The sequence below is a fragment of the Pedobacter aquatilis genome (assembly GCF_032678405.1).
Lineage (GTDB): Bacteria > Bacteroidota > Bacteroidia > Sphingobacteriales > Sphingobacteriaceae > Pedobacter > Pedobacter aquatilis_A.
In genome coordinates this window covers 1-230,686 of the sequence record NZ_JAVTSJ010000008.1, presented here as the reverse complement: position 1 = coordinate 230,686, position 230,686 = coordinate 1, and the positions used below count along the sequence as shown (strand labels likewise).

Below are 230,686 nucleotides of genomic sequence, written 5' to 3'. Positions count from 1 at the left end.
TCACGTTCAATACCATCTACAAGAATTAAAGGTTCCTGGTTGCTGTTGTAAGATGAGCGTCCTCTTACCAGAAAACTGGATACATCATAACCTGGTTGCTGAGAACCACTTGGATATACTGCTAATCCCGGAAGCCTGCCAGTAAAAACATTTGTTAATGATGAAGAAGGAATCTGAGGCAGGTTTTCAGTTGTTATGGTACTGATGGTTGCCGTTACTTCCCTCCGTTTTCTTACTCCAAAAGGGATGTATACGTTATCGTCATCGCCAGCATAAATTAATGCTTTGTTTAATATCACATCGCCTCTTGTAACTTCGATAGCAGGTTTAAGAATGGTTCTATAGCCCAGGAAACGAAAAACCAGCACATCGCTTGTGGTTGTTTCGATTGTGAAGCTTCCGTTCGCATCTGTTGTTACCGATTTGTTTGTTTTGTCTTCCTGTATTGTAATCATTACCCCAGGAACAGGTTTTTTATCCTGATCGACCACTTTGCCGGTAACGGTTAAACCTTCATCCGGCTTTTGCCCATATGCATTCAGCATGCCTGCCAGAATGAATAGTAAACAAATAATATATTTTGATTTTATAAATTTCATATTGAAAAATCTTTTAGCGTTATCCTAATTACTAACTATTCCCAGCCTGGGTTTTGCAACAGCACGCCCTTACTTTTATAAATTTCGGCTCTTGGAATCGGGTAAAGATTCTGGGTTTCGGACCAAGTTTTCTGAAAGGTTGAGGTTAAAACGAATGGTGTATAGGTAAAACTTCCATTTGCATTTTTAACCACATCCATTCCTTTCATTGGTACAGCAATGGCCTGTGCGCCAATTTTCCAGCGCATAATGTCGTACCATCTGTGGTCTTCGAAAGCAAGTTCGATGGCACGTTCGTGTCTGATTGCCGCACGCATTTCATCCTGATTCATCCCGGCTTTTAATCCATATAAATTATCGGCACCTGCCTGAATCCCTGCACGGGCCCTGATTTTAACCAGCTGTTCGTAAACAGACTGATCAGGACCAACGGCTTCATTCTGCGCTTCGGCATAGTTTAGCATCATTTCAGCATAGCGGAAATAGATATAGTTTAACAAGGTTGTACTTCCGCCAACGGTCCTGTAAACTTCTGGCCAGTATTTTTTGCAGTAGTAACGTGTTGCGGTATAGGTAATCGTCGGGTTGTAATCCTTGCCATAACTTACTCTACCCTGTGCATCAACAGCTGACCACATTTCTATTTTCCCACCCTGCCACGGCCTGTCGTTGTAAATGATATTATCGTAAAAACGAGGCTCTCTATTATCGTAAGGCTTTTGCGGATTGTAGCCCGATGTTGGATCGGTAATTGGTTTGCCATTTGCCATATCGTACATATCAACATGGTTTTGTGTAGGGTTCATTTGTCCCTGTGCACCACCCGAACCCGGTGACATTGAGAAATCCTGCATCATTTCGCCAGCTAAAGGTGTATTTCCTTTAATCCGGATCATTATATATTCAGGAGAAGAAGGCAAGTTTAATAAATCGGTATAAGAAGTCTGCAACTGGTATCTACCATCCATTAAAACTTTAGCTGCATCAGCAGCTGCCTGCCACTTTGTTTTATCGTTTGAAGGATTGTTTAAAGGGCTGGCCGCATACAATAACACCCTCGCTTTTAAGGCCTGTGCCGCACCAATTGTGGGGCGTCCGTAATTTGATGGGCCATAAGCAGCATCATCGCCAAGTTTTGTAATGGCAATATTTAAATCGTTAATTATAAACTGAGTAACCTCAGCATAGGTTTTCCGTGGTAAATTAATATCGTCATTTACGCCATAAACCTTATCTACAATCGGTACGCCTCCGAATCGCTTTGTTAATTCGAAATACGATAGCGCCCGTAAAAAACGCATTTCTCCTTCAACACGTGTAGCATCAAAAATAGGTACGGATGCATTTGGCGATGGTGGTACTTCGGCAATCCTCGCCAGCATTTTATTGTGGATGGCAATACCTGCATACATCAGTTTCCAGACACCATAGATATCATTCAATGAGGGGCCGTTAGAATGGTCGTGATATAAACCCCTGTTTAAGGAAGTTACCGATCCCTCTGAGTTACCGGAAACCGCTTCATCAGATGCCTGTGCAGTGCAACCGCGGTGGTCGTTAAAGCGAACATATTTTGTTATTACGTAATTGTAAGCATTATCTGCAAACCTTGCTGCCAGGGCTGGATCGGCAAAAATTTCATCTTCGCTAATCGCAACCCCTGGTGTACGTTCCAGGTAATCCTTTTTACAAGAAACTGTGAACAGGGTTAAAAGAATGATTGCTGTAAATATTTTATAGTTTTTCATTTTCTTAGAATTGAACATTTAAACCAATATTGTAAACCTTTGATGTTGGGTACAGCGCCTGTAAAGGGAATGCCGTGTTAATGGTATTCACGTTTTCAGGATCGACATAGAACCTGTATTTAGTCCATGTGTAAAGGTTCTGTCCCTGTAAAAAGAGCCTTATATTGGCTAGTTTTAAAGCTGAAGACCATTTTTTAGGGAAATTCCATGCGAACTCTACGTTTCTTATTTTAAGGTATGCAGAGTTTTGCAAGGTAAAATCGTTTAAAGCATAGTTTAAAGATGCGGTTCCTCTTGCATGCAAGGCAGGCCAGTCGGCGTTTGCTGCGTTTGCAGGTGTCCAGGCGTTAAGCATGAAATCGTACATCTGTTGTCCGTTATTTTGCTCGTTAAGGATTACGTTAGAGCTTACATGGGCTACTCCCTGAAACAATGCCGATAATGTAAAACCCTTGTAAATGATACGCGGACTAAAACTGTACACATACTCAGGGGTGTTGGTATAACCAATGGCATCCTGATCTAAACTGGTGATTACGCCATCGCCATCTAAATCTTTAAATTTTAAATCTCCAGGGATTGGGTTATAACCCTGTAATTTTGGTGAAGCGGCAATATCTGCTGCCGACTGGAAGAAACCGTCTGTTTTGTACCCGAAAAACTGGCCAACACTTGTTCCCTTTCTTGCTGCAGAAAATGGTAATCCATCAGGTTCATCGTTCTCCAGAATTTTATTCTTCGCATAACTTATTTGTGCATTAAGCCCTACCGTTACACTTCCAATTTGTTTCTGATAATCAAGCTCCACCTCGTAACCTTTATTGTAAACTACTCCTTTATTCAGGTTCGGATAACTATGACCAAATAATGCCAAACCGCTTAGTGGAGTTGTTAAAATATCTCTTCTGGTTTCATCAAAGAAGTCGACCGTTAATTTTAAGTTATCTTTCAGCATTCGTGCCTCGAAACCAATATTACGTTTGGTACCGGTTTCCCACGTTACCGCCTGGTTACCTAAAGCATTAATAGAAGCACCAAAAAACTGTGGATCACTAATCCATAATGTAGGATAACTGGTTATTGAATTCGGGTTTCCAAATGGTGCCGCCTGCGCACTTCCCGCAAGGTTTGTAGAATAATTGGTCAGGAATAAGAACCTGTCGTTCGATATCCTGTCGTTACCTACTAATCCGTAACTTCCACGTATTTTAAAATAAGTTAAGATGTTATTCTTTTTCCAGAAAGGCTCGTTGGTTAAGGTCCATCCTGCTGATACAGCGGGAAAGAAACCATAACGAAGGCCTTGAGCAAAGTTTTCAGAACCGTTATAAGAAGCATTGAATTCTGCAAAATATCGTTCATCGTAATTATATGTTACCCTGCTTGCAATACCTTGCGATGCTCTTGGCGGAGCTGTGAAAGCAGTTGTACCCGTTGATTTGATTAACTGGCGGGTTGCTAATAAAAGGGCGCTCACATTGTGCTTTCTGAAATTCCGATTGTAATCGAAACCTGTTTGCAGGTTCATGTTTGTACTGCCTTCGGTAACACCGCCGTCCTGGACAGCCCCTAAAGGCTCGTCACGGTTACGCGTGTCAGTAGAAAGTGTAGCCTGCCCTGTTGTTGGATTATAAACATATGCTGCCCAGTTAGCATTCCTTCTTTCAATATTGTTATAGTAAGAATCGTAGCCAAAAACTGTTTTAAAACCTAATCCTTTGGTAATGAAATCTAATTTATAATTGAGGTTGAATGTACTCTCTATCGTGTTGTTTTCGTCGTTACGTGTTCCGAAACGAGTTAATACCGCATAGGGATTCCAGATATTTGTGCCGATGTTCGGGTTGGCCGTAATTCTTCCATCGGGCAAAGTAACCGGGTAAGCGTAAGCGGGAACCTGCAGAATACGCGAAATCATACCTTCAATGGTATCATAAGAGAAAGCTGACGAAGACCTTAAGCCTGCAGGCTGATATCTGTTGGCAAAACGACCACCAAGTTTAATACCAACTGTAAAATCCTTGTTTAAAGTTAAATCTACGTTCGAACGAAAATTATAGCGGTTATAATTAGGTACCGTGTTTATGCCGTAAGGCGATTCGAACTTTTTGAAAATACCATCCTGGAAAGCGTAACCTGCCGAAACAAAGTATTTAGCAACTTTAGTTCCTCCGTTAATATTAACATTATGCTGCGTTTGAGAATAATATTTTTTTGTAAGATAATCGAACCACTGTACATCAGGAAAACCAATGGGATCAGACTTATCTCTGAATTTCTGAATATCAGCATCTGAAAAGTATGGTGTTTTTCCGTCGTTTACATAGGATTGATTAAGTAACTGTGCATTTTCGAGTGCAGGCAAACCCACAGCTAAGCCAGTATATGTTTGCAAGGCATAATTACCTGTGTAAGTAACCTTTGGCGCACCGATTTTACCTTGTTTTGTCGTAATTACTATAATACCGTTTGCTCCGCGAATACCGTAAATAGCTGTTGAAGCAGCATCTTTCAGTACGGTTATAGTTTCAATTTCGTTTGCATCCACATCAGAAAAACTTGGCCGTTCAACACCATCCACAACCACAATTGCGGCATTGTTAACCCCATAGGTTGCCACTCCACGTACCTTAAGCTGCGCACCATCAGCACCAGGCTGCCCGCTGGTTTGCACGGCCAGTAAACCCGGCAAACGTCCAATCAGGCTATTCGTTGGGTTAGGTGTTGGCGATTTCATAATCTCCTCGGTACTGATTTGTGCAATGGCCCCTGTAAGTGTTGATTTCTTCTGCGCACCGTAACCAACCACTACCACTTCATCAAGCCCTTGCGAATCATCTTCTAAAACTACTGTTAATGTTGTTTTCCCATTTACAGCAACCTCTTTATTTACATAGCCGATGTATGCAAAAGTTAAAACAGCATTTTCTGCTGCACGAATTGAAAATTTTCCGTCGTTATCGGTAACAACACCGCCTGGTGTACCTTTAACGCGAATACTAACGCCGGGCATGGTTACACCCTTATTATCTTTTACCGTACCGGTAATTACAGACTGAGCAAAAGCCGCTGTTGAGTAGGTAAAGACGAAAAAAAACATTAGCAGATACAGGATTTTTGAACGCTTAAACCCTTGCAGGTTAGCGACTGGAAAAGTCCTCTTCATAAAGTAAAGTTTATCCATAATTATTTTGGTTATTAAATCTGTTTGGTTAAAATTTAATGCATAGCCTGGACCTGCCTCCAAAAAACCAATGATATTTAGCTATCAAAAATTTGCTGAAAGTTTTGTAAAAAATTGACTCCTTTTATTGATGAGTCCAGGAAAAAATCTGGTTCTTATTTAAAGCTTTGTTACGGCAGTGGTAATCTTATTTCGCCTTATTTAAGTAACATTTCAGATGCAAATCGTTAATTCGATTTACGGTCGAGATCAATGGCCGGGCCCTTGCGGTTTTTGAGATTGAATTAGTAGCGAATAATTTCATCTTGTTTATTTGGTTAGTGATTGATAGTGGCAGCGAATTTAGAAAAGCTTAGGTCATAAATTCATTCTAAATACTCAAAAAGCCACATTACTGGCTTCAAATACATTTCAAACGTTTGAAATAATTTGCATTTTTTTTCTTATCTATGCATTGAGATTGGAAAAGAAGATGAATAATACCCCTGTTACACTCAAGTTCTTGGCTGAAAAGTTAAAGATGTCAGTATCAACAGTATCGAAAGCCCTAAATAATTATCCTACGATTAATGAGTACACTAAAAAGCGTGTTCAGGAAATGGCACGTGATTTACATTTTACCCCAAATAAATCGGCAATAAATTTAAAGGAAAGGAAATCGAGGATTATTGGTATTATCCTTCCTAACTTACTGGATCACTTTTTTACCAGAAGCATTTATGGCGTAGAGCAATTTGCCACACAAAATGGTTATAATATCATTATCAGCCAATCGCATGATGATTTACAAAAAGAAATTCAATCGGCGGATATGCTTTTAAGAAGCCGTGTTGATGGTTTGATTGTTGCCATATCAAAAAACACCCAGGATTTTTCGCACCTTGATCAGTTTGAAAACCTGGGCATACCTGTAGTTTACTACACCCGGAATCCGAGTTTTAACCTTAATTGCCATAAAGTTTTAGGGAATACTTTTCAGGGTTGCTATCAGGCTACAAAGTTTTTAATCGACAGGGGGCATCAGAAAATCGCTTATATAGGCGGGCCAAAAATGATTAATTTCACTCACGATCGTTTTAATGGCTACATTAATGCTTTAAAAGACAGTAACCTTTCTTTTGATGCGAACCTGGTTGCTTACACCGATTTTGATAAGGAAAACACAATTTCTGCAATACAAAATTTATTTGCTTATGAAGATAATACTCCTACGGCTATTGTTGCCTTTAAAGAGCCAATACTTTTTGATGCCATAAAATACCTTCGCCATATAAAACACCCAAAATTCAGCTCCATTGAGTGCATAGGTTTCGGAAATAATTCTTTTATAAGCTATCTCGACGCCCCTCCTATCGCATCTGTTGAAGAAAATCCTGAATCTGTAGGTGAAAATGCGATAAGTCTTCTACTCAAGCTAATTAACAAGGAAATTGATATGGAAAACTACCAGAAGATTATGGTAGATTGTAAGCTTATCATCCACGAGGATTAGCCAGACAAAAATGTTAGCATCTATTTTTGACATAAAATCTGATTAGCCCTAACTTGCGCTTATAATGGGATTATACTTTACATCGATAAATTCGGGTAGCAATGGCAATTGCTATTACGTTGGCAACCAACACGAAGCTGTATTGGTTGATGTAGGTATCTCGTGCAAAGAAGTTGAAAAAAGAATGTCGAGGCTTGGTTTAGCAATGAATAAGGTTAAGGCAATTTTTATTTCCCACGAACACAGCGACCATATAAAGGGGCTTACGGTTTTATCTAAAAAATATAACTTACCAGTTTACATTACACCAGATACTTTAAGAAGTAGCAGATTAACACTAAACGAGCAAAACATTTACACTTTTGGCCACCTGGATACAATTACCATAGGTGAATTAAAGATCTCTGCCTTTTCAAAGTTTCACGATGCTACTGACCCTTATAGCTTTACTATAGAATTTAATAATGTTCGGGTTGGCGTGTTTACAGATATCGGCTCTGTTTGTGAAAGATTAATCACACAGTTTAAAAAATGTAATGCTGCATTTTTAGAAGCAAATTATGATACTCAAATGCTTCAAAGTGGTAATTATCCTTATTATTTAAAGCGTAGGATTTCAAGTGGGAACGGACACCTTTCGAACAATGAAGCATTGGCTCTTTTTCAGGAGCATAAACCCGAATACATGAGCCATATTCTACTCAGCCATTTATCTAAAGACAATAATGACCCTGCTTTGGTAGAAAATCTGTTTAAGAATGTTGCGGGTAATACCTACGTCGGCGTTGCATCGAGGTATGAGGAAAGCCCTGTATACTATGTTAGCAGTAAGGTAAATGAAGCCGAAGATTATTTTTTTGACCCACTGATTCATCAGCCATCCCAATTAAATTTATTCTAAAAAAAATATCTGAAAAATACCACTTTTTGGGTATTGTTTTAACCCCATTATTTAAAGATGTTTGTCCTGTTAGGAATAAATCAACGGGACGATTTAATTTAACATTAAAGAGATTAATTAATTTTAATCTCTTTTTTTAAAACAAATTAATTAGTTGACGGTTATATTAAAACTTCATAAATAGTTTGTTTGGTTTATTGGGGGCTTAAGGATTTAGGCCCCTTTCTTTTTTTTACCAACGCCTGCTATTTTTCTCTCCCCTGAATATAAAACCAAGGTATTTCAAACATGTAAAGTACCGATGTATTTCTGAAATTACAGCAAATAGCAACGGAAAGATTGAAGATTTATAATGACAAAAATCAACCCTAAAGTGGAAAAATAATTTAACATGCTAAAAAATACACGAAAACTGAATTAAAAATACATTTACTTAGGTTAGTAACATATTTCGTACAATAAATAAATAGCTTTTTGCTATATTTGAAGTATCAAGTAAGTCCAATAATAAGGATACCTCTTTCTGATTTTGAATGAACATATCATATGTAACATGTATGTTTAAAGGGACTCTATAAAATTTGGTTTTGTTTGACCTTTTTTAAACTATCGCAATGCTCAATCATGATTATACATAAATACAAACAGGTTACAAATTCAAAGACACCAGGTATTGCTTTACCATTTCTAGCTGAATAATTTCAAAAGCATAAAATCTATCTATTTTTCATTACTAACCGGACAATTTTAAATAAAAGAGAGTATCTGAGGTAATTAATAGCCACAAAGCGCTCATTTACTAAAAGAATTTGTTAATATATCTACCATGACTAAAGAAAGTACGATAGTTGATATTTTCAATAAGCAAGCTAAATTTACCCCAAATAATATTGCTGTTACATTTGACAATAATTCCCTTACTTATGAAGAACTTGACTCCAGAGCAAATCAATTAGCTAATTTCCTAAAAAGTAAAGGAGTTGGTGCGGACACCATGATCCCGGTTTTGTTGAACCGATCATTGGAAATGATCATCAGCTTAATAGGTATTTTAAAAGCTGGGGCTGCTTATGTACCAATAGATCCAGAATACCCTGTCGATCGGATCATGTATATCATCAGCGATTCAAAAGCAAAACTTCTTATTGCAGATAGCTCCAGTGAACATCTTTTAAAGAATCATGAAAGCATTGAAGTTGTGATCATTGATTCGAATTCTAAACAACTATGGAACCAGTCTAAAGAGCAGCCTGAGCTAAAAATTGAACCTTCTAATTTAGCCTATATTATATATACCTCTGGTTCGACTGGCAAACCAAAAGGCGTAATGATTGAACATCGCAACGTTGTTCGACTTTTTTTTACAGACACCCCATTGTTTGATTTTTCGGAAAATGATGTTTGGACAATGTTTCATTCTTTTTGCTTCGATTTTTCTGTATGGGAAATGTATGGTGCGCTATTATATGGTGGCAGACTGGTTATTGTTCCAAAAAGCACAGCACAAAACGCATCATTATTTCGGGAATTGATGGTCCAGGAAAAAGTAACAGTTTTAAATCAAACTCCTTCAGCCTTTAACATTCTTCAGGAAGAAATTTTATCTAAACCGACACCTCAGCTTAACCTACATTATGTGATATTTGGAGGCGAAGCGCTAAACCCCTCGAAATTAAAAAGCTGGAAAGATACTTATCCTGACTGTAAGGTGATTAATATGTACGGAATAACCGAAACCACCGTCCATGTAACTTATATAGAAATTACGGCAGAACATTGTAAGAGCAGTACGAGTGTAGTTGGTGCACCTATACCTACCTTGTACGCTTACGTTCTGGATAATGAAGGTAATAAATGTTTACCTGGCGTAGAAGGTGAACTATATATTGGGGGGGCAGGCCTGGCCCGTGGCTATCTGAATTTACCGGAATTAACTGCTTCAAAATTTATTACTGATAAATTCAGTAATCAGGCCGGATCGAGGCTTTACCGTACGGGTGATTTAGCTAAAATACTTAGCGACGACAGTTTTGAATATCTTGGCAGGATTGATGACCAAGTTAAAATAAATGGTTTTAGAATAGAACTTGGCGAAATCGAGGCCACTATCAACCGCTTTTTAGCGATAGAAGATAGTGTTGTTTTAGCCAAGGAGAATACTTTTGGTGAAAAAAGATTAATCGCTTATGTAAAAGCAAACGATATAAATCAGCAAGCGCTAATTTCATTTCTACATGAAAAATTGCCTGACTATATGGTTCCCAGAATTTATATCAAAATTCAAAACATTCCGTTAACCAGCAATGGAAAAACCGATAGAAAAGCGCTATCCAAATTAAAAATAGAAAGGCCTTCGCTTGCATCAATATATAAAAGTCCAAAAACGCAAAGTGAAAAAAATATAGCTAGCGTATGGAAAAATGTATTAGAAATTGATAAAATCGGGATTGATGACAACTTCTTTGAGCTGGGTGGAAATTCCTTACTTGCACAAAGTACCATTAATCTACTTAAGCATCTTTTCGATTATACCATACCTGTAACAAAACTCTATAAGCATCCAACTTTATCAGAACTTGGCCGATTTTTAGATCATAATCTGCAAAAAAGAACAAAGGTTAATCGAAATGTTAATCCTCAGCTTAACCATGACATCGCTATTATCGGAATGGCTGGTCGGTTCCCGGGTGCCAATACCATCAAAGAATTCTGGCAAAATCTTATAGATGGTAAAGAAACGATAACATTTTTTTCTGATGCTGAGCTGGATCCCAGTATAAGTGAAGAACTTCGAAAAGACCCCAACTACATTAAAGCGAGAGGAGTAGTAAATGGTGCCACTGCTTTTGAGCCTTCATTTTTTGGAATAAATTCGAAGCTGGCTGAATTGATGGATCCTCAGCAACGGATTTTCCTTGAAATTTCTTGGGAAGTTCTAGAATCGACAGGACATTTACCAAATGTTTATAACGGGAAAATAGGTGTCTATGCTGGAGCTGGTACTAATACCTATTACGAGAATAATGTATTGAGTCACAAGGATTTGATTGACAAGCAAGGTAAAATACAAGTCTTATCCGTTAATGACAAAGATTATATCGCTTCCCGAACAGCCTACCATTTAAATCTTAAAGGCCCAGCAGTTAGTATAAATTCGGCTTGTTCTACTTCCCTATTAGCCATAGCCGAAGGGGTAACAAGTTTACGAGCACATACTTGTGATGTTGCTGTTTGTGGTGGTGCCAGCATAACATCACCAATAAATAGTGGCCATTACTACCAGGAAGGTAGCATGCTTAGTAATGACGGTCATTGTAATCCCTTTGATGATAGCGCTACAGGAACAGTATTTAGTGATGGTGCGGGGGTTGTTTTATTAAAACGGTTGCGTGATGCGCAAGAAAACAATGATACCATTCTTGCAGTAATCAAAGGTATTGGCCTAAACAATGATGGCTTTGGAAAGGGTAGTTTTACTGCCCCAAGCAGTGAAGGCCAGGCTGATGCTATTTCATCAGCTATTGAAAACGCTGGAGTAGATGCAAGTGCTATTAGTTACATCGAAGCACACGGTACCGGAACCCCAATTGGCGATCCTATTGAATTCGAAGGGCTTGTTGATGCTTTTGGCGAACAGCCAATCAATCAATATTGTGCTTTAGGCTCTGTAAAAAGTAATTTTGGTCATTTAACACATGCTGCAGGTGTTGCAGGATTAATTAAAGTTTGTTTATCGCTGTACCATCAAAAAATACCAGCATCATTAGGCTTCAAAAAACCTAACCGGTCTATTGATTTTGAAAACAGTCCTTTTTACATCAACACTGCCTTACAGGATTGGAAAAGTCCCGGTAAACGTTTGGCAGGTGTAAGTTCGTTCGGAGTGGGCGGAACGAATGTTCATGTTATACTAGAGGAATACCAAAATGAAACTAAGCCTGTAATAAAATCTACTTCGCCAAACCTGATCACATGGTCTGCCCGCTCAGAAGAAAGTCTTAAATTATACGGGGCGACTTTAAGCAGCTACCTAAAAACAGCAACTGAAGCAACCGTATCTGACATCGGTTATTCCTTATCGAAATCCCGGGCTGAATTTTCGCATCGAAAATTTGTTGTTGCTGAATCCCTACCGGACTTAATCAGCAAGCTAGAAAATGATCCAGCAGAAAATTCAAACACTTTAAAAGAAACACCTGGAGAGATTGTTTTCACTTTCCCGGGCCAGGGTGCACAGTACCTGAATATGGGTTTAGATTTGTATAAAAATTCGGCAATATACCGGAATGCAATCGATGAATGTGCAACCATATTGAAAGAATATTTACCCGGTGACATCCGACAAGTAATTTTCAGCGAGGATATATCTCAAGAGGCAAACGATAGACTTCGGGATACCCGCTGGACGCAACCCGCCTTGTTTGTAACTGAATATGCGTTAGCCAGGCTATGGTTAAGCTATGGCATAACTCCTACACTATTGTGTGGCCACAGTATTGGTGAATATGTTGCCGCACACCTTGCAGGCGTATTTTCTCTTAAGGATGGCCTTAAGCTTGTTGCATCAAGAGGTCTTCTGATTAGTAAACTTCCGGTAGGAAGTATGCTTTCTGTAAGAGCCGGCTTAGACCTAATTGAACCCTTATTGACCGGAGATTTATGCATTGCAGCCATCAATAGTAAAAAACTCATTGTTATCTCTGGTCCTACTGAGCAAATAAGTGAATTTAGTAAGTTATTGGATGCGAAAGAAATCGCTAACAAGCCTTTATATACAAGTCACGCATTCCATTCATCTATGATGGATCCCATTCTTGACGATTTCAGGAAAATAGTTGAAGAGGTTAAGTTCGCTAAACCAAGTCTACAGATTATCTCTACCGTAACAGGAAATCAGCTAAGCGATGATGAAGCACAAAATCCTGACTATTGGACTTTGCATTTAAGAAAAACAGTACATTTTGCAAAAGCCATTGACCATATTCTCACTTATACTTCACCATTATTCTTGGAAGTTGGTCCTGGAGCCGTGACCTCGACACTTACCAAACAAATCGCTCTAATGTCGGGTGTAAAAATCAAGTCTTTTATAAGTTTAAATCCTAATCAGGAAGATTATTCTTCTATTTTAAATACACTCGGGCAGCTTTGGATTAATGGAGCAGAACCTGACTTACAGCCATGTTACCAGGAATCCAGTAATTTTATCAGCACTCTGCCGGGCTATCAGTTTAACAGAAAAAAGTTCTGGGTTGATATTATTGATCGTGATCAACCAGAAAGCTTAGAAGTTGCCAATTCTAACGCCATAGCTCAAAAAACTAAAATCAACACTCAAACTATGAGAAAAGACAATCTCACCACTAAAGTTAAACAAGTACTTGAAGATGCCTCTGGTATCGAAATGAATGAAATAAGCTTAAATTCAAACTTTATCGAAATTGGATTAGATTCCTTGCTATTAACGCAAGTAGCCATCTCATTAAAAAAAGAATTCAATCTTCCAATTACCTTTCGCAAACTGAATGAAGAATACCCATCAATAGAAAAACTAGTAAGTTATCTTGATCAAAATACCCCTCAGGATGAAATTTCGCAAGAGGTGCTTAATGTAGCACAACCTGTATCTGTTCAACCAGGTTTTAATTCGTATCCGTCAGGGAATTATCCGATCAGTAACCATAATTACATACCGAATAATGATAGTGCTTTAGGTTTAATTGCTCAACAGCTCGAGATATTATCAAAGCAAGTAATTTTGATGCAAGGTAGTACTTCATCGCATACATCACCAGTTCCATCATCCACACCCCAGCCGGCGCCAACTATGCCAACCAAGACAGTGGCACCGGATGCAGATTTATCTTTGGAAGAGAAAGCAGAAATCCAAAAACCCTTTGGAGCAACCCCGAAAATAGAGCGATTAACAACAGAATTAAACCAAGAACAGCAGTTATTTCTTAAAAATTTAACTGAACGCTACAACCAAAAAACCATTAAGAGTAAAGAATATACCGCAAAAAGCCGCTCATTTATGGCCGATCCTAGAGTAGTTACCGGCTTTCGGCCGCTAACAAAAGAGCTTGTTTACCCAATTGTTATCAATAAATCCAGCGGCTGTAAGATGTGGGACTTGGATGGAAATGAATACATTGATGTTTTAAATGGTTTTGGTTCCAATATGCTCGGCTATCAACCAGAAGTAATTAAGGAAGCCATGCATAGTCAGATAGAGAAAGGATATGAAGTTGGGCCACAGCATGAGCTTGCAGCTGAAGTTAGCAAACTTATCTGTGAGTTCACCGGTTTCGAAAGAGCAGCACTTTGCAGTACCGGATCTGAAGCTGTACTCGGTTGTATACGAATTGCCAGAACTGTTACAGGGCGTTCGCTGATTGTGGCTTTCACTGGTTCTTATCATGGAATTGTTGATGAAGTTCTGGTTAGAGGAACAAAAAAGCTAAAATCCTTTCCTGCAGCAGCGGGCATCATGGCCGAGGCGGTGCAGAACATCTTAGTTTTAGATTATGGAACAGATGAATCTCTTGCCATCATTAAAGAAAGAGCCAATGAAATTGCGGCCGTGTTGGTGGAACCAATTCAAAGTCGAAGACCCGAATTTGTTCCTGTAGAGTTTCTAAAAAAATTGAGAAAGGTTACGGCCGATTCAGGTGCCGTATTGGTTTTTGACGAGGTTATTACAGGGTTCAGAATGCATCCGGGTGGAGCTCAAGCCCTATTTGGAATAAAAGCTGATTTAGCCTCATATGGAAAAGTTGTTGGTGCTGGGATACCTATCGGTGTTATTGCTGGTGATGCTCGTTTAATGGACGCCCTGGATGGTGGAAATTGGAATTTTGGAGATCATAGCTTTCCAGAAATCGGTGTAACATATTTTGCAGGTACTTTTGTTAGACATCCATTAGCCTTGGCCTCAGCAAAAGCTTCACTTCTTTATATGAGAAGCAGAGGCCCTAAATTACAGGAAGATCTTAATGCTAAAGGAAAATATTTATCAGATGCGCTGAATGCTGAATTTGAAAAAAGACAACTCCCGATATTTGTTGCGAACTATGGTTCGCTATGGAAAATTAAATTCAATGAGGAAATTCCATTCAGCGAATTATTGTTTGTTTTAATGCGAGAAAAAGGCATCCATATTTTAGATGGTTTTCCATGCTTTATAACTGAAGCTACAACATATGAAGATATAGAAATCGTTCTTGCCGCGTTTAGATCAAGTATAGTTGAAATGATAGATGCCGGTATTTTCCCAGGATTAAATCAGCTCAATAAAGCTTTTGATAAATCAGCTATCATTTTTGATAATGCTAATCCTCCGGTAAAAGGTGCGAAACTTGGTAAGGATGAAGATGGAAATCCAGCTTGGTTTGTTAACAACCCAGATATTTCAGGTGAATTTCTTAAGGTCGTAATTAACTAATAAAAATGGCTGACATTAAATTAATTGCAACTACATACAATCCCTTTCAAGAACATAAAAAAATTGAGAAAATTGTTGTCATCAATGAACCACAACGCTTAATTTGGCTTTCGTGTATTATTGGAGGAGCATCTGCCAGCTTAGCTTATAATGAGTCTGTTTCCCTTAGCTTAACTGGGGAGTTTGATTTTTTGTCCCTAAAAGAAGCCTTTGATGAAGTCATATCCAGACATGAAGCTTTACGGGCGACAGTTACTACAAGCGGCGAACATTTAATTATCTATGATGAATGGCATTTAGATATTCCTCTTATCGACATTTCTAATGTGACAGATAAACAAGCCTCGATAAAGTCATTTATTTCATCAGAAATGAATGAAGCATTTGATTTGCAGAATGGGCCATTATTTCGAGCATTTGTGCACAAATTAAGTAACGATCATCATCATTTGACCATTGTTGGCCATCACATGGTATGTGACGGTTGGTCCTTTGGAATCATCCTTGAAAATTTGTCCCACCTTTATAACTCAAAAATTACTGGCAGTAAAAGTCTACTCAAGAAAGCCAATCAAATAAGCGAATATGCGTTAACCATGCATGATTTTAAAAGCAGTGCATTACACGAGGAAGTTAAAAATTACTGGCTTTCAGTTTATCAAGATGGTATTCCAATGGTTGATTTTCCTACAGACTATCCAAGGCCAATCAATAGAACTTACCAATCTCATCGCTTTGATCATCCAGTATCATTGAACCTGGTAGAGCAGCTTAAAAAACTAGGCGCAAAAAATGGCGCTAGTTTAGTTAATACTTTACTCAGTGCATTTGAAATTTTTATCGCTTTAAAAACAGGACAAGTTGACATTATTGTTGGTATACCAACAGCAGGTCAGGCTGCAGCCGAAATGTTTGAACTTGTGGGCCACTGTGTTAATTTGCTGGCATTACGAGCTAAAGTTGATTCGAGCCTAACTTTTAGTCAATATCTAGCAGAACGAAAGGCCGCCTTTTTTGATGCTTATGAAAATCAAAAATTCACGTTTGGCGAATTAGTTGAAACTTTAGATCATCAAAGAGTACAGTCACGCATTCCTATTCTTCCAATTATTTTTAACATTGATATGGGCATGGATACTCTTGTATCCTTCGAAAAATTACAACACCAGCTCATTTCAAACCCAAGAGTTTATGAAACTTTTGAAATATTCCTCAACGCCACAGGTTCTGAATCATCATTTGTGCTTGAATGGTCTTATAATACACAACTGTTTAAATTGGATACGATCAAAAAGTTATCAGCACAATTCGAACAACTCCTCGAAACGCTGGTTACTCTACCTGATAGTAAAGTTAAACAGTTGATCGATAAACACGATACTTTATGCAAAGAACAACAGTCTGAATCGAATAATACCTTAGTACCCTACGATAAAGAAACAAAACTATCGGAACTTATTGACCTGACCGCACTCAACTACCCTGACCAAACTGCCGTGGTTTTAGAAGACCAAAACCTTACGTATAAGCAACTCAAAAGCTATTCCGATAGTTTAGCTGCTTATTTCGTTACAAAAGGCATTTGCCCCGGGGATGTAATTGCCCTAGCTTTAAACTATTCTCCTGAGCTAGTAGCGTGTGCATTAGGTGCCATGAAGTGTGGCGCAAAGGTGCTTCTGATTGATTTAGCGTGCCCGGATTTCGCAATTGAAAATATGCTGGCCGATTCAAATACTAAATTAATCTTGATCAACAAGTCTTTAGCTTATAGAAAAATCACCTCTACAGATAAATTATTCTTAGAAGATATCTGGTTGGAAGTAAATAAAAAAGAACTTAAAAAACCAGCTACTATATCGCTTGATGAAACCGCTTTCATTTACTACACTTTTTCTTCGTCAGAAAAGCTTTCCGCAATTCATTTAAAGCACAGCAGCTTAGTAAATTTATTAACTAGTTTAAAATCAGCGCCAGGCATTTCATCAAGTGATAAATTTTTGGTATCGGCCGGGACTCAGTTGGATACGAAAATTGTCGAGTTATTTTTACCTTTAACTTGTGGCGGTGAAATTATAATGGATGGATTTTACATCGGATCTGCCGGATCTTCTTTGTTAGATTTTGTGAGTCGCAATAACATAACCATCATTTCAGCTATACCATCAACTTTAAAGTTGTTAACAAGCAGTTTAAGTAACCCTGCGACGAAACTGTCGGCAACAATCTGGAATTTTGGAAATGGTTTGACAAAAGAGCTGGCGGACCATTTATTATCCAATTTTAACAGTCTATGGAATTTTTATGGTTTACCCGAAACTGGTATTATATCAGCGATCAAAGAAATTAACCTTTCTGATGAAGGTATTAATATCGGTAAACCCATTAACAATACCCGTATCTATATTGCAGATGAATCCGGCAATATTCTTTTAAATAACAAAGTTGGAGAAGTATTAATTGCTGGAGCAGGCGTTTCAGCCCCTTCAATTATTGAAAATGATTTTGCTTTACGGAATGAGGCAAGTACTGTTAATTCATCAGAAATTACACCAGGTTACTTCTATCCCACTGGAGATTTAGGAAGATTTTCTGACAATGGAGATTTACAATATTTAGGACGCTCAGATAACCAGATTACCATTGACGGACAACGAATTGACTTGAACATAGTTGAAGAGGAAATTAAACTACAAGATAATGTAGATTCGGCTATACTGTTAGCTAAGGAAAACAGAGCTGGACGGATGAATTTAACCGCTTATGTTGTTCCGATATCTAAAGAGAACTTGAACGAGAGCTTATTCATCGATTCCTTAAAAGGTATTTTGGAAAAACAGTTTCCAATGCTAATGCAGCCAAATAATTTTATCATTATAGAAAAATTCCCATTAAAGCCAAACCACGAGATTGACATAAATGCTTTGCCTAAAGTAAAATCAGCATCAAATAATTTATTTTTAGATGAAGTACATACTGAAATGGAAAGAATAATTCTATCGATTTGGAGCAGTATACTTGGGATTGGTGATATTGACAAGGATGACGATTTTTTCGAAATTGGTGGAAATTCCATGTTAGCAGTAAAAATGATTGCTGAAATTGAAAGGAAATTGGGGAAACGTTTTGCATTGGCTACTTTAATCACCAATTCAACTATACGAAAATTAGCTCGTAGGATTGAGTCTTCGGATGAACAGGAACAATGGGAATCTTTGGTTCCCATAAAAACTGCAGGTACAAAAACGCCATTATTTCTTGTTCATGGGGCTGGATTGAACATTTTACTCTTTAGATCAATTTCAAAATTCTTCGATGAAGATCAGCCTATGTATGGTATTCAGGCATTTGGTCTTAACGATGAAAAAGAAATCCCCCAAACCATTGAGGAAATTGCCCGTAAACACATTGAAGAGATTGTTCAGGTCCATCCAACTGGTCCTTATGCGGTTGCAGGATATTCTCTTGGGGGTTACATTGCTTTTGAAATTGTGAGGCAATTATTGGCGTTGGGTAAAGAAGTCTCCTTTTTAGGAGTTATTGATACCTATGCCATTAATAGAAAATCGTCCGAAAGTAATATAAAATTAGTTAAGAAAATTCAAAGACAATTTTACAAAGTTCCTTTTTTTGCAAAGTCATTTTTAAATAACCCTAAGGAGGCAGCAAGTTATCAACTTTACATTCTTCAGAACAAAATAAGATCAAAACTAGCTCCTGAAACCGTAGTTAAGCAAATGGTTACTACAAACCGAGAAAGTGAAATTTACAAGGTCTATGCTGAAGCTTACGAAAATTATGATTTACAGCCTCTACCTATAAAGCTAACGCTTTTCAGAGTAGAAAAACGTTTGTATTACCTTGATGATCTAACCTATTTAGGTTGGGATAAACTTACGACAAAAGGCATTGAGGTTAATGTAGTACCTGGTGATCATAAAACATTTTTAGAACCACCCAATGATCAAAGATTTGCACAAACTATCCAGTTGGCCTTAAATAAATTAAACGTTGGCGAATTAGAACATGACTAAATTCTCAGCAAGTATAATTCAATATAAATCCTTTAGTGAGCTAAACCATTATAAATTAGCAGATGATTACGTTTTTAAAATTAATGTAGCCGCCTATCATCAAAGCCTAATTTCTAAAATTCCTTATCTGTTATCTGATTTGGAAATTAATAAAGCTAAACGCTTCAGAAATCCTGGTGACGCACAGCGATATCTTGTTGGAAAATACGCAGTCAGGAAACTTGCAGGTTTATTTTTAAAAAAAGATGCTGCTGCTTTAGCCTTTACTTTAGAAAAAAATAATAAACCTAAACTCGAAGGAATTGAATTTAACATTTCTCACAGCGGTGATATCTGCTTGCTGGCTTTTTCTCAAAATCCAATTGGTGTTGATGTTGAAGAAATCAATAAATCTTTCAATTATCAGAGTTTATTAGCAGATAGCTTTTCTGAAAATGAAATTAATATTATCAGAACATCGGCAACACCTGAAGTGACTTTTTATCAACTTTGGACCAGAAAAGAAGCCATATTGAAAGCATCTGGTGAGGGAATATCAGATCATTTAAATCAGCTAACCGTATTGGAAAACCATATCAGTGATGCGGGAAGAGCAGTTATGCTAACCACTTTTACACCCGCTCCTGGATATACAGCTACACTAGCGAAAACTATCGGTCGTGGTACAGTATTTATTAATTTCCCATGAATTTATTTTCGCAAAGAACGCTCCCAGGCAGCGCTTTGATTCTTTTTAAGATAACGCAAAATACCAGCAATTACGGCATAGTTCATCACACAGAAATAATATGGAATAAAAAATACTTTTATTTTAATATTCTTAGCTTCAAAATAATATCCAATTAAACTTAAGCTATAAAATAACACTTGTGCCACTAGGATTAATTGATACAATAATATTTCAGTATTAATAACAATTAAAATATTTAGTATAAGTGAAAGTATCAAAAGAAACGGTGTTATAGTCCATCTTAAAACCCGGTGAGATATATATTGAAAAGTAAGCAAAGGATAGTTAAGAGGATTAGCAGCTTTTTTTAAGCGAAAAATTGACTGTATCCCCCCTGCTGCAATTCTTATTTTTCTTTTTAACTCTTCTTTTGTATTTGCTGATGCAGTTTCCATAGCATAGGCATTAGGTTCATAGGCAATAATATAACCATTTTCAGCGATCCTCATTGCTATCATGTGATCATCTATTATAGTATCGCTTGCAACAGGTTGATATAGTTCAGTTCTGATACTAAATAATTCACCTGCAGCCCCTACATTGGAATATAACTCATAATCCCATTTCTTTAATGCTGATTCATATTTCCAATAAAATCCTTCGCCAGCAGAACTTGCATCAGCAAGTGCTTCTACTAAAATTCTCTTTTCTCCAGCAACTGCGCCAACCTTTTTATTCTGGTAATGCTTAACAAGTTCTTTAATAGCCGTTTTGCTTAAAAAGGTATTCGCATCGGTAAAAACTAAAATTTCATTATAAACGAATGGAATTGCCCTTTTAATGGCAGCCATCTTCCCAGTTCTTACATCTTCATGTAACAGTGTTACTTCATTATACTGTTGAAGCTTTATTGATGTTTGATCTGTAGAGCCATCTGTAACGAAAATAATTTGCAGCTTTTCTTTAGGATAATCGAGCGCTAGTGTATTTAATACCTTTTCATCAATTATTGCTTCTTCATTCCAGGCAGCAATGAGGATACTAACCGTAGGTAATTCCCTGTCTGGATCAAATTCAAATGGTTTAACAAAAACCCTTTTTATCCTAACCAAGATAAGCAGCAAAAAACCGTAACCTACAAATGTATATGTGATAAGAAAAAGAGCAATCCAGAAAGTTAAAATCATTAGGGAGATTTAAATTTAAAACCAAGGTATTTACTATTTGTTGAATTTTTAAAATTCCATGTGATACCTTTTAAAGTCCATTTTACAAGATCTTTCCGACCAGTTAATAGGTATAAAATAACTTGTTTAAATGAAGCTATAAAAATATAATAAATACTGAATAAAAAAGTGTTAATAAAATTTGTATTTCTACGGATGAAAAGCATTCTATTTCGCGTCATAAAATAAGTTTTTATTGCACTCTCTTTTCCTACACTCATCGATTCTTTATGATAAATTTTTGTTTTTCCGGTAAACCATATCTTTTTACCCGCTTTCTTAAACATTTCGCACCAGTCAAGCTCTTCATAATAGAGAAAAAATTCCTCTGCCATTAATCCTACCTCAATCAAATCAGCCTTACGGCACATCATTGCTGCTCCGTGGCAAAAACCGGTTTCCCTACTATCCTGATCAAACTGTTTTCTGTTTGTCTGCATATTACCTATACCTTCATTACGACATGTTATATAATTCATGGCTGTAAAACCCGCATATTGGATAATTTCGGGCTGGTCGAAATACAAGATTAGCGGAGATAGTATTCCAATTTCAGTATTGTTTTCCATTTCATTAACCAACACATCAATAGTGTTAGCTGTTATTTCAGTATCATTATTAAGGAAAAGAAGATAATCGCCTTTAGCGGCAACAATACCTAAATTATTACCTCCGGCAAAACCAAGGTTTTTATTTGACCTGATGTATTTTAAGTTAGGATAAATTGACAAGTAATCGTCAACATATTCAACCAGGCTACCGTTATCAACGAAAATGACTTCCAGTAAATGACTAGAAGGAAATCGTGCTATCGATTTCAAAAAATCAATATTGACTTCGTATTGATTATAATTTACAGTAATAATTGAAACAGACTTCATGGACTGTAAATGTAAGGAATAACTGTTGACATCTGTATAAATTAAAAAAATCCAATGCTCCTATTTTAATGGCTATCATTTTTTTAAAATTTTAACAGTATTCCAGGTTTGGTAGGCTACTATAAAGAAAAAATTACAACATAAACAAAATAAAAAATGTTATTAAGGCTTTAACTTTATACTTTTGTATTATAAGGGAAATAATTAATACTGCTTTAGTTTTTTATTCCAGGAAAAGACCATTAATACTTGTTTCAGATTTCATACGAAATTAAATTCCCTATATGATTGATAACTTCAAAGAAAAAGTTAAGAATTTTACAACTAACCTTAACTTAAAGCTAACTTTATCGTTGGTTTGGCATGCCGCTAAGGGCTGGATGATTTTATCAATAATAATGATCATTACGGAAACTGCTCTTTTTCTTGGATCTATGTATGCGCTAAAGCTCCTGGTAGATAAACTTTCAAAGATTGATTTTACAGATAAAAATGCTGAGGGTACTATAATCAGGTATGTTGTTATTGCCGCATCAATTGCAATTCTTTATGCTATATCCAGGGCAATATCTGCCTATATCACCGAAGTGCAGGCGTCAAAAGTATCACAACATATTGATGAGCAAATCCACTTAAAAGCAATTTCTTTAGAACTGTCTTATTTCGAAAGTCCAGATTATTATGATATTCTAAGCAGAGCAAAAGAAGCTGGATCAGAACGACCTAACCTCGTGATTACAACCTTACTCGAAATAACAAAAAATGCTTTAAGCCTTATCGCTATTGGCTCTGTCATATTCACCATTAACTGGTTCTTATTACCGTTACTTATTCTCTTCGTAATACCCACTCTTATAATACGAATCTTTTTTTCAAACCGTTTAAATGTGTGGAGAATAAAACATACCCCTTTAGAAAGAAAATCAAGCTATTTAAGTACATTAATAACCGCTGATACTGCTGCTAAAGAGATAAGGGCGTTTGACTTAGGCCAATATTTTAACGATTTATATCGAAAAATTAAATTTGAGCTTTACAAAGAAAAATTAAAAATATCTTATAAGCGAACAATCCTGGAAGCCTTAACAATTTCTTTGGCAACAACTGGTTTCTTTGCTTGCATAGCCAATATTGCAATAGGAACTGTTCGTGGAACAACTAGTGTGGGAGACATTGTTTTGTTTCTAGTCATCTTTCCTCAATCTTTTACAATTATCCAAAACATTTCTTACGGAATATCTATTTTGTATCATAATAGTATATTTATTACAAGTATTTTCGAACTCTTGACAATCCCTACAAAATTGCACGCTGTCGATATTAAAAAGGCATTAGTGATTAATGATAATTACAAATTAGAACTAAAAAACGTTTCCTTTAATTATCCAGGTACGGACCAACCTACATTAAAAAATGTAAACATTTCTATACCTGCTGGAAAAATAATAGCTATTGTGGGGCTTAATGGCGCAGGCAAATCAACACTTATCAAACTGTTGTGCAATCTCTACAAACCATCTTCTGGTAGCATCTGCTTAAATGGAACAGATATTAATGAACTAGATTCGGCAGTATATAGAAAACAAATAAGTCCGGTGTTTCAGGATTTTTCAAAATACCATATGACTGTAGCTGATAATATAAAATTTGGGAACATTCATGAAGATGTAAATCAGGATGAAATTACCAGTGCAGCAATTAAATCAGGCGCACACGATTTCATTGAAGATTTTCCTGAAAAATACAATACGCTTATGGGCCGCCATTTTGAAGATGGTAAGGAAATAAGTATTGGACAGTGGCAAAAAATAGCCATTGCACGGGCACTATACAGCAAAGCTAATTTTTTAATATTTGATGAGGCAACAAGTGCCTTAGATGCACTTGCAGAAAAAGAATTATATACCGCATTCAGAGAAAGAATCGATAATAGAAGTGCCATCATTGTTAGTCACCGACACTCTGCAATTAAACATGCTGATTATATTTATGTTCTTTCAGGCGGCCAAATACTTCAGCAAGGAACAGATGATGAGCTTTTGAATACTCCTGGAGATTATTCAAAACTTTTTGCCCGATCCGTAAATAACACAACACAAAATTAGGCTAATCGTATTTTTAAAAGAAAGCAGTAGCAATTAAATCCAATATATTATCATTTGATGCCACACCTATCAGAATCAAAAAAACGCAAAATTGCAATTGTTACTAGTCTCTATGATAGTTGGGGAGGAAGCGAAGAACTTTGGGCATTAAGCATCCCCTATTTATTGGATAAAGAAAATTTCTCCATCACACTTTATAAAAATACCATAAACAAAAATCAGCCCGAGTTCGTTAATCTTGCTAATTACAACGTGGCCATGGTCCAACTGGCAAAAGATGATCACAAGTTGAAAAATAGTTTTCTGATCGCTAAAGATTTAGTAAAAAAAGTTGGTGACAAGCTCGGATTATACAAGTACACTAAAAATCAGGCTGTTCAAAAATTTTATCAGGAAATGAAAAAGTCTATGCCTGCATTAGCAATAATTGCACAGGGCGTAAATTTTGATGGGCTAGTGTATGCTTACCAGTGTCTACTATTAAAGATACCGTACATTGTTGTATGTCAGAAATCTGTAGATTTTTACTGGCCAGAACCACAAGACCGCAAATTTATGAAGGATGCATTCATAAATGCGGAAAAGATTCTATTTGTTTCCGAACAAAATCTAAAAATTACAGAAGAGCAATTTGGAATGCGTTTTAAAAATGCAGAAGTTGTTTTTAATCCAGTTAGAGTTGCTAAAGAACTTCTTCCCTTTCCCACAACAGATAAGGGTTTTAAATTAGCATGTATTGGTCGGCTTTTTGTGATCGACAAGGGGCAGGATATATTACTTCGCATTTTACAAAAAGAAAAATGGAAAAAAAGAGATATATCCATTTCGCTAATAGGTAGTGGGCCAGATGAGGAAGGTTTGATTGAGATGGCCAGACTTCTCGAATTAGAAAATGTTAATTTCGTCGGATTTAAGACAAACCTAAGAGAAATTTGGAAAGAACATCATGCATTAATTTTTCCTTCGCGTAGTGAAGGTTTACCTTTAACAGTTCTTGAAGCAATGTCTTTCGGAAGGCTAGCTATTTTAAGTAATGCCGGCGGCAATAATGAAGTTGTGTGCGATGGCATAAATGCTTTTATAGGAGAACCCAATGAACTTCAGTTTGACCAAGCTATGGAAAGGGCCTGGGAAAATCGCCACAATTGGGAAGCAATGGGTATTGATGCCTATTATCATATCCAGTCTGTAATCCCGGTTCGGCCTGAAGAGCTTTTTGCCGAGATCGTAATAAAGGCTTTAAATACGATTTAAATGGCTAATGTATACCATTAGCTTGTGAAAAAGGAGAGCAATCAAGAAATGAAAATAGTAAGAATATTACAAGCAACAAGGTATTACGATTGGTGGGAGCATAAACTGGTACCCCTCCTTTTAGTTGCGTACGCTACATTAATTATAAATGATTTTCCTTTTGAGAAAGCTGCACTGAGAATGTTACTTATTGTTGGTAGTGTAACTGCCGGTGCTATTTACGTAAGTTTTATTAACGATATTACTGACATTCATGATGACCTACAGGCGGAAAAGTATAATCTCATGGCCAGCAAACCGAAGCATTTTCGATTGCTCATTATTATGCTCTGTGTTATTGCTGGTGTATTATTTGGCTATTTTATTTATCCGAGTGTTACTGCTCTTTATTTTTATATAGCTGCGTATATTGTTTTCACACTATACTCTGTACCTCCGGCACGATTCAAAGAGCGAGGGATTTTAGGTGTATTATGCGACGCAACTGGTGCACATGTGTTTCCCGCAATGCTCATTACTACAGACCTTCATTTTAGCATCGGTATTAAAACAAATCTTACACTCTTGATCGCCATTGGCATGTGGGCCTTTATGTTTGGATTGAGAGGGATTTTATGGCATCAATTCCAGGACAGGGACAATGATATAAAATCGGGTACAAATACTTTTGCTGTTAAAATAAAACCTACTAACTTTTATCTCGCTGAGCGGGTTATTTTAGGCATTGAACTTGCTGGTCTTTTTGTAATATTCATGCAGATGATTAGCTATTGGATTCTACTTGCTGTAGTTGGTTACGCCGCATTAGTGCTGATTAGAAGAAATTTTTTCAAAAGGAAAATTACTATTATTTTAAGACCTGCAGTGGGTGAAGATCAGTTTTTGATGACTGATTTTTATATTACATTTTTACCGATTACCCTGTTGATCATTAATGCCATACACTTTAAATTTGGCTGGTTAGTTTTAGTCGTTCACATTATCTTATTTCCAAAAAACACATACCTGGTTGCCAAAGACATAATCGTTTTTTTTAGATTCAAGCTCCGAAATATCATTTAGTATAACAATTAACTATTCTCTATGCCTATCCCTACTTTAGTTACAATCATTATTCCAACATATAACCGGGCAGATAAAATAGCAACTGCAGTAGAAAGTGCATTAGCACAAACCTATCAACCCATTCAGCTTATTGTTATAGACGATGGCTCAACAGACCATACTAAAGCAATAATCTCGAATTACCCTGAAGTAGAGTACTATTATAAACAAAATGGCGGACAGGCATCAGCCAGAAACTTAGGGTTAAATTTTGCTAAAGGTAGCATTATTGCTTCGCTTGATTCTGATGATGAATGGTATCCAGACTACCTAAAGCAAAATGTTGGAAAATTAGAAGCCGACCAGCTGGATTTTGTTTTTGCAAATTGGGATCAGGAAAATACCAAAGGACAGTTTGTTGATTATCTTTCAAACGAAGTAGTTTTAAAAGAATTAAATGAAAAGGCAATAAATAACTGGGTTAATCTTGACTATGAAGAACTCAGGTGGCTATATGTAAATGACTGCCCTTCTCCATCATCATCAGTTGTTATGCGAAAAGATTCAATCGTTTCTGGCTGGGACGAGCGAATGAATATCGGCGATGACTGGTGCCTTTACCTGGACATGATTCTTTCAAAAAGAACAACTGCCGCATATACATTAAAGAAATTATGGCGCAAAGGAGTTGATCATTCGAATATTTTTGACGGCAGAAAACATAATGAGGTTCTGGAATACCTTTATATTGCAGATATCCGTACCAAAATGGAGAAATTTGGAGTATTACTGAAGCCAACTGAATTGCTGGTTTGGCAAAAACTTTATATGCGAAGTTTAATAGAACTTTCAAAATATAATCTGTTCCGTACTTTCCAAATTAAAAAGGCTTTTAATCTTTTGGCTCAATCCTTTAAAATGAATACCCTCTACACCATAAAAAAAATACCAGTTATTTATGGCCTGTCTATGATATGGGCCCTCAAAGACAAGATAATCCGTAAGTAAAAAAGATTACCACTATCTACTGCTGGATATAAGTATCAATAGCATCAAAAATAGAAGCGTCAACAGTAGTATCAAATTTTCTAGCGAAGAACTTATCAGACTGTTTAATATCTTTTAGATCATTTAGTGTTAGAATATGAGGATTTGGTAAACCAACTGACCATGTAATATACCTTAAATTATTATTAATTACTTTATCTTTAAATGGAGAATTCATTATAATAGATGTAATGAAAAATTCATCAGCTGCCCAGGTGTACTTCATAAACTTCGTTAACCTCCTGTGGGTCGCAACATAATCCAAAACATATGCACAACAATCGGGAGAAAGTGTCCACCAGGAAGAATCATTATTTCCATAAAGTTCTATTGGTACAGGTAGTTTGCGTACAGGGAGATATTTATTTAACAATCCCTGTACGAAATACTTACCCCTGAACGAAATATCTGTAAAATGATAGAGTTCAGTACGTTTAATCGCATGTTTCCACCATTGATGATTTGGATCAGTATCGTATGATAAAAAGCACTTTCCTATATTATTATTTAAAAATGAATAAATATCCTTAACCGGTTTTATAGGATAATCTTGCCCGCTTAGCAGATTTATAAAATCAAATTTAGCTGCATCGGCCAATACTTCCCTTATTGAATTAAGTATTGCATTTACAAAAGAAAAACCACCCCAATTGCATAGAACCCTATCCTTGATGAATACCACACGCTCATATTCGCCCAAGAAATCAAATTTTGAACGATCAATCTTTTTATCCAGATGAATAAAGAAGTAAAAGTCAGGATGATCCAAGGCCTTAATCAGTTTTGAAACCTGTTCTGGATTTTTATATGCAGTAATGATGTGGGCGATTTTCATTTCCTATTTGCTTTTGTCTGACAGTTAATTCTTCTAAAAATTTTCGTTAAAATATAAAAATCAACATTTGTAATTAATAATTATTAACATTTTTAACTAACCAATACAGCCAAGGTATTTTTATAAACATCAATATGATAAATAGGATAAAAAATACAAGAAGATAAATCATAAACCATTTTCTGGAGTATATTTTTTTATATCCTTGTAAAGGAGATTCATCCAATAAACCAATTTTTAAATACCATGCAAACAGAACTGCAAAAAAAGGAAAGCTAAGCAATAATTCTATTTTTTCTTTAATAAGAAAAATCCCCATAAAAAAGGCAAAATTTACTGCATAAAATAGAATTGAAATAAGTAAACTATTTTCTGAATAAAATTTAAAGGATCTCCTATATAGTTTGGCTAAGTGATGATCATTAATAAGTCTAAATTCTGCAAAACGTTTTGTGGCCATTAAAAATGCACCTCCCATCCAGAAAGCGATGATAATACTAATTGGCGGTAGAGTATTAATCCAGTCTAAATCCCATTTACTGCTAGGAAAACCCAAAGCAGGACTAACAAGAAACCAGCCAGCAGCAAACCTAACAGGATTAACTAAAGATTCGCTCAACACATCCAAAAAAACTCTATCCTTAAGGCGAATTGGTTTTAAATTATATAGGAGAGTTATCAACACTATAAAAATTGCCGCAATAAAATATTTTATAGAGATTAAAGAAGCTAACAATAGCCCGATCAAACTCAGTACGGCAAATCCAATAAATACTAGCTTTTGATTGAAGATTCCATTCCTGCTCCGGCTAACTTGTTTTAATGGATGATATTTATCGAAACCTACATCTAAAAAGTTATTTAGAGAAGAACTGGCAGACGTTAAGCTATAAAAGCTTAATAAACCTAAACTCAATCTCAGTAAAAGCCCAAGATGAAATTCAAGTTTAAAAACAAATAATCCATAAAGCATACCCGGAATCATGAAGAAAATAAAAGACAGGCTATCCATCTTTATTAGCTTAAGGTATTCCTTTAAATTGGCTGGACGTAATTCTGTTTGAAATGAAGATGTGGATGATAATAAATCCTCCTCAAATTCTACATCATCTGTCATAAAAAATTGTGATCATAAATTTAGGGATTTGGGCAAATAAAATCATAAAAATTATATCATAAGTTATTCTTATCTTCTTTATAATATTCTCATTTTAAAAATAGAAAATTTAAAGTAGATAAAATAATCATGACCACATATCTCTAATCCATTAAGCCTAAAAATCATTCATTTTTCATTAATTACGCATTTTTAATAATACAACTACACTAGAATATAATAGTTATCGCTTTTTAATGGCTGATTATAAGACTTTTAATCAAATTTAATTTGGCTCTAATTTAAATGTAATTATAATGTCATTTATTATTTTTACATAAAAATCAAATAACTAAAAAAATATCAAAAAAACATGATTTAAATGGCCACAATCAATATCAGACCATGTCAAACAATATATTCTTAATAACAGAATTAACTTTTATTTAATTGTTTGTATAATATTTATTACAATTGTCGTTTAACAAGCAACAAACATTTAATTAATTAACTTTAAAGACAAATAATGAGAAAAAATTTCAAAATGCAATTAGCTCTTCCTTTAGTAATACTCTTATCACTTGCCGCTTGTAAAAAAAATAATGTAACAGAAGATACATCAACTTCTACTACACCAACCACAACTATTACAAACCCTACAACGAACCCAGTTTCAACTGCCCCCTCTTATGACGTTGGAACAGGTTCGGGATATTTAACTATTGATGGAAATTCGCTTGATTTGACTTCCATCAAACTTATTAAGATAAAAGCCGGGAGCTATAAAGGAATTTACATCAAAAATATTTCTGGAACTGCGGCCAATCCTATTTATATAAAGAACTCAGGTCAGGTAATTATTACTGAAGGAATGGAAACAACCAATGTAAATTATTTAAACTTTCTCGGAGACAATGAGTCGACAATAACTTATGGTTTCTCATTTGAAAATATCGCTTTCAGAGCTCTAAAATTTAGAGGAAAAATGAGCAATGTTACTATTAAGAATGTCAGCTTTAAAAACGTTACTGATTACGTAATGGCGGGAGAAGCTGATAACGGTTTAGTTGCATATGATGGTACGTCATCTACTAGAATTGAAAATTTCAAAATATTAAATTGTTTATTTGATAATACCGGAAGTATTTCTTTTGGAGGAAATCTGAATAAAGAGACTGGAGAAGACACTGGTCTTTATAAAGATATTGAGATTGCATACAACATTTTTCAAAACTCTCCAAACGTAGGAACTGTTTGCTCATTTACCAATGTGCAAGATTACAATATACACCATAATGTTGTCAACGATATCAATCAGTCAACTAATAATCACAATGGCGTCTTCTTTATGCAAGGTAATGGAAAATTTCACGACAATAAATTAACAAACTATCAAGGAAATTCTATCAGAGTTTGGGGATATTCCAGAGGCTCGACACCGGCAATGGTTGAAATTTACAATAACATTTGTTATAACACAAGAAAATACGGCGCTTTTGAAATCCAGGAATTTGCTAGAAATATAGTACCGGGCAAATCTACTTTTATCAATGCAAAAGTTTATAACAACACCGTTGGTAAAATGAATACATCGAAAGATTGGGAAGGACAAATTCTTGATTTATACAATTTTGGTGGAACGTTAGAATTTAACAACAATTTAGGCTTTGATCTAAACCGGGTAGGCAAAGAAACTACAGACATGATTAACTATAATGGTAATTCTACATCAACTACGATTACCAATAACAAATATTATGCTACACAGGCTTTAGCAGTTTTAAACATAACGACCTTTGTTTCCTTAATTTCAGGAATAGGAGCCCCAGCTCAATAAATAACTATAATAAACTCATCCATAAAAATAGTTTTCATGGATGAGTTTATCACCTCTTTACATATGCCTTAAAGATAGAATTTAAGAGTCATTTTCAAATTTGAACTTCTTTATTTTGGAAATATTAGTTATCTTTAAAAGATATTTCATCCTAAAGGAATCGCTCAAGTTTCATGAAAAATACGAATAATTTTTATCTTGCATTATCCATATCTTTTCTAATTTTCCTCGTCTCTAGAATATTTATTATTTTCTCTAATGGAACAGACTTGGCTGGTATAGAGCAAAATGTAATATATAGTATCCAAATTTATCTTGCTTCTGGTAAGCTCTACTTTTCACCAAAGAACATTCCTTTTTCGATAACCCAATATACCCCTCTTTATTATTACATTTGCGCTTTTACAGCTAAAATATTTGCCATCAATCCGGATGGAAACTTTAACAGCATTTATGTTATTGGAAGGGTCTGGAACTTGGTTTTCAATTTATCATCAGCTTATGTAACTTATAGTCTGGCAAGAAGATTTTTTAAATTGTCAAAGGATAACTGCTGGATAATATTTCTCTCCACGTTTACATTTACTTTTGCACATAATTTTGCCGTTCGACCAGATTCTCTGCATGATTTAATTGGTATAACTTCAATATATACCTTTTTATTAATGTTGGAAAACATTAATAAACTTAAGGGGTATTTTTATCTGCTTGTAATCACTATAATTTTGTCCCTTTTTGCGGTATTATCTAAGCAAAGTGGTATTCAGTTTATTATTATATTTTTAGGAATTACAATTTGGAATAAAAAATGGATTTTATTTATTAGAATGCTGTTCTGTGCTGTACTTATCTATGCTTTTTCCATATACTTATTTACTTGTCTTTACCCATCTTTTTTAGAGAATGTTGTTGGCGGAGTCAATAATGGGATAAATATTGAAAATTATCTTAGATATGTAATAGGAAAAAATATATTTATCATAACAGTTTGGCCTTTAATTTTAGGATTCTTGTACATTATACTTCGAAATAGAAACAGATTTACAGCAGACTTAGCAGATACAAGTTTAATAATTTGCACCTTAGGAACCTTAATTTTTGCACTCGTAACGGCACTCAAAATGGGTTCTACAGCCCAATACTTCATCGTTTTTATAAATCTTTCATTAATTGTGATATTTAAAGAGATTGAAAATAAAAATAATCAAAAAAGAAATACAATTCCCATTATATTTAAATCCTACCTTGGGGTTATTGCTGTTGTTTTTTTTGTTAGCAATGCAAAGTTAATTTACAAACTAGACGGAGATCCAATTTTGGAAGCCCAACGAGCTTCAGCTAATCGAACAGCTTCTTTTTTGAAAGACCAAAATAGGCTTTCCGCAAATAAATATATTTTTTTCAATTTAACAACAGACTACACTATTCCATCCAGACAGTCATTAAATAATATTTTTTTCAGAAACTGTTTAGTTCCGCAAATGGATATTCTACAATACTCAACAAAGCAACTTGATGTTATAGGCTACCAAAAGTTGGAAGAAATGATTAAAAATGGTGATGTAAATTATATTGTAGGTTCTGATCCCAAGATTAACTTTTTGTTATTCGATAATTTAGATATTCTACTAAAGAAACATTATAGACTCATAAAAAATATTGATGGTTACCTTATTTATGAATTTTTACCTTTAAACAGATGAGCAAGATTGAAAAAGTAGTAATCATAACACCTTGTTTTAACGAAAACATTACCGTAATCTCTTTTCTGAAAAATATAGAGACTGTTTTAGAAAATAGTAATCACGAGTTTACTGTGATTGTAATTGATGATTGCTCATCAGATAACACATTAGATTTACTTAAGAAATTTAACTTTAGTACTTCTAACCTTGACCTAGTTATATTAAAACTTAAGTTTAATGTTGGTCATCAAGCTGCGATCTATCAAGGTTTATTGTACGCTGAAGCGCTCGATTCTGATAAGTTTATCATCATGGATTCTGATGGAGAAGATGACCCAAGTGCAATAATCGATTTAATACAATTTAATGATTATGACATTGTAAATGTAGCCAGGGGGCGACGAAAAGAAAGTTTATCTTTTCAAATGTCTTACTATATTTATCGCTTTATATTTAAAATTATCACAGGTAAAGTACTTAATTTTGGTAATTTTTGCATGATAAATAAGAAGGTTTTAAGAACATCATGCTATACCTCTTTTATACATTTCGCCGCCCATCTTTCCAAACAAAAGGTTACATCGACTAGCATAACCTACAACCGGCTAAAACGAATCGATGGAAAATCCAAAATGAATTTAACCAGTTTAATACATCATGCATTCAAATCATTTGTTGAATATGCCGAAGAACTTTTAATGGTTTTTTTGCGAATATTCATTTTAATTATGGTAGTATTTGCAGGCTTCATAGGTATCGTTCTCTACAAAAAGTTTTTTACGGATGAAGCCATTTTAGGTTGGGCGAGTACTATGACTGTTAGCCTATTCACTACGGCTTTAATTTGTATCGGTTTCTTTGTGATAGGAATTCTATTACTTAATATGATCTCACAAAGAAGTCAAAATAAAGCAAGAATATTCTCCACTTCCGAAGACTAATTTTTTAAAACTTTAGTAGATTTTTAAAAATCTACTAAAGTTTTAAAAATGCTTTTTTAATCTTATTAATAATCTTCCTTACATATCGTTGATTTCCACTAATTGGTTTGAAGTTTTTCCATGGTGTAAAAGATAAATACCTAAAAAATTCATCTTTATAAACCTCTTTAGATTGGTAGCTTTTAAAAATTGGCTTTATATCTAAGAAGTGAATTAATGATGGGTTTTCATCCTCATTAAAGGCAAACCAATTCCATTTTGGATCCAGCTGAAGCCATTTATTAGCCAAAACGACATTTAAACCGTATTGGTCAGCCAATTGAACGTACTTTTTATGGATTCTTAAAGCCTCAATCACATCCTTGGAAATTCCTTCCTTACGCCATTTTTTTGGATTAATAACCAATACCCCAGAATTAAAATATTTAGTGTCGGCAGTTAAGCCGAGCTCTTTATAATTCCTAATCCCGCCCCACTCGCAGTCAACAGTTTTACCCACATCTTGTGCAGCAGCAACAATATAGTTTCCTAAATCGATATTCCATAATTTTGAAATATCATCCTGAACAATAGTATCCACATCTAAATAAATAAGCCTTTCTGCATTTTCATCGATAACGTAAGGCGAAAATACCCGCATGTAAGCTGTTAAAGGAAAGGCAGAATTATCAACCGGTATAGTGATGTCTTTAGGAACAGCATCCTTGCTTTTAATCCATTTGATACTAATACGAGCTGGTTCAACAATAGATTCGAGCTTAGTCCGGAAACTTAATGCAATACCATCATCTATAATATAAAAATTGATATGCTCATCCGTTTTATGATTGAGATCGATTGACTTTAATAAAGCTACAATTAGTATTGCGTAATGGTTATCACTAGCAACAACTATAGAAATGGGATTATCTTTCATATTAGGGTTTAAAAAAGTTAATGATTGACATTTTTTGATTTGAAAAAGAAAGTACTGTAAATATGCTTTAAAAAAACTATAATTTCATTGAACCCTACAGTGAAAACACTCCAGAAATTGAAATTATAATAATTGTTAAGGGGTTTGTAAGTTATCCATATTGCAATGATTATTGGCAAAATGTTTGCGATAGCAATGCCATATATAGAATGGAAAATGGCAACACCAACGAAATCACCAATGAGGTTTGCCGCCAGCATTACTAGAATTTTATAAAAGTTAATTTTTGGTAAATGGATTACATCTACACCCAAAGAGAAGAATCTATCTGCAGGATAAAGAACCGCCATGCACATTAAAATTCTGAATAAATTTGGCGCCTCCGTGGTTAAATATTTTTCACCGCCGATTAATGCAATTATTGGGTTGGCAAAAGCAACGGAACATAGCGCAACAACCAAAATGACGATAGAAAGCATCCCGACCATTTTTTTCATCACATACATCATTTCTGCTTTTTTACCATTGTTGTAGTGGGCCGATAAACTTGGCATTCCTGAAGCTGCAAAACTTAACAGCGGCATTTCAATAATTTGCAACAATTTACCTGATAGATTATAAATTGCCAGTGCAGCTGGCCCCAGATAAAAATTAATAAAAAAAGTATCGGTAACATGAAATAAATTTGCACTTACGCTGGTCGCCATGCTGTATTTACCAAAATGAAATAACTCCATGAAGGCTGTTTTACTGCTATATTTTAATGTGCCGATTTTAGACCAGCCTAATAGTAAAATTATGATGCTTGATAACAAATTTGAAAGTACGTATGTAATTAATACTGCATTCAAACTCGATTGCTTAATAATAACGAGAACAATAATTGTACCTGTAAATAAAACTTGGTTGATTAGTCGCATCCATAATAGCCGATCAAAACGCTTATCGCCCTGAACCACCAGATTAGCCATAAAAGATGGTAATGTGGCAATAGAAATTAATGAAAAGTACTTTAAAAACAGAATCATCCCCTCATTAGTAATTAATGAACTTAAAAAATAACTCGGAATATTAAGCGCTATAGAAAATAAGGTGATGGCTATACCCAAAGCCCAACCTGAGCCAGAAACTTCGTTTGCCCGATCAATGGCTGTACCTGAGTAAAACTTGATAAAGGAGTTTGTCAAAAATCCTGAGCGTAAGGTATCGATCAGTGCCAGTATGGTTGTAAAAAATATATATATACCAATATCTTTAAATGATAATGCCCTGTATAAAATAGCCACTGTTAGCATACCAAAACCAGCCATCACACCGTTACCAATTAGCGACTGAAAGTGTATATTTTTAAATGAAGAAAATATTTTTTTGATAATGGACATTATTGGTTTTTTTATAGATTATAAATTTCCTTCTTTAAGTTCTTGTACCGCGAAATCACAAGCCCTGGCTGTTAGGGCCATGTATGTTAAAGAGGGATTCTGACATGCAGAGGAGGTCATGCAACTGCCATCGGTAATAAAGACATTCTTAGCAGCATGTACCTGGTTGTATTTGTTCAAAACCGAGTGTTTGGGGTCGTGCCCCATTCGAGCTGTTCCCATTTCGTGTACGGTAGAACCTCCGGGGCTATTATAATTAAATGAGGAAACTTCTTCAAAACCAGCATCCTTAAGCATATATTCTGAAGTTTCCATGATGTCATTCATCATCTTTTTTTCATTTTCTTTAAATTCGAAATCTATTTTTACCAAGGGTAAGCCCCATTGATCTTTTTTTTCAGGATCTAACGATATCTTATTATCAAAATACGGTAAACACTCCCCCCATCCCGCCATCCATACTGACCATTTCCCGGGAGATGTTAATTTGGATTTAAAATCGATACCAAAACCAGCTTCAGCTTGCCGATCTTTCCATCCTAAACGTTCGCCATCCCCTTGTATATTGTAGCCTCGTAAAAAACTTTGCTGATCGGATGATTCTAAGTTCCTATATCTTGGGATTAAAAATCCACTAGGTCTTCTACCTTTGTAGTATCGATCTTTCAAACCATTATAAACACCCATTGCTCCCGCTGATGAATGGTGATCCATCAGATTATGTCCAAGTTGTCCGCTATCATTTCCAAATCCATTTGGAAAACGTTTTGATTTGGAGTTTAACAATAAAGCCGTTGTCGCTATTGTTGATGCGTTGACAAATATTATTCGAGCATTGAACTGCAATTGATGATGAGTTTGCGCATCAATTACCTTAACGCCGCTCGCTTTTTTATTTTTCTCATCATATATTAGTTCTGAAACGATTGAGAAAGGCCGTAGTGTGAGTTTTCCAGTCGCCATGGCAGCAGGTATGGTGGAACTGTTGCTGCTAAAATACCCTCCAAAAGGGCAGCCACGGCTACAGAGGTTACGATTCTGACAGGGACCTCTGTTATCCCAACCTCTGGTTAAGTTTGCAACCCTGGCAATAGTTAATACCCTTTTTTGTTTCGTTTTTAGGGACTCAGCGAGGTGTCGCTCCACACAATTGAGCTCCATGGCCGGCAAAAAATTGCCATCCGGTAACTGGGGTAAATGTTCGGCCTGACCACTCACCCCGATAAATGACTCAACATAGTCGTACCAAGGTGCAATATCTTTATAACGGATTGGCCAATCTATACCATGACCATCCTTTACATTGGCTTGGAAATCCAAATCACTCCACCGGTAACACTGGCGCCCCCATGTTAATGATTTCCCACCAACCTGGTAACCTCTAAACCAGTTAAAGGGCTTTTCCTGAATATAGGGATGTTCCTTATCACTGATAAAAAAATGTTTGTTTGATGGATCGTAAATTTTACTGTGAATAGGATCATCAGCTACCTCTTTTACGGTATTGCGAAAACCATTTTTAAAATCCCAGGGGTTCAGGTTCGCCGTAGGATAATCTTTAATGTGTTCTACATTTCGGCCCCTTTCCAGCAATAATGTCTTTAGCCCTTTTTTGCAAAGTTCCATTGCAGCCCAACCTCCGCTTATGCCAGAACCTATTACAATAGCATCGTAATTATCATGATCTATATTCATTTATGTTAAAGATAATATGTTAATTACTTATTTTGGATTATGATTTCATTGTTATTTTGAAAGTATTTTTTATATTTTATAAAATGCTTTTCAAAAAGATTGAAACTAAAAAAACTTACAATGACTGAAAGCAAAACTAAAATAAGTGAGGTAATTAAGTCTACAATAAGAGTATTATTCCCGAATTTGTTAAGGAAATTTGTTAAGGGAATGGAAAGTAGTATATATATTATTGCATGGTATACATACATCCCGTATGAATATTTCCCAAAGAACGTCAAAAATTTATAACTAAAGAACTTTGTTAGGTATACTCTACCTGATATGGCAAAGATTAGGATCGAGGCCCAAAAAAGTGATACTAACGTGAAACCAAAACTAGCCATAAGTAAATGAGAGAAATGAGGACCACTGAAAATCGCATGGAAAACAATGAATAAGCCAGATATAAACATTATATATAATGCAAACCTCTCAAGAATTTCCTTTTTATCCCTAATTAATATAGCAAGCAAAGAACCAATGCATAAGGCATCAAACCGAGAAAATGTATTAACATAATACCCAATATTATCATGAGTAAAAAAATAAATTCTAAGTAGAACAGCGAAAATTATAAAAACAATAATGAAAGAAATAATCTTATTCTTACTAAATCTCTTAATGATAAACGGCCAAAAAATATAAAATTGTTCTTCTATCGCTAATGACCAGAAATGACTTAAAAGTTTATTTTCTTTTGAAAATTCTCCAAAATAAGTAGTTTGCCAATTCTGCAGATAAATCCAGTAAAAAATATTCGGTGCATTAATTTTATCTATTCCTTTAATAAATGGGACAAATGAAAGAATGGTAATTATAAGCAGCGCAAAGTAGTATAAAGGAAAAATCCTGAGAAAACGTTTACCAAAGAAATTTTTATAATACAGTTTATCAGATTTACCATCAATCAAAATTCCAGATATTAAAAACCCAGATAAAACGAAGAATAAATCTACCCCCATCCATCCAAAATAAGAAATACGAAGGAAACCGAAACAATGAAAAAAAACTACCAGAAGAACTGCAAATCCCCTCAATCCGTCTAAGGGAATAATTTTTTTTGAAGAGTCTAAATAATTAATTTCTAGATTAAATACTGGCTTAAGAGTCGATATAATTTGTTTTGCGAGCATATGATAAAAATAATAATTAAGTTTATAGAAGGCTTCAACTAGTTGCCCAGGATTTCTGATTTCTTGACAATGGAATGCAAGACAAATACCTTCCAGGTATATAATCATATGACAACCCTTTTGTAGCACCAATTTCGGAAATGCAATAACCCTCCACACAAAGATTTTTCAGAATTAGGAAAAATGCCCCCCCAAAAAGCTTATTATTTAGTTTATTTAGGATTGAGTAGTTGTATTCATCACGATTCTCTAAGTATTGAAGCGTTTGTTCTTTTTCAATTTTAGTGCACTTGACAAATTGTGTATTGTATTCTCTTAAAGTATAATTATCTACATTTATTAAGCCTTCAACAAATCTATTCTGCTGAACATTATCCGTACAATTCAAGATCACATTAATGATATATTGTACCACATTTGCTGATTTCGCACCTGGAGTTTCTGTTTCTGGTATAATGACTTCAGCTAGCTCACTTATTAGGTTTTTATGAGCTAAAAACAATTTGGGATCGAATTTTCTATGAATCGAGAACCATCGAAAAAAATTATAGGATGTAAGTGATAAAAAGCTAAGAGCAAAAATGCTTTTTAAAGCTGTTCTTCTTTTCATTAATTATAATAACTGACTGTGGAATGATTTTCAAAGATAATTATTAATATAAACAAATCAGTAATTACCTATTAATCATTTAAAAATTATATTTTTGTTCATAACGCAGTTTCAAAATAAAATTTGATAAATCCCTATGAATATTTTGAGTAACCCACTTTGGTTGAAAGATTTTGAATATCCTTTTGATAAATTTGAAGACATACCCCAAAACATCTTTAATCTAATCAATAGTGATCTTGACAGGCTTACAGGAACAAACCCATTAGTTACTATATTAATTGCCGCATGGAATGAGGAAATTAATATTTTGAGATGCATTGCAAGCTTATCTAAAACAACGTGCGCTTTTCCCATTGAAATTATTGTCGTAAACAATAATTCGAAAGACAACACACAAAAAACAATAGATAAGCTTAACATAACCGGTTTATTCGAGAAGAAACAGGGCTGTGGTCCAGCGAGACAATTTGGACAGGAACAGGCAAAAGGAAAATATATATTGCTTGCAGATGCTGATTGTTTTTATCCACCAGATTGGGTTAGTGAAATGACAAATGTTTTAGAAAAAAAGGACGTTGTGTGTGTTTATGGCCGTTATTCTTTTATCAGCGAAGATAAATTTCCTCGGTGGAAACTTTTTATTTTGGAAAAAATGAAAGATGCCATTTCTGAATTAAGACAACTTAAAAGGCCATATTTCAATGCCTATGGACTTAGTATGGGTTATGTTAGAGAATTAGGTTTAAAAGTTGGCTTTATTGAAACCAATTTTTGGGGGGATGATGGGCAGTTATGTTTAGGGTTAATGAAATACGGAAAAATTAAACAAGTACGAAGCCAGAAAGCAAGAGTTTGGACTGGTCCACGTACTCTCCAAAGGGATGGCAATTTGACTGAAGCAATTATGGTTAGAATTAAAAAAGAGTTTGGTAGGTTTTTTAAAAACTTTAATTCTTCCCTTCCTGAAGATGCTATTCACGAATCCAAGGGTAGTTCTTAATACTTCTTTAGGTCAGCGTAGTATACAAATCTTGGATTTTCCTTGTCATCGTCGTTATATTATAGTTCTTTTTTACTGTAAGTTCAGCTTGTTTGCCCAGTTTATTGCGAAAAGATTTGTCTGTAATTAACAGTTCAAGAGCTAAAGCCAATTTTTTTATATCCAATGGCGGGATAATCAATCCATTTTCGTTATTTATAATTAAGTCAGTAATACCATCAATTTCTGAGGCAATTATTGCTTTTCTCATCGCCATAGCTTCTAATAAGGCTATAGGTAATCCTTCCCATAATGATGGTAAACAAAATATGTCAATTGAATTAAGTATAGCAGGAATATCTTTCCGAAAATCTAAAAAAATAAGTTTATTTTTTAAATTAAGTTCTTCTGCTAATTGAAGCATTTGAGGTTTCAAGTCACCATTACCGACTATTAAGTATTTAGCTCTCGACGGAACATCTGCAATCGATCTTAAGAAAGTAAGAGGTGATTTCTGATGTGTAATTCGTGCGATATAGCCAACAACTACCTCATCCAAACCAATTTCAAATTCTTTTCGAATGTCCGGGTATATTTTATCCGGATCAAATTTGTCTTTATTTATCCCATTGACGATTACAACTGCATTTGACATTGGAAAATTCCGTTTACCTTCGGTTAAATTGCTCTCTGATACGCAAATCGTTTTGTTTGAAACACGAACTAAAAAACGCTCGCTTAAAGTTCTAATTAATTTAATAACCTTATTCTGATCTGGATGGAAAGACCATCCATGTACCGTATAGATTAATGGAATTTTTAATGCTTTAGCACTGTAAAATGTATTTGAATTTGCCCGTGTTCCATGAGCATGAATCAAATCGATCTTTTCAGTTGAAATTATTTTTTTAACCTTGCTCCAAACTCTAAGATCAAATGGAGTTGTGGTTTTAATAACATAAGTTTTATAGTTAGAAGCTTTTAATTGGTCGACCATGGGCCCATCAGTAAAAGATAAGATTACCGATTCATATTTTGCTTTATCTAAATGATTCACCAAATCAAGTACATGGGTTTCACCTCCCCCAATTTCTCCTTGCCTTATGGCATGTAATATTTTTTTCTTCACCCTGATACATTTAAATTTTATTATTTTTAACTTCATCAATCCTTTCATCATGATAATGAATGGTTGCTGTTGACAGCTCATTTGCTCTCCTGGCCTTAAATAAGGAAATAACCTGCAGAAACATAAATACTGGGATTTTAATCAATGCTTTGTAAATTACTTTGGGTGCTTTGAAATAGTTCAGGGATACAAAAAAAACAGCCAGAAAGGCTAATATGGCGAATAGCCAAAAAAACAACATTTCAGGCTGAAGAAAGCAATCAATCAGGATTGAAAGTAAACTTAAACCCGCAATAATAAAAAGCGGGGGTCTTGAAAATAAAAGTCCGCACAAAAACTGGTTACGATTGAAGGTTAGTGCCCCTTTAAAAATTAAGGTTACTCCTTTACCTGCATGTTTAAACCATGTATTGATCCAGCGGGCACGTTGTTGAACTAACTGTTGTGGTTTTGATGTCTTTTCATCATAAACGACGGCTTGCTCGGCAAATGCAATTCGTTTACCTCTCTTAAGTATTTCCATTTGTAAAACCTTATCAAAACCAGCCCCTTGAACGGTCAGAATTTCCAGGCATTCTTTATAAAATTCCGTAGTAAAGGCCATGCCTGATCCTGCTAAAGATGCTGATGAACCGCAATCAAAAAGAAGTTTCCTGTCGATGAAGCGATAATAAATATCTCCAGCTTCATCTAAACACGCATAGGGCGTATTTAAGTTTTTCGCTTTCCTGACACCCTGAACGGCAAGATAATTTTGATCGAAGAACAGGTTAAGTTGAATTAAATAATCCGAATCAACTAAATTATCACTATCAATAATGGTTAGCAGTTCGTGTGCTCTTACAAATCGGTTAATTGCATAGAAATGCGATTTGGTATTACTTGCCAGGGTTTCTTCTGGCCTAAGTAAAATTACTTTATCACTACCAAAATTTAAGTTCGAAACATCACATTTATCGGCGACAACATAAACCATATAGTTTTCATAATTTAATTTCAATATCGAATTGACAACCGAAGGCAAGAGTTCTGTTTGCTCAAAAGCGGTAACTATAATTCCATAATCATATTTTTTAGTTGAATTAGAGTTGTGCAGGTTTCTATTTCTAAAAAAATGAAGCAAGTATAAAACTACTGGTAAAAACAAATTTAAACCAATTAAAATCTGCAGTAAAACTGAAAATAAAAGCAAATATTCTTTCATATTAATGATCGATTTCTACTTGATGTATTGCAGCAGAAATAGCCTTAACGCTGTTTAACCAGGTGTGTGTTAAGGCAAAATCACGGCGCCTAGTTTGTAAATTTATGGAATCCTGATTTAGTGCTTCTTCAATTAAGCGCACATAATCTTCTTTACTTTCTGCCAAATAAACAAATTCTTTAAAAGCTTCCATTGCTTTTGTTTTAGTTGCAACCACCGGTTTTCCAACAGCAAGATATTCATCGATTTTTCTAGGGTAGTTACCGATCGTTACCAGGTTAACCAATTGAGGATTAATACAGATATCGAAAAGATTAATGTAATCGGGAAGGCTCTCGACAGGTTTGATGCCTGTAAAAACAATATTTTTAATTTCATGTAAATTGCTCTCTTTGAAAAAATCATCTTCCGGACCTACTAAAACAATTGTCCATTCTGGTTTTGAAATGGCGATGTACGCTATTATTTCTATATCTAACCGAATGCTTTGCAGCGCACCTACATAACCAATAATAGGCGAATTAATGTTCGCTAATTCATTGTTTTTTGAAACGCTAAGATTTGGATAAAAAATATCGAGCTCACAGCCTTGCCCAACATAAAATGAATTTGAGTTAAATTGCTGGCAATAATTAGTCAGGTATGTTGAGTTTGCTACACACAAGTTATTTTTAGCAATTAATTTTGGTTCTAAAGCCTCGCCATGTTTTTTCCAATAATCTACAGCAACCATATAATCTCTAGAATAATAAACACTTGTTTTCGGCTTTAGTAAGTCGTTGAGGTAGTATCCTTTGAAAATCTCATTATCATTAAAAAGAATAATATCCGTGAAATTTAATTGATCAATCGCTTTATTAATAGATTTAGCTAGTTTTCTGTTGTTGAAATAATTAAAGATACTGAACAACCGTGTACTTGATATCCAATTGATGGATTCAACCATGCAATCAGGATAGTAGTTCCAAAGATTGTCCTGAATTTTTACCAGACCAGGTTCTTTTCCATCGATAATGTTTAAACGTCTAATCGTTTTGCTGTCATTTTTACTTCTATGTAAGGTTATACGATCTAGCGGTGAGTTGATGTACAATACCCTATTATTTTTACTGAACTCAATGGCTATGTTCTTGCAATTACTCCCAATTTCTGTATCCCATGGTTGCTGACCAATGATTACAATGTTCCGATCAATTATTTGTTCTTTATCCATAAGCAATTATTTTTCAATCATTTAATAGGTTTTATATAATAACTGTAAATGAACTTGAATAATCTATATATATATAAAGCTTGCTGGACAAAGTAGTTATCACTATTTGTCAATGTTTTCCTAGTCATTGTACTAGGCTCGGTATTGGTGTTAACTTGGTCGAATACACTTTTATAATTAATATGTAATAAGCCCCTGCCTTTATTTTTTAAAAATGACAACATCATTCGATATTCGGTCTGATCACCCTTAACACCTTCCTGATATCGTCCAAATTTATCAAAGAAATTTTTTCGTCTTAGATGAGGATGATCGCTATACATAGGAATTTTATCTATATTTAGTGATGAGTGCTCAAATATCATTTCTGCAAATCCTTTTCCAAAAGCCTTTAGCTTAGGATAATTTAAGTATGAATAAAATCTGATAGTATCAATAACACTGTTAGCTTTTAAAATATCAACTGCATTTGAAAAAGTTTCGTTAAATAAACCAAGCGCTATGAAATCTTCCTGAACATATAGGGTATAATCTGTTTTAACTGCATCCTGACCTTTGTTGATGTTATTACCTAAACCTTTATTGCTTATGGTTTTTACAAGCGTAATATTATACGATTGGCTTAAACTTTCAATATATTCAAGATGCTCTTCTTTACTCCCGTCGTCCGAAACAACTATAGCACCAAAGGATACATCATTATTTACAAAACTGTCTAGCAAACGTTGTAGTGAAGCACTTCTATTATAATGAGTTACTAATAGGGTAACATCGCTGTAATGATTTTTTAATACTTTAACCATTGATTTTGAGATGATTTCTTAAAGCAAAATTGTTAATCTAAATCCTTTCCCAGATTCGAGTAATAAAATTATATTGTTTGATGATTTTCGCCGGGTTGCCAACCGCTATCGAATAATCAGGTATATCCTTCGTAACAACACTGCCCGCACCAATTACACAATGTGTGCCAAGCTTAACACCCGCCGTAATCACACTGTTGGCTCCAATCCAAACATTATTGCCTATGGTTATTTTTTTACAAACTACTTTTTGTTTTGATGGTGGTGTGTTAATATCCTCATAACCATGGTTTAAACCGGAAGCGACTATATTTTGTGCAAACATGACATCGTTGCCAATTTGGATGGGCCCAATAATTACATTACTCATTCCAATTATTGTACCTCTACCAATCTCTACATCCCCTACACCGTTATTTACTGTAGAAAAGTCTTCAATGACCGAACGTTCGCCTAAATCAAATTTATTGAATGGAAAAACATCCATACGTGTTCTGGAGCGGATAATGGATTGTTTGCCGCGTGAATGTTTGAAGGGGTTTAAAAATAATTTAACCCATAGCCTCGGGCTGTTCTCATTCTGCGGAATCAGAAGCCATAAAGCAATTTTTTTTAATCTCGGATCCGACTTTATTCTTTCAACAATACCCATAGTCATTCTTCATTATCTTCTTCCCGTTTGGAAAACCTGATCCCACCAAAAAAACCAAATATAAAAGCCAGTGCAGCCGGCAGTAAAAATATTTCCCAAGGCATATTTTAAGTAATTATTTTTTTTCCAGCCAATTCCCGCTCAAGCTTAGGCATAATATAAACAAAAGCAATTGATATGTAAACAATTATAGTTGATGGCATGGTATTAATCACCTCATTGCCATAACTACAACACAAAATACCGGCAAAACCCGATGTTAAGGCAATCCCCTTAATCTTCAATCCCTCGTCCTTAATCCGCCATACAATGCCACAACATTTACCCAAAATGTAGCTTAACATAGAAATCCAAACCGTAAAACCAACAATCCCGTACATGGCCCAGATTTTCACCCAATAACTATCTGGCTGTATAGTTGATAAAAACTTATCCGCATTGTATTCCATTCCGTTTGCACCGATTACTCCTAAGCCCCCTCCAAAAGGAATATTGCTCATGTATTCCTTTAAAATTAACTGCGACTTCATTCGAACATTAAGAGAAGGGTCTTCCGGATTTAAGGAGGAGCGAAAACGATAGATGTTATAATTACCGTCTCCAATGTGTGTATATTTTAACATGCCGAGCAATAGAATGGCAATACCTCCACCAACCAATAATACCTTATATCGTTTGGTTAATATTATAGCAAGAAATGCCCCTGGTGCTAAAGCAAACATTGCGCCACGCGTGCCAGAGATCAACATGCCATACAACATCAATGCGGAACAGACCAGAAGAATGATTCGGTACTTCTTTGTAACTGGACCAAGGGCGAGTATGAGTGTTAATAAACCAATGTGTGCTTGTGATGCTCCAAATTGTGCGGATTCCGAATAAAAAGAAAATACCCGTAATCGTCCCCACAGAATATGTGTTGCTGCCCCACCATTTGCAAGAAATCCAATGTCACCTCTCGATAATCCAAAATGTAGTTGTTTAATTCCGTCTAAAGCCGCCAATGTAGACAAGGCTATTACAATCTTTAAAAATGTATCCAAATCCTTGCTACTTGTGTTTAACAGGAAAGCCATAACCACAATTAAAAGCGGATATTCAGCTGCAGTTCGGATTTCCTTTAACCAGCCCATTATACTCGCACCTGCGGGATTAACAACTTCTAAAATGCTGACAATAAGCCAAAATAGAAATAAATAAACAACATCATTATTTAGATTTCGCCAATTATCTTTTGGTATCGTAAAAATGGCAATAATGAAGGTTAAGAGTAATAAGCCTTCTATAACTATACCAATGGGGAAATTGATACCTGATTCTCTGGTCAGCATCCAGCAAACAAAACAATAAACCAGTAAAATGTTGAATATTTTCTTAGCGAACATCTCTAAGATCTAATTTTTAAGCGAAATTGAAAAAACTCAAACATACTATTTTAATGCCTAATCAGTTAATTCAGTTTTATTTAACACCCAACCCAAAAAGCCCGGAAGTTTTTTGATGTAAGCGACATATTCTTTATCTACATCCTGAATTGTTTTCCCATACTCAAAAATGGCTAAATTTTTGTCTGTAAAAAGCAACCATTCCTTGGCAATGTTAATGTCGTGCAGGCTATTGACATCCACAATTATAATGTCAAATTCATCCCGTAAAACATCAAAGCCCGCTTTTAAACTTTTCACACTCTGCATTTCTAATAACGATTCGCGAGCGGTATTTTTATTCATTACTGTGATTAAATCTTCAGTATGAATTTCTTTTTTAACCAGGAAAGTTTGAAAATTGTGGCTCACTACTAAACCTGTACTGGTTGATTTCACCACCGGTAATTCATCTGCAATTAGTAACACTTTTTTACCAGTCATTGCAAAGGCATATGCTAAGCTATGGCAGATAAATGTTTTTCCTTCGCCCGCAACAAGACTTGTTACACCAAGAATCTTGCTATCATCTAAATCCAGTTTTTCAGTCACCTCAAATCTCAACGAACGTAGCATATCCCTAAAAAACTCAAAATTCACATTGCCGGTTTTATCGTTCCAAATGTCACGCACATTGCGCTCATCAGTTTCAATTTTACATAAAACCCCCAACGTATTGGATTTTGTGGCAGCTGCCAATTGTTGTGCAGTTTTGATTTTGTTATCCGTTAAAAACATGACCAGGATAAAGCCGACGCAGAGCGCAAAACTACCAAAGCCAGATCCGGCAAGATATATGATCCTTTTTGATGGCTCAGGATTTCCAGGCAAACCAATCTGCTCAATTTGTAACCTTAAGCCCATTGATTGCCCCGCTTTGTTTTGATTATATTGTTCAGATGCCGCTGTATAGTCTTTAGTTGCCAAATCAGCCTCCCGTTCATAATTTTGGATATCAGCATCATAGGGAACCATAGAGCTGTATTTGGCCCTAAGCTGAGAAAGCTGCGCATTAATACTTGACATGCTGCTTTTTGCCTGCTCGAGTGAAAGTTCAAGCGCTAGCTTTTGACTGATAAGCGATTGTTTAGAGGTTTTAGGATCAACAACGTTCTCATCCGCATTTTGATTACTCATTGCTAAAATAATCCGGTTTAACGAATCTATTTTCTTTTGATCGGAAGGTTTAAACCCATTTTCAATAAATGCATTATTTGCAGCAACCAGCTTTTGTTTCAGGTTTACGAGTTCCCTATTATCGGCTCTGCTGCTACCATTATAGGTTACATCTGCTCCACCGAGTTTTGAATTGATAATTCTAATTTGTCCTTGACTGGTCTGCATCTGGCGGATGGCATTCGCTCGTTGTGATTCGTATTCCGTAATCTGTCCATATACCGCAGCCGACTGTTCGCTTAAATTAAGTACGCCTTTGTTTCGTTTAAAAGTAGCCAAAGCCTCGTTCTTTTGATTCATGATGATTTCTTTCTGTTTTAATACAGAGTCGAGCAACACAATAGAATTACTTTGATTTAAGCTTACATCCATACTATAATTACTTATGAATGTATTAGCATATGTATTCACCAGGTAAGCAGACAATTCCGGATTTTCGGAAGTGTAACTGATGTTGATAAAGTCACTGTTTTCGGTATGGGATATATCAACCTGTTTCCTTAAAGTTTCTTCACCGTAGCCCATTGATGAAACCATGTTGTAAAGTTTATACTTACCCTCATTATCTGCCAATGTTAAAACGGATTTCGACAGCAATTTAGCCTTGAATATTGCAATCACTTCAATTCTTTGTGTTGCATTCAGAGAATCGATTAATTCACTATATTTTCTGAAAGAAGTTTTAGGCTGCTCTAAATCATGCAGTATTAAATTATATGATAGAATGTTAAGCATTTTTTTTAGCTTAAATTTTTCTATAATACTATTAAACTGCTGGCTGATTTGAAAGAAATCAGTATTCTCGTTACTGATTAATTTTTTAGAAGGGTCTAATAAACCTGTTGAAATCTGGACTTCTGAGTTATATTGCTTCGGCAGATTTTTAACTAAAAAATAAGTAATTGTAACAGCAATAATGGGCACTAATAATAGTACCCATTTATATTTTTTAATCAGTTTTAAAAGCGATTTTATATCCATACTTTACTATAACATTTTCCTATTTAACATCGGCAAGTTTTGCGCCGATCACTTCTTCCAACAAATCTTTAGATTTTAGAAATGTGGTTTCAGCGGCTATTTTTGCTTGATAAGCATTAAACTGAAGAATTCTCGATTGATTATATACATCTAAAGTAATTTCGCTTTTCTCAAATCTCAACCTTAGGCTCTCAGCTACACCTTTATTATCGCTAGCTAGTTGTGCACTTAATTTAAGTAGATTGATTGATTGAATATAATCGTAATAGCGACTTTTAACTAAAAGAACCAGTTGATTTTCATAATCCTTTTCTTCTAATTTAGCAGCCTTGTAATCTGATTTGGCTCTTTTTATCAGGAGAGGTCTTGAAATCAACGTTCCTAAACTAACAGTTACACCAAACTGGAAACCATTAACACTGTAAGGATTCACCGGATCTAAAACGGCTTGCTTTTGTGGGCGATAAAAATAGCTCCCGGAGAACATATCCAAATAACCCAATGCAGCAATTGGAATATTCGTTTTAATTCCTTCCGAACGCTCTTTAGTTAATTTCAGTTTTGGATAATTCTGCTTAGCCAGATCGATATACTTTTCCAAATCAGCATATTTGATTTCTGGAATGATGGTTTCTTGAGAGAATGCCGAAACGCTCACAAATAATAAGCTGGCTAACGTAATTTTAAGAAGATTTTTCATTAATTATGGATGATTAATTTAATTAACTATTGAGGTTTTGATTTTCAGCTATAAAGATACAATTATACTTGTTCTTTTTGAATAAGTAAAAAAAGTTTTATTTTTTAATATGAGCATACCTGAGTATGTAAATTCGAGGTTAATGAAATAATGATTAAGACTATAAGTTATGTAACATTGCTGCTATTTAAAATTAATTTTATCCTTTCCCTCAACTCTGGTATCGATACATCAATGTCTTCTGTTAAGCCCATAGCGTAAGTTACATCTTTGTTGTGCATTCCATGATAATAAGCTGAATACTTCAATTCCATAACTTCTGCCAGGTAAAGAAAAAAGTCAGGCGCATAATTAGGAGAAAATAATTCAAATAGCTGTGTTCCCGGCTCACACCATATGATATTGGTGAATGATGCGCCATGAGCACCTACAATAAAGGAGGCATTTTTGTATAGTGCTATCTGTTCCTCCACTGAGCGTTCTACATCTTCAATAATCTTAAAATCAAACTCTTTTAAAAGTTCAATTAATTCCACTTCATTAGAAATCTTTCTTCTTCCACTCCTACTTATGTATATACGTTGAGATTTACTTTTTTCGGGAGTAAATCTCTTTGAGATCTCTTGTTTTAAAATATCTATATCGGACTTTGATGGATGCCATCCTTCAAAATTTGCTGAAAGAATTCGTTTAGATATTGGTTTGTATTGCTGGCAGTCTATAAAATTTTTCTCTTTATAGCCAATCAGCTTAAGATATTCACTTTCATATTTTTCTCCAAATGAGGCATATGAAACCCAGATATCATCAAAATCATAATCAGGCATTGAGTTTTTAATTCTTGCCAGTTTACCGGCAATGAAAAAAACATAATCGTAATAACCATAGTAAACGCGTTCATCTTTAAAGTGACTGAATGGTGCAACTAATATCTTACAAGCAATCTGTTTTCGATCATCGTCTTCACTTAAACTACGATAAAGGCCATCGTGTGTCCAATGTGTACATAGAACTTTTTTATCGATAATAACCGATCCGTATTTGGACAAATAGCCTTCTTTGTCTCTGTAATCCCATACATAGTTAGCGGAAATGACCAGATCTCTTGGGCTAAAATAGATTTTTTCAGGTACAAAAAAATCACTCACCTTTGGAAGATGATGCATTTCAGAAGCAGTGCTGCTTACCTCATAGTGCTTTGAAAATCGTAGCGTTTCTTTTAAATCTAAAACAGATAAGCCAGCTATCTTTAAAAAAAAATTAGTTATTTTTTGAAAAATTTTACGGGCTATAATGATTCTATAGAGCGTTTTCAACCCAGACATTTACTTACAGGAAGTGATTTTTACTAAATGCCTGCCAACCAGAAGTCGAAAATTCAAGCAATTAAGTATTAAGTTAACAATTAGTTTGAATCAAAAGTAATAAATATTCTTTATTAGATAACTCACATTTAAATTTGGTTCAGGTCACTTCATAAAATTATTCAAATTTCCTCGTATACATCAAGATCAAAGATAATTTCGACTTTTTCTTATTCAATAACCATTATCAAGTGCCAAATCATTCGATATGGTAATGATCCCCCCAGGTTAATGATGTTTAACTGTACATTATTAAACTTGTTCCTTTTGAATAAGTGCCGGAAAAGTTTTAAGAATTATTTTCATATCTAAGAAAATAGAGTAATTATCGGCATAAAAATTATCAAGTTCTTTGCGTTCGCGTTCCGACATTTCTTTTTGTCCTCTTTTGCTGATTTGCCATAAACCGGTTAAACCTGCCGGACCGATAAAACGTGTAGACCACTCATTTGTAGTGAGTTGTTCAGCTTCGTAAAGTGGTAAAGGGCGGTTTCCTACCAACGACATGTCGCCCATGAAAACATTAATTAATTGGGGAAGCTCATCAATACTGGTTTTTCTAAGCAAAGATCCGAATTTAGTTATCCTCGGGTCATTTTTAAATTTTACAAAAGCAGTTTTCTTATTCGTATTTTCTTCTGAGCTGGCATATTGGTTTAAATCTTCCATTTTATGCAACAGCTGATCAGCATCCTGCCTCATCGACCGAAACTTATAAAAATCGAATATTTTATATCCTGCTCCAACCCTTTTGCTCTTATAAATAACCTTTCCTTTTGATTCAAGTTTGATTATTAATGCGACTACAATAAACAATGGTGCTAAAAAAAGTAGAGCCAAACCAGAAACTAAAACATCAAATATTCGTTTTTGAACCGGTATTTCATACTTTTCTGCTACCTTTTGAGTCAATTCTGCAATCTTTGGCTTTATTAATTTAAACTTAACCAGAAAATTAATGCGCTCAAAAAGGTCTTCTAGAGGAAAAGGATAAGTGTAATAGTCATTAACCTGCAGTTGAAGTGCTTTTTGCCGCAATACTTTATCATCACTGATACCAAGCAAAATAATTATAAGCCCCTGAAGAAAAGGATGAGCTTTAATATACTTAACCTGTTCAAAACAATTATCATTTTCATCAACCTCAATAATGATTACATCAGGCAAACTTAATAAGGGCTCATTATCCATATAAACTTTAAAGTCATCAGGATATTCGATATGTGCGATGTTGGCATTAAGTTCTTCAGCAATTAAACTTTTTAAAAGCTGACCAAAGTACACAATCTTGGTATTTACTATCGAGCGCTCAATTGTAGATGTTATCATTATGGGATGATATTAAATAATTCTTAAACAGCTTTACAGGGCTATGCTGTTAGCTGTTCAATTCTCGATTTTAATACAATCGGATTGAATGGTTTTTCAAGGTAACTATCAACTTTAAATGAAAGTGATTTTACAATCGACTCTAAATTTTCAGCACCAGAAAGCAGGATAACTGGTGTATTTCGGTAAAAACCACTTATTTTAAGGTTTTTAATGAATGAACTGCCATCAAAATATGGCATTCTTAAACCAGATATAATTAAATCAGGATCATTCCCGTCGGCTAGCCAGGAAAGTGCTTCTATTGCGCTTTTCTTGATGGTTAAGTCGTAATCAACAGCCAAAATAAAACTTAAAAGCTTTAAAATGTTAAGTTCACTGTCTACAATTAAGATACTTTTTTTATTCTCTCTTTGTATTCTTTTTCTACTTTCCATATTGAATGCATTAATATTACTTCAGTTTTGAAAACTTTTTGCAGGATGATAATCTATTTCTTACATCTATAAACTAACCTTATTCACATTTTTCAACTAATACCTATTAGTATCTTGTCTGCCTAGCATGACGGTATAAAATTGGTCTTTCAGCACCTTGCAAGCAATAGCCCGATGGGGCTATAATCAAATAGCCCGCAACACTAAAAAATATTCACAAACAATTAAACAGCAACCGATTACAAACAAAAAAGCTTTCCAAAGCTCATGTACAGCGCTAGTAACGTGCACTAAAGCCTAGCTCAGCCAAAAAAAAACGAGAAGATATAAATGGATATTGGACAGTTCGATCGCTCGTTAAAATTAATCCAGAATTTTGGCAAGCGCAATTATGCCTTTTTCAAGATCGGTTTCATTTAAAGAAGCATAGCCTAGTCGAAGCCCCTTAACGGGCTTTCCAAAACTAAAAGTGGCCGGAGATAAAACCTGTATACCCTTTTGCTCAAGTGCAGTAACAATTTCCGTTAAATCTATATCACTTTTAGGTGTAAGCCAAAAAGCAAGTCCTCCTTCAGGTTTTGAAAAAGCGACCTTATCAGAAAGATGTTTAACGATCAGCTTTTCTACATAATCCCTTTTTGCTTTGTAATAAAGCGTAGCCTTTCGTAAATGCCGCTTAATATGCCCATCGTTAATGAGTTGGAGCATCGCCTGCTCCATTATGTTATCCCCCTGTACATCTATTATTTTTCTTAACTGCCCAATCTTTGCAATTAATGCCGGTGAAGCTGCCAGAAAACCGATCCGTAGTGCCGGGGCAACAATTTTGCTCATTGTACCGATATATACGTAGTTTTCCAGATGCTCAATACTGCTTACCGGAAGAATAGGTCTTTGCCCGAAGTGAAATTCATTATCATAATCGTCTTCAATAATGGTAAAACCGTAATGATTTGATAGCGCAACCAGTTCAAGCCGTCTGGTCAGACTCAAAGTAACCGTTGTGGGAAACTGGTGGTGTGGTGTAATGTATACAGCCCTAATCAATCTTCCCAATTGTAATACAGATTTCAGTTCGTCAGTCACAATACCTTCAGCATCGACACTAATGGGCAAAAGTTTTGCTCCCGCATGCTCAAATGCCTGCCAAGCAGGTTCATATCCCGGATTTTCTATAGCTATATAATCGCCCTGGTTAATTAAGCAATGGGCGGTGAGAAACATCGCCATCTGACTGCCACGGGTAATAAAAAGCTCATCAGCAGTTAAATGCATACCCCGGTTATAATTCAGCATCTGAACAATTGCCTCACGAAATTCTTTTTCTCCTGCGCCATCACTATACCCCATCAGCTGCCACCTGCCCTTTCGGTTAAAAATCTGACGGTAAGCCGCAGCAAGTTCATTAATGGGTGCAATCCTGGTGTCGGGCAAACCATCATCAAACAGCACCTGAGGCTTTGATACAATAGCTTTAGCTTGGGGCTTATGCCTGGCTTCTTTTAAATGATTAAATTCAGGTAAGCTGGGTGCAACAAATGTTCCTTTTCTTGGCAATGATACCAGCCAGCCTTCGGCCAGAAGTACATCAAGTGCGTCGATTACAGTATTGCGGTTTACCTTTAACTTTTGGGCAAGTTGCCGGCTGCCTGGCAGTGCATCTCCACTACGTAATTTGCCAGCTTTCACTGCATTTATAATTGCATCTGCAATCTGCAGATAAATGGCTTTATCATCACTAACATTAATCGTGATTTGAAGTTCCCAAGGTCTAAGCATCTGGACTACCTGTTATTTATAAAATCTACACCACTAAGCTCCTCCAAAGTTAACTTAATTTTGTTCATGCAATGATGCAAATATTAAAAATTTTCGATCATGACAGATACTAAAATCACTAAAAATCCTACAGAAATCAGGTCAATGATTCATAAGGAACAAAAACAATTCAGCTCAAAAGATTTCCATCAAACTTTTGCCAGACCTCAATTTGTGATGCCTTCGCACCTGGTACACAAAAACGTGGAAAACGCCGGTGAACACAATCAGTTTTCTACAGAACGCAAACACCCGGTGTTCTTTGTCGACCTTCCAAGTAAAAATGTTAGCATGACCATTGGCGGATTATTACCTGGCCAGCTTACCAACAGGCATCGCCATACCTACGAAACGGTTCTTTATGTACTGGAAGGTAAAGGTTACACTGAAATTGAAGATAAGAAAGTGGAGTGGCAAAAAGGTGATGCGGTTTATATCCCATCATGGGCATGGCACAGGCATCATAATTTAAGCGACATTGAGCCTGCAAAATATATCGCCTGCGAGAATGCCCCGCAGCTGCAGAATCTGGGTGTGGCACTTCGTGAAGAAGAAGGCCGGGACCTTTAATTTATCCAGTTATGAGTCCGCTGAAAAGCGGACTCTTTATTTAAATCTTTATACAAATGAATTCCATTCCATTTAAGGGGATTATCTCCTACCCCATTACACCATTTACAGAAGACAATCAGGTAGACATACCATTATTTAAAAAATTAGTGGAAAGATTAGTATTGTCGGGCTCGCATGGTATTGCCTCATTAGGTAGTACAGGAGTACTTCCATACCTTAACGATAGCGAAAAGGAAGCGGTAACAGAAGCAACCATTGCACAGGTTGCGAACAGGGTTCCGACACTGATCGGGGTTTCCAACCTGACTACCGAACGTACCATCCATCATGCCAGATTCGCTGAAAAAGCGGGAGCAACGGCAGTTATGATTATACCAATGAGTTATTGGAAACTTAGTGATGAGGAAATACTTAAACATTACGATACCGTAGCTTCAAAAATCTCTATTCCCATTATGGCTTACAACAATCCCGCTACAGGCGGCATTGACATGTCTCCGGCATTACTGAAACGTTTGCTGGAAATCCCAAATGTAACCATGATTAAGGAAAGTACAGGCGATGTTCAACGCATGCATTATTTAAGAAGTGTGCTTGGTGAGGATGTTGCCTTTTACAATGGCGCTAATCCCTTGGCTTTAGCAGCGTTTGCAGCTGGTGCCACCGGCTGGTGTACCGCTGCGCCAAACCTGATCCCGGATCTTAACATGGCGCTATACCATGCCGTTGAGCAAAACGATTTCAAATCAGCAGAAAAAATCTTCCTTGAACAGTTTGATTTGCTAAAATTTATTGTGAATAAAGGACTTCCAAGAGCCATTCAGGCAGGATTAAACATCTTTAAGGAGGATGGCGGTTATCTGAGGGCACCGCTCCTTCCATTACATACTAATGAAGTCCGGGAGCTTGAAGAAATTCTTTCTAAAACCCTTAACACTGTATTATAATCACTTAACAATAAGCCTCTGTTTCTTCAAACGGAGGCTTGATATTGTAAAATCAGATTGATATTAGCTTTGCAGAAAGTTTTCGAGCAAGCAGTTTGCAATACTGTTCAGCTCTTTGTATTGCATTAACTGCCCGGAAAGTACTTCCGGCGGCTGGATATATTCAGCATGAACCAGTTCGTCTGCACAATTATTGAGCATACTTTCTACCGCCTGCGGTGTTGTTTCCAGATGAAACTGTAAACCTAAAACCTGGTTCTTATATAAAAAGCCTGATTGGGGTTAGCTTCAGAAGATAATAAATCCATACTATTTGCGGGGATTTGAAATGTTTCTCCATGCCAGTGGAAAACCTTAGGATTTGCAGAAAACAAATCATAAAACCATGCCTTTTGCAAACAGTTTTCAGTTGGGTAAACCGGGAACCAACCTATCTCCTTATTGGCCGCTTTAATAACTTTCGCACCCAGACAAACTGCCGATAATTGAGCACCCAGGCAGATACCAACCACTTTCTTACCTGCCGCAATGCAGCTGCTAATAAAATCTTTCTCTGTTTTAAGCCAGGGATAATCTGTTTCGTCGTAAACACTCATTGGTCCACCCAGTACAATCAAAATATCAAAACTGTTCAGTAATGGAAGTTCATAATCGGCTTCGAAAAACCTTGTTCCCGAAATCTCGTGATGCTTTTGCTCACACCATGATTCAATGTAGGCGGGTCCTTCGAAATCAACATGTTGCAGGTAATGTACTTTCATCTTTATTAATATTCAGTATTTAGCTAAAGTGATTCATTCCAGTAAAAACTATCAGGCGTAGTTCTGGTACCAAAAACGGCTGTGCCCACCCTAACAATTGTTGCCCCCTCTTCAATAGCAATTTCCAGATCACCACTCATGCCCATCGATAACTCATCTACGTAAACGCCATCAATTTTTGCTTCCCTAATCTGCTGTTGTACATATTTTAAAACTTTAAAACAAGCCCTCACCCTATCATCTTCCCCACTTAATAAACCAATGGTCATTAACCCTTTTACTTTTAAATGATTTAAACCTGCCAGATATCGGGCAAATGCTATGGCATCGGCAGGCTTTATACCAAACTTACTTTGTTCATTGGAGGTATTCACCTGAATAAATACTTCTATTGATTTATCTTCCAGTTCGAGTCTGGCATTAAGCTTATCTGCCAGTTCTTTATTATCCAGCGACTGCAGGCAAACTACATCATACCGAAGCAGCTCTTTTATTTTATTACTTTGCAGGTGGCCTATAAAATGATTGGTATGGGCAATACCTTTTAAATCATCATATTTTTCTTTGAGTTCCTGTATCCTGTTTTCAGCAATCAGGGTGTTTCCACTTACCAATGCCACTGAAATTCGTTGTGCAGAAACTGTTTTAGTTGCAAGTAATAGCTTAACTTCATCAACAGACCGACCTGCGTTTTTACAAGCCTTATGTATCCGTTTATGGATTTCCTCCAGGTTAATTTCTATTTCTGATTTCATATTGTTGTGAGGCTTTGCGCTCTTTCAAGTTGCTTTATCAAAAGTTCTTTTACTGCTGTAAGGGTATGATCACGTGCTTCAGCAAAGGAAATTTGATAAATGCGGTTTATATGCTGCATATCTTCAGGATAACGCATTAATAAACGATCATAATAAGTATCGAGCACCTCCTTTTGGGGCAATTTGTAGTTAATCCTTAATTGAAAACGACGAATAATCGCCGGATCGATAAAATCGATATGGTTGGTAGCGCAAATAAGTATACTGTCTTGCGGATAATAATCAATTAGCTGAATAACTGAGGTAACAAGCCTTCTCATCTCACCTACATCTTTATCATCAAGGCTGCGCATTTTTGCAATCTGATCAAACTCATCCAGGAAAAGTATTGATTTCTCCCTCGCGGCTTTATCAAATACCATTTTAATATTCTGGGCTGTTTCTCCCATTTTAGCGCAAATAACATTGCTGAGGTTTAATACCAGTAATTCTTTACCCAGTGTGGCAGCTATTGCTTTTGCTGTTGCTGTTTTACCACATCCTGAAGCACCATGCAGCAGGATTTTATTATTAACCGGCAGCTCATATTTTATCAGTTCTTCAGCATAGCTATATTCTTTTATTAATTGCTGAATAGCCTTTTTAACGGGGGCTTCAAAAAACAGTTCATCAAGGGCTACAATTGTCTTATCTTTTATAATCAGGTCGGAAATATACATTTATGCTATTTAATTTATCAGATGTTCATTACAATCAATCTGAAGCTGTGAAAGGCTCATGTACTGCTGAAGTAAATTACAGTAATGGCGTTCTCTTTCGGGCCTGTAATGTTTACAAGTCTGGCACATACGCTGTCCCATGATCAGCTCAGATTGATGAAGTGCAAATATAACCTGACTGAGTGTAAAAAACAGTTTTTCTTTATCTTCAGCCATCAAAGTAAATAAGGGTTGCAGCAATGGATATTTATAAAATGAAGCTTCCTGTGCTTTTTTGTAGCCTTCTGTTGTCAGCTGAATTATAAACTGCCGCCCCACAGTTGGCGAGTATACTTTTTCTACCAGTTTCTTTTGTTCCAATAATTTAACGGTATCGCTGATGCTCGCCTTAGAGATATTGAATTCTTTTGCAAGCCGGTTAATCCGGGCTAATTCTGTGCTATGATTAAGCAGAAAAGTAAGTACCTGAAGCTGTATAGGACTAATAGATTGTTCAACAGCTGTTTTCCAGGCAAGCGTACGCATCACCTGCGATAATTTATCCAGTGCATCTACAATCTTATTTTCGATACTTTCAACTGGTTCAACTGTTGTTTTAGTGCTTTTAATCACATCCTTCCATTTCAATGATGAAATAACCTTTCTGATTTATACTTTCCAGCATTTCATCAGAAGCAACTTCCTGGTGGCAAAACTGGCATTCTGCCGCTGTCAATGGTTGTTCCTCCTCACCCTTGGTGGCCAGATAAGCCTTTCCCATTTTATGGATCATATCTGCATCTTTTATACTTTCAGGAGCGATGATATCGAAATGCATAATTTCACCATTCTGTTTTTTTACATAAGTATCCCAAACTGCTACTCTCATTCTGTTTAATTTTTAAGATTAATAATACGGATAAGCTGCAGCACAGACTGCACTGCAGCTATTAATTTATCCCTTTATGTCTGCAATAGAAGCGCCGAAATTGATATGTAAAACATTACCGTTTGGTGTTACCAATGCCGGTACAGATTTGATACCTGCCTGTTCAGCTTCAGCAATACGGCTTCTGTCTTCGCCGATGTTTACAACCTCTACATTAGATTCGCCAATTAAACCAATAATGTCTTGTTCTGCACTTACACAAACCGGACAGCCTGCGTGGTAAAAAATAGATTTGCTCATTTCAATAAATTTGTATTTTGACTTTATTGTCGATACAAACTTAGTTAGGTCACCTAACACCAGGCTGATCCAGTTTTTAGAAATTAGGGCGAAAACTGGACGGTTGGTGATTGTTTAATATGTTGATATGTTAATCTAAAGCGATCACCGGCAATGCATAATAGAATATGCTGCCACTCCCCGGTTCGCTCTCCAGCCAGATGCGGCCATTCATCTGCATAATCATATCAAAACAAATATTAAGGGCAAAACCGGCGCCGGATAGAGATTTTATATATTCTGCATTGGAATGCTTAATGCGAAAAAGGTTTTCTTTTTGACTTTCTGTCATTCCCCGGCCCTGGTCGCTTACAGAAACGATAATCTCTGTTTCCGTTTGAATAGCATTTATTGATATTACTCCATTTTCGGGCGAATATTTTGTTGCATTGCTGATTAGGTTTCTGTTAATAAACAGCAGCATTTGTTCATGTGCCTGAATGTTAAGGTTTTCAGGAACCCTGTTTTCGATTTTTATTCTTTTCTGTTCCTGATTTATAATGTATATGCCATTTGCCATAACAAAGTTCTGATATAGATTAATATTTTGTGGTCTATAATCAAAATTATTGTTTTCACTTTGCGCCCAGATCAGTACACCCTCCAGTATACCAATAGCATTTCTTGCCGTATCTCTTAATTGCACAACAATTTCATTTAACTTTCCTTCGGGAAGCATTCCGCCTGGCATATTTATAATTTGCGAAACCATCATAATGGCCGAAAGCGGTTGACGTAAATCGTGCGAAATGACAGATAGTAACCTATCCTTAAATAAATTCAGCTTTTTCAACTCCTCCCCGGTCTTTATTAATTCGGTAATGTCGACTGCAAACCCAATAATACCTCCCTTGCTGGTATTATCAGGAAGTACCATGGTATCAAAATAAAACTGCTTATCTTCTACTGAAAAAGCATTAACAGCACGACCTGTTCTTCCATTTCTAGCAAGATTGAAGACTTCTTTCATGTCACCTGCTAATGAATAAGCATTTTTTCCGATTAACTGGTCATTACTCCACCCCGGAACAGCGCTAAGCCCCGCTCCAACTGAAGTGGTAATTTTTCCATTATCATCTATCTGGTATAGTATTATCGGTAAGTTTTTAAGAAGTCCTTCCAGAAAATAAGTTTTTTCTTTAAGCAAACGCTGGCTTTCGGCCAACTCTTCCATTGCCTGGATAAGCTTTTTATTTTGTTTCCGGTAGCGCCATAAACTTACGATAACGACACAAATAATTGCCAACAACAAAACCACCACAACAATACTCATGCGAAGTTTAATACTCTTAAGTTCATTGTCGTGCGCTAATAAATCGAGGCGTTGCTGCTGTCTGTTTTCTCTGAAAGCGATTTCCATATCAGCCGCTTGTAGATCCCTGTTTACAATCGACAAAGAATCCTGTATTTTATCGATTCTTTTCAGCACCATATATGCCGCTGATTCTTTCCCGATCTTATCTAGGTATTTCCATTTTACCTTAAGCCACCTGCTATAGATTTCAGTCAAATTTACCCCTTGCGATTGTTGTTTATCTATCCCTCTGGCGGCAAGATTAAGCAGGCTGTCAGCAGCCTGATATTTTTTTATTTCCAGATAAAGATCTGCAAGTTTAAGTTCAGCAGTGAGTACATCTTGCATTTCATATCCCGGCCGGTTATTTATCGAAATACTTTGTGTTAAGTAATGCTCGGCCAATTGATATTTACCTTGTCTGGCAAATAATCCACCGAGATTACCGTATACAACACCCCTCGCAGCATCTCCAATCCTTTTACCCGCATCTTTACGGATCAAAACAAGCGCCTTGTGATAATAGTTTATTGCACTATCTGGCTTTTCAGTATGTTCGTAACAAAGTGCTATCGTATTTAGTATACTGTGTACACTGTATATATCTTGTTTAGTACAGAAAGTATTTTCATTTAAAGCCTTTTTTAAATAAGGAATGGCTTCTTGATATTTTCCCTGACGATACTTTACCAAGCCTAACTGATTAGTGAACTGCGCTTGTGAACATTGATCAAGGTGTTGTCGGGCAAATTCCAACCCAGAATACAATCTTTCAAATGCAGAATAATAACGGTGTTCCTGAAATAACAAATTGCCTTCTGTAAAATAAGTCTGTGCATAAAAATCCTTATAAACCAGTTTTTTATCAGCAATAACGCGATACATACTATCGGTATATTGGCGAGCTTTGGTGGTATCTAATCTGTAGTTGAGGTAAAAATCTGCCAGTAATTTGTATTTCATCCAATAGTCGCCATATCCAGGTGATGGTATGGACCGGAAAGCGGAATCCATATGAAGAAATCCTTTCTCGATTTCGCCAGATCTCCAAAGAGCGCTCGTGTTGGAAACAAGCGAATCTGTGATCGTCCGGTTATCCGGAATTACATGGCTCTTTTTTTTACAACCAAGCGCCAACATAATTAAAACTGCAATCCATATTGTTAAGCGCATAAGAATAATTCAGACAAATGACTATTAAATATTTCTACTTTAACCTAAAATACAAATTTTGTGCCCAATAGATTTGGCTTGGTTAAAGTTTACACACCGGAAAACAGGATTAACATTTTTTATCCTTTGAGCAAGGATGATGTCAGGTCGAGAAACCTTTAGCTTAGCATTCAAAATAACGATTAAATAAAAAAGGGATACAGATTTTCATCCGTACCCCTTCATCTAAATTAACGCTCTCGGGGTCAAAGATATAAATATTTTTTAATGCTTCATTACAAAGCAATGATTTTCTTAAAACTCAAGGTTTTAAAGATAGTTGTTAGCACTTGTAACCAATTCTTTGTCGCTGCATTAGCAGATTAAAAGCAATCTGTATTCGTCTTCGTTTTCAAAAGGGGCTCGATGTATGCAAGGCAAAACATTTTGCCCGGGATGATCAACAGCCAGTTTCCAGAGATTACCTGTACCCAGGCTTATTGGGGAGGCATTTGGCTTCGCCTGATAGTGGAGATCATAAAAATGTGCTTTCACAAAATCTTCGAAGCCTATTTCTGAGCCATCAGACAAGGTTTCAAGTTCTTTTCGGAATTCCGGAATCAGAACCTTTTGTTCTGCTTGGTCATTAGGAATAATTTCACTTACTGAACCATGATAGGTACACAAAAAAGTGTCGGTACTGATGGGCGATCGGTCTACATGATAGGAATAAACGTCGGTAGGAAAAACATCGAAATCATCATCACGCGGATAATTGCGGATTAAATTAAGTACAGGTGCAGCACCAAAAGCTTCCAGTAAATTAATATCATCAATAATAATAGCCCTTGCTTTGCAGCCCTCTTCTGAAAGTGCCAGCGTTTGAAGGTCATCTATTGATACCGTTGTAATTGCTTCTTTAAATTGAAGATTGGCAACTATTTCTTTAAAATCCCCATCCAGTTTTCTCTCCCAGCCTATTGCATTTACTTCTCCATTAAAGGCTGTACCAATCAGCTCATCAAAAGAAGAAACAAGCTGCGTTTGCTTTTTACCAGAGAATTCATTTTTCATTCGCTAAAACTAGCTGATATAACTGAAACCACAAAAGGTATTTCCAGAGCAAAACATTTTCAAAATCCTATGCTTTCGAAAATGAGGAATAAAAAAATATTGAAGTAAATAATGAAAACATTAAACGTCATAATAACATTTAAAAAAATAATCTTAATATTTGTCTAAACCAACCAACATACCATTCTATGAGATACCTTCAAATCGCCTTGTTCATGACATTATTTGCGATTACAATCCAGGTGGCTACTGCTCAGAACATTAGCGTTTCAAGTCCTGACAAAAAGCTTACTGTTAAATTATCACTTAACGAAGGCAAATTGAGCTATCAGGTAACACTGGATGGAAAAGAAATGCTTGGAGACTCACCGCTAGGTCTTCGGGGTGCTCAAATGGATTTATCAACAGGATTAAAACTCATTGACAAGCAATCACGCAGCATTGATGAAACCTATTCAGAACCCAAAATAAAAATCAGCAAGATAAGGTATCAGGCCAACGAGCTGCTGTGCAGCTTCGAGAATATTAAGAAAAACAAACTGGAGGTGGTTTTCCGTGTAAGCAATAACAATATCGCTTTCAGGTATCAGGTTCCGCAAACCGGTGAGCGGGCAAACTTCACTATTGAAGAAGAGTTAAGCGGTTATAAATTTCCTGTTGAAACCACAACCTTTTTAGCGCCACAGGCTACCGCTATGATTGGCTGGATGAAAACCAAACCGAGCTACGAAGAAGAGTATATTGCCGATCAGCCAATGGGGATTCCTTCTAAATATGGTCAGGGTTATACTTTTCCGGCGCTTTTCCACCTTGGCGACAAAGGCTGGGTACTCTTATCAGAAACCGGTGTAAACTCCTTGTACTGTGCTTCTAAATTAAGTGAGGGCACTAAAGAAGGAAGTTATAAAATTGCATTTCCATCACAGGGAGAAAACAATGGAATCGGTTCAGCAAACCCAACAATTCCCTTGCCCGGCAATACACCATGGAGAACCATTACAATGGGCAGCAACCTAAAACCTATTGTAGAAACCACCATTCCATTCGATGTGGTAGAACCCCAATACGAAGCCACTAAAAATTACACCTTTGGCCGTTCTACCTGGAGCTGGCTGGAATGGCAGGATGCCAGCATAAACTACAATGATCAGAAAACATTCATCGATCTGGCTGCAGACATGGGATACGAATATGCATTAATAGATGGTGGCTGGGAGAAAAACATAGGCTATAAAAAAACCGAGGAATTGATTACTTATGCTAAAAGTAAAAATGTAGGTATTTGCCTCTGGTACAACTCTAATGGTTATTGGAATGACGCCCCCCAAGACCCTAAAAACAAGATGAACACTGCATCAGTGAGGAAAGCAGAAATGGCCTGGATGCAGCGCATGGGTGTTAAAGGAATTAAAGTAGATTTCTTTGGCGGAGATAAACAGGAAACGATGAAGTTGTATGAAGACATTTTAGCTGATGCTAATACCTTCGGCTTACATGTAATCTTCCACGGCTGTACCCTTCCCCGCGGCTGGGAACGAATGTACCCGAACTATGCAGGAAGCGAAGCTGTTCTGGCTTCCGAAAACCTCATCTTTACCCAGCAGGCCAATGATAACGAAGCTTTCAATGCAAGTCTTCATCCCTTTATCAGGAATGCCGTAGGCGCAATGGAATTTGGCCCTGTATTGCTAAACAAGCACCATAACAAAAATAATGATGGAGGTAAAATCAGAAAAACTACTGAAATATTTCAGCTGGCTACTGCTATCCTGTTCCAGAGCCCGGTGCAGAACTTTGGTATTACTCCAAATAACCTTAGGGAGATGCCATCGTACGTAACGAGTTTTATGAAAAATGTACCCACTACCTGGGACAATACCGTTTTCATCGACGGCTATCCCGGTAAGTACTGTGTAATCGCCCGCCGACATGGCGCACAGTGGTATATTGCCGCTATTAATGCCGAAAAAACGGTAAAAAACCTCAGCATAAAACTACCTTTTTTAAGCAGCACTGAGCTTACGGCATATATGGACGACAGCAATCGCTTACCGCAAAGCAAACCTTTAAAGATGGATAAATCCGGACAGGTTAAAGTCAGTCTATTGCCTGATGGTGGAATGGTAATCGTAGGGAAATAGCATTAAGGCAATTAAAATCTTCTGAACGTACGAAGGTGAAAGGATATTTATTTCCTAAACCTCAGTTTACTTTTTTCAAAGGGTAACGCTTTGCCCTGAAAGTCAATTTTATTTCCTTAAAAACCTCATAGGCTTCCAGTTCCTTTAGTGCGCGTGTTAATTCCCCTTCACTAAATGTTCCTTTCCATTTATGTTCCATGAAAACACTTAAAGCTTCCACCATTATCCAGGCTTCCTCTTTAAGCAGAAAGTCAAAGCAGCATAATATCGTATTCCACTGTACTTCTACCGGATCAAGAATCAAGTGTCTGGCTACGGGTTTCACATATTTCCTGAATTTCTCGTAATGAGGCATCAGTCCATCTGCCCGCATCATCAATGCATTATCCGGAAAATCCCTGTACATCTGTGCTACTTCACTTCTTCCGTAGGTGGCCACCGTAAGCCCTGCAATTGCAGAAAAGCTGATTAATGCCAGGTGGTCGTAAATCCAGGGATAAAAGGTTTTTGATGAAGGTCTTTTTAACAACAATCCCTTTGCACCGCTTAGTTCAAGTCCCGTAATTTCAAATTCATCGGCAAAAACATGTGCCAGTAAAAATTGCGAGGAAGCACTAAGCAATTCTTCCCTGCTGTATACCTGCGTGGAGGGTAAATTGAAATCGAGTAAGGAAAGCTGCAAAATGTTTTGTCCGGTTTATCAGCTGGCAAAATAATAAATAAGGAAAAAAGAGGCAAGTATTGTTAAGCCCATAAACTATAACCAAAGCTTAACCACCTCTATTTAAGCGTTATTTTTTTAAAAAAATATTTCCTTCAATGCTGAGGGCTGGCTAGTCTGGCTTACTAATACTGACCCTAATTTTACGGAATAATATTAACTTAGAAGAAATGTCACTGTAAAATGCTCCCTGATGAAAAGTTATTTTAGTTTAAGATGCCTGCTATTTTTTATCTCCTTTTCACTGACTGCCTGTAGCGAGAAAGCAAAAGACCTCAATCATGCCGAGGTACATAAATATATTGGACTAAGAAAAGCTGACACCACAAAACTGAGCATCAGGATTGCCGGTGATGATTTTTATGGTACAATGGAAGTCATCTATGCAGTGGGCATGAAGGATTCGGGCGATGTGAAGGGTAAGCTTTACGGTGACACAATATTTATGGGCGACTATTACCACATGCATGATGGCCAGGAAAAATGGCGCAGGGACCCTTTAAGGCTGGTGAAACGGAAAGGAAAACTCATTCGTGGTGAAGGTTTAGTGGGTTATTTTGCCAACATCCCCTTTTTTGTAAGCTATCCGCCGGTCGAATATGATGAAAAGAAGCAGTTTGTCCTTTTTCCCATTAAGCAATAAATTCTCTGGATATGACAGTTGCTAACCAATTATAGATGGTGGTATAGATTTTTCCCGAACCTGCGTATTCAGAACAGAATTTTTAAGCACAAGCTAGCAGGCGCTTGTGCCAGATAGCGCTATATCAATCTCCGCAACTAACCATTTTATGCTTAGCCATTATTATTTAAGCCCGGCTTTTTGCTGATAATCTATCTGAATCTCCCTGATCTTATCGGGCATATTTTCGAGTTCGGCATATTGTTGAGTGGCTTGCAGGTAATTTGTACGTTTTTCTGTTCCTGCAGAACTCAAAATCTGCTTAATGGTTGTTCCATACTGTTTCGACTTGTTAAGGTACTGCGTAACAGATGCATGAAAAGCTTTGGCATTTTCACTTGGCTTAAAACTGGCCAGGTCGGCCAGGCCCATATCTGCATTTTTAATGAGGTTATCGGCCTTAATATCCAGCGAAGTGGAGTCGCTTCGATCTGCATGAAACAAGGCGGTACTATCTGAGAACACTTTCTGGTCCTCATCGAGGTTTTTCATCTGGTTTAGAAAAACTGAGGTAACTTTTTCATTGTATCCCAATTCGGCATTCGAGCAGGCCGTGATCAAGGATAACAGGATCATGGATAATAAAAATCTTTGAGTCTTCATTTAGGTATCTTTTATAAATAGATACAATTCAAGCGGTTAGAATGTTTGGCAATATTGGGTTTACTAAATTTTTATCTCTTAAAGCATAAGCGGGACATTTGTGATAGGTGGGATTTGCAATTCTCAATTTATTAATCTTTTATATCATCCAGCACCAGTCCTTTTCAAAATATTTTTTTTCGAGAACTAGACAATATTATTCTGTTTCAGATTATATTACAAAACATATTTATCTACCAAATCACTGTCCAATAAATAATTATACTTTTATCTTCACTGAAAGCAATACCTCTCGAATATCCATTTTCCCATTGTTCAGGCATCTGTGGATCAGGTTTTAAGTCAAGCGATTTTGAAATATTATTATCTTTTTTACTTTCAACAACATAAATTACAAAAGAATTATCCAGCCTGAGTGGCCTGCTATTATTGTATTCGTTATAATTTACAAAATTCGGGACAGGCAATTTTGACAAAAGGCAATTCTTATTCCGTAAATCAGTACTAATGTCTGGCATAACATGCTCAAAGTTTGTTTCCTTTGTTTCAAATGGATTAACAACTAATAAACATGAATCTGATGATTTGTATTTTTCAATAGCAAGCTCTTCAAATTTCGACCTGATGGAATCAGATTCATTTTTATCGACTCCATATTCATAAAGAAGTAATGAGAAATCATTTTTAGTTCTATCAGTATATGAATACGTTGAATGTGAGTCGCCAGTTTTAGAAAGATTGAGAGGAAAATGCGAAACCAATTTCTTATCGAATTTTAATTTCAACTCCTTATAACTTTCATTATCGTGATGATACTTAGAAGAATTCTGAGCGCAACCACTCTGCAGGAGAACAAAGAATACAAAAATTAAAATTACATTGAAAATATTGACTTTAATTTTCATAATTATAAAACTAATGAATAAAATGAATCGGGCAACTTTAAATAAAATCTTTTTCATTAACGCCGTCTGACCTTACAATTAAATCAGTAAGCTTACCTGAGCCAAATAGCCTAAACGGTTTAATTTTAGAACAATCTATATAAAATCAACAGATTCCAATATGCATAAATGCTATTGCAATTGGCGTGTAATCACTAAAAAGAAACTCAACGAGATAAGAAAATACAGAACGGTAAAAAAAGCACTTATGTATTTATTTTTTTTTGTTTCATTCTTAAATTCTTCAATAATTCTATCATGACTTCCGGACCGAATTAGTTCATATTTAAACAATAGATAGCCCGGGAGGATAAGTAACAGCCACCAAAGCTTATCCAATCCTTGTCCTGTAAAAAGCATAAATTTTTCCTGATTTAACTGTGCTAAAATTAGCTTCAATAGCGTAAGTATATTTATAAAAACAAAGCACAGCATCACGCAATACGTTTTAAAAAAAGGAATCGCAGTACCATCTTCAAAGTATGTAAAAAGGCGATAGTAGTAGTATTTAAATATTTTCATTTTATTTTTTGAAATTGATTGTAAATACAATCAATTAGTTGTTCCAAAACCCTGTTAATTCAGAATTATCGCGGCAATAAAAACAAACACTGTTAAACCTAGCAATATATACTTGAAATTTTTATCATACCAAGTCAAATAATATTGTCTACTTTCTTGCTTAACGCTCGGTTCCTGCCCTAATACTAGAAATGCGAGAATCATAAATAACACAATAGAAAAGAAAGACTTAAGAAGCTTGTAGACTATATCCAATAAAAACATAAGATTATTTTTCTTTATAAAATGTGTTGTAAGAAGATAAAGGTATTATTATTTCTGTATGCTGTATTTCTTCTATATTTCATTAAAATGGAAACGGTTCTGCAATAAAAGGATTACTATTTTCTGGAAGTTTAGTGATTATTAGTCTTACGATGTGCCAAAACTCATCGTTCCAATTATATTCATCGAAGATTTTTCTATTATGAAGATAGATTTCGATTCGAGGGCAATCGGTCATATTTCCAGTTTTAGTTAATGGCTTTTCTTTCATTTTATCCAAAACTGCAAAGAGCACTTTTGCGGAGTCTATTCTGAATTTTAGTTTAGACTGTACAGCTGAAATTTTCATCTCTTGGGTGTAAAGGCTACCCTTACCTTTAACTACTTCTGAGTTACCATCTTTCTTTACATAAATTGAATAAAACTTTTGTCCGAACCTGATATCTATCCTGGCTGGATAGATATCAGGTTCCTTCTTTTTGCACATTGAAAAACAGAATAAAAATATCAAAGAAATACATGTAATCGTAGTCGTTTTCATATTAATGGGCTGTTTAGCAAATTGCTCACAATATAATCATTGCCCGATAAAATAAGCCTGCCCTTTCTATTTTAGCACAAGCGGTATGCTTGCACAAGAGGATATTCAGGTTCATATATTGAAGGAAAATTTGTTTCGGCCATATTTTTGTACAGTGTGTTAAAAATCTATTCTATACAGTTATAATCGAATTTGATGGGCAGATTTTTTATAATAATTGCTTCTAAAACTTCATATTCAGCAGGAACGTTACTGTAAGCATCTATCACTTTCTTTTTTTTAGCATAAACCTGGAGATGGTTAGCATCAAATATTTTGTAACTTTTGAAGTTCATTTTATTTAATTTCAAAATAATTGTTTTTAGCGTATCAATACTGTTTTTCGCTTTTATTGAAAATGAACGTTTAGTTATAACTTTCGTAAAAAAATACTTGTCGTTTTCAAAATTATCAACATCTCCTTTTTGTACCGTACCAAAGCCCTCCTTATTATATTTAATCAGATAAGCACACAATTTATCCCGCGTAATAATCTCTAAATCAACATTATCATCCTTTATGATCTGCTTATCAGAATCTCCTTTATTGTTTTCACAAGAAAGTAAAAAACAAATCAATAAGCTAAAAACCAATTTTAAAAACTTAGTCCTGTCTGTCGCCATGTTTATCCTTCCTGAAATTGTTAAGCCTGTGGTCATTTCCTTGATTTTGATAACGAGTCTGTTCTGTAATTCTTTTGTGAAAGCAGCCCTTATTGAGTCTCTCCTTAAAAGTTTAGCATCAGCATTGAATAATTTAGCTGAAATTAAGACATCCCCTCTTGTTCATAATAATTAAGTGAACTAAAAATATAAAGTTATAAAAAAGTAAAGGCGTGTTAGCTGAAAATTGTTCATTCGTCATTAGTTCATTGGTTCATTGGTCTCAACAAGTCGTCATTGCGAGGCACAGCCCGTTCCGAATTATTCGGAAAAGCAATCTCTAATTATTACCACTTACTGATATAGATTGCTTCAGCTCGCACTAACCCCGCTTCGCAATGACGGATGAGTCAGTCCTTCGACTACGCTCAGGATGACAGGCTGAATAGGACGAATAGCTCATACCAAAATGATGCTCTACACCGTCACCCTGAACTTGTTTCAGGGTCTCTTTTATGAGATGCTGAAATAAATTCAGCATGACGTTTGGCGTAATAATCTCTTAGTTAACATTATTGGTTATTGGAAATTGTTCAATCGGTTAATTGTTTAACTGCTAACTGAAAGCTGCCAACTGATTATTTGCTTGCCGCCGCAAGGGCCCTTTCTTTTGTCTTGATACAAAAGAAACAAAAGATCAAGGCTTGGATCTGCAGTCGGATAAATTCGTTAAAGCTTTGTTTGCGGCAACACAAGCGTTCCGACGAAAAATCGGAACAGGACGCGTTGCCTTGGTTCGTGGTGGGTTGAAGGGTTAATTCCGGGAAGCTTTAACGTTTTCTCCTTCCTGCATCTCCTAGGCCGGTAGCAGGGTGCAGGGGTGTTGTGGAGGCCTTCGGTTGGGTCGTTGGTTATTAGTTCAATGGTCATTAGTTCATTGGTCATTAGTTCATTTGTTTCCACAATACGTCATTGCGAGGTACTAAGCAATCTCCTCATTAACTATATTGATTATTGAACATTGGTTATTGTTCAATAATCCCTGAATACTTTAGTTCCCGGTGTCGAAGTGTTACGGAAGCAGGATTGGCGTACACTGGGAGATAATATGAAGTAAGGGTGGATAAGACGTGGACTAAAGGCGGACTTGAGTCGGACTTGAGGTGGACTTAATGGTGAAAATTATTGATAAAAAGCAGCGGAATTGCTGTATTAATCTTGTCTGTGAATAGGTCTACAGATTAAATTTAAACTGGTTATACATACAAATTTCCAATTTCTTTTTCAGTTATACAAGTTGTATTTTTCTTAGCTCCAGACGGAGTACGCCCAGCGCTAACAAACCTGCAACATGCCGGATTAAAGGTTTATAAAGTTTTTAATTTATGAAAACCCATGATGACTAAATAAGAACGGACTGGTATATTTTTCACCAATCCGTTTAATAACCAAATATAGGCCTACACGAGCACAAGGCCATTACAAAACTAAAGACTGACTTTAAACTTAATGTTAAGTAGAAATGAACAGCTCAGGTAATTTTGCTTAAAGTTCAAACTACGATTTACCACTATTGTATTAAGATTTTAGTAGAAGCGACATTAGCTTATACAATATTATGGTTGATGATATAAGCGGCCACCAAGCTGAAAATTCTGGCTTAAGGTTGCCATTTCTGATTCAGCGATGAGATTTGGATCTTCAAATTGTTTCATCAATAAGGTTTTAGGAACGGTTAACTGACCGGTAGTAGTTTTAATCAGGCATTCATTTTCCCGTTCATGAGCGGCAAGGTAATCACCAATATTGGGCACAAGTTCTTCGAGACGGATAAGTATTTCGTAATAGAGATAAAGCGGGAATTTCATGGCGCAAAGTTAACTCAACATCAATATAAGATTAAATTATTAATATATTAACATTAAACATTTGCTTAACCTGAAATTAACAGTGATACTTATGGTTTAATTTGTACTGAGCTTTGTGGCAAGCCGATAAATAAAAGGGTATCATTAACATTGGGTGTTGTTTATTTTTTCCATTTTTCTAAAACCAAATGTGTTATTTTCGGTTTAGTCACACATGGAACCGATAAAAGGATTTGAAAAGTTAGTATCTTTTCTTGTGGGTACAGTTATTCTTTGTGTGATTATTATGTCTATAATTTCTATGGCATTAATGAATTTATCTTAAGTCTTTCTTTAATTAAGTAGGTATCCTTCAAAATAAGTGATGAGGGTTGCTTTTCGATGCCTATACATTGCTCATTCTACAAGCGTTATGAATTCGGGTCACGCTTATGGCGGAGGACGTTAATGCAAATCCGATATAATACTTTACCAAATAAGTTTAATTTGATTTTTAAGAAAAATCTTTAATTGCATAAGTATTTTAAGCCTGTGCGTTTGGCTTGCCATATAAGTGATGATAGTTTTCAAAAAAAGAAGCCGATGTGGTTTTCTTCCCCTAAGCCGGAAATACTGTATTGGCTGGCATTGGAAGATAAAATGGGGCTCATAAAATTCATGCAGCCTTAGGGATGTGCTGTATGTCTAGATCGAGAGGGGCGATAGCCCCTTTCTCTTTTTACTGAACAATCTAATAACATGTAAAGTAATTTGACATTCCCCGCGTAAAATATTCTTTATAAGATGTATCTAATCCGACCTTTATAAAAAGCCAGGTCTAAAAAGCAAAACCTCATTATGCTTTTATGTGAAATATTTAACTGCAAGTATTTAACAGAAATCATATTCAAATACTGCAAAGTTATAGCCTCAAGAACCTAGCTGCATTATTATATAAAATACCTTCCTTTTCCTTTTTTGTGAGGAAATTAAGGCTATTTAAAAATTGTAATGACTTCTCTGTTGCACCAGGCCACACCATCTGATCAGTCCCGAACATTACCCTATCTATGCAGCCTGCTTCTTTGGCCTGCTTTAAAAACGATTTGGTATAGCTTTGGGTAAGCGGTGAAACCCATAACATCACCCCCAGGTCTGAATATAACTGAGGGTACATTAACATCATCCTGGCTGCATGCTCATACCATACCTCTCCAGAATGCATCATATAGACACGAAGTTTGGGGTATTTTACCAGTACATCTTCTATCAAAAAGGGATCACTTAGCGCCAAGCGTGCCTTTGGTGAGCCATGATAAGGTGTTTCCGGGGCACCTCCTCCAAGATGAACAGCGACCGGAATGTCATATTTCTCGCAAATACGTAAATAAGGCTGCCATACGCTATCAGTTAGTGTCGTTCCTGAGTAGTAAGTCCCTATCTCGCCAAAGACCTTTATTTTTTTATCTTTTACCATTTGCTCAAATGCTTGCGGATCCAAGCCGAAATCATCCGGGCTGTCCATTGCAATTCCCGGAATAAAAAGGTGGTCTTTATCTTTTTCCATCCATTCTTCTACAGCCTTTGGCGAACCACTGATGACTGCTTTGACTACATTCGCTTTTCGCAATGAAGCGTATGTATCCCTAAAATGGTCTTCGCTATTCTTTGACGGCATACATCCGGCAACTACTGGTGAAGGATAAGCAAAGCGGTTATCTTCATAGCAATGGATATGGACATCAATTATTTTATTTACTCCCTGCGCTTTGGCAGTAGTTAAGAAAAATAACGCTGATGCAAGCGCGAGTAAACTTTTTCTCATAGGATGCTTAGGTTTGATTTTCAAGCTTTAAGAAAATAAATCTACAAATTTAAGGGATATTTTTATAGGTCCATTTTAGCCACAGGATTTGAGCTAAAAGCCAAGAGCGTTAGATTTCAAGGAGTGAAAACTCATCTGTATACTTAGACTTCATCTGGACTTTCGTTCTTCTAATAAGCTTGTTTATAGTTGCCACTGCGCAATTAAAGTTGAGCGGCCTAGTTATGTAAACCTACGACTCCCAAAACAGGCTAATGAAACGAGTAGCAATACACGGTTAGCACCCTTTCTAACTGATTTATCTACAAAGTTAGCTTTACAATTTCCAGCCTGAACCTTGCATCAGTGGCGTTAAATAAGTTTTCCCGCTTTTGATAAACAACTGCATAATAAGCACCGTTGAAGTATTGACAGGTACCTAAATCAAGCTGTTCATACTGACCGTTGGGATAATCCGCGGTGGCATATTTACCAACAGACTTTGCGCCATTTGCATTCATGATGGCCAGTGCTGAATATTTATCAGGTTGTACAAAGTTTGATGGGGAATAACTATAAAGCATGTAAGCAGTTCCGTCAGGGGTAAACTTTACTGCAGCACCTGAACCTTCAACAGGTCTGGTACCAATTGCTGCTTTACTCATTAAATTCCTGCCGATATCTTCAGGGATGGCGATATCGCCATATAATTTAGTGAACTGGCTACTCCCCTTTTGCCACTGATAACAATGCACTTTATTAAAGGAGAGATAATTACCGGGTGCATTCTCTGCAATAAGAACTGTGTATTTATCTCCGGAAAGGCTGCTCGCTATAATCATATTCCCACTGGTGAAATTCGCGGCATTAAGCCCAGGCATTTCCGTTCTGGTGATGATATCAAAACTAGGTTCATTACCTGTTTTAGAGATAAAAGCCGGGTTATTTTTCAAGATGGAGAAGTAGACTTTTGAACCTTCCACGGAAAGCAAAAACTGATTAACCTCGCCATTAGCAAAACGCATCGCATCATAACCCCTCCAAATCGTTGGATCGAGGCGCCATACATTTTCTTCCACCTTAAAATTACCCACCGCGGGAAAGGCATATGACAATACGTAAGCTTGTTTTCCACTACAACCTACTGTCATCGTTAAGCCGCCATCACCATACCAGTTTATTGGCCTAACTGCTGGGGTAGTATAATCTGTATTATTTCCGGCAATCGCCCCACTATCATCCTGATATATGGTAACGGTATAATTACTGCCTTCCATTTTCATGTAAACTGGTGTATAGCTTCCCGGAATAAATCTTGAGCTATAGCAAAAGGCATAACCACCCCGCTGCAAACCAGTGGGTGCCGGTATGGCCTCACCCGGGGTGAATTTCACTTTATAAGTTTTGTTTCCCTGTACCGCGTAGAGCTTATAATCTTCACTATACAGTAGTGCTAACTGATTACCGGTAACACTGAGATCGTAAGGCGTAATTGCCCTGGAGCCCGGCAAGGCAGACTCGGCACCGATAAAGGGAATAGTCCCAACTTTTTTCCAGCCACTGGATTCATTGATTAATGGGCCAGACTGGTTTTTTTCAGCTTCTGTTTCAAAAGCTCCCTTCTTACAGGCACTGATAAGTAATAAAAGTAACAGGGAGAATTGTCCAATACGAACTGACTTCATGATTTATCGTTAATTTGTTGAAATTGAAAAATAGGGACTAATGACCCGAGCCATGACAAGCCATGCAGACACTGGTTGAAGAACTTCCTGATCCGTTAGTTTGTGTACGACGGGCGCCACCGATCGTATAAGTCGTGTTATATCCTTTATCAAACACATCTTTTGTGGTCACCGTACCACTACCTTTGCACCAGATACAAACCCCTGCCGTACTTTTTGTCCTTAAAGGCTTGCGTGTATCCTCCTTATCGCTCCCATAAAAATCCGCTGATAATATTCCCGAGGCCGCCTCCGTTTTTATTTTAGCCCTGAGTTCCATCACCTCTTTATGCCACTGCGCTTTATCGGCTTTTACCCTCGCAATCGTTTCATCATAAGCATCAGGTAAAATCTTTGGATCAACCAAAGCAAGCATATAGTCAGGGTCATCCAGTTTTAATACAGCAGCTTTACGGAAAGCATTGCTGACATTACCACTTTTCATACCAACTGAAGTATCGTAATCATCAAAATATACCAATACCCGCAAATCCTGATCAGACGCTGCGATTAAACGGCTATATCCAATTCCAGAATCTTTAAGCCTGGATAAGACATATTTATCCGAGCGGAGCAGTTTTCCACTAGCGGATGAATACCTATCCAGTCGCTTTTCAGGAATCCACCGGTAAAGGGTATCACTATTCGCCGAAAACCAGCAAAAAGCATCAAAGAAGCTAGGTTCGTAACGTACTGAAGCATCATTCTCGAGCAATACACCCTTCTTTCCTTTTTCCGTATAAATCACCCAATCGGCAAAGAATGCTTTTCCATCCCTTGAACAGACCATCTTTTTGAAATTTTCATAATAGGAAATTTCAAAGGAAGACAGTTTTTCCCTTCGGCCATCTTTAAGTTCTATCCGGTAAGCGTTAACCTTTGTCTTGTTATTTTTAGGCATATAGGCATCGGTAATGATCAAATAGCCATCCCCCCGGAAAAGTATTCTAGCGGATAGATCCTTATAATCCTTCTTTAACTGATTATAGAATTCCCCATATTTCTCATAGTGTAGACCTTTATAACTAACTGAGTCTGGACGATGGCGATTGCTTAACATTCCGGTAGATAGCTCAAAACTTTTTGCAGCGGTACTGACCACATTATCCTTAAAGTTAAATTGGCCGAAATCATCCCAATGGTTAAAGCCTTCATCGGTATAATAATTCATCGCCAGCAGGATCTGTTCCTTATCCTTTACCGTTTCAGGAAGATTATTTCTGAAAAAACCAGTATATATAACCTTTCCTCCTTTCTCGAGGCTGCCTTTGCCCTGGCGCATGCCTAAAACGTAATGCCCTTTATAAACCGTACTGTCATTATAAAAATAGGTACCTTCCCCATCAAAAAGACCATTTAGCATACCGCCCTGGTATTCTTCGCCACTGACCGTTACCAAACGGCCTGCACCATTAGGCAAACCACCTTTAAAACTTCCCTGATAGATACTTCCTCCGGCAGTTTTAAGCATCCCGTTTCCATTTTGACAATCCCCACTGATACACTGCGCCTGTATGTTTTGAAAATGCAATGCAAGGATAGCGAACAGCATTAATATTTGGCATTTCATTAGCATCGGTTTTAAGTTGTAAAAATACTTAAGGCAGCTAACAGAAAAATACCCAGCAGTGGGTATTTTCTATGCTAGCATAATGCATTTCAATAAAATTTTGATTCCGGGACACTGTTTGATGCTGGCAGGGCAATAGCTGAATCCCGGATAGTTACCTCAAAAAGGATCAGGATGGCTTTTACCAAAGACAGAATGGTTAATTGGGTTGCAGTAAACAAGTTACCCGAATCGGCAGCTTAACGAATGAAAAAATAGTTTTCAGGGTGAAACATTTTTCATTGCCATTGGTTTTTATGCCAAGAAAAGACGACGATGGAAAGTATAGCACACATTGCAGCAGACCAGCCTGCGATATTAAGCGTAATCAAGACGAATGAGCGGAAAGTTAGCTTAGTTGGTTACAGGCGTACAAGAAAGAAAACTGAAGCAAGGATAATTCACCTGGGATGCAAAAAGGAGATTAGTGACAGCGTTTACAAGAATATTCCCGGAAGGATTGCAGACCTAAGCATTCCAGTTCCGAAAAACGGCCTAGCAGGTTTGCTTTGAGAAAGATGAAAAATCTCCTGCAGTAAAGTGCCTTCAAAAAATTAGAAGCTTATCTAATGAGCAAGGATATATTGTGATTACTATTCCCATATGTATCTAAGCCCCATCTGTATCGTGTAGCTAGAATTGAGACTATTATCACTGCGAAAGCTTTCTGTAATAAGCTTTCCACCGACTGTAGCCATATTGAATCGGGGTAGGATTGTTCCATTTGCAGTTATCTTATCCAGGTTAACAGGAATCAGCAGAGCGGAGCTGTTGGGCAGCTTTTTTAGTCCCCAATTGTTGTTAAAAAGGTTACCCATATTCATTACATCCACACTTAGCTCCAGGCGATGTTTATTTACTTTCGGTTTGACAAAGAAAGCGGCAGCAAACCGAAAATCAAGCTGATTGCGCCAAGGCAACATCGCACCATTACGCTCTGCATACTGACCCTTTTTGTTTTTGAGATAAGCATCCTGATTGATATAGTTAATAAATGCTTGTTTCTGTGCCTCTTCGATATAGATTACCTCTTTTCCGTTCAGGAGCACTTTAAGCGGATCAAAACTGATCCCGGAAGCATCTTTGGGCACATAGATCAAGGAACGGTTAGTGCCATCCCCTATAAGGTCACGCGAATAGGTGTAGGAGAACCGGCCTTCAGCGCTTCCCTGGTAAACAAGTGACACATTCAAACGTAAGGCTTTGGACACTTCAATGGGGTAGTTAACTGTTGACACTATACGTCCAGGAACAACATAGCTTGCATAACTCAGGGCGGGATTATTAATACCATCCACAGTTGGCGTTGCATTCAGTGCAGACAATGTCTGATCGCCATCCCCGTCATTATAGTTCCTGGCTGTTGACCTGATATAAGAAAAGGAAAGTTCAGCTCCTGATTTAAACTTTTTGTTAAGCGAGAAAAGGGCAGAAAAATAGTAGCCGCCTGAAGAGTTAGCAATCTTTACCATATTCATTGCCGAGGTACCATTCGGGTCTGGCTGTCCGGCTGAATTTAACGGGTTGATAAATTTCATTTGATTTTTCTGCGGATAAATTAACCTATGATCTTCATAACCCGCAATATTCATACGAGTGGGTGTTACCAGATTTATATCCCTGAAAACAATGGTTCTGATATCTTTATTATAAATTGCATCCACACTCAGCCGGATACCGCCGACAAAGATGCCCTCCAAACCTAAACTGGACTTCCAACTCTGGGGCATCTTGAAATCTGAAGAAAGCATACTGCTGACCGATGGCACGACTTCTTTCTGGTTACCGTTAACCTGAAACTCCGGGTTTGGATTAAAAGCATGCGGTGTATTAACCTGTCCCTGCCAGGTCTGGCTAATCTGGCCAACGCCAGAATAACGTGCCTGACTTATGATCCATACAAAAGGAATACGTCCTGTGAAAATACCTGTACCACCCCTAAGCAGCAAACTGGACTGTTTAAAGAGTTTATAATTAAAGCTAAGCCTGGGTGAAAGCAGGATATCCGAAGCAGGCAACCGGCTAGTATTAACTTGCTCACTGCCAGCAAAGACTAACCTGGATAAACCGGGATGCTGAGGCAGGCTTTTGGGAAATCCAGAGATATCTGCCCGAAGGCCGAAATGCATCATGCCCCTGGTTCCCAAACTAACATTATGCTGTAAAAATCCTGAAACGTTTAAATAATCAAATGCATAAACTGGCGGAGATTGATCCGCATTAGTGGAATAGGTCAAAGCATAATCCTGGGGTTTTGCCCCATTTTTGAAATCGTCCCAGGAGGCAAATGTATAATAGCCTGTACCAAAAGGCATATAGCTATTACGGGTATCCATATAATCAAATTGAAAACCTGCATCCCAACTATTTCGACCTGGTTTCCAATGGAGTATATCGCTTATTGAGCTTAGTGCGACTTTCCTCCGGTTGGCATAAGAATATGGCTCATAGCCAAAGGAAGTATAAGGAATACCATCCTTTAGGATATCTACAAAAGGAAAAGGGTTACTCTCTGACTCCCGCTGTTCGTTTTGAACTGTATACGATGTGCGAAGCATATTGGACAATGCGCCTGAGAGTTTGTAATCCCATTCCAGCGCCAGGGAATAAAATGCAGAACGTGTGCTAAAATTTGAATTGGAAAAACTAAGCGCATTGATAGTTCTTCTCCCTGCACTGGCCGCAAAAGGTGTTAGCGGACTACGTGATCCATTAAGCATTTCTGGCCGGGTACTATTGAGCTGATTATAACGTAAAGTAAGCGTGTTATTTTTGGCAATGTTCCAATCTGCCCTAATCAGAAATTTTTGACTACGGTTTTTGAAATCATAGCCTTGGTAATCGCCTGCCTGATAGCCATAACTATCCAACAGGTAATGACGTATTTCATCCAGTGCAAAGGTAGTGGGCCTGGCCGTATTTGCCGAACTTCCGTATGGATTATCCAATGTAGCTGCCTGGAAAGCCTGAGGCTGATAGATTTCTTTTTCCTGTTCGAAACTGAAGAAATAAAACAAGCGGTTTTTGATCACCGGTCCACCAAGCCTGAATCCATACAGTTTATAATCCATTGGCCGCTTATCTAGCTGTACACCACCTGGCTGATATCCATAACTGTTTTCATTACGAAAATAAGTATAGCCTGCTGCCTGAAGCTGGTTGCTACCCGAGCGGGTTGTGATATTAAGTGCGCTGCCAATAAAGCCGGATGCCCAGATAGCACTATAAGGTGCAGGGTTTAATGAGAACTCTTCTATAGCTTCCAGCGAAATGGGCTGTGCACCATTGCCTGGCAGGTTATCTCCTACACCAAAGTTATTATTGAACTCCGAACCGTCTATAGTAATAAAATTTTGACGGTAGTTACCGCCTGCGATAGCAGATCCAAATGCATAAGGGCTAAGGCGTGTAAAGTCTGTAATGCCCCGCCTGATGCTGGGCAGGGTATTTATGGCGGTCTTATCTAAATTTAAGGTTCCTATATCAGTATTCTTTTGCTGAATAGCGCTTGTCCTGAGCGCACTTACCTTCACTTCCGCCAATATCTTGACCTGCTCGCCTAGCACAATATGTATGACTAGCGGTTCATCCAGTTTTAAATAAAGATGCTCCTGACGATAAGGTAAGAGTCCGGTATAAGTAACTTCTAAAAGATAAGGACCTCCAGATTTCACATCCGAAATCTGGTAGGCCCCTGAAAAATTACTCGCACAACCATAAACCGTCTGTGTCGGCAAATGCGTAAGGCTAAGCGAAGCACCGGATACAATCCTCCCTTCAGCATCTTTTATGGAGCCTGATAATGAGGTCCGGGTACTTTGTGCCGCAGCAGAAAAACCCGTAATTAGCAATAGCAAAAGCCATAACCGCATAAGGTCAGTGCAAAGTATTTATACTATGTTACCCATTAAAGGATCTGTTTTTCCTTCCCTACCGGTTTCAACACGTCCAGCAAAACGTTCAATAAAAGTATCATCCCCTTTTACGCTTATACTGAAATCATACCAATGAAAGTTTTTAGCAATATCAAGCTTTAGTGCTGTTTTACTAAGTGGTTTGAGCTGGATTTTTTGCGCTGCTGCTTTATAGCCAGTATCTTTAATTGATACCTCAAGCATTTGTTTGCTGGTATTATTAAGCTTAAAAACAAGGTTACCCGTCAGTTTCCCTCCGCTTTGCTCATAGCCACATTCTACCTGCAGTGCGTCGCTTTTTTTGCTACCGGCAAACTCCCTGAAAAAACCATTCGGCCCGTGTATTTTGAGGTGATAATAGCCACCCTCGAAATCTTCGATTGGGTAAAGATCCGAAAGTACATCACCAGCCTTAACGGTATAATCCCATACACGGAGTGCTTCCCCTTTAAAAGGGTTCATCGCATAAACAGTAAAGGCTGATCCCGCTGACTGCGCTCCGAAGACTGTATTTGCTGCCTGGAAACTGAGTTTATAAGCACCCCCCTGACGACTACCATTTACATACAATTCATAAGGTAAAGCGCAGGCCGGACGGATACCTTTCTCCTGCTGAGGAAAGTAAGCGGAGCGCTGATGGTTAAGGTTAACGGTATTCACCTCCTCCACATTTAATTTTTTAAAGTTATCGGGAAGCTCCTTAAACTTTGCAGAATAGATGGTTTTGATGAAAGGCGCTTTTTCCAGCCTTTGTGGCTGTTTGACTGCTTCACCCTGATAAGGCCTGAAAACAGAGGTAAGATCCCCGCAAATGGTTCTTCTCCATGGTGTGATATTTTCTTCAATAACCTTTTTACCTGATTTTTTCTCGATGAATTTTTCCAGGAACTGCAGCGATGAGGTATGATCAAAAACTTCTGAGCAAACATAACCACCCCTGGTCCATGGAGAAACTACGACCATCGGTACGCGGTAACCCAGACCAATTTGACTTTCACGGATATTGCTTTCTTTCATCGATGGATTGGTCTGCTGATCCTTTGCGGCATAATCCATCAGGGTATTAATACCACTGGAAACTTTACCTGAATGTTCCTTAAAGGGATGTGGTGGTACAAATGGCGGGACGTGATCAAAGTAACCATCATTCTCATCATAGGTCATAATGAATATCGTCTTTTTCCACTGCTCAGGGTTCTTTGTAAGAATATCCATCACCTCACTTACAAACCAGGAACCAAACCATGGCACGCCTGGATGGTCAGAGAAATTGGCTGGGGTCATTAGCCAGGATACCGTCGGCAGCTTGCCCTCATCCACGTCCTTTCTGAACTGATGGAGGATATCACCTTTTGGAATATTCAATTCCCTTTCTACGCCCTTATCATCGTATTTCATTGCTGCCAGCTCATGAAAATCCGGATCATTACTATTAATACCGAAAGCTTTGGCATTAAGGCTTTTTGATTGATCTGATAAAGCATTATGCTGCTCAATCGTATAGCGCTTCATCTCCGCCTCTGTTTTTTCGAGTAGTTTTTTCATTGCTGCCAGTTTATCCTGTTCCTCTTTGGTTAGGTTTTGTGCAGCAGATTCCGATAGCTGTTTCAGCAGCAATTCCCTTTTATCTTTTAGATTGGCAATTGCCCCTGGATGTAAACGAACATTATATTGCTCGAAATATTCCATGACATTGGTCCCGAAATTACTCAGCCAAGAATTCGATTCCCCATTCAACCCAAAGCCCATAGTGAGCTCATTCTGGTAAATTTTCCAGGACACCCCATGCTCTTCTAAACGCTCAGGATAAGTTTTCCAATTTAAGGTCGGTTTATCATAATTATTGATGTTCCATACATGCGCAATGCCCTCAGGTTTATTCTGCTCCCGAACTGTCCCAGTCATCCAGTAATAACGGTTAGGATGTGTACCGGCAATTACCGAACAAAAATTCTGGTCACATACTGTAAAGGCATCAGCCAAGGAATAATAGAAAGGAAAATCCTCTCTCTTGCAATAGCCCATGGTTAAAGGCATATGTGCATATGTGGGTTTGTATGCTTTTTTAACATCCAGCCATTTATCATATTTTCCCCCATTGCGTGCATCCGTCTGGTCGGTCCAATTATGTGGGGTCGAACCCATCCATGCGATTTTAGTTTCTTTGATATTCAGGTGCCACGGGGCGTAAGTTTCCCCATCTTTATTGGACTGGAGCCAAACTTTGTTTTTATTGGCAAGGGTAATCGCCCTTGGGTCATTAAAACCCCTCACGCCTTGCAGCATACCAAAAGTATGATCAAAGGAGCGGTTTTCCTGCATTAAAAAAACTACATGCTCTGCATCATAAAAAGTACTCCCCAGCTCAGGGTTGATGGCCAGTGCCCTTTGAATGGAAGGGGGAAGCACTGTGCTTAAGGCAGCGCCTCCTGAGAGGAGGGCTGCCTTTTTTATAAAATCTCTACGTGTATCCATGCATTTTAATTGATTCTTTTTAAAACGAATACCTTGCGCCAAGCTGCAGCTGATATGGTGTACCAGCCGCCTGGGTTACCCCTACGTTCTCATTCACACGGTATTCATATTGTTGTTTTGTTTGATCGAAGCGTGTTACCAGTAATAAAGTCTGATCACCCAGATTGTAATTCACACCCCATTTTTTGTTTAACAGGTTGGCAAAGTTGAAAGCATCGAAACTTAAAGTCAGCTTCTGGTTTTTATAGGTTTTAAATTCCTTTTGTAAACGGATATCAAAGGTGCCTGAGAATGGGTTTACCCCGCCATTACGATCTGCAATCTTACCAAGGCTTTTTAAGATGTATTCCCTTGCCCTGTTATCCGGATTGTTCAACACCTTTTCCATAGAAGCTTTAACGCTGGCACTCGTTGCCGGATTAGCCGGATCAAACACAAAGGCCAAATCATTATCATTTCCTGGACCACCCACAAAGTCACCATTCAGATCTGCATCAACGGTCATCGAATAACGTGTTCCGCCAATACCCCTGAATGTCGCACCTAGAGAGAAACCTTTCCAGGTTGGGGTACTACCATAAACCACTAGTTTATTACGGTACTGGTTATCAGAATAATCAATTGCACTCAAGTCCCTTGGATCAGATTTTACCGGTCTGAAAGTGGAAGTATTGGCTACGTTTCCATTATAAGAGGAATTATCTTTAGCATCATTAAGTGTATAACTTACATTCAGGTAACCATCTTTCAGGTAACGGAAACTAGCATCAAAGATCATTGCCTTTTGTTTTAATACTGCTCCATTGGTCAGCATCAACACCCTGCCCACTTCACTGGTTTTTCTACCCAATACGTTATTGGTAATCCCAGCCGCAGTAATGGATGCAGCTGGTACAAAAACGCCTCGGTTTTCTTCGTTCGCTAACCTGAAATATGGTGCATCTACCAGGTTACGATCCAGGTAAACGTAATTATTGGTTGTATATGAATAAAGCAAGTTCAGTCCCAAACGAAGCCTGTCACCAATAATCTTATTATAAGATAAATTCGCCTTGAAAATCGAAGGCATTTTGAGGTTAGGATCATTCAGGTTAATGGTTGATACATATGGAACACCTGCAATAATTCCTGGCGCTGTTGAAGGGTCACGTCTATAAGATGGGAAATCCGGTACGGGTACCAGGCTGGTTCCAGTTGCAGGACGGGAAACATCGATTGAAGCGACCTTGGTCCCGCTATTCTGAATATTGTTAACTTGCGCATAATTCACCGGATAAGAAGAGAATAAACCACCACCTAAGCGGATAATGTCTTTTTTCTCTCCATTTACATCCCAGGTTAACTGCAAGCGTGGCTGTATCTTACCAGCATCGGTAATGCGGCTGTCTGTACGAAGGCCTAGCGTACGCTCCACAACCGGATTATAATCGGCCTGTGTTAGAAAGCTGGTTACATCATAACGCAAACCTAACATGGCGTTTAAATTCTTGGCAAGATCAAACTCGACCTGTCCAAATAATGAAGCATTTAAGATGTACTGTTGTACAGAAGGGATTCCATTGATAGGTGCTTCCCTGGCATACCTTGAAGCATTAAGGTTATTGAAATCTGCTAAACTATTAAAGATAAAACGGCCATTCTGCTCACTTGAGATATAAGTATCCATATAAGTCAGCGTATTATCCGTACCGAAAGTAAACTTGTACTTATCTACCGTGAGGTAAGAGGTATTAATGAGCTGGAATTGATTCTCTTTATTGTTTTCAGGAAAAAAACGCTGACCACCTAACTGTACTGTCCTGCTACCCAAGGTGCCATTTGGCAATGTTGAGCGGACGGTTACAATTGCCCTGGGAATATTAGCTGAAGGCAATTCGCTATTCGGTACATAATCCCTTGTTGCGGACTGATACTGTAACTTGAATTCATTTAGAAAAGTTGGGCTGAACTGGGAGCGTAAAGCAACCAGGGTTGTATTTTCCCTGGATTTGAAATCTCCCCAAACCTCATATAAATTGATATTGGAGTTATCACTATTACTCACCGGATTTAACCAGTCGCTGTAATTATTACGGATAGTCAAACGGTGTTTATCGTTAATCTGCCAGTCAATTCTTGCAAAAAAGGTATTGGCCAGGGTTTTGCGTTTGAATTCACCTACCTGAGGCCCACTACCTAAACCGTATTTAGCCCTTCCGATATTAATCACACTATCGAGTGCACCTTTGCTGATACCAAGCGAAACCTCATCATCCTTGTTTTGTATGTCGGCGATAAAGAAAGGCATCGTTTCATCCTGACGATCAAGGGCTGTGAAGAAATGTAATTTATCCTTAATCAATGCACCTCCCAAGCTGAAACCATACTGGTTGGTGGTAAATTTCTGGGTGCGTTTATTTCCCCTGATATCGTATGGGCTTGCGAGAAAATCAGAACGGTAATAATCGAATACTGAGCCACTGAGCGTATTGGTACCGGATTTGGTTACCGCACTGACTGTACCACCACCTTCTCTACCGCGGCTTACGTCATAAACGTTGGTCGCTACCTCAAATTCGCGTATAGCTTCCAATGAAAGCGAGTAGGGCCCGCTTCCGATAGCACCTGAAGTTAAGTTATTTCTAGCACTTGCACCATCGATGACATAATTGGTAGAAGAAGCTCTTTGGCCACTGATATTCGTTCCATTAGTAGTAGGCGCCAATGCAGAAAGGTTATTAAAGTTTCGGTTCTGCGTTGGTAGCTGCTGGATACTCTGGGCTGTAATAGCCGTACTGGAACCAAGCCTGTCAATACGTTTCGCTAAACCATTAGCGCTTACCGTTACTTCATTAAGTTCACTGGCGGTCTCCTCCATGCGGAAATTCGCTACAATGTTATCGCCCTGATTTAATGAAAAATCAGATCGGATCTGTTTTGGATAGCCAATAAAGCTCACGGTAATGGTATAGGGTTTTCCAAGGGGAAGTTGAATCAGGTTATAAAGGCCATCTTTATTGGTCGATGTTACGGCCCGAAAACCAGTAGATTCATTTTTGATAACTACAGAGGCGCCAGGAATAGCCGAACCCTTTGCGTCGGTCACTTTTCCTGAAAAGGAAGCATCTGTAGATTGGGCAAAACTGCTGATACCCATTGCCGTGAATAAGGCCGTGAGGAGTATAAAAATATAGGCTTGAAAGGTAATCTTTCTTCGCTTTTTTTGGTTTAACTGGTAATAATATTGCATATTTAATTTTTTAATTGATTTGTAGGAATTGATTAAGAATAGACTGCACTGCTACAGTGCGTTCTAAAGGCCGGTTCTCTATAGCAGTAGATTGCCGGTCTTTTTTATTTTCAGCTTATTTTCTCATAGGCCTGGTTTAATAATTAACATCTGTTGGTTTAATTCATAGCTCATACCGGTTTTCTTAGCCAGCATACGCAAGGTTGATCTGATATCCGTCCGGGCTAGTTCAAGGGTATATATTCGGTGTTTCCCAGCAGTATCCCGGACTTTAACTTTGAGGTTGTAAAGCCTTTCCAGGGCGGCCCCAATTTGGACCAAGTCTACTTCTTTCAGGTATGTAGACTTGCCAGACATCCAGCCCAGGTAGCCTTCAGCACCTTCGTTTGCCTGTATTCGCTGCGAAGTTTGCTCGTCATAGCCCAAGGTTTCCCCTTTTGTTACCCCAGCGCTTAGCATACTAAAACCACTTTTACCCTGGCGTTCTACTTTTACTTTTCCACTCGCTACAGCAAGGGTATATTTCTTCTCTTCCGGGTATAGCCTGATATTAAAAGAAGTACCCAGTACTGTAGTGCGGTATGCACCACTCGTAATCACAAAAGGCCTTGAAGGATCACGTTTGATTTGGAAAAATGCCTCTCCTTTTTCGAGTATAATTGAACGCTTAGCATCTTTTCCAAAGTTTTCAGGTACGCGAATAAGTGTTGCAGCGTTCATTCGGATAGAGGAACCATCAGGCAGGCTGATCTGTCTTTGCTGGGCGTTTGTAGTAGCATATATACGATCAGCAGCAGTCTTTTGAATAGAATTTACGGCAAAGAAACGATAAGCAATCCCTGCTAAGCCAAGCACTAGCATTACTGCGGCGATTTTTAAAAGCGGTACTCCCGTAGGCTGCTTTTTCCGGGCAATAGTCTGCTGGATATTAGCAAAAAGCAGTTCCCCTATCTCCTTTTCTTCGGTAGAAGTAAACGGCAGCTCCTTAGGCTTTGATGTCCTTTTTTCATCAAACCAGTTTTCAATAACTTTTTTGCTATTTTCATCCAGTTGCCCTTTTCGGTAATGTGCAAACTGCGAGGATAAAAATTTCGCTCCTTTTGTTCTCATTCGCATCTATAGCGCATGAACAGGCAAAAAGTACTTTAAGAAAAGGTTACCATTAGGTTAACTTTAGACTACTACGCAGGCGTCTCATCGCCTCAGAGATATTATTCTTTACCGTTTGCTCGGAAAGTGAAAGTTCTGCAGAAATATCCCTAATGGATTTATGTTCGTAGCGACTTAGCTGAAAACATTTTTTCATATTGAGCGGCATTTTGTAAACTTCCTGTTCGATATCAGACTCAAGCTCTTTGCTAATCAACAGGTGCTCAGGATTATTAACAGCTTTCAATCGGGCTATTAGCTCTTCCATTCCTTCCAGATTAACCTTATTTTTTCTGAAAAGGGAAATGATTTCGTTGCGTGTAATTTTAGCTAGATAAGGAAATATGCTATCGCCAACAACTAGGTTTTCCTTGTTATTCCACATGGTGACGAAAGCATTTTGCACAATATCTTTACTTTGTTCTGCATCATTTATCTGGCTGAGCACCAAACGATACAATGAGGACCAATACCTATCAAAAAGTAATTTAAAGGCCTTTTCTTCTCCAAGGCAAATAGCTTGCAGTAAATCCCGATCTGTTTTCTGATTAATTAGCATTTATTCCGCTAAGGTACTTTTATGCTATTAAGGGAATATTAAGGATTCTGGTATAAATATATTGTTACATCTACCAAAACCCTACAATGAGAAATTAGCATATATAAGGAATGATAAAAAAATAAAGTACTTGAAAGCGACTTGCGATTTTAAAAACTGAAAAATGATAACAATTATTTAACATAAAAGACATCAAAACAGAACCTCACAGGCGGTAATTTGAGGTAAACAGTCCTCTATACCTTATTTGTTTATGTTTCATACCAGCATAATCCTTTTACTTTTTGGTGATACCGGTTTAAGTACACCACTCCTATTGATCTTCTTGTTGTGCCTACTGGCCGTTGTAGGCTTCGAATTTGTTAACGGGTTTCACGATACAGCTAATGCAGTAGCTACCGTTATCTATACCAAGGCTCTAAAGCCTATTGTTGCTATACCCTGGTCGGGTTTCTGGAATTTTATGGGTGTTTTTACCGGTGGAATTGCGGTAGCAATGGGCATCTTAAAACTCGTTCCGCTCGATGCCTTAATGAACCTGCCTATTGGTGTTGGGGCATGTATGGTGCTGGCTGTGTTGCTTGCTTCGATTGCCTGGAACCTGGGAACCTGGTATTTGGGTATCCCCTGCTCGAGTTCCCATACGATGATTGGTGCCATGATTGGCGCCGGACTAGCTTTCACCTGGTACTATGGTGGTAAGGGTGTTAACTGGGGAAAGGCCGAGGAAATAGGGCTATCCCTGATCCTTTCTCCAATAATCGGATTTGGGCTGGCTGTTTTGTTGATGTATTTTCTCAAACACATTATTAAATATCATGCACTATTTCATATCCCCCATGGTGAGAATGACCGGCCTCCACTAATCATACGCGGCCTATTGATTACCACTTGTACGCTGGTGAGCTTTTTTCATGGCAGCAATGATGGACAGAAAGGCGTAGGACTGTTAATGCTTATCCTGATTGCCTTTTTACCTGCAAAATTTGCAGTTAACCATAATATTTCTAACCAAACTGTACAGCAGGAATTAAACAAGAGCGAAAGAGCCATGATAAGCATTGCCCGCTTAAATCCAAGCCAAAGCATTAACCTGGATGACTTTCATCGTAGAATAGAAAAAGCAGAAACGCACCTCGCTTTAAAAACAGAAACCGACAAAGAACATACCTATCAGTTCAGAAAGCAAATCGAAGCCATCATCGGACAACTGAAAAGTACCGAGGAAAACAAAGCAATCAATATTAGCAAGGCGGATAAGCAAACGCTTTCAGAAAGTAAAAATGAACTTTCCAAATTAGTTGAATTTGCGCCTTTATGGGTAATCCTAACCATATCAATTTCCCTTGGCCTGGGCACCATGATTGGATGGAAGCGGATCGTAGTGACTATAGGTGAAAAGATTGGCAATGAACACCTCAATTATGCCCAGGGTGCAACCTCTGAAATTGTTGCTGCATCAACTATTGGCCTGAGCACTGCATTTGGTCTTCCTGTAAGTACAACCCATGTGCTTTCGAGCGGCATAGCCGGTGCAATGGTTGCCTCAGGCGGGAAGAAAAACCTTAATAATAACACGCTCAAAAATATAGGTCTTGCCTGGGTGCTCACTTTGCCGGTATCCATCATTCTTGCTATCTTGTTATTTGTATTGTTTCACCTTTTTATTTAATTGAATATTACGCATTCCGTTATGAAACAAATCCTGGTTGCTACAGATTTTTCAAAAAGTGCAGCGAACGCTTTTGCCTATGCCTTGTCGATGGCCAAAGTCCTGAACATGGAAGTTACCGCAATACATGCTATCCATCCTACAGAAGGCATCAATAACAGCACCTACAATGCCATTTTTATTGAGTCGTATTATCAGAATAAAAGGACAGCGCTGGAAAAGTGGACACTGGATATCTCAAAAGCAAAAAACCTTGAGGATATTCCAGTTAAAACGCTATGTGAGGTTGGTTTTCTAAAAACGGTGATCTCAAAATATACTAAGTTAAGCCCTGTTGAACTGTTAATTATGGGCATAACAGGTGCTACTGGGATAACCGGTATCGTGGGGAGCAATGCAAGTATGGTAGTAGCCAAAATGAAAATTCCAACCTTGATCGTACCCATAGAAAGTAATTTTCCGTCTCAACCGGTCATCACGCTGGCTACAGATTATGAAACCAGGTTATCAAAGAAAGATGTCCAGGCTTTAACTGAAATGCTTAAGGCAGCTGGTTCATCAAAAATGCAAGTCATTTATGTAGCTGAAAACGCTAATCAGGAGCATATTGTTAGTGGGGAAAAACATATCAGCGAATTATTACCGGATATACAGGTAGAGTTTAACTACATCAGACATAGCAGTGCGCCAAACGGAATTATGGATTTTATCGAGCAAAATCATACGGATATTCTTTGTCTGGTCAAACACCATCATAATTTGATTTATCGGCTATTTACCAGCTCAACGGTTAACAAGGTGATGAACAGGTCGCTGAAGGCTATCCTGGTGCTACACGAATAGGCTGAGAATAAAATTAAAACGGATCGGTATATCCACACCAATCCGTTCATAACCAAATATAAGCCTAACGAGCAGAAGGCCGATGCAAAGCTAAAAGCCCTGTTTTAATTTAATGTTAACTAGAAATGAATAAGCGAAAACAGTCCGAAGTGGGATGGCGTTAACCGTTAAGGGGATCATGTTCACTTTTCATTGGTTTGAAGATGGTGTCTCCTGTATATAAATCTTATATATTCATTAAATTTGCTTAGAAAGAATCTATGAAAATCTTATTTACAATTTCCCTATGCCTGATTTTCTCATTAGGCAAGGCCCAGACTGCTAAAGAGCTTATTGGGAAGTGGAAGCTCGTCAAACAAACCAATAATGGTATCTCAAGCACTCCGGATAATACTTTTCAGGTATTTATGGATGGCGGTGTATTTAATGGCATCAACGGAAATAACTCAAGAAAGGGAAAATGGAAATTATCTGATGACAACAAACAGTTGACCATCAAAATCAGTATCATCTCAATAGCCTTTAACATAGATTATTTTGATACTAAAAAACGCATCATCAGCAGCAGTAAAACAGGTACGCTAGAATACGAGAAAGTAGAAGAATAGTGAGCTGATTGATAATCTTTATGTCTTAAACTGTAAGTGAATATCCCGGTATAATCTATTAATTTACGATAACCTGCCTAACAGGGTTGACCTCACAGCTTCCTTTACCATTTTGCAGGCTGATCCAAGCCTTTACCTGGTATGTGCCTGCAGCAGCATAAGTGTGGCTTATAATTCCTGTCGAAAGTGTTTGCGTTTGTCCATCACCATAATCAATTCTCATTGAAGCAACCTGAAGTTTTCCTGAATATGTTAAGTTAAAATCGACTTTACGGGGATCCTGATCATTAGTATTATGCTTAAAGCTGACATAAAAAGATTGTCCCAGGCAATCAACAGCACTTTCGGCGGCCTTTCTGCATGAGTTGAATAACAATGGAACACTCAATAAAGTGATAACTAAGAAGTAGAAGGATGTTTGTCTTTGCATGGGCTCATTATTAAGGGCAACTGGTAAATATAGACGTTATAAATTTTAGTCGGAAAACTGTGCCTTCTAGGCTAAAAGATCGATAGTTAAAATTACAAACAAAGTTATCTAAAATAACCAAACATAGACATTAAACTGTTGATAATCGAAGCAGAATCTAACCATAAGCCATCGCATTGCCTTTGATTAATTTAATGGGCTCAGCGGAAATGCGCTCAAACTATTTTAACACGACTCCATTGATTTTCAGCCTTGTCCAGTTGCCAGGATAACCCTGTCCTCTGATGTAACTGTTCACGTAAGGGTGCCCTTTAAGATTGATGTGATAGATGTAGTCAAAAGAAAAGCTGATTTTATTCTCGGTTTTTTCAGTTACTGTTACCTGCTGGTCTATATCGTTGCCTGTGCCGTTGGTAAAGAACTGATCGCCAAGTTTTGCATTGAAGTCTCCAAGGATAACTTTTGTATCAGGAAACTTTGGGTCACTGGATATGAGTTTACCATTTTCATCGATGCGCAGGTAACTGGTAGCTAAGGCATCCCCCCCAATAAGTGAAACGAATTTATAATAAAGCTTTCCACTGATCAGCACGCTGTCTTTGATTTCAGTGTAGTTCTGATTGTTCATATACCAGAGGTTACCCACCTGCATGGGCAAGAAAGTGTCTGAGGCTTTGGGCGAAGGTGTCGCTAATGGTTTTTTGCAGCTGATTAGCATCGTAAGAACTAAAAGTAAGCTGCCGATTTTGAGCATTATGTTTTTCATGGTTTGGGTTGTAGGGTTTTATTTTAGCAAACGGTAGCTACCGCATTATCGCTACAGCAGCCTGAAAATATTGGCGGATTATATTGATTTTAATCTGTAATGGAAAGCAGCGAACGCCCTACAGGTTGATGACATGATTTTAAGCAACAATGGAAAAGTAATCTTTAAAAAGATCTTATTGACGGGGAACTTGCAACATCACTTATAATAAGAAGTATGATTTTGCGAACAGGCTATCTATAGAATTAAATTCACAAATGGGTCTTGCAAATTTAAATCCTAAGCTTGATGGAAGAAAAATATCGGGAAGTTTCTATAACCATAGCTTTTCTTTGTCATTAGGCTACTCTTTTTAGTTTCCTGCCGATTTTTTGACACCCTTCGTAGTTTTCATTCTTTGAATTATATACTTGGTTGAAGCGGGAAAGCTTTGGAAAAGCTGTTTTTTTTATACCATTGAAGGTACTCTTAAAATATAGTAGAATGGTACCTGGCAGAACATTAAAGAAGCAAAATCATTAATCAGGATAGGGTTAAACGAAAAAAGAGGCTAAAGCCTCTTTTTTCGAATTCAACATTTTTTGTCGGGGTGGCAGGATTCGAACCCTATAAAATAAAACCCTATATATCAAACACTTACAAAAATATTCCCGGTTCACCTACAGAATAGGTGCAAAGTTTTGTAACATGAAAGTTACGCAAAAAATCGGGTGTTTTTTTCCTCTTCAATCCTCAAATCTGGAAACTGTTTTCACTTATAAATTTAAGGATTTTTTTTTTTAAAAAAACGGGAAAGTGTTTTTTATGTTGATTTATTTCGAAGTGGTTCGAAGGATACCTGTACCTACCCTTGCATCAGGAGTTCAATATCGGAATGCCTGTAATACATTAACCCACCTACCTTTGAAAAACGGATGGCTCCTTTTTTGCGCAAGGCAGCAAGGGTGTTTGGGGAAATAGATAGTAGTTTGATCACTTCGTAGCTTTTTAGCCACTCCTTGTTAAGTGGCGTTTTTTTTACGCCATGACGAAGTTTTCTGATTTCTTCAATGATTAAGGTTTTAAGATCTTCAATATCTTGCTTGGTCACAATTTCGGTTAGGTTCATATTGATAAATTTTACTAGTGAATATGCAGGACAAGATCCGCGTTACGTATTTGCCAAATACTCTACTATAGGCCGAAGTAAATTTAAATATTGCTCAAGTTACAATTTTCAAATATTTATTTACAATCCTAAGCAGCTCGTATCTAGCAATTCGACTTAGGTTTGGACTAACAAAATTCATTTACCATGAAGCTCACCGTAAGATCTTTTTTGCAATAAATAATTTTAAAGGCTACTATGCTGGTTAACTGATGATGATAATCCAAAACGAAATATTATTTGTTTTTTCAGCCTGATAGTATAAGGTTTTGCTGAAGTGACAAATATTTATCATTGCTCAGTGCTAATTCTGCACCTTTGGAGCCTAAATGGCTGATAAATGGAAGTGATTAATTCTGCAACCAAGGGCTTTGCTTTGGGCACAAAGGTAACGGTGGCCTTACCGGCTGTTTTTTCTAAAAGGGAGCTGGAGATACTCTGGTTAATGGCCGAAGGACTGGACAGTGAGCAGATTGGTGCCAAGTTGCACGTAAGTTTATATACGGTTAGGACCCATCGGCGCAATATGCTCATCAGGCACAATTGTCTCAATACCGCTGCGCTGATCGCTTATGCTTTTCGAAAAGGTATTATCAGTTGAATATAACCCCAAAAAGAAACGAATAGCCGGAGCGCGAAATTTTAAGCCGGAAACAGGAGGCATTGAGGGCTAGGCTGGCAAGGGAAATGCAGGAAATGCTTACAGCAAGCGGACACTACCTGAGTGCAGAAGAGCGATGCTGCTCAGCCATTTGGTGCGTCTGGTCTCGGCAATTGTTTCTTTTGAAAATTTAGCCGCGGTTGATCATTTTTTTTTTTGTGGTAAAATGGAATTGGAAGCTTGTACCGACCAATGCGATTCAGCTTTAAGTGGCCTGATTTACCTCATCGTGTTTCCTTTGCAAATAATTAGCATCTTGATGCATGATTTAATTATTTTTCAGCAGCACTCAACTATCTTGAATATTTGTTGTTATCAGCATATTAAATTTATGCAAGTACGCTATAGAACTTCTCTAATGCAAAACCTCGCCCGGATTGTCCTGGGTAGCATAATGGTTTTTGCAGGTATCGGGCATTTGAGTTTTGCCAGGATAGCCTTTCAGGCGCAGGTACCTGAGTGGATTCCTTTTAATAAGGATTTAACGGTATTGCTTTCCGGCCTCTTGGAAATCCTTCTAGGTATGGCACTACTTTTTTGGAAAAGCCACCGAATACAAATGGGTTTTATCCTGGCAATATTTTTTGTGCTGATTTTTCCAGGGAACCTAGCCCAGTACCTCGGGCACAGGAATGCCTTCGGACTCAATACCGATAGTAGGCGCTTACTGCGCCTTTGCTTCCAGGCAGTGCTAATTGTTTGGGCTTTATGGTCCACGGGTGCATGGTTATACTTATTTGCCCGGAGGCGCAAATGACACGTTCATTGATTTTAACACTGCGGCTGGATCAGGAACATCAGGCTTTTTTTGATGGGCAACGTGAGGCATATTTCCCTCCAGAGCGCAATTTCCTTGCTGCGCACCTGACGCTGTTTCATCATTTAAAAGATGAACCGCGTAAAGTGGAAGCAATTGAAGCATTGCAGCAGAAGACTTTTATGCTAGAGGTCACAGGGATGAAATTCCTAGGCGCAGGCGTGGCGTACGCGCTCGAGAGTGAAGTCTTACTAGATTTGCGAAAAACTTTGGCGAACCAATTTTGGGATGAGCTAAAGCCGCAGGACCGTCAAGGTTTCCGTCCACACATTACCGTGCAGAATAAGGTCTCAAGTGTGGAAGCAAGGAAATTATATGAAACCTTGAAAGCAGGTTTTGAAAGTTTTCAGGTGGAGGCTTTGGGACTTGATCTATGGCATTATCACGAAGGGCCCTGGGAGCATTACCGTTATTTTCCTTTTCAAAATGCTTTAAAATAAGCCAGACACCGCAGTGCTGTGGTGGCTGGCTAAACCAAATAAATGATGATAAGTAGATGAATTAGGTTAACAATGCTTGATGGGGATTGTTTGCTCGCATCGTAATTTAATTTTTTTATTCCTTGCCGGGAACCGGGTCTTGCTGTCTGGGCGCCTGCTGGATTAGGATTGTCAATTATTATAAGGCAAAGCACTAGAGCCTCCCTAAAACGGCTGGGCAGCTATTCATTTTGCCGGGTATGAGAAAAGGCAAATTCATTCGCAAGTCGGCCTCCTCCCCTGCCTTATTGTTGTATTTGTTTTTTTTTAATGAGCTGTATCGAAATTTCATCGCAGTCATAACCGAGGGGTTTAGTGATTTCTATGTTTTTGGTGTTTCCATCCTTATCGATTGCAAACTGAATAGTGACGCTTGCGATGATCACTTTACTTCTGGCGACCTTAGGATAGCTTAAGCGGTCGAAAATGCTTTCATCGCCAGCAATGGCCTCCACCGGAGATGCATGTTTTTCCTCCCTACTTACATAAAGGTGCTGTGTCGATGATTCGAGGTTTTTTAAAGCAAATAATTTAGCCTTCAATCTTCTTTATCTAGCCCTCTGGATTTAATACTGAAATTTTCACAATACCGGTAGAAGCATGCTTTTCATTTCAATTTCCTGTTTGATCGTCCCGATGAGGTCCATGCGCTTTCCCGGTGTCGGCCAACATTGGAAACCCGGCAGTTTGACTGATGCGTAAATAAATCAACGGCGCACTTGCTTTGTTGGTAACAAAAAAGTTATCTTTCAGAAAACTAATACCGTTAACAAATGTCAGAAACTGATTCGCCTTTACGCCCCCTTTTCGATCTCTTCCGATCGATGTCCACTATATCGGATGAACTCATTGCCGACTATGAGATGCATTGCTCGGTCATTAAGGTACGAAAAAACAAATATGTCGCCTCTCCGCTGGACCAGCATGAATCCCTTTTTTTAATAACAAGTGGCCTTTTGCGGGGATTTATAAAAAAAGGAGGTAAGGACATCACCACCCAGTTCAATTCAGTAGGCGAAATCATCGGCGTAATTCGTCATCCGGCGGGCGCGAAAGCCCATCACCATGAATATTTGCAGGCGCTGGAAGACAGCGAGCTTATTGTCATACCTTATTCATTAATTGAACGGGCTTATGAACTTTACCCCGAAAGTCATATTATCGGCCGAAAGACTTTTTCTAGGCATTATTATGCCGCTTCCGAACGCTCAATTTTGGCACGATATCCCAGTGCTACAGACCGCTACCATCTTTTTTTGGAAAGTTCAGCAATAAGCCTGAACCGGATTCCGCTCCGCTGCCTGGCGAGCTACCTGGGTATACGTCTGGAGACACTAAGCCGCATACGCAGCACGAGTGCATTGGGTAGCAAACAGAAATCAGTTTAAAAATCACCTGCGCCACATAAGAAATCCTAATGGGAACTATACACATTCAGTCCGGTATTAGGAATCTTTAGCTATTACGCGGTCGAGTAACGATAGGCAGCGGCTGCTTTATCGGTGATCGCAGACCGATACCTAGCTAAACTCAATCGCATTGCATGTTGCATACCATTAACTTGCTCGTTGTAGCCCACACAACTTGAAATCAACCATTACGCTGGCCAGGGCTGACAGTCCACTTGGTCAGTATAATAGACCATTTGATGAAAACAAGCATTTATTTGACTACGACTACATTTAGCAACCGAACGGATAGCACTTACTACTGCCATTGAATTCATTCCGAGTGACGATTCCAAAAAAACTGGCTAATACGTGCAACTACGCCTTCCCTAACCGAAAGGTCTGCTTTAGCATCGGAAACAAAAACCACAATAGCAAGCCTGGAACCATTGGGAAGTTCAACGATCCCCACATCATTAGTTGCTGCAGCAATTCCTTTATTGCTTACGCCTGAAGTTCCGGGTTTATGGGCAACCCTTGCATCACTTGGCAACAACCCCTTCATTCGTGCCGGTGCGTTGATCGTTTCGATCATCAGCTGATATAGATAGTGCTGGCTTGCTTGGGACAGAAGACCGCCATTTTCAAATAGCTCCAACAGCTTCAGCATCGCTTTCGGTGTGCACCAATTACGGTACTGCACGTCCCATGCCTGCCCCATCTCTTTCTCGGTGGCAACGATGGAAATATCCCTGACGCCAAGTCCATGCACATAATCGTTTACTACCAGGGGTCCACCCAAGAGTTGAAAAAGCCTATCGCAACCATTGTTGTCACTTTTTGATACGGTAAAACGAAGTAGCTCATCGATCGTTAGTTCAACATCCCCTTTTGGATACTTGTCCCTGATGGGACTAACAAAGGGAATGCTCAGGTCTGCGGCACTCAAATAGATTTTGTCGCTCAAGCGGAGTTTACCCTGATCAACCCGGTTCAAAACCGCCAGCGCCAATGGAAACTTCATTACGCTCTGCATGGGAAAATGCCTGTCGCCGTTTAAGAATACTTCTTCGCCTCGTTCCAAGTCCCGAAAGGCCACACCAACAGTTCCCCTGGCCGGTGCCGACAATGATGCGAGCTGATCGAGCAGCCGTTTTTGCTGGGCATCACTGCGCAGGGCTAGTACATTCAGCAGGAAGATTAGTAGAAAAGAAAAATAGCGTATAGACATAACATCAAAATTAGTAAATAAAACATCGGCCAAAAATCCAAAGAGCGTTCAGCACAACATTAAACCCATCAAAAATGGGTAGCTCAGTCTCCTATTTCCGCTTAGTCTTTTTTCGGCTGGTCTTGGAGAAAACGTTCGTAGTTATAATAAGGGTTATCCTGCTGACTGTTGGGCTTTAAGTAAAGGAATCCGTTCCGGTTATCCAGAATCACATTGAAATGGCTGAGCAGCTGGTTGCCGAACAGCGACGGTCTGCCGCCGGGCCTGGCCGGATCGGCCGCGTTGGTTACGATATCCCTGAAAGTAAGCCCCGCGATATGCGCATCCAGCCGCACGATTTTTCGCCCGTTCACCACAGTCAATGCCTCAAGCTGCTGCCAATGGCCGCCCACTCCGGTAAAATCCTCTCCCAATAACATCGTCCCATCTCGACCTGTGTCAAAAAGGAACCAAAAATCAAAATGCTTACCTCCCTGACTGATTCTCGCTTTAAACTTTGGGCGGTCCTGCTCATAGTAAACAGGCACTTTAGTATAAGTCCCGATGTCCTGGGGAAGGCTTGGATAGATCATGAACTGCTGCGTATCATAGTCTAGCCCGATGATCTGGTCCCTGAAAAAGCCATTGCCAATAATCAGGTCTTCGTAATCCTTCATATTGCCCACCTCTGTAAGGGAAACCCCATCCCAGGACAGCCCCCCTATCGCCAGGTGATTGTCCAGGCTGGTGCGTTCGCGGTTTAGCCCTGAAGTGTTGCTGACAATTTTATGTGAAGAAAAGGAAAGGCCCAATCTTTCAGAAGCATTTCGGTTGACTACGCCCGTTCCGGCCCCCAGGTCAAACTGCACACGGACGGGCTTTTGGTTGACATTTCCGGAAAAGAAGACCTTCGAATCCCTAATTTCAATAGGGATAATTGCCACGCCCGGCCAATGGCTGAACTTGGGCAGGTTTGGCGGAAGCACCGATGCAATTTCTATATGACAAGTATCTTGGCCCAGCAGTACCTGAAGCTGATAGACCATGCCTGGCCGGGTGCGTATACGGATCGAAGACTCATTGGTATGAAAGACGACGCTGCTTTTGCGTCCCGGGATATTGACATAGTAGCGATCGGGCTTTTCTTTCGGATCCAGCCGCCAGGCGAGTTTGACGTTAGGTCCATCGGCAATAAAAGCTTTTTCGCTTGATGCTTTCAGCAGTGGGATTTTTTCCTGTCCGCAAGCGGAAAGGTTTAGCCAAGTGCAGCACAGTACCGCAGTCAAAACGCGCAGTTGCTGAAGATAATTTTGCCTCGTAAAAATGACATTTAAGATTGAATTCATTGGAATATTTTTTCTGCAAATAACGACATTGAAAAGCCCACCTTACAGCAATCCAGCCCGACAATCAACCGACAATCACCCGTCAAAAGTGCCGGATGCGATGAAAATCAAAAAAAATTAATGTCTGGCTTCAGCAGTGGAGCGTCGCTTCTGCCCATTGTTATTCCGTTACGGCAGATGATAAAGGAGTTGCCTGCAAGCCATGCTATCGGGATGAGCATGGTAAACTTGCTCCCGACCTTCCCCCAGTCGTTGAGCATCAATACCAGTAGTCCCATAAAAACCGCTATGACCAAACTGGCCAGCTGGATGGATATCAATTGGTATACCAGCCTGCCCCGCTGTTTTTTCAACACCATCAGCAGCAGCGGAACCAGGACATTTAAGGGCGGCAGAATGAGCATAGGCAGGGCGGAAAGATTGATAATCTTCGCCCACTTTAGCGCCTCGTCCTCGAGCGATGATGCGTCTGATGTTAGCAGGCAAGCTTCCTGGACACCTAAAGCCTGTGCCAAAGCCTTAAGCGTGAAGCCCCTTGGCGACTGGCCGGATTCGATTCGCTGGATGGTTCGTACAGAGATCCCCGACTTCTCAGACAGTTCTTCCTGGGTCATATGTAAGCGCTCCCTGAGCAAAGTTAGCTGTTGCATAATGCTAAATTAACAATTTAAATCCTTTGGTATAAACCCGTGGCTTTCCTGATGAAGCTGTGAGCTACAAAAAGTTCTTCAGCTACTTCTACAATGCTGCGCGGACTACCGATGAAGTATTTTTGCAAGGTTTATCCGGTACTGCTCACCCAAGGGTATCGAGGTGCCTGAGATTACGATCTCCCAGGCTTTCAACTCGTCTACGGACCCAACGTTTACCACATAGGAACGGTGGACCCTGATGAACGATGCGGGCGGTAATAATTCAACCAGGTGTTTCATCGTCATATGTGTAAGGTAGTTTCCCGAAGTCGTGCAGAGCAAAAGGTAGTCCTTTACAGACTGTACGTATAGCAGCTGCTCATGCCATACCTTGACCAGCTTTCCCGACACCCGGAAATAGGTATAGGGTTTTGAAACAACCGCCTTGAAAGGCTGCATCCGCATCAACTTACCAACACCTTTTTCAAAACGTTCATAGGTAAAGGGTTTGAGTAAGTAGTCCACTGCCTCCAGATCAAATCCCTGGAGGGCATAGCTCCCAAAAGCCGTGGTAAAAATGACTGCAGGCGGATCCTTTAGGGCGCTTAAAAAGTCAATACCGTTAATGCCGGGCATTTTAATATCCAGGAATATCAGCCTCACCCGCTCCCGGTGCATAACCTCAAAACCCTCCATTGCATTGCTACAGCTGGCCACCAACTCCAGCGACTCGTGGCGTGCAACGAAGCCTTCCAGAACTTCCCTTGCCAGCGGTTCATCATCAATGATAAGGCACCTGATCATGAGCTGCCGAGTTTTAAGTTCACCTCAAACCTTGCCTGCTCCGCAACGATATTCAGCTGGTAACGACCCGGGTAAAGCAGATCGAGCCTTTTGCGTACATTGATGATGCCCAGACCTTCTTCCGAACGAGCGGTAAACGTCTGCGGACGGCTGTTGATCACCTGTAGGCTCAACGCCCCCGCTCCCTCCAAAATCACAATATCTACGTAGCCCGTATCCATCTCCTCCTCCAGCCCATGCTTGAAGGCATTTTCAACGAACGGCAATAGCAGCAGTGGCGGAATGAGGGTATCAGGCTCGACCCCTTGATCATCGAAGTTGATACGAACGGTTGAGGAGTAACGCAGCCGCTCTACGGCAATGTAATCTTCTAAAAAAACAATTTCTCTGGAAAGCAGTACTTGCGGCTGCTGGGCTTCATATAGGATGTAGCGCATCATCTCCCCTAGCTTTGCAACCATTGTGGCGGTATCTTTCGACTGCTTGAGCGCCAGCGCATAGATATTGTTTATGGTATTGAAAAAAAAGTGGGGATGGAGCTGCGCTTTAAGGTAACTTAGCTCAGCCATTGTCTTTCGGGCTTTCAGCTTACTGATGCGCTTGTCCTGGGCGATAGACCTCATCAATAGTGCAAGGCCGGTCAATGGGAAGATCGTAGCAATCAACTGATAATTAAAGGTAAAAAAGAGCCTGGGATTGTGCAGTTCCTTAAGGGCACGGCTTCGTAGGTGCTCCGCGATAATGCTGCAATGCGCCACTGCCCAATTGATCACATATTTTTCGAAAACACGGTGCATCAACACGAACATCATGCATGAAATCATCGCTAACAGCACTTTACGTTCCAGCACGCAAGGTTTGAGAAAAAACCAGTAAAAGATGCAGTAGCAGATGAGCTCCAGTGATTCGGTGACCAGACGGTAGCCAAAATCGCGGGTAAAGCCGCTGAGGTTATGTTCTTCATAGGCGCTGTACTCCATATCGCTAACCAGTGAAATTCCAAAAGTGATAAAAATAAGGAAACCGAATTCCAGCCAGCGGTAGTCGGGACTTTGGATACGATCAGTAAGCTGCATGTAGTAAAATTAAAACTATTCGGCAAAATAATAGATCTTCCTGTAAATCCTTTAGACAAAAGCCTCAATTATTTCGACCAAATCGGCCCCGTCTAAAAAATAAAACAATCCGTCTAAACCCGTTTTCGATCCGTTATCCCATAACTTACCTTTGAAAAAAATCGGTAAAAAAACTAATAAACATGAAAATCACCATTACCCTGTGCATAATTGGGCTGTTGAAGATAGCCGCGTATAGTCAAACCAAGCCCGCCTACCGGGTCCAGGGTACTGTTACCGGACTCACGGACGGGACCTGGCTTTACCTGCGTACCTCCTCACCTGATCGAAGAATAGATTCCTGCCAGGTCCAGGGCGGAAAGTTCAGCATGTGCGGTCACATCGATGCAAAGGCCCTACGGGTCTATCTGCATACCGAGCGCTATTCGAATTACCTGAGCTTTTGGCTGGAAAACAAGGCCATCAACATGCGGTTGACTGCGGGAGCATTTAAACGAGGCACCGTTACCGGTTCTGCCACAGAGGACGAAAATAGGAAACTCACTGCCCTGACAGGTCTTTTTTCGCAATTGAGCGACAGCCTTGGCAGGGTTCTGGAAGGGACACAGGATTCCCTGAAGCGGCGTACGCTGATCCAGCAAATTAGGGAAGCTGACCTCAGAAGTCAACAAGTGGAACAATCATGGGTGCATGACCATCCCGGCTCCATTTTATCAGCTAATATCTTGGGTATCTACGCCAGCACCTGGGGAAAAACCATCACCCAATCGCTCTATAAAGGCCTAAGTAAAGATAACCGCAAAAGTCCTGATGGCAGGAATATCCGCGAATACCTGGAACTCAACCAAAGTGTTAAGATTGGTGGGCATTATGCCGATTTCGAGCAGCAAAACCCGCAAGGGAAAACCATCAGGCTATCCGAGTTCAAAGGTAGGTACATCCTGCTTGATTTCTGGGCTTCATGGTGCGGACCCTGCCGGGAAGAGAATCCCCGCCTGGTGAAAACCTATCAACGCTTTAAGGCTAAAGGCCTTACGATAATTGGGATATCCCTGGATGAAAATCGGACAGAGTGGGTTAAGGCCATTGAGAAAGATCAGCTTAACTGGGAAAACCTGAGCGATTTGAGAGGCGATAAAAACAGGGCTGCACTCATCTATGGTGTCCACGCCATACCTTCAAATTATCTGATCGATAACAAGGGTATCATTATCGCGACTAACTTGCGAGGAATAGCGCTGGAAAATCAGCTGGAGAAGCTGATGCCTTAGGGGCAAATTGGTTTCTGATAAATCCGATCTTAAGAGATAGCAAAACATTTTTTCTACAGAATATATACTTTTCGATTGAATCAGCAGTGGAAATTAAATCATCCCGCTGTTCACATTCGTTTCATGGTTTACTGCATATACCAGATAATCTAATGTGAAAGTTTCCTCCAAACCTTATACCTGTACAGCGTAGACAGCAAAGCTTCATTCTTCAGCAATTGCCAATTCCCTCAAAACAAGTTCCATCCTTACACCTTGCTTTTAAGTGGCAGCTCCACTACCGAGTAATCCGGTAAAACCCAAACCGATTCTTTTTGAAATTGGTATGATCATAGATTTTGGTATTGATAGCCGCCATACAGGGTCAACATAGCGATTATTTTTCCAGAATGGCTTATGGTATTCTAGTACGAATAGTACTGATTCGTCAATCCAGATTTTCACACGCGGGCGGATTCGGCTTAGCTGTGCTGTTAAAGCTGATGAGAAGCTGATTTTGCCAGCGTAATGGGCTGGCAGGCAAATGCCGACTTTATCCGACCTCAGCTCTTCATCATTTACCGTTTCGATGATGAGTTGCGGCTGTTCGAAACATAGCGCGTTTACTTTTTTTTAATAATAGCTGATACGCTCAAGTATATGATTAAGCAGTGCTTCAATGAGCGCTTTCTTGGTGCCCCATACCGGATAGGAGGCCTGAAGAGCCCTCTAATATTACAACCTAGAGAATTGAAATCAACTCGGATATAAACCTTATGAATACGCCCAATCAATAATCTGTTTCATTGTCCTTTTTATCTCGAGCTCTCCTTCGCGCTGATTGATATCTATGCCGCACATCGAAGAATCTTTCTTTTTCGCACTAAGGGTAAGGTAGTAAATACTGCTAACTAAAATTGCGTGTATCGCTCTAATATTCTTGTCCTTCCCTATAAAATATGGATCAATTAGCTTTGTGAACAATCGTTCCGCCAAAGCCTCCCGTTCCTTATTAAGGGCTATTAATGCAGGAACATCCTCACTCAAACCCCAGCTTATTATCTTACGCATCTCAGCATTAGTCAACAGCGAGTTGAACTGATTCTCTAAAAGTTCATATGCAACCTGCTTGCCATAATCGGTTTTACTCATAGCAACAATCTGGTCAACCTGCGCAAGATTTATTCTCCAATAGTCTCGCTCGTTTAGGTACGCTTTAACAAGGTTGTCCAATGTACCGTAATACTCATAAATTAACTTTCGATCTACCGCCGCAATTTTTGCGACATTAGTAATGCTTAATCCAGTAAAACCATCTTTTTCAAGAATAGAACCAACTGATTGCAATAGTCTTGTTTTTGTGCGATCCTTATCACGAATAGGGCCACTGGTAGGTTTTCGTCCCATAAAATTGTCTGAGTCCGACAAGGTGCAAATTTCTGTAGCAATAACCAAAAAAAAGTTAGGATAGATAATCCAGCTCAATTGATAGCGGATTTATCCAGCAGATGAATTGGAGGAAGGAAATGATCAATCTCTAGCTGCAAACATTCTTGAGGTGTTAAGAGATATTTTCAGGCCGAAGTCAGCCCTTATGTTTTTTTGAAGAACCGAAATATTTACCGCTGCCCGTAAAGGCTAATATGAAAAAAATATGATCAGTAAATAGATCAGAGATTCAAGGATTTGATAAAAAAAATAAAAAAAAATTAACTCAAAATAAAAATAATTCTCACATTTGTGAATTAATATTTAAGGCTATGACACCTGAGATATCAATCTTACGTCATGGGTGTCAGCAGCGCGACCATTCTTCAATTCCATAGATGAAACATTTATTTATTTAAAAAAACAAAAACTATGAAAAATCTAATCACATTATTATTATTTACCGTTGTTGCGTTCAGTGCATATGCAGGTGCTACCCTTCCAAAAGAAACTGAATCTGTAATAAAAAAGGAATTCAGCAAAACAAATATCAAAACTTCAAGAACCGCTATCGCTAAGACTAGTTTTCGAAAATCCTCATGTTTTATATTTCATGATAGTTGCGGACAGACGGTTACAATCTATGTTTCCGGCGCTAATCATGTATCAGAATACCAGCTATGGTTAGCCGCCTACAAAGACTTCGAACAGCACACTTATGCTGATGGTTGCTACTAAACTATAATTAAATTGGTATTGGAGAATGGTCTTTTTTACATCTTTTGGTTAACATAGCCCTCGTGCAACCAATAGTTTTAACTTTTTAGATTACAGGTTATGGTCAATAATTATAAATTCAGACAGTACTTCAGGCTTGTCGTAATCGCTTATGCATTAGCGCTTTTGACATCATTCAAGAATAATTATACTACTGAAAAGACGGAGCCAGCCTTTCTGGCGTATTACCACTTTTTCCATATCCGTGACACAACAAATACGGGCCGGATCTGGGAAGAGGAATTTATCTTGGCTTCCAATGGCAATAAAAGCGCCTATCTAAGCTACAGTAAAATTAAGCAAGATTCACTAATCCAGCTTCGACTGCAAAAAAATAGCGGGGCAGATGGAAACCCCATTGATATGGGAACAATTGCGAGGACAACCTCGGAAAGAATATATACCGATCAAAGTAAAAAAGAATTGGTGTTACAAAAAAGCATTGAGAAGGAAGTTTATCTTATTAAATCGTCCCTACCGAGCATTACCTGGAAAATCGAAGGGGAAACTAAACAACTTTTGGGATATACATGCCAGAAAGCAACAGGCAAATGTATGGGCCGGGTATACACGGCATGGTTTACTACCGATATTCCGGAAGGTACAGGTCCATGGAAATTACAAGGATTACCAGGATTGATCCTGGAAGCCTATGATGTTTATCACCGGATTAAGTTTACTTGCACCAAGATACAATTGAAGACAGCTCTCCCCAGATATGCGTCGGTTATCCCGCCACTCGAAGCCATCGTAACCACCCAAAAAGCCTATGACAGAATGGACAAGGCTTATAGGGATGGTATTTCTGGCGACGTGAGTAGCATTGACGGCACTATGGTGGATAAGGTGACTGTTAATGGTGGCGTTAATAACGGCCGGACAAAGAAGTTTAGTATTAATAATCCCATTGAACTGGTTCAATAACCCCATTTGTTTTGCTATTCCGGGCGACGCTGGTATTCATTTTTCTCTTTAATGTGAGCTTTAACGTTCTTGCGCAGCAAAAGTTTAGCCTCACAGGATTTGTCAAAGACAGCATCGGCAAGCCCATTGAAGCTGCCTCGGTGAGTATTATCGTTTCAAACGGAGCAGGTATAGCGTTCAGCAGAACTGATGCAAACGGCTTTTTCAATTTCGTATTTTCGAGCACGGAAGCTAATTTGAACATCAAGGTTACAATGATTGGTTTTCAAAGTCGTTTTTTAGCCCTCCAACCCAAGACAACCGAGCCATATATTATACAACTCAAGGCATTAGCCAAACAGCTTGAAGAAATCACTGTCAGGACGGAACAAAAAATTTCCATGGCCGGTGACACACTCAAATACCATGTGAAGGCATTTAAAGATAAAAATGACAGGGTATTACAGGATCTGCTCAACCGCCTACCTGGAATACAGACCGATGAGAAAGGGGTTATCACGTATAATGGCAGAAAAATATCTACACTCTATTTGGATGGAGATGATCTGTTAGGTGGTAAATATGGATTAGCTACCAACACAATACCTGTTGAGGCTGTGGAGCAGGTACAGGTAATCGAGAGAGACCAGCCCATAAAAGTTTTAGATGGTTATCTGCTAAGCGATAACGTAGCGCTAAACCTGAAACTTACCGAAAATGCCAAAACTGTCGCACTGAATTCCGGCAATTTAGGCCTTGGTAATAAAGCCTATAATGGTGAATTAAATGATCTCCTGATTAGAAATCAGCTCAAAAGCATCAATAGCCTTAAACTGAATAACATTGGAACTGACCTCCTTAGTGAAAACGCTGATTTAGGAACTGCGCTAAGCGATAATAATATTCCTTTGAAGCGGAACCAGCGCTACCTAAGCATGGGAACGGAGCCGGAAGCGCACCTCGCCCAAAGGTATGCGCTTCTCAACCAGGACTTTTTAGTCCATAGCAATTTCCTTTTAAAATTTACTCAAGACTGGTCCTTAAGACTCAACACCGGCTTGTTAAAACTGCGCCGGCAATCCATAAGCCGGAATCTGTTCAAATATTATCTCTCAAGCGCAGATACCGTCCAATTTAGCGAAATGCAGGATAACTTGGAGCGTTTAACACAGTGGCAATTTCAAATACAGGTAGAAAGAAATGCGAAAAATCTTTACCTTAAAACGGTAACCAGACTTGAAATGCCGAAATGGAAAAGAATAGGGCAAACCAGGCAAAATGAGAATCCAATGCTCCAGAATCAGCCTTCCAATTACGCCTCGCTTAACAACGAAACACGAGTTATGAAAGCAATCGGTTATCATTGGCTACTACAATACCAATCAATTATCCAAGCCTATTCATCGCAAGAATCTTTGTCAATTTTTCCCGGCCAATATGACCAGGTTGTTAACTCTGGCCGCCCCTATCTTGCGCTAGACCAAAGATTAGCGACGAGAAATTTTTTAGTAAATGAATCAGCTACCATCAAAGCAAAGTATGAAAGTTTTGTTATCTCATTAAGGGGCGGTGTATCTTATGAACAGAATAAACTTCAATCAGCGTTGTTGCGAACCGATTCATTGAATGTGATCTCTTCGGCTGGTGTACGTTTTTCGAACGATAATCGGTTTAACACGATCAAAATATTCGGTAATCTGGCGGTATCCTATAAATTTGCTAAGGGCAGCATCAGTCTGGAAGCTAACCCAAGTTCCAATCACATCACAATCTCCCCGGCACAGCACACTTCCGGTCAGTCGAATAATTATTTGTTGACAAATCCACAACTGGAATTCCGAAAAAGTTTTCGTAAGTACCACGAATTGCTTTTCCAGTATAAAAAGCATACAGAATTTGGACAAATAAGTGATATCTATCAAGGCATTGTACTCATCAATTACCGAGAATTGAATTATAACGACACTCCGCTGCCAAAAACTAAATTGAATGATGTTTCCTTAAGGTATTCATACAGAAAACCTATTATCATGCTGTTCTTGAATAGCAGTTTTAGTTATGAAAATACGAGGGAAAATTTCATTTCCAGGTATACCCTAGACAGCGGGCTTACACGTACATCAGTAATCGAATTTCCGAACGATAAAACGAGTTATATCCTTAGCAACAGCTTATCGAAGTATTTATTTCACCTATCCACGAACATCTCCGTGAACAGCCAAGCGGGAATCCGCAAGGGATTTATCTATTATAACGATGAAATATCCGCATATCGAGCTTACAATTATAGTTTGAATTTGGCGCTTCGCAAGAAGATAGCCTCAGACATTAATGTCATGTTGAGCGGTAATTTTGCCGGTTTAGTGAACCGGCAGGCGCTATCTGATAAACAAAACCTGCGCAACACTACCTCAATTAGAGGCGCAAAAATAGAGTGGCAGCAACATATATCCAACAATATCATTTTGGAAACTAACTATCAGTGGAGTGCATACCGGCAATCAGGTCAAAGCACAGTGAATAACCAGTTTTTTGATCTCAAGTTAAGCTATACCTTCCAAAAAAAGAAAGGTTATCTCCAACTCAGCACCATCAACATCCTCAACCAGAAACAATACCAGCAAATCACGGCCACATCCAACCAACTTACCATACTACAGATACCCTTAAGATCAAGAACTTTTCTGCTGAGCTATTACTTCAGCTTCTAAATGCCCTTACCCAGAAAAGTTTGAAGCAATACAGGCAGTGTGCAAAATTTAGTTTTCGCCTTGATTCCTTAAATACGTGTTCAGCATTGTATCGAATTGTACTTGAGCCGATGAAAACATTTCCGGTTTCCAAATTTAAAATCGGTGATGGAGCTCAGCCGTCAGACAGCAAGTGGGTCAAGCGGCTTGTTTATTATCGGATCTACCCTGGATGCTGTGATGGAAATTAACCACCAAACGAGCAAAATCGCAATGAAAAAGAAAATTGCTAATCCTTGGTAAGAGTTGGTCAGAAATACCCTTCCATAAACCCATTTTAGCTTGTTTCTGATAAAAGCCTATTATACAACGGCCTCAGCAAGCAGATCAATTTCATTTATAAATTCCAGTAGTTGGTTTGGGAAGGTCTGATGTGTTTTTGCAGGAGAGTATTTGCCATTTAATTTTGAAATTAACCCCTTATCTATTCCATCGACAAAGACCCTGCATGAATCGGCTGGGGCATTGACTTGTCTTAGGATAATAACGCTATCATTAAAAGGAATTATTCTTGTCTGGAATACACTGAACATGGAGTCTGGTTAGATTTGTTTGCCAATGAAACAAGAAATACAGTTATAAGTTTTAGAAATATGAAAATATTCACCTACAAGGCTACCCATTAATGAACATAATGTCAATAGCCTATTTAAAACGCGCTGACAATAGCGCTCCAGCGCGTCATATTTTACTCTGTTGAATCTAGTCCCCTACCAGTTTTTTGCTGCAACTCATCAATTCTTTTAGACGCCTCTGCCTTCGACAACTTTCCGTCGAAAGGCTCCCCTGCCTCATCAGATAAAGTTTTCAGATATGATCCCTGAGCGCCTGTCATGGGCTCATCTCCGGTAGTCCAGTTATCAGGATCTTTGACTGTATTGTCGCCGCGCAATTGATTTTGTGCGTTTAAATCTTGTCCATTATTTTCTTCGCTATTCATACTTTTAAGGATTTGTTAATGAAATAACAATTTCGAGCTTTTGAGGTTTGCTTTATTCTAAATCAGAATGGTAATTTCAGTTGCAATGTCCAATTTTGTTGGATGATGCACTTGGTTATGAGGGTGACTATTTAACCCCTAGCGTTTAGCTTTTTTGGATCAGTGGATGTAAAAGGGTCTACGGTGCCAAATTTCTTTGTCATTTGGTCTCATCCGCCCAGATCAGTTTGGTATTTAGCTCACCGATTCTACCTTGAATGCACTCAATGAATAACTCAGTAAGCCATTCCACATTTTTAAGATGATCTTGAATGACCAGATTAGCTTCCCGGTGCCTTGCTTTAGTTCAAGCTCTTAAGACACGCTAGCGAGCACAACGCAAATTCTGGCCCCCATTACCAGTTTAACGTGATTTTCGGTCGTTATTTTTGCAGGCCCAGATGTAAGCCATGATACAATTTATAGAAATCAGAAGATTAAAGGCTAAGCTATTGTGAATCAGGCTTGGCACCTTTAAGCGCAAAACTACCCTTCCATGCGTAAGTTCGCGAGTGCAACGGTACTGAAAACCATTCTGTTCACTCACAACTCAAAATAGCCATCACGGAGCTGTCGATGAAGCCCTGTTTCAACACGTAGCGATACTTTGGCGATGGGATCTTATTTTTTGTAGATGGCCATTCGATCGATGAATAACACTATCAGGACTAATTGACACACCAAAATTTAAAAAGTTTCTGAATTTGCCGCTATACTGTTTTGATCTTATTGCTCGCGAATATAATACGCTGCTGATAAATGCTCATCATCCCAACCTCATTAATCGATTTGCGAATGTTGTGTGTTTTGAAAGTAGCCATCGGATGGGGCACCATCGGGTAAATGTTTGCTAAACCTATTGTTTGGAATAGTCCTTCAAGTCAATTTCTTTTTTTGGTTTAGCTTTATTTTTACCGAAGAGACGAGTGATGAATTTAACAGGTGGACTAGCTACAATTGAGAATATACTATTAATTATGGCAACGCCAATCTTTGATGTTGGATAGACAAAACTTGGAACGCCGGGCGGTCGCTTTTGTATGTTGTTTATATAGGGTCTCATCAAGGCCTGGTAGTTAGAAAATGCCTGTCCATGGGATTCAGCGGTAGCAAGTTCTCCCGCCAAAATATAAGCTCCGGATATGGCAGCATCTGTACCTTTTCCAGAAATGGGTGTTGGGCAGTAGGCGGCGTCACCAGTCATCGCAACCCTACCCTTATACCAGGACTTTGCTTTCACCTGGCTCACCCTTTCAAAGTAAAGATCATCAGTTGTTTCAATCTCCTTTGCGATGCGCTCGGACTCCCAACCAACGCCCTTGATTTTATCAATGAGTACTCTTTTCTGCTGTTCGGTACTCAGTTTTTCATAACCCCGCTCTGGCGAGCGAAAGAATATGCAAGCTCTTGTTTTACCGTGGTTGTCTGGACGAATCAGAAAAACTATACCTCGTTCGGTGTTGCACCACCGTGCCCAGCGAGTATCCGATCTGGCCTTCTCGATGGTAAGGTAGGCACTGTAAAGGCCGAGATATTTAAAATTTACAGACTTTCCAAAAACGAGCTTCCTAGTATGCGAACCGATGCCTTCTGCGATTAACAGCAGACTGTAAGCGGCTTTTTTACCGCATTGAAAGCTGATCTCTAACATCGAGGAGGTCTCATTGATTTTGGTAATTTGATTTGCGAACAAGAACGCTACTTTATCTTTAATAGGTTGGTACATTAGCTCAACCAAATCACCCCGAAGGATTTCTATTTCCTGAGTCATACTCAGTGGATTATCCTTTGGAAACTCTGCAACAGTTTTGTTGTGCGTAGTTACAAAGCGGATACCCATCTCGGTGGTTGTGGCGGCCACCACTTTTTTGTCCAGTTTCATTCGCCGAATAATCTCCCATGCAGGACCTTTGACATCGATGTTTTGTCCGCCAAGGCGAAGTTCTTGATTTTTTTCAACGACAGTCACTTCAAAGCCGTATTCAATCAGCCAATAAGCCAGTGTCAATCCTGCAATACTAGCGCCGGAGATAAGTACTTTTTTTGTCGCTTCCATACTATTAACTATTGTCCAGTGATAGCTCAACCAAACGTGCCTTGAAAACAAAACAGCGATGCAAAAGTTTTCCCAGCGGCTATTATGAATTGAAATGATACCCATAAGATTCCTCTCCGAAAACCCTAAATTCCTTAGGACCTTGTTCGTTGCGTTTGAATTTTATAAGCATCATAGTTTTTGGTTGACCGCTTTAGGTAATTTGTTGATGAGGTATACTATCATTAGTTTGCTCATGTAGATCGATGAGTCTTGAAAATATTAAAAAAATATATCCTTTATGATGTTGCAAAAAACTGATTTTTTATAAATTGCGACGTGTATTCAGATGTATTAAATACCGTTGGCATTTTTGAAGACTGGGAAAGGCGACTTTTTGAAAAGGAGGTTAAACTTAGATATCTTGATAAAAATGAGCCTTTGCTTAAAAAAGGGGATATTGCCGCAGCTGTATTCTTCAATTTAGAAGGCTCCCTTTACCAGCATATCTACAATGAAGAAAAAGGTGAAGCCATAATAGATCTTCATCTAAAGAACGAATGGGTGTTAAACCATAAAAGCTTTCTTACCCAACAGCCCGCAAATAGTACGATCACTTCCTATTCTGGAGGGACAATTCTCGAACTCAGCATTCAATCCATACATTATCTAATCGGCCATTCGCTATCCTTTCTACAATTAAACAAGATCATAGATACGGCGGTCTCAAGAATTGCCCTATTCGATCATGCATTAACGCCTAGAGAAAAATACATCTATATTTTAAATACAAGGCCACAACTGATACAAGAATTTCCGCTGAAAATGATTGCATCTTATCTTAAAATTACCCCCGAGACCATTAGCAGGGTTAGGGAAATAATTTTCCGTGACAAAGGTTTTTATTGATTTCAATCAAGTATAGTTACGCAATTGTTGGAATATCTTTGTAGAAAATGATATAAACCAATAAGCAATATGGAGTACCATGCAATTTCTATCCGGCCGTTCGTCGGCTCAAAAAACTTTATAACATCCAGGAACTTCTATCAAGAAATTGGATTTAGCGAAACAAAACTTGGCGCTGACATGTGCTTCTTTCAAAATCAGAAAATTGGATTTTACCTCCAGAATGCCTTCGTTCAGGATTGGGTAGACAATACGATGATATTCCTTGAGGTTGAAGATTTAGATCAAACCTACCATGATTTGTTTAGCCTTGATTTAAAATCAAAATATCCAGAAGTAAAATTAATCCCGATTCGCTCAGCGCATTGGGGTCGGGAATTTTTCCTCCATGATCCCGCTGGCATTCTATGGCATTTTGGGTCATTCAACTGATATCCGGTTATCATATACCGTAATAGCGCGAAGTTTTTAATAGATAGCGATGATTTCTGGATTGATTGATCTCAGAGAGAGATGATATCTCCAGTAGAAATCAAGCGCAGCATCACAATATCCTTAAATCACTGAAGGATCCTTGAGGCCTGCAATTGTTATTCAAAAGGCTTCACGACATACCCGAGCTAGGAGATTTGCATGCGACAACTACCCAGATGCATATTCTTTCTGCGCTAAAACCATCGCATTTTGGTTTGCTTGCATAATGTATTCAAGCATCCAATAATGACTTGAGTCAGGCCAAATGGGTCAATTTTGCATGTCTTTAGCCACCACCGTACGCTAAGCAGTACTTATCCTCAAACACAACACTGCCTTTTTTTAACTGAATTATAACTAAACCAACTGCTATTGTCTATAATTCGCTATAGCACTTTGGCTCAGAATGATTTTAAGATATTTTCTGGTAAAAAATTAAAACTGCATGAGGAGGAGTCAATTCACCACAATTTGCCTATCGATTCACTGTGCTGAGAGAACTTCGTGGACAAATTTATAGCAGATACCCCAGATAGCCATCCTAACGATTCGCATTGATTTATAAAACAGTCTGGTATGCTCACCGGGTCCAAAACCCTTTTGAAGGCTGTAGCGGGCCAGCTGGATATGTGCTCTTCCCCAATAAGCTGCATCCATGTATTTTATCAATCTTATTTCAGAAAGTTTTCGTTGTTTTGAATTATGGCTTTAAAGTTAAAAATTTCACTTTACTGGAAATGCCAGTTAATTGGCTGGTCATGCGCTGCCCTTTACTGGGGCTTCAATGGATTTATCGGTGGAAATTTTAACTGGTCTGTGGGTTTATTGCAGTTTGTAACTGATGTTGGAATATATATTTTACTCACACACCTGTACAGGAATTTTGCTTTAGCAAGAGGATGGAACAAACTGCCTTTAAAAGCTTTATTACTCAGGCTAATCTTTACTGTCGTTGTAATGGGCTTTGCCTACTTCATTATTACGCTCGTCAAAACCTGGCTTTTTAGAACCTATTTCTTTACCGGGAATGGTTCGTTCAAAGCTTTTGTCGATTATAATGGGCTGAATATTTTAATTGCGGGTATCAGACTGATGTCGATATGGCTCCTTGCCTACCACCTCTATCATTATGCCATCCGCGAAATTATCATTGCCAAAGAAAATGCAAATCTCCTAGTATTACAAAAAGAGGCCCGCTTAAATCATTTATCCGCGCAACTTAACCCACATTTTTTATTCAATGCGATGAATACCATCAAGTCATTAATCACTGAAAATCCACTATCTGCCAGAAGAGGAATTGATTTGCTTTCAGATCTACTACGCTCAGGGCTATACAGCGGCGAAGACTTTATGGTTTCTCTTGAGCGTGAAATAAACCTTATTGCAGATTATCTGGAAATGGAAAAATTACGTTTTGAAGAACGTCTTGAATACGATATACAAATTGACAATAAGCTGGGCGATTTGAATGCTATAATTATCCCTAAACTGTCAATCCAGACTTTAGTTGAAAATGCATTAAAGCATGGAATAAGTAAATTAAAAGCGGGTGGACTAATATCAATATCAATCACCCGTAGGGATGAAAGCCTATTGACCTTGGTTTCGAATCCGGGAAGCATCAAAACAAATAAGTTATCGCAAGGCTTGGGATTAAAAAATCTAAATGAGCGTATTAGATTAACATATAAGGAAAAGGCCTGTTTAAAGGTAACAGAAGAACATGCAAAAGTACTTGCGACCTTAATTCTCCCATTATGATCAGGATCATGTTAATCGATGATGAAAGAAGCTCAAGAGCTGAACTGAGGCGGATGATTGAAGCATTTTCAGATGTGCAGCTAGTTGGCGAGGCGGCTAATGCAGATCAGGCAGAAGTGATGATAAAAATTCAAAAACCCGATCTTCTTTTTCTCGACATTCAAATGCCAGAGCGTTCTGGATTTGATTTGCTTGAATCATTAGATGAGATCCCTTACATTATTTTCACAACCGCATTTGATCGGCATGCTGTAAAAGCATTTGAGGTTAATGCGTTGGATTATTTGCTGAAACCAATTCGTGCCGAGCGTTTAGCGCTAGCTATCGAAAAGGTGAGAACTAAACTTACTTCCAAACATCCCCCAGATCGTATATTCATAAAGGACAAGGATAACTATCATTTCATCAGTTGGGAAAAGATTTATTTGATTGAGTCGATGGACAATTATGCGAGGTTGTTCTTTGAGGATAAAAATGTATGGTTCAAGAGTTCGTTAAATCGGCTGGAAGAGAGATTGGATAAGCTGCAATTTTTCAGGTGTAACCGATCACAGATGATTAACCTAAATTTTATTCTGAAAATAAAAATCATTCCAAGCAGCAAATTACTGATTACATTAAAAACTGGACAAACAGTAGCACTATCGGAACGGCGGTCGGTTCACTTTAGGGCAATTAATAAAATATAAAACGAATTTATTAATCAAAATACCATGAAAAAATTAGTCATGATGGCATTGCTATGCCGATGCTTTTCAAGCCTTTGCTTAGCACAAAACTACATCATACAGGATAGTGTGATGATCAAAACGCCAGAAGGGCAACAACTTTCTGCAGTTGTTGTACGCAAAGCTCAAACAAGTAAGCCATTACCTACGGCTTTAATGTTTTTTATCTATTCGAATACTGATCGCAGTATTCAGGAGGCAAAATATGCAGCTGATAAGGGATATGTCGGCGTGGTTGCCGATACCAGGGGCAAAAGGCTGAGTCCTGATACAATCGAACCATACGAGAATGAAGTAAAGGATGTGAATGCCGTAATTGGCTGGATTATCCAACAACCCTGGAGCAACGGTGAAGTAGGCATGTATGGCGGAAGCTATTCCGGCTTTGCGCAATGGGCTGCACTTAAAAATCCGCATCCAGCACTGAAAACCATTGTTCCCTATGTGGCAGCAATTCCAGGGCAAGGACTACCTATGGAAAACAATATCTTCCTGAATGCCAATTATCAATGGGCATTCTATGTAACCAATAATAAATACACCGATGATAAAGTAAATGCTGATCATAACCGCTGGCATAGCATGCGAAATAATTGGTTCAATACAGGGGCAGCCTACAATAAGATTGATAGTGTTGATGGTACAAAAAATCCCTGGTTACAGAAATGGCTTCAGCACCCAAGCTACGATCACTATTGGCAATCGATGGTACCCTACAGAAAAGACTTCGCAAAAATAAATATACCTGTACTCAGTATTACTGGATATTATGATGATGGACAAATATCTGCCCTGCAGTATCTGACCGAACACTATAAATACAACCCTAAAGCAAATCACTATCTGATTATAGGGCCTTATGATCATTTTGGTGCACAGAAAGGAGGGTCGAGAATACTCAGGGGCTATCAGGTAGACTCTATTGCCTTAATTAATACACGTGAGATAACCTTTGAATGGTTGGATTATATACTTAAAGATGGCAGTAGACCAAGCATATTAAAAGACAAAATCAATTACCAGGTAATGGGTAGTAACGAGTGGCAGCACCAACCATCTATTTCTAAGATGAGCGATAAGCGGGTCAAACTCTACCTTGAAACTAAAAAGATTGGAAATGACCATATCTTATCCTCGAGCAAGCCTAAAGAAAAAGGTTATCTAAAGCAAGTTGTTAACCTGGCAGATAGAGAAACGACAAATAATGACTACTATCCAGACCCGATCATCAGAGATGAACTCGATAAACGTAACGGTCTTTTTTTTAGGAGCGATCGTTTCGACCGGGAAACGAGTATTAATGGTTTTTTTAGCGGTAGGCTATCGATGAGCATTAATAAAAAGGATATGGATATTGGCGTGGTACTTTACGAACTTACAGCAGAAGGCAAATATTTTCAGCTTTCGTATTTTTTAGGAAGGGCAAGTTATTTGAGGGATGCCACCAAAAGACATTTGTTAAGGGTAAATAAAAAAGAATCGCTACCCTTTGAGAAATCAAGATTAATAAGCAAAAAATTAGAAAAAGGTAGCCGGTTGGTGGTTGTGCTCAATATCGACAAAAATCCATTTGCCCAGGTCAACTATGGAACGGGCAAAGATGTAAGCAAGGAAACGATTCAGGATGCTAAATCGCCATTGGAAATAAAATGGTTCAACGATAGCTTTATCGAAGTGCCAATCAGAGAGTAGGTTAAACGATTGGTGATTAATTTCACAGGGCAATTTTATGATGTTTTGGGACATACACTTATTCCTCAGGTGTGTAGCATCGCTCAGGCGCTTTGCTGGAAGTTAAGCATACTGTTTCAGCTATGAAAAAGCATCAGATTATCTTCAACGCTTGAAGTATCCTGCGCCAGCTGCTCAGTTAATTTATTAACGCCTTTAATATACATGTTTTTTGCTAAATGTAACCAGTCGCCAGCAGGCAGTGAAATTACCGAATCCATATTATTCAAGCTGTTAGAGGCAGTTTTGATTCGTGTTAATATGTTCCTGGAGTGTATCGCGTATGAGTGAAGGCTTTTGTAAATCTTAATACAATAGATTATTACCCATAATATTTCAAACACGACGATATAATATCGCTTAATTTTATAAGCTTGTCAATTCCTTCAGCGTTGCAATTGGTCGTCCAATAAACAGTTCCGATAGTGGCAAGACTAACTGGCGCACAAGGCAATTAATTCTATAAGTTTCCCGTCTTGAAATCCATAAGATAGGGTTTAATCCGGATTCCATTCAAATCTCTAAACCCCTGGCCAATCAAAAGTTGATAATGGCGGTTGGGTTCCAATTTTTCCAATTCAAACGCTGCAGATTTGCCATCTGCTGAAAAACCGATAAAAGTTTTAACCTTTATCAGATAATCCATTCCCAGTGGCCCTAACTCGAAATTCCGGGAATGTTTGTTCATCGGGGCAGAAAAATTGATAGTGAATCTGGATACCTGCGGACTGACCAACTGGCCATTTTTTAGGGGATCAACGCTTAAAACTACCGGTCTGCCTTTCTCATATTCATCCATTAATGAGGTCACCGGCTTATCGAAGTAGCCAGATTTATCCACATATTTTGCCAGGGCTTGCGGATTGTTCGCATCTACCTCGATTAGCTCTTTAATGGCTTTCCTTTTATCTTTGGCTTTATGATAATAGGATTCAGCTATCGCATAACCTACATAATAGCCTAGATCTCTTGTTCCGAATAGGTTTTCTGCGTCACTATACAGCCAAAAACCATAATCAATATTGAACATCTGTTTCGCAAATAGCTGCTTAATTTTATCGATATTTTGCCGGCCATAGCCTAGGGCTGAAAGGGTTGACTTAGTTTCTGTTGCTTTCTCAGCGACAAATTCGGCAACGCCTTCCATAACAGATTGTCCCAATAAATTATCACAGGTCGTTGACTTTTGCTGGGTGTGTACATATTCGTGAATATTGGTAAACACTAAATTATCTAAATGCGCTTCAGCCATTGCTATCTCACTGCCAATGAGCACCATATTTGCTACCGTTGTGCCACCACTCCTGAAAGCGCCTACAGTATAATAGATTTCAGCAGGCTTCAAACTGGGATATAGCTTTTTAAGTGACGCTACTTTAGTTTCAATTGCTTTAGAATAGTCATTCGTCCTAAGGGTATTCTGACGGATGGACATGAAATATTCCTGCCTTTGATTGATCGCCTCCAGGTAATCCTTCTCGGTATAACTCCTTGCCTTAATCATTGCCAATTGCCCTGGGGTCGCCTTATTGAGAAATAGCCTTTGCAAATACGCTAGCTGTGCAAGGGTATCTCGTGTTGTCACGATTTTATCGTAAGCCTGCCAAAAATTATCCACGTCAGTGGCTACTAAGGTAACGGCGGATTGTGCTAAACTAAGTTGAAAGGCGGTTGTCCAAAATATGGCGGCGCTGAGTAAAGTTTTCTTCATTTTACTAACAGACACCTAATTTTCTGATATGTGACACTATTCAATAAATAAATCTTTCGTTTTTCTCCATTATCTGCATTGTATACTCTCAGCAGTTTTGTAACTTAGTATTGGGGTTTGTTTGTCCTCAAGGACAACTGCTAGTGTTGTCCAAAGATTAATTAAGTGCAGGCATGTTAGCATGCCTGCTTTTTTTACACGAGTTAACCTTACGCCAACTCTTTTCTCTACTTGCAAGCTACCCTTTTATGAAGGCCATTTAAACGTATCATTTTGTCCTCAAATTTTCTGCCTCAAAGCTTTGAGAAATTTCATGTTCCATGTGTGATATGCTCAACGTAAATTGTAGCCCACCATCCCTCCTCCTGACATTGCATCTTTCAGGACAATGTAAACCTTTAACAGCCCGTTTCTGATGCTTCTTATTCCATCTTTCAGTCTAGCATTCAATTTTGAGGCGCTCAGTGGGACAAGAACAGCCGAGAGAAAGCGCGCCGAGTCCTTAATTCGTATCTATTCACCTGCTCACTGCGTTAATTTACCAAGAAAAAATTCATCAGTCCTATCAGCTCCATCTGCCTCAACCGCTGCATCCTGCTAAATGATTACCGTTCAGTTCCGGGGAGCAAATGATATCCATCCATAAGCTGCATGTGATGGACAAGTAAGCATGGGCTAAAAATTAAATAAAGTCTGACGACCGCCTACTTTCTGCCCGAAGTTTTGAATATTGTAAGTCAGCGTCACCATGCCATATCTTCCTAAATTGTTTGTCTGGTAATCAATTACACTATTTCCTGTAATCTCAACCGTCCTGCGTACATTACTTTGCAAAATATCATTAATCGCTAATTTTAACTGTAACCGGTCGTTTTTCATAAACAAATAGGTTAGGGCTGCATTCCATAGTTTAATGTTGTTGTTATAGCCCGCAATTTGTTGTGAATTGGCAGTTATGGCAAAATTGGTTTCAAACACGATCTTTTTAGGATATCTAATGATCAGCTCCGAGGTTGCAGCATGTGTATTATAGCTTAAATTTGTATAAAAGCTATCTTGATATCGGCTGCGATTTAAACTAACCGAATAAAATTGAGCGATTTCCACCACATCGTTAAAGTTCACACGCACATTACCATTTGGTCCGATGTAAAATACATTGGCATCGCTACGGATATTGTTAATAATTACGGGCGCATGGTTGATGTTCGCCCAAGCACCTATTCCCAATTTTACGGTTGTTTTATTGATTTTAAAATCTCTAGAGCCATTTGCCCCACCATTGAAATTATAAATCCCACTTACGTTAATTGGTGTAATGGTTTGCACACCATTACTAATGCTTATGGTATTGACAATTCCGTTTTTCGTAAAATTTCCATAAGCATATAAATTGTAATTGATCAAACTTTTAGGATCATATTTATACATGTTCAGACTTAACCGCTGCATTCTGGCAGGCAGCAACCCAGGATTGCCATTTCTAATATAAAGCGCATTGGTATTATCGGCAACAGGTTGCAAGTAGCTCACATTAGGCTCGGTGAAACGCGCATCGTAATTTAGCCTAAAAATCTTATAAACCAGTTGGAAGGTGGGCCATATAAAATTATAGCGCTGATCGATATTGCCCGAATTGCTGAAACGGTTATTTAACGAGATATAGTTATGCACGACACCCGGTTGGATATTAAAATCTTTGGTGATCTTATACCTGAGACTTAAATTGGTATTTGTTTTAAAGCCTTTTTGTTGCACTGTTTGGCTTAAACTTGGTACTGCAATATCGTAAAGTTGATTTGCCGGGTTGCGGTAAAAAGTGCTCAGCGCATTTTCGTTATTGAGGATGTTTCCACTCAAATTAATTTTAAAACTTAGCTTTTTGCTAAGGGGTTCACTGTAGTTGGTATAAATGTACGACCTAAAGTTTTCAACTTGATTGTTACGAAGCTGATCAATTTCAGAGGTCGATGGGGTTAGAAAAAAGTTACTTATGCTCCGGTTGTAGTTAAGATTTGGGTTGGGCGTCGTAGATACATCGAAACCAATATTGATTGACCTTCCAGCCTTCTTAAAATCCTTGCTCAAATCAGCAACCAACTGATATTTATTGCTTGATGAATTGCGGTCAATTAAATTTTGCAGGTTGTTTACCAGCTGTCCTGAAGCATTTGTATTGCTAGAATAATTTGTACTAACCGTATTAGTTGAATTTAAAACGATAAAAGGTTCAATGGTTAATTGTGTGAGCGAATCTATTTGCCAATCCAGCTTTCCTGCAATATTATGTTTTAGCGTCAAGGCGCTTGTGTTTTCATTAACATTTGTGATTAACCGATCAGCACCCAAGGTCTGATTAGTATTAGTCAGTTTTTCAAGCAAATTATCGTTACGTCCAAAAAAATATTGAGTGTTCAGTTTTATCCCTTTTTTGCTTAGCGTGTTAAAATTAAATCCTCCGCCTGAAGAAGTCTGGATGCCACTGAAGCTACCTCCAAAACTAATACCATTAAATTCAAAGTATCCTCCAGAACTCATCATCATGGAATTTACGCCACTTCGGGCAAATCCACCAATTCTTTGCACATCATTTGGGTTAAAGCCAGGCTGATTAATATTATTTCCGTAAGCGAGAACGCTTACCTGAGTGGTATCACGAAAAAAGTTCATCAATCCCCCAGCCTGATAAAGTTCTTTGGTTCCCCCACCGGCATATAACTTTCCAAAAGCACCCTTTTTGATTGCTTTTTTAAGTTTCAGGTTAATCACCTGAGGAATTTCTGCTGCGGTTAAATCAGGATCGCGTCTTTTGGCTTGTTTATCATCAACTACCTGAACTTTATCGATAATATTTGCAGGGAGGTTTTTGGTGGCAATTTGCTGGTCTCCACCAAAAAATTCCTTTCCATCCACCAATATTTTGCTCACCGCTTTTCCGTTGACCTGAATGGAGCCATCGGAGGCAATTTGTACACCAGGAAGTTTTTTCAATAAATCCTCCACCACAGCTGAGGGTAAGGTTTTAAAGGATTCAGCGTTAAACTCAATCGTATCTTTCCTGACAATGATGGGCGGCCTCTCTGCCACAACATTCACTTCATTTAGATCATTGGCATGTGCCGAAAGATAAAGTGTACCCAGGTTGATGTCTGCTTGCTCAGCACTAAGCGATACTTCTTTCCGGTAGGTTCCATATTGCCAGGCAGTGATTACTAAACGGTATTTATTGCCCGTCTGTAGGTTATTAATTTTAAAGGTTCCCTTGTCATCGGATAGCTTGTAACTATTCAGTACGCTGTCACCAACTTTATAAACGGAAACTGTTGCATAATTTAGGGTGGTCTTGTGGTTGGCGCTATCAGCTAATATACCGGAAATACTTCCGTTTCTTTGAGCAAAAAGGGTTAAAAAGGCAAGGCTAAAAGCGATTGATAGTAATAGTTTCTTCATATAGATTTTTTAATAATGGAATTGCTAATTTATAATTGGCTAAGGTTTGGTTTTTAAAAATGTGATGAAAGATGAAATAAATGTGACCAATTGTTATCCTTCCCAAACGCTAGACGCAACCTGCTTGAAAATGTTGCATTTAATGCTAAAAGCGCATCATAACAATTTGCGCTAAGGGAGTAGATAATCTAATGTTGATTAGAAGATCTCCCGTGCCATTAAGGTAAGACGGTCAAATTAATAGGCTAAAGGAACAAATTGAATTTATAAGCGGAGGGCCCATTCCAACCGAATAATATTGCCTGCTGCAAAGCGATATGGGTAGCTTTTATCAAAGTATTTTGCAGCTCCAGGTTCCTTAGCTTTGTCTTACCGCCCGCAAGACTAGAGGGAGCGGCCATCGATACACTGAATTTCAAACTTAACGCTAAGGAATACAAAAAAGGGAAATTTATACTGGAAGCCGGAGCGGTATGTAAACGAATTTATGTTTTGAAAAGTGGTTTAACTAAAACCTTTTTTATGGCAATAGCCGCGAATTCTTCAGGCATTATTTTTCAGAAAAAATCATGTTCATTGTGCTAGACAGCTTCGTTGTGTAACAGCCCTCAACCGATGCTATCAGTGCCGTTGAAGATTGCCATCTCAGCTACATCGACCATAATGAACGGGGATTATCCCCGGATTTTCATGCAATCGAAACCTTTTACAGAAAATTTCTTGCATTAGCTTCAGTAAACATGATGGACAGCATTAGGCAAAGATCAAAACAAACGGCCCAGGTTGCCTGACAGCATTTTTTAAATGTGGATGGAGCATTGCGCCATTCAGTCAGCTTTGCGGTCTGGCCGCCGACCTAGGTATCGCGCAATTGTCCCTCAGCCGCATCGAGGCAATAAAGTAGTTTTTATCAATTGCTAAATGCAGGCTATTCCGGAGTGCAGGTGAGAAGATAAATGAGTTAATTCTGCTACCTGAAGGGGGTGGCTTAGTTGGTAGCACTGCAGCGCGAAGGTAACTGCGGCATGCAATTGCCCCCGACAGGTATAGGCATTCCTAGCGTCTAATAAAAGAAATCAATGACGACCGTAATGATCCTGAAAGTAAATGTTAGTGCAGCCCCTACCACGAATAGGCTGCTTTGATGCTGCTCATCTGTCTTCTGGATACTGAAACTTCCTCACCCGAAGACAGTGTCAGGATCATTCTACCGTCTGATGTCTTTTGAATTCCACTGATCAGCTGGATGTTAACAACCTGTCTGCGGTTCGCCCTTAAAAACAAGCCCTCTTTAATACAAGCAAAGACCTGTTGCAGGCTCTTATGATACATCGGGCGGTTTCCGTTGAAAAAAACCTGGGTATAGTTACCATTTGACTCAAACATACTGATTTCTCCAATAGCCACCAGCCAGCTGACCTTTCTATCGGCAATAAATATTTTGTCGCCGTAGTCAAGCTTCCCATCAAGGCCCGCTGCAGGGCTGCTTCCCAGCAAAGCCTCGGCTTTTTGTATCGACCTATTCAACTTTTCCTGTGAAATGGGTTTAAGCAGGTAATCAATCGTATTGTACTCAAAAGATTCAAGGGCATAATCGGCAAAGGCAGTTGTAAAAATAACTATGGGTACTTTTTTAAGCTTGGACAACACGTCAAATCCGCTGCCACCCGGTAAATGAATGTCCAAAAAAACCAGCTCTGGCGCTAGGGCAGCAATGAGTTCCACCGCTCGGTTAACCGTATCGGCCTCCCCCACAACCTGAATTTGTGGATGTGCTTTAATGAGCAAATTCAGCTCCATTCGCGCCAGCCTTGAATCTTCAACAATTACGACCCTGATCATCTCATAATTTTTATTGTAACCACCACAAAAGACGCTTGTTCTGTTATCTCCAGATTAGCTGCAGCGCCATAGGTGAGTGATAAGCGCTCAGCGATGTTTTTAAGACCAATGCCCATATGTTCCTCCAAACCGGCTCGCAAAGCCAGTGTTCCCGTATTTTTAACTTCCAATTGTAATATATTATCATGCTCACCAATACCAATCAAAATCTCCCCACCATTTTCATTTAAGCTGATTCCATGCTTGATTGCATTTTCAACCAAAAGCTGAAGTATCAGCGGTGGGATGGTTTCCATCAGCAAGTGTTCCTGCGCATCAATAACGTATCGAAGGCGCCCATCAAACTGCAATTGCTGAATCTCCAGGTAATGGGTTAATATCCCCAGCTCTTCATTAATGGTAATCAACTTTTCGCCAGTATACTGAAGGGCATGACGGAATATCTCTGCGAATCTGGTCAGCATCTCCCTGGCCAGGACCGGATTTTCCAAAATTAGCGCCCGTATGTTGTTGATCGCATTGAACATAAAATGGGGATTAACCTGGGCTTTTAATGCACCAAGTTTTGCCTTCTGGAACTCGCTCTCCAGCCTCCACTTCTCTACTTCCGCCCGATGATAAGTTCTAATTAAATGGTAACCCAGGTAAACCAGGTCCCAGGCAAGAACGAGGATATAGATTGGCGCCAGGTTGATCAGCACCTTACCTAAATTTATGGCGTAGCTTTTTGTAAAGGGCCAGCTCAACAAGACCATAATCAGTAGCCAAAGCAAGGATTGAAGCAATGCCGAGCCGAGCACATGCAGAATTAGCCTGGGCCAAGGAATTTTATAATCCAGCTTATTCCGGCGATAGTAATTGCGGTAGAGTGTGCTTGAGATTAGCCCTCCAAAAGAAAGACCGGTAAAGTTTAATACGGCCAGCGCAAAATCAAAACCGCTGTAAAAGTACTGTGCACAAAAATTCACCCCTCCAATCAGCAGCCAGAAAAGTAACTGAAGGGGCCAAAACCAGCTATTCAATCGAATCATAGCTGCACTATCCAGGCACCGACTTTTTCTAATGCCTGCGGGTTTACCGTTTCCTCAATCTGGCCATATTCGGCCATTGAACCAGTCTTGGCAAGCTGCAATAGGTGATTCAGGTTTTTGATGGGCACGATCTCAAAATGCTTGTTGGCTGCTTTTGAAAGACTAGCCCTGATGCCCGCTAAATTGCTTACGCTCGCCACCTGCATATCCAGCGTACCGTTGATGGCCAATACCGGACACTTCACCTTTTGAAGGTATACTTGGGGGTCAAAGCTGATGAAATACCTGAACCATGGATCGCTCAATTGTTTCAAGGTGCTTTTCACCCTTTCACTAACCACAACCTCAGCATCTCCATCATCCATGTTTTTGTGGAACGCTTCGGTTAAAACGGTATCCAATTTCACCTTAAAATCAACCGCATTCAAATCTTTGTACTGAACTGCTGCAGCATAGATTTTACGGTTTAGTGCTGAATTCATTGCCACTGCTGAATCAGGCAATCCCGAAATAAGCATTTGGTCTTTCCCCTGCTGCACCATCAGCTCCCAGATCGGTATTCCTGGACCTGCCAGCAGTACGATAAAATGTACGGCGGGATTTTCACTCGCCACCATCGGGGCAATCATCCCGCCCTCGCTATGCCCGATGAGCCCGATTTTGAGCGATTTTAGATCCGGACGCGATTTGATGAATTCAACGGCAGCCTGTACATCGGATGCGAAGTCAGCCGTTGTTGCTCCGGAAAACTTACCCCCGGACTTTCCCACCCCGCGGTCATCATAACGCAATACCGCAATCCCTCGCCTGGTTAAATAATCACTCCAAACCAGAAAGGGCTTATGCTTAAACTGAGCAACTTCCTCATTGCGGTCCTGGGGACCAGAGCCTGAAATCATTACCACAATTTTGTTTGCCTTCCCGCCTCTTGGCAAGCTAAGCGTTCCGGAGAGTTCATGGCCAGCAGCCCGGTTCTGAAAAGTCACCTCCTGCTGGTCGTAAGGAAAATCCGAAGGCTCCTGAGGCCTGTTAACAACAACCTTTTCAACCCCCTGTTCTTTACGCGAAAGCTTTAGCGGCAAACTCCCCGGCCCCTGGGTAAAAGTCCCTTTCAACTCATCGTGCTGCGCATCATAATTCGCTTTATACACCAGGCCAAGCTTCGCCGCCTCAATACTGATTTCATTTCCTTGGATGGTTGTCTTATCCGTTGGAATTCCCTTTGCCCCCTGATCCGGGCTATCCATCGTGCTCACAAATGCAGTTCCCTCAGCCTTGATATGGAAATTGACCCGTAGCTTTCCGCCCGGGATTTCCAGTATCCCGTACCAGCTACCGGTTAGATTCTGTGCATATAACAAATTACTCATCGCCACCCCGATAAAAAAGCAAATCAATTTCTTCATTTTAATTTTGGTTATTCCCAAAAGTAACTGTTCCAGCAGAAAAACAAAACCATATTGTGTCCAGCGGTTAAATAAAGTGACAAGCGGCAAATTACGGGCAGCAGCGGTAGCACTAGCCCTAGCGTAGCAGCCTACCCTACCAGGAATATATTTAAGCCGAATTTAGTGGTTTTAAAAAATCAATGGTTGAAGAATGCATCCATTATCCCAGCAATTAAAAACGGGATCGCCCAGAAGCTGATCATGCCCAGTACATACGCCGCCAGCGCCTTAGCATACCCGGAAACTTTTTTTGAACTAAAAAACTGTCCGATTGCCCATGTGGAATAAGCAATACCCACGATGCCTGCAATGCTCATCAGATTGATATGGGTAAGCCCCTGGAAAATCACAAAAAGCGAGAAAATGAGCATGCTCCTGCCCATCACAAAACAAAGCAGAATAAGTGTCTCATAGATATTGTAGGAACACTTCCTAAAAAAAAGCTTCAGCCAGAGCGCAATAAACATCCCCATTAAGATATTAGCATAGCCATAATGCGCCTGTACCCATTCCACAATCGGCGTCATGGTGGTCCGCTGCACCTCATGGTATTTCACATAACCATCATCCACATGAAAAAAATGCGAAAGCAAGGTAAAAATCAGCGAAGTTATAATAATGAAAATGATCGGTTTAACTAACCGGCTTCTGTTTTCGGATAAATACTTTCGGATATTCTGCCCAGGATGCAAAGCCAGTTCGCGTATAGTATAGAGTATACCTCGCTCGAAATGCAGGATGTGCTCAATTTCATGCATAATATAGTGACCATCAATTCTTTTCAGGCTTTTCGCCTGTCCACAGTTGGCGCAGTAGTTAGCCGTGACTTCCGCCGCGCAGTTCGTACAATTCATCAATTTAGCTGTCTTTACGGATTTCGGTTTGGTTATTCTCACGCCAAAGGGGGTGATTAGCCAAATATAAAGAACGCTAAAATAATTCATACCCTTAAAGTGAAAATTTTTCAGCTTATTTTTTTTAAAGGGCTCAGGAAGATTATTCCGCTACGAGTTAAGGGATCATTGAGATTAGGTATAGACTGATTTTCCCAGTAATTTTCAGCGCTGATGGTATCTTAAGAATTCCAAAGCGATGATTTTCAGCTTTTCAATTAGTCTTTATCCTACAACCTTTAATTTTGTAGGTCTTCTATTTCCATGGTGCACGAGGGCTAAATTGCAGCTGAAGGACCAACTATGCTGCATCAGCCAGGTAATCTAAGGCAGCTGATTGCTCAGGTATATCGCAGTGGGTTTTGAGGGGATTATCCCTCAGTAATTTCTTTTTTAACCGGCACAGGATAGCAATGGAACGCCCTCAAGAGCTGAATATAAAGAATCATTTTATCATCTTAAAAATTTATACGCTAATGCACCAAAGTACTTTGTTGCATTAGAAGGCATTTTTTTGATAAACCAAAACAATTCCTTCCAAAAAACGAGGGCATCACCCCGGTTATCCTATTGATGTTTCAACCCCTGTTTTACCCGCAGACCACTTTTCGACTTCTGGTTATTTTCTGCAGCATCAATCGAGTGGGTACAAGTAATATCATCTTCTTTTTCCGCAAGTTCGGAAAGCTGTTTGTAAAACCTGTGCAACTTATCGAGTTCCGCCTCAGTGAGATCCTCAATATCAACCATCCGATTACTTGCCCCCTGGTGGGCCGCAAGCAGTTCATTCAATTTCAAATGAATTGCCTTGGAATCCTTATTCTGCGATTTCTGTATTAAAAATACCATCAGGAAAGTAATGATAGTGGTGCCCGTATTAATAACGAGCTGCCAGGTCTCGGAATACTTCGCCACCGGACCGCTAGCTGCCCAAAGCACAATAACGCCAACAGCCGAGATAAATGCAGCCGAGCTACCCGTTGCAGCAGTAGCCCAATTGGAAAAACGCTCAAAAAAATTCTTATTTTTTGCCATGAGTTAATTTTAAAAATGTGACAATATAAATAAATCCTCTCCCCTTACCATACAATCAAATTTTACTTCATACTTTCTTCATAATTCTGGAACTTCAGACACTTTTCTACCAGGCCCGTCCAAGGATCAAATTAGCACTTCAGCTAATTAAGGTTTATTGTTATCGATAAGATAAACGCCGTGAGCATGTACAGCTAAATGCTGAAATTTATTTTTCTAGACAAATGATATGCTCTGTACACTTGTGTCAGGTTAATCGATGAGTAATGGAACTGATATGCCAAAGCCAAGCTCAAATCAACGTTGTACAAAATTCGTATCCTCACGCAAAAATAATGTTCGCATTGAAGATCGGGCATAATCTTGCCAAAGCGCCCATACATGAAAACAAATGCTTCTCTGACTAAGAGAAGCAATCTTTCAACATTATTGGAAATAGCAAAATTTTGATCCGATAAAAATTAATCTCCCCAACCTCCGTTCAAAACTTTCCAAAATTAAAGGTGTTCCCCTGATTTTGTTGTGAGGCCGTCACGGATAACAATTGTTAATTTGCCAGCTTTATCAGCATTGATAGCAATGCTCATATTGGAATCTTCAACAAAAAATTTGTTTTCATTTTCAGCATAAATCCGGAACGGCTGCTGACCAGCAGTTTGCAGGTAAAGCTGATTATTGACTAACGCTATGCTAGTTTGGTATGCACTACTTACATCATATCTGCCCGCATATTGCTTAAGCAATTCCTGGGAGAGTTCGACTGAATGTTTTGGTAATGGCAAGGTATAAGGTTTATGATATAATATTGCGATCAATTTTGCGGCAATCGTTTCGATCCATGTACTGGTTTGATTGGTTAGCATAATAATGCATATATCGTCCTGCGGAATCCTGCCAAAATAACTTGTTGCACCTTCGAGGTTTCCAGGATGGTATGCAACTTTTTTACCATAATAGTCCTCAATAAACCAGCCTAACCCATAATCACCCTTAATAGGGATATAGCTATGCTCCAGGCTATTGGCACTAATTATCTTATTTTCTTTCAACGCATTATTCCATTTCAGCAGGTCGGCCATGTTTGTATAGAGTCCACCCGAAGCGCCAGTCCAACTCCAGTCCCAAATTGGTGCAAGTTCCTGACGGCGGGTTGAAATGTATTGATAAGGCACTGTTTTTTTAGCCCCCTTAAAACGTGCATAATCAAATCCACTTGCAGTCATGCCCAGTGGATTGAATAGATAACGTCTTACAGCGTTGCCATAATCCATGCCTGTCACGCGTTCGGCAATAAATCCCAGCAGATCATAGCCGGAATTACTGTAAGAAAACGCACTACCTGGCTCGAAGTCCAGGGCTTGCGTAGAAAAATACGCGACTAATTCTTCCCTATCAGTTTTCATTCCAGTTATAATCCGCTCCTTAAATGACTCGTTGCGTAATACCTCCCTGATCCCGGAACTGTGGTTGAGCAAATGCGCGATAGTGATGTTTTTTTCAGGGTGAATTGTAGGAAAAAAGTCTGTAAGGCGGGTGTCCAGGGTCAGTTTTTTATCCTCTATGAGCCTTAAAATCAGTACTGCAGTAAAAGTTTTGGTTAGGGAAGCTATCTGGAAAGTGTCATCTCGGGAGAGTTTTATTTTTTTTGCGATATCCCTGTAACCATAAGAACCCTCGAAAATTGTTTTACCATATTGGGTAATCACAACATTGCCATTGAATTTATTAATTGCAGCATAAGCCCTGATTAGGCTATCCATTTTCAAAGGGATAGACTGCGCTAAAGAATTGAAAAAATTAATAAAAAGTAGCAGGCAGCTCAGGATATATTTCATAAAGTTAAGGGTCATTTATTGTTAAGACGAATGTAATCAAAAAGGGTTGCATTGTTAGCTTCTGTTTATGCATCGAGCAACTTTGAGGTTCATTGTTATGCAAAGATGAATGATCTTAAAATAGTTTACAATTGAGTAACCAGTAATTTTACTCGCATTTATAGGTATATCCCTTGGACTTGCTTACATTCAAACTTTGCGTTTTGGATTTGAACTAAAAAAACAATCCATAACAAAACTCAGAATAATAAACGCCGCTTGTTTTTCACCCATGTTCCGATTTAAAAATTGTAACGTTTTTAAAAAGATGGAATAAATCGGAAAGGTAAAATCTTTGGTCAATTGACTTACTCATGTCCGAAAATCTCATGGGCGATTTAGTACGATTAGCGTATTTAAGAGAAAAATTGAGGGCAATCGATCGCAATATTCCTAGAGCGAATCTGTTAAACGAAATCTTCCCTTCGGTATACGGTTAAATTTTGCATTATTCCTACGAGACAAATACTGGCCCTCTAGCAGGGATTAAATTGAGTGTTTGTTTTTGTATTGAGGTTTTTGTCACATCATCCCTTAAAGCTCATCTTCCAAAGGTTTTTGGGCGGAGGAGGAGGCAAATGCAACCCCTGAACCAGCAGGTAATTCGTGAGAAAGGCATTCATTTTTTTTATGGAGTAATGCTGATTAGCAGGTTTTGGTGAGCAATTGAATCAACACTTTTATTGATCAAAAAAATATTCACCTTATCGTCAGACCGCAATAACATTTGCATAGCCGTTTTAATTTCACCCTGCTGAGGCAAATCGATTGAGGGTAAAATTGACGCGAACGCAGCTTTCTAAAATGCTGTTCCATTTGGTTTTCAAAGTTCTTTTAATGGAAAGTTACTCCTTGAATCTGGCAGCAACCGACACGCCTCCGCTGCATAGATATTATAGCGTTTGCCTTGGTGATTTATTGATCCAATTTTAAGCATAACCTCGTCCTTTTATCTGTCTCTGATGCTTAGCGCAACATTGTGCTAAATGGAAAAATAACCGGTCCAAGTACATCTTCTCCTTTACTGGCGGTAAAAGTAATCTGGCCTTTGAAAAAAGTGGAGGGCAATTTGGTACGGATGCGCTGGGTAAATATTGCGGAATGTTCGTAGTAGGATTTACCTATGATAGCTTGCTCTGAATTGGAAAAAATCGGTGTTGCTGCGCTAATTCCACCTAAGGGACTAGCGGAGCCACTATACGGAAAGGAGAAATTGAGCCTTTCAGGACCATAGTTATCCATCGCAAATAGTTTCCAACCAGGTTTGATTTCTGCAGTAATGGTGAGCAGTACTTCTTTTAGCGAAATACGTTGACTGTTAAAGCTAAAATTTATCGGCTGCATTTCCTGCGCGTTGGCGGTAGCAAAATAAAAGAACAGTAAAAAGGCGAAACAAAGATATTTCATAGTTAGTGGAGTCATATTTCCAAAGGTCTTGAGGAAATTTACCACAGCAAAAAAATTGTCATGTATAGCAAAATCACATGCTTCAGGCATGCTTGACGAAATTATATTTGGAGGAATCACTGAAGCGTTAAGGCCCGCAAGCCCACCTTAACGAGGTGTTTAAATTTAATCGATGGAGATTTCTGAGTCCAAGCTATTTAACGCTAGTAGTGATTTAGCTTCTTTTGAGTGTACCAATTTAGCTTTTAAATGTTGAAAATGAAATGTGATGAAGTATCGGTACTGGAAAGTCATTCTGAAAAGATAAAAAAGGGAAAGGCACAAGAAGTCAGAGGAAGAAAGTTCAATGGAGCGCCCTATCTGAATCTAAAAAAAGTGAATACATTACCACGGCAACGCATCCGGCAACTGCTGCGTGCAAGCATTCCACTCGAGAATATTTAGTGGCTGCAAGGTGAAAAGGGGGAAACTAGCACCTAACGCTTAACATATTTTATTTTTTTGGAAAAAGCGGACTTATAACCAGTTCCGATAGGATCGCATTGGCCCGCGTGTGCGTGCAGCAAGATGTAGTTTTGTAGACACAAACATCTTGAAAACCTTGTGGTTTTGGCATTTACTCGGAACTCGTTATGCCTTAAAACATTTAAGAATGGGTAGACCAAAGCTAGGTAATGATAAGCGACTGACCAAACTGATTCGCGTTAGGGTCAGTGAAAAAGTGTATTTAAGACTGACTGGTTTGCAAAAGCAAAGCAACTGTCGAAGCATTTGCGAGCTGGCCCGAAAAATACTTTCAAAAGAGCCAATAACCTTATTACATAAGGACATCAGCATGAATGGGCCTATGGAGGAGCTGGCTTTAATCCGCAAAGAAATTAAAGCCATCGGAATTAATATTAACCAGCAAACGCATTACTTCCATGCCGCGAAAAGCAGTTCGGAAAAAGCTTTTTATGTGAAACAAACTTCCGCTTGCTATCAAAAAGTAGACGAGAGGATAAAAGAGTTGCTAAAACTAGTGAATAAACTCTCAGCGCTATGGTTGCAAAAATCATAACGGGAAAATCCATCCGTGGCATCCTGCATTATAATGAAAATAAGGTGGATGCTGGCCAGGCGCGGCTGATTATGGCCAGTGGCTTTGCCGCAGATATTGAAATAATGAACTTCATGCAAAAACATAACCGCTTTAAGCACTTAACTGATTTATCACCCAGGGTAAAAACCAATGCGGTACATATCAGTTTGAATTTCCACCCTAATGAACATCCGAATGATGAAAAGTTGCAGGCGATCACTTTAGACTATATGGAAGCGATCGGTTTCTCCGAGCAGCCATTTTTGGTTTACCGCCATGAAGATAGCGCCCATCCTCACGTGCACATCGTAACCACCTGTATTAACCGGGAAGGGAATAGAATGGATCTACATGATATTGGAAAGAAAATTTCAGAGCCTGCGAGGAAAGCCATTGAGGAGAAATATGATCTTATACGCGCTGAGGGTTTGGAGAAGCCGATAAGGGCAAAGTTGGAAAAACTAGACTATGGAACTGTCCCGACTAAAAGTACTTTAAGCAACCTGGTGACTAGGGTCAGCCAGGAATTTGCTTACGGTTCTTTCGCCGAATATAAAGCAGTATTGGCACATTTTGGTGTGATGGCCGATACTGGTGCACCAGGAAGTAGAATGTTTGAAAAAAGGGGCTTGCAATATTTTCTCACCTCAAGTGATGGACAGGCTAAGGGGATCCCGATCAAAGCGAGTTCGATATCCGCTAAACCTACAATGGCAAACCTGCATAAGCGATTCAAAAGAAACATGGAAAAAAAGCAAAGTCATAAACCAGAGCTGAAAGCGATATTGGATAAAATTTTAAGTACAAAAAAGCTATTCACTATTCCTGAATTTACGGCCTCGCTCCTGTCCGAGAATCTCATCCCTATTTTCCGTCGAAGTCCACAAGGGCTGCTATATGGCATAAGCTATATTGATCTTTTCAGAAAGGTAATCTTTAATGGCAGCGAGCTCGGCAAGGCTTACAGTGCAAAGCTGATTTCAGTTAAATTATCATCTCCGGCAGAGATCAATTCATCATTAAGTATTTCTTTAAATAAAAATAGTAAGCATAGTCATAATGAGTTTTCTATTGATAAACATAAGATCTATTCGCTACCCCTATCAAATGACTTGACCACTTCAAACGAGCCAGCTCCGATTGGCGTAATTAAAAGGCGAAAGAAACGCCGAAAAGGTAAAAAAATCGTTCAGGAAATTGACCATCGCTTATGAATACCGGGGAAGATGTGCAGGGCCTGCGCAAAATCATGGATTTCAGCCGGCTGATAAGTATTTGTATATTGAGTTTGCATTTTTATTTGAGCTGCTATTCGGTCTTTTTGCACTGGGGACTAACTTCGAAAATATCTGACCGGATTATCGATAACCTATCCAAAATCAATTGGTTGAACGGGATAACTAAACCAAAGCTATCTTCATTGCTGTTTCTTCTGATTTCTCTTCTCGGTGTAAGGGGCCGCAAGGATGAGCAGGCGAAGCTGAATTGGATACTCAGCTATTTTGCTGTGGGCGTTGTGATCTACGGCCTATCCTACTTAACGCTATACCTCGAGCGTGATGAGCAGGCCGTGGCTATAACGTATATGGTGGTCACCCTTGCAGGCTATTTGATGGCGCTCACTGGTGGCGCTAGGTTATCCAGGCTAATTAAAGGCAATTTAAACCAGGATGTTTTCAACCACCTCAATGAGACCTTTCCGCAGGAAGAGCGACTTTTGGAAAATGAATATTCCATCAACCTGCCCACGCGTTATGCCCTAAAAAAGGAAACGAGAACGGGCTGGATTAATATCATTAATCCCTTCAGGTCTATCCTGGTTGCGGGAAGTGGCGGTGCTGGGAAGACTTATTTTGTCATACGCCATATCATCTCCCAACAAATCAGCAAAGGTTATAGTATGTTCCTGTATGACTTTAAGTTTGATGACTTAACCAGGCTAGCTTACAATTATTTATTAAAATACAGAAACGCTTATCCTGTTGCGCCTCAATGCTACATCATCAATTTTGAAGACCTGTCCCGTAGCCACCGCTGCAATCCGCTTTCGCCTGAAAGCATGGAAGATATCACAGACGCTTCGGAAGCCAGCAGAACTATTCTAATGGGTCTAAATAAAGACTGGCTAAAAAAGCAAGGGGATTTCTTTGTCGAATCCCCTATAAACTTTTTAACGGCTGTCATCTGGTTTCTAGCCAAATATGAAAATGGCAGGTATTGCACCCTGCCCCACGCGATTGAGCTTATTGGACTAGGTTATAAGGAGCTATTTGCACTCCTGGAAAAACAGGTAGAGGTTAAAGTCCTCATCAATCCCTTTGTCTCTGCGATGCGCAACAATGCCCAGGCGCAGCTCGAGGGTCAGATCGCATCGGCTAAGATTGGACTAGCGAGGCTTTCTTCGCCCCAGCTTTACTACGTTTTATCCGGGGATGATTTTAGTTTGGATATCAATAATCCTAATGCACCGAAAATTGTTTGCATGGGCAATAACCCACAGAAGATTGATACTTATGGTGCGGTACTTTCCCTTTACGTCAACCGGATGCTCAAGCTTATCAACAAAAAGGATAAACTAAAATGCAGTCTGGTCTTTGATGAGTATCCGACGCTGGTGGCGAATTTAATAACCACCATCGCTACCGGTAGAAGTAATCTAATTTCTTGCACCCTTGGCATACAGTCTATTGAGCAGGTGAAAAAGGAATATGGCGCGGAGCAGGCAGAGATTATCATGGGCATTTGTGCAAATATACTTTGTGGTCAGGTGAGTGGAGATAGCGCCAAAAAACTGTCAGAAACTTTCGGTAAGATCATGCAAGATCGCCAGTCCTTAAGCATCAATAGCTCAGATGTTTCTGTCTCGAAATCTACACAAATGGATTATGCAATCCCCGCCTCCAAAATTGCAACGCTTTCTTCAGGAGAATTTGTCGGGCTGGTGGCAGATAGCCCGCAGGAAAAGATCCCCCAGAAGATGTTTCATGCGGAGTTGCAGAATGACCATGAGGGCATTAAAAAGGAAGAAGCAGCCTGGGTGGTTATTCCGGAGATTAGGAAAGTGACCATTAAGGATGTGCAGGTAAATTATTTAAGGATAAAAAAAGAAGTGGCGGACTTTGTTCGCAAGGAATTAGCGCAACTCGATGAAGGCGGTCGTGCTAAAAAAGGAAACCGCAAGGAGAAACTCAAACGGGATTTGAGCTTAGGTCGCGACAAGGATAAAAAACAGCAATTATCGATGTAGCTTGAAAAAGTTTTCCTAGACTTGCTGTCGCGTCAACGGCTCATCCTGAAGCATTTAATTTATGGTTTTTCTTTTATGAACTGTGCAAATTGCCCCTTCTACTCTTTGCATTACGACATTAAGGGCTGGCTGCCAATTTTTTCAATTAATTGTGATATAGCCACAGTCTCCTCTTCCTTGGTTCCGGATACAGTTCGCAAGTTTCTTAGCATTTCTGCCGTCATTTGCTTCAAGTTGTATTGCGCCTCCCATCCCCAGTCCAGTAAGCTTTCGGTATCATTGATGGAGTAAGGCCAGCTATCAGCAATCGCCTGCCGGACGTCCGGACGGTATCGGACTTTAAAATTTGGGAAATATTTTTTGAGCTCCGTGTGCAGCTGTTTGGGCGAAAAGCTCATCGCTGAAAGGTTGTAGGCAGTGCGGATTTTGATTAACTCTTCCGGCGTATCCATGAGTTCAAGCACCGCTCTTACCGCATCGTCCATATACATCATGGGCAAGAAAGTATCAGATTTAAGGTAACAATCGTAGGGCTTTCCTGCAAGAGCGTGATGGAAAATATCCACCGCATAGTCTGTGGTGCCTCCACCCGGCATCGCCTTATGAGAAATCAATCCTGGAAAGCGAAGGGAGCGGATATCCAAACCGTGGCGATGGTGGTAGTACTGACACCATTGTTCGCCGGCTACTTTGCTTATCCCATAAATGGTGGTTGGAACGCTGCCATTTTCCTGGGGACAGTTGATTTTTTGTATTTCAGGTCCGAAGACGGAGATACTGCTTGGCCAAAATAGCTTTTTAACGCCCCGCTCGACACAGGCATCTAAAACATTTAACAGGCCGTCGACATTCAATGACCAGGCGGTCTTTGGGTTGATCTCGCCCTTGGCTGATAACATTGCAGCCAGGTGGTAAACCTGGGTAATATCGTGACGGCGCAAGCAGTCTTTGAGCTGATCTGAATCCATCACGTTGAGCTGCTCATATGGCTTACACAGGGCTGAATGATCCCCGGTATGGATATCCGCTGCTACAACATTTTCCCAGCCATAGCGCAAGCGCAAGGCGGCAGTAAGCTCGATACCAATTTGGCCCATTGCGCCGATAACTAATACATTTTCCATTTAGCTATTCTTTTGTATTTTTTTGCCAGCTAATCAGCCAGCAAAGTTTTCTCAAGGCAAAAATTCACGACAGCTGATACGACTGCCGTGAATTACCCAGGGCATCCGCCTGGCACATCATTATTAACCTCACCTCAAAAACCGATGATTTTGTAGCCCGGTTGCATCAGGGTGCTCAGAGAGAAAACTATATGGAAGTTTGTGACTATCCATGCCGCGAAATTGGGAAATGGCAGGCTAGCGGAATAAAAAAATCTCATTTTAGCAAAATCACTAATGCCTGTAGAAATCTACCAAATCAAATTTGGTTTAGCTGCGCTTGGTCGCCATTAATTGAAAATGATTCCAGTTTACGTAGTAGTTCCAAGCGGGTCCGGACCTTTGCTTTATTGTAAATGTTCTGCACGTGTCTGGAAACGGTTGCCGTAGCGATGAAAAGTTCATCTGCAATTCGTTTTTTGCCTAGGCCTTGCCGTAGCAGATAAATAATTTCCAGTTCACGGGAGGAAAAGCTAAACCGCTTCAGATTTTGTTCAAAGGGATCAGTTTGCTGCTGTAACTGGTAAAATTGTTCGATTATGCTTGCATCCGATTTGCGTCTATTGACCTGTTGAATGATAAAGGCAGCTGTGGCCAGGATAAAGCCCAGGTTAGTAAAGAGCATTTCAATCCACTGTCTCACCTCGAAATAAACAAAGACGCTTAAACACACCCATGGCAATACCGCGCAGTAAACTGTAAGCGCCTCCCACCGACGAACCAGTATGTTCGGATTTTCAGTTAGGTATTTTAGCCGAATCGCGCGAAGGATTGCCCGAAGAATGATAAAGGAATATAAAAATGGAATCAGTAAACCCCAGCGGATGGTGACAGAAAAATCTTCAGTGATCAGATAATAACCCGTGAAGAACACCAGGTATGGTAGCACAATACAAATCGGAACGCCGAAACAGGCATGATAGCGCAAAGTGTCGAGCTGTAGGCTCTTATAGAAAAAATAGGGGAAATAAGAAGCGATCATAAAGCCGCTGCCGTAGGCCAATATGTTTTGCCATTTCACCGGCAAAGGAATCTGCGGATCGGGCATCAAACCGCAACTAACGTTGTATACCAGCAATAAAACCAGTAACACTAGGTAATAGCCCCGGGATCTATCTTCCCGCCTGCTCAGATAATGAGGCAACTGATAAAACACAAGCATACCAAATTCTAGCACAATGAATACGAAGGTGAGCAGGTGCATCTGGGAATTAAATACACGCATAGTCTTGAGGTTAGTTTTGAAGCGTTATTTTTTTTATTAGTGTGAATGTTTGCTTTTCGCTGTTGATACCTGGCTGCAGCAGGGCTGGTTTTTGAAAGCGAATTGCAACAGGAATTCGCTCGCAAATCGAGGTATAGCCTTGGTTAGCGCAGGAACACATTACGGAAAAACTTGGAGTTAAAAGATGATGTTATTCGAGAGCGGCAAGGAATATAAAGGGCATAAAAGTATTGTTACCGAAACCCGGCAGTATGCAAAAAAACAAATACCTTAAAATGCCCTTTACATTTTCTTTATTGCGCTTTCTCAAAAGCCCAGCCAATGAGCTGGCCAATGGTTTTATCGACCGCCTCGCGGTCTTTGGGCTTATTGATGTCAATTCCGCATACCGAGGAGCCGTTTTTATCCGCATGCCAGTTGAGGTAGTACACCCCGCCGAGGATAATGCCCAGGATTGCGCGCAGGTTAATATCGCCATCCTTGAAATAATCATCGGTCAGCCTTGCGAGGGCTGCACCCTGGAATTCTCGCTCTTCGGAGATTTCTTTTAAAATCGGAATGGAAACCGATACCTGCCAGCGGATGAATTCCTGCATTTCAGCATCTGTGGCAAAATGACGGAATTGTTCCTGGAAGATTTTGATTAAAAAATCACGGATCGTATTACGCTCGGGTGAACGCAGTTTGCCGATTTTTTTAAATACAGGCGTCCAGTAATCTCTTTCCTGTATAAAGGTTTTGAGCAAGCCGTCAAAGCTCTTATAATACCAGTAGATGAGTTTCCTGGCAACGCCGGCACGCCGGGCAACGTTGGAGGCGGTCAGGCCGGTAAACCCTTCCTCTTTAATGATTTCGCCCACAGCGTTCAGCAGCAGTTCCCTGGATTCCCTGACGTCCTGTTTTTTTGGCCTACCCGGTCCTCTTTGCTCGATTATATTTTTTTTTCCTGACATGGTGGATTTTGTTGGTAAAAAATAAGGGTTATTCATCGTGCTTATTCTTTATTTAGGGCTTCAGCCTGTGGGATTTGGATCTTGTTTTTGATGTAGTCAAAAGCGTTGAGTACCTTATCCAGATGGTATTTGGTATGGGTGGCCATCAGCGACATGCGGATGCGGGAATCTTTCTTGGATACCGCCGGGTACATGCTTGGGGTGGCATAGATACCCGCGTGAAGCAACATGCTGTTTATCTGATGGGTCTTGGTTAAATCCCGAACTTTAACCGGTATGATGGCCGACTCGGTATTTCCTACATCCAGGCCCATGCCGATGAGTCCATCTTTGAAATAGCGGATATTTTCCCAGAGTGCTTCACGCATATCAGGTTCTTCATCAATGAGATCAATTGCTTTAGATGCTGCAATGACAGCAGGCGAAGAAGTGACCGAAAACAGGTGCTGACGGCTTTGGTATTTTAAAAATCGGATAAGTTCTTTGGAAGCGACCACATAGCCGCCCAGGTGGCCAAAGGTTTTGCTCAAGGTCCCGGTCATAATGTCTACCTTATCATAAAGGTTATACATTTCCACCACGCCGCGGCCGTTTTCGCCAATAACCCCGGTTCCATGCGCATCGTCCATCACCACGTAAGCGCTGTAAGCATGCGCTAAAGCGGCAATCTGGTCGAGTTTTGCGATATCGCCATCCTGTGAATACACCCCGTCGACGATGACAAAAATGGTTTTATATTTTCCGTAGGCTTCCTTTAAACGCTTTTCTAAATGTTCTACACTGTTGTGCAGAAAACTAACTGAATTCTTCGGGGCAATGCCTTCGTGCATACTGGCATGTACGGCCATGTCCACAATGGCCAGGTCATTTTCCTTGAGCAGGGCGAGCATCGTGGCAGAGTTTGCCGTATAGCCGGTGGTGTAGAGCATGGCGGCATCCCGGTGAAAGAATCTGGCTATTTTATCCTCCAGTTCCTGGTGGTATTCATAGTGCCCGCCAATTGCCGGGGAAGCGCCAGAACTGGTGCCCCATTTTCTGATGGCGTCAATGGCTGCTTTTTTCACCATTGGGTGCTGGGAAAAATTCATGTAGTCATTGGAGACCAGCGAGACATAAGGTTTACGCCCGCCGTAACCTGGAATGTCCATGTCGACGGTCGGGCCGCTGCCAGAAAGCCCCAGTAAGCGGTAGTTCAGACGCCCGTGTTTTTCCAGGTAGTCCAGGTACTCATTAAAGTAAGCCGCGCGTTCATAAGCGCTCATTCCAGCAGGATTTTCGAAATCCTTAAATGTTGCATTTGCAAAGTCAATGTTTCTCATTGTTTCTAGGAAATTGGTTTATATTCAATTGGTTAAGGGCTAAGCTAGAGGCGTAAATTATACGCTGGTGTGAATAATCGGCGAAATGTGATTTTTTATTGAATATTTCCATAACTAATTGACAATAAAACAAATAAATTTATAATGCATCTAACCAGATGGTGCATAGCAATCCTGGTCCGCATGAAACGCATGCAAACAGGTCTATCCAGTCGCCTTATCCGGAAAAAAGCAACTGGTAAAAAATGCCAAAAACGTCAGATCTCTAGCACTTACAAGAATGTTTTTAAAGTTTTATCCTGGTTTTTCCATATCAATAGTCTGTATTTTAATGGTTTTTCTTAACGGGTTCTGGCCTTATCAAGGCCGGAATACCCCGCTATATACCTAAGGGTATTCTCGAAAGCCACTATAACTATTCACCGATAAAATTTTTTCTTCATCACTAAACCCCTTTAACAGGAAAAATCATTTTTTGCCGAGCTAAAGCAAAAAAGAAGGGATGCTTTTTTTAAGGCATCCCAGACTTTAAATACATCCTTAATCTTTTGCTTTCCATATTGCTGAAAGAAACCGGGAGTACCATCCAGTCACCCCCGGTAATCATCTAACTAACTATCAGCCACCTATGAAAATGCTGTATCGTTCATCGCTGCTCGCTTTGGAAAAAAGGGTCGAGGTACAATCGCTGCACCTCTTCCCCCGTTCACATCATCACGCCTCAGCGTTCTAATTTTTTCTTTTCATCTTAGCCTGCAATACCCAATTTTTTCTTTAGCGCTTTGGGCAGGGCATCTTTATGCAGCATAATGCTGATGGTGTTTTTGCTGAAATAAGGCATCGACACGTAAAAGAATTCGCCGGTGGCTATTTTTGGGCCCCAGGAGTTTTTCACTTTGAAATAGCCATTGCCTTTCGCGTCTTTGCCTAAGCCAACTAAGTGCATAGCATGATCATCCTGGGTATGAAAATCATCAAAGGCGCTTTGGCGGGATTCGGCGCTAACGAATTCTTCTACGCCATTAGTGACCGTCAGGCGCTGGATTTTTTGATTTGGCTGGAAGCCGCCCGTCACGTCCGCTGCCCAGGCAACTGAGAAACCTTTCTCTATTGCAGTGCTCGCTAGCTTGAGGAGCTCATCCAGCGGAATATTGTAAAACTGTTCCCATTTCCAGTTATCGGGCACCTGCAGGATATTTTTAGCATAGTAGCTTTGATGGGTAAAAGAACCCAGCACTACATAGTTTTCTGCATCCAGGCCAAGCGCTTTTGCAAAGCTTTTGGGCGTATAGGTCTTACCCTGAAAACTGAAGGTCTCTGGCGGTTTTCCCAGTCCTCTATCAAGGATTTGACTGAGTGCTGTTTTCCAGGTGGGGCTTAAGGTTTCGCTGATTGCGGTTTTTTTCACGAGTGAATCAACGCTGTTGACCATTGGTTGGTATGACGCGCCGTAGGTTGGAAAGCTTTCCTGGGGCATTAGCCCAAAATGTTTTAAGCAGAGCAAATCATCACTAAATTCTCCGCCTTCAGAAAATTGAGCTTTGCCGTGCATGCGCACATAATTATCTGCTTTTAATGGATAGATATTCCGAAGAACAAACATTTCGCTTAAGTTCAGGTTCTCGAATTTTCCTATACGCTGAACCTCGGACTGGAAAAAAGACATGCCTGAATAAGACCAACACGTGGAGGATTGACCCTGATCTTCGCAGGGCGAAGTCCATAGGGTTTTAGTATCGGTAATGGCGCCAGACTCTTGCGCACTGCAATAATGCAGGCCAAGGAAGCAAAGTGCAAATAGTATCTTTTTCATATTGCTTAGTGTGCTTGATTAATCCCGGACTGAAAAAACGCTTTATCCTCCGTCGATAAGTATTTGCCATACTTTTCCAGGTATTCACTGGCAACGGGCTTGAAAGCTTTCCAGTCTTTGGCGTTATAAGCGCCGATAGCCTTGATTTTAAGGTAGGTTTCTTCACCCACTTCGCCATAATTAGTCTTGAGGTTTACCCCAATTTCTTCCCAGCTTTTTTGCTGGCTAAACATGGGCTGGATGGCTTCTTTAAAAAGGATAGCGGCCATAAATTTTGAATATTCGCTGCTCCCCATCGCTTTTCTAAATTCTTCCTGGCTTTTAACCATTAAGCTAAATCCTTCATCCTTGGTGCTTACAGTTCCCCGGGCGATGGTGGAAAGCGTTTTAGTGCTTTTCTCGCCAGCGAGGTAGGTGGCGACCGCTTTTTGGTATTGGATCGCTGGATCGGTCAGATCGGCATCCTGGGCAGTCACTACTGGCAAGGAACCCATTTGAGGGTTTAGTGCCGAGTGGATTTCTCGAAGCTCTGTGAAGGGGATTTTGATAACTTCCCGGTCATAGCTCATCAGTCCATTTTGCTCCCCTTCCACGTCGAAAGGTTGGGTGTAGATAGAGCCGGAAAGTCCCTGAGTCTGAAAAGCTTTAAGTTGGGCGTTCATCTGGGCATATTTGGCTTTAAGGGCGGCTGGCTTTTCCTGGATATATCCCCAGGCGGTGCCGGTTAACCACTGGTGATCAGGGATAAATACCCCTATTCCGCCAAATTCGCCGCAAACCTGCGCTTTGCCTGCCATTTTGATGCTGTTCATCGGATCAGGATAGGCATGGACATCGGTCAGGTCTGCATTTATGTAGGCATTTGGTGAGGGCGAACGAAGCTGGCCGTTGACGTAGAGGTATTCTCCACTATGCCCGTTGAGGATTCTAGATGGGTCAGTTTGTTTCACCCATTGACTTAAACGCTCCTGGTCATATTGACCCCATTTTTCATTGAACAGTACCCAGGTAACTATTGAAGGGTAATTGTGCAGCTGACTCAGCATTTCCGCGCCCTGTTTTTCAAAGATTTCTTTAGCTCCTGGGGGTAGGCCTGGATTGGGCTGCACGAAATCCTGCCAAACGAGCATGCCGATTTTATCGGCATGGTAATACCAGCGGGCGGGCTCTACTTTAATGTGCTTGCGGATGGTGTTAAAGCCCATGGCTTTTATGGCCTTGATGTCGAAAGCGAGCGCTTCATCGCTTGGCGCGGTATGCAAGCCCTCTGGCCAAAAGCCCTGATCTAAAGTGCCCAGGTTATAATAAGGTTTGTTGTTGAGCAGAATGCGCTCGGTACCCTTTTCATCTTTGCCGATGGAAATCTTGCGCATGCCAAAATAAGATTTGACCACATCGCTCCCGAGTTTCACCGTTAAATCATATAGGTAAGGTGACGTGGGAGACCAGTATTTAGGTGTTGGAATTGGGAAGGTAATGTTCTGGTTGGTTGTGCCGGTAATGGTTTTTCCTGCTACCGTTAAGCTCACCGGACTCTCGGTGCTGGCGCTCACGGTTACGTTCACCTGGCCTTTGTCGATGTCCGGGGTAATGCTGAGTTTTTCGATGTGTTTTTCGGGCAGCTCTTCCAGCCATACGGTTTGCCAGATGCCTGAACTTGGGGTATAGTAAATGTTTTGGGGATGCAATACCTGCTTCCCCCTAGGGCCAATGCCCGCGTCCGATGGGTCAAAGACTTTCACGCTTAAGGTATTTGCACCTGTTTTCAAGTGTTGGGTGATATCGAAACTGAACTCGGTATAACCGCCTTCATGGTGGCCAATTTCTTTACCGTTGAGATATACCCAGCAGGCATAATCCACCGCGCCGAAATTCAGGCGCGTACGCATACCGCTTTTTGCTTTATAATTGATGCTGCGCTCATACCAAAGGTTTTCTTCAGGCTGTAGGGATTTTTTTACACCACTCAATGCTGACTCAATTGGATAGGGCACTAAAATCTTGCCCTGAAAATGCTCAGGCTTGGCTTCGTCCTTTTTGGTAATGGCATAGTCCCAGAGCCCGTTGAGGTTGGTCCAGTTTTCACGCACCATCTGTGGACGTGGGTATTCCTTGAGCGCATTTTCCGGGCTCACGGTTTTCGCCCAGCGGGTTTGAATGGCCACGGGCTGAATTTTGTAGCTTTCCTGCGCCAGGGCCAACTGGCTGGCTGCAGCGAGTAGAAAGAGGGATAGTTTGGTTTTTATATTCATATCATTAGGTACTTATAAGTGTATTTTGGATAAGCTGAATAACTATTCTGTCCTGAAATTTTGTTTCGTTTTAGGCCAGAGCTGTACGGGACGCTTGGAGATAAAGTTTAGTGGTCCTGGATAATTCCTGGCGCCGGTTCGCGGATTACCGATATAATCCTGGTCAATGTTGAAGGCTTTACCTGCTCGGTTAGTGAAGGCATGACCGTTATCTGTTTTTCCTAATTGGGCGCTGGAGATAAGGGAAACTGGTTTGTTCGGTACTGCCTGCCCATAAAAGGTGATAGACAGTTCGCCTTGAGCCGCTTTCAGCAGGTAAGGGAGTTCGCGGGTAAAATAAAGTTTGGGCTGCTTTTCCTTTGCTAAAGGGTAAGCCCCGGAATAGTATACATTCCCCTCGGCCCGGACAGCAAGTCGGGCGGAATCGTAAATCGAGAGGCCATAGCCAGCCAGCGAATCAACGCCATCTGGAGATTTTAACCAGTAATGCTCGCTGTAGTAGGATTTTCCTTTGTTGCCAATAAAGAGGTTATTGTAAAACCGCGTATCGCCACCCTGAATCGCTTTGATGGCAATAAATTTGGTGCTATGCGGCGCAAAGTACGGCGTGCGTCGTGAGTCGCTGCCCCTGCTGAGTAGCCCAGCAAAAAGGTTATGCACGAAAGCGCCCCCTTCGCTTAAGTCTTTAAGGTTATAGCGGGATAAAAAGAAGTTGTTATCCACCAGATAAGGTCCATGGTTGACTTCAAGAAATAAATCCACGAAGTCGTTTTCATAAAGCAGGTTACCTCCCAAACGTGTCCCCTGGCTCATCCAGTCGAGCCAGATGCCTTTCTGGCTATTGTGGATGCGGTTGGATTTAATGAGTACATCGATTCCGGCGTGCAGTTTGATGCCGGCGATTTCTGCGCCCCAGAAATTTCTGTAGGTGTAAATATCATAGATATCATTGCCGGTTATTTCGCTAAAAGCAGCTCCGAAACTTCCTACAATGCCGGCTTGGCCACAGCGGAAAATGATATTGTTTTTGACCTGATGCGATCCGATGGTGGCTTTAGACCAGCCCTGCTGAATCACTTTTTGCACCATATTGTTATAATGAACAGCGCCATCAATTTCCGGGTTTGCAAACCAGACGTTGTGACCCGAGGCCCGGTCTTTACCCAGGGCAATGCCGACGCATTTACTATCCGAGATGGTATTGCCTTCGATGAGCCAGCCTTTGCTCCAGTTGGTGCCGATGATGCCAATCTGCTCCGCGGTTGGTGCGGCCCACTGAGTGGCCGCCTGCGAAAAATGAAAACCCTTTATGGCAATATAGTTCAGCCCGGTTTTAGCAGGATAAAAACAGGAAGGCCTGACGTTAATTTCGACGGTTGACTGATTGGGATTAACGCCAACAAAATTGGCGCTTAGCAGGACAGAATCTCCTTTAACAGCGCAACTCCAGCTCATAGGCTTATCCGCAAGGGCTACTTCTGCTAATGGCATTCCACTTAAATAAATTTCGCCGGTATGGACCTTATTGCGGCCAGGAAAAAACCAGTCACCAAAAATGAGTTCCTGATAGGGATTGTACGATTTGAAAAAGCTGTTAGGGATCAGGACTTGCCAAAGCGCGCCTTTTTTCTGCCAGCCGGTAATGATTTCGGAGCCTTTGATTTCTACGCGCTCACCGGCTGCTGCGCGGTAAAGGATGCGCCTTTTAGCGGAGGTGCCCCCGTTTTCTGGCGAAATCATTTCCCGGTAAATACCCTGGTGTACGGTGATCGTATCGCCTGCTAAAGCGAGGCTGGCCGCCCTGGAAATGGTTAAAAAGGGGTGGGCTTTATCTCCAAGGCTGCTATCATTACCGGACTTTGCAACATGATATTCTTTCGCGCGGACGCCTATCCAGAAAAGGCAAAGCAAGCTCACAACGGCGAGCAGGCGAAGTAGCAACATGGGCAGCTTGCTGGCGCTTATTACTTTTAACGGTTTATTGAGCTGTTTTCTCATTGGCATCTTAATTTTATCAGCGTCATCATCCAGTTATTTATTGTCCACTGGTCAGCAATGGGTTTGCCCTTAGCCTGGACCATATAGGGATAGGGACCAAATTCTGTGGTGATGGTGATGGACGCATCGGTATTCATTTTTTGTTGCACCTGTATTGCTTTTCGCCACCAGTCCAGGTGAACGGTGGTGGCTTCCTCCCATTCTATTAAGGCCGGATCACTGACCTGCGGGCCCTGCGGATAGCCAATGCGTGCATGAATGTGACGCGTGCGGCTTAGGGCCAGCGCCATTGCATCAGGCTGATCGTAGAGATAGGATTCCGAAACGCAGACCCAATGCGAGGCGTCCAAACAGAGTTCCAGTTCGGGTATCGCCGTTAAATAGGCCTTAGTGATATGGGCGCAAAAAGAAAATTTATTTCGGTGGGTTTCATGAACGACGGGTAAGTCGCGATGTATCCCGTAATCATTGGCCAACTCAATGAGAATTTTGTTCTCTTCCAGGCTAAAAAAATCTTTACCGGTCTGGGAGTTAAGCTTTAAAAATGGGTAAGCCCTGATCTTTTCCAGCCACTGTGAGTAAAGCTCGAGGTGCCGGAAAAAATCACTTTCATAAGTATCATAATGCTGGGCGATGATATCCAGTTTATATTGCTCAGCGAGTTTAAATACGGTTTCAAGTTCTTTGGAGCTGGTATAGCGGTCAATCGCCCACTCTACACCGTCGAATCCAGCGAGCTTGAGCTTGATGAAAAAGTCTTCCCAGTGCAGATCTTCGGATCCCCATCTTGGGTAAAAAAAGGCTAAGGAGCGCTGTATCATGAGGTTTTGATTTTTAGGGTTTCCGGTCTTAAATACGGGCGGTTCACGTCGATGGTGCCTTTATACGCGTATGGGTCTTTCCCGGCAACCATCATGATGTCGCGCAGATCTTCGCTTGCTTCGAGTTTGCCGTCCTGGTCCCAGGGCAGCATGGATTCCGCGGACATGTAATGGTTGACCAGCGCGGTTCGAAAGCAATCCTTGGTATGGTTTTTTTTCGAAGCGTGCAGGGTATAACCGTTAAAGAAGACGACCGATCCTTTTTTCACTTCCAGGGGAATGAGCTCACTTTGCTGGAAGGCCGATACGTCGACGGTATCCACGTCAGCATATTCCGCGCTTAGGTTTTTGATTCTTGGATAGAGGTAACCTTTGACGTTAGAGCCTGGAATAATCCACAAACAGCCGTTTTCTTCTGTCGCATCATCGATGGCAATCCAGACCCCAGTGAGGGATTTATCGCGCGTGGGAATGTAATACTCATCCTGGTGCCAGCTTTGCCCGGCCTTGCCTGGGGCTTTGACAAAGAGCATGCTCTGCATGCATTTAACGTTAGCGGAGATGATTTTGGTCAGAATGGCGGTAATCGATGGATGGCTGATAAAATCCTTTATCAGTGAAGAAATTTTGTGCGGGAAATGAATCGCGATGTAGCGTTTTAAGTTTTCTTCATCGCTCAAGGTTCCAATGGGCATTATGCCGTCCACCAAGCCACGCTCTCCCCGGAAAATGGCCGCAGTTTCTTCTTTCAATAGGTCAATGTCGGCTGGAGAAAGTAGTTCGCTGGCGACTAAATAGCCGCTGTCTTTATAAAAACGGATGTTCTCTACGCTGAGCCCGGAAGCCGAGATATGGGAATGGTTTAAGTTCATAGGTTAAATAAATAGGTGTTCAATTTCTTCCAGGCTCTTGCCTTTGGTTTCGGGCAGGCGGAAGCAGAAAAATAAAAAGGCGATTAGGCAGCAAAAGCCATAGCTGTATAAAATGCCATAGGTTCCGAGCATTTTTGAGAGATAAGGAAAGCTATAAGTAACCCCGAAATCCGCAAGCCATAGCGATAAGGTGGATAGCGACATGGCTAGCGCCCGGATGCGGTTAGGAAAGATCTCGGAAAGGTAAACCCAGGTCACTGCGCCCAGCGTACAGGCGAAGGCGCCCACATAAATCAGCATAAAGATTAGCAATAAATAGTGGCTATAGTAGCTATACTGAAAACAAGCGGCTACGCCGCTAAGGGACAAACCCATCACCAGGCTGCCATAAGCAAGAAAGGTTTTCCGGCCCAATTTATCGACATAAGCAATGGCGATGAACGTGGCCAGCACATTTACCAGACCAATGCCAATGCTTTGTAAAAGAGCAGCCGATTGACTGAGGCCTGTGGCTTTAAAAATCACCGGCGCATAATACAAGATGGCGTTAATGCCGGTGATTTGCTGAAAGATGGCCACCAGTATTCCAGTGAACAAAACCGGCCGGTAGGTTCGGGAGAAAAGGACTTTTAGGCTCTCGGCTTGCCCAGCTCTTCTCTCTTTTTCAAAGCTTTGCAGGATTTGCTGATAGTTTTGATTGGCTATAGCTTCCGGGCTGGAAGCCCGGAGTACTGCTAATGCCTCGGTATTTTTATTTTTACTCATCAGCCACCTTGGGGTATCAGGAACCAGTAGCAGTAAAGCAAAGAAAAGAACCGATGGCAGCAGCTGTGAAGAAAACATCCAGCGCCAGTTTTGCGCAAATGGCTCAAAATAATAATTGGCGCCATAGGCGAGTAAAATACCCAGCACAATGGCCAACTGATATAGCGAGACTAAACGTCCGCGAAAATCAGCTGGAACAGATTCTGCGATATACATTGGAGAAACCATGGCAGCAGCACCCACGCCAAGGCCGCCGAGGAGGCGGAAGAATACAAAAATAGCAAAGCTAGTGGATAGTCCAGCCCCTATTGCGGACAAGCCAAAAAGCAGCGCACAAAGCATGAGCGTAGCCTTGCGGCCATAGCGGTCAGCAAGGCTGCCGGCAATTAGGGCGCCCGTGGCGCAACCGATTAAAATGCAGCCAACAGCCCAACCCAGCTGCAAGGCATCGAGCTTAAAATAAGCTTCCAAATGTGCGATCGCTCCAGAAATAATGGCCGTATCAAAACCAAAAAGCAGTCCGCCAAGTGCAGCCACTGCGCTGATTTTTAAGATAAATAAATTGTGGTTATGGTTGTTAGGTTTAGGCATGCTTGCTAAAATTTAAGGTTGATAAGCGCTTTCCAGGTGCTGCTTCCCTGCAGAAAGCAATTGCGGCACTGCTGAGCCAGGCAGCCAGACTTTTGCGCTACTGCCTTTGGGAATGCTTACATCGATTAAGAATTTGCTACCGCTAATTTTCCAGTCGACTTCGATTTTGCCATTTGGGCTTTCATAGCTCCCTTTCGCCCAGCTTAAGCCCCCGCCTGGAACGGGCTTAATGATGATTTCTTTGTAACCGGGTGAGCCTGCTTGAATGCCTAGGATATTTTGGTACATCCAGTCCCCAATAGCGCCATAAGCGTAATGGTTGAAAGAATTCATTTCCGTATTTTGAAAACTGCCATCGGGCTTAATGCCATCCCAGCGTTCCCAGATGGTAGTCGCGCCCATTTTTACGGGGTATAGCCAGCTTGGATAGCTTTCCTGGAGCAGTAAATCGTAAGCCACTTTAGCATAACCAAATCGGCTGAGTACATGACAGATATACGGGGTACCCAGAAAGCCGGTGGTGAGGTGGTTATTGTATTTTTTGATGTTGTCCACCAGGCAACCAGCCACTTTGGGCCTGATTTGTTCTGGCAATAAATCAAAGGCCAAAGCTAAGGTGTAGGCAGTTTGGGTATTGCTGGTCAGTCTGCCGTTTGGGGTGACGTATTCGAGGTTAAAGGCGGTCTTGATCTTTTCCAGCAAGGCTTCATAATATGCGGCATCCGATGGCTTGTCTAGCAGCTTCGCAGTTTTGGCCATAATCGAAGTGGAATAGCCATAAAAGCACTGCGAAACTAAATGCACGTCAGTGTGCGCCGAACTATCGACCAGGTCTGTATTTTTATAGCTGAGCCAGTCGCCGAACTGAAATCCTTTCTGGAAAAGGTTGTCTTTACTGCTTTTATCCATATAATCTACCCAGGCTTTCATCGAGGCATATTGTTTGATGAGTATCTGTTTATCCCCGTACACTTCGTGCATCGTCCAGGGGATGACTGTGGCGACATCTGCCCAGCCGGAGGACCCGCCGAAGCCGCCCAACAAGTTTGGCACAATCGCTGTTGGCGCGCCATTTGGCAACTGGTCGGCCGCGACGTCGGCAAGCCATTTTTCAAAAAACAATTTTACGTTTTGGTTAAAAGCGGCCGTGCGGCAAAAAACCATCGCATCCCCCATCCAGCCCATGCGCTCATCGCGCTGTGGACAGTCGGAGGGAATATCCAAGAAATTACTTTTTTGGCTCCAAAGGATATTGGATTGCAACTGGTTGAGTAGCGCACTACTGCAGACAAAACTGCCTGTGGGCTTGAGGTCGGAATAAATGGCAACTGCGGTAAGCTGCGCGGGTGTTGGAAAACTTTTAAAGCCTTTCAGGCGAACATAGCGGAAGCCATGCCAGCTAAAGTGCGGTTCGAGGGTTTCTTCTCCCTCGCCTTTCAAGATATAGACGTCTTTAGCTTTGGCGGTGCGCAGGGATTCGGTATAAAAGTTTCCGGCCTTATCCAGCACTTCGGCATGCTCGATACTGATGCTTTGACGGGGCTGCCCCTTGATTTTAGCTTGTACGAAACCAGCCAAATTTTGCCCGAAATCAGCAAGCGTATCGCCGTTGGCAGCGATGAAGATTTTTTTAGCTAAAATTCGTTCTTGTTTTCGAATCCCTTCGCTGATAGTGGGCACCAGGTTATCAAATGGAAAATCAGCCAGTTTTGCAGCGGCGCTTGTGCTAGCCTTAAAGCCGGCATCAAACACTTCCCCATCATAGATTTCCGAGGCGCGTATGGCGCTTTCACCTGTTTTCCAGCTATCATCACTGATAAGCGTTTCGGTTTTCCCGTTCCCGTAAAGGATCTCCAGCTGAAAAAGTAAAGCCAGCCTATCCCCATAACGGTTAGGTTGTCCGCTGTCCGGACCTAAGCCGATTCTTCCGCGGTACCATCCCGAAGCGAGCTGAATCTGGATGTTGTTTTCAGCTGCTTTGAGCAGTTTGCTAACCTCATATTTTTGATATTGCAGGCGTTTGTTGTAGCTCGTCCAGCCTGGGGTTAATAGGTCTTCGCCGATGCGTTTACCGTTGATATGGCCTTCATATAGCCCGCATGAGGTGATGTAAAGTGTAGCGGATTTGATTTTTGCTGAAGGGGTCCATTGTTTTTCAAAAACTTGTACCGGACGCGAGGGATCTTCAGTGTAGCCAATGCTTATCCATTTGGCTTTCCAGTTAGGTGCTTGCGCATGAAGTCCTAAGCTCGCAAAAATAACCACCACGCTGAGCAATGCACTACAGGCTTTAAATTCAAGATATTTCTTCATTGCCCGACTCATTTGATTTTAGGTACTTTTAGTTTTTGCGATTTGCTATATTCCCGCATCGAGACCACGTTGAAGTTATGATCGTGTAGGTATTTCAAGTAAGACTCAAATACTTCGGGTGGGGTATTTACCCAGCTGTGAGCGGTGTCAGGCACGCCGTGGATGCAAAACACAATGGCATTATCGTTGCTCGCTTGCGAAAGGGCATTATAAAAGTAAGGTTCATCTGTGCCGGAGATGGTGTAGGCAGGCAGCAAATAAGGATTATCGGTTTTCGCGTTCCATGGTTTATCGCCCCCGGTCCTTGCAGTTAGGTACTTGTATTTATTTAGCATCGCGAAAGCCGCGCTATCGGTCTGGTAAAAGGGATAGCAAAAACTCGTGGGTTTAGTAATACCCATTTGCTTGCATTTATCATCAATGTAGCGGATCTCTTTTTCTAGCTCCGCTGCTGAAAGGCCTTTGACCCCGGCGTGGTGCCAGGTATGGTTGCCGATTTCATAACCCTGGCTAGCAAGCGCCTTGATTTGCCGCCAGTTCATGTACTTACTGCTATCGGCAAAATCCGGCGGAAATTCGCAGACATAGAAAGTAGCCCCAAAATCATACTTTTTGAGCATCGCCGGGAGGTTCTGATAGTGAGAAGCACTAGCATCATCAAAAGTTAAGATCACCGTTTTCCCTCGTCCATCAATTTGCGGGGTGACTAGATTATTCGCTTTCAGCCATTTGAGCATCGGGTCGAGCCACTCTTTGACCGGGATACCGAAAATAAAGCCATGGTTGCCTTTTTGCGGGGAATGGAATTCGGTTTTGATGCCCGCCTTTAATAGCGCCTGGTACATGCGAATGCTGTTTTCCACCGGAACCAGTCCATCATCACCCGTATGGGTCAAATAAGTGGGCGGGGTATTCGCGTTGACGTTAAGTTCACTCGAATATTGCTTTTCCAGCGCTTTACCTGGCCTTTTTCCCAGCAGGTTATCATGGCTACCCATGTGGGTTAAGCCAGGGTCCATGCTGATGACGGGATAGACCAGCAGGTTAAAGGCCGGCCGGTCCTGTTTTTCAGAAAGGTTACCCAGACTGGCTACCAAGTGCCCGCCGGCACTAAATCCGATGGCTCCGATTTTTTTGGAATCGATACTGAATGCTTTGGCCCGGGCTTTCACCCATCGCATCGCCGTAATGGCATCAGTCAAGGGTACGGTATCTCTTTTGGCATAGGGAGTTGCGCCAGGCATGCGGTACTTCACAACAAAACAGCTGATGCCCTCAGCGGTAAAGGCTTTAGCAATATTGGTACCCTCGCCTTCCCAGGACAGCCCGCCGTAGCCGCCGCCCGGAAAAATCAGTAAAGCTGTGCCATTGGCGATCTCCGGCTTTGGCAAAAAAACCTGGATGCCGGGTTGCCAAGGAATGTTAAAAGCTTTATCAGTTGGCGCTTGTTGAATGTTATCGCTTAAGTTGCCAGGAATCTGGTTTTCGTAAAGGCCGTACCACTGCTGGGCAATGACGGGCTTGTGGAAGAAAAACAGCATCATGGCTGCTAAAAAAAAGGTTGTTCGCTGGTTCATGTTTGGTTATTTTATGCTTGAGGGATAGTGCCCTTAACTAAGGGTATTTCTACGGGCTAGTATAACTATCCCCAGCTAAAAAATATTTTTCTTTTGCTGTTTCATTCGGCCATTAGCGCTTTTAATTGGGGCCAAATTACCAGGTCGGCTCATCGGCTTGCATTTTTAACAGTACCGATTCCAAATCCGCTGCGCGCTGGTTATTTTGCTTAGCGATGGTAATCGCTTTTTTTTGCAAGGCGATGGCTTGCGTCTTTTGGCCTAATTTGTAGAGCAGATTCGCTTTGGTATCCATGTATCCAGTGATAAGCGTGGTAACTCCGCCGGTGCGCGCTTGCGCGAGATTGCTCCAGCCCAGCGCATAAGTGAGCAGTTTCGGATTATTGGTGTTTTTGAAAACTTTCCAGGCGGCATTATTGAGTTCCAAGCCACCTTCCCCTTCCCCGAACGCCTGAAAAAATTCCTGGTAACTTTGCGCGTAGTTTTCCCAGTGTTGGTGATCAAGGGCGTAGGTATATTTGGCCTTCAATAGCGTTTCTTGGCCAATGGTTTGGTATCTGCGCAAGGTCTTTTGCAGGGTCTTCCAATCAGGCTCGTTGCCAGTGCTCAGGGAGGGATTAATGAATGTGCTTGTCAGTAAAGCCATCAGTTTTACCGAAGCAAAGCGCTGGCCCATTAAAGTATCCAGCGCTTTGCGATGATTCAGTAGGAATTTGAAGGCCTCATCATCTGGCTTCTGGGCGAATTTGGAAATTTCCACCACCTGTCCCTTTTGATAAGGCTTGGATAACTGATTGATGAGCTGCTTTGCTTGGGCATCGTTATTCTGAGCGAAAGCCTGATGTATGCTGATAAGCAAAATAATGCTATTGAAAATGATTTTTTTCATTGGTGTAAGATTTAGTGCTGTTTGTTTGGTAGAGTTTTAATTTGATCTGTCCTCTGCTTGGTTGGAATGATTTCCAGCGCAGATTTCGGATCTTTGTTCATCCAATCTGGGATTGGCGCGCCTTTTAGGTAGTGTCCAAAAAATTCTTCCATTCGCCGGGTATAGTCTAAACGGTTACTGAGCTTATCAATAATATGCCCTTCGCCTTGGTAAAGAAGCAGCCAGGCAGGTTTACCTAACCTTCTAAGGCCAATGAACATTTCATGACCTTGGCTTACTGGTACCGCTGCATCCTTGTCACCGTGCATGATGAGCATGGGTGCGCTAATTTTATCCAGATTTTCAATCGGTGAGTTCCGTCGGTAGCCTTCAGGGTTATCCCAAGGGTTGCTATTCATGCGGTATTGTGCAATCTCAAGTTTATAGGCTTGTGGTAAGCCATCTACCAGACCAATAGTTCCATAGTGGCTTACCAAATTGGAACTTCCAGCAGCTGAACAAATGGCGGCGAACTTGGAGGATCTAGTCGCAATATAATTCGCTTCTGCTCCCCCGAAACTATGACCTTGAAGCCCCAGGTGCGCGGCATCTACGAAAGGCAACTTCTGGATATAGCTTGCCGCGGACTCGACGGCTTCATATGCGCTTTGCATAGCATCTCCATTGCGGTAGGAAATATCCGGACGAAAAACGAGATAACCCCTACTGACCATCCATGGGACATTTATGCCCCCTGCAGCAAGCTTAGGGGGTTGAAAGGTGTTTAAATTATTAGACCAGTGTTCGTAGATAACGAAAATAACGGGGTATTTTTTGTTTGGGTCAAAATCCTTGGGCTTGTAAAGTACACCCTGAAGGGTGTCGCCATTCAAAGAGGTCCAGCTGTGCAGTTCCGAAGTCAGCCAATTATACTGCTCCTCAGGATGCAGGTCGGTCAAGGGCTTAAAGTGTAAAAAATCTGAAGTTGTGTAAAGATTGTAGCTTTTATCGGCAGCTCCGATGTTCAACAAGTATTTGTTGCAATTTTGAGATTTTTTAATCCCTTCAGCGCGCAATTCCATCCAGCTGGCAAGTCCTTGATAAGAATAATTACCTACAGACAGTGGTTTGGGTGATTTGCTGTCCGGATTATACTGATAGAATCCACTTTCTTTGGTGCGTACATTGAAACCCGAAAGGTACTGTTTTTGGTTTGGGTTAAAGGGTTCAGGCAAATTAGTGGTAAATCCATCTGTACTTACAGATAATTTGGTTAATAGTGGTCGTAAGATGATTTGGTTTTTCTTTCCATAACCTCGAGTCAGGTTGATTGGTTTTCGCTGACCATCCAGAGAAATTAACCATAGATCATATCTATCAGGCAAAATGATCGCATTATCATCATTCACCCATCTTACTTCGTGAAAATAATTTTGAAATTTGCGTTCCACCCTGTCAGCATCATATTCGGTCCATTGGGTATTTATATGCTGACTGAGGTTATTGATAATTTTTGAATGAAGGTTGTAGGTATAAAAGTCGCCACCTCTAGTGTAGAGCAAATGGTTTTTTCCAAGTGCGGAAGCTGAAATTGACTCAAAGTCAAGAGGGTTTTTCTTGCCATTGGTTAATGAAATGAGGTACTGTTCCATTCTAGCGCTTTTGCTCCAATTGGATTCAGAAGGTGAAGATGATGTTTTATAGAAATCCACAACCGCCCATGAGTTGTTTAGTGAAGAGATTTGACTTCCAGGTTTGCCTAAGGGGATCAGTTTTTGCGAAACAATGTCCAAAGCTGCCGGAAACTGTCTGAAGTTCATCCCGTCGATCGCCTGATCCATAGCAAACTTTGCATCTTGAAAACTGAAAAGTAAAACCGTTGAATCATGGTCGTCGCTTTTTTTCGCATTTGACTCTTCAGCAGCTAATAAATTCAACAATAGGTGTCTGCCGTCGGGGCTGAACGAAAAGGAATTAATCGAAAGATTTTCAGGGTAACAAGTCGCTGTCTTTGCGTCCTGATTTATTGACCAAAGTTTGAAATCATTCCCAGCCTTAGTGGTAAAAGCAAGGTTTTTCCCACTTGCGTCAATTTGCAGTTCATTGATTGAATCGCCGTTAAATAATTCTTCGGTCTTGCCAGAGGAAAGCGTGTAACGAATCAATTTATTTTTTCCGCCGGCACTACTACAGATGAAATATAATAGGGTCTTATCTAGGGAGAGTTTATATTGCAGGACTCCACTTATCTTTTTGCGATTATTCAGGTTTTTCAGGTGTAGCAGCTCAAGGCTCTTTTCTTCCCCGGGCCGCTCTATAATTAAAGATTGACCTACCAGAAGAAAGTTCTTTGCGAAACCTAATGGATCTACATTTTTCTTAACCAAATCCTGTGCTATAAGATTTCCATCTTTAAATCTAATGAACACTTGCCGGCTGTCATGACTAAAACGGGATCCGCTAACAGTTCCATGAAACACCTCTTGCCATTTGTTTACTGTTGACTTAATGATTAACGATTCAGGGGAGTTGTATTGGCCCTGAATTTTGTGAATTTCAAAAGCTGCGAACTTTCCATCTGGACTGAGTTCACCGTTTCTTAAGAGTTGCCAATTATTGACCGCGTTAGTATCGAGTACCGGTTTTGATTTATTTTGGGCAAAGGCGTGGCCAATTCCCAGCAAGAGTATGCTTAAGATTATTTTCTTCATGATCGAGAATTGAGGTGCCGGCTTCGGCCGGCACCTCTTTTTTAATAGCCTGGGTTTTGGGTGAGTTTTGGTGCGCGTATCAAATCATCTAGCGGAATAGGATAAAGTTGTGCGCTGGATTTCCAGCTGCCGCCTTTAGCCGTACAAACCGCCGGCATCACCTGGTCAATGGTTTTGGTGCGTTTAAGGTTAATCCAACGATCACCGTATTCTGTAAATAATTCCACCTGTCGTTCATGTGCGATTGCAGCTAGTAGCGCACTTTGTGTGCTGGCAGTAGTGGCCGAAAGTCCCGCCCGGCTCCGGATAAGGTTTAAATCTGTAGCAGCTGCAGCAAGTTTGTTTTGCTGCGCGAGCGCTTCCGCGCGGATGAGGTGAACTTCTGCGAGTCTGAAAACCATCTTATATTCAGTCACCGGGTCGCCCGGGTCTGCGCTTTTGTATTTATATGGGTAATAGTAAGTTTGACCGCCTAGGTTCAGGCTTCCAACCCAGTCCTGACGGCGCTTGTCACCCGCCTCAAAAGCATTAATTAAAAAGTCACTTAAATAAACCGGGTGCTCTGGGTCTGGTCCGCTGGCCGGCAGCACGAAAGTCCAGGCATCTTCAGTATTCCGTTCCAGATTGACGGGTTGCAGTTGCCATATGGCTTCTTTGCTGCCGGAAAGAAAAACTTGGTTTAATGCTGGCAGGCTATACAGACTGCTTTGTGCAATGACGCGGTTTGCTGCGCTCTCGGCTAAGGGATAATTCCCTGCGAAAAGGTAAGCTCTTGCCAGCATCGCCTGCACAGCTGCTTTATTGGGTATTACGCGCTCACTACTAGCTGTTTTCGCATCTGGAGATAAGTAAGCTGCGCTCACGAGCGGTTCGGCCTGTTGCAAATCTGCGATGATCTGTGCATAAATGCTGGCTTGGCTGCTCCTGGATAGATTGGTGTTCACTTTGAAATCCGTGCCAAGCACCAAAGGTACATCGCCGTATAGGTTGGTAAGGTAAAAATAATGCCAGGCGCGCAGCATGAGCGCTTGACCAAGCAATTGATTTTTGACCTGTGGGCTGAGGGTATTGCTTGCTTCTAGTCCAATTATAGCGGTGTTAAGCTGGTAGATCATTAAATAGCAAGCCGACCAGGCAAAAGGGCCTGAGGTATTGAAAAGCGAGTTGGTGAAATAAAATTTTAAGTTATTGTCTACCGAGGGATCAACGACCAGTTCATCGGCCGAGAGCCCGCAATACAGCGAAGTAAATCCCGTTAGCTGAATGCCCGAGGATAACCTGTCCGTGCTGAGTTGGGTATAGATACCGTTAAGCACCGCTGTAGCGGTCACATCGGACGCAAAGGCATTTCCGGTACTGGTGGAATTCAAGGGTGCCTCGACGTCTACGAGTTTTTTGCATCCGCTGATATTGAGCATAATCGCGAAAGCGATTAGGCACAGCATGCTCATATGGTGGAACTTCCGGGCAGTTGCCAAAGGAAAGTTATTTTTGTTTGCAGTAATTCTCATCTCCATTGTTTTTTCTTTGAGTTAAAAGGAAGCTTGAAGGCCTAAGGTCAACATTCTTAAAGTCGGCAGGCTATTGGTATTCATCGTTTCCGGGTCCAGGCCGACATAGTCACTAAAGGTGAGTAGATTCTGTCCCTGGAGCATCAAGCGTGCATTTTTAAGGTGCATTTTATTTTGCCAGTTTTGAGGCAGGCTCCAGGCGAAGGATAGGTTTTTAAGGCGAATGTAAGAGGCATCGCCAATCCCGCGGTCGCTGCCTTTGAGCAGATTAATCGAGCTGGTTAATGAACCGTCCGAGTTGTAGCGCTGATGGCCGGCTTCATCGCCCGGGTTTTGCCAACGGTCCAGCACATATACCGGGGCATTGCGGTTAAAACGGCCTGGGTTGAGTGTTGCAAAATTGTTAGCACCATTCTGGCGGACAAATTGAAACAGAAAGCTTAATGAAAAGTTTTTATAGCTCAAGCTATTCTCCAGCCCTCCGTATAATCGTTGACCGCCCTCGATGTAGACAAAGCGGTCCGTCCCGAAGCTTGGACTGCTGGTGGGCTGTCCATTGGCGCCTTGGAAGAGGTATTGACCATTTGCAGGATTGACCCCTAAATAATGGTATGCCCTAATCACGGATAGCGATTTTCCGACAACCAGGGTGGTAGCATTGCCTGAAGTGGCGAGATCATCATAACGCACGAGCTTGTTTCGGGGAATGGTTAGATTGAAACTCGTTGACCATTTTAGCGCGCCGCTTTCTAAATTGCGTGTTGATAGGGAAAGCTCAAGGCCAGTGTTCTGCACCACTGCTGGCAAATTGGTGGCCACACTATTTGCGCCGGTGAGAGTGGCGGTTGGCATACTCAACAACTGGTTGGATGAACGGTTTCGGAAATAGTCCGCTTTCAGGATGATGCGGTCTTTCAGAAAACCTAAATCCAGGCCTAAATTGAGTTTTTTAGTTTCCTCCCACTCTAGATAAGGGTTAGTCAACTGGCTATTATATATAGCGTTACTGTTTTGGTAGGGAATATCTGAATAGACCGGATAATAAAGGCTGTAAAAGGCATAACTTTGGATTTGGTCGTTACCAGTTGAACCGTAACTTAAGCGTAGCTTCCCAAAACTCAAGGCTGGCAGCTGCTCCTGGATAAATTTCTCTGAACTGAATACCCAGCCTAGTCCCACTGCACCAAAATTATGGTAGCGGTTATTGGGCCCGAAGTGGCTGCTGCCATCTCGGCGGGCGGTGAGGTTAAGCAGGTATTTCTCCTGATAACTGTAGTTCAGGATAGCAAAAGCACCTGCATATTTATACTGCTCGTAACTGCTGCCATTACTGGAAAGCGTTGATGCGGCATTGATGTCGGCTATCGAGGCGGTACTTGGATAGCCTAGTCCAACTGTGCGGTGGCCTTCGGATAATTGCCTTTGCACCGAGGTACCCAGTAGCAGGCGCAAATCGCCAAACCGTTCATGTCGTTGATAGCTAAGCTGAGGCTCTATGGTCCAGGAATCCATTTTGTTTGCGGCATAAGCGCCGACTGCCTGGCTGTAAGCAAGCGCTTCGGTGGGTAGGGATTCTAAGGGTACAGTTGAAACCTGGTCTTGAATGCTTCGGTTATAGCCAAAATTGCTTTTAAGGCTTAATCCTTTGGCCAGTTCGTAAGATAGCGATGCGCTGGATATCAGGTTGGCAACTTTATCAGTCACCCTTGCTTGCATTTGGGCAATAGGGTTCTGCCAAGTAGAAACGCCTGCGCTGTTGAGCTGCCAGTTGAAGCTTCCATCGGGATTATAAACTGATGGTGCGTTTGGGGCAAGCTGGTAAGCCACTGCGGTTGGATCAAATCCAGGGAGTAAATTCAGATCATCCATATAGCTGGCTTTAAACTGGATGCTAAAGCGCTGATCTGCAGAACTACTGTTTAGGCTAAAGTTAAGCCCGATTTTTCGGTCATTAAAGTCTCCGGGGAAAACTGTCGTCTGGCGATTATAAGTGCTGCCCAGGCGGTAATTGGTATTACCTGTACCACCGCTCAGGCCAACCGTATAGCGATCAAAATTAACGGTCTGCCCGATGAGCTCCTTTTGCCAATCTGTATAACGGTTTTGATCCCAAAGACCGTTGATATCATAGTCCGAGGCTAAGATGGCCCGGTTATCGTTTTTTTTGGCTTCGCGACGCATTTGGAGGTAATCCGGCGTTCCCATCATATCCATCTTAGCCGAAGGCCTGCCCCAACCGTGCTGGTAGTCAAGGGTGACCTGCATTGGTCCGTTTTTTCCTTTTTTAGTGGTAATCAATAGTGCGCCATTAGCCGCTCTTGACCCATATATCGCGGTAGCATCTGCATCTTTGAGTACCGATACACTCTCGATATCCATCGGGTCAACGTAACTTAGCGGATTCCCCGCGTTGCCTTTGTTGATGCCACCGGCTGGGGAATAGTTGGGTAGCATTTCTGATGTATACGGGATTCCGTCAATGATTATCAGCGGGTCATTACCCTGGCCAATGCTGTTTAGTCCTTGTACAGTTAAAGAAAGTGCACCGTTATTGAAGCCGTTCGAGGAAACGATATTCAAGCCGGGCATCCGGCCTTGCAAAGCAAGTAGGGGGTTTGTCACCGGACTTTTTTCTAGATCTGACGCGGAGACCGAACTGATGTTTCCTGTTGACAATCGTTGACTCGTTTTACCATATGCAGTGACCTGAACTTCATCGAGTTTGGAATCCGCTAGCTGCATTTTGATCTCTGGATTAGCACTTGCAGGAACTTCCTGGCTGTTATAACCTATAAAGCTGAAGATAAGGCTTTCCCCCTCTTTGACATTGGGCAAATAAAAGTCTCCGGCAGCGGAGGTGATGGTGCCTTCACTGCTGCTTTTTAATCGCACGGTAACCCCGGCCATGCCCCTGCCCTGCTCATCGGTCACTTTTCCCCGCACATCAATATTGCGAAAGCGTTCCAGGATGCGTTCCAATAGCGAACTTTGTTTTTTCCTGACCACAACGGTATGCTCTGAAATGTTATATTCTAAAGGCTGCGCAGCGAAGGCTTTCTCGAGGGCCAGCTCGATGCTGGCATTACGAAGATCCAGGGCCACGGGTTTAGTGTCTTTCAAATCGGCATTGGCATACAGAAAATCATAGCCACTTTGGCGGCTGATGGCTTTTAACACCTGCGATAAGCTTGCATTCCGACTACGAAGGGTGATCTGCGCTTTGGTGGAAGCGCTGAGCTGAAGAAAAGCGATGAGGATTATGAGGGTGGTGAGTTTCATAATTCGCCAGAATTGGGGCGGCAGGACACAGTGGTATCCTTCAGCCGAGAAATGATTAATTTTCATTAATTTCGTTTGTTGTTTGGTTAGTCGATTCTGTTTGTTCTCTAAAGGCTAACGGATAGACCAGGCGACCTCAGCGGGAGAAGGTCGAATGTTTCCCGCTTTGTTTTTGGTTCCGTATTTGGGTAGAAGTTATGGCATCACGCTTACCCTCCTTCCCTCGATTTTAAAGTGAATATTTTCAGTATAGGTAATTTTATCCAGAATGCTGGAGATGTTGTCCGCGCGGCTAACTGAACCGGTAAAGGCTCGGGATTTGACTTCACCTTGATAGCTCACTTCCACGTTATACCATCGCGCGAGCCTTCTCATGATGATTTCAATGGGTTCATTTTCAAAAATAAACTTGCCGTTTTTCCAGGCGATGGCTTCCTGAGCATCAACTGCGCTCACCTGGAAAGCTTTGCCGGCAGTAAGGCTAGCCTCTTCTCCGGGCTTGAGTATGGTGCTGGTAAGGTTAGTTTTCGGCCTTTCCTCACCGCTATTAATAGTTTCGAGCTTCACGGAGCCTTCAAGTAAAGTGGTTTTTACGCTGGGTTCGTCGCTATAGCTATTCAGGTTGAAATGGGTACCGAGCACAGCTAGGCGCTGGGTGGCGGTTTCTACGAAAAATGGATGAGCGATATCTTTAGCCACTTCAAAATAGGCTTCCCCCTGGAGCGTTACACTTCGGATGCCTTTTTGAACGAGGCTGGCATTATAGCGGATCGAAGATGCGGCATTGAGGAAAACTTTAGTCCCATCTGGCAGATTCAGCTGATAGGTTTGACCTTTGGCTGTTGTGAGGGTATTGATTTGTGCCGGGTTTTCCTGGGCGCCTTGAGCGCTATAAATAAGCTGGCCGTCTGGGGTTTTTTCAATGCTTATGCCTGATTGGCTGGCGAGTTTTCCATTAGGTGCCCCGTCGAGCTTAATGGTTTTTCCGTCTGCTAAGGTCAGCGTCGCGCCAGTTGTTCCAGCTGTGATGTCTTGGGTATATTGATTGACTGGAGTTGCTTTGCGGTTTTGCTGATACAGCAAAATTCCCGCAGCAAAAAGAACTGCGACTAGGCTGGCGGCAATGGCAAGCCGTGGCCAAAACCTTACTTTTCCTAGCTTTAATGTCCTTGGATGCTGAGGCAGGATTTGAGCCAGCATTTCTTGCGCCTGCTGGACTGAAAGCGCTTGCTCACCTTTGGAACTCGAGATGGCTTCTTCCATTAACGCATCCAGTACCGACAGATATAGCGGATGGTGAAAGTAGCCGAGCAGCTCATCGTACTGTGCAGCGCTTGCTTTTCCGCTAGTCTGAAGTAAAAACAGTTCGGTTAAACGCGCGGTGGATTTTTCTTCCATGACTGGATTTGGTTAATGTTTTGTTAACGTTCTATTTACATTGACACCAAAAAAAATAAATACAGGTAGGCTTGAGCTAAAAAAAATTAAATAGGTGTGAATATTTTATTTTTTCAGTAAGCTCAGGGCAATCAGGTGATAAGTGATCGAATGTTTTAACAGGTGTTCGCGGATCTTTTTCAGGGCATGTTTCATGTGTACATTGACCGTTTGCGGTGACAAGTTCATCGCCTCGGCCGCTTCGCTATATTTTAGCCCCTGCTGGTGGCAAAGTTTAAAAGCAATTTGTTGTTGCTCACTTAAAGTCGATATGGCCTGGTTTAGAATGCCTAGGGTTTCGTTGTAGTCCAGTTGCCCTTGTGTAGAATCTTCTGCTATATCCTTAAGCAAATCAAGTTCAAAGTCCACAGTCGGCTGACGTTTTAAATCGCGAAGGGTATTGAAGGTATGGTTTCTAACCAAACGGTTCAGGTAAGCGGGGAAGTTTTCGATTTGGCTAAGTTTCTCTCTTTGGGTCCAAACTTTCAGAAAGGCTTCTTGCGTGATGTCGATGGCCAGCTGTTCATCACGGCTTAGGCTCCGGGCAAAACTAAAGATGAATTTCTGGTAATGATTAAATAGCACGGTAAAGGCACGGCCATCACCCTTGGCAATTTCCTCCAATAGTTCATCTTCGTTTGCTAAGGGGATTAGCGCCATGTTTTTATTTTCGTTTGGTTAGCTTCAGAGCTGGAAGCAATATTAGTAAATTTTCTCTAAAGCTGTGAATTTGTTAAGGTAGTTGATCTCCTTGCCATAGAGAAGGCTGTTTCCCTTGCATACTAATGCTCCAATCGCGATGTCCATTTAGCTCTTGGAAGGAATCAATAAGTAATGAGCTTGTTGGGCTATCATAACGCCGCATTTTTTAACTTCTACACTTAATAATCAGGCTCAAATTTTCTATCTTTAGCCAAACGCTAAACGCTCTAAAATGGATTTAAGGTACACTTTCCGGGATTTATTAGTCTATCTGCTTACAGGTTTACTGTGTGGGATGATGATTTTGCTAGCTGAACCTGACCTTTTAAAAGCTGCTGAAAAACTTTTAGTTACTTTGGGTGAAAAGGAAATCACCCTAGTGGTGGTGTTGATTGCAGGCATTCCCTTACTGTATATTGGAGGACATCTGGTGCAGATTGTCGATCTAGTGTTAAGTTTTCATGCACCAAAGGTTTTTAAAAAATACCGATCAGCACCATATGCTGCAAAAAAAGCTTACCTAGTTCACCGGATGTTGTATTATTTTTTCGCTTCCTCAACTGCAGAGTTTTGGCTGATCAAAAGGGGAATTGATTATTCGGAATTTTCTAAAATGAAGTATAGCATCATTTATAAGGATAAAAATAATGAAGTAGAGTATATGTATCTCATCAAGGACTTGTTTAACTGTTTGCGCGCCTTCACTTTTTTTCTCGTGTTTTACCTTTTATTTACCCATCACCAAATTTGGCTGATCGCCACCTTCTCTGTGCTTTATTTTATTTTTTGGATCAAAGCTTATAATGCAGCTAAAAATTATACTTATGCAGTGACTGGTTTATTCCAGGTCATGCCCCCAATTGGGAGTGAATAAATTCAGGCCCTTCTGCTTTGTCGATTGTATTTTCAAATTTGGTGAATAACCATCCTGGTATGGGGATGGATTCTTCGCGAATTTTTAGGCAAATATCACTGAGTTCATGATAACGGTCCAGAAGCTTTTGAAATGCGTCTTCATCTTCACCTTGATAACGGTCGATCTCGATTAAAAATGACGTGTAGCGATCCCTTAAATGATACCATCGTCTTCCAGAGTTGGCAAATGAATTGATAGTTTCTGAAAAACCGTAAAAAGTATTAAGTCCAGTCATCAGTGCAGCCAGTAACGAGAGCATCGAAGCGAGGTAGTCCGCGTATTTTAACTGCACGGTGGTGTGGGTTAAAAATGCAGAGCCGGCCAGCGTGCTTAAGATTACCGCGGAAGCACCCATAAGCTTATGTCGTTTCCGGTAGATATTTACCCCAGCATAGTAGCATTTATATTCTCTTCTGCTATCATTTCGCTTGATGCGTATTTCTTTTTTCATCTCTGCGATGATCTGGGTTTCTTTCTCAGTCATGGTTATATTTTTTTTCGGTTTGCGTAAATGGTTCCAGTTTGCGCCAGGTAGTGTGCACCTTCGCTTGCGGCCAGCTTGCGTATGCGCGCGGTATCTTCATGCAATACATGACAATCATATTCAGCAAGGTGTTCATTCCAATAGGCGCATTCTTGCTCATTGACATGATGATAACCTTCCTGCCCTGGCAAAGCATTAGTCATGAGGATAAGTTTGCCGCAAGTCAGTGAAGAAAGCAAATTCGGCAGGAACTCTTCGGCAATATGTTCGACTACTTCCTGGCAATGTACTAAGTCTACTTTGCAGTGGATTGCACCTTTGGCAAGGTCATGCTCGATGGTGGGAAATACCGCTTTTTCAATATTTTCGCGCATGCCATCCACTGCGATTACTTCCAGACCAGCCTGGTGGAAATACCGTGCTGAATAACCAAGTCCGCTACCTAAGTCCATTACTGACTTTAGCGCAAACCTTTTAATCATATAATTCCAGACTTTTGGGGAAAAGGTAAAAGGATCACCTTCCAAAATATTTCCACCTAGGTGCGCTTTATCAGCGTTATTTACTTGTTGTAAACCGGTATATTCCATTATTGGTTTTTTGATTTATCGTTTAAAAATTGCCTGAAGAATTTCAGGTTGATTGCTTTCCAGCCAGGCGTCGCTGGAGCTAGTGAGCTTCGAGAGTTGCTGCTGATCAATAACTCGTTCGCTAAATCCCTGCCGAGCTAACTGGCTCACCACATCGATGTAATCTGCATCCAGACCAGCGCAGCTGTGAAACTCAATGAATAACTGGCCCACTTGCTGCAAATGAGGTGCAATATCTTCAATGACATTTCGCTCGGTGCCCTCGGTGTCTAGTTTCAGGTAGTCTATAAATCCTTTAGGCAGGTAATTGGAAAGCCGCGCGACGTTTACCTCCAGCTCGCTGGTGTGTCCCCGGTTACCCCACTGGCATCGAATGGAATTTCCAACCGAAGAGTAGCTATCCTCAAAATGTCCATATAGCGCTGCCTTTCCTTGCCAGTTGTCTAAAGCTACAGGAAAACACTCCACAGATTGAAGCTGATTCAGCTTGATGTTTTCTTGCAGTAACTGAAAATTATAAGGATTGGGTTCGAATGCGCATATTTTCGCTTCCGGATACAAAGATTTAAAATAGAGTACCGATATACCGATATGTGCACCGCAATCAATGATCATAGGATCGGGCTTCGCTGCGCTAAAGCGGTAAATTTGTCCATCAAAAATCTCGGCCAGTAAGCAGTCAAGTTCCTGGAGGTTTTCGTAGGCGATTTGCATGCCCTGGAATGATTTTGTTTTGTACATATATTTAGGGTTTATCCTTGTAGGGAATTCTGCTAAAGGTCCATTTTCCCTCATGTAAGCTCATGCTGATGAGCTCTGCGGTTTCAATATACTGCGCCTGGGTTAGCAGGTGTGCGGATAATTCATGAAAAAAGATGCCATGCCCGACGATCGCAAAAACTTCATCCCTTTCGAGCAAATCATCTATTGCCTGATTCACCCTTTCGCGGAATGCCTGACGACTTTCTCCATCAGGTGGGGTGCCTTCAAAAGTAAATGGATGCGGTAAATCACTCCACGGTTGGCGTTCCCAGCTTCCCAGGTGCCACTCGGCGAGTTGGGCTAGGATTTGGATGTCTTTATGCGCTTGCCCATTGATTAGTTCTGCGGTTTGTCTGGCCCGAAGCAGTGGTGTGGTGTAAATGACTTTCACCTCTGCTAACTTCTCGTTGATTAAATGTGCATTGGCCTTAAGATCCTCCACTGCGCTTTGATTTAAAGGCAAGTCTGAGCCGCCTCCACAGATGCGCTCCTCTTCATGGGCCTGGGTGCGGTGGTGGCGCAGGTAATAAAATTTTTTATCTGGTGTATTCATGAGGATAATTGTTAGAGTTTGGACTGATCTAAAGAAAATAAATCACTGGATGCTACCCAACTTTCCGATCGGCAAAGTGCAAGGGCATCCCGCCTTCTATCTTCTAAGCTTAGCAAGGGATCAAAATGGTAAATGATTAAATAGTTTGACGGCGATACTTCTGGCTCGGCTTCCAAATTCTTGAGTGTCCAAGACTGAAATAAACTTAAGGGATCTTGGCTAGAAAAGCAAATCATTTCGCTTTCTACAGGGTGACTATTTATTTGGATAAAATACGCGTCTATTGACTTTAAGTCTATATCCTGGCAAATAATGGAGCGCCGTAGCGGGAGCGGATTTTGGAGATAGGGATGCGGCCTGAAAGCTCGATTGGCCTCGAAAACGGCTTGCATTTGTGCCTTGGTCTGCTGTTGAAAGGCCTCCAGTTCACTTAAGCGTTCTGGAATAAGTGAAGCAGAGTTTTGATAGAAAAAGTCTAAGCGTTCTTGGCTGAAGTGGAGGCGATTAGCCTCGATCTTACTGGAATAGGTAAATTGGTAAAGATAGAAATGCAGGCGTTTATATATCGCGGCATCTTGCTTATATTTTTCCAGCAACAGCAGCACATTACAAACCGCGTGTACATAATTTTCAAGGCTTCCACTCATGAGGGGATTTTCACTTTGGCCACCGTCTTTTTGAGTGACGATCGCTTCGGGAATAAAAAGCGTGTCTAGCCAACCGAGCTTATAAGCGGCGATTGCAAAATCGAGGTCCTCCATCCCCCATCCTAGTAAGCGTTCATCAAAGTATATTTTTGCGCTGAGATCAGTAACACTAAAGTTGCGCCCTAGCACCGCCTCCCATGGATGATTGGATGCCGTTCTGGTTTGAATATCATAACTTTCCACCTGCGTTTTTCTGATTGCAGCTTGAAGGGCTATCTCACAATGCTTTAAGCTATCCCAGGGCTCGTATATTCGTTTTCCCACGCCAATGGTTTTTGCATTTTGCTGATGGGCGCGAAGATGTGCAGCTAAAAAATCGGCTTCAGGTATGCAGTCCCCATCGATGAAGATGATGAGCTTACCGCTGGCAATTCGCAAGCCATTGTTCCTCGAGGCGGCTAAGCGGAAGCCTTTATCTTTTTGGCTGATTAGCGTTCCAGGAAAATTGCTGGCCTGTAGCGAAGCAATCAACTGATGGATTTGGGCAGGTTCAGATCCATCATCACAAATAATAAACTCAGCATCTATCGCTTGTTGTTTCACTTGTTGGCTTAAGGCATTGATGCTGGTGAGGACCTGGGTGGATTGGTTATAGCAGCTGATGATGACCGAAAGGGCTTTCATAATTCATTAGGACTTAATATGCTTGAGGATTGAAGGCTTTTCCAAGAAGCGGTGATCTGCTGCACTTTTTCCCAGTGCAGATAGGATTGGTAAACAGGTTTAGCTTTTGCGAGCAGAAAAGTAGTTTCGTTAATTTGAAAGTGACCTTGGTTTGCTTGAAAATAGTTCATCGCACGCTGTATTTCCTCGCCATATCCTTTGTAGGCAGCCTCCCAGTGACCTAGTTTGATGGCCTGTAAGCGCGAAAATAGTTTAGGCAAGATATCCTCCCGCCATTTAAAGTGATGAACCTGGCAAAGAACCGCTGAACGGATGGGATGAGCGTTTCCTTGAAGCTGAACGCCATGCTGACCTTCCGATAAATGTACCGTTCCTTTACAAAGGGTGATTTTTAGGGGATTTGCCTGCATAAGTGGAAAAGAAATAAAGCCCGCTAAAGGGAACTGTTCCCAAATGGATTGATTTTCAATGGCCTTCACTAAATTTCCATCCGCTGCAATTCGGTCGAGCATGCAGCCGGTTAGAAAGTGCTGCTGGGTGTTTTCCAGCTCCGCGATGACTAAGCGTAAGGGTTTTGAATACAGTTGAAATTCATCACTATCTGCAATGATAAACCACTGCTGGGGAAAGCGCGAGATGAATTCATTTATCGCTAAGGTTGCCGCAGCGCCAGTCCAAGTTCCCTGTAAATATCCGGCGGGTTTCTGTCCTAGTTTTTGCAATAGCATTTCGGTTTTAGTTTTCGAACAATCGTCCGGCGAATGAATGATAAAATCAAACTCATCAACACCAAGCGACTGGTAGTGTTTGATAAAATGTGGAAGTAAATCCAGATGATCACCAAGCAGGCAGCATAGTCTAAGCTTTTTCATAAACCATTATCGTATTGGGGTAGATTTGCTGGAAATAGTTTAAAAGCCAACCGGGCTGGTTAATCACCGAGAGCTTCTGGGCGGGTGTCGAGTTCTCGGAGGATTGGGTGGCGGGTGAATCCATCAGCCTTTCAACAAAGGCTTTTCCAGCTTTAGCGCCCAGCATCGTCCAATCCCCGAAGGGCCTATCTTCACCTTTTGTCAGCCAACAGTTTATTTTTTCCGCAGCCCAGGTTTTGCTTGAATCTTGAAGATAATCCAGCTGGGCACTTAGCATTGCACATTCCCGGAAGCCTGCTTTCCAGGCATTAAAAGCAGAGGTATTGAACCGGGTCACGCTTAGCACCTCTCGCTGCTTTGAAAAAACAGGTCGCATGCCGCCACTACAGATAGGATCTACCGTATCAAAGGTGATGTTTCTAAAGCCCCTCGTAGGACAAATTTTGATGCCCCCATAGCCGTAACAGAGGTCATTTATCGGGTTTTTAGCGAAATAGATAAGCACCTGGTTTGCTTTATCATGTAGCGCAATTTGGTTAAGATCCACACCCTCCAGCAGCTCGTTGTCTCCATCAATTAAAATAAACTGCGTTCCTGAAACTAGATAAGCTGCCAGGCGGAAGCCTTGGGTCAATCCTTGGATGCGGTGCAAACGCTTGAGTTGCGGATAGCGCACGGCGAGCTGAACAAAGTTTTCTTCTGCAATGTCCTCATTGTAGGTAAGGTAAACGATTTCAAGTTGTTGGTAATTTACCAAAAGCGCTTCTGACGGTTCCGGCTCAACCTTAGCAAGTGGCTGATAAAGACACACTGGAAAATCGGAAACCAACTCCAGCATTTGGGCGGCAGCCTGTGAAGGGATGAGCGCATCAGAATGCAACCTGGAAGCATTGATTACAACAAGCGAGGCATCAGAGGCTATCTGCGCTAAAATCGTATTAAGCTGCGTATGGGAAAAATGGCCGTGTAGGCGCATGACCTCGGGATAACGCTCCCGAAGCTGACGAAAAAAAAGCTCCTGGCTGGAATCAATTTTGTCTGAAAAGAATATCAGCGCTGGCTGTTCTATTTGCATTGGTGTGGTTCAATAGGGTCATGAATAGCTTGTTCATTCGCTGAGCCAGTAAGTCTGGCGTGAGGTGCTTGGTGGCTTGTGCGCATGCATCGGACATGCGGGCATAAAAATCCGGATCGCTCAGTAAACGGTAGGCAATCTTAGCGGCTTGTGTGTGGTGCTCATAGCGTAGTTCAGGCGGAATGACTTCACTAAACCAAGCTAAATCGGGTGCCAGCACGGGTTTTCCCATGGCCATTAAATCAATGCAGGACATTGACCAGCTGCAGTTTTCCCGCAAAGGTGCGAGTCCAATTTTTGCCTGTTCTAGCATTGTCCGGTAAGGCTGTCCATATAGGCCATTGACATACAGCTCAACCCCATCCATTGCAGTGAGCTGTGCCCGGTAAAGTTCTGGGGAATTATCCATGCTTCTTCTTTCTGGATTACGGTGTCCTAAAATATCAAGAATTTTGACCTGGTAGCCTTGTGCGGTTAAATGTGGTAGGAGTGCGCATAATTCGGCAGTACCATAATGGGCGTATAGGCGGTGGTTGTAAATAAGGGTATTACTGAAGGCGGCTGCACCAAATTGGCTCTGAACCAAGTTTGGATCTCTTGGTGGTGGCAGGATTTCAAGTTTTCCTTTAAACGGCCTTGCCAGCAAAGTGCAGCCCTGCATGATGGTATGCATCGCGGTTTTGCTATGTACCAACACTAAGTCCGCAGTTTCCAGGCCTGAGATAAAGGCATGCGAAATAATTTTATTAAGTCCCCTCGCATTCAGCGAGCTATCTTCTAGCAGCGCTCCAGAGGATTGAATGGCAAAAGGAATGTAGTGGGCATAGGCAACAATTTTGGTGGAGGTATTGTGCAACTTTTCCAAACAAATGGCGAAATGAGGGACAAGTTCTACTTGGTTGACGATCAAAACATCAGGACAGGTTTGCTCCAAAATCTCGGTGATTCTTTGCATCTGGAAGCCAAAGCGGGTTTCATATTTATTGTCCCCGAAATCTAGGGGTATAAAGCCTGCCCCTTGGCAGCTCAATTGACGAGGGCCGGCGAAGATGAATTCGTTGCCCAGCGCTAAAATCTCCTCGGCCAAGATATTATAAAATTTATAACCAGAATCTGTTTCCAGGTTTCCCCCGTTACTGACATTCATAAAAGAAATAATTTTCATCTAAAATTGCTTTTGGTTTGAGTGCAATGTTATTTAAGATTTCAAGCTTGCTAGGCGCTTATGTAAGTAGGGCAAATCGATTAAATCAGTAACCTCCCCGCTTGGGCAGCTGGCCGATACGCTTTTGGTTACCTTTAGTTCTGCCCTAGGCACCTGGTAATAATCGAAAAAAGTTCCACAGGTGCCTAAACAAAATCGGCAGGAAGGTAGCGGGCTTTGCGCCTGAAGATAATCCTGCAGGGATGTAGGCGAAAATTCCTCACCATGTATCGAAATCGCATCACCTTGATCCGAAAAATACATGCCTACTTTGGCTAGGCGATCTTTAGTGAAGGCGGCTGGCGAACATTTATAGAACTTTCCGCCTCGAATGGTATGGCAGGCGTACACCTTTGGAAGTTCACAACTGGCATAAATTTTTTCGACAAGGGCCTTATCCTCATTTGGGAAATCAATAATGGTATTACGGAACCTGGTTTTATCTTCCATATCTAATTGAAAGCCATACTGATTACGCTTTTCTTCGAGCGCGCGCCTGCTCATCGGTACGGAGACTCCTGGATAAAAAGTGATTTGCAAAATATCCAAATGGGCAAAAAATGCTTCATCCATTTTATGGAGCGCTGTTCCATTGGTAATCACGCAGAGTTTATCAATAAAGGGCATCAACTTTACGATTTCCATGAACTGGAGCAATTTTGGATGTAAGGTAGGCTCACCGCCAAGCAGCTTAAAGGTTCCGATGGCGACTTTATCTTTCAAGGCTAAAAGATCCGAGCGAAAGGCTTCGATATCGATAAAGGTTTTACCCATCACCGGAGAGGCATGATCGCAACCGGCGCAGGTCAGGTTACAATGCTCTACGATGTTGTATTCGACACTTTTGAGGTATTTTGGATTCATTTAGGAGCGAATTTGGCGGGAGGGTTTGCAAATAGATTGTCTTATATCTTCAAGGGTTTAATTGCTAATGCGTTATTTATGCGCTGGTTAAGGTTCTGATGTCAGAGGGTAAATCTGCTACCCAGCAAAGCCCAGTATAAAAAACAAAGCAGTTAATTTGCGGATGTTCCAGTAAAAATCCATCATAGTCCATCACTTTAGCCTGGCATTTAATATCGAGGATTTCATCGATGCGCTCGTTATTGACAAACACGCAGTGCGATCCGCCATAATATGGATGGGTGCAATCCAAAGGCCTATAGATATGTTCTGCTATTTTGTGGGCCGCTAAAGGCCCCTTTCCCCAAGGATCAAAGATGAGCAGATCAAATGGTTGCTTGAAATTTTCTATTCGGTTTAAGGCCTGCGTGAAAAAATCCTCGTGGCAGCAAAAATCATCTTCTAAGATTACACTTATGCCTGAGCGAGATTGGATACTTTCTAGGGCTTTTGAATGGGCAATCCAGCAACCAATTACCCCTTTTCGAAAAACATAGCCTTCTAGGTAAGGCTTAGTTCCTTGCTTGGTGTAATGCTGGTATGATGGGTTGGCTTCTTCATACTGAACGCCTTCAATTCTGGAATAGGGATAAGGAAATTTAACGAGTAAATCTTCCATGCGCGCTTTTCTGAGTTGATTTTGCTTTAAATTAATGTACTTGATCTCCATATTGGCCGGCTTTTATTGCGCAATTTTTAATTTGTCGTCAATGCTTTAAAATCGATATTACTGTGCAAGAATAATTTGGAAGATTCAAAAATCCCAAGGAAGCGATCGACGGCTTTTCGCTCGTCAGTTTTGTGGGAAGAGATATCCTCCTTGTAGCGAAGTATTTGCTTGTAAAAAAGCCTTAAAAATTCAATGAAGGCGATATCCAAGTTGCTCCAATAAATATTGAGGATCTCATCGATATCTTGTTGTTGAAATTCCTCACTTGCGGTAGCCCGCTGGATGAGTGAATAGCCCGCGTTGATAACAGAGATGCAAATCTCCAGTTCATCGATGTTCGCACTAGCGACGAAACCTAGTGCATTATAGGGATTGGTGAAGTCCTGTAAGCGGATATTTTCTGCTCTGGTAATGGATTTGATCAAGGATTCTATCGATCGGTTAATTTGCACCATCGCCTTTTTGCCACTTTCTTTTTTTTCCTGGTGCCTGAAGTAATAGCTGAACTCTGCATTTTCAAAAATGCGGTCAAACTTTTCCACTTGGTTATAGGCGATACTGGTGATGCGGGTGATGATAAATTCTTTTTTCTGCTGCGCTAACTGTTGTCTTTGTAAGCCCAGTTCTTTGATTTGCTGGGAAACGGTAAATATCACGCTGATGAAAGCCATTACCGAAAATAACGCATTCAGGGCACCAAAAGAATCGCCGAACTGCGCCCGCTCTTCGAGCTTAGGATAGGTCTGACCGATCACATAGGTAAAAACCAGCGAAATCAGCACCACGCTGAAGGATAATATCAGGACGATTTTAAGCTCTTTACTTCTTCCAGTCATAGCAATTAGGCAATAAATTCTTCGTTGAACAATTCTTTAAAGGTTTTTTGGAAAATTTCTTCATGTCGGAAATACTTATAAATGGGCCATTCTTGGAACTGAGCCTTTGTTAATTCGTTGCTTTCAACGGTAAGTTTCATGAATTCAGCAGCCTCCTGATAGTCTTCATTTAAAACCAGCTGCGAAAGCGTATAAGGATCGCCTCCAAAGCTGAAATCATTGTTATCCAAAATTTTCGTGCAGGCTTTGCTATCCCCTAGCCATTTATAGGATTGGGCAAGATTGATTAAGAAAAGGTATTTGTTTTGGTCATTGAAGTACAGTTTATTATCGACGGCGAATTTAAGTGCTTTATTGGCCAATAGGTTCCGATTGAGCACCAGCAATTCATAAGAAATATCCTGCAGGGTATTATCTGGGCTGAAGACTTCTACTTTGGAATCTTTCTTGCCTTTAGTTTGGTTTTTCGGATCATAAATTTTTCGCCAGATGAGTTGACTGATTATCATGCCAACTTCAAATAAGATGCTGTGACTTTGTTCGAAGTACTGGGTGTCACATTGCATCTCTTGCCCGATAACAATTTTGATTTCCCTTTTTTCCAAATGGGGACCAAAATTGCGCAGAAATTTTGCGTTAACTAGCCCACCCTGATGGGCGTAGAGGTTTCTTCTTGATTTTAGTTCATAAAAATCTTGAAGCAAATCATCTTTCGCCAGTAATGCCAAGAGCCCAGGACAGAGGTATTTATCAATAAAGCCGAATTGTTCTTCGTGGTTCTTTCGCATGAACTTATCGAGCTCTTTCTCAACGATGAATTCAGCAATGTCAGACTTGGCATCTAACAGCTCCCGGGTCGTGTAATCGCCGCCGATTTCGTTCAGGATGCTATTATCCAGGCGGAATACTTCCTGAATGAGCTCGCGTAAGAAAAAATCAAATTGCGCAACCAGCGATATCAGGAAGGCGGGTGGAAAATTCTTTAGCGATATGGTACTATCATTGGACTCCTTTTTCAAATCAATGTACTCTTTTCGTTTTTCTGGTGGCAATGGGTGTTTTTTACCGGTATAGTCTTCACTAAGCTTATTCTTTCTTAGAAAAGAGTCAAACTTCTCATGCTTGCTTTTTTGTTCATCGACTAAATTGTTATAGATTTTTTCAAAAGAATTATTTAGGCCAGAAATGGAGTAAACAAAATTTAAGGTGGCTTTGTGGATGTGCTGATCAGTCATTAGAGGCGCTAGTGGGTTGATACTGCAATATATTATTTTTTGTAGGAATTCTTATACAGTTTTAAAGAAAAATAAATCAAAACCGACCTGCTATCGAACTGTAAATCAAAGAGCTCCTGCAAATGGTGGTTACAAGCTTATATCGTAATGAAGCTGGGGATTTCTAGCGCCATGTTTCATTTATAATTAAGCAATCAAATGCTCAGCCAGCCGCTGAATGGTTAATTTGATCTCAAGAAAAATTTCAGCTCAATCACTCAGTCTAGAAATTTAAACAGCCAATTTAAATTGGCTGTTTTTTGAGGGTTTAAAATAGCATTCAATGAATCCAGGCTATTTTTCAGAATACCGGGAGTGCAAAAGTTATTTCAAACTGATGAAATTACTAAAGTTTGGGAAACATGTTACAACTGAAAATCAGCCTACCACTGCTCTACGTAGGTATACACGTTAATGCTTTGATTGCGATATGGGGCATTGTCTTCATTAACTTCCTCGCGGGTGTGCCGGAATGGACCAGTCCATTTAGGTCTGCCGTTTGGCCTTAGGATGTAACCCCGGTAGCGGTAGGCAATATCAAGGCCAGCAAGAAAGGTCTCCTGATTGATTTCGCCTGCAAAAAATGCTTTTTTCAGCGCAGCGGTACTTTTAGCTAAATTGCTCATAATGCTTAGTTTTTAAATAGTAAAAAAGGTACGGTTAACGAAAGGCCAATGACAAGCTGTTTCCACTGGGAAGTGTCTTTGTCAGTGATGAGTTCGCGTTTTAAATCTTTGTAGGTGGTGGTGAGCTCGATGTTGAGCAATTTCTTTGTTCCAGTCGAATTTAAACCCAGGACGAAACCAGCGCCGAGATCGTAAATTTCTTTTTTCGTATTACGAAAGTCTGCTAGCGCGAATACGTGCCAACCTAGATTCATGTTTTCGCCAAAAAAGCGGTAATAGCTGATGGGTACTTGCCAGGTTTTATAAGGCGTGATCGGATCGGTATAGACATTGTATTCATCAGTCACTTTACGCTCAGCAGTGCCAATAACCGTGCTTGTTTGGGTAAATTTGGAGGTACTGAAATCGGCTAAGTCATTGGTATTTTTAAAAGTTAAACCAATGGTGAATAACCCTGCCCTGCGCACAGGTTTGAGTAGACTATAGTGATTCCACTGTAGTCCTGCGGTTAACCCATCAAAAGGGACTTTGCTTAGTGCCTGATCGAAAGGTAAGCTGACATAATATGTTCGGTAAGCGGCCCTGTTCCAGCTAACGCTGCCGCTCAACCAGCTGATGTGAAGGCCTTCTACGGGTAAGGCCATCTCTAGGGTAAGTTGTTTTTGGGTATATTCTTCCCGAATGGCCCGTTCAGTAAGCTGGGCATAACTAGATGCGGTACTTCCGCTACTTCGCAGGCCATAAAGATCCAATAGCAAGGTGACGCTATCAGCGCGCTCAGTAGTGTCTTTAATGTCTATGGTACTAACAAAATGTATTTCTCTATCGCTTCTTAGGCTATTGGTGAGCATGCTTACCGTATCTTTATTCTTGCTGATTTGCTCGCGTAATGTGGCTAATTCTTCAGCGCATTTGAGTTTTAATGCGTCCGTTTTAGCATCATCTAAATGCTGAAGGGTGGTATTTACTTTGGTCTCTTGCAGCGTAATTTCAATGCGTTTTTCTTTAATTTTCAGCTCATCACGTTGGATTTTTTCTGGAAGCAAGGTAATGGCATTGAGCGCTTTTGCGATTTTAGCATCACGCTCTGCGTTCAGCGCCCTTTGTTTTTCGAGCAGTACGCCCGTCATGGTATAGCCAACTTTTGGGTGATTGGTGCGCCAATGGATTTTAATGCCAATATCAGTTCCGGTGTTGAGCTTGCCCCCTGAAAACAGTTCTGATACGTTATCGCCGGCCACACTGCCCGCGGCATTGAAGCCGATAGCAAAATGCTGTCTTTGCTTTTTATGTTCGGGGTCGTTTCCTCTGCTTTTTGGAAAGAAGTAATTTCCTGATAGGCTGAACTTTCCATCAGTTGGCACTAGGGTAACGTTATTAGACAAACTAGCGAGTTCCTCGCTACCGGTGGCCATTTTGGCAAAGGCAATTCGGGCGATGGAATCGATTGTTCTACCGCTAACCATGCCTTTTTGAGGAATACCGGTAACGGGTGGGGCTTTAGGATTTTGGGCGAAGCCTGGAATGGACAGGGCTAGCGCCAGCATAGCGAGGCTAATTTTTTTCATTTTGGAGCGTTTGTTTGGATAAATAAAGCTATTAGGAATAATTGGATTTATAAATGCTAAGAAGTGGGTATTTTTTCAGGATACATTAAACGTCTTTATAGCAATTACTTAGCACCTGTTTTTATTGCAGCTGGATGTCAGACAATATTGAATCCATCAGCAGTACTTTGTTATGGCATTTATCGAAATAGCGTCACTGAGTTCAGACCTCGATTTGATCAATTAATTTACCATTGGCTGTACTTTTCTCTCATCTACGCTTAATTCGTTAGTACTTGGTTTGGTTACCAGAACCCGATCTTAAGCGGACCGTTTATTTTGCAGCGTCCTTAGCTGAGGGTAATAACTGCTAGGCTGCTAGAAATCGATTACTAAAAAGCTCATCAGGCTCCCCTGTTGAGCGAGGTTGGTTTTGAATTTATTATTTTTTCAACGAAAGCTTCTACCCTTTTAAATTCCGCGCAAAAGCTATATTTTAGCAAAACTAACGCTCGAAAAAGATTACCCTTTAGATTTGTTAATCTGCTGTGCAGCTGTACTGCATAGCTGGAGCGTTAATTTGTATGTTCTTTGAATGCCCGCTTAAGATTTTGATTTCCCAACTGTTGCATTTTTGTGCAAAAATCGGTTGGAAGCTGAGCCCCAGGGTTTAGCTAAACGTCTGTATAGTCATTCATAAGTTTTGCGCTTATAGAAATACGGATGATTTAAATACGATGATTTTTCAAGCCGATTAGCCGCAATGCCGATTTGCCCGAAATCATTTTTTTATTTTAATAAATACGTTTTGAATCATGATGATTTTTTTAATTTATTTTTATTGAAATGATATGTGATATGATATTAAACTGTATTCATAAACAAAGAAAACAATAGCGGGTGTTCAAGGATTTTTGACACACCAAATGAACATTTTACCAGCGCAGCGCGAGTCTATCCGCAACCATTTCTTCCAAATGCAAGATAAGCAAGATTTGCTTGCACTGCTCAATGAGGCAAAGGTACTTTTGTTTGGGCAAAAGGCGCAGGAAATACATTTTCGCCAGCTTAACTTTTATCTTCTTGAGGATTCCAAGGCAAAAAGTTACCGGCGTTTTGAGATCAAAAAGAAGACTGGTGGCAAGCGGGTGATTTATGCACCCACTCAAGGGCTCAAGGTGATTCAACGCTGTTTAGCTTTTATTTTTGGTGAAGTTTACCCGGTTAGTGATTTTGCGACTGGTTTCGTGAGCGGAAGGTCTGTGGTGGATAATGCGCGCTTTCACCTACAGCAGCACTACGTATTTAACCTGGATTTAAAGGATTTCTTTCCTGGGATCGATCAGGCGAGAATTTGGGGAAGGCTTCAACAGGCACCTTTTTCGTTTAACAAGGCAACCGGACGTTTGGCTTTGTCTAATGTACTGGCTAAACTTTGCTGTTTTGAGTTGGAAGTGGAGCGGGTGGATGAATTGGGAAACTTGGTTAGGGTGATGCGAAATGTACTCCCGCAAGGGGCGCCCACCTCTCCTGTGCTTTCAAACCTAATCTGTGAGCGGCTGGATAGACGTTTAGCTGGCGTTGCGAAACGGTTTGGTGCACGCTACAGCCGTTATGCAGATGACATTAGCTTTAGTTCGTTGCATAATTTGTATCAAAAAGACAGTAAGTTTATTCTGGAGGTCGAGCGGGTTATTCAGGATCAAAACTTTTTGATTAATACTAAAAAGACGCGCTTACAGGGAGACGGTTATCGTCAGGAAGTAACGGGATTGCTTGTGAATGAAAAAATTAATGTGCGAAGATCTTACATCAAGTCGCTGCGCAAGTGGCTTTATTTATGGGAACAATATGGCCTTGATAAAGCCAGTGGGCTATTTAAAATGCAATATCTATCGGATAAGGGTGCTATCAAAGTCAGTGCGCCGGAAATGGAAAGGGTATTGAAGGGAAAACTGGATTATCTAGCGATGGTGAAGGGAAGCCATGATGGAACCTATCAAAAGCTGATGGCGCGTTTTCTCGCGCTCGCGCCAAGGCAGAATGCGATTACCGCGATACTGGATATCTGGGAGCGTGAAGGTATTGAACAGGCAATGAAGAAATATTATGAGCAAACCGCATAGTTTAAAAAAGACACGTGTAGATTTCATCAGTGATTTGCTTCAATCCAGGAAATTGGGTGCAGGCGAAAAGGAAAGGGTTTTTAGCCTAGTGGCCAGGGAAATTGACTTTATGGAAAGTAAGGGAGATTTTATCATCTCAGAAATTGAGGCCATTAAGGCACAGTTGGATGTAGTTGTTCCAGAGCAAATTGTTTCCACGGTTGCCAAGGAAGAGAAAGTTGACTTACCTGAATTAGTGATCGAGAATTATAAGAATCCTGAAAATAACGGTAACTTTTTAAAAGAACTTAATCAAGATCCAGTGCTAAAAAGTTTAACACATAACACGGATACCAACCAATTGTTAAGCATTAATGATGCCTTAGGTTTAAGCCAGTATGACTTTGAAACGCACTTGAAGGAGATTCGTAGGCGGTACCAGGTTTTGGCAAATAAATATTTTTATAAGTTATCAAAAGGTTTATGGGATAAAGTCTTTCAATATATTCATGGGCATAAAACTTGGTCAGAGGATAAAATCAAAACAAGTTGGAGCAGTCCAGACCTTTTAAAGTGGGCAAAAGAGCATCCCGGATGTTCGCCCAATCCGACCATAGATGTGAGCACAGAAATGTTTAAATTTCCACTAATCACCACAAAAAATGGAGATCCGATTAACACAATGCCAGCACTTGTATTGTTCTTTAAAGCGCAAGTGACCGTTCGTTTCGACAACAACCTCTATGATTTAGTGGATGGCTGGAATATTCATTTTGCTGGTAGGGTTAAATTCAATCTTGATAAGCTTAAGAGCAAGATAGAATTTTTCACTGATGTGGAAAAATTGCACCAGGCTTATAGGCATCTGATACAGTTGTGTATAGATTGCCACCCAAATGAGCTACCAGATATTGTTTTAGGTGTAGAAATGAGCGAGGAAAAGAAAGTTGTTTTTTCCATCTGGCAGACAAATGCTGTTTGCAAACGTACAAAAGAAGATCTGTTAACTCGTTATGGAGCGACTTTTACAGGCCTGATCAAAAATCAGCTCAATGGCCTTTGTGACTGGACATTAGATGCTGATTTTGGGGATGGTGATTATTCGAGCATTTCGATATGGCCCAGAAAAGCAGAAAGTAGACCTATAGAAAAAATGATTGGTCTGCGTTATAATTTAATATTTAGTTAGTTTATGGTTTATTTGATTGATGACAAGCGGGAGCGGCAGCAAAAGCTCGGCTGGACGCAGGAGAAATTAGCTGGCTTTAAAGATGTGTTAACCCCAATTTATGACAATGCCGAACTTGAATTGCACAAAGGTGAGTTATTTAATGAGGGAAACGCCATATTGTTTCATGAATCTTTTTTTGATAATCCGCTAAATAAAAAAAATGATGAAGCGGATGAGATTGGTCAGCGACTTGCGGAATTTTCGGAAAAAAGGTCTTTTCCAATTGTCAGGTTTAGTGGATCGATGGGTTCGCGGCGAATTAGAGATTTACTTGCGACAATGCCTTTCGCTACCCTTTATCAACATTTGCTGATATTTCTAGAATTCTACCGTGCTACTCATGAAGTATCGTTTAAGAAGCTTGTTTTTGGAAGTAACGACCAGGCTGAAGAAATTTTGCAACATAAAGCTGAGATTTACAGGTCACTTTTTGATAAACAGGATACCGATAGTTTCAAACTAAATGCAAAAATTAATCAAAGTTTGAAACAATTAGAATTGATTACGAAATCGCAACTAGTGGTCACGGGTATCACAAATGCATGCTTTAAACGACAATTGGAGGAGCTTTAAAATGGGCATTATTTTTACCTTACCTGATTCACTTATAGCTCAGGCTGATTTCAAAGAATATTTGTTCGTTGAAATTGAAGAGGTCGACCATCAGCATTTAGATCAATGGATGGATAAAATGATAAAACGTCTTGACAAGGATGCGGTTAACATTTTTCTACCCTTAGTCTTTGGGAGTACCGGAACAGATCTCTTGGGTTTAAGGCTTGCGATGCATATTCGCTGCACATCCAGTCCTTTCCAGTGCGCTAATATATTTATCTACGGAACCGAATCTTTAAATAAAATTAGGGAACATGAATTTGCATGCCTATTCCAAACAGCGGGTACCGCTTTAATTGATTATAATTTTCACACGCTTAAAAAATTTGCGCAGCAGGTTTCACCCACTATTTCAAGGGATCAGCTGGCGATGGTTATGGGAAAAATACATCTGGAAGTTCCAAAAAATTATTATGATAGCCATAGTATTGCCAACATCTGGGGTATGCATCGTTTGTTGGAATTGGCGCAAATAGCGCCTTCTTCAGTAGCCTCATTGAACTCAAAAAAAAATCAGCTGTACAATATTTACTTTAAATGGTTACTGGTTAAAAATTCAGACAGCAAAATAATTAATGATGAAGTTGTGGAGGTGAAAAAGCAGTATGCCCAGCGTCTGTCGGGCTTAAAAATTATTAGAAAGATAGATTTGAAATGAAGCCCAGGATATTATTAATCGATGATGAAGCCAATCAAGGTTGGAAGGAAACCGTGGAGAAAGTTTTCTTTAATGGAGATGAAATTGATGCTGCCATCACCAAGGAAGAGGCGGTAGCGGCATTAGATAGAACACATTATGACCTAATTTTTTTAGACCTGCGTTTTGGGGAAAACGACCATCAGGTGAAGCACTTAGAAAAGTTCCAGGGTTATGAAATTCTAACTTCAGAAATCCGTGGTGGTTTCGACAAAGTGAATTTTACCACACCAGTCATTTTATTTACGGCCTCGAATAAAATCTGGAACATCCATGGGATGCTCGAGGCGGGCGCTGATGATTTTTACATCAAGGAACACCCTGATCAGGCCACGGACATAGAATTTTCAAGACAAAACTTCATCCGGTTAACGAAGCAAATCCCAAGTTTGATTGCTTTAGGTGTTAAGCGGCAGCAGTTACTCACGCAGGTTAACGAAATTATAGCGCTAATTGCCACTGAGATTTACAATCAGAACATCCGCGAACGTATTGCTCAAAAACTAAAAATTGGCTTTACGACCCTTTTTCATCGCCACTCCGCTTTTGAGCAGCAGCAGTTTGCCTTCAGCCAGGAGCTTATGGCTTACATTTGTTTTTGGTCCATCCTCGAAGAGATTACCAAAGATGGTTTCCAGGACAATTGGATAAAGTCTGGTGCAAATGAAGGGGAAATGGCCGGTGGAAATTGGCGTTTAAGAAATGGCGAGCCCTTTATTGAAAACTTAACTTACACCAATTCGGGTGTTCTCACTGGCCACTATCAGATAGAGCTGATCTATGATGCGGGTGCTTATAAAAAGCAGCAGCGGTTTTTAGCCTTGAATGATCCAGAGTTAGGGCATTATCAAAAGAAAATCGGCCTACCTTTGCAGGTCTATGCACAAGTGATACTGGGCAAAAATTGGTCAGCATCCAAAGCGAAAACCAAATTTCATCCCCTTGTGCAATTCCGAAATCAGGTCGATTTTATCCACAGTTCAGTCGGCGCTATCTTTAATAAAAATTTGAACGATGTGCAGGATAAAACTAATGCTTTCAATCACTGCGTCAAAATGCTGGATTTTATTAAGGAGTTATTGGCTTCTCCCTGGACGAGCTGATGTTTTTTATTTAAATTTCTAAACGACAAATCTTAGCTATGGCTACTAATAAACATGCACAGATCCGTTACCTTGCCCTAAATGATTGTTTTTGCAATTTGGGCCGCCGTTATTTTATGGAAGATTTGGTGGAGGCTTGTTCGAAAGCCATCACCGAGTATAGTGGTGGGGCGCTTGAAGTGAAACGGCGACAGGTATTTGAGGATATTAACTTTATGGAAAGTGAGCGCGGTTACAAGGCGGAGATCAGTAGACATAAGCACGGCAAACGCGTGTATTACCGCTACAAAGATCCAAAGTTTAGTTTAATGAACCGCTTGCTAAATGCCTCGGAGATGGACCGGATTAAAGAAGTGCTTATTACCTTATCGCGTTTCAAGGGCATGCCGCAGTTTGAATGGATTGATGATATTTCCAGCCGACTGCATAGCATCAGTGGCCAGGATGAAGTAAAAATTATCGACTTTGCACAGAACCAGTTTTTAAAGGGGCTTAATTTTATAACGCCAATTTTTAATGCTGCTTTTTACAAAAGAGCTCTGGCAATAGAATACCAAAAGTTCAATGAAACAAAACCATTCACACTCATCGTCCACCCCTATTACCTCAAGCAATATAATTTGCGCTGGTTTATGTTTGGTAAAGATGAGAAGAGTCCTAAGCTAGTTAATTTTGCCTTGGACCGAATAATCAGCATCGAGGAGCAGGCTATCGCTTATCAGGAAAATACCGAAATCGATTTCGGTGAATATTTTGAAGACATTGTCGGGGTGACCGTGCTGGATAAACCGGTCGAGAAAATACGGCTTAGAATCGCGCCAAACTTGTGGCCTTACATTGAAACCAAGCCCATCCATGAATCGCAAAAGCGCTTAAAGCAAGTTAAGGAACACATTGAAGTAGAGCTGAATCTGATTGTAAACTATGAGCTGACCTCCCAATTGCTTGCTCACGGTCCGGGTATTCAGGTACTGGCGCCGGCTTCGCTAGCCGAAGAGATGAAAGCAAAGATTTCGCAGATGTTGGCGCTATATGAACCGAAAGACTAGGCCTCAGCTCACCTAGCGCAAACGAACAAGTATCTCGCTAATTTCTCCGGCTTCGAGTAAGGATAACTGCTCGAGGCTATCCCGGTGGCATTTCCTGAATTTCTGCCCACTGCCACAAAAGCAGTCTGCGGACCTGGAGGGTTTAATGCCATGGGCAAGGATTGATAAGCCTTTGAAAATAAGCTTATCATCGCCCGTTCGAAACACCTCGCGAAAAAACTCCAGCCAGCCTAAAGTGCTGTGGGCCCGTTCCTGCAGAAAATAGCCATTTAGCCGCCTGAAGGTTTGACTAAAAAAAAAGGGCAAAACTTCCTCCTGGATGAAACGGCTTAAGCTGATGCCTTTCCTGCAGCTGATAAGTTCTTCTGGGAGCGTTTTCAGGCAGCAGTGTCCACCGGTTTCATAGATATGCCAATCATAGTTTTTTGGGATCCTGCCGCCGGTTTCAAATACCTTAGGAAAACTCTTAGGAAAATCTGTGCTGGCCTGGATGCGGATTTGATAGCCATCAAGCGCGTGCCCTTGCGCATCTTGCAGCGTGATTGTTCCGCTTAGCTCCGGAACGCCATCTAGCGAGGATAGCTGGAGTCCCGGAAAAGCGTCCAGGCAGGCGGGCGCCTGCGCGATGAAATTTTGATAGCCTTGCATATTAACAGTCTACATAGGGTTTAGCGCTTCCGATGCCTGCGATGAGCACAGCGTTTGCGGCATTGGATTCATTTTTATCCTCACCCAAGGGAAAGCGTTCACCCAGGTGTTTTCGGTACAGCTGACTCGCTTTTCGCTCATTAGGTTCTTTAAGCGCTTTTTCAGCATCCTGGATAAAAGATTCCAGGTTATCCATGAAATTTTTCTTACGTTCCGGGCTGTAGTTTTCGAAAAGGTCATCAAAAGGAACCGCAGGAACCATGCAGCTGAAATGCGCTGATAAGGCTTTCTTGATTTCTTTCAGTACATCAATTAGTGCAATGTCTTCGCGGTCATTGAGCACGATTTTATCCAGAGCATTCACAGCCAAAACCGTCATAGCAAGCCCACTTGGCATTTTGTTACGCTTATAATCGCACCAGGCCTTAAGGTCTTTAACGATGCGCACGAGCATGCCAGCGGCATCTTTTTTACCGTTAAACCATTTAACAACTGCCTTTGGGTCGCTATCCTCCCAGCCTTGGTTTTTCACCGCAATACGGTACTGCTGTCCATCAATTTTATAGTACACTGGAAAATCGATTTCATAATCGCCGGCAAAGGTCTTGCGGATGCATTTTTTGCGGTGCTCGGGTGAAGTTACGGTATAGCCGTTTACCGCATCCCAAACCCAGCCTTGTAGGGTGGTCGCGCTAACATCTGGACTGCGGAAGAAGTAAATACCGTCATCTAAATCGCAGATGTCGTCTTTGGTGCGAATCGCGGAACCCATTTTGTAGGAACCTTGGATAAAAAACTTGGGCAGGTATTCGGGGTGGTTTTCTTTAAAGTATTTACGAATACGTGCACGCAAGGCATCACGCGAGGTGATCATGCGTGATTTTTTTGAATTGGAAAGGGCCAGTTCATCCTGAAACTGCCCAAAAAGGTGGTTTAAGTTTGCCATAATATTAATTGATATTTAAGAATTTAAGAATTTGGTGTAAGTGGTTTTTAGAGAGTTCATCGCCTATGGCTTCCATACGCTGTAGGGACTTTTTGTCAGAAGCATTCAGCTCGATGGGGTCGCCAGCGAGGTCTTGTTGGATACGCAAATAATCGAAACTGAGTTCCTTTTTGGCTAGCGCACGGTTTAAAAAGGCGATGTATTGCTCGGTAATTTGTGCCTGGGTGTCCAGTACGATGTCTACGATACGGGGATTGGGAAATAACCAGTAAAAGATGGATTTTGGCCGCCAGCTTCGCTTGATAATCTGCTTGCCTTTTCCTGTACCGAGTGAAAGCAGGCTAACCTCCGACAGGTCGTAGCCCAGTTTATCGGTGGCCTCAAAAAGGCCAATCAGCGCTGGGTTATTGGCAAATAAGCCGCCATCAATCATGTTCACGTTCTGTCCTGAGCCATATTCATTTTTAAAGCTGAAGCTATGGGGCGGAAAGTAGATGGGCGCTGATGCACTGGCCATGGCCACATCGTGTGCAGGTAGCTTATAGTCGCGGGTATAATCCGCATGGTGTTTGGTCTTGAGTACGTTGATGGCCCCATCATTGCCATTAAAGGAAGGGATGCAGACTTTGGTCTTGAGGTCTTTAAGTAAGGGCACCTCGCCCCCATTGGCCTGAGTGTAGATTTCTTTAAGGGTTTTGAGCAGTTTTTTATTGCTGTATATCGCCGAAAAGAATGCCCGGGATTTACTGGGTAAACATTTCAAGATGAACCTTGGAAAAATGGCTTTTGCATTTTTCTTATAGAATTCCACGAGCTCAGCTGAAGGGATGCCCAGGGCAATAGCGATGGCTAATATCGCGCCAGTAGAGGTGCCGCAGATTAAGTCAAAATGTTCATATAGCTTTTTGCCAGGTGCCTTTTCCTGGAGCTCGTATTCCAGGTCGGCTAATACCTTGGCTGGAATTATCCCTCTGATGCCGCCGCCATCAATGGATAATATCCTAAATTTCTTTTTTGTTTCCATGTGTGTTGCTTTCATGGAACAAATATTATCGCTACCTGTGCAGTCTATCTGCACAGATTATTTTACGGAATTTTTTCGCTTTAATTTGCATTTTTTGATAGCAAAAAAAAACGTTTGTGTTGGCAAACACATAGGGATAAAAGGTTTCCGGGCGCATAGCAAACCTGTTGTCTTTACTATGCTCGGCTTAGCTGTGGAGCGAATTGGCGCTGCTGCTATCGATAAAAAGAATTAGTGATACTGCTGAGCCACTTGATCTGCTTCTGCCCTTAACCTTTCATATTCGGCTTGGAATAAAGCAGGTTTTACGCTCTCAAAGGTTGGACCGGTATAAATAACTTGAAACTTTTCCTTATCATATGTGCTGGTGCGCGCATCTTCCATGCGCTTGAATTCGTTTGTCCATGCCCTTAGATGCGTTTCAAGTAGATCGAAATTAGCTTGCATTTGATTGGAAATAAGTTTTCTTTGAGCAGTTATGAGTTTAATGAGATTGAGATCCAATTGGTAGAGTTCTGATGCAAACTGATAACTATAACCAGCCTCTGTGTAATGCTGGTAGGCGAGTTTGCTTTCTGCAAAATAATCCAATAATGGCTTGAAAAGCATCGATATTGTATCTGTAGCGTAACTTGAAAGGCTGCGATTTTGCTTAGCGTTCCTAAGTTGAGTTGGTATTGCCTTTGCAAGTTGATATTCATTTCTATTAGGTTTTTTCCCAGCAGGTGTCTGGTTTGCTTTGCGCTCAGCGGGTTCTGCTTTTATGGAATCTCTATCTATCCAGCGTTGGATCATCTCCCTGGTTCCGATCTTTGGTCCCCCACTGTATAGGAGCAGCAACTTTGCATGCAGCAGTATTAACGCGTCCAGCTGTTTTTGGGTGATTTGTTTTTTCGCCAATTGCAGCGCTAGGGCTGGTTTGGAAGTGGTTAGGGAGTAAGGATTATAGGCATCGGAATTGTAAAATTGCGCTTCAAATGTCTGTTTTAGCTCGACTGGTATGCCTTGATAAAAATTGGAGCCAAAGTCACTGTCTGGAATTCTCGCTTTACCTCCAGCGCTCGAGGAGCGGTAGATCAATTTAAGGTAATGCTTAATCGAGTCGGCGCTCGGGATATAGCCTTCACCCTTTATCATTCGAATAGAACTGAAGAGTTGCGAAATAAAACTAGCAGAAGGGCTCAGGTCTAAGCCGGGGTAGCGAGTCACTGCTGGAGCTTGATAGGACTTGATCTGCAGATTATAGTTTAAGGCCTGGAGGTTGTAAAATGCTTCAAAACTGGTCTTGCTGGCTACAGATCTTCGCAATTGCGATACGACAGAATCTGCTGTATTGGCGTTTTGAAAATTTGGGTCTGCATTTGCTATTTTCACCGCTAAATTATTATGGTATGCGGCCAGATCTTCATGCTGGCTAATTAGGAGTGGTTTGAATAGTATAAAAGCAATCGCAATGAGACTGAGCAAAAGCAAATGCACCGTCCAGCGCTTTTGCTGAATTTTCTTAGTTAATCTCGACCGGGTTAATTCATCATCAATTAGTCCACTTTGATGATAGACCATTAGGCTAGAGATGGCGGTTTTAGCTTTTGCAGGATCACTGGATTGTGCATGGAGTTCGAATAATCTAATTTTACGCTCCATTCCAGCCAGGCTATCTTCGCCATTTCCCACAAGAATAGTGCGCGCTAATAGCGATTCTATTCCCAGTAGTACGGGTTCTTTAAGCGATTTATCAACTAAAGATGTTAGTCTTTGACGCAGTTGAAATGGAATTTGTGCGCACTTTAACCAAGGCAAAGGGCTGATAAGCATTAAGTTTTCGAAATTTACCAAGGCATTGACGCCCGCAGCTTTTTCGATCGCTAGTCCAATAGCGATGGTGACCTCCCAGTTTGGAGTGGGATAAAGTGTTGTGCTATATGCCCATTGCAATAGCACGCCTTGTCTAGCTGCCGGAATAGCTGGCTGATTAAAAAAATTGATGAGGTCATCTTCATCGATGGCCTCAATTTCCTTTATAAAAAGTGGATTCGGTCTAGCCGGTAATTGCTCATGACGATAACGCTCAGCACTGGAGAAATCCGGGTTATTCATTTTTAAATAATTACAAGCTTCACTCCAACCCGATGGACTTGATGGAAACAGGGCGAAAAAAGGTGATAGTGCTTGTTCAACAAAGGAATGCTCCAGAAATGGATTGGGAGTTAAAATGACCCTTTTAGCCCAGCTTTCCATGGCCGGTTCTACCCACGCTTTAAGCTGACCAGATTGGTAGTCAATTAAATGACTCCCGTCCGAAAAAATCACTACATCATGTTCTGGGAAGATAATTGACAGCTCTTTTAAACTTATCCCACTTTCGTAACCGGCGCTCTGGCAATAACGCAAATCATCCCGGAAATAGAACATATTCAGTTCCACCCCTTCCCGATCAAAAAAATCGATCAGGGTTTTATATAGGAAGCTTTGTTGGTCATAGAAATTAAAGTCTATCAAAAAAAGGTATTTATTGCGATTTAAGTTTTGTCGATAGACAATCGAGGTGAATCCGCAGGTCTTTAAGCTTTTCTTTATTGACGCCCCGATGTCGATGTGCTTTTGTTTGCTTTCTTTTCTATGCTTTAAATCCCTAGCCCATAGAAAAGTTTGGTTGCTGGTTTTGATTAATCCGTCCTGGTTGGGTAGCAGCAGAAAATGCGGGGGTTTTGTATTTCTGGATATTTTCGTTTTTCTGCTGCCCAGCCATAGAACTGAGACATAGGCGAGCAGGCTGAAACCTAGAAAGGTGATTAATGTAAGGTAATTGATTTGGCTGTTGCTGCCTTCTTGAGCGAGCAGGTAAGGTTCCTTTGCTACATTTTGGCGGTAAGTTAATTCAGGGGATACATTTTTATCCGAATCAGTCCTTTTACCCGCTGCAGTTTTAGTTGCCGAACCTCCGGTTTCGACAACGGCTTTTTGAGTGTAAAAGTAAAGCAGCGCGATTAAGCTACTGTACACCAGCAGAACAGCAATGACAGTTTTCCAGCTTGTTTTTTTTGCGGTCTCAGTGGTCTGGTGCGCGATTGGTGAGGATTGTGCGCTCAGCTGCTGATTAAACAAATGGAAAAAATCGGAACTCACCCGGTAGAATTTCTCTTGTTCACTTTGGTTCTTGATGATAACTGGGCAGATCAGCTGGCAGACTTCATCAAGGCTCGAAGGGATGAGCCGCGAACGATTTTCGAGGTTTTCAACAGGGATCCCACTGGGCAAGAAATGGCTAATTATATTTAAACATTGTTGGTGACTGGCGATGCCAATAGCAAGCTTATGCTCCTGGAGGTGCAGGAGGAATTCCACCAAGGGGAACGGCACATATGTTATCGATTTTCGCAAATATGGATTTTTCTAGAATAGCGTTTTGATTTCTTTTAGGTCCTCGGTTGTTTTAGCGAGTATTCCGTAACTGGCGTCCTGGATATCAGGCGAGATGTCGCTGAACTGGATGCCTTTTGAAAAATAGGGCTGCAAGTAGAGCATCCAGTTAATCAGCTCCGCAGTAGATGGTTCTTTTTTGGAAATTTTCGCCTTTATCTTATTGAAGATACTGATGTAATTGGTAATCAATTGCTCGTCAATTCCCTGGGCAGTAGAGGCCCTGTGATCGATGAGCTTGGCAAGTAAGACCTGCTTTAAAAACTCATCACTAGGTGGCTCGATGTGAAAGAAAACGCAGCGCCTTAAAAAGGCATCAGGTAGTCCTTTTTCAGAGTTGCTGGTGATGATGATAAATATATCGCCAGTACCTTTTTTGTAGGTTTGGTTGTGATCTTCTTTAAGGGTGAATTCAAAGCGGTCAAGCTCATTTAACAGGTCATTGGTAAAATCCCTGGGTGCTTTATCTACTTCATCGATTAAGACCACCGTACTCATCGGTTCACCTAGTTTTTCAATTACTTGCGAACTCAGGTACTTGCTAATCTCTGACATGGATTGATAGTCACTTCGGTAGTGCCCTGCAGAAAGCATGATCGCCTGTCCCAGGGCATTGAGCTGAATGAAGTCTGCGATTTTGATTTTATCCACTGGACTGCGTTCCAAATTCTTAATGTTTGAACGGTGAAAGTGTCCGAGCGCGTCATAGTTGTAGAGTAAGTCAGTAAAAACTGAGGTCGTCTTGGTATTAAATTTTAAAGGGAAAGGCAGAAAGCGCTTCTCAAAAGTTGCAGACAGGTCCTGGGCGAGTTTATAGGCCAACATTGTTTTGCCTGTACCAGGCTTGCCGGTGATGAGCAGGGGGAGCTTTAAAAACATGGCGACCCGAACTGCATTGTTAAGTTCAGGGCTGATCAGGTACTTTCCAGTTTGGGCCTGTTGGGCATTAATACCAACTGAAAGATCTGTGAAATCGAAGTGTTCTAGATTACTCATGGGTGTAGTTTTGTGGTGTTGGCGTTAAATTCATCTATAATTTGAATGAAGGCGCCTTCGATGTCCGTTGTATTTTTTAATGCCAGAATAGACTTTCTGCGCGGCTCATCAACAAGCAATGCGCCGCCATTAATCACATCTATCCAGCCTTGCAAATCCTTATCTGGAGGCCGCTGTAAGGGCTGACCTTGGTTAAGCGGCCAAAGGTGATAGTCCGAAGGGGCGCATTTCTTTAGGGCAGACATTATCAGTCTGTTGTTGATTATAGGAATGCGAAGCATCCAGCTGCTAAAGTTTGGGGCAAACTGCTGCTTTACAATACCTTTGAGGATTGATGAGGCCGCTGATGAATCGGTCGTCAGGCACCAAAAGAAAAATACTTTGGACTGCAGTCTGTCCTCCTTGACCGCTAATGCGAGGGTAAAATCGCGGAGTAGCGCAAAAAGCTTGTGCTGATCCTCATTTTGTTCAGGAAGAGTTACATTCAAAATATGAATATTACATTTATTCCTGTTGAAAGCGCTAATGAGATCCTCGGTTAAGTCTAGCTGGGTGTTTTGCGAGAGTGCAGCAAGTTCGCTTGCGCTGCCGATGTATAGTTTTTTTAAGTCCGCTAGTATATCGGTAATGGTATGGGTATAGTTTACTTTTAATTTGATGATCCGGTCGACCGCCTTTCTGGGATTACTCGGATAAAAGCTTTCACCAGTATTTCTCGCAATTTGTTCGTAAATCAGTTTTCTAGCTAAGCCGACCGGTGAATGCATACTTTTTCCCACAATGAGCAAGTGATTGATTTTTAATTGCTGGGATTGACTATAGTTTTCGAAGGTTTTATAATGGGCAGAAAAGTGGACACGGTCACAAGTATAGGCCTCATCGTGTACCTGGGCCAGTTTCTCGGTTTGCTGGATTTCAGGCTGTGTTGTTGTAAAATGTGCAGCACGGGCCAGCGCCCAATCTTCGTTTATTTGCGGGCTAATAGCCAAGACATGGCCCAAATCGCTGAGCTGGGCCATTAGTGCAGCAATTGGAATCACCCAACCACCGATGTCCATGTCTTTATCGCGAGTTTTCGAGAGCACGCCAATACATTTTCCGGTTCGAGAGCTAATGACTGGCGAGCCACTCATTCCAGGTACGAGCTGTACATTTTTGACTTTGCAAAATCCGAATGGATAGCTTTCAGGGTTTGCCGGTGCGATTGGCGCTTCGTAAATACCAGAAAATCCCTCAATCATTTCTCCAATATTCATCGAAAAACCCGTACCAAGTATGCCTGTTTCAGACTGTAGTGGATCAGCCTGTGAAGCGGGTAAGACATGGGCTTTTGATTGATATCCACTAGCAACTTCCAAGATGCAATAATCCTGAAAGCTGTCTCTGGAGATGGCTAAGATGGTCATCTCGATATTTATATTAGAACCGAAGGGAAGCATGTTAATCCGATCTCCAACATTTTTATCTGCTGCAATCACGTGGGCGCAAGTAAAGGCAATGGTTGGAGAAACAAAAAAAGCGGTGCCTTGCTTACCATTGAAAATCTTTGCACAGCAATTTTGTAAGAGCGTGAAATAAGCCTGGCTCATTTTTTATTCCTTTTTACTCCACTCCAATGTAATTTTCAAGTTCGCCTTGCCTTCACCATTGCAGAGCAGGGCCAATAACTTACCTGATTTTAAGGAAATCTCCACGCCGAATTCTACGGCAAACTTATCTGGACTGACTGACTTGAGTGCTTCCACAAAGGTTTCGCTGATGCCTTTGATGGACTCCATTAATTCTTCGGATTTGAAATTTTCGAATCCTGAGATGTCTTCGAGGCCGCCTTGGGCACTCGCTTCGATTAAAAATTCTCGTCCTTGGTTATTAATGGTCAGTATTTCGGTTGATCGATTCATAAAGAGCGTTGAGTATGTAGCGGTTAATGAGAAGTTTGGTTAAAAAAAGGAATGCGTTTAGTAATTATTTTTCTGATGAGCTCCCTTTGCTTTACAAACTATCTTCTAATGAAATCGGCTGTAACGATCACTTCATTGCCAGCTCGCTTATCAAGGGGCGGGCGTTAAAATGTCAATGGGAACTGGTCGAAAAATATTACTGCAACTAAAGTTAAGCGATAAGCACCTGCTAATCAATACTTAATATTAAGTATTTTTCACGCAAACTAATCTTTTCGCACGGAGCATTCTTGTGCAAATAAAAAGAATGCGTTCAAGATTTAGGATCCCCTTCCGGTCATCGAACGCTTAAAAAAAAGCACTTGCTTGACCCGAATGATGCCTGGAGGAGCTTGTAGCTCTGCAGTTTTGGCCCATGCAAGATTTTATAATCCATTTTGAATGCCATTTAAGAGTGCTGTAAGTTTTGTTTTCAGGTTAGCGCTTACCGCCTGGTGCCCTGCGGGATCCCAAAAGGGAATTTCTGCTGCATGCACCTTTATCTTTTGGCTTTTATCGAAACTCATCACCGTGAAGCTATCTTTATCCTTGCAGATTTGTTCCTGGTTAGGGTAAAGCAGTAGCACATGGTGACAGCCTCTTCGATAAGCATAGGCAGTCATTTGATACATATCGGATTGGCTGATGCCTTTTTTGGGGTCGTCTTTGAAATTTTTACCGCGTAACTTGTATTTGGTGTCAATGATGATGGTAACCTTGCGGTTGGATTTTAAGGTGAGGAAGATGTCGTGTTGCATGTTAAAGATATCACCTTCCGCGAGGTATAGGTCTGACTTCTGGTATTTTACCTCCCAATTCTTGCTGAAGTGGGTTTCCAGGAATCCGGCAATAAAGTCTTCAAAGACGTATTCCATAGGCAATAGCAAACTCCAGTGGCTTTTTTCATCTTGGTGGTGGTCGTAAATTTGTTGCTCGAGCACCATTTTGCACAGCCCAATGACACTTTGGTAGGCGGTGAAAAAAGGATTGATCTGAATCCGGTCGAGCATGCTCGCCTGACAGGGGCAGTCTTCCACCTCGTCCAGGATAAATAGAACGTCTTCCAATGTTTTTCTAGTCTGGGCGAATTTGGACTTTGCCAGCAGCAGCCGACTGACGTATTTGATGACCCGGTTCAGCCGGTTATCGTATTGCAGGGGCTCATGGTCACATTCAAGCATGTGAAAGTTCCCATTTGCTAAACTAGTGGTCATATAACGGTTGAAATTGATGCTACCCTTGGGCATCATCAGCGCTTCCTCCACCTGTTCATATAATGATATGGGCGCGGTGGAGACCACTTCGAATATTTGACCAGCAATCAAATTAATGATCAACTCAGGGAGCTCCACTTCATCTAGATTGCTTAAAGAGACTTCAGCAAAGGGAAATTTCCATTTTCGGCAATAGTCAAACCAGTAAAACAGGTGTTTTAAGATGCTGGATTTATTGAGCTTGGAATCCTTAAACACCTTTGGGTAGATTTCAATATGCTCCCCCTCGCCTTGAATAAAGCCGATGTAATTTCTTGCGCTGGCATGATTTCCGTCAAAGGACAGGAAGCTTTGCCTTTTTCGATAGCTGAGCGCATTGAAATTCGGATCTTTTTCGATCTGGTGTTTCCTGGCGATTTCGAAAAGGTAGGCTTCCAGTTTATCTCTGTCTTTGACTTGGAAGCGAGGGCCAAACTCGTAATTAATCGGCTGCTGACTCATCATCTGTTGGGCTAACCGTTATAAATTCCCATCTAAATTTTTTGGGGTTATACTCTACCGCTTTTCCGGCCTCGGAAAGTATCGCAGTGACCTCCTCTACCCTTGCCGAAAAGTACTCCATCAGCAGCGGGATGATTTTGTGTAGGATAATTTGTTCGAGTGTTTCTGCTTTCATAAAGTAACCATGTCCGATGAGGTAATCAGCGGTTTTCTTTCTAGAGAAGATGGCCTGGTTGAGCCGCTCGAGCAAATCTACCCGGTCTGGATAATTTTCGATTAACAAGCTTGCATCTGGGTAGTAGCCGATAAATTCAAACCTTCTGCGCAAAGCCACATCAATCAGCGAGATGGATTTATCCGCTGTATTCATTGTAGCTACGATGTACAGATTTGGTGGGATGGCGAAGTTTTGCTCACCATTAGGTAAGGTCAGGGCTAATTCATTTTCACCGTCGATACGCTTATCATCTTCCAGCAGGGTAATCAGCTCACCGAAAACTTTGGAAATATTCGCCCGGTTGATTTCATCAATGATGAGTACGTAGTTTTTAAGGCTTGTCTTTTGCTGGCTACTTTCCTGCTTTTCTTTCAAAAGCTTTACTAAAGGCTGGTAATAAACGCCCAGTCCGGAGTTGAATTCACGTTTACCTTCCACGATGGCCTTTAGGGTTTCCACGCTTAGTGAATGGTTATTGGTTTTGTTTTGTTTTTCAAAACGAATGGTGCCATTTTGCACATCGGTAATGTTAAACTCGATACCGGATGCCATGGTGATGGGAATGGCTTGCTCCTGCTCTAATGGAGCAAGGAGTTCAGCAAATACTTCATCAAAGCTTTTAAGGATGCTCCGGTCTTCTTTGCTTGCAAGGTAGTTTTCCTTTGCGCGCTCGACTAGTTTATAAAAAATACCTTTATAGGGTCTAAAGGTGAGTTCTGGGGCATCTACGTTTGGCTTGATGCCGACCATAAAATCTTCATAAGCATAACCCTGATGAAAGGTGACAAATTCGATCTGGCCTTCTTTGCGGAGTTGATCGAATACAATTTTGTTTGCTGCATGCTTGGCTGATTGACCACTTGCAATCCGCACGGCAGCATCAATGCTGGTATAGGTTTTTCCTGTTCCCGGAGGACCATAAAGAATTTGATTTAAGGGATGTTTTGTTTGCATCGTTTGTGCAGGTTCCTCTGGGTTTTCCTGAGTATCATCTTCTTCGTTAGATGCGCCCCATATTAAATCAATATGTTCTTCGTTGCTCACCATGTGATAAGTTTTGCGGTAGCCGCCAATTTTAAGCTCAAAAGGTTTGAAATTTTCCTCCCATTCCACTTCTAGCGTGCGGCCATCGCCTGCATTGGCGGTTACGATACCTAAAGTTTTAATTTTGATGGCTGATTTGCTGCCCGAAACGTAGGCGGACTTAATCGCGACGTTACTGCCCACAGGAATGGCTTTTATTTCTTTGATGAACGTATTGTCATATCCGTTATACCAAATACCCTCTTTGATAAAACCATCCGTCCGGTCTTTTGGATCAGCCTGGTCCCAGTAAGCACCGAGCAGGTAATAATTGGAGGTGGTTTTGTACTCACAGAAAAGCACATCGTAAAGGGATCGCAGGGATATGGTGTCTAATGATATTGTGGCCGGGGCCTGTGCGAAAGCGGCTTTTAGTAACTTAAGGGTAGTATCCTTACGCTTGGCTCCTTTTCCGATGTATTTGAAATTATCCCGGAATTGACTGAGCACGTCGGGATTGATAAATGGCGCTGGAAAAATTTCAAGGTTTTGCGCTGGGTTAAAATATATCTGGATGTCCGCTGATTGTGCCTCAATTTCTTCACTGCTTTTAAGCAGGCTGATGTGTCTAAAGTTTTGTTCTTGTTGATAAATAGCTGACTCTCTGAGGTTCTCTAGTGGGATATCTTTGGTCAGCTCGATTTTAAAGAAAGCTTTGTTACGCGCTGAACGGGAGGTTAATACGGCCAGGGCTTTAGAGATTTTGAAGAAATTTAGGCTTAAAAACCTGGTCAGAGAAATACCGATATTTGCATTAAGAATCTCAAAATACAAGCGGTCTTTTTCATTGACCACTTGCCATTCTTTGGCGCGCCAATACTGTACTTTGTCGCCGCCAATGATGTAGACGTAATCCCCAATCTCGAGATCTCCATACCAGGAAGAACCTTTCGGCGCTTCGTAGTAGCCTTGACTGAGTTGGTTGACATCGTATTTTTGGGAAATTTTCCCGAAGAAGAGCGTATTCATAATTTTAATTTAGCGGTTGAGCGGTTATTTTATTTTTAGTCTTTTGATTTCTGCCAGCAGGTCTTTAGCATCACCATCGGTGGGCAGCTGTTCGACCAGTTCGCCTTTGAATGCTTTGTGTAAGATGGCTTGAGGCAGAGAATCTATTTTTTGTTTTAAGGTTTTGTATTGTGCTTCAATTTTGTCGGCTTTGGCAAACAAACTTTCGATAAGTCGTATGATTTCTTCTTGCTCCTCAAGTGCAGGAATGTCAAGAGAAATCGTTTTAAAATTACTTTTCGATATATTCCTCATGGATAGCTGATTGCCCGAAGCGATAGCTTGAATTTCCTTTCTACCAAGACTGCTTTTTAAAAAATACATTACGTAAAATTTTGTTTGCCAATTTCTAAATAGTACTCTCCATACTTTGTCATTCAGCATTATATCATTGTGAATATCACCAACAATGACCGGCGCACCAACGAGTTCCAAAGTATTCGCTCTCGAGATGAGGAAATCTCCTTTTTTAATAAATAAGCGCTCGTTAATTTTATCGATTTCGACTACGGTTTTCGTTTCAACTTCATCAAAAAACCCCCATGTAACTGCACTTATTTTTACTAAACCAACATTTCCGGCCGTTACAGGAATATTTAAGCAATTAAAACTTTTTCCCGACTCGATATTCTCGATGACATCTGCTAATATACCTTTTGCCGCTTTACTGATACCATTTGCTTCTCGCCATTTTCGGCTTAATTCGCCGGAAATAGCTAAGCTCAATACATCTTGTTTGAACATTTGCAAGAGTTGAGGTATTTTCTTTAAAGCTTTATTTATAACTTCAATTTCAGCGAACAAATTATTCAACTTTGAAACAATCCGTTGCTGCTCAGGCAATGTAGGAAGAGGAAAATATAAGTTTCTAAAATCCGTTTTATTAAATTTTTGTTGCGCTGTTCCGGTGATAATTCTTTTCAACAATTCCTTCCCTTGAGGGGATTCGAGGAAATATTTCAAAAAAAACTTATTGTAAAAGTCATTGACTCTTAACCTAACTCCGTTAGGTCCCAAAGTCATTGGTTTTTCGAACTCTGGCACAACAAAACATAGTCCAGGGTTACCTACGTTAGAGACAAATAAATCTCCAGGCGACAAGGAGCTTTTCTTAAGAAATTTATAGGAACTCTCATCTACAAATTTTAAATCTTTCAAAAACTTGTTATTAAAATCTTTAAGTCGAACTAAAACCGCAAAGCCATCATTATTCATCACCTTAACATTTCCTGCTAACGACTCAAAACTTCCATTTGCCACATAATCGACAATATCCGAGACATCGTCAGATTTTACCGTTAACCAATTCGCTGTGTTTTGTTTTGACATTTAAATTAATTCTTTAATCAAATCAGAAAGTGCTATTTGGATTTTTGTCAATTCGGTCATCGCTTGTTGAGCAACTAATAATGGCTGTCCCAAATGATCAGCTTTTGCCACGATGTCATCTGGCATCAACCCTAAATCAAGACTGTAATTTTTATTTTTAATCATTTCGATGGAAATGCACTGCCACCTACTATTCTTAACTTTTGCTCTAGAAGTAGAATCGACAGTGCCATCATAATTCTGAATACTACCCTCAGCACTAATTCCACCTGTATATGCTAAAATAAAGCCTTCAAAATCCTTCTCCGTCAACGGGGTACGTACGCCGTAATTTGGCATATTGGTCCGCATATCGTAAAACCAAACTTTTTCGGTATTGCCTTCTTCCTTTTTGCCTCGGGTGAAGAATAAAACGTTTGTTTTAACCCCTGCAGCATAGAAAATACCGGTGGGTAATCGAAGGATAGTATGCAGGTTGCATTTTTCCATTAAGTCTTTTCGGATACGTTGTCCATCGCCGTCTTCGAAAAGTACGTTATCGGGTAGTACGACTGCAGCCCTGGCTTTACCGTCTTTTTTTAGTGAACGGTAAATATGCTGCAAGAAATTGAGCTGTTTGTTGCTGCTTACAAAACTTAAGTCATCGCGGGTAGGTTTTTCACCTCCTTTTTTGGTACCGAATGGTGGGTTGGCTAATACGCCATCATAACCTTTTAAGGTCTTGCCTAAATCGGTTAGGGTATCCCCTAGATAAATTCGGCTTTCCATACCGTGTAAACGGGCATTCATCAAAGCCAACCGGTGTGCATCGCCTACCAGTTCTACCCCAGACATGGCCTCCTCTAATTGGAAGGTTCTGGCTTTGCCTTCTAAGGTGTACAGGTAGTCATATTTTTCTCGCAGGTAATGATCCGCTGAGATCATAAAACCAAAGGTGCCACAAGCCGGGTCATTCCATTTTTCACCAAGTTTTGGGGCCATTAGGTCAACCATCACGTTGATCAAGGGCCTTGGGGTAAAGTATTGACCGGCACCTGATTTTTTCTCGCTGGCATTTTTCTCCAGTAAGGTTTCATAGATGTCGCCCATCACGTCGCGATCATTTTCTTCATACCAGTCGAGCTTATCGATGGCTTTAACGAGCGTACTAAAGTTAACCGGTTTGGTTAACGTGGTGGAGGCATTGTTGTAAATTTCTTTGATGCTCTCGCTGGTGGTTTTGGTGCCAACGGTCGCTAAGAATGCTCTATAACGGTTGAAATTTTCCAGGTTATCGGTTTCTTTAACAAAAACCTGCCACTGGTATTCTTCTGGAATCTGATCGCTGAAGCCTTTAACTTCGGAGAGTTTTAAAAATAATATATAGGTTAATTCATTCAGGTACTGGTGATAGGTTACCCCGTCATCACGCAGTACATTACATAAATTCCAAAGTTTGTTCGCGATTTCCTGTGCACTCATAGTTCTTTAATTGGGGCCAAGTTTTGGCTTGGCCGAGGCTGCAAAAATGCAGTTAAAAAATGGATTAGGCGGTAAAAAGATACTCGTTTAATTTAATAATCAGTGGCTCAAGCTGTTCGTCAAAAATGCTGTTTAATCTGTTGAAGCCGCCTTCGTTCACGAAGGGCTGCAAGTCCAGGTCCTGCCGGGTGAGGACAGTTTCTGCAAGGAGCTGTTTTTCAAAACGTTCTATCCAGCGAAGCTGGGTTTTGTTCCAGTCCCTGGATGCTTTGATTTTGTTGATGGCATTTTTCACCCTTTGCGCCGGCGGTACGAGTTCAGTATTTAGCGCAAGGGTGCGGATGTAGGCTATGATGTCGGCCGAGGTATCGACCATGTTCTTTGCTTTCCAGGCGGCATTTAGGGAAGTTTCATTAAAGCCTGCTGTGTCTAGCAGGAGCTTGAGCTCCTTTAAAGATTTGCGATCTAAATCTGCGGGTTTAGAGCACACCATCTCTAGGGCAGCAATTTTATTTTTGTTTTCCTGGATGTAGTCTTTGAAGCTTTCGATGTAGTCTTCGGGTTTCACCCCTTGTCCATAACCGCGTTCCATGGCGATAAATTCATCCTGATGGTCAGAAAGGAGTATCTTTTGGGTCTGGGCTTTATGTTCATCTAGGAATTTCCACAGATCAGCTGTATCATGGATGAGCGCTTTGACCTGCTGGATGGAAAGGCTTCTGATGGATTGTATGAAGGTATCCGGACTGCTGTCATGGCTCAAAAAGTTAAATTTCTCTAAGTCTAGCGATTGTATTTTATGTTTTTTGGCTTGGAGTTTCGCAATCAATTGTTCTTTAAATCGCTCGAACTGATCCGCATCTTCTACTTGCGAGAGTTTTTGGCTCAACTGAGTGAAGCTCACTGAAGGGTTGGCAACCGAGAGCATCTGGGTTTTATCCTCCATAGCTTTATAAAGGTTTACCGCATCAAAGATTTTAAAACTTCCCTTGCCAATTTCATCACAAAGCCTGGTGGCCCTGCCAATCATTTGTTCATACAGAATTCTGGATTTAACGGCCCTTAAAAAAACCAGGTTGGTGATTGCTGGTACATCGATACCGGTGGTTAGCAAATCCACAGTCACCACGATGTTGGGGTATTTTTCGTTTTTAAATTTCCGCGTTTCTCCAGCTGGATCTTTGATGCTACCAGTGATTTTCAAGATAGCATCCTGGTGTACATTGATGCCAATTTTGGCAAATTCTTCATACAAGATGCGTACCACGTCATCTGCATGGGAATCCCGGGCTGCAAAGATGAGTGTTTTTTCTTCCCCATCGGGATCGAGTTCTTTCACCAGTTCTGCTAAAACAGTTTGGTTGAAAGACAGGGTGAGTACTTTTTTGTTGAAGCCATCCACCTCGATATGAATGTCGTCTTCGATGTTGGCGAGTTGCTCGATGCTATTGGTTTCGGCATCGTAAACCGAGACGTCTTCCCCCCGCTCCCAGTGGATACCTTGCTGGTTCAACTTGGTTTTCATGGTGTATGGCGGCTCATGGTCTTTTAAAAAGCCGTCGACAACCGCCTCACGGTACGAGTAGGAATATACTGGCTTACCAAAGATTTGTATGGTATGTAGCGCTGGGGTGGCGGTCAGGGCAATCTTCCAGGCATCAAAATAAAAGAGTAATTTTTTATACTGTCCGATATAGTCTTCCTGCTCACGGTAGTCTAAATCTTCTTCAATGAATTCCCTATCGAGTATATAACCCCTGTGGGCCTCATCAATCACAATGCAGTCGAAAGCATCAACTGGCAGCGGATTTTCGCTCTCAAACACCCTTTTAACCATACTTTGAACGGTAGCAAATTGTAAACGGGTCTCATAATCTGGCCGCTTTATATCCAGATCAGCGATGTTGTAAATCGAGGCAAATGACAACTGGTGCTCAATGGGATTGGTTGAAATGGCATCCCTGGCCTGAGTGGCAAGTAAGGTTCGGTCGGTCAAAAATAAAATGCGTTTAAACCGGTCGGCCTTGATGAGCCGGTATACCAGTCCACCGATAGTACGCGTTTTACCTGTTCCAGTGGCCATCACCAGTAGCGCGCTCTTGTCTACAGCTTGCGGTTGGCTGAGCTTTTGCTCTACCGCCTTGATGGCTGAGATTTGGTAAGCACGCAGCGATAATCCACTGGTGGAGCTCAAATACGCGTAATCATCTTTCTGCAGTTTTTGGTTTGCACTGCTGATATCCCTTTCGAGCAATTCTTTCAGGCCTTCGGGTGAATAGAAGTTGTGCAATGCATGTGCCTGATTGTACTCATCCCGGACATCTAAAAACCAGACACCGGATTTGGTTTTTAGCTGTTCAATATAACTTCTGCCGTTAGAGGCAAATAGAAACGGGACGCGGTAAAATTGCCACTCTCCAAGCAGGATATATTCCTCGGATGGGGCAATACAGCTGGCATAAGTTTTGGATTGGTCTAGATTTGCCGAGATGTCCTGGGCATAGCGTTTCGCTTCCACAATGCCGTAGAGCTCCTCTCCGATAAACAAGGCATAATCTGCCCATTTACCCCCACATGGCCATTCGGCAATGGCAATATTCCGGCCTTTTTCAGGAAGGGTCTTATGGCTTTTATAGTTGAGGTTGACCGTGTCGCATTCCCATCCAGCTTTGCTCAGTTGCTCATCGATTAATATCCGAGTCTGGGCTTCGGTGAGCTCGAGCTTAGAAGCTGAGCGGGTTGCTCTTGCGGTAAACTCGGAACGATCAGCGGAGGAGATGTTGTGGGTCTGACTAAGCAGTGCCTGGTATTTCGCTTCAATATCCGCGAAATCAGCTTCTAGGGTTTCCAGGGCTTGCTTTGCGTTTGCTTCAATGGGAAGTTTGAATTTTAATTCATCCAGGTTTTGGTTTTGGACCGAATAGGCTTCATAGAACCACTTACCGAGTTTGAAAGCGCCAAATAGTGCAGACTTCGCCTCCTCGACGGTCGCTACATAATGGTGAACTGCGCTATTGCCCTTGTGCCTTAGTAGGTTTAAGTGATCGACCACGCTGACTGGCAATAGGTTTTGGCTTCTTAAAGCATAAATCCTGCCTTGAAAAGTATTTTGTTCTGGCAGTTCGATGCCGTAAATACCAAAAATCTGTTCGGACATGTATTCTCCGAACTGCCTTAATTTATATAGGGAGGTGCTGGGATCGTGATATAGGTTATATTCGGCAGCCTGACTGAGGTTGCTCAGTAAGGGAAATTCGGCCTGGAGAAATGTAAAATTAGAGCTGCTCATTTAGTATCACTAGGTAAATTAGTTTTGGCTCAAATTAAGGACTTTACTTTAGAATGCAAAGGTTCGCGCGATTTTCAAACTAAAATATTACTGATCTAATGGGCATTTCTTAGCAGTCTTGGAATCTTATTCTATTCGCGGTCGCGATTCGAACAGCCTATTGATCAGTCAATAAATTCACTACTGCGTTACTTTTCAAACTTCCTGGTTTAATCCCCTGCAATTGCTTAGGATTTTTGCTTACATCATGATTCGCTTTCATATGGTCATCAAACCAATGGTAACAGATAATAATTTTATTATGCAGATACACCGCACAGTTCCATTATACCTTCGGATAATCGCTTTCGGAATAGCTAGGCGTGACTTTAATTTTAAAACGCATAGAAGAGACGACTGGGTGATAGTTTCATTTGTAACGAGCAGTCCATTAAATCAGGAGAATAGATATGGTTGCTGCGTTGGTTGAGGATTGGAAGGCTGAAATCGAGGCCTTTGTTAGTTGTTAGATTTTTGTTGACAAAACGCTTAAAAACAAACTAATAAAAGTAGTAAATTTGATAAAATATTTAGTAAAAATGAGAAAAAGTTAAAATTTTAATAGGAAAACGATAAGAAATTGAGTGCTAGGTGCGACCAACACCTAGCGACCGTTTGTTATCGCCTGTACCCGGAAGGTAGTGCAAAGTGAATTTCTAATTGAACGCGAAATAAAGCAATTTGTTTCGTAATCTAAAAAATATTACGGGAAACCGTGAAATACTTTCCTTTCCGATGTATCCGAAGGTTGCGCGCCAGCGGTTCCGTAAGAAAAAATGCGTTTTCAAATAATTATTGCTGATTTCAGCGACATGCTTTGTTTTGATCGATATCAGAAAGTATGTAAATAGTGCCGTGATGGCGTCGAAAACAGAAAAATACACAGATGGCTACAATTGGAAAGTCGGGCGACAACCGCCGACATGGAGCGGTAAGAGACCGTTCTCAAACGTTCAATCCTACTACTGAACAGTGGGTAAAAAGAGATAGTGGAACTGGACGGTTCATGGATGTTAAACAAGATGGAACACCATTCAAGGGTGTTAGAAAGGAGTATAAATAATGGCAAGATGCACAGCACCTACGTATGGACATCGGACCTCGAGCGGCGCGGATGCCTGCCCAGCCTGCGGGGGAAGGGGTCGCTATAGCAGTTACAGTTCTTATTCGCCGAGCTATTCTTCCTACACCTCTCCATCCCCTAGTCGCAGCAGCGGTAGTGGTCGAAGAAGTTCGAAACCGCGCTGGTCTCGGGCGAGCTCACCGGTATATTATACGCCTGCGGAGGTTCGCTCGCTTACACCGGTGAGGGAAAATATTGAGAGAAGAGCCGCCGTACCTGATTTAAGGGATGTATTCCTTTGCCACGCCTGGGATGACCGTCAGGGAGCCGCTAAAGAATTGCATGATTTACTGGAGTCCAAAGGAGTTTCGGTTTGGTTCAGTGAGAAGGATGTGCTCTTGGGCTCGCCGCTGCTTCGGGAGATTGATAAGGGATTGGTTAAGTCGCGAGTGGGTATTGTACTGGTTACGCCGGCTTTGTTGAAAAGACTTGCAAATGAGGGTATAGCAGACAAAGAGCTTTCGGCGCTTTTGGCCAGGGACTTACTTGTGCCCATTGTCCACAACACTAGTTATGAAGCACTTCGTGATGTGAGTCCGTTACTTGGTTCCAGAAGTGGGTTGAGTACTGCTGAGGAGACAATGTCGGATATCGCAGCCAAGCTGGCGGAACTGGTTGCTCCTGAGGATGCTTTGCTCACGGTTTAGCGTGGGTTTTAAATGACCTATCTTCAGATTTAAAAGAAACGGCAATTTTCAAATTGGAAATTGCCGTTTCTTTTTAGGCAAATTTATTCGAATTTGTAATTACAAACCCCTTCGTTCAAAAAAATTATAACTGGGGCCAGGTTTCCGCTAGCCAATCGCGAAAGCCAACATTTAGCTCACCATGCAATTTCATAAACCAGGCGAACATCGGAATTAGATTTTTGATCTCTTCGTCCTTAATGTTTACCTGCTCGTACGATTTTGGGTGGGTGATTTCATTTCTTCTTTTGACCATGGTTTGCAAGTGGTTAAACTTTACATCAGAAAAATCCGGCGTCGAGGCGCTAAATGTTTTGGCAAATATATTCAAGGTAAACCTGAGAGAAGGGATGAAATTTTGATAACTATCGGTTAGCATTATCTCTCCTTTTTGATTTAACCCAACTTTCTGTTCATTCAGTATTGCTTTTTCTGTCCAGTGTAAAGACTGTTGTTCTCCATCCACCAGGGCTTTGATGAGCACGAGTTCTCGGCTAATGTATAGGTATGCTTCTATGATAGAAAAGAAATTCTTTAGCATCATTCTTCTAAAAAACTGATTGTTCAGGTTTTGACCTTCAAAAAAAAGGTTCATTCCCTCTAGCTCGTTGATTGTATATCCCCAAAGCTTCAGCGCCTCGGTCAGTTGTTGCTTGATGTCCATATGTGTCGGTTTGCTGTGAATCGGCTAAAGTCGAGCGTAAATTAAGATTATTTTATTGTTGGTTTTGTTATTATGGTTGTGATCATGTCAGCAATGTTAGGCTATGATGAGCAAAGCAAAACACATGGACCGCAGCGGAAGGGACTGCGGTTTTTAAAATACATAGCTGAAATCTTCAAGATTTGAGCATACTAATTTTTATCATCAGTCGCGAACGATACCGTTTTTCAGGCAATTCGAAAGTGCCTGTTGAAGGTACCAGTAAGGATTGGGCCGTTTGACATAAAGTTTTCCGTCCAAAGAGCTCGTCACCAGCTTCCCAATATTGTAATAACCTTCCATTGAGCGGTTTAATTCACCTTTCACCAGCTTATTATGCTCATTTACAATTTGAAATTTGATCTGCTCAACTTTATCTATCTGATTTAATACCTGATAGTCTGCGGTTATAAAAGGTACTGCCCACTGGATCAACAATTTGGCGCTAGCATCATTATAGGGGTCTTCTTCGGCTTGACCATAGTCCGATTTAAATTCTTTACTGAGGCGCAGGAGTTCAGCTGGCAGATCTTCTATGCGAGGGTAGAATTGTCTCAGCACGTGTATTAAAACCAGAAATGGGAAATCGCGATCATAAAAAGTCCGGCCACTTGAAATTCTAAATTGCCCCATGGGGTATTCATACGTGCTGAGCTTGGTAAAGTTGCGTACTTTGATGGAATCGATGGTGATGAGTCCCTTCATCATGTACTGCAAGATATCGGCAAATTTAGGTTCGCGGCTAGAGATGTTGTAGATGGAATTCGGGGAGGCCTGGATATCATGGCCCATATTGGTCATGACATTGTTGGTGAAGAAAGTAGCCAAGTTCTCGCTCAAGTACTCGCGAAAATCAAACTTATAAATTTCGGTAGAGTAAAATTTATTGATATAACCTTGAAAGTCAACCATTGGACCATATTTGTGAACAAAAATATGCTGAATATTGACAATGTCACAGACAAAAACAACTTTATTGAAGCCAAATTTATTCTCTTCTGTTTGACTCTCGTGGTGTGCGGTAAATATGTTAAACAACCTAAAGATGTGATCGGGGTCTAGCCTATCCATATCATCGATGATGAGGATAATTTCTTTACCTTGCTTTGCCTTTCGGATTCGTTGGATAAATTCTTTGATGCAGCCGGTGATCCCGTCCATTTCCCTGATAGAGCCCGCGCGAAGTTTTTCTTGGGCAAGGTATTTTACAATAACTTCTAATTCATCCTGGTCCAAATCTGCTTTATACTTTTTGATTTGAGCGAAGGTCTTTCTAAGCTCGGCGGTGAGTTCAGCGATACCCTCAGCCCCGGGAACTAGTTTTGCTAATGCTGGCAGAAATGGAAAAATATCCAGTTTTGACTCCAGCCAAAGTTTCCCTGCCATTAGCAGGTCAACATCTTGCTTGTCAAGGGCAATTTCCGCACTGAAGTTTTCCATCAAATAAGCTAGTAAATCGTGCTTTATTAGCTCGAATATGTCCTCATTGCTCGAAACGCTGTAATCAACGGGATAAAGTTTAACGGCTATATAGTCATCCGCACTTTTGAAAAACTGCTCTAAGAAATAGGTTTTTCCCGCGCCAAAAGGTGCGGAAAACAAGATTCTTTTATTATAGGCTGGTTTTAGGTGTTCACGAAAATCTTCGATGATTTCACTCGTACTGATGTAATAATCTGGCGGCCGGTTGCTAATGTTTGACATGTTATTGATGAGCTATGTGCTCGGTTTCTCCATCAACTGGTGTTGTTAAGTTTTGCAGAAGCACGGATACCGGGTCTTTTTTTTCACCAGTAAGCAGGAGGTTGATTAAGCCAACCATCATTTTGCTTTGCTGCAAGTTCGAACTTTGAAATCCCCTTGGCTCCGCGCAGTAGAGTTCCTTTATGGTATGCTCTAGTTCCGGCGCACGGTCTTTAGCATCCGGAAAAATGCCTTTTTGGTGATAGTCTACTAGTAGCTTTGCTGCCCCAATGTCTCGGATATAGTCTTTTTCTTTTCTGGATACAATGGCATTTAAGGATTTCAGCAGGACCTTGTAGCTGGGGTGCAATTGGTTTTTTTCAAATCCGCCAAGAACAGGTTGCTCATTTTTGGTTTCATGGAAGCTGTCAAAAAAGGGCGAGCTGATGTATAGGGAATGGTGGAACTCAATGGCTTTATTGTTAAACAGGGTATGTTTTTTGCCTTGCTCTTTTTGCTTTTGGTTTAAAAAGTAGAAAAAGTACTTATCTCCTATCTTCTGGTCCCAGCGCAGGAAAACAATCTTGAATTCATCTTCGCCAATTGCGATGGTCTGTTCTTCACTATCGGCAATGCGGTCCTGGTAGGCGACTGGTTCGCCGCTGATGGTAATTTGGTAATTTTTATCCCGGTTTAAAAACAAATACCAACCAAATTCGCTGGCTAGAAAGTCGATGAATGCAGTATTGGATAACGAGTTTGCCGAAAGATCGAAAATGTCGTAAAAAGATACGTTGGTACCGGTGTTTTTGTCTTTAGCAATGGTGGTATCGCTGGTTTCGTAAACCTGGAGTTGCGCATTGCTGATGTTGATCTGGTAGCTTAAGGTTTTTTCTTCTGGTCCTTTGAAGCGGGTTTTCCAGATGGCCTGGTTAGCAAAGAGGCTAAAGGCGAACCTTCCCTTTCCTTTTCGGCCTTTCTGGAAGGTATTTTGGTTCAAAAGTTCTCTTTTGTTGGAGTCCAGAAAGTTGCCGAAGGTTTCGTTCAAAGTAGCGATGTTAATTCCTTGGCCATTGTCGCTGATGCTGAAGGATTCAAGCCGTCCGAGTTCGTTTCCTTGATAGTCTAGCGCTACTTCAGTGGCGCCGGCGTCGAAGCTGTTCCATATGTATTCGGCAATGGCTTTTTTGTAGTCTGTGGGCAGGCCACTTTGCTTTATGCTTTTGCTGGTGATTTTGGAGATGTGTTTGTTCATGTTAATTTAGCTAATGAGCTAAGATAGTTAGTATTTACTTTTGATGAAAGTGGATTTTACTAACAATTTATACAAAAATGGCGGGAAACTTGGTGGCTAGGAAATTCCTAATTATAAATTATGCAGCTATCGATTTATACAAATAGGGTTATGAAAATCTTACCTCAGAACAGAACATTTTTGGCTATGGTAGTTTGGGTATTATTTTCAACCCAATGGATTTCGTCATTTGAGAGTATACTGGAAATATGAAAGTATGCCTAAATCGTCAAGTTTCAAATGAAGTTTGGATGTATTCGATGTTTCGTTGATATTTTTCTAACGCGGCAGTATATTATTGGAGCTAGTAATGAATTTTTTAAAAAAAATGAGATGAAAAACTTTAGTAGAAGCAAATTTTGGCTAAACTCATTTCTAAAAATTTTGATTTTGAAATATGCAATATGTATCCTGATACTGCTGGTGAATGCAACTTATTACGGTAGTATTTGAATGAATCCAATTAGCATTAAGTAAACTTAAATTATGTTCCGTCCTAAAACACTAAAGTAAGCTGAGAGTTATCTCTTACCAAACGTCTTTCCGCATTCGACATATATCTCCAAATACTGTAGTCCATCGAAGACCTAGAAATTTGCAGAAAATCAGCTGCAAATTCGACAACTTTCTTTGTAAATGCATAACTCTCCGATTTCACCTCAGCCAATTCAACAAAAGCGTAAATGTGTCTATCTACCGCCACGGTATCAAAATTTAGAAGCTTTAACGTGTAATCAACCGTTTTTGGTCCCACGCCATTTAATTTTTGAAACGTGTCTCGGTTGGTTTTATTCATCAAGAAAAGTTTGAAGTCTGCACAGGTATTGATTTGGTTTTGCAAAGCAAATTCAATCAGCCGCTCCAGTCTATTAATCTTAATATTATTTTTCCATCTGATCATTTTTTCCAGTCCAGCAACTTCAATTGCGTCTCGAAATTTCAGCACCGTATTAGCCTCAGGATATTTTAGTAGCACCCGCTGCACACGGGGCTTAACCACAGAATTATAATTCAGTCCAGCTTGCAAGGTGATATCGACGAACAGCGCGCCAATATGATGATAACAAAATTCTGATTCCACATGTACGGTTTCAAAGGCCTCAAGGCCACCAATGTAATTGGCTAACTTTCTAGCTTCAAAAACTATTTCCATACTACTATTCTGACTCTATTTGCCTGATCGCTTCTAGTCTATCAACACAATTCGGGCACGCGCCGCAAGGAATGACAGGAGATGCCTGGCAGGAAAACGTCGCGCCAATATTAGCACCAAGTTCAATCCCGAGTTTGGCAACCTCATATTTGGAAAAATATCTAAAGGGCATATTAATTTTCACTGATCCGTAGTCTGTTAACATATTCTCCATCTTATCAAAAAATTCGTTCGAGCAATCGATCTCTTTAGCATGGTTGCTATTAATAAAAGCTGAATAAACATTTGACAAGCCTAAATTCTGAGCAAAGGTAGCACCAATTGTTAACATTAATACATTTCTGTAAGGAATATATAAGTCGTCAGCGACAATTTCCTCTTCCCAAAGATTTGCCGGGCTAATAAAACGAGACTTCGATTTGGCATAAATAGACTGAATGTCAACATATTCAATTTTATCCCTGTAAGATTCCGGTAAAACATTTTTTAACGTCTCAAATTCGGTATCTGCACAGTGCTGACCATAATTTAAAAATAATGGAACAAAACTTATACCTTTATCAGCTAACCAATAGGCCATAGTAGTGGAATCCAATCCCCCAGAAGCCAATAGAACTCCGTCTCTACTTTTCATTAGTTTTTAATTTTGTACTTGCTATAAAAATTTCAGATAAGATTTCATCAAAATCACTTGAGATAAGTTGAGGTAATTCAGTAAGCATACAATTTTCAGCTTGGCTATAGGGATCAAAAACAAATGTTGGCATCCCCATCGCCGAGGCTAAACCAATTTCAATTAGCGTACCTGGATCATTATATAGCAGTACTGCGACCAATATCGAACAAGATTTCAACAGAGTCATATCTTTTCCGAATAGATCTTGCTTTCGCCTTTTATCTGCACCAGCTTCCATAAGCCCATTTTCCACAATTGGACGTCTAGGTTGAAAGTTATGATATAACAAGCTGTTTTCAACTAAATCGATAAGCGTTTTATCAACATGATCAAAGTCAGGAGCAGCGATATATATATTTATATTTTGCCGCTCCTCCCATGCTAGCGAAACACCACCTAAGTTTCCTAATTCTGTAATATTTGACTTCATTGTTCGCTCAACAGCTTTTTTAAAATCATCTGGAAAAGTTGTCGACGCATATTCGCAAGCAATCCATGATGATAACACCAATGCATTTGTATTCGACATACTTGATTGATTAGATATGAAACAGGTGTCAAAAACATCACCAACACCAACAGAATGCTGGATCGGGCCGGTTTGAGCAGCAGCAAGAAATAATTCATTTGTTTCAAACTCGAATCCCCGACTTCCGCCTCTGTTTTCCTTCAGTACAATTTTTTTAGCATATGGTTCAAACAGGTTTGTGAAATCATTGAAATTATTTTGATAATATTTTTGGAACATCGCAGATGAGGTGGATAAGAATATGGTATCAACCTTACGCTTTAGGTTTGCGAGAAAATCTAAATCTGCTATATTATTTGCCACATCCATATGAATATTTCCAGTGATTTTAGCTAAGACATGCGCTTGTTTATAATTCCCGGAAATTAACAACGTCTCCAAAAAACTTTTTTTACCCAAATAATCGATAGCTTCTTCAATTAGTTTTACTTTAATCTCTTCGCGCAATAAAAACTCATAACCTTGATCGCCAATTTCCTTAGGTTCTTGAATCAAAAATACATATGGTGCCCCGCTTACCGATCCAATTTTAACCACTTCTTCGCAACCATGTGCTTTCAGATAATCTAGGATCTGATTATCAAGATAATTTGGGGCAATATATCCCACCGTATATGGGATATTCTGGGCCCAAAGACCTCTGGCTGCATGTACGATTCCACCCAGTCTTAACTTAGTTGCATGATGATTTGATTTGAGCGTTACATCTACAACAATATCTCCTATTAAAAGTACTTTTGACATTACAGAGGTACAATGTCAACTAAAACACTTGGCGTGGGTGCGTTTTTTGAACTTGAGATAGAACCGCCGTACGTATAGCCATCGTCTAAACAAGTACGCAAGTAATTATATCTTGTGGGCAAATAACCTATTTCTTCACCTAATGCGGTTTCAACGACGAGTCTACTACCATTAAAGGCAAGTTTCACTCCTCCACCAGCTGAGGGAACAGCCCCATGGTTCATGAAATAAAAACATCTACTTACTTCTTCCAGATTAGCTGCGAAACCCTTTCCGCATTTATCAATGCCACTTGTACCGCCATTATCGTGTGGCTGAGTTGTTTTCCGTTTGGAATAATCGGAAAATGATCCTGATCCTGTGCTCCCCATAATTGTGTTGAGTTTGTTAATTTATTTTGATTATTTTATTTTACATTTTTTGCAGATGTCTGCAATGTTGTTGTCGGCTAGTAGCGTTTTGTTTTTAGGTGTACCTCTAAAAATTTTTGGTCTATCGCTAGCACGACTAAAGAACTGTTGGTGTTTGAAAAATTTATATGCTCGTTGGTCAAGGGAGCAGATTAACCTTGTTTTGGAAACCATTAGTAATGCAATGAGATGTTGATCATCAAAATCAACATGCACGACTTGCTTGGATACCGTTAGCTCCATTTCGTCAACAGCCTCATCGTTTATTTTAACCGCTTTATTTTGCTTCTTCAACTCATTGAAGACTCCCACATATTTTTGTATTTCAGCGAGATATTTTGTTCCTCCATAGACAACCATGCCTTTTCCGTTAACAATCCAATCATACAACGGCTTAAACGCCGAATGATTGGCCGAATTGGAATCAAATACTGCTGCTAAGCTATTGGTGTCAATGACGATACACATATCAAAATCTTAGTAAATTGAGTTGCTCCTTTAAGAAAAAATCTCGAAAATTTTCAGGTTGATTGTCATCATACGAACCATCAGGGGCGATTTTCACTATATTGAAGTCATTACCATGCTCTGATCTGCTAAAAAAAACAACTTGGCTTATGCCAATACCTTTTGCGTCACTATTTTTGTATGCTGCGTTCAACCTGAGCCGAAACCTATCTATAATGTAATCGCTATGGGTTTCGAAGACAAATTTTTGATTATCCTGCACATGAGTTTTATGAATGAATTCTCCTAAAGCTGCTTGAGCTTTTGGGTGTAAGTGAGTTTCTGGTTGCTGTGCAACTATCCAAGTGTTATCTGGTCGAGCGATTGCCTCCACAATTAATGGTAGAACCTGCGAAACGCCGTAACCAACATTTACGATGTTTAGCATTTGATGGCTTGTCTTACTTAGAGAGAATTGAATTTCAAATGCGTTTTGTTCAATTTCCGACAGCCTAGCCGATACTGCCTGATTAGGTGATAAATTTTTAACTTCTATACTATCATATAGTCCGCTATCTTGTCCGAATCTTGATAATATTTTTTTAACATCTGGATTAGGCATAATATCCTGTAGGACTGAAGGAATATGACTACCTGTCGGCACAAAAACTAATTGTTGTTGAGTGTATGTTTTGTTGGGAGAGGCAACTGTCGGCGCGAACCATGCCATCATATTCAAAATACTTGGAAATCCAATCCTCCGAGAATTTGATGGCTCCGAATTCGGTGTATGGATACGTTGTTCGAAATTGATTAGCGCTTGTAGTTGGAAGATTATCTGTGTTAAAGACTTACTGTCCGACACAACCCTTTTAAATGCTTTATCTATTAAATTATTACTCTCAATCCACCTTTTGAAAATCTCCTCATCCTGATCGCTTTCGATACTAATATGTTCGGAAAGAATATATCGATACTTAAGAATCTCCCCCTCAATAGTTGCTTGTAGTTCTAAGCCATCTTCTATGTATTTGAATTCCTTTATTGATGGGAATTTTTCTCCTTCGATAAAGCGAAATTTATATGCACAAACTTTTTCTGCCTCGTTTTTTTTAAAATCGATTAGGCCGATCTCGAAATAACTTCTACTTGTTAAAGCTGATACAATCTCAGAAAAAGTTCCAAGACTCGTACCTTCACTATCTTCTCCGAAAACGTTATGTCTCCAAAAACTTGGCGAGGATAAAATTCCAAGCAGTTTTAAAATAGAAGTCTTACCTGTACTATTTTCACCAACAAAAAAATTGATATGCTTTAGGTGCAAATATTTTGAACTAAAACCTCTAAAATTATCTAGATATAATATTGGCATGAGAGAATTAATAGTTTAATATTGATAAATGTATAATTTTTTTAAGAAAAAGAAAATAGTTGGTTCAAAGTCTTTCTAGGATAAGTAAGAAAGCTAGAAGCACTGCTTAAAATGGAAGATCATCCTCATCTGGATAAACTTCATCCGTATAACGAGGTATGCGATCAAGTCTTTGCCAAAGATTATTTATAATGATTTTTTGTCTCTCGGGCCCCATCTTCTTCATCATCATCAAGAAATTCCCGAGATCATCGACGATAATTTCAGCCGAATGATTGTAATAGTATGCTCCCTTTACGAAACATCTTGAGATAGATTGAACATTTTGAACTGTTGTTTCCAGCATCGTATTAGAGTAAACTTCATCTAAAAACTTAATAATCTGGATAGGTTCTTTAACATACTCTGCATTCGTTTCTATTTTAGAATAGATTTTACTGACATCAATCGCAAAATTTCTATAGACAATCTTTTGTTCATCTGAGAATTCCAAACCTGACGTCCCTCCTTCTATCAGCAATCTTTCCAATTCAAAAAAAGAATCTACACGTTTATCAGGATCAATTGGTAACATTCTCTCCAGCACGTTTGCGTAGGCAAACTCAGCTATTCCATTTTCATTCAAAATTTCTTCGAATAATTTTCCAATGAAATAAATTTCGGTAGCGTAATTATAAATTTTTCTTCTAAAGTCTAAAGGGATCTCATATCTCCAATTGAGGGAAATGCTTTTGTCAAAATCTTCATTTACCAAAATCTTTTTCCCAAACCCGAAATCTATAATTTTTAGATATCCTTCTTTCGATACCATTAGGTTTTCAGGTCGAATGTCTCGATGAAGGATTTTATGCTCTTCGAGATGACGAAAGCCATATATAACTTGTAGAAATATATCATCTAGTTTGTTTGGATTTGAGGAAATGAATGCATTAATGTTTTGTCCATTAACGTATTCCATCAATATGTACCCGGTTTTCTGAGCCGGATAGAGATAAAAATTAAACACCCGAACTACATTCACATGATATAGTAGGTGTAGTAATTTTATTTCCTCTACAAAGTGGTCAAAATATAGCTCCTTGTGTTCATCATACATCGGCTTATACTTTTTACAGACGAATCTCTCTCCAATAAGTTCATCTTCAATTAAATAGGTTTTTCCTAAACCGCCATGACCAATGTCTTTTATGAATTTATAATCTTTTGATCGTATAAAGGGAATGATATCTTCTTTCATGGCTTCGTTAGCGTGATGAGAGTAAATTAAAAGTTGTAGATTATTTTCTGGTGCATCTATTCAACTTTTAAAGATAACCGATATGTCGATTCGATCAAATATGAAAATAGAATATTCCATGAATCAGATATAAAACAAAAATTGTGAGCACCCAGTTTTCAAAGGCACCTTCCTCGTCACTTGAGTTGTTTGTTTTGGAAACACAAATACTGAAATTATGTCCTTTGGAATCTGAAAATCCGCTACCACCCGCTTCCCCACCACCTTCCACTTCACCCTGATCTCCCCCTGCGGACTTTTAAACCGCACATCCACCCATTTCATCCGCTCATCAATCACTGGCGATATCTCCACGGTCTTAAATCCAGGTGAAGTCGCTTTTATACCGGCCATGCCGGTATAGAACCATTCCCCTACTGCGCCATATGCAAAATGATTTAGCGAACATTCCTTTGGTTTCCCATCTTCCCCTATCGCATCCCATTTCTCCCAGATGGTGGTAGCGCCTTTGGTGATGGGGTATAACCAGGAAGGCATTTGTTGACTCAGCAGTAAATCGTAAGCGAGCTTGCCGTAACCGTAACGGCTGAGTACGGGTAGCAGGAATGGTGTTCCCAGGAAACCGGTTGCAAGCCGGCCACCATTGGCGCAGATGCTCGTGGCCAGCGCATCGGCAGCAGCCTGTCTTTTGTCGAGTGGCAATAGCTCAAATTCTAAGGCCAACAGGTATGCGGTTTGGGTGCGGGTGGCTTTGGTACTAAAGTCCCCGTACTCGGTATTGAATTTATGCTTAATTTCCTCAGCCAGTTTAGTATAAGTTTCAGCGTCTGTCTTTTTACCCAATACTCCAGCAGCCTTGGCCACAACGGCGCAGGAATGAGCGTAATAAGCCTGGTTGATGTAAGGAAGTGAGGTGGAATCGCCTTGCGCGTACCAGTCACCATAGCCTTTATCTAACCACAGTCCGTTTTGGGTTCTGGAGCGAATGTAGTCGACCCAGGCTTTCATGCTGTTGTATTGGGCTTTCAGGATGTCTTTTTGGCCATAAAACTGGTAATGTCTCCATGGGATGAGTACGGCGGCATCTCCCCAGCCGGCGGTGCCGCCTTTAGGGCCTTTGTTAGGGCTTTTAAAGTCGGGGATGATGTTGGGCATGCCGCCATTACTGCCTTGATCGGTTAAGATGTTTTGGAGGTATTGTTTGTAAAAGGTGTTAACGTCTTTGTTGTAGGCGGCGGTGTTAAAGAAGACTTGGGCGTCGCCTGTCCAACCGTACCGTTCGCTACGCTGTGGACAGTCGGTTGGGACAGAGATGAAGTTTGATTTCATGCTCCATAGGATGTTGGATTGGAGTTTGTTGATGAGGGGATTGGAGCTGGTGAAGGTGCCGGCAGGGTTTAGGGAGGAGTATAGGGCGACGGACTGGGTTTGGCCAAGGCTAAGGGTGGTTTGGGGATTGAGCAATAATAAAGAAGGTTTTGGTGGGGATGTTTTTTTTGGAGATTTTTTAAGATTGAAATTTTTATTGACTAGGGTGTGTTGGTGCTGGGTAGTGTTTTGGGGGTTAGGGTTGTTTGTTTTAAAGTTATTTTTATGGGCAGGGGTATATTGGCTTAGGGTACCCTTAAGGGTGTTAGGGGATGTTGCGCTGTTGGTTAAGTTTTGATTTGGGGTTTCAGTTTTATTATTTTTGCTTTGATTATTGTTATCAGGTTTAGCTGGGCTGATGCGTATGCTGGCGTAGCGGAAACCGTGGTAGGTAAAGTGTGGTGCTAAGGTTTGTTGTTTTCCGTTTAAGATGTAGGTGTCGGTGGCTTTGGCGAGGCGGAGGTTTCCGGTGTAGAAGTTTCCATTTTCATCAAGGGTTTCAGCGTGTCGGACAAATAGGGTGTCTCCTGCCCTGCCTTTGATGGCTAAGCGCACGAAGCCTGCTAGGTTTTGGCCGAAGTCAAGGATGGTGTTGTTATTTTGGTCTTCCCAGTGTTTTTTGATGCCAAAGGTCTCGTGGGTTTGAATCGGAGGTGCGACGGATGGGGTGATTTTGATGTTGGGTGCCTGCATTTCCTGGATGCCGATTTTGGTAAGCCTTTTTGGTCGGGTGTCCTGGAGTTCGCCGTCGTAAAAATCGGATTGTTTGATGTAGGATGTCGTGGCGGTCCAGTCCTTGCCGCTGCTAATGGTTTGGGTGCTGCCGTCGGTGTATTTTAGGGTTAAGCTGCAGCAGAAAGCGGGCTGGTTGCCGTAATGGTTTGGAGTTTTGTCCGCGCCAAAGGGACCGCTGTACCAACCTGGGTTTAATAGGATGCTTAAGGTATTTTGTTTTTTGATTTGTTTGGTGAGGTTATAGGTTTGGGAATTGAGGGTTTGGGTATAGTTCCTCCATCCTGGGGCAAAATAGTCCTTGGATATTTTTTTGCCGTTTAGGTAAGGTTCGTATAGGCCTAGGGCGGTGATCGTTAGGTGCGCCGAGGAAAGGGTTTTGTGAGTGTTGAGGATGATGGATTTTTGGAAGGAGGGAAACTGGGCAGCGCTGTGCAAAACGCTATTATATGCAATTGGTAGTATTTGATTTAATTTCGCGCGATGAAAAGACTGACAATTTGCCTCTGTTTGAAATAACATAAATAAAAGCAACCAAATGATGAAACCTATTTTCATAATTATTTAATAGCTGTAATGAGTCTGTTTGTAAAAACAAACGATCCTAAATAAGATCCTAGGCATAAAGCTGTAAGTCACGAAATAGTAAGAGTAAAATTCAAATTTCTTGTAACCCCTTCCTGCAATTCCTTTGCCACCTCTGGTTGATCACTGATTTTGGATACTTTGTCAGTTATGCAGAAAACACCAACCCAGGTTGGAATTCATGATCTCATTTACCAATTAAGTCTGCTATCACTATTAATCTTATGATAAAATCAATGGTGATATCTTAAAAACTTTATCTCAAACTATCATGCAGTGTCCTGAAAAAATCGATTATGCGTACTTATTTTAGTTTCAAATTGCTATAATTTTTATATCGGTTTACCCTGACTTTAAGAAATACTTTATTCATTTAATTTTGTTTCGATTACTTTATCTTGAAAAGGCTTCCTAGAGTACTCTTTAATCTTCAGTGTATCTGGTTTAGTATTAGAGCTGCCCCTAGGAGTAACACCGTTTGGCATGAGATCTGTTGCTAATGACTTCCCCTTTGAAGTTGCTGGAATTCCCTGTACCATCCATCGTGGTGCAGATGTGTCTTTTAGATAATAATCAAAAAACTGCTGACTTCTAGTAGTATAGTCATATGAATCTTCACCAAACACAAGATGATTGCCATTATCATATTGTAAAAGCCAAACGATTTTACCGAGGCGACGCAAAGCCATATAGAATTCGATTCCTTGTGAAAAAGGAGCCACTCCATCTTTTTTACAATGCATCATTAATAATGGAGTTGAGATTTTGTCTGCAAAAAATAATGGAGAATTTTTAATATATAAATCGGGTCTCTCCCAAGGAGTGGATGCCAATCGAAGCGGATTACCCTCCATGAAGAATTGAAATCCCGAACCGCCTCCTGAAATTTGACCATACCAAGTTATCAGGTTTGAAATTCCAGAAGCTGATAGTGCAGCAGCAAATATATTTGTATGCGTCAACACATAATTTGTTTGATATCCTCCAAAGCTATGCCCTTGTAACCCTAACTTTGAACCGTTAATCCAGAATTTAGATTTAAAAAAATCTGCGGCATCAGTAATAGCTGACAGGGCCGACTCGCCAGTGTTTCCTATCTCAAATTCAATATCGGGCGTAATTACTATATAACCTCTACTGGTGAACCAAGGGATATTAATAGCACCAGTTGAAAACATAGGTGTTTTCGACCTATAGGTGTTTTGAGTTAACCTTTCATAATAATGGAATATTGCTGGATAAGTTTTAGTGCTATCAAAATCTTCAGGAAAATATGCTGTGGTTTGCCTTATGATTCCATTTTTCCCATGGTAGACAAAAATTTTACCAAATTGCCACCGAACCTTACTTTCAGGATGATTAAATGTAATTGGGCTAAATTCAGTAAGCTTTCGCGAAATAAAAAAATTATTGGAGTTTCGATCATCTCCCTTTTTGACTAGAAATCTGGGTGAGCTCTGATAATTGAAACGACTTATAGATTCAAAGTAATAAGGGCCCATAAAAAGCTTGGATAGCGAACTTGGCTTGCCCAATAACACTGAATAAAATCCTGAGAATTTATTATTTTTATCATGTGCTGATAAAACAATTTCCTGTCCTAATCGTAAATGGCCAATGTTGACATTTTGAGCTATCCGAAATCTAATATTTTTTCTCAATCCTTCACCACCAGTGATATTAATTATACGATAATCAGTCATGTCCACTAGAAACAAATCATTGCAGAGACTATCATCTTTATCATTGCTAAAAGAGATTATCATTGACTTATCGTCCTCAAACCACTCTGGCGATAGAAATTGTCTTGGAATATAATTATTGGTATCAAATGGAAGGATATTCGATAGTAAACTGTCAACAGAAACGAGTGTACTCGTAAATGTATCAAATGAAAATAGTGTTCTTGAATTGCCTCCATAAGCACTCCCGTGACCTGTAATATATCTTTTAGTCTTAGAAAATGTACCATTTTGTATTTTGGGAATTCTGTGCGATGATTTCGATAGTAGATTAATAAACGTTATTGTACTGCGGCCATTTTCATTCCACAGATCTTCATGCTTGTCACCATGTTTTTGTTCAACCAAAAATACCCCTAATTTTCCATCTTCCGTTGAACTGATGATTGATTCGTCAACATTACATATATACCTAACTTCACCAGTTGCAATATCAACCGCAACCTTTTGCCTTAGAATTGTGTTATTAGGAATCTCCGCAAGTTGTTGGTCCATGAGTAGAGAATCACGATAACTCCACAAATCCAACTGTGGTCCCGTAATTTTTTTTCTCACCAAATTGTCTGTAGATAATGTGAAAACCACGAACCGCCCTCTCATCGAAAAGAAATCTATTTCATCTATTTTTGAGCTACTTTGCGTTGATAAATCTGTCCCAGAAATCAGTTTAGTGGCCGTCACACTGCTTTTATCTAACAGCAAAATAGTTCCTCGATTTCCAGTTGTCAGGATCATTAACTTTCCATCATTGCCTGGGATGCAATTACTGAAATCTTCACCACTCCAGACGACTCGTTCTTTATCTTCATCAAATAGAATTTTCACTAACTCTCGATTTTTTCCGCCAGCATTTCGTAAATACCAAAGAACTCCACCATCAACCCAGTAATTTTCTACTGAATCGTTTAGTTTTCGATTTTTATCTGATGCTGTTAACCCTTGTAACGAAAGCCGATGTGTATTTGAATTAAGATATACAACATACTCCTTATCTTGAACTGAGATAAATTCGAGTTTCTGTGCTTCGACATTCAAGACATAACTACCCCGTATAATATCGAAAACCTTAAAAAAATTAGTTTCTGATTTATATACCAAAAAATTACTGTCAGATGAAAAAAAAGCGTCATCGAGCGAAGTATTGTCAGCCTTGTGAAGCGACTTTCCCAAATAGGATTTTAGAATTATACTTTCGCTGTGATTCATTTTACCATCTCTCAAGCTAAATATGAAAAATTTTCCACTGCGTGAAACTTTTGCATCATTAATGGTCGTCCATTTTGAGATGACTAAACTGTCAATAATTTTATTACTTTGAGCCTTTGAGTTGGTGTTTAATAAAAAAACTGACGCAAGCAAAGTTACTTTGATTAATATCTTTTTTATTTGCATATGTTCTATTTTTATATGTAAAGTTTCAAATTCTACGAGACAACGAAGATTAAGTTGAGGTGATGTTTGATTTAAAGTATGATGATCAAAATTACTTCCATGTTGGTTTATTATTTTTCATCTTTAGCAATGTTGAATAAAATTCATCCTCTGGATTTGTAGCTGCAGCACCAATTTCGTGTATCCGGCTATCGACAATTGATTTCTCAATTTCAATCGCTTCGATAGTTCTGCCCAACTTGTATAATAAATTGGCTTTCGTATCCAAAAATTCGTTCAATTTTGATTTTGCAATCACTTCCTCCTGCCATTTAAGTGCACGTTCCAATAGATGCTTGTCGTTACTATTTAAGAACAGACCATACCATGCGTAATTATTTTGCAACTTAAGTCCAATTATATCATTTCTATCAACAGGATATTTTTTGTTAAGGCTATCTACTGAGTTGGCAAATTCTTCCCAATCAATAATCCTTTGTTGAAACAATAAAGATATTTTCTCTTTTAAAAAATACTCGTCGCAATCAGCATAAGGATAATATTTTTTGAAGCTAGAGCTAATCAGCTGCCAATTTGGCTTTTCTCCCGAAGGATGTGAATTAATAAAAAGTTTATGATAGATTTGCTCCTTTGTTATCACCGCCTTAACAAGGTTCTGTGACAAACCCCGTATTATTGAGTCAACGCGATAAGGTCGATTAAGGCAAACTCTAAAAAGTTTATCTTTAGATGTTAACAATTCAGGAACTAGTCGGAAATAATTTAAGTATTCATACGATAGAAGCTTATTTAACGGCAATCTATCCAGAAAATCGCTTTTGTACCTCGCTCGTACTTCCCATCCCAATTTGGGTTTACCCAACTCAAATGCTTTGTCAGCGAAGTTTCGGAAATCTGTTAGAGCAAGTTTGTTATCTTTGTACAGGCTATCCAAATATTCAAAATTCGTTTTTGAATCATATACATCTAAGCTGTGTTTAATAAATTCTACGGCATTTAGATAACCGCTAAGTTTTGATAGAATTCTTCCATCTGGCGCAATAAATAACATCGTCGGGTATACGGAAACCTGGTATGTGTTCATAATTAATTGTGCATCAGAATACCAACTTCTCGTGTAGATGTTGTCAAGTGCAGAACGATCCAGTTGTAATTTTACAGAGATGTATTTTGAATTTATAATTTTTCCAACATCATTATTCTCATATACATCTTTATCCATCATTTTGCATGGTCCACACCAAGTCGCAAAACAATCCACAAATATGTTTTTTTTCTCTCTTTTTGCCATTCTCAATACTTCATTCCAAGAGTCTGCACGTTCGAAGTTTATCCCATGAGTTTGCGGTTTTGAAGTTAAAGCTGAGATTAATAGCCATGCTAAGCATATAATATTTTTCATGTAGTTCAGTTGAAATAAAATGTAACATAATAGTTAGGAGAAAAATCAAGTTCTTACGGGTGTTTTGAAAACTTTCAAACAATCTATGAATATTATTACCAAGTTTAATCAGATGCATTTCCAAAAATGTTAAACGATTATACATAGCGGTTAATGACCGTAAGGCTCGTACTACAATCCTTTTTTCAAACTTTGTTGACAATCGGAAGTAGCGTGAACAAATAATATTTTTCAGTAACCTGGATTTTGATGACCAGTTAGATTCGGATTGGCGCTCAAATCTGATTCAGGAATAGGAAACAACTTAGCAAAATTGTTCCACGTCGTGCCCTTTGCCCGGGAAACAATAGGTAGCACTTCATCCGCTCTCGTCAGAGATGGATTAGTAAAACCTGAAGTCCGCTTCAAATCAAACCACCTATGTCCATTCTCTGTAAATAATTCAATCTGCCTTTCATGCTCTATAGCTTTTAAAAGATCAACTCCCGTTAAAGAGCTAGACAAAGGTGGTAGAGGGTTTGGTATAGCTATTGACGGTAACAAACGAGCGCGGTTTCTTAATATATTCAAATCGAGTACAGCTTCTGATATGTTTTTGAGCTGGGCATTAGCTTCTGCACGTATTAAATATTGCTCCGCTAAACGGAATTCCACATGTGACTCCGTATTATTTATTTGCGTTCTAGGTGCTTTATATTTGTTAGCATAACTAAAAACTTTTCCTGTGGAGGTCGTAATAGTCCCAACCCAACTTGATTTACGACCATCGCCAGCCTCGAAAGAATTCAATACAAAATCACTAAGGTAGATCCCGTCGACGCCAGACGTACCAGGACCAGTAGCAGGAAGGATGAGACGGCTCTCACCAGCATTAAAACCAGAATTTGAATCATTTCCTACAGATTGCAGTCCCCAGATAACCTCTTGACTATTATTTAGAAAAACATTGGATAATTCCTCGAGCTTAAATTGGGTGTTGTTATTAATCACCCCTGTAGCTTCCAAAACTGCGTCTGAATAATTGCCAGCATACAGATTAACTCTAGCCAATAAGGCCTTGGCTACCCATTTTGTAGGCCTCACACGTGGGGTGCTCGATTTAGAAGTTTTTAGATCACCTTCAAGGAAATTGTTTCCTAATAATCCCTGAGCTTCAATCAAGTCCTTAATAATTTGCTTGTAAACTTCTACGCTAGAAGTTCTCCCGATTAACCGATTAATATTAGGATCAGTTCCTGTTATTAAGGGAATATCACCATATGTGTTTACCAGAAAGAAGTAACTGTAGGCCCTCAAAAACAAGGCTTCACCTAATAGTTGATTCCTAATTCCTGGACTCAATGTTTTGCTAGCACTTAACCCTTGAATCCCTGCATTGGCTCTAAAAATTAACGAGTAAGTAGAAGTCCAATAACTTGCGCCAGGGCCGCTGTTTGGTGATAATGTATTAGAATAGAAGGCAAACCAATCCAAATAGTTTCTGTCATAAAGTTCCAACTCATCCGCAGAAAGGCCAGCAAAGAAAAAGAAACTTGAGTAGTAATTTACGCGAATGTTTAGGTTATCGTCACTTAGGGAAGCATAAATAGCGGTGATCGCTTGAATCGCTGTCTGATCAGATGTGTAAACGTTTTCCCCATTTACCGAATTTAATGGAGCTGGCACCTGAAGTATTTTTTTACACCCTAAAATAGAGCTAGTTAAGAATATTAGAACTAGAATTTTTAGCTTAATGAGTGATTTGATTGCCAAACCAGATCTCGATTTTGGATTATATAATTTCATGGTAATTCGAATTAAGAATTTATAATTTGACCTTCACTCCCGCAGTAACTATTCTTAAAGGGGCGAGCACATTGAAGCTAAAAGCTTCAGGGTCATAACCTTTAAAGTCCGTAATCTTTAGTAAATTTTGAGCGGTCATGAATATACTTATCCCATCTAGTCTCAATGATCTACAATATTGTTCTGGAACTTGATAAGTGAGTGAAACGTTTTTCAGGGAAAGGTATGAAGCATCTCCCAAGCTTGCATCACTGTTTGCTAATGCGGAGTAAGCGGGTATTAATCCAGTTACGGTGTACGCTGCGCTGGGTACTTGAATTCTTGCAACATCTCCTGACGACTTCCAATAGTTGCCATCGATGTAGGCTGGCTGATTTATCAGCGGCGTACCTGGTAAACGTCCAAATTGATAATTACGAGCAATTTGTTTTACATAGCTTAACAAAAAGCTTAGGTGCCAAGATTTAAAAGCGATGTTATTACTTAGGCCGGCCGTAAATGTTGGCAATCCAATATAATCGACGACGGAATTTCTGTCGGTGGCAAAATTAGGAGCTGAAGTAAATCCTCCGCTTGCTTTAAGATATTGATATAGGCCTGTCTGAGGATTAACTTCAGCATATCCATAGTATAAGTTCGTCGAAATTGATCTACCGACCCGATATTGATTTGCATACGGAGAAGTTTCTAAACCAGGAAAACTGACTAGCTTATTTCGAACAGTCGATGCATTGAAGTTGGTAGTCCAACGAATGTCGGATTTCTTTAATAAAGATATTCCCAAGGTAATTTCAAGTCCAGAATTTTCGACTTTTGCATCAAGATTCGAAGTAAAGGAACCAAAACCAGTTGTACTAGGAAGTGAATAGGCCAATAATTGATTAGATGTACGATTTCGATAAAATGTTGTATTCAGGGTGATTCTATCATTTAAAATTCCAATATCAATTGATCCTTGGAGTTTGCTAGTTTTTTCCCATTGTAAGTCAGGATTTGGAATATTCGCGGGAATTAGACCAACCACATTTTGATAATTTACAGGTGAGCTCGCTGCATAATAGAGGTTTAGATACTGATACTCACCGATTGCGTCATTTCCAGTCGTGCCATAACTAATATTTAGTTTTCCAAAGCTTATTAGTGGTTTTAGCATTTTCAAGAAAGATTCATTGGAAAATATCCATGAACCAGCTGCACTCCAGAAATTATGCATAGTGTTATTTCCCCCAAACCTTGATGAGCCATCTCGTCTTAGATTGAGGCTCAGCAGATATCGATCGTCCCAGTTGTATCCGAATCGTCCAAACACACCTCCATAGCGATACTGAGTCAATGTCGTTCCCTGAGCAACAACGCTGCCAGCTGATTGTAAATCTTCAAGTAGCAAATCATTACTGTATCCTATCCCCCGAATAATCTGTTGGTTGATACCGCGATTTTGATAAGTCGAACCCAGTAAAAAGTCTAATTTGCTACGACCAATGGCATTTTTATAAGAAATAGTTGGTTCGATACTGAAAGAACCAATATTACCATTTGAAAAAAAAGTATCTCCCTTATAAGTAGCCCTGTATTCTGGCGCAACACTATTGATGGCTGTTGTTTTCAATTCATCTATTCGCATTACAGTATAGTTGAATTGAGTGTCGAAACGAATTTGTTTTGATAATTGATATCCTAATGAAATACTACTGACCAAATTAGTTGTCTTAATTTTGTTTTTGTTGTTGATATTTGTTGATAATGGATTTGTCCAAGTTGAGGCGCCCGCACTGTTCGGCTGCCAATTCAAGGTCCCATCGTTGTTAAACAATGAAGGGGCATTTGGTGCGAGCGTTAATGCCACTGCGGTAAGGTCTTGAGCGGGCAACCGGTCAACGTCGAGCATATACATTAAATTGAAAAATGCTTTGAATTTTTGATTATTGCTTGTATGGAGAAGATTAATACGAAAAGACCCTTTTTGGTCATTCAAGTCGGGAAAATGATTCATGACAGTAGTTTCTCTATGATAAGTTCCACTTACTAGATATTGGTCTGAGCTGCTACCACCCGATATTGACCCCTGCAAGTTTGTATATTTCGCAGTTCCCCCAATAAGTTCCTGTTGCCAGTTTGTTTCTCTATTCGTTTCCCAAATCCCATTTATATCGTATTGACTCGGATATTGAACTGAATTGGAACTCAGTTTATCAACATTAAAATAAGCATACCTTCTTAAATCCAAATATTGTTGAAGATTTAACATTTTTAGGAACTTTGGCTGTTCTCCGAATCCTTGCTGAACATCAAAGTCAACTATAGATTCACCAGGATGTGGCTTGCGTGTACTAATAAGCACCGCACCATTTGCAGCCCTGGACCCGTAAATAGCAGTAGCATCGGCATCTTTTAGAATACTAACACTTTCTATATCGTTGGGATTAATAAAATTTAAAGGGTTTCCATTCGCGTTAAAATTGGAATTGGTGGTACCTGAACCAGATGTTGATAAAACACCTCCAGAAAAACTTGGTAACAATTGAGAAAAATAAGGAACTCCATCAACTACATATAAAGGATCATTACCTCGAGTCATGCTATTCACTCCCTGTATTTGAACTCTTACACCACTATTGGCACTACCTGAAGATTGCTGAACCACAATCCCAGGAACCTCGCCCTGTAGCGCGAGTAATAAATTGTTTATTGGCTTATTATCTATTTGCTTTGAGCTAATAGAGCTTATGTTTCCCGTACTTAACCTTTGAGAGGTTGTGCCATACGCTTTAACAATTACTTCGTCAAGTTTAGAAGTTGCAATTTTCAATACAATGTTTCCAAGATCCTTTTCAGCAAGGATTTCTTTGGCATCAAAACCAACTGAAGTAATGATTATTCGATCACCAGAATTACAATTAGCCAAGAAAAATTTCCCCTGTTCATCCGTCAGCGTCGCTGCGCGTGAGCTAATTATTCTAATTGTAGCGCCCGGAATGGGACGACCTTGATCGTCCCTTACCACACCCCGTACATCAAAGCTCTGAAAGTACCTCGAAATTGTGTTAAGAAAAGAAATCTCTTTTTTCTTCACAATGATCAAGTTATCGTTTATCTGAAAATCTACTTCACCTCCTCCAATACTTTTGAATACCTCTGCAATGCTGCTTTGATAAAACGAAACATCAATTCTCTTATCAGATTTCAGTACGTCGTCAGAGATGAATACATCGTAGCCGGTCTGCTTTTTAAGCTCAAAGAAAATTTCGTTCAAGGTGATATTTTTTTTAACAAGCGATATCCGTTGTCCAAAGGTAGTAGCACTTACCTGAAGCAGTGTTATAAGTGTTAAAAATGTGGTTAGTTTCATAATCAGTAACCATTTGTGTATATACGCTGGTGGCGTATATAGATATCTAGTAAAATTTATATACATTTGTCTTGCTAGTTTTTAAGCTTAAGTGGCTGAGGTCCAATTCATGCACTTGGCTTGGTTTAAGAAAATTTGGTTTATCCGATTTTCGGATTAGCAAAAGGACTGAACATTTTGTTGGTCCTTTTTTTGTATACTGGCTTTTCTAAGCTGGCGGAGCTTTTCTGTTTTTCTTCATGTTGTTTGGTTTTGGTTTGACTTTGTTTAATGGGTGGTTAACCCCATTCATTCTTGTATTAATTATATTTAATGTTTGGCTTTTTTTCAGATAGCTATCTACTTACCCTAATGATTTTACCTTCAATCTTAAAGTTGACTTCGCTTCCTTTGGATATGGCGTTGAGCATTTTATTGAGGTTGTCAAATCTGCTCAAGGTTCCGTAGAATCGTTCATCCTTGATGGTTGGATCGTCAAAGATGAATTCGACGTCATACCAGCGTCCTACTCTTTTCATGATGCTGCCGAGCGGCTCTTTGTCGAATGCGAAATAACCTTCTTTCCAGTCGATGAAAAGTTCGGGCTTAACTTCTTTTGTCATGAGGGTGCCTGCTTTGGTGAGGGTAGATTGCTGGCCAGGACTTAAAGTTAGACTGTTCTCTTGGCTTTTGTTCAGGGTCCCGGCATTCGGATTGTTTTTGCTGTTTTGATTGGGTGAAGTTTTTACCTGGACAGTTCCTTCGAGTAAGGTGGTCTTTATGGTATTGTCATCATGGTAGGCACTGATGTCGAATTGAGTACCCAAAACGGTTACAGTCTGGTTGGCGGAACTGACAACAAAGGGATGTTTGTTATCGTGTGCGGCTTCAAAGTAGGCTTCGCCGACCAAGCTTACCTCGCGTCTCGGTGCTGCAGCGAATGAGGAAGGGTAAGAGATGGATGATGCGGCGTTAAGCCAAACTTTGGTGCCATCTGGGAGGACGACTTTTGCGGTTTCTCCATTGGCTGTGGTAAGGGTATTGATTTTTGTGTTATCGGTTTGCTTGGTGTCTGTAATT

General features: G+C 40.3%; 177 protein-coding genes (1 of these 177 cut by a window edge). 46 read left to right on the top strand and 131 right to left on the bottom strand.

Features of this window, described 5'->3' with window-relative positions:
* The 3 genes in view from R2R71_RS20165 to R2R71_RS20155 are tightly spaced (at most 35 nt apart) and all read right to left on the bottom strand, a layout consistent with a single transcriptional unit that may run on beyond the window.
* Positions 1-599, bottom strand: partial view of a TonB-dependent receptor gene (locus R2R71_RS20165; protein WP_316833096.1) — the start only. It extends 2,476 nt beyond the left edge of the window; 599 of the gene's 3,075 nt are visible here — the first part of the coding sequence; its start codon is at positions 597-599; its stop codon lies off the left edge, out of view.
* A gap of 35 nt (positions 600-634) precedes the next feature.
* Complete coding sequence (locus R2R71_RS20160; RefSeq protein ID WP_316833095.1) at positions 635-2,347, bottom strand: RagB/SusD family nutrient uptake outer membrane protein; 1,713 nt, start codon at positions 2,345-2,347, stop codon at positions 635-637.
* A 4-nt stretch (positions 2,348-2,351) separates the two neighbouring features.
* Positions 2,352-5,513, bottom strand: coding sequence for a TonB-dependent receptor (locus R2R71_RS20155; protein ID WP_316833094.1), 3,162 nt, complete (start codon positions 5,511-5,513; stop codon positions 2,352-2,354).
* Positions 5,514-6,003: 490 nt separating this feature from the next.
* On the opposite strand from R2R71_RS20155, the gene R2R71_RS20150 reads away from it, so the two are divergent.
* The 5 genes from R2R71_RS20150 to R2R71_RS20130 all read left to right on the top strand — a co-directional run bounded on the left by R2R71_RS20150 (position 6,004) and on the right by R2R71_RS20130 (position 20,087).
* Complete coding sequence (locus tag R2R71_RS20150) at positions 6,004-7,023, top strand: LacI family DNA-binding transcriptional regulator (protein ID WP_316833093.1); 1,020 nt, start codon at positions 6,004-6,006, stop codon at positions 7,021-7,023.
* Between the two features lie 64 nt (positions 7,024-7,087).
* Positions 7,088-7,924 carry an MBL fold metallo-hydrolase gene (locus R2R71_RS20145; RefSeq protein WP_316833092.1) on the top strand — a complete coding sequence of 279 codons (837 nt, stop codon included), beginning with the start codon at positions 7,088-7,090 and terminating at the stop codon, positions 7,922-7,924.
* Positions 7,925-8,750: 826 nt separating this feature from the next.
* On the top strand, positions 8,751-15,368 hold the full coding sequence (locus R2R71_RS20140) for a polyketide synthase (protein WP_316833091.1): 6,618 nt from the start codon (positions 8,751-8,753) through the stop codon (positions 15,366-15,368).
* Positions 15,369-15,373: 5 nt separating this feature from the next.
* On the top strand, positions 15,374-19,399 hold the full coding sequence (locus R2R71_RS20135; protein ID WP_316833090.1) for a non-ribosomal peptide synthetase: 4,026 nt from the start codon (positions 15,374-15,376) through the stop codon (positions 19,397-19,399).
* Positions 19,392-20,087, top strand: a complete 696-nt coding sequence (locus R2R71_RS20130; protein ID WP_316833089.1) for a 4'-phosphopantetheinyl transferase family protein — start codon at positions 19,392-19,394, stop codon at positions 20,085-20,087. Before R2R71_RS20135 ends, R2R71_RS20130 begins: the two co-directional genes overlap by 8 nt.
* Positions 20,088-20,089: 2 nt before the next feature.
* Here R2R71_RS20130 and R2R71_RS20125 read toward each other — a convergent pair whose 3' ends face one another.
* Both R2R71_RS20125 and R2R71_RS20120 read right to left on the bottom strand, forming a co-directional pair.
* Entirely contained in the window at positions 20,090-21,256 is a 1,167-nt protein-coding gene (locus R2R71_RS20125; RefSeq protein WP_316833088.1) for a glycosyltransferase family 2 protein, read from the bottom strand.
* Positions 21,256-22,176 carry a glycosyltransferase family 2 protein gene (locus R2R71_RS20120; RefSeq protein WP_316833086.1) on the bottom strand — a complete coding sequence of 307 codons (921 nt, stop codon included), beginning with the start codon at positions 22,174-22,176 and terminating at the stop codon, positions 21,256-21,258. Before R2R71_RS20120 ends, R2R71_RS20125 begins: the two co-directional genes overlap by 1 nt.
* Before the next feature lie 284 nt (positions 22,177-22,460).
* Between R2R71_RS20120 and R2R71_RS20115 the strand changes: the two genes are divergently transcribed.
* From R2R71_RS20115 to R2R71_RS20100, 4 genes are read left to right on the top strand one after another with little or no spacing between them, the layout of a single operon-like run.
* Positions 22,461-24,281 (top strand): ABC transporter ATP-binding protein, encoded by a 1,821-nt coding sequence (locus tag R2R71_RS20115; RefSeq protein WP_316833085.1) that lies wholly within the window; start codon positions 22,461-22,463, stop codon positions 24,279-24,281.
* Positions 24,282-24,338: 57 nt separating this feature from the next.
* Positions 24,339-25,535 (top strand): glycosyltransferase, encoded by a 1,197-nt coding sequence (locus tag R2R71_RS20110; RefSeq protein WP_316833084.1) that lies wholly within the window; start codon positions 24,339-24,341, stop codon positions 25,533-25,535.
* A gap of 48 nt (positions 25,536-25,583) precedes the next feature.
* Positions 25,584-26,597: a UbiA family prenyltransferase gene (locus R2R71_RS20105; protein WP_316833083.1), complete on the top strand. Its 1,014-nt coding sequence runs from the start codon at positions 25,584-25,586 to the stop codon at positions 26,595-26,597.
* 21 nt (positions 26,598-26,618) lie between these two features.
* Positions 26,619-27,587 (top strand): glycosyltransferase family 2 protein, encoded by a 969-nt coding sequence (locus R2R71_RS20100; protein WP_316833082.1) that lies wholly within the window; start codon positions 26,619-26,621, stop codon positions 27,585-27,587.
* A gap of 16 nt (positions 27,588-27,603) precedes the next feature.
* On the opposite strand, the gene R2R71_RS20095 is transcribed toward R2R71_RS20100, so the two are convergent.
* Entirely contained in the window at positions 27,604-28,461 is an 858-nt protein-coding gene (locus R2R71_RS20095) for a beta-1,6-N-acetylglucosaminyltransferase (protein WP_316833081.1), read from the bottom strand.
* Between the two features lie 73 nt (positions 28,462-28,534).
* Complete coding sequence (locus R2R71_RS20090; protein ID WP_316833080.1) at positions 28,535-29,578, bottom strand: UbiA family prenyltransferase; 1,044 nt, start codon at positions 29,576-29,578, stop codon at positions 28,535-28,537.
* Positions 29,579-30,083: 505 nt separating this feature from the next.
* Here R2R71_RS20090 and R2R71_RS20085 point away from each other — a divergent pair.
* From R2R71_RS20085 to R2R71_RS20075, 3 genes are all read left to right on the top strand, one after another.
* Complete coding sequence (locus R2R71_RS20085; protein WP_316833079.1) at positions 30,084-31,394, top strand: hypothetical protein; 1,311 nt, start codon at positions 30,084-30,086, stop codon at positions 31,392-31,394.
* Between the two features lie 173 nt (positions 31,395-31,567).
* A complete protein-coding gene (locus R2R71_RS20080) occupies positions 31,568-33,097 on the top strand; it encodes a hypothetical protein (RefSeq protein ID WP_316833078.1) in 1,530 nt (509 codons plus the stop codon).
* On the top strand, positions 33,094-34,020 hold the full coding sequence (locus tag R2R71_RS20075; protein WP_316833077.1) for a glycosyltransferase: 927 nt from the start codon (positions 33,094-33,096) through the stop codon (positions 34,018-34,020). Before R2R71_RS20080 ends, R2R71_RS20075 begins: the two co-directional genes overlap by 4 nt.
* Positions 34,021-34,054: 34 nt before the next feature.
* On the opposite strand, the gene R2R71_RS20070 is transcribed toward R2R71_RS20075, so the two are convergent.
* From R2R71_RS20070 to R2R71_RS20050, 5 genes are read right to left on the bottom strand one after another with little or no spacing between them, the layout of a single operon-like run.
* Positions 34,055-34,936 carry a glycosyltransferase family 8 protein gene (locus R2R71_RS20070; RefSeq protein WP_316833076.1) on the bottom strand — a complete coding sequence of 294 codons (882 nt, stop codon included), beginning with the start codon at positions 34,934-34,936 and terminating at the stop codon, positions 34,055-34,057.
* Positions 34,937-34,953: 17 nt separating this feature from the next.
* Positions 34,954-36,318 (bottom strand): lipopolysaccharide biosynthesis protein, encoded by a 1,365-nt coding sequence (locus tag R2R71_RS20065; protein ID WP_316833075.1) that lies wholly within the window; start codon positions 36,316-36,318, stop codon positions 34,954-34,956.
* Positions 36,319-36,336: 18 nt separating this feature from the next.
* The gene (locus tag R2R71_RS20060) at positions 36,337-38,013 is read right to left on the bottom strand and encodes a GMC family oxidoreductase (protein ID WP_316833074.1); all 1,677 of its coding nucleotides are present in this window, start codon (positions 38,011-38,013) and stop codon (positions 36,337-36,339) included.
* 23 nt (positions 38,014-38,036) lie between these two features.
* Positions 38,037-39,188, bottom strand: a complete 1,152-nt coding sequence (locus tag R2R71_RS20055; protein WP_316833073.1) for an acyltransferase — start codon at positions 39,186-39,188, stop codon at positions 38,037-38,039.
* Positions 39,189-39,222: 34 nt separating this feature from the next.
* On the bottom strand, positions 39,223-39,798 hold the full coding sequence (locus tag R2R71_RS20050) for a gluconate 2-dehydrogenase subunit 3 family protein (protein ID WP_316833072.1): 576 nt from the start codon (positions 39,796-39,798) through the stop codon (positions 39,223-39,225).
* Positions 39,799-39,934: 136 nt separating this feature from the next.
* Here R2R71_RS20050 and R2R71_RS20045 point away from each other — a divergent pair, with 136 nt between their 5' ends.
* A complete protein-coding gene (locus R2R71_RS20045; protein ID WP_316833071.1) occupies positions 39,935-40,801 on the top strand; it encodes a glycosyltransferase family 2 protein in 867 nt (288 codons plus the stop codon).
* A gap of 7 nt (positions 40,802-40,808) precedes the next feature.
* On the opposite strand, the gene R2R71_RS20040 is transcribed toward R2R71_RS20045, so the two are convergent.
* The 12 genes from R2R71_RS20040 to R2R71_RS19985 all read right to left on the bottom strand — a co-directional run bounded on the left by R2R71_RS20040 (position 40,809) and on the right by R2R71_RS19985 (position 54,971).
* Positions 40,809-41,960, bottom strand: coding sequence for a glycosyltransferase (locus R2R71_RS20040; RefSeq protein ID WP_316833070.1), 1,152 nt, complete (start codon positions 41,958-41,960; stop codon positions 40,809-40,811).
* A complete protein-coding gene (locus R2R71_RS20035; RefSeq protein ID WP_316833069.1) occupies positions 41,920-43,113 on the bottom strand; it encodes a glycosyltransferase in 1,194 nt (397 codons plus the stop codon). Before R2R71_RS20035 ends, R2R71_RS20040 begins: the two co-directional genes overlap by 41 nt.
* Position 43,114: 1 nt before the next feature.
* On the bottom strand, positions 43,115-44,326 hold the full coding sequence (locus R2R71_RS20030) for a glycosyltransferase (RefSeq protein WP_316833068.1): 1,212 nt from the start codon (positions 44,324-44,326) through the stop codon (positions 43,115-43,117).
* 17 nt (positions 44,327-44,343) lie between these two features.
* Entirely contained in the window at positions 44,344-45,129 is a 786-nt protein-coding gene (locus tag R2R71_RS20025; protein ID WP_316833067.1) for a glycosyltransferase family 2 protein, read from the bottom strand.
* 37 nt (positions 45,130-45,166) lie between these two features.
* Complete coding sequence (locus tag R2R71_RS20020) at positions 45,167-45,781, bottom strand: acyltransferase (protein WP_316833066.1); 615 nt, start codon at positions 45,779-45,781, stop codon at positions 45,167-45,169.
* A gap of 107 nt (positions 45,782-45,888) precedes the next feature.
* Entirely contained in the window at positions 45,889-47,166 is a 1,278-nt protein-coding gene (locus R2R71_RS20015; RefSeq protein WP_316833065.1) for an O-antigen ligase family protein, read from the bottom strand.
* Between the two features lie 57 nt (positions 47,167-47,223).
* The gene (locus R2R71_RS20010) at positions 47,224-49,362 is read right to left on the bottom strand and encodes an exopolysaccharide transport family protein (protein WP_316833064.1); all 2,139 of its coding nucleotides are present in this window, start codon (positions 49,360-49,362) and stop codon (positions 47,224-47,226) included.
* Positions 49,363-49,381: 19 nt separating this feature from the next.
* Entirely contained in the window at positions 49,382-50,062 is a 681-nt protein-coding gene (locus R2R71_RS20005) for a TolC family protein (RefSeq protein WP_316833063.1), read from the bottom strand.
* A gap of 167 nt (positions 50,063-50,229) precedes the next feature.
* The gene (locus R2R71_RS20000; protein WP_316833062.1) at positions 50,230-51,378 is read right to left on the bottom strand and encodes a glycosyltransferase family 61 protein; all 1,149 of its coding nucleotides are present in this window, start codon (positions 51,376-51,378) and stop codon (positions 50,230-50,232) included.
* Positions 51,379-51,678: 300 nt separating this feature from the next.
* Positions 51,679-52,755: a sugar transferase gene (locus R2R71_RS19995; protein ID WP_316833061.1), complete on the bottom strand. Its 1,077-nt coding sequence runs from the start codon at positions 52,753-52,755 to the stop codon at positions 51,679-51,681.
* A gap of 41 nt (positions 52,756-52,796) precedes the next feature.
* Positions 52,797-53,192, bottom strand: coding sequence for a response regulator (locus R2R71_RS19990; RefSeq protein WP_316833060.1), 396 nt, complete (start codon positions 53,190-53,192; stop codon positions 52,797-52,799).
* Between the two features lie 363 nt (positions 53,193-53,555).
* Positions 53,556-54,971: a PLP-dependent aminotransferase family protein gene (locus R2R71_RS19985; RefSeq protein ID WP_316833059.1), complete on the bottom strand. Its 1,416-nt coding sequence runs from the start codon at positions 54,969-54,971 to the stop codon at positions 53,556-53,558.
* Positions 54,972-55,070: 99 nt separating this feature from the next.
* Between R2R71_RS19985 and R2R71_RS19980 the strand changes: the two genes are divergently transcribed.
* Entirely contained in the window at positions 55,071-55,580 is a 510-nt protein-coding gene (locus tag R2R71_RS19980) for a cupin domain-containing protein (protein ID WP_316833058.1), read from the top strand.
* Positions 55,581-55,636: 56 nt separating this feature from the next.
* Complete coding sequence (locus R2R71_RS19975; RefSeq protein WP_316833057.1) at positions 55,637-56,530, top strand: dihydrodipicolinate synthase family protein; 894 nt, start codon at positions 55,637-55,639, stop codon at positions 56,528-56,530.
* A gap of 63 nt (positions 56,531-56,593) precedes the next feature.
* Here R2R71_RS19975 and R2R71_RS19970 read toward each other — a convergent pair whose 3' ends face one another.
* From R2R71_RS19970 to R2R71_RS19930, 9 genes are all read right to left on the bottom strand, one after another.
* Positions 56,594-56,731 carry a hypothetical protein gene (locus tag R2R71_RS19970; protein ID WP_316833056.1) on the bottom strand — a complete coding sequence of 46 codons (138 nt, stop codon included), beginning with the start codon at positions 56,729-56,731 and terminating at the stop codon, positions 56,594-56,596.
* Between the two features lie 44 nt (positions 56,732-56,775).
* Positions 56,776-57,291: a type 1 glutamine amidotransferase gene (locus tag R2R71_RS19965; protein ID WP_316833055.1), complete on the bottom strand. Its 516-nt coding sequence runs from the start codon at positions 57,289-57,291 to the stop codon at positions 56,776-56,778.
* A gap of 23 nt (positions 57,292-57,314) precedes the next feature.
* Positions 57,315-58,046 carry a YggS family pyridoxal phosphate-dependent enzyme gene (locus R2R71_RS19960; RefSeq protein ID WP_316833054.1) on the bottom strand — a complete coding sequence of 244 codons (732 nt, stop codon included), beginning with the start codon at positions 58,044-58,046 and terminating at the stop codon, positions 57,315-57,317.
* Positions 58,043-58,765 carry an ATP-binding protein gene (locus R2R71_RS19955; RefSeq protein WP_316833053.1) on the bottom strand — a complete coding sequence of 241 codons (723 nt, stop codon included), beginning with the start codon at positions 58,763-58,765 and terminating at the stop codon, positions 58,043-58,045. The genes R2R71_RS19960 and R2R71_RS19955 overlap by 4 nt, the downstream gene beginning before the upstream one ends.
* Positions 58,766-58,774: 9 nt before the next feature.
* Positions 58,775-59,377, bottom strand: a complete 603-nt coding sequence (locus R2R71_RS19950) for a MarR family winged helix-turn-helix transcriptional regulator (RefSeq protein WP_316833052.1) — start codon at positions 59,375-59,377, stop codon at positions 58,775-58,777.
* Positions 59,370-59,633, bottom strand: coding sequence for a DUF2024 family protein (locus R2R71_RS19945; RefSeq protein ID WP_316833051.1), 264 nt, complete (start codon positions 59,631-59,633; stop codon positions 59,370-59,372). The genes R2R71_RS19950 and R2R71_RS19945 overlap by 8 nt, the downstream gene beginning before the upstream one ends.
* A gap of 66 nt (positions 59,634-59,699) precedes the next feature.
* The gene (locus tag R2R71_RS19940; RefSeq protein WP_316833050.1) at positions 59,700-59,933 is read right to left on the bottom strand and encodes a thioredoxin family protein; all 234 of its coding nucleotides are present in this window, start codon (positions 59,931-59,933) and stop codon (positions 59,700-59,702) included.
* Positions 59,934-60,063: 130 nt separating this feature from the next.
* Complete coding sequence (locus tag R2R71_RS19935) at positions 60,064-62,439, bottom strand: ATP-binding protein (protein ID WP_316833049.1); 2,376 nt, start codon at positions 62,437-62,439, stop codon at positions 60,064-60,066.
* Positions 62,440-62,793: 354 nt separating this feature from the next.
* The gene (locus R2R71_RS19930; RefSeq protein ID WP_316833048.1) at positions 62,794-63,492 is read right to left on the bottom strand and encodes a DUF1826 domain-containing protein; all 699 of its coding nucleotides are present in this window, start codon (positions 63,490-63,492) and stop codon (positions 62,794-62,796) included.
* A gap of 188 nt (positions 63,493-63,680) precedes the next feature.
* Between R2R71_RS19930 and R2R71_RS19925 the strand changes: the two genes are divergently transcribed.
* On the top strand, positions 63,681-65,633 hold the full coding sequence (locus R2R71_RS19925; RefSeq protein ID WP_316833047.1) for a glycoside hydrolase family 97 protein: 1,953 nt from the start codon (positions 63,681-63,683) through the stop codon (positions 65,631-65,633).
* A gap of 61 nt (positions 65,634-65,694) precedes the next feature.
* On the opposite strand, the gene R2R71_RS19920 is transcribed toward R2R71_RS19925, so the two are convergent.
* Positions 65,695-66,315 (bottom strand): hypothetical protein, encoded by a 621-nt coding sequence (locus R2R71_RS19920; RefSeq protein ID WP_316833046.1) that lies wholly within the window; start codon positions 66,313-66,315, stop codon positions 65,695-65,697.
* A gap of 232 nt (positions 66,316-66,547) precedes the next feature.
* On the opposite strand from R2R71_RS19920, the gene R2R71_RS19915 reads away from it, so the two are divergent.
* The gene (locus R2R71_RS19915) at positions 66,548-66,997 is read left to right on the top strand and encodes a hypothetical protein (protein WP_316833045.1); all 450 of its coding nucleotides are present in this window, start codon (positions 66,548-66,550) and stop codon (positions 66,995-66,997) included.
* Positions 66,998-67,159: 162 nt separating this feature from the next.
* Here R2R71_RS19915 and R2R71_RS19910 read toward each other — a convergent pair whose 3' ends face one another.
* The 9 genes from R2R71_RS19910 to R2R71_RS19870 all read right to left on the bottom strand — a co-directional run bounded on the left by R2R71_RS19910 (position 67,160) and on the right by R2R71_RS19870 (position 77,496).
* Positions 67,160-67,639 (bottom strand): hypothetical protein, encoded by a 480-nt coding sequence (locus R2R71_RS19910; protein WP_316833044.1) that lies wholly within the window; start codon positions 67,637-67,639, stop codon positions 67,160-67,162.
* A 233-nt stretch (positions 67,640-67,872) separates the two neighbouring features.
* Entirely contained in the window at positions 67,873-68,544 is a 672-nt protein-coding gene (locus tag R2R71_RS19905; RefSeq protein WP_316833043.1) for a hypothetical protein, read from the bottom strand.
* Between the two features lie 171 nt (positions 68,545-68,715).
* Positions 68,716-69,105 (bottom strand): hypothetical protein, encoded by a 390-nt coding sequence (locus R2R71_RS19900; RefSeq protein WP_316833042.1) that lies wholly within the window; start codon positions 69,103-69,105, stop codon positions 68,716-68,718.
* A gap of 346 nt (positions 69,106-69,451) precedes the next feature.
* The gene (locus tag R2R71_RS19895) at positions 69,452-69,910 is read right to left on the bottom strand and encodes a hypothetical protein (protein ID WP_316833041.1); all 459 of its coding nucleotides are present in this window, start codon (positions 69,908-69,910) and stop codon (positions 69,452-69,454) included.
* A 167-nt stretch (positions 69,911-70,077) separates the two neighbouring features.
* Positions 70,078-70,608, bottom strand: coding sequence for a hypothetical protein (locus R2R71_RS19890; RefSeq protein WP_316833040.1), 531 nt, complete (start codon positions 70,606-70,608; stop codon positions 70,078-70,080).
* A 1,559-nt stretch (positions 70,609-72,167) separates the two neighbouring features.
* A complete protein-coding gene (locus R2R71_RS19885; protein WP_316833039.1) occupies positions 72,168-72,419 on the bottom strand; it encodes a hypothetical protein in 252 nt (83 codons plus the stop codon).
* A 901-nt stretch (positions 72,420-73,320) separates the two neighbouring features.
* Complete coding sequence (locus R2R71_RS19880) at positions 73,321-74,223, bottom strand: amidohydrolase family protein (protein ID WP_316833038.1); 903 nt, start codon at positions 74,221-74,223, stop codon at positions 73,321-73,323.
* Positions 74,224-74,525: 302 nt separating this feature from the next.
* Positions 74,526-75,887, bottom strand: a complete 1,362-nt coding sequence (locus R2R71_RS19875) for a hypothetical protein (protein ID WP_316833037.1) — start codon at positions 75,885-75,887, stop codon at positions 74,526-74,528.
* Between the two features lie 37 nt (positions 75,888-75,924).
* Complete coding sequence (locus R2R71_RS19870) at positions 75,925-77,496, bottom strand: hypothetical protein (protein ID WP_316833036.1); 1,572 nt, start codon at positions 77,494-77,496, stop codon at positions 75,925-75,927.
* Between the two features lie 315 nt (positions 77,497-77,811).
* On the opposite strand from R2R71_RS19870, the gene R2R71_RS19865 reads away from it, so the two are divergent.
* On the top strand, positions 77,812-78,048 hold the full coding sequence (locus tag R2R71_RS19865) for a hypothetical protein (RefSeq protein WP_316833035.1): 237 nt from the start codon (positions 77,812-77,814) through the stop codon (positions 78,046-78,048).
* An 80-nt stretch (positions 78,049-78,128) separates the two neighbouring features.
* On the opposite strand, the gene R2R71_RS19860 is transcribed toward R2R71_RS19865, so the two are convergent.
* From R2R71_RS19860 to R2R71_RS19840, 5 genes are all read right to left on the bottom strand, one after another.
* Positions 78,129-81,407, bottom strand: a complete 3,279-nt coding sequence (locus tag R2R71_RS19860) for a carboxypeptidase-like regulatory domain-containing protein (protein WP_316833034.1) — start codon at positions 81,405-81,407, stop codon at positions 78,129-78,131.
* A gap of 18 nt (positions 81,408-81,425) precedes the next feature.
* Positions 81,426-83,924, bottom strand: coding sequence for a phosphocholine-specific phospholipase C (locus R2R71_RS19855; RefSeq protein WP_316833033.1), 2,499 nt, complete (start codon positions 83,922-83,924; stop codon positions 81,426-81,428).
* A 19-nt stretch (positions 83,925-83,943) separates the two neighbouring features.
* The gene (locus R2R71_RS19850; RefSeq protein ID WP_316833032.1) at positions 83,944-87,153 is read right to left on the bottom strand and encodes a TonB-dependent receptor; all 3,210 of its coding nucleotides are present in this window, start codon (positions 87,151-87,153) and stop codon (positions 83,944-83,946) included.
* Positions 87,154-87,276: 123 nt separating this feature from the next.
* The gene (locus R2R71_RS19845) at positions 87,277-88,263 is read right to left on the bottom strand and encodes a FecR family protein (RefSeq protein WP_316833031.1); all 987 of its coding nucleotides are present in this window, start codon (positions 88,261-88,263) and stop codon (positions 87,277-87,279) included.
* A 52-nt stretch (positions 88,264-88,315) separates the two neighbouring features.
* Positions 88,316-88,861, bottom strand: coding sequence for an RNA polymerase sigma factor (locus R2R71_RS19840; RefSeq protein ID WP_316833030.1), 546 nt, complete (start codon positions 88,859-88,861; stop codon positions 88,316-88,318).
* Between the two features lie 253 nt (positions 88,862-89,114).
* Between R2R71_RS19840 and R2R71_RS19835 the strand changes: the two genes are divergently transcribed.
* The 3 genes from R2R71_RS19835 to R2R71_RS19825 all read left to right on the top strand — a co-directional run bounded on the left by R2R71_RS19835 (position 89,115) and on the right by R2R71_RS19825 (position 91,984).
* On the top strand, positions 89,115-90,533 hold the full coding sequence (locus R2R71_RS19835) for an inorganic phosphate transporter (RefSeq protein WP_316833029.1): 1,419 nt from the start codon (positions 89,115-89,117) through the stop codon (positions 90,531-90,533).
* Positions 90,534-90,554: 21 nt separating this feature from the next.
* Entirely contained in the window at positions 90,555-91,376 is an 822-nt protein-coding gene (locus R2R71_RS19830; protein ID WP_316833028.1) for a universal stress protein, read from the top strand.
* A 260-nt stretch (positions 91,377-91,636) separates the two neighbouring features.
* Complete coding sequence (locus R2R71_RS19825; protein ID WP_316833027.1) at positions 91,637-91,984, top strand: glycoside hydrolase family 43 C-terminal domain-containing protein; 348 nt, start codon at positions 91,637-91,639, stop codon at positions 91,982-91,984.
* 58 nt (positions 91,985-92,042) lie between these two features.
* Here R2R71_RS19825 and R2R71_RS19820 read toward each other — a convergent pair whose 3' ends face one another.
* The 3 genes from R2R71_RS19820 to R2R71_RS19810 form a co-directional block, all read right to left on the bottom strand.
* Positions 92,043-92,414, bottom strand: a complete 372-nt coding sequence (locus tag R2R71_RS19820) for a PKD domain-containing protein (protein ID WP_316833026.1) — start codon at positions 92,412-92,414, stop codon at positions 92,043-92,045.
* A gap of 220 nt (positions 92,415-92,634) precedes the next feature.
* Positions 92,635-93,180, bottom strand: coding sequence for a hypothetical protein (locus R2R71_RS19815; RefSeq protein WP_316833025.1), 546 nt, complete (start codon positions 93,178-93,180; stop codon positions 92,635-92,637).
* 844 nt (positions 93,181-94,024) lie between these two features.
* Positions 94,025-94,288, bottom strand: coding sequence for a helix-turn-helix domain-containing protein (locus R2R71_RS19810; protein ID WP_316833024.1), 264 nt, complete (start codon positions 94,286-94,288; stop codon positions 94,025-94,027).
* A 385-nt stretch (positions 94,289-94,673) separates the two neighbouring features.
* On the opposite strand from R2R71_RS19810, the gene R2R71_RS19805 reads away from it, so the two are divergent.
* From R2R71_RS19805 to R2R71_RS19795, 3 genes are all read left to right on the top strand, one after another.
* On the top strand, positions 94,674-94,928 hold the full coding sequence (locus tag R2R71_RS19805; RefSeq protein ID WP_316833023.1) for a response regulator transcription factor: 255 nt from the start codon (positions 94,674-94,676) through the stop codon (positions 94,926-94,928).
* A gap of 391 nt (positions 94,929-95,319) precedes the next feature.
* A complete protein-coding gene (locus R2R71_RS19800) occupies positions 95,320-95,745 on the top strand; it encodes a hypothetical protein (protein ID WP_316833022.1) in 426 nt (141 codons plus the stop codon).
* Positions 95,742-96,245 (top strand): 2'-5' RNA ligase family protein, encoded by a 504-nt coding sequence (locus R2R71_RS19795; RefSeq protein ID WP_316833021.1) that lies wholly within the window; start codon positions 95,742-95,744, stop codon positions 96,243-96,245. Before R2R71_RS19800 ends, R2R71_RS19795 begins: the two co-directional genes overlap by 4 nt.
* A 284-nt stretch (positions 96,246-96,529) precedes the next feature.
* On the opposite strand, the gene R2R71_RS19790 is transcribed toward R2R71_RS19795, so the two are convergent.
* Entirely contained in the window at positions 96,530-96,826 is a 297-nt protein-coding gene (locus tag R2R71_RS19790; RefSeq protein ID WP_316833020.1) for an energy transducer TonB, read from the bottom strand.
* 231 nt (positions 96,827-97,057) lie between these two features.
* Here R2R71_RS19790 and R2R71_RS19785 point away from each other — a divergent pair, with 231 nt between their 5' ends.
* The gene (locus R2R71_RS19785) at positions 97,058-97,672 is read left to right on the top strand and encodes a Crp/Fnr family transcriptional regulator (RefSeq protein ID WP_316833019.1); all 615 of its coding nucleotides are present in this window, start codon (positions 97,058-97,060) and stop codon (positions 97,670-97,672) included.
* 334 nt (positions 97,673-98,006) lie between these two features.
* On the opposite strand, the gene bla is transcribed toward R2R71_RS19785, so the two are convergent.
* The 5 genes from bla to R2R71_RS19760 form a co-directional block, all read right to left on the bottom strand.
* Positions 98,007-98,903 carry a class A beta-lactamase gene (gene bla / locus R2R71_RS19780; RefSeq protein WP_316833018.1) on the bottom strand — a complete coding sequence of 299 codons (897 nt, stop codon included), beginning with the start codon at positions 98,901-98,903 and terminating at the stop codon, positions 98,007-98,009.
* Between the two features lie 101 nt (positions 98,904-99,004).
* Complete coding sequence (locus R2R71_RS19775) at positions 99,005-100,228, bottom strand: retropepsin-like aspartic protease (RefSeq protein ID WP_316833017.1); 1,224 nt, start codon at positions 100,226-100,228, stop codon at positions 99,005-99,007.
* Positions 100,229-100,335: 107 nt separating this feature from the next.
* Positions 100,336-100,878, bottom strand: a complete 543-nt coding sequence (locus tag R2R71_RS19770; protein ID WP_316833016.1) for a helix-turn-helix transcriptional regulator — start codon at positions 100,876-100,878, stop codon at positions 100,336-100,338.
* 105 nt (positions 100,879-100,983) lie between these two features.
* Positions 100,984-101,664 carry a LytTR family DNA-binding domain-containing protein gene (locus tag R2R71_RS19765; RefSeq protein ID WP_316833015.1) on the bottom strand — a complete coding sequence of 227 codons (681 nt, stop codon included), beginning with the start codon at positions 101,662-101,664 and terminating at the stop codon, positions 100,984-100,986.
* Positions 101,661-102,740 (bottom strand): sensor histidine kinase, encoded by a 1,080-nt coding sequence (locus R2R71_RS19760; protein WP_316833014.1) that lies wholly within the window; start codon positions 102,738-102,740, stop codon positions 101,661-101,663. Before R2R71_RS19760 ends, R2R71_RS19765 begins: the two co-directional genes overlap by 4 nt.
* A gap of 182 nt (positions 102,741-102,922) precedes the next feature.
* On the opposite strand from R2R71_RS19760, the gene R2R71_RS19755 reads away from it, so the two are divergent.
* The gene (locus tag R2R71_RS19755; protein WP_316833013.1) at positions 102,923-104,011 is read left to right on the top strand and encodes a TlpA disulfide reductase family protein; all 1,089 of its coding nucleotides are present in this window, start codon (positions 102,923-102,925) and stop codon (positions 104,009-104,011) included.
* A gap of 753 nt (positions 104,012-104,764) precedes the next feature.
* Here R2R71_RS19755 and R2R71_RS19750 read toward each other — a convergent pair.
* Positions 104,765-105,475: a TetR/AcrR family transcriptional regulator gene (locus tag R2R71_RS19750; RefSeq protein ID WP_316833012.1), complete on the bottom strand. Its 711-nt coding sequence runs from the start codon at positions 105,473-105,475 to the stop codon at positions 104,765-104,767.
* A 375-nt stretch (positions 105,476-105,850) separates the two neighbouring features.
* On the opposite strand from R2R71_RS19750, the gene R2R71_RS19745 reads away from it, so the two are divergent.
* The 3 genes from R2R71_RS19745 to R2R71_RS19735 all read left to right on the top strand — a co-directional run bounded on the left by R2R71_RS19745 (position 105,851) and on the right by R2R71_RS19735 (position 109,809).
* Positions 105,851-106,156, top strand: coding sequence for a hypothetical protein (locus R2R71_RS19745; protein WP_316833011.1), 306 nt, complete (start codon positions 105,851-105,853; stop codon positions 106,154-106,156).
* Between the two features lie 99 nt (positions 106,157-106,255).
* The gene (locus R2R71_RS19740) at positions 106,256-107,119 is read left to right on the top strand and encodes a GLPGLI family protein (protein WP_316833010.1); all 864 of its coding nucleotides are present in this window, start codon (positions 106,256-106,258) and stop codon (positions 107,117-107,119) included.
* 53 nt (positions 107,120-107,172) lie between these two features.
* Positions 107,173-109,809 (top strand): TonB-dependent receptor, encoded by a 2,637-nt coding sequence (locus tag R2R71_RS19735; protein WP_316833009.1) that lies wholly within the window; start codon positions 107,173-107,175, stop codon positions 109,807-109,809.
* 341 nt (positions 109,810-110,150) lie between these two features.
* Here the strand turns inward: R2R71_RS19735 and R2R71_RS19730 are convergent, their stop codons facing one another.
* From R2R71_RS19730 to R2R71_RS19720, 3 genes are all read right to left on the bottom strand, one after another.
* Positions 110,151-110,381 (bottom strand): hypothetical protein, encoded by a 231-nt coding sequence (locus R2R71_RS19730; RefSeq protein WP_316833008.1) that lies wholly within the window; start codon positions 110,379-110,381, stop codon positions 110,151-110,153.
* A gap of 155 nt (positions 110,382-110,536) precedes the next feature.
* Entirely contained in the window at positions 110,537-110,788 is a 252-nt protein-coding gene (locus tag R2R71_RS19725) for a DUF3072 domain-containing protein (protein ID WP_316833007.1), read from the bottom strand.
* 895 nt (positions 110,789-111,683) lie between these two features.
* A complete protein-coding gene (locus tag R2R71_RS19720; protein WP_316833006.1) occupies positions 111,684-112,988 on the bottom strand; it encodes an FAD-dependent monooxygenase in 1,305 nt (434 codons plus the stop codon).
* Between the two features lie 213 nt (positions 112,989-113,201).
* Here R2R71_RS19720 and R2R71_RS19715 point away from each other — a divergent pair, with 213 nt between their 5' ends.
* From R2R71_RS19715 to R2R71_RS19695, 5 genes are all read left to right on the top strand, one after another.
* Positions 113,202-113,771: a Crp/Fnr family transcriptional regulator gene (locus R2R71_RS19715; protein ID WP_316833005.1), complete on the top strand. Its 570-nt coding sequence runs from the start codon at positions 113,202-113,204 to the stop codon at positions 113,769-113,771.
* A gap of 69 nt (positions 113,772-113,840) precedes the next feature.
* Positions 113,841-114,203, top strand: a complete 363-nt coding sequence (locus tag R2R71_RS19710; protein WP_316833004.1) for a glyoxalase — start codon at positions 113,841-113,843, stop codon at positions 114,201-114,203.
* Between the two features lie 744 nt (positions 114,204-114,947).
* Positions 114,948-116,009, top strand: a complete 1,062-nt coding sequence (locus R2R71_RS19705) for a sensor histidine kinase (RefSeq protein ID WP_316833003.1) — start codon at positions 114,948-114,950, stop codon at positions 116,007-116,009.
* An 8-nt stretch (positions 116,010-116,017) separates the two neighbouring features.
* Positions 116,018-116,698: a response regulator transcription factor gene (locus R2R71_RS19700; protein ID WP_316833002.1), complete on the top strand. Its 681-nt coding sequence runs from the start codon at positions 116,018-116,020 to the stop codon at positions 116,696-116,698.
* A 24-nt stretch (positions 116,699-116,722) separates the two neighbouring features.
* Positions 116,723-118,429, top strand: a complete 1,707-nt coding sequence (locus tag R2R71_RS19695; protein ID WP_316833001.1) for a CocE/NonD family hydrolase — start codon at positions 116,723-116,725, stop codon at positions 118,427-118,429.
* A 116-nt stretch (positions 118,430-118,545) separates the two neighbouring features.
* Here the strand turns inward: R2R71_RS19695 and R2R71_RS19690 are convergent, their stop codons facing one another.
* The 10 genes from R2R71_RS19690 to R2R71_RS19645 all read right to left on the bottom strand — a co-directional run bounded on the left by R2R71_RS19690 (position 118,546) and on the right by R2R71_RS19645 (position 133,249).
* Entirely contained in the window at positions 118,546-118,689 is a 144-nt protein-coding gene (locus R2R71_RS19690) for a hypothetical protein (RefSeq protein ID WP_316833000.1), read from the bottom strand.
* Between the two features lie 239 nt (positions 118,690-118,928).
* Complete coding sequence (locus R2R71_RS19685) at positions 118,929-120,179, bottom strand: Ig-like domain-containing protein (protein ID WP_316832999.1); 1,251 nt, start codon at positions 120,177-120,179, stop codon at positions 118,929-118,931.
* A gap of 675 nt (positions 120,180-120,854) precedes the next feature.
* Positions 120,855-123,629 (bottom strand): outer membrane beta-barrel protein, encoded by a 2,775-nt coding sequence (locus R2R71_RS19680; RefSeq protein WP_316832998.1) that lies wholly within the window; start codon positions 123,627-123,629, stop codon positions 120,855-120,857.
* 1,122 nt (positions 123,630-124,751) lie between these two features.
* Positions 124,752-125,471: a response regulator transcription factor gene (locus tag R2R71_RS19675; RefSeq protein ID WP_316832997.1), complete on the bottom strand. Its 720-nt coding sequence runs from the start codon at positions 125,469-125,471 to the stop codon at positions 124,752-124,754.
* On the bottom strand, positions 125,468-126,502 hold the full coding sequence (locus R2R71_RS19670) for a sensor histidine kinase (protein ID WP_316832996.1): 1,035 nt from the start codon (positions 126,500-126,502) through the stop codon (positions 125,468-125,470). Before R2R71_RS19670 ends, R2R71_RS19675 begins: the two co-directional genes overlap by 4 nt.
* The gene (locus R2R71_RS19665) at positions 126,499-127,908 is read right to left on the bottom strand and encodes an alpha/beta hydrolase family protein (protein ID WP_316832995.1); all 1,410 of its coding nucleotides are present in this window, start codon (positions 127,906-127,908) and stop codon (positions 126,499-126,501) included. Before R2R71_RS19665 ends, R2R71_RS19670 begins: the two co-directional genes overlap by 4 nt.
* Positions 127,909-128,087: 179 nt before the next feature.
* Entirely contained in the window at positions 128,088-128,894 is an 807-nt protein-coding gene (locus R2R71_RS19660; RefSeq protein WP_316832994.1) for a DUF3667 domain-containing protein, read from the bottom strand.
* Positions 128,895-129,410: 516 nt separating this feature from the next.
* Positions 129,411-129,878, bottom strand: coding sequence for a low affinity iron permease family protein (locus R2R71_RS19655; RefSeq protein WP_316832993.1), 468 nt, complete (start codon positions 129,876-129,878; stop codon positions 129,411-129,413).
* Between the two features lie 497 nt (positions 129,879-130,375).
* Positions 130,376-131,713 carry a serine hydrolase domain-containing protein gene (locus R2R71_RS19650; RefSeq protein WP_316832992.1) on the bottom strand — a complete coding sequence of 446 codons (1,338 nt, stop codon included), beginning with the start codon at positions 131,711-131,713 and terminating at the stop codon, positions 130,376-130,378.
* A gap of 1,005 nt (positions 131,714-132,718) precedes the next feature.
* A complete protein-coding gene (locus R2R71_RS19645) occupies positions 132,719-133,249 on the bottom strand; it encodes a hypothetical protein (RefSeq protein ID WP_316832991.1) in 531 nt (176 codons plus the stop codon).
* A 502-nt stretch (positions 133,250-133,751) separates the two neighbouring features.
* Here R2R71_RS19645 and R2R71_RS19640 point away from each other — a divergent pair.
* The 3 genes from R2R71_RS19640 to mobC are packed head-to-tail and all read left to right on the top strand — an operon-like array spanning position 133,752 to position 137,487.
* The gene (locus tag R2R71_RS19640) at positions 133,752-134,219 is read left to right on the top strand and encodes a mobilization protein (RefSeq protein WP_316832990.1); all 468 of its coding nucleotides are present in this window, start codon (positions 133,752-133,754) and stop codon (positions 134,217-134,219) included.
* Positions 134,201-135,454, top strand: coding sequence for a relaxase/mobilization nuclease domain-containing protein (locus tag R2R71_RS19635; RefSeq protein WP_316832989.1), 1,254 nt, complete (start codon positions 134,201-134,203; stop codon positions 135,452-135,454). The genes R2R71_RS19640 and R2R71_RS19635 overlap by 19 nt, the downstream gene beginning before the upstream one ends.
* Entirely contained in the window at positions 135,451-137,487 is a 2,037-nt protein-coding gene (gene mobC, locus R2R71_RS19630; RefSeq protein ID WP_316832988.1) for a conjugal transfer protein MobC, read from the top strand. Before R2R71_RS19635 ends, mobC begins: the two co-directional genes overlap by 4 nt.
* A gap of 110 nt (positions 137,488-137,597) precedes the next feature.
* Here the strand turns inward: mobC and R2R71_RS19625 are convergent, their stop codons facing one another.
* The 18 genes from R2R71_RS19625 to R2R71_RS19540 form a co-directional block, all read right to left on the bottom strand.
* Positions 137,598-138,611, bottom strand: coding sequence for an NAD-dependent epimerase/dehydratase family protein (locus tag R2R71_RS19625; protein ID WP_316832987.1), 1,014 nt, complete (start codon positions 138,609-138,611; stop codon positions 137,598-137,600).
* A 298-nt stretch (positions 138,612-138,909) separates the two neighbouring features.
* The gene (locus R2R71_RS19620; RefSeq protein WP_316832986.1) at positions 138,910-139,875 is read right to left on the bottom strand and encodes a helix-turn-helix transcriptional regulator; all 966 of its coding nucleotides are present in this window, start codon (positions 139,873-139,875) and stop codon (positions 138,910-138,912) included.
* Between the two features lie 293 nt (positions 139,876-140,168).
* Positions 140,169-140,864 (bottom strand): TetR/AcrR family transcriptional regulator, encoded by a 696-nt coding sequence (locus R2R71_RS19615; protein ID WP_316832985.1) that lies wholly within the window; start codon positions 140,862-140,864, stop codon positions 140,169-140,171.
* A gap of 5 nt (positions 140,865-140,869) precedes the next feature.
* On the bottom strand, positions 140,870-142,147 hold the full coding sequence (locus tag R2R71_RS19610; protein WP_316832984.1) for an aminotransferase class I/II-fold pyridoxal phosphate-dependent enzyme: 1,278 nt from the start codon (positions 142,145-142,147) through the stop codon (positions 140,870-140,872).
* A gap of 748 nt (positions 142,148-142,895) precedes the next feature.
* Complete coding sequence (locus R2R71_RS19605) at positions 142,896-143,960, bottom strand: C1 family peptidase (protein WP_316832983.1); 1,065 nt, start codon at positions 143,958-143,960, stop codon at positions 142,896-142,898.
* 5 nt (positions 143,961-143,965) lie between these two features.
* On the bottom strand, positions 143,966-146,212 hold the full coding sequence (locus R2R71_RS19600) for a glycoside hydrolase family 2 protein (protein WP_316832982.1): 2,247 nt from the start codon (positions 146,210-146,212) through the stop codon (positions 143,966-143,968).
* 42 nt (positions 146,213-146,254) lie between these two features.
* Positions 146,255-148,210, bottom strand: coding sequence for a right-handed parallel beta-helix repeat-containing protein (locus tag R2R71_RS19595; protein WP_316832981.1), 1,956 nt, complete (start codon positions 148,208-148,210; stop codon positions 146,255-146,257).
* Positions 148,207-149,031 carry a sugar phosphate isomerase/epimerase gene (locus R2R71_RS19590; protein ID WP_316832980.1) on the bottom strand — a complete coding sequence of 275 codons (825 nt, stop codon included), beginning with the start codon at positions 149,029-149,031 and terminating at the stop codon, positions 148,207-148,209. Before R2R71_RS19590 ends, R2R71_RS19595 begins: the two co-directional genes overlap by 4 nt.
* A complete protein-coding gene (locus R2R71_RS19585; protein WP_316832979.1) occupies positions 149,028-149,903 on the bottom strand; it encodes a phytanoyl-CoA dioxygenase family protein in 876 nt (291 codons plus the stop codon). The genes R2R71_RS19590 and R2R71_RS19585 overlap by 4 nt, the downstream gene beginning before the upstream one ends.
* A gap of 3 nt (positions 149,904-149,906) precedes the next feature.
* Entirely contained in the window at positions 149,907-151,259 is a 1,353-nt protein-coding gene (locus tag R2R71_RS19580) for a sugar porter family MFS transporter (protein WP_316832978.1), read from the bottom strand.
* A gap of 12 nt (positions 151,260-151,271) precedes the next feature.
* The gene (locus tag R2R71_RS19575; RefSeq protein WP_316832977.1) at positions 151,272-153,572 is read right to left on the bottom strand and encodes a glycoside hydrolase family 78 protein; all 2,301 of its coding nucleotides are present in this window, start codon (positions 153,570-153,572) and stop codon (positions 151,272-151,274) included.
* An 8-nt stretch (positions 153,573-153,580) separates the two neighbouring features.
* Positions 153,581-155,149 (bottom strand): polysaccharide deacetylase family protein, encoded by a 1,569-nt coding sequence (locus tag R2R71_RS19570; RefSeq protein ID WP_316832976.1) that lies wholly within the window; start codon positions 155,147-155,149, stop codon positions 153,581-153,583.
* Positions 155,150-155,285: 136 nt separating this feature from the next.
* Complete coding sequence (locus tag R2R71_RS19565; protein ID WP_316832975.1) at positions 155,286-156,038, bottom strand: hypothetical protein; 753 nt, start codon at positions 156,036-156,038, stop codon at positions 155,286-155,288.
* A gap of 11 nt (positions 156,039-156,049) precedes the next feature.
* Positions 156,050-158,728: a prolyl oligopeptidase family serine peptidase gene (locus R2R71_RS19560; RefSeq protein WP_316832974.1), complete on the bottom strand. Its 2,679-nt coding sequence runs from the start codon at positions 158,726-158,728 to the stop codon at positions 156,050-156,052.
* A 41-nt stretch (positions 158,729-158,769) separates the two neighbouring features.
* Positions 158,770-160,239 (bottom strand): RagB/SusD family nutrient uptake outer membrane protein, encoded by a 1,470-nt coding sequence (locus R2R71_RS19555; RefSeq protein WP_316832973.1) that lies wholly within the window; start codon positions 160,237-160,239, stop codon positions 158,770-158,772.
* A gap of 21 nt (positions 160,240-160,260) precedes the next feature.
* On the bottom strand, positions 160,261-163,584 hold the full coding sequence (locus R2R71_RS19550; protein WP_316832972.1) for a SusC/RagA family TonB-linked outer membrane protein: 3,324 nt from the start codon (positions 163,582-163,584) through the stop codon (positions 160,261-160,263).
* A gap of 129 nt (positions 163,585-163,713) precedes the next feature.
* Positions 163,714-164,916 (bottom strand): FecR family protein, encoded by a 1,203-nt coding sequence (locus R2R71_RS19545; protein ID WP_316832971.1) that lies wholly within the window; start codon positions 164,914-164,916, stop codon positions 163,714-163,716.
* Between the two features lie 105 nt (positions 164,917-165,021).
* Entirely contained in the window at positions 165,022-165,615 is a 594-nt protein-coding gene (locus R2R71_RS19540) for an RNA polymerase sigma-70 factor (RefSeq protein WP_316832970.1), read from the bottom strand.
* 274 nt (positions 165,616-165,889) lie between these two features.
* Here R2R71_RS19540 and R2R71_RS19535 point away from each other — a divergent pair, with 274 nt between their 5' ends.
* On the top strand, positions 165,890-166,531 hold the full coding sequence (locus R2R71_RS19535; RefSeq protein ID WP_316832969.1) for a hypothetical protein: 642 nt from the start codon (positions 165,890-165,892) through the stop codon (positions 166,529-166,531).
* Here the strand turns inward: R2R71_RS19535 and R2R71_RS19530 are convergent.
* From R2R71_RS19530 to R2R71_RS19465, 14 genes are all read right to left on the bottom strand, one after another.
* On the bottom strand, positions 166,506-167,057 hold the full coding sequence (locus R2R71_RS19530) for an SLATT domain-containing protein (RefSeq protein ID WP_316832968.1): 552 nt from the start codon (positions 167,055-167,057) through the stop codon (positions 166,506-166,508). The two genes, R2R71_RS19535 and R2R71_RS19530, sit on opposite strands and share 26 nt — an antisense overlap.
* 2 nt (positions 167,058-167,059) lie before the next feature.
* Positions 167,060-167,647: a class I SAM-dependent methyltransferase gene (locus R2R71_RS19525; RefSeq protein ID WP_316832967.1), complete on the bottom strand. Its 588-nt coding sequence runs from the start codon at positions 167,645-167,647 to the stop codon at positions 167,060-167,062.
* Positions 167,648-167,662: 15 nt separating this feature from the next.
* A complete protein-coding gene (locus R2R71_RS19520; RefSeq protein ID WP_316832966.1) occupies positions 167,663-168,388 on the bottom strand; it encodes an FkbM family methyltransferase in 726 nt (241 codons plus the stop codon).
* Between the two features lie 4 nt (positions 168,389-168,392).
* Positions 168,393-168,962 carry a histidine phosphatase family protein gene (locus R2R71_RS19515; protein ID WP_316832965.1) on the bottom strand — a complete coding sequence of 190 codons (570 nt, stop codon included), beginning with the start codon at positions 168,960-168,962 and terminating at the stop codon, positions 168,393-168,395.
* A gap of 11 nt (positions 168,963-168,973) precedes the next feature.
* Positions 168,974-170,293: a glycosyltransferase gene (locus R2R71_RS19510; RefSeq protein WP_316832964.1), complete on the bottom strand. Its 1,320-nt coding sequence runs from the start codon at positions 170,291-170,293 to the stop codon at positions 168,974-168,976.
* Positions 170,290-171,165, bottom strand: coding sequence for a hypothetical protein (locus R2R71_RS19505; RefSeq protein WP_316832963.1), 876 nt, complete (start codon positions 171,163-171,165; stop codon positions 170,290-170,292). The genes R2R71_RS19510 and R2R71_RS19505 overlap by 4 nt, the downstream gene beginning before the upstream one ends.
* Positions 171,152-172,240, bottom strand: coding sequence for a hypothetical protein (locus tag R2R71_RS19500; RefSeq protein ID WP_316832962.1), 1,089 nt, complete (start codon positions 172,238-172,240; stop codon positions 171,152-171,154). The genes R2R71_RS19505 and R2R71_RS19500 overlap by 14 nt, the downstream gene beginning before the upstream one ends.
* Positions 172,194-173,405 (bottom strand): hypothetical protein, encoded by a 1,212-nt coding sequence (locus R2R71_RS19495; protein WP_316832961.1) that lies wholly within the window; start codon positions 173,403-173,405, stop codon positions 172,194-172,196. The genes R2R71_RS19500 and R2R71_RS19495 overlap by 47 nt, the downstream gene beginning before the upstream one ends.
* Before the next feature lie 33 nt (positions 173,406-173,438).
* Positions 173,439-174,308: a radical SAM protein gene (locus R2R71_RS19490; protein ID WP_316832960.1), complete on the bottom strand. Its 870-nt coding sequence runs from the start codon at positions 174,306-174,308 to the stop codon at positions 173,439-173,441.
* A gap of 76 nt (positions 174,309-174,384) precedes the next feature.
* Positions 174,385-175,017: a glycosyltransferase family 25 protein gene (locus R2R71_RS19485; protein WP_316832959.1), complete on the bottom strand. Its 633-nt coding sequence runs from the start codon at positions 175,015-175,017 to the stop codon at positions 174,385-174,387.
* Positions 175,018-175,043: 26 nt separating this feature from the next.
* A complete protein-coding gene (locus tag R2R71_RS19480) occupies positions 175,044-175,853 on the bottom strand; it encodes a hypothetical protein (protein WP_316832958.1) in 810 nt (269 codons plus the stop codon).
* 5 nt (positions 175,854-175,858) lie between these two features.
* Positions 175,859-177,088 (bottom strand): hypothetical protein, encoded by a 1,230-nt coding sequence (locus R2R71_RS19475; protein WP_316832957.1) that lies wholly within the window; start codon positions 177,086-177,088, stop codon positions 175,859-175,861.
* 422 nt (positions 177,089-177,510) lie between these two features.
* On the bottom strand, positions 177,511-177,753 hold the full coding sequence (locus R2R71_RS19470) for a hypothetical protein (protein WP_316832956.1): 243 nt from the start codon (positions 177,751-177,753) through the stop codon (positions 177,511-177,513).
* Between the two features lie 5 nt (positions 177,754-177,758).
* Positions 177,759-179,321 (bottom strand): hypothetical protein, encoded by a 1,563-nt coding sequence (locus R2R71_RS19465; RefSeq protein ID WP_316832955.1) that lies wholly within the window; start codon positions 179,319-179,321, stop codon positions 177,759-177,761.
* Positions 179,322-180,226: 905 nt separating this feature from the next.
* Here R2R71_RS19465 and R2R71_RS19460 point away from each other — a divergent pair.
* The 6 genes from R2R71_RS19460 to R2R71_RS19435 are packed head-to-tail and all read left to right on the top strand — an operon-like array spanning position 180,227 to position 186,100.
* Entirely contained in the window at positions 180,227-181,426 is a 1,200-nt protein-coding gene (locus tag R2R71_RS19460) for a reverse transcriptase family protein (RefSeq protein ID WP_316832954.1), read from the top strand.
* Positions 181,410-182,594, top strand: a complete 1,185-nt coding sequence (locus R2R71_RS19455; protein ID WP_316832953.1) for a hypothetical protein — start codon at positions 181,410-181,412, stop codon at positions 182,592-182,594. The genes R2R71_RS19460 and R2R71_RS19455 overlap by 17 nt, the downstream gene beginning before the upstream one ends.
* 3 nt (positions 182,595-182,597) lie before the next feature.
* Positions 182,598-183,209, top strand: a complete 612-nt coding sequence (locus R2R71_RS19450) for a hypothetical protein (protein ID WP_316832952.1) — start codon at positions 182,598-182,600, stop codon at positions 183,207-183,209.
* A 1-nt stretch (position 183,210) separates the two neighbouring features.
* Complete coding sequence (locus R2R71_RS19445) at positions 183,211-183,909, top strand: hypothetical protein (RefSeq protein ID WP_316832951.1); 699 nt, start codon at positions 183,211-183,213, stop codon at positions 183,907-183,909.
* A complete protein-coding gene (locus tag R2R71_RS19440; protein ID WP_316832950.1) occupies positions 183,906-185,051 on the top strand; it encodes a response regulator in 1,146 nt (381 codons plus the stop codon). The genes R2R71_RS19445 and R2R71_RS19440 overlap by 4 nt, the downstream gene beginning before the upstream one ends.
* A gap of 38 nt (positions 185,052-185,089) precedes the next feature.
* Entirely contained in the window at positions 185,090-186,100 is a 1,011-nt protein-coding gene (locus tag R2R71_RS19435; protein ID WP_316832949.1) for a WYL domain-containing protein, read from the top strand.
* A gap of 12 nt (positions 186,101-186,112) precedes the next feature.
* Here the strand turns inward: R2R71_RS19435 and R2R71_RS19430 are convergent, their stop codons facing one another.
* The 12 genes from R2R71_RS19430 to hsdR form a co-directional block, all read right to left on the bottom strand.
* A complete protein-coding gene (locus R2R71_RS19430; RefSeq protein WP_316832948.1) occupies positions 186,113-186,748 on the bottom strand; it encodes an SEC-C domain-containing protein in 636 nt (211 codons plus the stop codon).
* A gap of 1 nt (position 186,749) precedes the next feature.
* Entirely contained in the window at positions 186,750-187,694 is a 945-nt protein-coding gene (locus R2R71_RS19425; RefSeq protein WP_316832947.1) for a cyclic GMP-AMP synthase DncV-like nucleotidyltransferase, read from the bottom strand.
* 4 nt (positions 187,695-187,698) lie between these two features.
* Positions 187,699-188,772, bottom strand: a complete 1,074-nt coding sequence (locus R2R71_RS19420; RefSeq protein WP_316832946.1) for a CBASS cGAMP-activated phospholipase — start codon at positions 188,770-188,772, stop codon at positions 187,699-187,701.
* Between the two features lie 177 nt (positions 188,773-188,949).
* Positions 188,950-192,099, bottom strand: coding sequence for a hypothetical protein (locus R2R71_RS19415; protein WP_316832945.1), 3,150 nt, complete (start codon positions 192,097-192,099; stop codon positions 188,950-188,952).
* Between the two features lie 12 nt (positions 192,100-192,111).
* Positions 192,112-193,134 (bottom strand): MoxR family ATPase, encoded by a 1,023-nt coding sequence (locus tag R2R71_RS19410; protein WP_316832944.1) that lies wholly within the window; start codon positions 193,132-193,134, stop codon positions 192,112-192,114.
* Positions 193,131-194,723: a serine protease gene (locus R2R71_RS19405; protein ID WP_316832943.1), complete on the bottom strand. Its 1,593-nt coding sequence runs from the start codon at positions 194,721-194,723 to the stop codon at positions 193,131-193,133. The genes R2R71_RS19410 and R2R71_RS19405 overlap by 4 nt, the downstream gene beginning before the upstream one ends.
* Before the next feature lie 3 nt (positions 194,724-194,726).
* Entirely contained in the window at positions 194,727-195,035 is a 309-nt protein-coding gene (locus tag R2R71_RS19400) for a CU044_2847 family protein (protein ID WP_316832942.1), read from the bottom strand.
* Between the two features lie 425 nt (positions 195,036-195,460).
* Positions 195,461-196,792 (bottom strand): 5-methylcytosine restriction system specificity protein McrC, encoded by a 1,332-nt coding sequence (locus tag R2R71_RS19395; protein ID WP_316832941.1) that lies wholly within the window; start codon positions 196,790-196,792, stop codon positions 195,461-195,463.
* Entirely contained in the window at positions 196,770-199,058 is a 2,289-nt protein-coding gene (locus tag R2R71_RS19390) for an McrB family protein (RefSeq protein ID WP_316832940.1), read from the bottom strand. The genes R2R71_RS19395 and R2R71_RS19390 overlap by 23 nt, the downstream gene beginning before the upstream one ends.
* 24 nt (positions 199,059-199,082) lie before the next feature.
* The gene (locus R2R71_RS19385; RefSeq protein ID WP_316832939.1) at positions 199,083-200,426 is read right to left on the bottom strand and encodes a restriction endonuclease subunit S; all 1,344 of its coding nucleotides are present in this window, start codon (positions 200,424-200,426) and stop codon (positions 199,083-199,085) included.
* Positions 200,427-201,887 carry an N-6 DNA methylase gene (locus R2R71_RS19380; RefSeq protein ID WP_316832938.1) on the bottom strand — a complete coding sequence of 487 codons (1,461 nt, stop codon included), beginning with the start codon at positions 201,885-201,887 and terminating at the stop codon, positions 200,427-200,429. It lies immediately after the preceding gene.
* Between the two features lie 64 nt (positions 201,888-201,951).
* Entirely contained in the window at positions 201,952-205,176 is a 3,225-nt protein-coding gene (gene hsdR, locus R2R71_RS19375; RefSeq protein WP_316832937.1) for a type I restriction-modification system endonuclease, read from the bottom strand.
* Positions 205,177-206,101: 925 nt separating this feature from the next.
* On the opposite strand from hsdR, the gene R2R71_RS19370 reads away from it, so the two are divergent.
* Positions 206,102-206,278, top strand: a complete 177-nt coding sequence (locus R2R71_RS19370) for a hypothetical protein (RefSeq protein ID WP_316832936.1) — start codon at positions 206,102-206,104, stop codon at positions 206,276-206,278.
* On the top strand, positions 206,278-206,985 hold the full coding sequence (locus R2R71_RS19365; protein WP_316832935.1) for a toll/interleukin-1 receptor domain-containing protein: 708 nt from the start codon (positions 206,278-206,280) through the stop codon (positions 206,983-206,985). Before R2R71_RS19370 ends, R2R71_RS19365 begins: the two co-directional genes overlap by 1 nt.
* Before the next feature lie 124 nt (positions 206,986-207,109).
* Here the strand turns inward: R2R71_RS19365 and R2R71_RS19360 are convergent, their stop codons facing one another.
* The 16 genes from R2R71_RS19360 to R2R71_RS19285 all read right to left on the bottom strand — a co-directional run.
* Complete coding sequence (locus R2R71_RS19360; protein WP_316832934.1) at positions 207,110-207,688, bottom strand: hypothetical protein; 579 nt, start codon at positions 207,686-207,688, stop codon at positions 207,110-207,112.
* 204 nt (positions 207,689-207,892) lie between these two features.
* A complete protein-coding gene (locus R2R71_RS19355) occupies positions 207,893-209,431 on the bottom strand; it encodes a P-loop NTPase fold protein (protein ID WP_316832933.1) in 1,539 nt (512 codons plus the stop codon).
* Position 209,432: 1 nt separating this feature from the next.
* Complete coding sequence (locus tag R2R71_RS19350; RefSeq protein WP_316832932.1) at positions 209,433-210,665, bottom strand: ATP-binding protein; 1,233 nt, start codon at positions 210,663-210,665, stop codon at positions 209,433-209,435.
* Positions 210,666-211,200: 535 nt separating this feature from the next.
* Positions 211,201-211,857 carry a hypothetical protein gene (locus tag R2R71_RS19345; RefSeq protein ID WP_316832931.1) on the bottom strand — a complete coding sequence of 219 codons (657 nt, stop codon included), beginning with the start codon at positions 211,855-211,857 and terminating at the stop codon, positions 211,201-211,203.
* A 4-nt stretch (positions 211,858-211,861) separates the two neighbouring features.
* Complete coding sequence (locus R2R71_RS19340; RefSeq protein ID WP_316832930.1) at positions 211,862-212,491, bottom strand: 7-cyano-7-deazaguanine synthase; 630 nt, start codon at positions 212,489-212,491, stop codon at positions 211,862-211,864.
* Positions 212,481-213,806: a nucleoside 2-deoxyribosyltransferase gene (locus R2R71_RS19335; RefSeq protein WP_316832929.1), complete on the bottom strand. Its 1,326-nt coding sequence runs from the start codon at positions 213,804-213,806 to the stop codon at positions 212,481-212,483. Before R2R71_RS19335 ends, R2R71_RS19340 begins: the two co-directional genes overlap by 11 nt.
* Positions 213,806-214,177: a hypothetical protein gene (locus R2R71_RS19330; RefSeq protein ID WP_316832928.1), complete on the bottom strand. Its 372-nt coding sequence runs from the start codon at positions 214,175-214,177 to the stop codon at positions 213,806-213,808. The genes R2R71_RS19335 and R2R71_RS19330 overlap by 1 nt, the downstream gene beginning before the upstream one ends.
* Before the next feature lie 30 nt (positions 214,178-214,207).
* The gene (locus tag R2R71_RS19325; RefSeq protein ID WP_316832927.1) at positions 214,208-214,684 is read right to left on the bottom strand and encodes a hypothetical protein; all 477 of its coding nucleotides are present in this window, start codon (positions 214,682-214,684) and stop codon (positions 214,208-214,210) included.
* A gap of 1 nt (position 214,685) precedes the next feature.
* Positions 214,686-216,035 (bottom strand): AAA family ATPase, encoded by a 1,350-nt coding sequence (locus R2R71_RS19320; protein WP_316832926.1) that lies wholly within the window; start codon positions 216,033-216,035, stop codon positions 214,686-214,688.
* A 106-nt stretch (positions 216,036-216,141) separates the two neighbouring features.
* A complete protein-coding gene (locus R2R71_RS19315; RefSeq protein ID WP_316832925.1) occupies positions 216,142-217,272 on the bottom strand; it encodes a protein kinase family protein in 1,131 nt (376 codons plus the stop codon).
* Positions 217,273-217,395: 123 nt separating this feature from the next.
* Positions 217,396-219,930, bottom strand: coding sequence for an alpha-L-rhamnosidase (locus tag R2R71_RS19310; protein WP_316832924.1), 2,535 nt, complete (start codon positions 219,928-219,930; stop codon positions 217,396-217,398).
* A gap of 392 nt (positions 219,931-220,322) precedes the next feature.
* Complete coding sequence (locus tag R2R71_RS19305) at positions 220,323-223,091, bottom strand: alpha/beta hydrolase family protein (protein WP_316832923.1); 2,769 nt, start codon at positions 223,089-223,091, stop codon at positions 220,323-220,325.
* Between the two features lie 91 nt (positions 223,092-223,182).
* Positions 223,183-224,493 carry a thioredoxin family protein gene (locus tag R2R71_RS19300; RefSeq protein WP_316832922.1) on the bottom strand — a complete coding sequence of 437 codons (1,311 nt, stop codon included), beginning with the start codon at positions 224,491-224,493 and terminating at the stop codon, positions 223,183-223,185.
* A gap of 231 nt (positions 224,494-224,724) precedes the next feature.
* Positions 224,725-226,278, bottom strand: a complete 1,554-nt coding sequence (locus tag R2R71_RS19295) for a RagB/SusD family nutrient uptake outer membrane protein (RefSeq protein ID WP_316832921.1) — start codon at positions 226,276-226,278, stop codon at positions 224,725-224,727.
* 19 nt (positions 226,279-226,297) lie between these two features.
* Positions 226,298-229,627 carry a SusC/RagA family TonB-linked outer membrane protein gene (locus R2R71_RS19290; RefSeq protein ID WP_316832920.1) on the bottom strand — a complete coding sequence of 1,110 codons (3,330 nt, stop codon included), beginning with the start codon at positions 229,625-229,627 and terminating at the stop codon, positions 226,298-226,300.
* 335 nt (positions 229,628-229,962) lie between these two features.
* Positions 229,963-230,686, bottom strand: a 724-nt coding sequence (locus R2R71_RS19285) for a FecR family protein (protein WP_316832919.1), incomplete at its 5' end; no start/stop codon positions are given.

Bases quoted from the DNA above. Each gene is read 5' to 3' on its own strand.
- R2R71_RS19660 (WP_316832994.1), bottom strand. From the start codon at position 128,894: ATGAATTATTTTAGCGTTCTTTATATTTGGCTAATCACCCCCTTTGGC.
- R2R71_RS19475 (WP_316832957.1), bottom strand. From the start codon at position 177,088: ATGACTGATCAGCACATCCACAAAGCCACCTTAAATTTTGTTTACTCC.
- R2R71_RS19295 (WP_316832921.1), bottom strand. From the start codon at position 226,278: ATGAAATTATATAATCCAAAATCGAGATCTGGTTTGGCAATCAAATCA.
- R2R71_RS19400 (WP_316832942.1), bottom strand. From the start codon at position 195,035: ATGAATCGATCAACCGAAATACTGACCATTAATAACCAAGGACGAGAA.
- R2R71_RS19870 (WP_316833036.1), bottom strand. From the start codon at position 77,496: ATGAAATGCCAAATATTAATGCTGTTCGCTATCCTTGCATTGCATTTT.
- R2R71_RS19535 (WP_316832969.1), top strand. From the start codon at position 165,890: ATGGATTTAAGGTACACTTTCCGGGATTTATTAGTCTATCTGCTTACA.
- R2R71_RS19380 (WP_316832938.1), bottom strand. From the start codon at position 201,887: ATGAGTGCACAGGAAATCGCGAACAAACTTTGGAATTTATGTAATGTA.
- R2R71_RS19575 (WP_316832977.1), bottom strand. From the start codon at position 153,572: ATGAAGAAATATCTTGAATTTAAAGCCTGTAGTGCATTGCTCAGCGTG.
- R2R71_RS19755 (WP_316833013.1), top strand. From the start codon at position 102,923: ATGAAAATCACCATTACCCTGTGCATAATTGGGCTGTTGAAGATAGCC.
- R2R71_RS19820 (WP_316833026.1), bottom strand. From the start codon at position 92,414: ATGCAAAGACAAACATCCTTCTACTTCTTAGTTATCACTTTATTGAGT.
- R2R71_RS19585 (WP_316832979.1), bottom strand. From the start codon at position 149,903: ATGAACTTAAACCATTCCCATATCTCGGCTTCCGGGCTCAGCGTAGAG.
- R2R71_RS19875 (WP_316833037.1), bottom strand. From the start codon at position 75,887: ATGAAGTCAGTTCGTATTGGACAATTCTCCCTGTTACTTTTATTACTT.
- R2R71_RS20065 (WP_316833075.1), bottom strand. From the start codon at position 36,318: ATGTCCATTATCAAAAAAATATTTTCTTCATTTAAAAATATACACTTT.
- R2R71_RS20070 (WP_316833076.1), bottom strand. From the start codon at position 34,936: ATGAAAGATAATCCCATTTCTATAGTTGTTGCTAGTGATAACCATTAC.
- R2R71_RS19360 (WP_316832934.1), bottom strand. From the start codon at position 207,688: ATGGACATCAAGCAACAACTGACCGAGGCGCTGAAGCTTTGGGGATAT.
- R2R71_RS20090 (WP_316833080.1), bottom strand. From the start codon at position 29,578: ATGACAGATGATGTAGAATTTGAGGAGGATTTATTATCATCCACATCT.
- R2R71_RS19730 (WP_316833008.1), bottom strand. From the start codon at position 110,381: ATGTTCAGTGTATTCCAGACAAGAATAATTCCTTTTAATGATAGCGTT.
- R2R71_RS19490 (WP_316832960.1), bottom strand. From the start codon at position 174,308: ATGAATCCAAAATACCTCAAAAGTGTCGAATACAACATCGTAGAGCAT.
- R2R71_RS19845 (WP_316833031.1), bottom strand. From the start codon at position 88,263: ATGAGAACAAAAGGAGCGAAATTTTTATCCTCGCAGTTTGCACATTAC.
- R2R71_RS19675 (WP_316832997.1), bottom strand. From the start codon at position 125,471: ATGATCAGGGTCGTAATTGTTGAAGATTCAAGGCTGGCGCGAATGGAG.
- R2R71_RS19625 (WP_316832987.1), bottom strand. From the start codon at position 138,611: ATGGAAAATGTATTAGTTATCGGCGCAATGGGCCAAATTGGTATCGAG.
- R2R71_RS19320 (WP_316832926.1), bottom strand. From the start codon at position 216,035: ATGCCAATATTATATCTAGATAATTTTAGAGGTTTTAGTTCAAAATAT.
- R2R71_RS19685 (WP_316832999.1), bottom strand. From the start codon at position 120,179: ATGAAGAAAACTTTACTCAGCGCCGCCATATTTTGGACAACCGCCTTT.
- R2R71_RS19290 (WP_316832920.1), bottom strand. From the start codon at position 229,627: ATGAAACTAACCACATTTTTAACACTTATAACACTGCTTCAGGTAAGT.
- R2R71_RS19500 (WP_316832962.1), bottom strand. From the start codon at position 172,240: ATGCAAATAGAACAGCCAGCGCTGATATTCTTTTCAGACAAAATTGAT.
- R2R71_RS20120 (WP_316833086.1), bottom strand. From the start codon at position 22,176: ATGAAGTCTGTTTCAATTATTACTGTAAATTATAATCAATACGAAGTC.
- R2R71_RS19555 (WP_316832973.1), bottom strand. From the start codon at position 160,239: ATGAGAATTACTGCAAACAAAAATAACTTTCCTTTGGCAACTGCCCGG.
- R2R71_RS20115 (WP_316833085.1), top strand. From the start codon at position 22,461: ATGATTGATAACTTCAAAGAAAAAGTTAAGAATTTTACAACTAACCTT.
- R2R71_RS20025 (WP_316833067.1), bottom strand. From the start codon at position 45,129: ATGGTTAAAGTATTAAAAAATCATTACAGCGATGTTACCCTATTAGTA.
- R2R71_RS19580 (WP_316832978.1), bottom strand. From the start codon at position 151,259: ATGCCTAAACCTAACAACCATAACCACAATTTATTTATCTTAAAAATC.
- R2R71_RS19985 (WP_316833059.1), bottom strand. From the start codon at position 54,971: ATGCTTAGACCTTGGGAACTTCAAATCACGATTAATGTTAGTGATGAT.
- R2R71_RS20060 (WP_316833074.1), bottom strand. From the start codon at position 38,013: ATGAATATAGATCATGATAATTACGATGCTATTGTAATAGGTTCTGGC.
- R2R71_RS19425 (WP_316832947.1), bottom strand. From the start codon at position 187,694: ATGGCAAACTTAAACCACCTTTTTGGGCAGTTTCAGGATGAACTGGCC.
- R2R71_RS19830 (WP_316833028.1), top strand. From the start codon at position 90,555: ATGAAACAAATCCTGGTTGCTACAGATTTTTCAAAAAGTGCAGCGAAC.
- R2R71_RS19910 (WP_316833044.1), bottom strand. From the start codon at position 67,639: ATGAAGACTCAAAGATTTTTATTATCCATGATCCTGTTATCCTTGATC.
- R2R71_RS19300 (WP_316832922.1), bottom strand. From the start codon at position 224,493: ATGAAAAATATTATATGCTTAGCATGGCTATTAATCTCAGCTTTAACT.
- R2R71_RS19525 (WP_316832967.1), bottom strand. From the start codon at position 167,647: ATGGAATATACCGGTTTACAACAAGTAAATAACGCTGATAAAGCGCAC.
- R2R71_RS19480 (WP_316832958.1), bottom strand. From the start codon at position 175,853: ATGACTGGAAGAAGTAAAGAGCTTAAAATCGTCCTGATATTATCCTTC.
- R2R71_RS20030 (WP_316833068.1), bottom strand. From the start codon at position 44,326: ATGGATAAAGAACAAATAATTGATCGGAACATTGTAATCATTGGTCAG.
- R2R71_RS19485 (WP_316832959.1), bottom strand. From the start codon at position 175,017: ATGGAGATCAAGTACATTAATTTAAAGCAAAATCAACTCAGAAAAGCG.
- R2R71_RS19595 (WP_316832981.1), bottom strand. From the start codon at position 148,210: ATGAGAAAACAGCTCAATAAACCGTTAAAAGTAATAAGCGCCAGCAAG.
- R2R71_RS19395 (WP_316832941.1), bottom strand. From the start codon at position 196,792: ATGATGAGTCAGCAGCCGATTAATTACGAGTTTGGCCCTCGCTTCCAA.
- R2R71_RS19445 (WP_316832951.1), top strand. From the start codon at position 183,211: ATGGGCATTATTTTTACCTTACCTGATTCACTTATAGCTCAGGCTGAT.
- R2R71_RS19305 (WP_316832923.1), bottom strand. From the start codon at position 223,091: ATGCAAATAAAAAAGATATTAATCAAAGTAACTTTGCTTGCGTCAGTT.
- R2R71_RS19940 (WP_316833050.1), bottom strand. From the start codon at position 59,933: ATGAGCAAATCTATTTTTTACCACGCAGGCTGTCCGGTTTGTGTAAGT.
- R2R71_RS19955 (WP_316833053.1), bottom strand. From the start codon at position 58,765: ATGTATATTTCCGACCTGATTATAAAAGATAAGACAATTGTAGCCCTT.
- R2R71_RS19885 (WP_316833039.1), bottom strand. From the start codon at position 72,419: ATGAAATTCCCGCTTTATCTCTATTACGAAATACTTATCCGTCTCGAA.
- R2R71_RS19315 (WP_316832925.1), bottom strand. From the start codon at position 217,272: ATGAAAGAAGATATCATTCCCTTTATACGATCAAAAGATTATAAATTC.
- R2R71_RS19345 (WP_316832931.1), bottom strand. From the start codon at position 211,857: ATGGAAATAGTTTTTGAAGCTAGAAAGTTAGCCAATTACATTGGTGGC.
- R2R71_RS20010 (WP_316833064.1), bottom strand. From the start codon at position 49,362: ATGGATATAAAATCGCTTTTAAAACTGATTAAAAAATATAAATGGGTA.
- R2R71_RS19540 (WP_316832970.1), bottom strand. From the start codon at position 165,615: ATGGCGCTAATCCCCTTAGCAAACGAAGATGAACTATTGGAGGAAATT.
- R2R71_RS19865 (WP_316833035.1), top strand. From the start codon at position 77,812: ATGGAAAGTATAGCACACATTGCAGCAGACCAGCCTGCGATATTAAGC.
- R2R71_RS19725 (WP_316833007.1), bottom strand. From the start codon at position 110,788: ATGAATAGCGAAGAAAATAATGGACAAGATTTAAACGCACAAAATCAA.
- R2R71_RS19570 (WP_316832976.1), bottom strand. From the start codon at position 155,149: ATGAACCAGCGAACAACCTTTTTTTTAGCAGCCATGATGCTGTTTTTC.
- R2R71_RS19680 (WP_316832998.1), bottom strand. From the start codon at position 123,629: ATGAAGAAACTATTACTATCAATCGCTTTTAGCCTTGCCTTTTTAACC.
- R2R71_RS19465 (WP_316832955.1), bottom strand. From the start codon at position 179,321: ATGAAAAAAATTAGCCTCGCTATGCTGGCGCTAGCCCTGTCCATTCCA.
- R2R71_RS19645 (WP_316832991.1), bottom strand. From the start codon at position 133,249: ATGCCTGAAGCATGTGATTTTGCTATACATGACAATTTTTTTGCTGTG.
- R2R71_RS19505 (WP_316832963.1), bottom strand. From the start codon at position 171,165: ATGAAAAAGCTTAGACTATGCTGCCTGCTTGGTGATCATCTGGATTTA.
- R2R71_RS19770 (WP_316833016.1), bottom strand. From the start codon at position 100,878: ATGCAACAGCTAACTTTGCTCAGGGAGCGCTTACATATGACCCAGGAA.
- R2R71_RS19710 (WP_316833004.1), top strand. From the start codon at position 113,841: ATGGAGTACCATGCAATTTCTATCCGGCCGTTCGTCGGCTCAAAAAAC.
- R2R71_RS20125 (WP_316833088.1), bottom strand. From the start codon at position 21,256: ATGATTTTAACTTTCTGGATTGCTCTTTTTCTTATCACATATACATTT.
- R2R71_RS19365 (WP_316832935.1), top strand. From the start codon at position 206,278: ATGGCAAGATGCACAGCACCTACGTATGGACATCGGACCTCGAGCGGC.
- R2R71_RS19440 (WP_316832950.1), top strand. From the start codon at position 183,906: ATGAAGCCCAGGATATTATTAATCGATGATGAAGCCAATCAAGGTTGG.
- R2R71_RS19815 (WP_316833025.1), bottom strand. From the start codon at position 93,180: ATGAAAAACATAATGCTCAAAATCGGCAGCTTACTTTTAGTTCTTACG.
- R2R71_RS19410 (WP_316832944.1), bottom strand. From the start codon at position 193,134: ATGAGTAATCTAGAACACTTCGATTTCACAGATCTTTCAGTTGGTATT.
- R2R71_RS19355 (WP_316832933.1), bottom strand. From the start codon at position 209,431: ATGTCAAACATTAGCAACCGGCCGCCAGATTATTACATCAGTACGAGT.
- R2R71_RS19670 (WP_316832996.1), bottom strand. From the start codon at position 126,502: ATGATTCGATTGAATAGCTGGTTTTGGCCCCTTCAGTTACTTTTCTGG.
- R2R71_RS20050 (WP_316833072.1), bottom strand. From the start codon at position 39,798: ATGAAAAGAAGAACAGCTTTAAAAAGCATTTTTGCTCTTAGCTTTTTA.
- R2R71_RS20140 (WP_316833091.1), top strand. From the start codon at position 8,751: ATGACTAAAGAAAGTACGATAGTTGATATTTTCAATAAGCAAGCTAAA.
- R2R71_RS19310 (WP_316832924.1), bottom strand. From the start codon at position 219,930: ATGAAAATAGGTTTCATCATTTGGTTGCTTTTATTTATGTTATTTCAA.
- R2R71_RS19620 (WP_316832986.1), bottom strand. From the start codon at position 139,875: ATGCGTGTATTTAATTCCCAGATGCACCTGCTCACCTTCGTATTCATT.
- R2R71_RS19610 (WP_316832984.1), bottom strand. From the start codon at position 142,147: ATGAGAAACATTGACTTTGCAAATGCAACATTTAAGGATTTCGAAAAT.
- R2R71_RS19935 (WP_316833049.1), bottom strand. From the start codon at position 62,439: ATGCGCTTAACAATATGGATTGCAGTTTTAATTATGTTGGCGCTTGGT.
- R2R71_RS19905 (WP_316833043.1), bottom strand. From the start codon at position 68,544: ATGAAAATTAAAGTCAATATTTTCAATGTAATTTTAATTTTTGTATTC.
- R2R71_RS19455 (WP_316832953.1), top strand. From the start codon at position 181,410: ATGAGCAAACCGCATAGTTTAAAAAAGACACGTGTAGATTTCATCAGT.
- hsdR (WP_316832937.1), bottom strand. From the start codon at position 205,176: ATGAGCAGCTCTAATTTTACATTTCTCCAGGCCGAATTTCCCTTACTG.
- R2R71_RS19695 (WP_316833001.1), top strand. From the start codon at position 116,723: ATGAAAAAATTAGTCATGATGGCATTGCTATGCCGATGCTTTTCAAGC.
- R2R71_RS19825 (WP_316833027.1), top strand. From the start codon at position 91,637: ATGAAAATCTTATTTACAATTTCCCTATGCCTGATTTTCTCATTAGGC.
- R2R71_RS20055 (WP_316833073.1), bottom strand. From the start codon at position 39,188: ATGCTCGCAAAACAAATTATATCGACTCTTAAGCCAGTATTTAATCTA.
- R2R71_RS20135 (WP_316833090.1), top strand. From the start codon at position 15,374: ATGGCTGACATTAAATTAATTGCAACTACATACAATCCCTTTCAAGAA.
- R2R71_RS19335 (WP_316832929.1), bottom strand. From the start codon at position 213,806: ATGTCAAAAGTACTTTTAATAGGAGATATTGTTGTAGATGTAACGCTC.
- R2R71_RS19605 (WP_316832983.1), bottom strand. From the start codon at position 143,960: ATGAAAAAGATACTATTTGCACTTTGCTTCCTTGGCCTGCATTATTGC.
- R2R71_RS19840 (WP_316833030.1), bottom strand. From the start codon at position 88,861: ATGCTAATTAATCAGAAAACAGATCGGGATTTACTGCAAGCTATTTGC.
- R2R71_RS20150 (WP_316833093.1), top strand. From the start codon at position 6,004: ATGAATAATACCCCTGTTACACTCAAGTTCTTGGCTGAAAAGTTAAAG.
- R2R71_RS19325 (WP_316832927.1), bottom strand. From the start codon at position 214,684: ATGTGTATCGTCATTGACACCAATAGCTTAGCAGCAGTATTTGATTCC.
- R2R71_RS19760 (WP_316833014.1), bottom strand. From the start codon at position 102,740: ATGCAGCTTACTGATCGTATCCAAAGTCCCGACTACCGCTGGCTGGAA.
- R2R71_RS19690 (WP_316833000.1), bottom strand. From the start codon at position 118,689: ATGGATTCGGTAATTTCACTGCCTGCTGGCGACTGGTTACATTTAGCA.
- R2R71_RS20040 (WP_316833070.1), bottom strand. From the start codon at position 41,960: ATGATGAAAGGATTGATGAAGTTAAAAATAATAAAATTTAAATGTATC.
- R2R71_RS19860 (WP_316833034.1), bottom strand. From the start codon at position 81,407: ATGCGGTTATGGCTTTTGCTATTGCTAATTACGGGTTTTTCTGCTGCG.
- R2R71_RS19800 (WP_316833022.1), top strand. From the start codon at position 95,320: ATGCAAGTACGCTATAGAACTTCTCTAATGCAAAACCTCGCCCGGATT.
- R2R71_RS19565 (WP_316832975.1), bottom strand. From the start codon at position 156,038: ATGAAAAAAATCATTTTCAATAGCATTATTTTGCTTATCAGCATACAT.
- R2R71_RS19390 (WP_316832940.1), bottom strand. From the start codon at position 199,058: ATGAATACGCTCTTCTTCGGGAAAATTTCCCAAAAATACGATGTCAAC.
- R2R71_RS19435 (WP_316832949.1), top strand. From the start codon at position 185,090: ATGGCTACTAATAAACATGCACAGATCCGTTACCTTGCCCTAAATGAT.
- R2R71_RS19590 (WP_316832980.1), bottom strand. From the start codon at position 149,031: ATGATACAGCGCTCCTTAGCCTTTTTTTACCCAAGATGGGGATCCGAA.
- R2R71_RS19995 (WP_316833061.1), bottom strand. From the start codon at position 52,755: ATGATAACATCTACAATTGAGCGCTCGATAGTAAATACCAAGATTGTG.
- R2R71_RS19370 (WP_316832936.1), top strand. From the start codon at position 206,102: ATGGCTACAATTGGAAAGTCGGGCGACAACCGCCGACATGGAGCGGTA.
- R2R71_RS19665 (WP_316832995.1), bottom strand. From the start codon at position 127,908: ATGAAGAAATTGATTTGCTTTTTTATCGGGGTGGCGATGAGTAATTTG.
- R2R71_RS19330 (WP_316832928.1), bottom strand. From the start codon at position 214,177: ATGGGGAGCACAGGATCAGGATCATTTTCCGATTATTCCAAACGGAAA.
- R2R71_RS19520 (WP_316832966.1), bottom strand. From the start codon at position 168,388: ATGTACAAAACAAAATCATTCCAGGGCATGCAAATCGCCTACGAAAAC.
- R2R71_RS19600 (WP_316832982.1), bottom strand. From the start codon at position 146,212: ATGAATATAAAAACCAAACTATCCCTCTTTCTACTCGCTGCAGCCAGC.
- R2R71_RS20160 (WP_316833095.1), bottom strand. From the start codon at position 2,347: ATGAAAAACTATAAAATATTTACAGCAATCATTCTTTTAACCCTGTTC.
- R2R71_RS19550 (WP_316832972.1), bottom strand. From the start codon at position 163,584: ATGAAAATTAATCATTTCTCGGCTGAAGGATACCACTGTGTCCTGCCG.
- R2R71_RS19785 (WP_316833019.1), top strand. From the start codon at position 97,058: ATGTCAGAAACTGATTCGCCTTTACGCCCCCTTTTCGATCTCTTCCGA.
- R2R71_RS19890 (WP_316833040.1), bottom strand. From the start codon at position 70,608: ATGACCACAGGCTTAACAATTTCAGGAAGGATAAACATGGCGACAGAC.
- R2R71_RS20015 (WP_316833065.1), bottom strand. From the start codon at position 47,166: ATGTTCGCTAAGAAAATATTCAACATTTTACTGGTTTATTGTTTTGTT.
- R2R71_RS20145 (WP_316833092.1), top strand. From the start codon at position 7,088: ATGGGATTATACTTTACATCGATAAATTCGGGTAGCAATGGCAATTGC.
- R2R71_RS20130 (WP_316833089.1), top strand. From the start codon at position 19,392: ATGACTAAATTCTCAGCAAGTATAATTCAATATAAATCCTTTAGTGAG.
- R2R71_RS20080 (WP_316833078.1), top strand. From the start codon at position 31,568: ATGAAAAATACGAATAATTTTTATCTTGCATTATCCATATCTTTTCTA.
- R2R71_RS20095 (WP_316833081.1), bottom strand. From the start codon at position 28,461: ATGAAAATCGCCCACATCATTACTGCATATAAAAATCCAGAACAGGTT.
- R2R71_RS19560 (WP_316832974.1), bottom strand. From the start codon at position 158,728: ATGAAGAAAATAATCTTAAGCATACTCTTGCTGGGAATTGGCCACGCC.
- R2R71_RS19965 (WP_316833055.1), bottom strand. From the start codon at position 57,291: ATGAAAGTACATTACCTGCAACATGTTGATTTCGAAGGACCCGCCTAC.
- R2R71_RS19990 (WP_316833060.1), bottom strand. From the start codon at position 53,192: ATGGAAAGTAGAAAAAGAATACAAAGAGAGAATAAAAAAAGTATCTTA.
- R2R71_RS19470 (WP_316832956.1), bottom strand. From the start codon at position 177,753: ATGAGCAATTTAGCTAAAAGTACCGCTGCGCTGAAAAAAGCATTTTTT.
- R2R71_RS19895 (WP_316833041.1), bottom strand. From the start codon at position 69,910: ATGAAAACGACTACGATTACATGTATTTCTTTGATATTTTTATTCTGT.
- R2R71_RS19450 (WP_316832952.1), top strand. From the start codon at position 182,598: ATGGTTTATTTGATTGATGACAAGCGGGAGCGGCAGCAAAAGCTCGGC.
- R2R71_RS19350 (WP_316832932.1), bottom strand. From the start codon at position 210,665: ATGAACAAACACATCTCCAAAATCACCAGCAAAAGCATAAAGCAAAGT.
- R2R71_RS20005 (WP_316833063.1), bottom strand. From the start codon at position 50,062: ATGAAAAATCTTCTTAAAATTACGTTAGCCAGCTTATTATTTGTGAGC.
- R2R71_RS19855 (WP_316833033.1), bottom strand. From the start codon at position 83,924: ATGGATACACGTAGAGATTTTATAAAAAAGGCAGCCCTCCTCTCAGGA.
- R2R71_RS20085 (WP_316833079.1), top strand. From the start codon at position 30,084: ATGAGAAAAAATTTCAAAATGCAATTAGCTCTTCCTTTAGTAATACTC.
- R2R71_RS19945 (WP_316833051.1), bottom strand. From the start codon at position 59,633: ATGAGAGTAGCAGTTTGGGATACTTATGTAAAAAAACAGAATGGTGAA.
- R2R71_RS19655 (WP_316832993.1), bottom strand. From the start codon at position 129,878: ATGGCAAAAAATAAGAATTTTTTTGAGCGTTTTTCCAATTGGGCTACT.
- R2R71_RS19495 (WP_316832961.1), bottom strand. From the start codon at position 173,405: ATGAAAATTATTTCTTTTATGAATGTCAGTAACGGGGGAAACCTGGAA.
- R2R71_RS20035 (WP_316833069.1), bottom strand. From the start codon at position 43,113: ATGAAAGAATATTTGCTTTTATTTTCAGTTTTACTGCAGATTTTAATT.
- R2R71_RS19810 (WP_316833024.1), bottom strand. From the start codon at position 94,288: ATGAACCTAACCGAAATTGTGACCAAGCAAGATATTGAAGATCTTAAA.
- R2R71_RS19340 (WP_316832930.1), bottom strand. From the start codon at position 212,491: ATGAAAAGTAGAGACGGAGTTCTATTGGCTTCTGGGGGATTGGATTCC.
- R2R71_RS20075 (WP_316833077.1), top strand. From the start codon at position 33,094: ATGAGCAAGATTGAAAAAGTAGTAATCATAACACCTTGTTTTAACGAA.
- R2R71_RS19850 (WP_316833032.1), bottom strand. From the start codon at position 87,153: ATGCAATATTATTACCAGTTAAACCAAAAAAAGCGAAGAAAGATTACC.
- R2R71_RS19460 (WP_316832954.1), top strand. From the start codon at position 180,227: ATGAACATTTTACCAGCGCAGCGCGAGTCTATCCGCAACCATTTCTTC.
- R2R71_RS19775 (WP_316833017.1), bottom strand. From the start codon at position 100,228: ATGAATTCAATCTTAAATGTCATTTTTACGAGGCAAAATTATCTTCAG.
- R2R71_RS19720 (WP_316833006.1), bottom strand. From the start codon at position 112,988: ATGGGTATCATTTCAATTCATAATAGCCGCTGGGAAAACTTTTGCATC.
- R2R71_RS19700 (WP_316833002.1), top strand. From the start codon at position 116,018: ATGTTAATCGATGATGAAAGAAGCTCAAGAGCTGAACTGAGGCGGATG.
- R2R71_RS19795 (WP_316833021.1), top strand. From the start codon at position 95,742: ATGACACGTTCATTGATTTTAACACTGCGGCTGGATCAGGAACATCAG.
- R2R71_RS19980 (WP_316833058.1), top strand. From the start codon at position 55,071: ATGACAGATACTAAAATCACTAAAAATCCTACAGAAATCAGGTCAATG.
- R2R71_RS19515 (WP_316832965.1), bottom strand. From the start codon at position 168,962: ATGAATACACCAGATAAAAAATTTTATTACCTGCGCCACCACCGCACC.
- R2R71_RS19510 (WP_316832964.1), bottom strand. From the start codon at position 170,293: ATGAAAGCCCTTTCGGTCATCATCAGCTGCTATAACCAATCCACCCAG.
- R2R71_RS19430 (WP_316832948.1), bottom strand. From the start codon at position 186,748: ATGCAAGGCTATCAAAATTTCATCGCGCAGGCGCCCGCCTGCCTGGAC.
- R2R71_RS20155 (WP_316833094.1), bottom strand. From the start codon at position 5,513: ATGAAGAGGACTTTTCCAGTCGCTAACCTGCAAGGGTTTAAGCGTTCA.
- bla (WP_316833018.1), bottom strand. From the start codon at position 98,903: ATGTCTATACGCTATTTTTCTTTTCTACTAATCTTCCTGCTGAATGTA.
- R2R71_RS19925 (WP_316833047.1), top strand. From the start codon at position 63,681: ATGAGATACCTTCAAATCGCCTTGTTCATGACATTATTTGCGATTACA.
- R2R71_RS19405 (WP_316832943.1), bottom strand. From the start codon at position 194,723: ATGAGCCAGGCTTATTTCACGCTCTTACAAAATTGCTGTGCAAAGATT.
- R2R71_RS19615 (WP_316832985.1), bottom strand. From the start codon at position 140,864: ATGAATAACCCTTATTTTTTACCAACAAAATCCACCATGTCAGGAAAA.
- R2R71_RS20045 (WP_316833071.1), top strand. From the start codon at position 39,935: ATGAATATTTTGAGTAACCCACTTTGGTTGAAAGATTTTGAATATCCT.
- R2R71_RS19915 (WP_316833045.1), top strand. From the start codon at position 66,548: ATGAAAAGTTATTTTAGTTTAAGATGCCTGCTATTTTTTATCTCCTTT.
- R2R71_RS19385 (WP_316832939.1), bottom strand. From the start codon at position 200,426: ATGTCAAAACAAAACACAGCGAATTGGTTAACGGTAAAATCTGACGAT.
- R2R71_RS19765 (WP_316833015.1), bottom strand. From the start codon at position 101,664: ATGATCAGGTGCCTTATCATTGATGATGAACCGCTGGCAAGGGAAGTT.
- R2R71_RS19880 (WP_316833038.1), bottom strand. From the start codon at position 74,223: ATGAGAAAAAGTTTACTCGCGCTTGCATCAGCGTTATTTTTCTTAACT.
- R2R71_RS20020 (WP_316833066.1), bottom strand. From the start codon at position 45,781: ATGGGTATTGTTGAAAGAATAAAGTCGGATCCGAGATTAAAAAAAATT.
- R2R71_RS19975 (WP_316833057.1), top strand. From the start codon at position 55,637: ATGAATTCCATTCCATTTAAGGGGATTATCTCCTACCCCATTACACCA.
- R2R71_RS20110 (WP_316833084.1), top strand. From the start codon at position 24,339: ATGCCACACCTATCAGAATCAAAAAAACGCAAAATTGCAATTGTTACT.
- R2R71_RS19900 (WP_316833042.1), bottom strand. From the start codon at position 69,105: ATGAAAATATTTAAATACTACTACTATCGCCTTTTTACATACTTTGAA.
- R2R71_RS19635 (WP_316832989.1), top strand. From the start codon at position 134,201: ATGGTTGCAAAAATCATAACGGGAAAATCCATCCGTGGCATCCTGCAT.
- R2R71_RS19970 (WP_316833056.1), bottom strand. From the start codon at position 56,731: ATGCTCAATAATTGTGCAGACGAACTGGTTCATGCTGAATATATCCAG.
- mobC (WP_316832988.1), top strand. From the start codon at position 135,451: ATGAATACCGGGGAAGATGTGCAGGGCCTGCGCAAAATCATGGATTTC.
- R2R71_RS20100 (WP_316833082.1), top strand. From the start codon at position 26,619: ATGCCTATCCCTACTTTAGTTACAATCATTATTCCAACATATAACCGG.
- R2R71_RS19930 (WP_316833048.1), bottom strand. From the start codon at position 63,492: ATGAAAAATGAATTCTCTGGTAAAAAGCAAACGCAGCTTGTTTCTTCT.
- R2R71_RS19545 (WP_316832971.1), bottom strand. From the start codon at position 164,916: ATGGAAGAAAAATCCACCGCGCGTTTAACCGAACTGTTTTTACTTCAG.
- R2R71_RS19960 (WP_316833054.1), bottom strand. From the start codon at position 58,046: ATGAAATCAGAAATAGAAATTAACCTGGAGGAAATCCATAAACGGATA.
- R2R71_RS19740 (WP_316833010.1), top strand. From the start codon at position 106,256: ATGGTCAATAATTATAAATTCAGACAGTACTTCAGGCTTGTCGTAATC.
- R2R71_RS19530 (WP_316832968.1), bottom strand. From the start codon at position 167,057: ATGACTGAGAAAGAAACCCAGATCATCGCAGAGATGAAAAAAGAAATA.
- R2R71_RS19745 (WP_316833011.1), top strand. From the start codon at position 105,851: ATGAAAAATCTAATCACATTATTATTATTTACCGTTGTTGCGTTCAGT.
- R2R71_RS19835 (WP_316833029.1), top strand. From the start codon at position 89,115: ATGTTTCATACCAGCATAATCCTTTTACTTTTTGGTGATACCGGTTTA.
- R2R71_RS19650 (WP_316832992.1), bottom strand. From the start codon at position 131,713: ATGAAATATATCCTGAGCTGCCTGCTACTTTTTATTAATTTTTTCAAT.
- R2R71_RS19705 (WP_316833003.1), top strand. From the start codon at position 114,948: ATGGCTTTAAAGTTAAAAATTTCACTTTACTGGAAATGCCAGTTAATT.
- R2R71_RS20105 (WP_316833083.1), top strand. From the start codon at position 25,584: ATGAAAATAGTAAGAATATTACAAGCAACAAGGTATTACGATTGGTGG.